This is a genomic window from Micromonospora sp. WMMD714, assembly GCF_029581315.1.
Taxonomy (GTDB): Bacteria; Actinomycetota; Actinomycetes; order Mycobacteriales; family Micromonosporaceae; genus Micromonospora; species Micromonospora rifamycinica.
In genome coordinates this window covers 57672-287891 of the sequence record NZ_CP120744.1, presented here as the reverse complement: position 1 = coordinate 287891, position 230220 = coordinate 57672, and the positions used below count along the sequence as shown (strand labels likewise).

The 230220-nt window shown below is 72.5% G+C and carries 203 protein-coding genes, 3 tRNA genes, 3 rRNA genes, 7 pseudogenes and 1 riboswitch (2 of these 217 running past the window's edge); of the genes and pseudogenes, 128 read left to right on the top strand and 88 right to left on the bottom strand.

The genetic code is table 11. The annotated features are described in order from the left end of the window. The 4 genes and pseudogenes from O7625_RS01310 to O7625_RS01295 form a co-directional block, all read right to left on the bottom strand. Positions 1 to 46: the start of a hypothetical protein gene (locus O7625_RS01310; RefSeq protein ID WP_282343690.1), read on the bottom strand. The gene continues 260 nt to the left of window position 1, outside the view; the window shows 46 of its 306 coding nt (coding positions 1-46); the start codon lies at positions 44 to 46; its stop codon lies beyond the left edge, outside the window. A 32-nt stretch (positions 47 to 78) separates the two neighbouring features. Then, a complete protein-coding gene (locus O7625_RS01305) occupies positions 79 to 1737 on the bottom strand; it encodes a sodium:solute symporter family protein (RefSeq protein WP_282343689.1) in 1659 nt (552 codons plus the stop codon). A 665-nt stretch (positions 1738 to 2402) separates the two neighbouring features. Beyond that, positions 2403 to 2621, bottom strand: a pseudogene (locus tag O7625_RS30225) (hypothetical protein); the annotation flags it as partial. Positions 2622 to 3018: 397 nt separating this feature from the next. Further along, complete coding sequence (locus tag O7625_RS01295; protein ID WP_282343687.1) at positions 3019 to 3612, bottom strand: hypothetical protein; 594 nt, start codon at positions 3610 to 3612, stop codon at positions 3019 to 3021. 422 nt (positions 3613 to 4034) lie between these two features. Here O7625_RS01295 and O7625_RS01290 point away from each other — a divergent pair, with 422 nt between their 5' ends. The 7 genes from O7625_RS01290 (at position 4035) to O7625_RS01260 (ending at position 12634) form a co-directional block, all read left to right on the top strand. Next, the gene (locus O7625_RS01290) at positions 4035 to 6398 is read left to right on the top strand and encodes a nitrate- and nitrite sensing domain-containing protein (RefSeq protein ID WP_282343685.1); all 2364 of its coding nucleotides are present in this window, start codon (positions 4035 to 4037) and stop codon (positions 6396 to 6398) included. Beyond that, positions 6398 to 6820 carry a roadblock/LC7 domain-containing protein gene (locus tag O7625_RS01285; RefSeq protein WP_067302975.1) on the top strand — a complete coding sequence of 141 codons (423 nt, stop codon included), beginning with the start codon at positions 6398 to 6400 and terminating at the stop codon, positions 6818 to 6820. Before O7625_RS01290 ends, O7625_RS01285 begins: the two co-directional genes overlap by 1 nt. Further along, on the top strand, positions 6810 to 7199 hold the full coding sequence (locus tag O7625_RS01280) for a DUF742 domain-containing protein (protein WP_282267611.1): 390 nt from the start codon (positions 6810 to 6812) through the stop codon (positions 7197 to 7199). Before O7625_RS01285 ends, O7625_RS01280 begins: the two co-directional genes overlap by 11 nt. Beyond that, entirely contained in the window at positions 7180 to 7782 is a 603-nt protein-coding gene (locus tag O7625_RS01275) for an ATP/GTP-binding protein (protein ID WP_067302980.1), read from the top strand. The genes O7625_RS01280 and O7625_RS01275 overlap by 20 nt, the downstream gene beginning before the upstream one ends. Before the next feature lie 192 nt (positions 7783 to 7974). Beyond that, positions 7975 to 9006, top strand: a complete 1032-nt coding sequence (locus tag O7625_RS01270; RefSeq protein ID WP_282343683.1) for a lactonase family protein — start codon at positions 7975 to 7977, stop codon at positions 9004 to 9006. Positions 9007 to 9185: 179 nt separating this feature from the next. Then, positions 9186 to 10928: a substrate-binding domain-containing protein gene (locus O7625_RS01265; protein WP_067302981.1), complete on the top strand. Its 1743-nt coding sequence runs from the start codon at positions 9186 to 9188 to the stop codon at positions 10926 to 10928. A 218-nt stretch (positions 10929 to 11146) separates the two neighbouring features. Further along, positions 11147 to 12634, top strand: a complete 1488-nt coding sequence (locus O7625_RS01260) for a sugar transferase (RefSeq protein ID WP_282343681.1) — start codon at positions 11147 to 11149, stop codon at positions 12632 to 12634. Positions 12635 to 12744: 110 nt separating this feature from the next. Here O7625_RS01260 and O7625_RS01255 read toward each other — a convergent pair whose 3' ends face one another. Then, the gene (locus O7625_RS01255; RefSeq protein WP_067302985.1) at positions 12745 to 13878 is read right to left on the bottom strand and encodes a PP2C family protein-serine/threonine phosphatase; all 1134 of its coding nucleotides are present in this window, start codon (positions 13876 to 13878) and stop codon (positions 12745 to 12747) included. A gap of 93 nt (positions 13879 to 13971) precedes the next feature. Here O7625_RS01255 and O7625_RS01250 point away from each other — a divergent pair, with 93 nt between their 5' ends. Beyond that, positions 13972 to 14484, top strand: coding sequence for a MarR family transcriptional regulator (locus tag O7625_RS01250; RefSeq protein WP_282346768.1), 513 nt, complete (start codon positions 13972 to 13974; stop codon positions 14482 to 14484). Between the two features lie 95 nt (positions 14485 to 14579). On the opposite strand, the gene O7625_RS01245 is transcribed toward O7625_RS01250, so the two are convergent. Together O7625_RS01245 and O7625_RS01240 are read right to left on the bottom strand one after the other, a co-directional pair. After that, complete coding sequence (locus O7625_RS01245) at positions 14580 to 16217, bottom strand: PP2C family protein-serine/threonine phosphatase (protein WP_282343679.1); 1638 nt, start codon at positions 16215 to 16217, stop codon at positions 14580 to 14582. Positions 16218 to 16380: 163 nt separating this feature from the next. Beyond that, positions 16381 to 17643, bottom strand: a complete 1263-nt coding sequence (locus O7625_RS01240; protein ID WP_282343678.1) for an ROK family protein — start codon at positions 17641 to 17643, stop codon at positions 16381 to 16383. A 65-nt stretch (positions 17644 to 17708) separates the two neighbouring features. On the opposite strand from O7625_RS01240, the gene xylA reads away from it, so the two are divergent. The 3 genes from xylA to O7625_RS01225 all read left to right on the top strand — a co-directional run bounded on the left by xylA (position 17709) and on the right by O7625_RS01225 (position 22014). Next, complete coding sequence (gene xylA / locus O7625_RS01235; protein WP_282343677.1) at positions 17709 to 18896, top strand: xylose isomerase; 1188 nt, start codon at positions 17709 to 17711, stop codon at positions 18894 to 18896. An 11-nt stretch (positions 18897 to 18907) separates the two neighbouring features. After that, positions 18908 to 20443, top strand: a complete 1536-nt coding sequence (gene xylB / locus O7625_RS01230) for a xylulokinase (protein WP_282343675.1) — start codon at positions 18908 to 18910, stop codon at positions 20441 to 20443. A gap of 158 nt (positions 20444 to 20601) precedes the next feature. After that, positions 20602 to 22014, top strand: coding sequence for an MFS transporter (locus O7625_RS01225; RefSeq protein WP_282343673.1), 1413 nt, complete (start codon positions 20602 to 20604; stop codon positions 22012 to 22014). 762 nt (positions 22015 to 22776) lie between these two features. Here the strand turns inward: O7625_RS01225 and O7625_RS01220 are convergent. From O7625_RS01220 to O7625_RS01200, 5 genes are all read right to left on the bottom strand, one after another. Beyond that, on the bottom strand, positions 22777 to 24408 hold the full coding sequence (locus O7625_RS01220; protein ID WP_089004361.1) for a glycoside hydrolase family 13 protein: 1632 nt from the start codon (positions 24406 to 24408) through the stop codon (positions 22777 to 22779). 113 nt (positions 24409 to 24521) lie between these two features. Beyond that, entirely contained in the window at positions 24522 to 25595 is a 1074-nt protein-coding gene (locus tag O7625_RS01215; RefSeq protein WP_282346767.1) for a LacI family DNA-binding transcriptional regulator, read from the bottom strand. A 71-nt stretch (positions 25596 to 25666) separates the two neighbouring features. Further along, the gene (locus tag O7625_RS01210; protein WP_067302997.1) at positions 25667 to 26632 is read right to left on the bottom strand and encodes a carbohydrate ABC transporter permease; all 966 of its coding nucleotides are present in this window, start codon (positions 26630 to 26632) and stop codon (positions 25667 to 25669) included. Position 26633: 1 nt separating this feature from the next. Then, the gene (locus O7625_RS01205) at positions 26634 to 27683 is read right to left on the bottom strand and encodes a sugar ABC transporter permease (RefSeq protein WP_282343671.1); all 1050 of its coding nucleotides are present in this window, start codon (positions 27681 to 27683) and stop codon (positions 26634 to 26636) included. A 74-nt stretch (positions 27684 to 27757) separates the two neighbouring features. After that, positions 27758 to 29098, bottom strand: a complete 1341-nt coding sequence (locus O7625_RS01200) for an ABC transporter substrate-binding protein (protein ID WP_282343670.1) — start codon at positions 29096 to 29098, stop codon at positions 27758 to 27760. Between the two features lie 277 nt (positions 29099 to 29375). Here O7625_RS01200 and O7625_RS01195 point away from each other — a divergent pair, with 277 nt between their 5' ends. Beyond that, positions 29376 to 30152 carry a peptidoglycan DD-metalloendopeptidase family protein gene (locus tag O7625_RS01195; protein ID WP_282343669.1) on the top strand — a complete coding sequence of 259 codons (777 nt, stop codon included), beginning with the start codon at positions 29376 to 29378 and terminating at the stop codon, positions 30150 to 30152. 75 nt (positions 30153 to 30227) lie between these two features. Here the strand turns inward: O7625_RS01195 and O7625_RS01190 are convergent, their stop codons facing one another. The 5 genes from O7625_RS01190 to O7625_RS01170 form a co-directional block, all read right to left on the bottom strand. Continuing rightward, positions 30228 to 30722: a TspO/MBR family protein gene (locus tag O7625_RS01190; RefSeq protein WP_282343668.1), complete on the bottom strand. Its 495-nt coding sequence runs from the start codon at positions 30720 to 30722 to the stop codon at positions 30228 to 30230. A 173-nt stretch (positions 30723 to 30895) separates the two neighbouring features. Next, positions 30896 to 31039, bottom strand: coding sequence for a GPGG-motif small membrane protein (locus O7625_RS01185; protein WP_007464364.1), 144 nt, complete (start codon positions 31037 to 31039; stop codon positions 30896 to 30898). 42 nt (positions 31040 to 31081) lie between these two features. Continuing rightward, positions 31082 to 31804: a metallophosphoesterase gene (locus O7625_RS01180; protein ID WP_282343666.1), complete on the bottom strand. Its 723-nt coding sequence runs from the start codon at positions 31802 to 31804 to the stop codon at positions 31082 to 31084. Positions 31805 to 31814: 10 nt separating this feature from the next. Next, positions 31815 to 32081: a hypothetical protein gene (locus O7625_RS01175; protein ID WP_067303016.1), complete on the bottom strand. Its 267-nt coding sequence runs from the start codon at positions 32079 to 32081 to the stop codon at positions 31815 to 31817. Further along, positions 32078 to 32683, bottom strand: a complete 606-nt coding sequence (locus O7625_RS01170) for a nucleotidyltransferase (RefSeq protein WP_067303019.1) — start codon at positions 32681 to 32683, stop codon at positions 32078 to 32080. Before O7625_RS01170 ends, O7625_RS01175 begins: the two co-directional genes overlap by 4 nt. Before the next feature lie 155 nt (positions 32684 to 32838). On the opposite strand from O7625_RS01170, the gene O7625_RS01165 reads away from it, so the two are divergent. From O7625_RS01165 to O7625_RS01150, 4 genes are all read left to right on the top strand, one after another. Continuing rightward, complete coding sequence (locus tag O7625_RS01165) at positions 32839 to 33582, top strand: thymidylate kinase (protein WP_282343663.1); 744 nt, start codon at positions 32839 to 32841, stop codon at positions 33580 to 33582. A gap of 147 nt (positions 33583 to 33729) precedes the next feature. Further along, positions 33730 to 34644, top strand: a complete 915-nt coding sequence (locus O7625_RS01160; RefSeq protein ID WP_067303025.1) for a MurR/RpiR family transcriptional regulator — start codon at positions 33730 to 33732, stop codon at positions 34642 to 34644. Positions 34645 to 34715: 71 nt separating this feature from the next. Further along, the gene (locus O7625_RS01155) at positions 34716 to 35615 is read left to right on the top strand and encodes an N-acetylmuramic acid 6-phosphate etherase (protein ID WP_282346766.1); all 900 of its coding nucleotides are present in this window, start codon (positions 34716 to 34718) and stop codon (positions 35613 to 35615) included. Between the two features lie 479 nt (positions 35616 to 36094). Beyond that, entirely contained in the window at positions 36095 to 37084 is a 990-nt protein-coding gene (locus O7625_RS01150) for a sigma-70 family RNA polymerase sigma factor (protein WP_067303122.1), read from the top strand. 71 nt (positions 37085 to 37155) lie between these two features. Here the strand turns inward: O7625_RS01150 and O7625_RS01145 are convergent, their stop codons facing one another. Continuing rightward, the gene (locus O7625_RS01145; RefSeq protein ID WP_282343660.1) at positions 37156 to 38151 is read right to left on the bottom strand and encodes a C40 family peptidase; all 996 of its coding nucleotides are present in this window, start codon (positions 38149 to 38151) and stop codon (positions 37156 to 37158) included. Between the two features lie 484 nt (positions 38152 to 38635). On the opposite strand from O7625_RS01145, the gene O7625_RS01140 reads away from it, so the two are divergent. Continuing rightward, entirely contained in the window at positions 38636 to 39190 is a 555-nt protein-coding gene (locus O7625_RS01140) for a DUF6232 family protein (protein WP_282343658.1), read from the top strand. Between the two features lie 66 nt (positions 39191 to 39256). On the opposite strand, the gene O7625_RS01135 is transcribed toward O7625_RS01140, so the two are convergent. Beyond that, positions 39257 to 39586, bottom strand: a complete 330-nt coding sequence (locus tag O7625_RS01135) for a DUF3817 domain-containing protein (RefSeq protein WP_067303036.1) — start codon at positions 39584 to 39586, stop codon at positions 39257 to 39259. 24 nt (positions 39587 to 39610) lie between these two features. Further along, a complete protein-coding gene (locus tag O7625_RS01130) occupies positions 39611 to 40039 on the bottom strand; it encodes a hypothetical protein (protein WP_282343655.1) in 429 nt (142 codons plus the stop codon). A gap of 129 nt (positions 40040 to 40168) precedes the next feature. On the opposite strand from O7625_RS01130, the gene O7625_RS01125 reads away from it, so the two are divergent. Genes O7625_RS01125 through O7625_RS01115 form a run of 3 tightly spaced genes read left to right on the top strand, consistent with a single transcriptional unit; the run spans position 40169 to position 41408 of the window. Beyond that, positions 40169 to 40489 (top strand): DUF6158 family protein, encoded by a 321-nt coding sequence (locus tag O7625_RS01125; protein ID WP_067303041.1) that lies wholly within the window; start codon positions 40169 to 40171, stop codon positions 40487 to 40489. After that, entirely contained in the window at positions 40489 to 40806 is a 318-nt protein-coding gene (locus O7625_RS01120; RefSeq protein ID WP_282343652.1) for a hypothetical protein, read from the top strand. The genes O7625_RS01125 and O7625_RS01120 overlap by 1 nt, the downstream gene beginning before the upstream one ends. Before the next feature lie 59 nt (positions 40807 to 40865). Then, the gene (locus O7625_RS01115; protein ID WP_067303047.1) at positions 40866 to 41408 is read left to right on the top strand and encodes a DUF1360 domain-containing protein; all 543 of its coding nucleotides are present in this window, start codon (positions 40866 to 40868) and stop codon (positions 41406 to 41408) included. Between the two features lie 65 nt (positions 41409 to 41473). Here the strand turns inward: O7625_RS01115 and O7625_RS01110 are convergent, their stop codons facing one another. The 3 genes from O7625_RS01110 to O7625_RS01100 are packed head-to-tail and all read right to left on the bottom strand — an operon-like array spanning position 41474 to position 43114. After that, a complete protein-coding gene (locus O7625_RS01110; RefSeq protein WP_067303050.1) occupies positions 41474 to 41683 on the bottom strand; it encodes a hypothetical protein in 210 nt (69 codons plus the stop codon). A 29-nt stretch (positions 41684 to 41712) separates the two neighbouring features. Beyond that, positions 41713 to 41955 (bottom strand): hypothetical protein, encoded by a 243-nt coding sequence (locus tag O7625_RS01105; protein ID WP_172898547.1) that lies wholly within the window; start codon positions 41953 to 41955, stop codon positions 41713 to 41715. A gap of 55 nt (positions 41956 to 42010) precedes the next feature. After that, on the bottom strand, positions 42011 to 43114 hold the full coding sequence (locus O7625_RS01100; RefSeq protein WP_282343650.1) for a 3-deoxy-7-phosphoheptulonate synthase: 1104 nt from the start codon (positions 43112 to 43114) through the stop codon (positions 42011 to 42013). A 312-nt stretch (positions 43115 to 43426) separates the two neighbouring features. On the opposite strand from O7625_RS01100, the gene O7625_RS01095 reads away from it, so the two are divergent. The 9 genes from O7625_RS01095 (at position 43427) to O7625_RS01055 (ending at position 52976) form a co-directional block, all read left to right on the top strand. Then, positions 43427 to 44581, top strand: a complete 1155-nt coding sequence (locus tag O7625_RS01095; protein WP_282343649.1) for an alkaline phosphatase PhoX — start codon at positions 43427 to 43429, stop codon at positions 44579 to 44581. Between the two features lie 59 nt (positions 44582 to 44640). Continuing rightward, the gene (locus O7625_RS01090) at positions 44641 to 44856 is read left to right on the top strand and encodes a hypothetical protein (RefSeq protein WP_067303063.1); all 216 of its coding nucleotides are present in this window, start codon (positions 44641 to 44643) and stop codon (positions 44854 to 44856) included. 77 nt (positions 44857 to 44933) lie between these two features. Next, positions 44934 to 46226 carry a pitrilysin family protein gene (locus O7625_RS01085; RefSeq protein WP_282343646.1) on the top strand — a complete coding sequence of 431 codons (1293 nt, stop codon included), beginning with the start codon at positions 44934 to 44936 and terminating at the stop codon, positions 46224 to 46226. Then, positions 46223 to 47569: a pitrilysin family protein gene (locus O7625_RS01080; RefSeq protein ID WP_067303069.1), complete on the top strand. Its 1347-nt coding sequence runs from the start codon at positions 46223 to 46225 to the stop codon at positions 47567 to 47569. The genes O7625_RS01085 and O7625_RS01080 overlap by 4 nt, the downstream gene beginning before the upstream one ends. A gap of 356 nt (positions 47570 to 47925) precedes the next feature. After that, a complete protein-coding gene (locus O7625_RS01075; protein WP_282343644.1) occupies positions 47926 to 48951 on the top strand; it encodes an aspartate-semialdehyde dehydrogenase in 1026 nt (341 codons plus the stop codon). A 76-nt stretch (positions 48952 to 49027) separates the two neighbouring features. Next, positions 49028 to 49444, top strand: a complete 417-nt coding sequence (locus tag O7625_RS01070) for a CBS domain-containing protein (RefSeq protein WP_282343642.1) — start codon at positions 49028 to 49030, stop codon at positions 49442 to 49444. A 214-nt stretch (positions 49445 to 49658) separates the two neighbouring features. After that, the gene (locus O7625_RS01065; RefSeq protein ID WP_282343640.1) at positions 49659 to 50030 is read left to right on the top strand and encodes an SCP2 sterol-binding domain-containing protein; all 372 of its coding nucleotides are present in this window, start codon (positions 49659 to 49661) and stop codon (positions 50028 to 50030) included. Then, complete coding sequence (locus O7625_RS01060; protein WP_282343638.1) at positions 50030 to 52090, top strand: glycogen debranching N-terminal domain-containing protein; 2061 nt, start codon at positions 50030 to 50032, stop codon at positions 52088 to 52090. The genes O7625_RS01065 and O7625_RS01060 overlap by 1 nt, the downstream gene beginning before the upstream one ends. 136 nt (positions 52091 to 52226) lie before the next feature. Continuing rightward, complete coding sequence (locus O7625_RS01055) at positions 52227 to 52976, top strand: lysophospholipid acyltransferase family protein (RefSeq protein WP_282343636.1); 750 nt, start codon at positions 52227 to 52229, stop codon at positions 52974 to 52976. A gap of 70 nt (positions 52977 to 53046) precedes the next feature. Here O7625_RS01055 and O7625_RS01050 read toward each other — a convergent pair whose 3' ends face one another. The 8 genes from O7625_RS01050 to O7625_RS01015 all read right to left on the bottom strand — a co-directional run bounded on the left by O7625_RS01050 (position 53047) and on the right by O7625_RS01015 (position 59325). Further along, the gene (locus tag O7625_RS01050; RefSeq protein ID WP_282343634.1) at positions 53047 to 53775 is read right to left on the bottom strand and encodes a hypothetical protein; all 729 of its coding nucleotides are present in this window, start codon (positions 53773 to 53775) and stop codon (positions 53047 to 53049) included. A gap of 75 nt (positions 53776 to 53850) precedes the next feature. Then, complete coding sequence (locus O7625_RS01045) at positions 53851 to 54567, bottom strand: response regulator transcription factor (protein WP_067303086.1); 717 nt, start codon at positions 54565 to 54567, stop codon at positions 53851 to 53853. Continuing rightward, on the bottom strand, positions 54537 to 55760 hold the full coding sequence (locus tag O7625_RS01040; RefSeq protein ID WP_282346764.1) for a hypothetical protein: 1224 nt from the start codon (positions 55758 to 55760) through the stop codon (positions 54537 to 54539). The genes O7625_RS01045 and O7625_RS01040 overlap by 31 nt, the downstream gene beginning before the upstream one ends. 79 nt (positions 55761 to 55839) lie before the next feature. After that, positions 55840 to 57099: an ATP-binding protein gene (locus O7625_RS01035; RefSeq protein WP_282343631.1), complete on the bottom strand. Its 1260-nt coding sequence runs from the start codon at positions 57097 to 57099 to the stop codon at positions 55840 to 55842. A 186-nt stretch (positions 57100 to 57285) separates the two neighbouring features. Continuing rightward, positions 57286 to 58119, bottom strand: coding sequence for an alpha/beta fold hydrolase (locus O7625_RS01030; protein WP_282343629.1), 834 nt, complete (start codon positions 58117 to 58119; stop codon positions 57286 to 57288). A 25-nt stretch (positions 58120 to 58144) separates the two neighbouring features. Beyond that, on the bottom strand, positions 58145 to 58684 hold the full coding sequence (locus tag O7625_RS01025) for a DUF4240 domain-containing protein (RefSeq protein ID WP_282343627.1): 540 nt from the start codon (positions 58682 to 58684) through the stop codon (positions 58145 to 58147). Between the two features lie 154 nt (positions 58685 to 58838). Further along, the gene (locus tag O7625_RS01020) at positions 58839 to 59036 is read right to left on the bottom strand and encodes a DUF397 domain-containing protein (RefSeq protein ID WP_282343626.1); all 198 of its coding nucleotides are present in this window, start codon (positions 59034 to 59036) and stop codon (positions 58839 to 58841) included. 64 nt (positions 59037 to 59100) lie between these two features. Beyond that, positions 59101 to 59325 carry a winged helix-turn-helix domain-containing protein gene (locus tag O7625_RS01015; protein WP_282343624.1) on the bottom strand — a complete coding sequence of 75 codons (225 nt, stop codon included), beginning with the start codon at positions 59323 to 59325 and terminating at the stop codon, positions 59101 to 59103. 221 nt (positions 59326 to 59546) lie between these two features. On the opposite strand from O7625_RS01015, the gene O7625_RS01010 reads away from it, so the two are divergent. Together O7625_RS01010 and O7625_RS01005 are read left to right on the top strand one after the other, a co-directional pair. Further along, the gene (locus tag O7625_RS01010) at positions 59547 to 59885 is read left to right on the top strand and encodes a hypothetical protein (protein ID WP_282343622.1); all 339 of its coding nucleotides are present in this window, start codon (positions 59547 to 59549) and stop codon (positions 59883 to 59885) included. Next, positions 59882 to 60220 (top strand): hypothetical protein, encoded by a 339-nt coding sequence (locus tag O7625_RS01005; protein ID WP_282343620.1) that lies wholly within the window; start codon positions 59882 to 59884, stop codon positions 60218 to 60220. Before O7625_RS01010 ends, O7625_RS01005 begins: the two co-directional genes overlap by 4 nt. A 7-nt stretch (positions 60221 to 60227) precedes the next feature. Here the strand turns inward: O7625_RS01005 and O7625_RS01000 are convergent, their stop codons facing one another. Further along, entirely contained in the window at positions 60228 to 61181 is a 954-nt protein-coding gene (locus O7625_RS01000; RefSeq protein ID WP_282343618.1) for a 2-dehydropantoate 2-reductase N-terminal domain-containing protein, read from the bottom strand. A 77-nt stretch (positions 61182 to 61258) separates the two neighbouring features. Between O7625_RS01000 and O7625_RS00995 the strand changes: the two genes are divergently transcribed. Then, positions 61259 to 61870 (top strand): TetR/AcrR family transcriptional regulator, encoded by a 612-nt coding sequence (locus O7625_RS00995; RefSeq protein ID WP_282343616.1) that lies wholly within the window; start codon positions 61259 to 61261, stop codon positions 61868 to 61870. A 100-nt stretch (positions 61871 to 61970) separates the two neighbouring features. Here O7625_RS00995 and O7625_RS00990 read toward each other — a convergent pair whose 3' ends face one another. Both O7625_RS00990 and O7625_RS00985 read right to left on the bottom strand, forming a co-directional pair. Further along, on the bottom strand, positions 61971 to 63392 hold the full coding sequence (locus O7625_RS00990) for a hypothetical protein (protein WP_282343614.1): 1422 nt from the start codon (positions 63390 to 63392) through the stop codon (positions 61971 to 61973). 219 nt (positions 63393 to 63611) lie between these two features. Beyond that, positions 63612 to 64256 carry a dihydrofolate reductase family protein gene (locus O7625_RS00985; RefSeq protein ID WP_282343612.1) on the bottom strand — a complete coding sequence of 215 codons (645 nt, stop codon included), beginning with the start codon at positions 64254 to 64256 and terminating at the stop codon, positions 63612 to 63614. Positions 64257 to 64330: 74 nt separating this feature from the next. Between O7625_RS00985 and O7625_RS00980 the strand changes: the two genes are divergently transcribed. Continuing rightward, positions 64331 to 64882 (top strand): helix-turn-helix domain-containing protein, encoded by a 552-nt coding sequence (locus tag O7625_RS00980; RefSeq protein ID WP_282343610.1) that lies wholly within the window; start codon positions 64331 to 64333, stop codon positions 64880 to 64882. Between the two features lie 256 nt (positions 64883 to 65138). Here the strand turns inward: O7625_RS00980 and O7625_RS00975 are convergent, their stop codons facing one another. The 3 genes from O7625_RS00975 to O7625_RS00965 form a co-directional block, all read right to left on the bottom strand. After that, positions 65139 to 66773, bottom strand: coding sequence for a restriction endonuclease (locus O7625_RS00975; protein ID WP_282343608.1), 1635 nt, complete (start codon positions 66771 to 66773; stop codon positions 65139 to 65141). Positions 66774 to 66969: 196 nt separating this feature from the next. Then, complete coding sequence (locus O7625_RS00970; protein WP_282343606.1) at positions 66970 to 67464, bottom strand: TrmO family methyltransferase; 495 nt, start codon at positions 67462 to 67464, stop codon at positions 66970 to 66972. A 28-nt stretch (positions 67465 to 67492) separates the two neighbouring features. Next, positions 67493 to 68944 (bottom strand): Tat pathway signal protein, encoded by a 1452-nt coding sequence (locus O7625_RS00965; RefSeq protein ID WP_282343604.1) that lies wholly within the window; start codon positions 68942 to 68944, stop codon positions 67493 to 67495. 856 nt (positions 68945 to 69800) lie between these two features. Between O7625_RS00965 and O7625_RS00960 the strand changes: the two genes are divergently transcribed. After that, entirely contained in the window at positions 69801 to 71246 is a 1446-nt protein-coding gene (locus O7625_RS00960) for a Mur ligase domain-containing protein (protein WP_282343602.1), read from the top strand. A 3-nt stretch (positions 71247 to 71249) separates the two neighbouring features. Here O7625_RS00960 and murF read toward each other — a convergent pair whose 3' ends face one another. Further along, complete coding sequence (murF, locus tag O7625_RS00955) at positions 71250 to 72647, bottom strand: UDP-N-acetylmuramoyl-tripeptide--D-alanyl-D-alanine ligase (protein WP_282343600.1); 1398 nt, start codon at positions 72645 to 72647, stop codon at positions 71250 to 71252. A 59-nt stretch (positions 72648 to 72706) separates the two neighbouring features. Here murF and O7625_RS00950 point away from each other — a divergent pair, with 59 nt between their 5' ends. Continuing rightward, positions 72707 to 73492 (top strand): replication initiator, encoded by a 786-nt coding sequence (locus O7625_RS00950; RefSeq protein WP_348773981.1) that lies wholly within the window; start codon positions 72707 to 72709, stop codon positions 73490 to 73492. A gap of 102 nt (positions 73493 to 73594) precedes the next feature. On the opposite strand, the gene O7625_RS00945 is transcribed toward O7625_RS00950, so the two are convergent. Further along, positions 73595 to 74236 carry a hypothetical protein gene (locus O7625_RS00945; RefSeq protein WP_282343596.1) on the bottom strand — a complete coding sequence of 214 codons (642 nt, stop codon included), beginning with the start codon at positions 74234 to 74236 and terminating at the stop codon, positions 73595 to 73597. Next, the gene (locus tag O7625_RS00940) at positions 74236 to 74667 is read right to left on the bottom strand and encodes a hypothetical protein (protein WP_282343595.1); all 432 of its coding nucleotides are present in this window, start codon (positions 74665 to 74667) and stop codon (positions 74236 to 74238) included. Before O7625_RS00940 ends, O7625_RS00945 begins: the two co-directional genes overlap by 1 nt. A gap of 738 nt (positions 74668 to 75405) precedes the next feature. Here O7625_RS00940 and O7625_RS00930 point away from each other — a divergent pair. Further along, positions 75406 to 76998, top strand: coding sequence for a site-specific integrase (locus O7625_RS00930; protein ID WP_282343593.1), 1593 nt, complete (start codon positions 75406 to 75408; stop codon positions 76996 to 76998). 3 nt (positions 76999 to 77001) lie between these two features. Here O7625_RS00930 and O7625_RS00925 read toward each other — a convergent pair. Next, positions 77002 to 77074 (bottom strand) — tRNA-Arg (locus O7625_RS00925). 150 nt (positions 77075 to 77224) lie between these two features. Here O7625_RS00925 and O7625_RS00920 point away from each other — a divergent pair. Continuing rightward, positions 77225 to 77911 carry a hypothetical protein gene (locus O7625_RS00920; protein ID WP_282343592.1) on the top strand — a complete coding sequence of 229 codons (687 nt, stop codon included), beginning with the start codon at positions 77225 to 77227 and terminating at the stop codon, positions 77909 to 77911. A gap of 16 nt (positions 77912 to 77927) precedes the next feature. Here the strand turns inward: O7625_RS00920 and O7625_RS00915 are convergent, their stop codons facing one another. Next, positions 77928 to 78986 carry an alpha/beta hydrolase gene (locus O7625_RS00915; protein ID WP_282343591.1) on the bottom strand — a complete coding sequence of 353 codons (1059 nt, stop codon included), beginning with the start codon at positions 78984 to 78986 and terminating at the stop codon, positions 77928 to 77930. Between the two features lie 129 nt (positions 78987 to 79115). Beyond that, positions 79116 to 79544: an HPF/RaiA family ribosome-associated protein gene (locus O7625_RS00910; RefSeq protein WP_282343589.1), complete on the bottom strand. Its 429-nt coding sequence runs from the start codon at positions 79542 to 79544 to the stop codon at positions 79116 to 79118. A 475-nt stretch (positions 79545 to 80019) separates the two neighbouring features. Here O7625_RS00910 and ssb point away from each other — a divergent pair, with 475 nt between their 5' ends. The 3 genes from ssb (at position 80020) to O7625_RS00895 (ending at position 83619) form a co-directional block, all read left to right on the top strand. Continuing rightward, positions 80020 to 80919 (top strand): single-stranded DNA-binding protein, encoded by a 900-nt coding sequence (ssb, locus tag O7625_RS00905; protein WP_282343586.1) that lies wholly within the window; start codon positions 80020 to 80022, stop codon positions 80917 to 80919. Between the two features lie 121 nt (positions 80920 to 81040). After that, entirely contained in the window at positions 81041 to 82078 is a 1038-nt protein-coding gene (locus O7625_RS00900) for a cobalamin biosynthesis protein (protein ID WP_282343584.1), read from the top strand. Then, the gene (locus tag O7625_RS00895; RefSeq protein ID WP_282343582.1) at positions 82075 to 83619 is read left to right on the top strand and encodes a cobyric acid synthase; all 1545 of its coding nucleotides are present in this window, start codon (positions 82075 to 82077) and stop codon (positions 83617 to 83619) included. Before O7625_RS00900 ends, O7625_RS00895 begins: the two co-directional genes overlap by 4 nt. A gap of 204 nt (positions 83620 to 83823) precedes the next feature. On the opposite strand, the gene O7625_RS00890 is transcribed toward O7625_RS00895, so the two are convergent. After that, on the bottom strand, positions 83824 to 84225 hold the full coding sequence (locus O7625_RS00890; protein WP_067308583.1) for a rhodanese-like domain-containing protein: 402 nt from the start codon (positions 84223 to 84225) through the stop codon (positions 83824 to 83826). A 24-nt stretch (positions 84226 to 84249) separates the two neighbouring features. Here O7625_RS00890 and O7625_RS00885 point away from each other — a divergent pair. From O7625_RS00885 to O7625_RS00870, 4 genes and pseudogenes are all read left to right on the top strand, one after another. Continuing rightward, positions 84250 to 85003: pseudogene (locus O7625_RS00885) on the top strand (hypothetical protein). Between the two features lie 125 nt (positions 85004 to 85128). Next, positions 85129 to 86496 (top strand): dipeptidase, encoded by a 1368-nt coding sequence (locus tag O7625_RS00880; protein ID WP_282346761.1) that lies wholly within the window; start codon positions 85129 to 85131, stop codon positions 86494 to 86496. Between the two features lie 62 nt (positions 86497 to 86558). Beyond that, complete coding sequence (locus O7625_RS00875) at positions 86559 to 86765, top strand: hypothetical protein (RefSeq protein ID WP_067308586.1); 207 nt, start codon at positions 86559 to 86561, stop codon at positions 86763 to 86765. A gap of 165 nt (positions 86766 to 86930) precedes the next feature. Continuing rightward, entirely contained in the window at positions 86931 to 88625 is a 1695-nt protein-coding gene (locus O7625_RS00870; protein ID WP_282343578.1) for an ATP-dependent DNA ligase, read from the top strand. Positions 88626 to 88735: 110 nt separating this feature from the next. Here the strand turns inward: O7625_RS00870 and O7625_RS00865 are convergent, their stop codons facing one another. Continuing rightward, a complete protein-coding gene (locus O7625_RS00865) occupies positions 88736 to 89551 on the bottom strand; it encodes an SURF1 family protein (protein WP_282343576.1) in 816 nt (271 codons plus the stop codon). 182 nt (positions 89552 to 89733) lie between these two features. On the opposite strand from O7625_RS00865, the gene O7625_RS00860 reads away from it, so the two are divergent. Then, positions 89734 to 91110, top strand: coding sequence for a cobyrinate a,c-diamide synthase (locus O7625_RS00860; RefSeq protein WP_282346760.1), 1377 nt, complete (start codon positions 89734 to 89736; stop codon positions 91108 to 91110). 35 nt (positions 91111 to 91145) lie between these two features. On the opposite strand, the gene O7625_RS00855 is transcribed toward O7625_RS00860, so the two are convergent. Next, on the bottom strand, positions 91146 to 93278 hold the full coding sequence (locus O7625_RS00855; RefSeq protein ID WP_282343574.1) for a transglycosylase domain-containing protein: 2133 nt from the start codon (positions 93276 to 93278) through the stop codon (positions 91146 to 91148). Positions 93279 to 93414: 136 nt separating this feature from the next. Between O7625_RS00855 and cobC the strand changes: the two genes are divergently transcribed. From cobC to cobA, 3 genes are read left to right on the top strand one after another with little or no spacing between them, the layout of a single operon-like run. Continuing rightward, the gene (gene cobC, locus O7625_RS00850) at positions 93415 to 94500 is read left to right on the top strand and encodes an Rv2231c family pyridoxal phosphate-dependent protein CobC (RefSeq protein ID WP_282343571.1); all 1086 of its coding nucleotides are present in this window, start codon (positions 93415 to 93417) and stop codon (positions 94498 to 94500) included. Continuing rightward, positions 94500 to 95684 (top strand): nicotinate-nucleotide--dimethylbenzimidazole phosphoribosyltransferase, encoded by a 1185-nt coding sequence (locus tag O7625_RS00845; protein ID WP_282346759.1) that lies wholly within the window; start codon positions 94500 to 94502, stop codon positions 95682 to 95684. The genes cobC and O7625_RS00845 overlap by 1 nt, the downstream gene beginning before the upstream one ends. Beyond that, positions 95681 to 96949 (top strand): uroporphyrinogen-III C-methyltransferase, encoded by a 1269-nt coding sequence (gene cobA / locus O7625_RS00840; protein WP_282343569.1) that lies wholly within the window; start codon positions 95681 to 95683, stop codon positions 96947 to 96949. The genes O7625_RS00845 and cobA overlap by 4 nt, the downstream gene beginning before the upstream one ends. A gap of 205 nt (positions 96950 to 97154) precedes the next feature. On the opposite strand, the gene otsB is transcribed toward cobA, so the two are convergent. Continuing rightward, on the bottom strand, positions 97155 to 99716 hold the full coding sequence (otsB, locus tag O7625_RS00835; protein WP_282346758.1) for a trehalose-phosphatase: 2562 nt from the start codon (positions 99714 to 99716) through the stop codon (positions 97155 to 97157). 41 nt (positions 99717 to 99757) lie between these two features. Then, a complete protein-coding gene (locus tag O7625_RS00830; protein ID WP_067308557.1) occupies positions 99758 to 101158 on the bottom strand; it encodes a trehalose-6-phosphate synthase in 1401 nt (466 codons plus the stop codon). A 310-nt stretch (positions 101159 to 101468) separates the two neighbouring features. Between O7625_RS00830 and ettA the strand changes: the two genes are divergently transcribed. The 4 genes from ettA (at position 101469) to O7625_RS00810 (ending at position 105041) form a co-directional block, all read left to right on the top strand. After that, positions 101469 to 103145 (top strand): energy-dependent translational throttle protein EttA, encoded by a 1677-nt coding sequence (gene ettA / locus O7625_RS00825; protein WP_282343566.1) that lies wholly within the window; start codon positions 101469 to 101471, stop codon positions 103143 to 103145. 2 nt (positions 103146 to 103147) lie between these two features. Next, on the top strand, positions 103148 to 103594 hold the full coding sequence (locus O7625_RS00820; protein ID WP_282267506.1) for a thioesterase family protein: 447 nt from the start codon (positions 103148 to 103150) through the stop codon (positions 103592 to 103594). 59 nt (positions 103595 to 103653) lie between these two features. Then, positions 103654 to 104328, top strand: a complete 675-nt coding sequence (locus O7625_RS00815) for a hypothetical protein (protein ID WP_067308595.1) — start codon at positions 103654 to 103656, stop codon at positions 104326 to 104328. A 131-nt stretch (positions 104329 to 104459) separates the two neighbouring features. Beyond that, positions 104460 to 105041 carry a YbjN domain-containing protein gene (locus O7625_RS00810; protein WP_282343564.1) on the top strand — a complete coding sequence of 194 codons (582 nt, stop codon included), beginning with the start codon at positions 104460 to 104462 and terminating at the stop codon, positions 105039 to 105041. 117 nt (positions 105042 to 105158) lie between these two features. Here the strand turns inward: O7625_RS00810 and O7625_RS00805 are convergent, their stop codons facing one another. From O7625_RS00805 to O7625_RS00795, 3 genes and pseudogenes are all read right to left on the bottom strand, one after another. After that, a complete protein-coding gene (locus O7625_RS00805; protein ID WP_067308569.1) occupies positions 105159 to 105581 on the bottom strand; it encodes a globin in 423 nt (140 codons plus the stop codon). A 51-nt stretch (positions 105582 to 105632) separates the two neighbouring features. Next, positions 105633 to 106994, bottom strand: coding sequence for an MFS transporter (locus O7625_RS00800; RefSeq protein ID WP_084261309.1), 1362 nt, complete (start codon positions 106992 to 106994; stop codon positions 105633 to 105635). A 500-nt stretch (positions 106995 to 107494) separates the two neighbouring features. Beyond that, positions 107495 to 108430: pseudogene (locus O7625_RS00795) on the bottom strand (mechanosensitive ion channel family protein); the annotation flags it as partial. Positions 108431 to 108805: 375 nt separating this feature from the next. Between O7625_RS00795 and O7625_RS00790 the strand changes: the two are divergent. Then, positions 108806 to 109351 carry an HNH endonuclease gene (locus tag O7625_RS00790; RefSeq protein WP_067308600.1) on the top strand — a complete coding sequence of 182 codons (546 nt, stop codon included), beginning with the start codon at positions 108806 to 108808 and terminating at the stop codon, positions 109349 to 109351. 96 nt (positions 109352 to 109447) lie between these two features. Here O7625_RS00790 and O7625_RS00785 read toward each other — a convergent pair whose 3' ends face one another. The 3 genes from O7625_RS00785 to O7625_RS00775 form a co-directional block, all read right to left on the bottom strand. Beyond that, the gene (locus O7625_RS00785; RefSeq protein ID WP_282346757.1) at positions 109448 to 110281 is read right to left on the bottom strand and encodes a class F sortase; all 834 of its coding nucleotides are present in this window, start codon (positions 110279 to 110281) and stop codon (positions 109448 to 109450) included. 81 nt (positions 110282 to 110362) lie between these two features. Then, positions 110363 to 110887: a hypothetical protein gene (locus tag O7625_RS00780; RefSeq protein WP_282343561.1), complete on the bottom strand. Its 525-nt coding sequence runs from the start codon at positions 110885 to 110887 to the stop codon at positions 110363 to 110365. 87 nt (positions 110888 to 110974) lie between these two features. Continuing rightward, positions 110975 to 111445: an Lrp/AsnC family transcriptional regulator gene (locus O7625_RS00775; RefSeq protein ID WP_282343559.1), complete on the bottom strand. Its 471-nt coding sequence runs from the start codon at positions 111443 to 111445 to the stop codon at positions 110975 to 110977. Between the two features lie 146 nt (positions 111446 to 111591). On the opposite strand from O7625_RS00775, the gene O7625_RS00770 reads away from it, so the two are divergent. Further along, positions 111592 to 112494 (top strand): tryptophan 2,3-dioxygenase family protein, encoded by a 903-nt coding sequence (locus O7625_RS00770; RefSeq protein ID WP_282343557.1) that lies wholly within the window; start codon positions 111592 to 111594, stop codon positions 112492 to 112494. A 54-nt stretch (positions 112495 to 112548) separates the two neighbouring features. On the opposite strand, the gene O7625_RS00765 is transcribed toward O7625_RS00770, so the two are convergent. Further along, positions 112549 to 113493: an alpha/beta hydrolase gene (locus O7625_RS00765; RefSeq protein ID WP_282346756.1), complete on the bottom strand. Its 945-nt coding sequence runs from the start codon at positions 113491 to 113493 to the stop codon at positions 112549 to 112551. 428 nt (positions 113494 to 113921) lie between these two features. Between O7625_RS00765 and O7625_RS00760 the strand changes: the two genes are divergently transcribed. Both O7625_RS00760 and O7625_RS00755 read left to right on the top strand, forming a co-directional pair. Then, positions 113922 to 114206, top strand: coding sequence for a hypothetical protein (locus tag O7625_RS00760; RefSeq protein ID WP_067310700.1), 285 nt, complete (start codon positions 113922 to 113924; stop codon positions 114204 to 114206). After that, positions 114193 to 114606, top strand: a complete 414-nt coding sequence (locus tag O7625_RS00755) for a DUF5130 family protein (protein WP_067310697.1) — start codon at positions 114193 to 114195, stop codon at positions 114604 to 114606. The genes O7625_RS00760 and O7625_RS00755 overlap by 14 nt, the downstream gene beginning before the upstream one ends. 96 nt (positions 114607 to 114702) lie before the next feature. Here the strand turns inward: O7625_RS00755 and O7625_RS00750 are convergent, their stop codons facing one another. Continuing rightward, positions 114703 to 115266 carry a Uma2 family endonuclease gene (locus tag O7625_RS00750; protein ID WP_067310694.1) on the bottom strand — a complete coding sequence of 188 codons (564 nt, stop codon included), beginning with the start codon at positions 115264 to 115266 and terminating at the stop codon, positions 114703 to 114705. An 83-nt stretch (positions 115267 to 115349) separates the two neighbouring features. Continuing rightward, positions 115350 to 117896 carry an aminopeptidase N gene (pepN, locus tag O7625_RS00745; RefSeq protein ID WP_282346755.1) on the bottom strand — a complete coding sequence of 849 codons (2547 nt, stop codon included), beginning with the start codon at positions 117894 to 117896 and terminating at the stop codon, positions 115350 to 115352. Positions 117897 to 118119: 223 nt separating this feature from the next. On the opposite strand from pepN (O7625_RS00745), the gene O7625_RS00740 reads away from it, so the two are divergent. The 3 genes from O7625_RS00740 (at position 118120) to O7625_RS00730 (ending at position 120586) form a co-directional block, all read left to right on the top strand. Continuing rightward, positions 118120 to 118743 carry a DsbA family protein gene (locus O7625_RS00740; RefSeq protein ID WP_282343555.1) on the top strand — a complete coding sequence of 208 codons (624 nt, stop codon included), beginning with the start codon at positions 118120 to 118122 and terminating at the stop codon, positions 118741 to 118743. A gap of 100 nt (positions 118744 to 118843) precedes the next feature. Further along, entirely contained in the window at positions 118844 to 120046 is a 1203-nt protein-coding gene (locus O7625_RS00735; protein ID WP_282343553.1) for a DUF1015 family protein, read from the top strand. Positions 120047 to 120118: 72 nt separating this feature from the next. Next, on the top strand, positions 120119 to 120586 hold the full coding sequence (locus tag O7625_RS00730) for a ribose-5-phosphate isomerase (RefSeq protein ID WP_067310681.1): 468 nt from the start codon (positions 120119 to 120121) through the stop codon (positions 120584 to 120586). Between the two features lie 145 nt (positions 120587 to 120731). On the opposite strand, the gene O7625_RS00725 is transcribed toward O7625_RS00730, so the two are convergent. After that, positions 120732 to 121064 carry a hypothetical protein gene (locus O7625_RS00725; RefSeq protein WP_282343550.1) on the bottom strand — a complete coding sequence of 111 codons (333 nt, stop codon included), beginning with the start codon at positions 121062 to 121064 and terminating at the stop codon, positions 120732 to 120734. 119 nt (positions 121065 to 121183) lie between these two features. On the opposite strand from O7625_RS00725, the gene O7625_RS00720 reads away from it, so the two are divergent. Beyond that, on the top strand, positions 121184 to 121723 hold the full coding sequence (locus O7625_RS00720; RefSeq protein ID WP_282343549.1) for a hypothetical protein: 540 nt from the start codon (positions 121184 to 121186) through the stop codon (positions 121721 to 121723). A 380-nt stretch (positions 121724 to 122103) separates the two neighbouring features. After that, entirely contained in the window at positions 122104 to 122901 is a 798-nt protein-coding gene (locus O7625_RS00715) for a serine protease (protein WP_067310671.1), read from the top strand. A 158-nt stretch (positions 122902 to 123059) separates the two neighbouring features. Here the strand turns inward: O7625_RS00715 and O7625_RS00710 are convergent, their stop codons facing one another. Together O7625_RS00710 and O7625_RS00705 are read right to left on the bottom strand one after the other, a co-directional pair. Beyond that, complete coding sequence (locus tag O7625_RS00710) at positions 123060 to 125885, bottom strand: Hsp70 family protein (RefSeq protein ID WP_282343547.1); 2826 nt, start codon at positions 125883 to 125885, stop codon at positions 123060 to 123062. 142 nt (positions 125886 to 126027) lie between these two features. Further along, the gene (locus O7625_RS00705; RefSeq protein ID WP_282343546.1) at positions 126028 to 126906 is read right to left on the bottom strand and encodes a DUF3152 domain-containing protein; all 879 of its coding nucleotides are present in this window, start codon (positions 126904 to 126906) and stop codon (positions 126028 to 126030) included. A gap of 161 nt (positions 126907 to 127067) precedes the next feature. On the opposite strand from O7625_RS00705, the gene O7625_RS00700 reads away from it, so the two are divergent. From O7625_RS00700 to O7625_RS00690, 3 genes are read left to right on the top strand one after another with little or no spacing between them, the layout of a single operon-like run. Beyond that, positions 127068 to 127565: a SigE family RNA polymerase sigma factor gene (locus tag O7625_RS00700; RefSeq protein WP_282343545.1), complete on the top strand. Its 498-nt coding sequence runs from the start codon at positions 127068 to 127070 to the stop codon at positions 127563 to 127565. Next, positions 127562 to 128368 (top strand): hypothetical protein, encoded by an 807-nt coding sequence (locus O7625_RS00695; protein WP_282343543.1) that lies wholly within the window; start codon positions 127562 to 127564, stop codon positions 128366 to 128368. The genes O7625_RS00700 and O7625_RS00695 overlap by 4 nt, the downstream gene beginning before the upstream one ends. A gap of 39 nt (positions 128369 to 128407) precedes the next feature. Continuing rightward, a complete protein-coding gene (locus O7625_RS00690) occupies positions 128408 to 129112 on the top strand; it encodes an SMI1/KNR4 family protein (protein ID WP_282343541.1) in 705 nt (234 codons plus the stop codon). A 70-nt stretch (positions 129113 to 129182) separates the two neighbouring features. Here O7625_RS00690 and O7625_RS00685 read toward each other — a convergent pair whose 3' ends face one another. Further along, on the bottom strand, positions 129183 to 129569 hold the full coding sequence (locus O7625_RS00685; RefSeq protein WP_282343540.1) for a CPCC family cysteine-rich protein: 387 nt from the start codon (positions 129567 to 129569) through the stop codon (positions 129183 to 129185). A 1023-nt stretch (positions 129570 to 130592) separates the two neighbouring features. Here O7625_RS00685 and O7625_RS00680 point away from each other — a divergent pair. Together O7625_RS00680 and O7625_RS00675 are read left to right on the top strand one after the other, a co-directional pair. Next, entirely contained in the window at positions 130593 to 131321 is a 729-nt protein-coding gene (locus O7625_RS00680) for a response regulator transcription factor (RefSeq protein WP_348774007.1), read from the top strand. A 1933-nt stretch (positions 131322 to 133254) separates the two neighbouring features. Continuing rightward, positions 133255 to 134016: a tyrosine-type recombinase/integrase gene (locus O7625_RS00675; protein WP_282343536.1), complete on the top strand. Its 762-nt coding sequence runs from the start codon at positions 133255 to 133257 to the stop codon at positions 134014 to 134016. A gap of 16 nt (positions 134017 to 134032) precedes the next feature. Here O7625_RS00675 and O7625_RS00670 read toward each other — a convergent pair. Continuing rightward, positions 134033 to 134106, bottom strand: a tRNA-Gly gene (locus O7625_RS00670). 277 nt (positions 134107 to 134383) lie between these two features. On the opposite strand from O7625_RS00670, the gene O7625_RS00665 reads away from it, so the two are divergent. The 6 genes from O7625_RS00665 to O7625_RS00640 all read left to right on the top strand — a co-directional run bounded on the left by O7625_RS00665 (position 134384) and on the right by O7625_RS00640 (position 139906). After that, positions 134384 to 134457: transfer RNA gene (locus O7625_RS00665), tRNA-Pro, on the top strand. 156 nt (positions 134458 to 134613) lie between these two features. Then, positions 134614 to 135966, top strand: coding sequence for a trigger factor (tig, locus tag O7625_RS00660; protein WP_282343534.1), 1353 nt, complete (start codon positions 134614 to 134616; stop codon positions 135964 to 135966). Positions 135967 to 136138: 172 nt separating this feature from the next. Further along, complete coding sequence (locus tag O7625_RS00655) at positions 136139 to 136780, top strand: ATP-dependent Clp protease proteolytic subunit (protein WP_067310650.1); 642 nt, start codon at positions 136139 to 136141, stop codon at positions 136778 to 136780. A gap of 10 nt (positions 136781 to 136790) precedes the next feature. Beyond that, positions 136791 to 137453 (top strand): ATP-dependent Clp protease proteolytic subunit, encoded by a 663-nt coding sequence (locus tag O7625_RS00650; protein WP_067310647.1) that lies wholly within the window; start codon positions 136791 to 136793, stop codon positions 137451 to 137453. Positions 137454 to 137665: 212 nt separating this feature from the next. Beyond that, positions 137666 to 138961 (top strand): ATP-dependent Clp protease ATP-binding subunit ClpX, encoded by a 1296-nt coding sequence (clpX, locus tag O7625_RS00645; protein WP_067310644.1) that lies wholly within the window; start codon positions 137666 to 137668, stop codon positions 138959 to 138961. 147 nt (positions 138962 to 139108) lie between these two features. After that, entirely contained in the window at positions 139109 to 139906 is a 798-nt protein-coding gene (locus tag O7625_RS00640; protein ID WP_282343532.1) for a carbon-nitrogen hydrolase family protein, read from the top strand. Between the two features lie 254 nt (positions 139907 to 140160). Here the strand turns inward: O7625_RS00640 and O7625_RS00635 are convergent, their stop codons facing one another. Further along, positions 140161 to 140385, bottom strand: a complete 225-nt coding sequence (locus O7625_RS00635) for a hypothetical protein (RefSeq protein ID WP_067310636.1) — start codon at positions 140383 to 140385, stop codon at positions 140161 to 140163. Between the two features lie 902 nt (positions 140386 to 141287). On the opposite strand from O7625_RS00635, the gene O7625_RS00630 reads away from it, so the two are divergent. The 3 genes from O7625_RS00630 to rrf all read left to right on the top strand — a co-directional run bounded on the left by O7625_RS00630 (position 141288) and on the right by rrf (position 146537). Next, positions 141288 to 142802 (top strand): 16S ribosomal RNA (locus tag O7625_RS00630). Between the two features lie 395 nt (positions 142803 to 143197). Then, positions 143198 to 146309, top strand: a 23S ribosomal RNA gene (locus O7625_RS00625). Positions 146310 to 146420: 111 nt separating this feature from the next. Then, positions 146421 to 146537, top strand: a 5S ribosomal RNA gene (rrf, locus tag O7625_RS00620). Together the 16S, 23S and 5S rRNA genes form the textbook arrangement of a ribosomal RNA operon. 123 nt (positions 146538 to 146660) lie before the next feature. Here the strand turns inward: rrf and O7625_RS00615 are convergent. After that, entirely contained in the window at positions 146661 to 147344 is a 684-nt protein-coding gene (locus O7625_RS00615) for a hypothetical protein (RefSeq protein WP_282343530.1), read from the bottom strand. A 70-nt stretch (positions 147345 to 147414) separates the two neighbouring features. On the opposite strand from O7625_RS00615, the gene O7625_RS00610 reads away from it, so the two are divergent. From O7625_RS00610 to O7625_RS00600, 3 genes are all read left to right on the top strand, one after another. Then, the gene (locus tag O7625_RS00610; RefSeq protein WP_282343529.1) at positions 147415 to 150033 is read left to right on the top strand and encodes a valine--tRNA ligase; all 2619 of its coding nucleotides are present in this window, start codon (positions 147415 to 147417) and stop codon (positions 150031 to 150033) included. Positions 150034 to 150119: 86 nt separating this feature from the next. Continuing rightward, positions 150120 to 151391, top strand: a complete 1272-nt coding sequence (locus O7625_RS00605; RefSeq protein ID WP_282346754.1) for a folylpolyglutamate synthase/dihydrofolate synthase family protein — start codon at positions 150120 to 150122, stop codon at positions 151389 to 151391. A 209-nt stretch (positions 151392 to 151600) separates the two neighbouring features. Next, entirely contained in the window at positions 151601 to 151927 is a 327-nt protein-coding gene (locus tag O7625_RS00600; protein WP_282346752.1) for a DUF4233 domain-containing protein, read from the top strand. Between the two features lie 87 nt (positions 151928 to 152014). On the opposite strand, the gene O7625_RS00595 is transcribed toward O7625_RS00600, so the two are convergent. Beyond that, positions 152015 to 153379, bottom strand: coding sequence for a VOC family protein (locus tag O7625_RS00595; protein ID WP_282343528.1), 1365 nt, complete (start codon positions 153377 to 153379; stop codon positions 152015 to 152017). Positions 153380 to 153520: 141 nt separating this feature from the next. Between O7625_RS00595 and ndk the strand changes: the two genes are divergently transcribed. After that, positions 153521 to 153946: a nucleoside-diphosphate kinase gene (gene ndk, locus O7625_RS00590; protein ID WP_067315060.1), complete on the top strand. Its 426-nt coding sequence runs from the start codon at positions 153521 to 153523 to the stop codon at positions 153944 to 153946. 86 nt (positions 153947 to 154032) lie between these two features. Here ndk and O7625_RS00585 read toward each other — a convergent pair whose 3' ends face one another. Then, positions 154033 to 156477, bottom strand: coding sequence for a glycogen debranching N-terminal domain-containing protein (locus O7625_RS00585; RefSeq protein ID WP_282343526.1), 2445 nt, complete (start codon positions 156475 to 156477; stop codon positions 154033 to 154035). A 143-nt stretch (positions 156478 to 156620) separates the two neighbouring features. On the opposite strand from O7625_RS00585, the gene O7625_RS00580 reads away from it, so the two are divergent. Next, complete coding sequence (locus O7625_RS00580; RefSeq protein WP_282343524.1) at positions 156621 to 157403, top strand: alpha/beta fold hydrolase; 783 nt, start codon at positions 156621 to 156623, stop codon at positions 157401 to 157403. Between the two features lie 33 nt (positions 157404 to 157436). Here O7625_RS00580 and O7625_RS00575 read toward each other — a convergent pair whose 3' ends face one another. Genes O7625_RS00575 through O7625_RS00565 form a run of 3 tightly spaced genes read right to left on the bottom strand, consistent with a single transcriptional unit; the run spans position 157437 to position 160051 of the window. Beyond that, positions 157437 to 158225, bottom strand: coding sequence for an ABC transporter permease (locus O7625_RS00575; protein ID WP_282343522.1), 789 nt, complete (start codon positions 158223 to 158225; stop codon positions 157437 to 157439). A gap of 48 nt (positions 158226 to 158273) precedes the next feature. After that, on the bottom strand, positions 158274 to 159044 hold the full coding sequence (locus O7625_RS00570) for an ABC transporter permease (protein ID WP_231932539.1): 771 nt from the start codon (positions 159042 to 159044) through the stop codon (positions 158274 to 158276). Further along, entirely contained in the window at positions 159041 to 160051 is a 1011-nt protein-coding gene (locus O7625_RS00565; protein WP_282343521.1) for an ABC transporter ATP-binding protein, read from the bottom strand. The genes O7625_RS00570 and O7625_RS00565 overlap by 4 nt, the downstream gene beginning before the upstream one ends. 318 nt (positions 160052 to 160369) lie before the next feature. Between O7625_RS00565 and ileS the strand changes: the two genes are divergently transcribed. Together ileS and O7625_RS00555 are read left to right on the top strand one after the other, a co-directional pair. Continuing rightward, positions 160370 to 163516: an isoleucine--tRNA ligase gene (ileS, locus tag O7625_RS00560; RefSeq protein ID WP_282343519.1), complete on the top strand. Its 3147-nt coding sequence runs from the start codon at positions 160370 to 160372 to the stop codon at positions 163514 to 163516. Positions 163517 to 163678: 162 nt separating this feature from the next. Beyond that, a complete protein-coding gene (locus tag O7625_RS00555) occupies positions 163679 to 164371 on the top strand; it encodes a lysophospholipid acyltransferase family protein (protein ID WP_282343518.1) in 693 nt (230 codons plus the stop codon). A gap of 45 nt (positions 164372 to 164416) precedes the next feature. Here the strand turns inward: O7625_RS00555 and O7625_RS00550 are convergent, their stop codons facing one another. After that, entirely contained in the window at positions 164417 to 166438 is a 2022-nt protein-coding gene (locus O7625_RS00550) for a hypothetical protein (protein ID WP_282343516.1), read from the bottom strand. A 151-nt stretch (positions 166439 to 166589) separates the two neighbouring features. On the opposite strand from O7625_RS00550, the gene O7625_RS00545 reads away from it, so the two are divergent. The 8 genes from O7625_RS00545 (at position 166590) to O7625_RS00510 (ending at position 176385) form a co-directional block, all read left to right on the top strand. Further along, positions 166590 to 168629 (top strand): TIGR03960 family B12-binding radical SAM protein, encoded by a 2040-nt coding sequence (locus tag O7625_RS00545; RefSeq protein ID WP_282343514.1) that lies wholly within the window; start codon positions 166590 to 166592, stop codon positions 168627 to 168629. Positions 168630 to 168802: 173 nt separating this feature from the next. Next, a complete protein-coding gene (locus O7625_RS00540; RefSeq protein ID WP_084261480.1) occupies positions 168803 to 169522 on the top strand; it encodes a TIGR03936 family radical SAM-associated protein in 720 nt (239 codons plus the stop codon). 130 nt (positions 169523 to 169652) lie between these two features. Beyond that, positions 169653 to 172787 (top strand): Rne/Rng family ribonuclease, encoded by a 3135-nt coding sequence (locus O7625_RS00535; protein WP_282343512.1) that lies wholly within the window; start codon positions 169653 to 169655, stop codon positions 172785 to 172787. A gap of 117 nt (positions 172788 to 172904) precedes the next feature. After that, entirely contained in the window at positions 172905 to 173399 is a 495-nt protein-coding gene (locus O7625_RS00530) for a hypothetical protein (RefSeq protein ID WP_067312474.1), read from the top strand. A 248-nt stretch (positions 173400 to 173647) separates the two neighbouring features. Further along, positions 173648 to 173962 (top strand): 50S ribosomal protein L21, encoded by a 315-nt coding sequence (gene rplU / locus O7625_RS00525; RefSeq protein ID WP_067312477.1) that lies wholly within the window; start codon positions 173648 to 173650, stop codon positions 173960 to 173962. Between the two features lie 11 nt (positions 173963 to 173973). After that, complete coding sequence (gene rpmA, locus O7625_RS00520) at positions 173974 to 174225, top strand: 50S ribosomal protein L27 (RefSeq protein WP_067312480.1); 252 nt, start codon at positions 173974 to 173976, stop codon at positions 174223 to 174225. Positions 174226 to 174383: 158 nt separating this feature from the next. After that, positions 174384 to 175865 (top strand): GTPase ObgE, encoded by a 1482-nt coding sequence (gene obgE / locus O7625_RS00515; RefSeq protein WP_282343508.1) that lies wholly within the window; start codon positions 174384 to 174386, stop codon positions 175863 to 175865. A gap of 70 nt (positions 175866 to 175935) precedes the next feature. Beyond that, positions 175936 to 176385, top strand: a complete 450-nt coding sequence (locus tag O7625_RS00510) for a GNAT family N-acetyltransferase (RefSeq protein WP_282343507.1) — start codon at positions 175936 to 175938, stop codon at positions 176383 to 176385. A gap of 35 nt (positions 176386 to 176420) precedes the next feature. Here the strand turns inward: O7625_RS00510 and O7625_RS00505 are convergent, their stop codons facing one another. Both O7625_RS00505 and O7625_RS00500 read right to left on the bottom strand, forming a co-directional pair. Then, a complete protein-coding gene (locus O7625_RS00505) occupies positions 176421 to 177671 on the bottom strand; it encodes a cytochrome P450 (RefSeq protein WP_282343505.1) in 1251 nt (416 codons plus the stop codon). Positions 177672 to 177886: 215 nt separating this feature from the next. Then, entirely contained in the window at positions 177887 to 178105 is a 219-nt protein-coding gene (locus O7625_RS00500; RefSeq protein ID WP_067312494.1) for a DUF397 domain-containing protein, read from the bottom strand. 66 nt (positions 178106 to 178171) lie between these two features. Between O7625_RS00500 and pepN (O7625_RS00495) the strand changes: the two genes are divergently transcribed. From pepN (O7625_RS00495) to O7625_RS00455, 9 genes are all read left to right on the top strand, one after another. Then, on the top strand, positions 178172 to 180688 hold the full coding sequence (gene pepN / locus O7625_RS00495) for an aminopeptidase N (RefSeq protein WP_282343503.1): 2517 nt from the start codon (positions 178172 to 178174) through the stop codon (positions 180686 to 180688). A 94-nt stretch (positions 180689 to 180782) separates the two neighbouring features. Further along, the gene (nadD, locus tag O7625_RS00490; protein ID WP_282343501.1) at positions 180783 to 181412 is read left to right on the top strand and encodes a nicotinate-nucleotide adenylyltransferase; all 630 of its coding nucleotides are present in this window, start codon (positions 180783 to 180785) and stop codon (positions 181410 to 181412) included. Positions 181413 to 181489: 77 nt separating this feature from the next. After that, on the top strand, positions 181490 to 181894 hold the full coding sequence (gene rsfS / locus O7625_RS00485; RefSeq protein ID WP_067312500.1) for a ribosome silencing factor: 405 nt from the start codon (positions 181490 to 181492) through the stop codon (positions 181892 to 181894). Then, entirely contained in the window at positions 181891 to 182520 is a 630-nt protein-coding gene (locus tag O7625_RS00480) for a histidine phosphatase family protein (protein WP_282343497.1), read from the top strand. The genes rsfS and O7625_RS00480 overlap by 4 nt, the downstream gene beginning before the upstream one ends. 48 nt (positions 182521 to 182568) lie before the next feature. After that, positions 182569 to 183420: a DegV family protein gene (locus O7625_RS00475; RefSeq protein ID WP_282343495.1), complete on the top strand. Its 852-nt coding sequence runs from the start codon at positions 182569 to 182571 to the stop codon at positions 183418 to 183420. A gap of 162 nt (positions 183421 to 183582) precedes the next feature. Then, the gene (locus O7625_RS00470) at positions 183583 to 184482 is read left to right on the top strand and encodes a ComEA family DNA-binding protein (RefSeq protein WP_282343493.1); all 900 of its coding nucleotides are present in this window, start codon (positions 183583 to 183585) and stop codon (positions 184480 to 184482) included. Further along, on the top strand, positions 184479 to 186875 hold the full coding sequence (locus tag O7625_RS00465) for a ComEC/Rec2 family competence protein (RefSeq protein ID WP_282343491.1): 2397 nt from the start codon (positions 184479 to 184481) through the stop codon (positions 186873 to 186875). Before O7625_RS00470 ends, O7625_RS00465 begins: the two co-directional genes overlap by 4 nt. Positions 186876 to 187013: 138 nt before the next feature. Next, the gene (holA, locus tag O7625_RS00460) at positions 187014 to 187994 is read left to right on the top strand and encodes a DNA polymerase III subunit delta (protein ID WP_282346749.1); all 981 of its coding nucleotides are present in this window, start codon (positions 187014 to 187016) and stop codon (positions 187992 to 187994) included. A gap of 71 nt (positions 187995 to 188065) precedes the next feature. Next, a complete protein-coding gene (locus tag O7625_RS00455) occupies positions 188066 to 188500 on the top strand; it encodes a hypothetical protein (RefSeq protein ID WP_282343490.1) in 435 nt (144 codons plus the stop codon). A 201-nt stretch (positions 188501 to 188701) separates the two neighbouring features. On the opposite strand, the gene rpsT is transcribed toward O7625_RS00455, so the two are convergent. Then, positions 188702 to 188968, bottom strand: a complete 267-nt coding sequence (gene rpsT, locus O7625_RS00450; protein WP_067311213.1) for a 30S ribosomal protein S20 — start codon at positions 188966 to 188968, stop codon at positions 188702 to 188704. A gap of 225 nt (positions 188969 to 189193) precedes the next feature. Then, the gene (locus O7625_RS00445; protein WP_282343488.1) at positions 189194 to 190270 is read right to left on the bottom strand and encodes a phosphotransferase; all 1077 of its coding nucleotides are present in this window, start codon (positions 190268 to 190270) and stop codon (positions 189194 to 189196) included. Positions 190271 to 190414: 144 nt separating this feature from the next. Here O7625_RS00445 and O7625_RS00440 point away from each other — a divergent pair, with 144 nt between their 5' ends. From O7625_RS00440 to O7625_RS00405, 8 genes are all read left to right on the top strand, one after another. Beyond that, positions 190415 to 190951, top strand: a complete 537-nt coding sequence (locus tag O7625_RS00440; protein WP_282343487.1) for a DUF4240 domain-containing protein — start codon at positions 190415 to 190417, stop codon at positions 190949 to 190951. Positions 190952 to 191103: 152 nt separating this feature from the next. Continuing rightward, complete coding sequence (lepA, locus tag O7625_RS00435) at positions 191104 to 192981, top strand: translation elongation factor 4 (RefSeq protein WP_282343485.1); 1878 nt, start codon at positions 191104 to 191106, stop codon at positions 192979 to 192981. Positions 192982 to 193240: 259 nt separating this feature from the next. Continuing rightward, on the top strand, positions 193241 to 193528 hold the full coding sequence (locus O7625_RS00430) for a GlsB/YeaQ/YmgE family stress response membrane protein (protein ID WP_067311224.1): 288 nt from the start codon (positions 193241 to 193243) through the stop codon (positions 193526 to 193528). 205 nt (positions 193529 to 193733) lie between these two features. Next, a complete protein-coding gene (locus tag O7625_RS00425; RefSeq protein ID WP_067311227.1) occupies positions 193734 to 194021 on the top strand; it encodes a transglycosylase in 288 nt (95 codons plus the stop codon). 299 nt (positions 194022 to 194320) lie between these two features. Continuing rightward, positions 194321 to 195610: a sugar ABC transporter substrate-binding protein gene (locus tag O7625_RS00420; RefSeq protein WP_282343483.1), complete on the top strand. Its 1290-nt coding sequence runs from the start codon at positions 194321 to 194323 to the stop codon at positions 195608 to 195610. Next, positions 195607 to 196593, top strand: a complete 987-nt coding sequence (locus O7625_RS00415; protein ID WP_282343481.1) for a sugar ABC transporter permease — start codon at positions 195607 to 195609, stop codon at positions 196591 to 196593. The genes O7625_RS00420 and O7625_RS00415 overlap by 4 nt, the downstream gene beginning before the upstream one ends. A 16-nt stretch (positions 196594 to 196609) precedes the next feature. After that, positions 196610 to 197440: a carbohydrate ABC transporter permease gene (locus O7625_RS00410; protein ID WP_067311237.1), complete on the top strand. Its 831-nt coding sequence runs from the start codon at positions 196610 to 196612 to the stop codon at positions 197438 to 197440. 119 nt (positions 197441 to 197559) lie between these two features. After that, positions 197560 to 198201, top strand: a complete 642-nt coding sequence (locus O7625_RS00405) for an MOSC domain-containing protein (protein ID WP_282343479.1) — start codon at positions 197560 to 197562, stop codon at positions 198199 to 198201. 99 nt (positions 198202 to 198300) lie between these two features. On the opposite strand, the gene O7625_RS00400 is transcribed toward O7625_RS00405, so the two are convergent. Further along, entirely contained in the window at positions 198301 to 199164 is an 864-nt protein-coding gene (locus O7625_RS00400; protein WP_282343477.1) for a hypothetical protein, read from the bottom strand. 96 nt (positions 199165 to 199260) lie between these two features. Further along, the gene (locus O7625_RS00395) at positions 199261 to 200043 is read right to left on the bottom strand and encodes an enoyl-CoA hydratase-related protein (protein ID WP_282343475.1); all 783 of its coding nucleotides are present in this window, start codon (positions 200041 to 200043) and stop codon (positions 199261 to 199263) included. Positions 200044 to 200062: 19 nt separating this feature from the next. Between O7625_RS00395 and hemW the strand changes: the two genes are divergently transcribed. After that, positions 200063 to 201286 (top strand): radical SAM family heme chaperone HemW, encoded by a 1224-nt coding sequence (gene hemW / locus O7625_RS00390; RefSeq protein WP_282346748.1) that lies wholly within the window; start codon positions 200063 to 200065, stop codon positions 201284 to 201286. Between the two features lie 137 nt (positions 201287 to 201423). Here the strand turns inward: hemW and O7625_RS00385 are convergent, their stop codons facing one another. Next, a complete protein-coding gene (locus tag O7625_RS00385) occupies positions 201424 to 202026 on the bottom strand; it encodes a DUF4870 domain-containing protein (RefSeq protein WP_067311264.1) in 603 nt (200 codons plus the stop codon). A gap of 236 nt (positions 202027 to 202262) precedes the next feature. Between O7625_RS00385 and hrcA the strand changes: the two genes are divergently transcribed. The 13 genes and pseudogenes from hrcA (at position 202263) to O7625_RS00320 (ending at position 214736) form a co-directional block, all read left to right on the top strand. Further along, complete coding sequence (hrcA, locus tag O7625_RS00380; protein WP_067311251.1) at positions 202263 to 203285, top strand: heat-inducible transcriptional repressor HrcA; 1023 nt, start codon at positions 202263 to 202265, stop codon at positions 203283 to 203285. A 73-nt stretch (positions 203286 to 203358) separates the two neighbouring features. Beyond that, positions 203359 to 204504, top strand: coding sequence for a molecular chaperone DnaJ (dnaJ, locus tag O7625_RS00375; RefSeq protein WP_282274015.1), 1146 nt, complete (start codon positions 203359 to 203361; stop codon positions 204502 to 204504). A 304-nt stretch (positions 204505 to 204808) separates the two neighbouring features. Next, the gene (locus O7625_RS00370) at positions 204809 to 205543 is read left to right on the top strand and encodes a 16S rRNA (uracil(1498)-N(3))-methyltransferase (RefSeq protein ID WP_282343473.1); all 735 of its coding nucleotides are present in this window, start codon (positions 204809 to 204811) and stop codon (positions 205541 to 205543) included. Between the two features lie 461 nt (positions 205544 to 206004). Next, on the top strand, positions 206005 to 206364 hold the full coding sequence (locus tag O7625_RS00365) for a histidine triad nucleotide-binding protein (RefSeq protein WP_282343471.1): 360 nt from the start codon (positions 206005 to 206007) through the stop codon (positions 206362 to 206364). A 241-nt stretch (positions 206365 to 206605) separates the two neighbouring features. Continuing rightward, the gene (locus O7625_RS00360; RefSeq protein WP_282346747.1) at positions 206606 to 207955 is read left to right on the top strand and encodes a serine hydrolase domain-containing protein; all 1350 of its coding nucleotides are present in this window, start codon (positions 206606 to 206608) and stop codon (positions 207953 to 207955) included. A gap of 247 nt (positions 207956 to 208202) precedes the next feature. Continuing rightward, positions 208203 to 208898, top strand: a pseudogene (locus tag O7625_RS00355) (PhoH family protein); the annotation flags it as partial. Beyond that, positions 208887 to 209705 (top strand): annotated as a pseudogene (locus O7625_RS00350) (LAGLIDADG family homing endonuclease); the annotation flags it as partial. The pseudogenes O7625_RS00355 and O7625_RS00350, both read left to right, overlap by 12 nt. A 264-nt stretch (positions 209706 to 209969) precedes the next feature. After that, positions 209970 to 210329 (top strand): annotated as a pseudogene (locus tag O7625_RS00345) (PhoH family protein); the annotation flags it as partial. A gap of 17 nt (positions 210330 to 210346) precedes the next feature. Further along, the gene (gene ybeY, locus O7625_RS00340; protein ID WP_282343470.1) at positions 210347 to 210820 is read left to right on the top strand and encodes an rRNA maturation RNase YbeY; all 474 of its coding nucleotides are present in this window, start codon (positions 210347 to 210349) and stop codon (positions 210818 to 210820) included. Further along, positions 210796 to 212178: a hemolysin family protein gene (locus O7625_RS00335; RefSeq protein WP_282346746.1), complete on the top strand. Its 1383-nt coding sequence runs from the start codon at positions 210796 to 210798 to the stop codon at positions 212176 to 212178. Before ybeY ends, O7625_RS00335 begins: the two co-directional genes overlap by 25 nt. Next, positions 212171 to 212557 (top strand): cytidine deaminase, encoded by a 387-nt coding sequence (locus O7625_RS00330; RefSeq protein ID WP_067307949.1) that lies wholly within the window; start codon positions 212171 to 212173, stop codon positions 212555 to 212557. The genes O7625_RS00335 and O7625_RS00330 overlap by 8 nt, the downstream gene beginning before the upstream one ends. Then, positions 212554 to 213450, top strand: a complete 897-nt coding sequence (era, locus tag O7625_RS00325) for a GTPase Era (RefSeq protein WP_282343469.1) — start codon at positions 212554 to 212556, stop codon at positions 213448 to 213450. The genes O7625_RS00330 and era overlap by 4 nt, the downstream gene beginning before the upstream one ends. A gap of 134 nt (positions 213451 to 213584) precedes the next feature. Continuing rightward, entirely contained in the window at positions 213585 to 214736 is a 1152-nt protein-coding gene (locus O7625_RS00320) for an acyltransferase (protein WP_282343468.1), read from the top strand. A 15-nt stretch (positions 214737 to 214751) separates the two neighbouring features. Here the strand turns inward: O7625_RS00320 and O7625_RS00315 are convergent, their stop codons facing one another. Further along, positions 214752 to 215528 (bottom strand): DUF4097 family beta strand repeat-containing protein, encoded by a 777-nt coding sequence (locus O7625_RS00315; RefSeq protein WP_282343467.1) that lies wholly within the window; start codon positions 215526 to 215528, stop codon positions 214752 to 214754. Between the two features lie 102 nt (positions 215529 to 215630). On the opposite strand from O7625_RS00315, the gene recO reads away from it, so the two are divergent. The 3 genes from recO (at position 215631) to O7625_RS00300 (ending at position 217586) form a co-directional block, all read left to right on the top strand. After that, the gene (gene recO, locus O7625_RS00310) at positions 215631 to 216509 is read left to right on the top strand and encodes a DNA repair protein RecO (RefSeq protein WP_282343466.1); all 879 of its coding nucleotides are present in this window, start codon (positions 215631 to 215633) and stop codon (positions 216507 to 216509) included. 32 nt (positions 216510 to 216541) lie between these two features. Then, the gene (locus tag O7625_RS00305) at positions 216542 to 217318 is read left to right on the top strand and encodes an isoprenyl transferase (protein ID WP_282346744.1); all 777 of its coding nucleotides are present in this window, start codon (positions 216542 to 216544) and stop codon (positions 217316 to 217318) included. A gap of 79 nt (positions 217319 to 217397) precedes the next feature. Beyond that, positions 217398 to 217586, top strand: a complete 189-nt coding sequence (locus tag O7625_RS00300) for a hypothetical protein (protein WP_282343465.1) — start codon at positions 217398 to 217400, stop codon at positions 217584 to 217586. A 174-nt stretch (positions 217587 to 217760) separates the two neighbouring features. Here O7625_RS00300 and gndA read toward each other — a convergent pair whose 3' ends face one another. Beyond that, entirely contained in the window at positions 217761 to 219206 is a 1446-nt protein-coding gene (gene gndA / locus O7625_RS00295; RefSeq protein WP_282343463.1) for an NADP-dependent phosphogluconate dehydrogenase, read from the bottom strand. Positions 219207 to 219579: 373 nt separating this feature from the next. Here gndA and O7625_RS00290 point away from each other — a divergent pair, with 373 nt between their 5' ends. Further along, positions 219580 to 219828 carry a hypothetical protein gene (locus O7625_RS00290; RefSeq protein WP_282343462.1) on the top strand — a complete coding sequence of 83 codons (249 nt, stop codon included), beginning with the start codon at positions 219580 to 219582 and terminating at the stop codon, positions 219826 to 219828. 137 nt (positions 219829 to 219965) lie between these two features. On the opposite strand, the gene O7625_RS00285 is transcribed toward O7625_RS00290, so the two are convergent. The 3 genes from O7625_RS00285 to O7625_RS00275 are packed head-to-tail and all read right to left on the bottom strand — an operon-like array spanning position 219966 to position 222814. Further along, positions 219966 to 220766, bottom strand: a complete 801-nt coding sequence (locus O7625_RS00285; protein WP_282343460.1) for an energy-coupling factor transporter transmembrane component T — start codon at positions 220764 to 220766, stop codon at positions 219966 to 219968. Next, positions 220763 to 222190 (bottom strand): ABC transporter ATP-binding protein, encoded by a 1428-nt coding sequence (locus tag O7625_RS00280; RefSeq protein ID WP_282343458.1) that lies wholly within the window; start codon positions 222188 to 222190, stop codon positions 220763 to 220765. Before O7625_RS00280 ends, O7625_RS00285 begins: the two co-directional genes overlap by 4 nt. Positions 222191 to 222223: 33 nt before the next feature. Continuing rightward, positions 222224 to 222814 carry an ECF transporter S component gene (locus tag O7625_RS00275; RefSeq protein WP_282343457.1) on the bottom strand — a complete coding sequence of 197 codons (591 nt, stop codon included), beginning with the start codon at positions 222812 to 222814 and terminating at the stop codon, positions 222224 to 222226. A 75-nt stretch (positions 222815 to 222889) separates the two neighbouring features. Next, positions 222890 to 222995: riboswitch (TPP riboswitch) on the bottom strand. Between the two features lie 150 nt (positions 222996 to 223145). On the opposite strand from O7625_RS00275, the gene O7625_RS00270 reads away from it, so the two are divergent. Both O7625_RS00270 and O7625_RS00265 read left to right on the top strand, forming a co-directional pair. Next, complete coding sequence (locus tag O7625_RS00270; RefSeq protein WP_282343455.1) at positions 223146 to 223976, top strand: alpha/beta fold hydrolase; 831 nt, start codon at positions 223146 to 223148, stop codon at positions 223974 to 223976. A 129-nt stretch (positions 223977 to 224105) separates the two neighbouring features. After that, the gene (locus O7625_RS00265; protein WP_282343454.1) at positions 224106 to 224609 is read left to right on the top strand and encodes a DUF6328 family protein; all 504 of its coding nucleotides are present in this window, start codon (positions 224106 to 224108) and stop codon (positions 224607 to 224609) included. Positions 224610 to 224730: 121 nt separating this feature from the next. Here the strand turns inward: O7625_RS00265 and O7625_RS00260 are convergent, their stop codons facing one another. Next, on the bottom strand, positions 224731 to 224898 hold the full coding sequence (locus O7625_RS00260; RefSeq protein ID WP_172898462.1) for a hypothetical protein: 168 nt from the start codon (positions 224896 to 224898) through the stop codon (positions 224731 to 224733). 277 nt (positions 224899 to 225175) lie between these two features. Here O7625_RS00260 and O7625_RS30220 point away from each other — a divergent pair, with 277 nt between their 5' ends. Next, positions 225176 to 226447 (top strand): cellulose binding domain-containing protein, encoded by a 1272-nt coding sequence (locus tag O7625_RS30220; protein ID WP_348773980.1) that lies wholly within the window; start codon positions 225176 to 225178, stop codon positions 226445 to 226447. A gap of 90 nt (positions 226448 to 226537) precedes the next feature. On the opposite strand, the gene O7625_RS00250 is transcribed toward O7625_RS30220, so the two are convergent. The 5 genes and pseudogenes from O7625_RS00250 to O7625_RS00230 form a co-directional block, all read right to left on the bottom strand. Then, the gene (locus tag O7625_RS00250) at positions 226538 to 228031 is read right to left on the bottom strand and encodes a cellulose binding domain-containing protein (RefSeq protein ID WP_282343453.1); all 1494 of its coding nucleotides are present in this window, start codon (positions 228029 to 228031) and stop codon (positions 226538 to 226540) included. A 107-nt stretch (positions 228032 to 228138) separates the two neighbouring features. Continuing rightward, a complete protein-coding gene (locus O7625_RS00245; protein WP_067307903.1) occupies positions 228139 to 228744 on the bottom strand; it encodes a hypothetical protein in 606 nt (201 codons plus the stop codon). A 79-nt stretch (positions 228745 to 228823) separates the two neighbouring features. Next, positions 228824 to 229114: pseudogene (locus O7625_RS00240) on the bottom strand (metalloregulator ArsR/SmtB family transcription factor); the annotation flags it as partial. Between the two features lie 43 nt (positions 229115 to 229157). Further along, positions 229158 to 230024 (bottom strand): metal ABC transporter permease, encoded by an 867-nt coding sequence (locus O7625_RS00235; protein ID WP_067307900.1) that lies wholly within the window; start codon positions 230022 to 230024, stop codon positions 229158 to 229160. 3 nt (positions 230025 to 230027) lie between these two features. Continuing rightward, positions 230028 to 230220: the final stretch of a metal ABC transporter ATP-binding protein gene (locus tag O7625_RS00230; RefSeq protein ID WP_282343450.1), read on the bottom strand. The gene runs 569 nt beyond the window's last position; the window shows 193 of its 762 coding nt (coding positions 570-762); its start codon lies beyond the right edge, outside the window — the gene reads right to left on this strand; it ends in the stop codon at positions 230028 to 230030.

The window sequence follows — 230220 nt, the reverse complement described above, 5'->3', positions numbered from 1 at the left end:
TCTCGGCGACCCGCGGGTCGTTCGCCCGCTCGCTGTGCTGGTCCATGGCCTACGCCTCCCTCTCGTGACGGACCGGGCTCAGAAGACCGGGATGTAGAAGAGCACGGCCAGCACCAGCGCGATCGCGCCGAGCAGCACCGGCGACCGCCACCAGACCTGGTCCCCGGCGAGCACGTCGCCCTTCAGGTCGACCCCGCCCATCCCGTAGACCAGACCCTGCAACTCCTCGGCCCGCTTGGGGCGGGTCAGCGGGGTGACCACCGCCGCCACCACGGCGACCGTGACGAACGCGATGCCCGCGCCCCAGAAGCTCTCCTCCAGGTCGGAGTTGAAGTGCACCACGCCGGCCTTGTAGAGCAGGTAGGTCGCCAGCGCGGCCAGCGTGCCCGCCAGCAGCGACCAGAAACCGGCCAGCGCGCTCATCCGCCGCCAGAACATGCCGATGATGAACGTCGCGAAGAGCGGGGCGTTGAACAGCGAGAAGAGCGCCTGGATGTAGTTCATGATGTTGCTGAACCCGGCGGCGATGAACGCGGTACCGATGCCCACCACCACGCCGACGACGGTGGCGATCCGGCCGATCCGGATGTAGTACTCGTCGGACCGCTCCCTGCGGACGTACGCCTGCCAGATGTCGTAGGTGAAGACGGTGTTGAAGCCGCTGATGTTGGCCGCCATGCCGGCCATGAACGAGGCGACCAGACCGGTGACCGCGATCCCGAGCACCCCGTTGGGCAGCAGGTCGCGCATCAGCAGCGGGATCGCGTTGTTGTAGACCAGGTCACCGGACTCGGCACCGAGCCCCTTGACGGTGACCAGCGCGATCAGGCCGGGGATCACGGTGACCACCGGGATGACCAGCTTCGGGTACGCGGCGATGATCGGCGTACGCCGGGCGGCGCTCATGTTCTTGGCCGACAACGCCCGCTGCACCTCGGCGAAGTTGGTGGTCCAGTAGCCGAAGGAGAGCACGAAACCGAGCCCGAACACGATGCCCAGCCAGTGCGCGCCGAGCGGGTTGGCGGTGCTGCCGGTGCCCTCCCAGGCGTGCAGCCCGGCCTCACCCAGCTTGGAGTCGCGGACCGACGCCATCAGGCCGGACCAGCCGCCCACCTTGACCAGGCCGATGACGGTGATCGGCACCAGGCCGGCGATGATGACGAAGAACTGGAGCACCTCGTTGTAGATCGCGCCGGAGAGCCCGCCGACGGTGATGTAGGCCAGCACGATCGCCGCGCCGACGACGATCGCCAGCCAGAGCGGCCAGCCGAGCAGCGCCTGCATGATCAGCGCCAGCGCGTACAGGTTGACCCCGGCGATCAGCACCTGGGCCACCGCGAAGCTGATCGCGTTCAGCAGGTGGGTCGGGCGGTTGAACCGCAGCCGCAGGTACTCCGGGACGCTGCGGACCCGGGAGCCGTAGTAGAACGGCATCATCACGATGCCCAGGAAGATCATCGCCGGTACGGCGCCGATCCAGTAGTAGTGGACCGTCATGATGCCGTACTGCGCGCCGTTGGCGGCCATCCCGATGATCTCCAGGGCGCCCAGGTTGGCCGAGACGAAGGCCAGACCGGTCACCCAGGCGGGCAGCGAGCGCCCGGAGAGGAAGAAGTCGACGCTGGTACGGATCGCCCGGCGGGCGGCGAAGCCGACGCCCAGCACGGTGACGAAGTAGAGCGCCAGGATCCCGTAGTCCAGCGCGTTCATGTCGAGTCTGAGCCCGGCACCGTCCATCGCCCGCCACCCTTCCGCCGCGTCGTCGGCACTCGCCGGGCGCGCTATTACCCTCCGTGCGGGCTTTCATGCCGTCCGTCCGGGTCGATTCGGCGTCGACCCGGCGACGCCCCGGCCGGGAGTGGCTCCGGCCGGGGCGTCGCGTGGCGGTGTCGTCGGTCCGGTGCCCGTCAGCGACCCAGCACCCGGTCCAGGAAGTCGCGGTACTGGCGGACCGCCACCCGGAGCTGCTCGGTGTCGGCCTCACCGGCACCCTGCCAGCCACCCAGCTTCTCCTTCTGCGCGGCGAGCGCCTCGGAGAGGGACCGGATGGCCTCCTCGACGAGCGACTGCGCCTCGCCGGCGGCGGCCCGGGGGTCGTCGACGAACCGGAGCTGCACGTCGCGCCACCGGTCCCGGAAGCCCTGCGCGGCGTCCGTCTCGAACAGGGTGGCGGCGTCACTGGGCACGTTCCCGGTGCCGGGTCCGTCGGTCTCCGCCGCGGCCGCCGCGCCGGCCGCGCCACCGGCCGCCGCTGTCGCCGTCGCCCCGGAGGGGGTCGGGTCCGGGTCGGCCACGACCGGGGTGGCGCTGCCGTCACCGGCCAGGTCGGTGGTGTCCCGGTCGGGCGCGGCCGGGGCATCGCCGCCGGCCGTCCACCGGTCCCGGTCGTGGATCCGGTCCGCCGCGGTGGGGTCGGCCCGCTCGTCGTCGAACGGCCCGGTCCGCCCCGGAGCCCCGTCGCCGGGCAGCGCGGTGTGCTCGTCCCGGGCGTCCCGCTCGTCCTGCGCTCCGCCGGCCAGGGCCGACGCGGCGACCGCGTCGCCCACGCTGGTCGCCCCGAAGGCGGTGGGCAGCGGGGCCGGCTCGTGGAACTCCGGCCGCCGGTCCCCGTCGCGGTCGGCCACACCGTCGCGGTCGGCCGGGGTATCCCGTTCGCTCACGGCGTCCCGGTCGACCACGGTGTCCCGGTCGCCGGTGCGGTCCCGGTCGTGCGCGTCGTCCCGGTCGACCACGGTGTCCGGGTCGTTCGCCCGGTGCCGGTCGTGCGCGTCGTCCCGGTCGGCGTCGTCCAGCGGGTACGGGCGGGTGCCGTCCCGGTCGTCGTCGGTCCCCGGCCCGTCGAAGGTGCCCCGGTCGTCGAGCGCGTCCTCGGGCGTCCCGGCGTGCCGGTCCCGGCCGTGCCGGCCGGTGGTGGCGTCCCCGGCGGCCGGCGGCGGAACCGCCACCGGAGCGGACCGGACGACCTCCGGGTGGTCGTTGTTGAGCTGCTGCTCGTCCTGGCGCATGGCGGTGGTCTCCTCAGCGGGTGGTGGCGTCCTGCGGGCTGTCCGGGTGCGGCTGCTGCTGGGGGCGGGGTCCGACCGGTTCCTCACCCAGCAGGTCGGCGAAGAGTGCCCGGTAGTGGACGACGGCCTGGCGGAGGTCCTCGGTGCCGGCCTCGTCGCGCTCGTTGCGCAGCCGGATCTCGTGCGCCTCCCGGTAGTGGGTCAGCGTGCGGGCGTGCTCCACGGAGAGGTGGGCGACCTGCTCGGAGAACTCGCCGGTCGGGTAGCCGCGATCGGCGATCAGCCGGCTGACCAGCTCGTCGGCGTCGGCGACGGTCTCGGCCGGGGCGTCGACGAAACGGACCTGGAGCTCCTCCCAGGCGGCGGCGTAGCGGGCGCGGTCCTGCGGGTCGAGCGGGGTGAGTTCCAGCTCCGCGTGGCGGCGCTCCCGCTCGCGCAGCTCCCGTTCGGCGGCGCCCCGGCTGTCCTGCTCCGCGACCACCCGGTCGTACTCCGGGCCGAACCGGGACCTCAGGGCACGTCGGCGGTTGGCCATCACGGCCACGGCGACCAGCGCCGCCACCACCAGTACGACGAGAACCAGTAGGACTATCTGCGTGGGCGACATGGCTCCTCCTTCGCCCCGGGGTATTCCCTCCCCGCACTGATCACCAATCCCGATCCGGCGAATTTCCTCCGCCGCCCGCCCACCGGAGCATGACGAACCGGGCACGGCGCCCGTCCGCGGGCGATCGGGTGACGAATGCCCGGCAGGTTTTTCCGCCGCTCCGCACGGGCGGACGGCCGCCGTCGCGTGAGCCGACGGGCCGCCGCCGATGCCTGATCAGCCCGGCTGCGGCCGGCTCCGGTGTCAGGAACCGGGCGTTGCGGCACCAACGACGCAGCGGTGACGCCGGGGGACGCACGGTAGTGCTGGGCGTCAGGATTACGTATTCTGCCCACGGTGCCGCGCCGGTGCCCGGCGCCGATGCCGGACCCGCCCGGTCGGTGCCGGCGTCACCGCCGACACACCCGCCCAGGCGAGGATTCATGGACACCCGCGACTGGCCGATCCGCGCCAAGCTGACCGCCCTGGTCGTCACCCCGGTGGCCGCCCTGCTGGCGCTCTGGATCTTCGCCACCACGCTGACCTTCGGGCCGGCGCTGGATCTGCTCGCCGCCCGTACCCTGCTGGCTGACTTCGGCCGCCCCGGCGAACGGGTGGTGGCCGAGCTGCAACGCGAGCGCCGGGCCTCGGTGATCCAACTGGCCGGCACCGACACCCTGCCCGCCCTCGCCGAGCAGCGGCGACGGACCGACGAGGCGATCGTCGAGCTGCGTCGGCGGATGGACAGCGAGGCGCTCCGCGACGCGGCCGGCGACCTGCTCGACGCCCGGCTCACCACGCTCGGGGCCGCCCTGGAGGCGCTGCCGGCCGGTCGGGGCTTCATCGACCGCCGACAGGTCGACCGGGCCGGGGTGATCGGCCTGTACAGCGGCATGATCTCGTCGGCGTTCCAGGCGTTCGCCGCCACCGCGGCCCTGCCCGACGCCGAGCTGAACCGGCAGGCGCTCGCCCTGACCGCGATCGGCCGTTCCCGCGAGCTGCTCGGCCAGACCGACGCGGTGCTGGCCGGCGCCCTGGTCACCGGCCGGTTCACCGAGGGGGAGCACCTGCGGCTGGTCCGGACCATCGCCAACGAGAGGTTCCTCGCCGAGACGGCCGTGGCCGACCTGCCGCCCACCGGTCGGGCCGCCTACCAGCGGCTGGTGGCGGGGGAGGCGTTCGTCCGGCTGCGCACCATGCAGGAGCGGGTGCTGAGCGCCGGCCCGTCCGCCGCCCCGCCGGTCGACGCGCGGGAGTGGCAGACCAGTCAGGAGGCGGTCCAGCAGGAGCTGCGCGACTTCGAGCTGAGCCAGGCCGACCGGCTGGCCGAGCGCTCCGTGCCGGTCGCCGTGACGATCCTGGCCCGGCTCGGTGTCGCCGGGGTGCTGGGGCTGGCCGCGATCGTGGTCTCGCTGCTGGTCGCCTTCCGGGTCGGCCGGACGCTGGCCCGCCGGTTGACCGCGGTACGCGGGGCCGCGCTGGAGCTGGCCGAGCACCGGCTGCCCGACGTGGTGGCCCGGTTGCGCCGGGGCGAGCAGGTCGACGTGGCCCGGGAGGCCCCGCCGCTGTCCCACGGCGCGGACGAGATCGGCGACGTCAGCCGGGCGTTCACCGACGTCAGCCGGGTGGCGGTCCGGTCGGCGATCGACGAGGTGACGCTGCGCCGGGGGTTGAACGAGGTCTTCCTCAACCTCGCCCGGCGCAGCCAGGGGCTGGTGCACCGGCAGCTCGCCGTGCTCGACCGGATGGAGCGCCGCGCCGAGGATCCGGACGAGCTGGCCGAGCTGTTCCGGGTCGACCACCTGGCCACCCGGCTGCGCCGGCACGCCGAGGACCTGGTCATCCTGGCCGGGGCCGCGCCGGGGCGGGGCTGGCGACAGCCGGTCGCCCTGCTGGACGTGCTGCGGGGCGCGACCTCCGAGGTCGAGGCGTACGAGCGGGTGGACATCGGTCGGGTCGAGCCGGCCGGGCTGCTCGGCCGGGCCGTCGCCGACGTCATCCACCTGCTCGCCGAGCTGATCGAGAACGCCACCGCGTTCTCGCCGCCGGAGCGCCGGGTCGAGGTGACCGGGACGGCGACGGCCGACGGCTACCTGGTCGAGATCGTCGACCACGGGCTCGGGATGTCCCCGCAGGCCGTCGAGGACGCCAACCGCCGACTGGCCACGCCGCCGGAGTTCGACCCGGCCGACAGCGCCCGGCTCGGCCTGTTCGTGGTGTCCCGGCTGGCCGCCCGGCACGACGTCGGGGTCACCCTGCGCGCCGGGATGCCGGTCGGGCTCACCGCGCTGGTGCGCCTCCCGGCCGACCTGATCACCGAGGAACCGGAGATCTCCCCGCCGGCCCGGGACCGGCCGGCGACGTCGGTGTCCCGGCTGACCACCCTGCCCCGGCCGCCCCGCACCGCCCCGGACCGGGCGGAGCAGACCGCGCTGCCGTTCGCCCCGGCCCGTACCTCGTCGGTGGAGGCCGCGGTCGACGGTGACAGCCTGCCCCGGCGGGTCCGGCGGCGCGGGCCGGCGGCCCGGCCGCGTACCCCGGCCGGGCACGACACGCCCAGCGCCCGGTCGCCCGAGGAGGTGCGGCGGCAGATGTCGGCCCTCCAGGCCGGCACCGCCCGGGGACGCCTGGACAGCAGCGGCGTCCACCCGGTGTCGACGGCCCGGCCCGGCCCGGCCGACGGCGACCCGGGGCGGGCCGGCGACGCCGGGCCACCCCTGCCGCCTTCCGGCGACACCGGAGCACCCCCGCCGCCTTCCGGCCCGGCGGCGACGCCCGATTCGACCGCGACTGAGAGGGACGCCTAGTGGTGCACACGACACGGCAGAACGCCGACCTCGGCTGGTTGCTCGACGAACTGGTGGACCGGGTGCCGGCGGCCCGGCAGGCGGTGGTCCTCTCCGCCGACGGCCTGCTGCTCGGCGCGTCCGCCGGGCTGGAACGCTCGGACGCCGAGCACCTCTGTGCGCTGGCGTCGGGCTTCTCCAGCCTGGCCAAGGGGGCCAGCCGGCAGCTCGCCGCCGGGGGCGTCCGGCAGACGGTGGTGGAGATGGAGGAGGCGTACCTCTTCGTGACCGCCGCCGGGCAGGGCGCCTGCCTGGCGGTGGCCTGCGCGGCGGACGCCGACATCGGCCTGGTGGCGTACGAGATGGCGATGCTGGTCGTCCGGGTCGGCGAGAACCTGACCGCACCGACCAGAGCGGCGGCGGGGATCGCCGATGCGGGCTGAGCAGCCGGGTTCCCAGCACGAGTGGCTGGACGCCGCGGCCGGCCCGGTCGTCCGCCCGTACACCCTCACCGGCGGTCGGGTGCGGCCCGCCGTCGGTGGCTTCGACCTGGTGGCCTTCGTCCTGGCCGCGGCCGGTGTCGACCCGTACGGCCAGTCGGGTCTGCAACCGGAGCACCGCCGGCTGGTGGAGTGCGCCCGGCAGCCGGTGGCGGTCGTGGATCTCGCCGCCGACCTGGACCTCGCCCTCGGGGTGGTCCAGGTCCTCCTCGGTGACCTGATCGCCCGCGGGCTGGTCACCGTGCACCAACCGCCGGCCGCCGCCGGCCTTCCCGACGACGACATTCTCAAGGCGGTGGTCAGTGGACTACGTGCGCTCTGATCGCGACTCCTCAGCGGGCCGGCTCCCGCTGGCTCTCAAGATCCTCATTGCCGGTGGCTTCGGCGCCGGCAAGACGACGCTGGTGAGTGCGCTCAGCGAGGTACGGCCGTTGCAGACCGAGGAGGTGCTGACCGACGCCGGCATCGGCACCGACGACCTCTCCGGGGTGGAGGGGAAGTCGACCACCACGGTGGCGATGGACTTCGGTCGGATCACCATCACCGACGATCTCCAGGTCTACCTGTTCGGCACCCCGGGGCAGGACCGGTTCTGGTTCCTCTGGGACGAGTTGGCCTTCGGCGCGCTCGGCGCGGTGGTGCTGGCCGACACTCGCCGGCTGGCCGACTGCTTCCCGTCGATCGACTACTTCGAGCAGCGTGGCATCCCGTTCGTGGTAGGGGTCAACTGCTTCGAGGACACCCGCCGGTTCGGCGCCGAAGCGGTCCGGCAGGCGCTGGACATCGAACCGGACGTGCCGGTGGTGCTCTGCGACGCGCGGGACCGGCAGTCCGGCAAACTGGTGTTGATCTCGCTGGTGGAGCACGTGGCCCGGCAGCGCGGCGAACCGGTGCCGGTAGGCTGACCCGCCCGGCCTCCCGGCCCCGGTCGGCCGGCCCCGGTCGGCCCCGGTCGGCCCCGGCCCGGCGCTGCGTGGTGCGGTGGGGCCGGGCGGCCCGGCCGCCGGTGCGGCGGGGAAATCCGGGAATCAGGGGTGACGGCCGGCGATTCCGGGAAGCCTGGGGGTCGACGGCGCGGATCGACGGAGGGTGGTTCGGTGACGGGCACGATCGTCCACATCGGCGGTTACACGGCGGACACGGGTGGCCGCGGGGAGGGTATCGTCGCCGCTCGGCGGGATCCGGAGTCGGGAAGGCTGACCCCGCTCGGCACGGTCGCGGTGACCCCGGCGCCGTCCTTCCTCGTGCGGCATCCCGCCCGGCCGGTGCTGTACGCGGTCAACGAGCTGCCCGAGGGGCAGGTCAGCGCCTTCGACGTCGACCCCGACGGCGGCCTGACCCCGCTGGGGGTTTGGTCCACCGGGGGCGCCGAGCCGGCCCACCTGGCGGTCGCCCCCGACGGCGGGCACCTCTTCGTCGCCAACTACGGCGGGGGCAGCGTCGCCGTCCTGCCGCTGGACGCCCGGGGGGTGCCCGGGGAGCGCACCGACCTGCTGGTCCACCAGGGGCACGGCCCGGATCCGGAGCGTCAGGAGCAGGCGCACTGCCACATGGTGTCGCCCGACCCCGGCGGCGGCCCGCTGCTCGCCGTCGACCTGGGCACCGATTCGATCTACCGGTACGACCTGGACGCCGTCACCGGCCGGCTCGTCCCGCGTGACCCCCGGGTGCGGACGGTCCCCGGCACCGGCCCCCGTCATCTGGCCCGGCACCCGGACGGGCGGCGCTGCTGGCTCGCCGGTGAGCTGGACGCGACGGTGACCGCCTACCAGCTGACCGACGAGGCGACGCTGCACCAGCGGGGGCGGGTGGACGCCAGCGCGCGGACCGGTCACGTCCAGCCGTCGGAGATCCTGGTCGGGCCGGACGGCCGGTTCCTCTACCTGGGCAACCGCGGGGTGGGCACGGTGGCGGTCTTCGCCCTCGACGGGGAGCTGCCCCGACTGGTCGACGAGGTGGAGACCGGCGGGGAGTGGCCCCGGCACTTCGCGCTGACCGGCGGGCACCTCTATGTTGCCGACGAGCGGGCTGACATGATCCGGGTGTTTTGGGTCGACCCCGACTCGGGCGTGCCGTCACCGGTGGGCGAGCCGGTGTCCGTTCCCAGCCCGACCTGCGTGCTGCCCTGACGTACGGCCGTCTGACGTGCGGCCGTCCGGTTTGGACCGGGCCACGTCACGAGATGGGTCGATTACGCAGAGTGCCAAATTAGTGATCAACTGTTTCTCCTGCGTAACTTTCGTCCGAACGGTCATGGCAGAAAGCGAACGAGATACGCAAGATGGTCAGCGTGTCTGGCCGCCATCGCATGCGAACAAGTATCCGTGGAGCAGGCGCCGCCGCGGCGGCGACCGCGCTCGTCGTCGTGGTCGGCGGCTCCTGGGTCGGTTACCAGCAGTTGGCCGGACCGTCCTGTTCCGGTGAGATCCAGCTCGGCGTGGCCGCCGCGCCCGAGGTCGCCCCGGCCGTCGAGGGGGCGGCGGCCCAGTGGGTGGCCGACGGGGCGGCGGTCGGTGGCACCTGCATCAAGGTGAACGTCACCGCCTCCGAGCCGGTCGAGGTGGCCGCCGCGGTGGCCAGCAAGCACGGGGCCAGCCTCGCCGGGGTGGGGCAGGCGAGCGGCACCGCGGTCACCCCCGACGTCTGGATCCCCGACTCGTCGACCTGGCTGCTGCGCCTCAAGAGCGGCGGCGCCACCGCGTTCGCCCCGGGCAACGGGGCCTCGATCGCCCGCAGCCCGGTCGTGGTGGCCGTGCCGCAGCCGGTGGCTACCACCAAGTTCGGCTGGCCCGACAAGAAGCTCACCTGGAACGACATGCTGCGGGCCGTCCGCAGCGACAAGCCGCTGCGGGCCGGCATCGTCGAGCCGACCCAGGACGCCGCCGGGCTCTCCGGTCTGCTCTCCCTGACCGCCGCCGCCAGTGGTGGCGGCGGCGACGCCCAGCAGGCCACCACGGCCGCCCTGCGGGCGCTGGCCACCGGCCGTTCCGCACTGCGGCAGGACCTGCTGGCCCGGTTCCCGCGCTCCAACGACCCGACGTCCATCGCCAGCGCGCTCGGTGCCGCCGCGCTCTCCGAGGAAGACGTCATCGCGTACAACAACACCAAGCCGCCGATCCCGCTGGCCGCGCTCTACCTGGAGCCGTCGCCGATGCCGTTGGACTACCCGTACGCGGTGCTCCCCGGGATCGACCAGGCCAAGTCGTCGGCCGCGAAGGTGCTCTTCGAACTGCTCACCACGCAGGGCTTCAAGAACCGGCTGGCCGTCCAGTCGTTGCGCGCCCCGGACGGCAACTGGGGTGACGGCTTCAAGGCCCCGCCGGGTGCGCCGAGCCCGGCCGGTGGCGGTACGGCGGTGCCCCCGTCGGGCGGGACCGCCGCCGGTGGCCTGGACCCGGTGGCGATAGACCGTGCGGTCTCCGGCTGGTCGATCGCCACCCAGTCCGGGCGGATGCTCTGCGTCATCGACGTCTCCGGCTCGATGAAGACCCCCGTCCCGTCGGCCAACAACGCCAGCCGGGAACAGGTGACCGTGGCGGCGGCCAGCCGGGGCCTGAACCTCTTCGACGACTCCTGGTCGATCGGGCTGTGGACCTTCTCCACCGAGCTGGTCGGCTCGCGGGACTGGCGGGAGATCGAGCCGATCAACCCGCTCTCCGGCAACCGGGGCAAGCTGGAGCAGGGGCTCGCGGGAATCCGCCCGTCCAGCGGCGACACCGGCCTGTACGACACCATGCTGGCGGCCTACAAGAACGTCCGGGACGGCTGGGAGCCAGGCCGGGTGAACTCGGTGGTGCTCTTCACCGACGGCAAGAACGAGGACAAGAACGGCATCTCGCAGTCCGCTCTGGTCAGCCGGCTCAAGGAGCTCAACGACCCGGAGCGGCCGGTGCAGGTGGTCATCATCGGTATCGGTAGCGAGGTCTCCAAGACCGAACTCCAGTCGATCACCAACGTCACCGGTGGCGGCGCGTTCGTCACCGAGGACCCGTCCAAGATCGGTGACATCTTCCTGAAGGCCATCGCGCTGCGTCCGAACGCACCCCGCTGAGCCCTTGCACAGTGCACATAGGCCACCGCATTCGGTGAGAATTGGTGCGGCGGTGGGATTTCTCCATCTCAGCGGCGAAAGAAAACTGACAGTAATGCGTCCGAAGCAATAGGTGAGCATCATTGTGGGGCAGGATGTCGGGAGCGCTCCGGCCGGCGGCCCTCTCCAGAGGTGAGCATCGGGCTCGGAGCCGACCAGTGTGATGTGGGGGAGGTTGGGTGACCTCGGCGACGCTGTCCACGCCTGTCCGCACCCCGTCGTCGGCGCCCGGTGGCCGGTCGACGGGTACCCGGTCCCGGGCGAGCCAACGGGGCTACGTACGAACGCTGGTGGTGCTGGACACCGCCGTGCTGTCGTTCGCCGTCCTCGCCGGCTACGCCACCCGGTTCGGCGACGCGGTGCCGCGCGGCTCCGAGATCCCGTACGTGCTGGTCGCGCCGGCCCTGGTGCTGGTCTGGCTGATCTCGCTGAAGGCGCTGCGCTGCTACGACGACCGGGTGCTCGGCTACGGCGCGGACGAGTACCGCCGGGTCAGCGGGGCCAGCATGCGCCTCGCCGGTGGGGTGGCCATCGCCGGCTACATCTTCGACGTCGGGGTCTCCCGGGGCTTCCTCGGCATCTCCTTCGCCGTCGGCACGGTGGGCCTGGTGGCCACCCGGTTCGCCGCCCGCAAGGCACTGCACCGGGCCCGCTGCCGGGGTGACGGTTGGTCCCGCCGGGTCCTGGTGGTGGGGGACACCGCGCACGTGCTGGAGCTGGTGCACACCCTGCGGCGGGAGCCCTACGCCGGCTACGCCGTGGTCGGCGCGTGCATCCCCGACGCCCTGCTCGCCCCGGTGCCGCAGCGGCTCAGCGACGTACCGGTGGTGGGCTCCCTGCGGGGCATCCCGGAGGCGGCCTGCGCGATCGGCGCGGACACCGTGGCGGTCACCGCGTCCGGTGAGCTGACCGCGACCCGGCTGCGCCGGCTGGGCTGGCAGTTGGAGGGCACCGGAATCGACCTGGTCGTCGCGCCCGCCCTCACCGACGTCGCCGGTCCCCGGATCCACACCCGGCCGGTGGCCGGTCTGCCGCTGATCCACGTCGAGGCGCCCGAGTTCCGGGGTGCCCGCAAGGTGGTCAAGGAGTTCGTCGACCGCTCCGCCGCCGCGCTGGCGCTGGCGCTGCTGCTGCCGCTGGTGGCGGTGATCGCGCTGGCCGTCAAGCTGGACAGCCGGGGGCCGGTGCTGTTCCGGCAGACCCGGGTGGGGCAGGGCGGCCGGGAGTTCGGGGTGCTGAAGTTCCGCACCATGGTGGTCAACGCCGACGCCCTCCTCGCCGAGCTGGTCGCCCGCAACGAGACCAATGGGCTGATGTTCAAGATGCGCGACGACCCGCGGGTCACCCGGATCGGGCGGCTGCTGCGCAAGTGGTCGCTCGACGAGCTGCCCCAACTGGTCAACGTGCTGCTCGGCCAGATGAGCCTGGTCGGCCCCCGCCCGCCGCTGCCCTCCGAGGTGGCCCGCTACGACGGCGACGTGGCCCGCCGGCTGCTGGTCAAGCCCGGCATGACCGGCCTCTGGCAGGTCAGTGGCCGGTCCGACCTGAGCTGGGAGGACGGCATCCGGCTGGATCTCTACTACGTGGAGAACTGGTCGCTCGCCGCCGACCTGACCATCCTGTGGAAGACCTTCGGCGCGGTGCTGCGGGGCCGCGGGGCCTACTGACCCCCGACCCCGCCGCCCGGCGTCGGACCGGCCTTGTCCGGCGTCGGAGCGACCCGGCCCGGCGTCGGAGCGACCCCGCCCGGCGTCGGACCGGACCCGCCCGGACCGGTTCACGGCTGCGGGCCGGTCCAGTCCAGGCAGACCACCACCGCGTCGTCGATCAGGTCACCGGCGACGAAGGCACGCAGGTCGCCGATGAGCGAGCGGACCGCGTCCAACGGCGTCATCGGGCCGGTCCGCCGCAGGAAACGGTCCAGCGCCGTCTCCCCGTAGCGGACGTGCTGGTCGGTCGCGTCGATCACACCGTCGCTGAGCACGAAGAGCCGGTCGTCACGGCGCAGGTCGAAGCGCTGCGCCCGGTAGTCGGTGTCCTCGAACATGCCCAGCGGGAACTGCTTGTCCAGCGTCTGCTCGCTGACCTCGCCGCCCCGCAGCAGCACCAGCCTCGGCGAGCCGGCGTCCACCACCGTCAACACCCCGGAGGCCAGGTCCAGCTCCATCACCAGGGCGGACAGGTGCTGCTCGCCCCGGTGCAGGGCGTAGATCGCCTGGTCGGCCAGGGCGACCTGGTCGGCGAGGTCGAGCCCGCCCCGGCGCGCGTTGCGCAGGGCGTGGGTGGCCAGCGCGGTGAGCATCGAGGCGGCCACCCCCTCACCCGTGCCGTTGATGGTCGACAACCACAACCGGTCACCGTCGTCGGACCAGTCGAAGCTGTCCCCGCGCACCGCGTACGCCGGTTCGAGCTGGCCGGCGAGGCGGAACGAGGGCCGGTCCCGACTGCGCCCCGGCAGCAGCTCCCACTGCATCTCGGCGGCCAGGGTGAGCCGGCGGGCCCGGCGGGAGGCGCGGTAGACGTCGGTGCCGGCGGTGACCGCGGCCAGCTCGTGCCCCAGGGCGGTGGCGATGCGGGTCAGCTCCCCGACGGTCGTCCGGTCGTCCGGCACCGGGCTCAACCGCAGCACTCCGCGCCGTTCACCCCGCATCCCGACCGGGAACCAGCCGGTGCCGTCGACGAGCACCGGCTGCTGGTGGTCGAAGCAGCGCCAGGCCGGGTGGCCGGGTGCGGTCAGCGGCTCGCCGTCCCCGAGCGGCAGCAGCACCGACAGCCGGTAGTCGACCTGGAACAGCTCCACCCCGGTGATCCGGTGGGACCGTGCCAGCTCGTCGGCGAGCCGGTCCAGCAACAGGTCCGCCGGTGCCTCGGTCAGCACCCGGCGGGCCTGGGCCTCGCCTCCGCTGGTCATCACGCCTCCTGACAGCGTAGATCCCCTGGTAAGGGGGGTAGTCTCAAGCTCACCATGGCCGAAGAAAATGGTCCGCACGGACCAGACGTGAGTATGGTCGCCGAGCTGGACGCCGCGACGGGAGCCCTGCTGTCGGTCTGGGAGGCGGCCCGGGAGAGCACCACCAGCCGGCTGTCCAGCGCGCAGCTGCGCGCCGTCATGGCGGTCGAACGGCACGACGGGATCAACCTGCGCCGGCTCGCCACCCTGCTGGACATGCTGCTCTCGTCGGCGAGCCGGCTCTGCGACCGGTTGGTCGCCGCCGGCATGTTGGAGCGGGAGCCGGGTCGGGTGGACCGGCGGGAGATCGCCCTGCACCTGACCCCGGAGGCGGCTCGCCTCCTCGCCGAGTTGCGCCGGGACCGCCGGCAGCGGCTCGCCGAGGTGCTGGCCGAGATGAGCGGCGAGGGACGACAGGCGTTGCTGCACGGTCTGGTGGAGTTCGACCGGGTGGCGCGGGCGCGCAGGCGGGGCACCGGCCCGGTGGCCGACTTCCGGACGGCGGCACCCCCGCCGGTCCGTCCCCGCCGTTCCCCGGACGGCCCGTCGGCGGTCCGCTCGGCCTGACCCCGGTCCGTCCGGCCCGTCGGCGGTCCGCTCGGCCTGACCCCGGTCCGTCCGACCCGTCGGCGGTCCGCTCGGCCTGACCCCGACGGAGCCGGTCAGGCACCGTCGGCCGCGCAGATGGCCAGCATCGCGATGTCGTCGCGGCTCTCTCCGCCCAGCCACTCGTCGACCAGGCGCAACAGCCGGTCGACCACGGTGCCGGGCGGCAGCCCGGAGAGGGTGGCGAGCGCCCGGCGCAACCGGTGCTCACCGAACATCTCGACCGCCGCCGCGCCGCCGCGGGCCTCGGTCACCCCGTCGGTGTACGCCAACAGCAGCTCCCCCGGGGCGAGCCGGACCTCGGCCTGGGCGAAGGTCGCCGAGGCGAACGCCCCGATCGGCATTCCGCCCACCCGGACCTCGACCACGCTCCCGTCGGCGCGCACCACCAGCGGGGACGGGTGCCCACCACCGGCGACGCGGACCAGCACACCACCGCCGGGCTCCGGCTCGGTGGTGCCCAGCAGCAGGGTGGTGAACTGCCCGCGCCGGGCGGTGTCGGGGAAGTCGAACAGCGCCCGGTTGAGCAGTTCGACGAGTTCCCGGGGGCGCTGCTCGACCAGCCGCAGGGTCTGCAACGACTGGCGGACCCGACCGGTGAGCACGGCCGCGCCGACCCCCTTGCCGCAGACGTCCCCGAGGGCGAACAGCGCGCCGGTGGCGGTGGGGAAGACCTCGTAGAAGTCGCCGCCGATCCGCAGGGTGTCCCCGGCGGCCCGGTAACCGCCGGCGAGGGTGACCCCCGGCACCCGGGGCAGCCGCGGCGGCAGCAGGCTGTGCTGGAGCACCCTGGCCAGGTGCGCCTGCTCGCCGTAGAGCTCGGCGGCGGCGATCGCCGACCCGGCGCGGGCGGTGAACTCCCTGACCAGGCCGATGTCGCGCTGGTCGAAGCCGGCCCGGTCCGCCCGGCGGACCAGGAGCAACGCGCCGACCGGCCCGCCGGCGCTGGGCATCGGGGCGACGAGTACGGCGGCGGGGCGGCCGAAGGTCGTCGGCAGCACGGTGTCCAGCGCCGCCGGGTCGGTGTCGAGCCAGGGAGCACCGGTGGTCTCGCCCCCGAGCGCCTCGCCGAGCCGGGGGACCGCACCGGCCAGCTCCGCGCCGCCGGGCACCTCGACCGGGCCGGGTTCGCCGTCGGTGTACCGGAGCCAGCTCGGCGGGTCTCCGCCGGCGTGCGGAGGGCGGTGCACGACCAGTGCGGCGTCTGCCAGGTAGGGCACCGGCAGGGTGACCACGGCCTGCAACGTCTGCTCCCGGTGCAGGGAGAGGCCGAGCCGGCTGCCGGCGCGGGCCAGGAACGCGGTGCGGTGCCGTTCGGCGAGCAGCGCGTCGGCACGGGCCTGGTCGTCGGTGACGTCCCGCACGTACCAGGCGTAGCCACCGGCGGCCAGGGGACGGCAGGTGCCCCGTAACCGGCGGCCGTGGTGCTCGGCGTCGAACGTCCCGGTGCCCTGGGCGACCGCCCGGGCGAGTGCCGGCACGCCGCCACGGGCCAGGTCGGTGCCGGGGGGCAGCTCCGGGAGCAGCCGTCCGGCCATCGCGTTGGTCAGGGTGACCCGCCCGGCGTGGTCGGTGGTGAGCACCGCCTCGGCGAGGCCGTCGAGCAGCTCACGGGCGAGGTGCGGGTCGTTCGGTGCCGGTCGGCCCGGTGGCGGGTCGGCCGGCGTACGCGCCGTCCGGGCGGCTGCGCTCACCGGGCCGACGGACCCGTCCCGGTGGGTCGCCGTCACCGCCGGTGGCCGGGCGCGTCGGCCTGTCGACCTTTGCGCATGCTGGAAGTGCTCTCCTCGGTGGAAAATCGTTGCCGGAGGGAAAGCGTACCGAGGCGGGGCGACGATCGCCCAGCACCCGGTGGGTTCAGCCGGGGCGGGACAGCCACCCGGAGGGGCGGGCGATGATCCGACGGACCACCGAACCGGCCCCGCCGACGGCGGCGGACTCGGCACCGAGCGCCGCCGGACGGACCGTCACCGGGGACCAGCCGCTGGTGAGCACCCGGTCGTCGAGTTCGGCCAGCACCGGCGGGCACAGCCACGGCGCGAGGGTCGCGTATCCGCCGCCGAGCACGACGGTGTCCAGGTCGAGCAGGTTCACCACGCCGGAGACGGCGACCCCGAGGGCGGTGCCGGCGGACCGGAGCGCGGCGAGCGTGGCCGGATCGCCGGAACCGGCCAGGTCGGCCAGCCGGTGGGCGGCGGTGTCGGCGGGCAGGTCCGCGCCGGCCAGCCCGGCCGCCGCCAGCACGGCCTCCTGCCCGGCGTACGTCTCCAGGCAGCCCCGGGCGCCGCAGCGACAGGTGGGGCCGCCCGGATCCACCGGTACGTGGCCCAGCTCGCCGCTCCAGCCCCGCGAGCCCCGGAACAGCGCACCGTCGAGCACGATCCCGGCACCGATGCCGATCTCGCCGGAGACGTGCAGGAAACTCTCCGGTCCGCCCGGGCGGGCGTGCAGTTCGCCCAGCGCGGCGAGGTTCGCCTCGTTCTCCACCACCAGCGGCGGCACCCCGTCGACCGGGGCGGTGAGGGCGGGGTGACCGGCGAGCAGGGCCGGCACGTCGACGTCCCGCCAGCCGAGGTTGGGGGCGAGCCGGACCAGCCCCCGGGAGTCGACCAGCCCCGGCACGGCCAGGGCCGCCCCGGCCAGTCCGAGCCCGGCGGCGTCGGCGACGGCGTGCGCCCGCCGGGCCAGGGCGACCAGGGCGGTGAGCGCGTCGGCGGGGGAGAGCGGGCGCAGGTCGAGCCGGCGTACCTCGTGGTGCCGGACCGCTCCGGTGAGGTCGACCACGCAGGCGGCCAGGTAGTCGACGTTGACCTCGAGGCCGAGCCCGGCCGGGCCGGTGTCGCCGAGCAGCAGCCCGCGGGCGGGTCGGCCGGCGCCGGTGCGGGGCGCGGGGTCGGCCTCGGTGACCAGTCGGCCGGCGATGAGGTCGTCGACGACGGCCGACACGGTGGCCCGGGTCAGTCCGGTGTCGGCAGCGATCTCGGCCCGGGAGGGCGGCCGGGCGGTGTTGGCGATCCGCCGCAGCACCACGGCGAGGTTGAGTTCGCGCAGGCTTCCCTGGCGGACCGCGCCGGCGGTCCGGGTGTCGGTCACCCCTTGACAGTGCCACAGCCCGGCCATTTAATTCAACCACTGAACAAATTGCGTCACCACACCACCGCCACCATCATTACCGGAGGTCTGCCATGGCACCCCGTCCCACTCCCGCCGACAAGTTCTCCTTCGGGCTCTGGACGGTGGGCTGGCAGGCCCGTGACCCGTTCGGTGACGCCACCCGCCCCGAGCTGGACGCCGTCGAGGCGGTGCACCGGCTCGCCGAGCTGGGCGCGTACGGCATCACCTTCCACGACGACGACCTGATCCCGTTCGGCGCCGACAACGCCGCCCGGGAGGCCCAGCTCGCCCGGTTCCGCAAGGCGCTCGACGAGACCGGCCTGGTCGTGCCGATGGTCACCACCAACCTCTTCACCCACCCGGTGTTCAAGGACGGCGGCTTCACCAGCAACGACCGCGACGTCCGCCGCTACGCGCTGCGCAAGGTGCTGCGCAACGTCGACCTCGCCGCCGACCTGGGTGCCAAGACCTTCGTCATGTGGGGCGGCCGGGAGGGCTCCGAGTACGACGTGGCCAAGGACATCCGGGCCGCGCTGGACCGCTACCGCGAGGCCGTCGACGTGCTCTGCCAGTACGTCGTCGACCAGGGCTACGACCTGCGGTTCGCCATCGAGCCCAAGCCGAACGAGCCGCGCGGTGACATCCTGCTCCCCACCGTCGGCCACGCGCTGGCGTTCATCTCCGAGCTGGAGCGCCCCGAGATGGTCGGCCTCAACCCGGAGGTCGGGCACGAGCAGATGGCCGGCCTCAACTACGCCCACGGCATCGCCCAGGCGCTCTGGCAGGGCAAGCTGTTCCACCTCGACCTCAACGGCCAGCGGGGCATCAAGTACGACCAGGACCTGGTCTTCGGCCACGGTGACCTGATGAACGCGTTCGCCCTGGTCGACCTGCTGGAGAACGGCGGCCTCAACGGCGGCCCGGCGTACGACGGCCCGCGTCACTTCGACTACAAGCCCTCCCGCACCGAGGACATCGCCGGGGTGTGGGCGTCGGCCGAGGCCAACATGGCGACCTACCTGCTGCTCAAGGAGCGGGCCGCGGCGTTCCGGGCCGACCCGGAGGTGGTCGAGGCGCTCGCCGCCAGCAAGGTCGGCGAGCTGGCCAGCCCCACGCTGGGCGAGGGTGAGGGCTACGCCGGGCTGCTCGCCGACCGGTCCGCGTTCGAGGAGTTCGACGTGGACGCGACGGCCGCCAAGGGCTTCGGCTTCGTCCGGCTCAACCAGCTCGCCGTCGAGCACCTGCTCGGCGCACGCTGAGGCGGGCCGGCATGCCGCTCGTCGCCGGGGTGGACTCGTCCACCCAGTCCTGCAAGGTGGTGATCCGGGACGCCGAGACCGGCGCGCTGGTCCGGCAGGGCCGCGCGCCGCACCCGGACGGCACCGAGGTCGACCCACGGGCCTGGTGGGATGCCCTGCTGGCCGCCGTCGAGGCGGCCGGCGGGCTGGCCGACGTGGTGGCCGTGTCGGTCGCCGGCCAGCAGCACGGCATGGTCTGCCTGGACGGGTCGGGCGAGGTGGTCCGGCCGGCGCTGCTGTGGAACGACACCCGGTCGGCCGACGCCGCCCGGGAGCTGATCGCCGAGGCCGGCGACGGGGAGACCGGCCGCCGGTTCTGGGCCGACGCGGTCGGCCTGGTCCCGGTGGCCAGCTTCACCGCCACCAAGCTGCGCTGGCTGGCCCGGCACGAGCCGGAGCACGCCGACCGGGTCGCCGCCGTCTGCCTGCCGCACGACTGGCTGACCTGGCGGTTGGCGGGTGCCCCCGGCCTGGCGGCGCTGCGCACCGACCGGGGCGACGCCAGTGGCACCGGCTACTGGTCCCCGGCGACCGGTCAGTACCGCCCCGACCTGCTGGAGAAGGCGTTCGGTCGGGTCGTCGAGGTGCCCACGGTGCTCGGCCCGGCCGAGCGGGCCGGCGTGCTCGACCCGGCCGTCCTGCCCGCCGGCCCGGCGGCCCCGGTCGGGGCCGCCGGCCCCGGCAGCGGGGAGATCCGGCCCGGCACCGACACCGGGGAGATCGTGCTCGGCCCCGGCACCGGGGACAACGCCGCAGCCGCGCTGGGCGTGGGGGCCGGTCCGGGCGACGTGGTGGTCTCGATCGGCACCTCCGGCACGGTCTTCGCGGTGGCGGACACCCCGGCCGCCGACGCCGGTGGCGCGGTGGCCGGCTTCGCCGACGCGACGGGCCGGTTCCTGCCGCTGGTCTGCACGCTCAACGCGGCCCGGGTGCTCGACTCGGCGGCGACGCTGCTCGGCGTCGACCTCGACGAGCTGTCCGCGCTGGCACTGGACGCCCCGCCCGGGGCGGACGGCCTGGTCATGGTGCCCTATCTGGAGGGGGAGCGGACCCCGGACCGCCCCACCGCCACCGGCTCGGTGCACGGGCTGACCCTGCGCACCGCCACCCCGGCCCACCTGGCCCGGGCGGCGGTGGAGGGGATGCTCTGCGCGCTGGCCGACGGGCTCGACGCGCTGGTCGCCCAGGGGGCCACGGTCGAGCGGGTGATCCTGGTCGGCGGCGGGGCCCGCTCGGCAGCGGTCCGCCGGATCGCACCGCAGGTCTTCGGCCGTCCGGTGGTCGTCCCCCCGCCCGGGGAGTATGTCGCGGACGGCGCGGCCCGCCAGGCCGCCTGGGTCGCCCTGGGCGGGGAGCAGCCGCCCACCTGGGCGGTGCAGGACACCGAGGAGTACGTGGCGGAGCCCGTCCCCGCCATCCGGCAGCGGTACGCCGAGGCCCGCGACCACGTCCTCGACCGGGTCGCCCCGGCCGGGAAGCCCGACGAGGTGGGCGCGGCCGGGGAGTGAGTCCCCCGAACGACGTCGCCGGCCGGTGACCGACGCACGGGGGTCGGTCACCGGTCGACGACCGGGGCCGCCCCCGGTGGGCCGGTCACCGGGGCGGTGCCGCCGCTCCGGCGGGGGCGCTCGTGGGACCGGCAGCCCCACCTGGTTGGCTGCCGGACATGACCGGTAGCAGGTTCCCCCGGCGCGGGAACGCGGCGCACCGCATCTACAGCGTCGTGGTGTTCGTGGTGCTCGCCTCGCTGGACAACGTGGCGATCGGCCTGGTGCCCCCGTTGTACGGGCCGATCTCCGGCGCGCTGGGGGTGCCGCAGCGGATGCTCGGCCTGGTCACGGCGGTGAGCTTCCTGGTCAGCGCGGTCGCGGCGGTGGGCTGGGCGTACGTCGGGGACCGGGGCAACCGCAAGCCGCTGCTGATGGTGGGCACGCTGGTCTGGGCGGCCGGCACCGGCGGCAGCGCGCTCGCCACCGGCTTCCCGACCTTCCTCGCCGCGCAACTGGTCGCCGCGGTCGGGTTGGGCGCGGTCGGCTCGGTCGGGTTCTCCGTGGTCACCGATCTGATCTCGCCGCGCCGACGGGGCCTGGTGATGAGCTTCTGGGGGCTGTCCCAGGGGGTCGGCACGCTGGCCGGCACGCTCACCGGCGGGCTGCTCGGCGCCGCCGACTGGCGACGCCCGTTCCTGCTGCTCACCGTGGTCGGCCTGGCCGCCACGGTGGCCTACCTGCTGACGTACGACATCCGGCGCGGGCAGAGCGAGCCGGAGCTGGCCGGGGCGATCGACGCCGGCGTCGAGTACGACTACCGGATCACCCGGGCCGACCTGCCGCGCATCCTGGGCCGGCGGACCAACCGGTGGCTGATCCTCCAGGGGCTCACCGCGCAGGCGGCGTTCGGCTCGCTGGTGTGGCTGCCGGTGCTGTTCGCCGAGCGGGCGCAGGAGCAGGGCTACTCGGCGGCGACGGCGGTGGTGGTGGGCAGCGTCTTCGCCACCCTCTTCCAGCTCGGCGGGGTGTTCTCCATCGTCGGCGGGCTGGTCGGGGACGCGCTGCAACGGCGTACCCCGAGGGGCCGGGCGCTGGTCGCGGCGGTGGGTGTGCTCGCGGCGCTGCCGTTCTACCTGGTGCTGTTCTTCGTGCCGATCCGGATCGACGTGCCCGACGGAGGCGGCACCGGCGCGGTGGTGGGTGCCGTGCTGGCCAGCGTGGTGACCGAGCCGACGGTCGGGCTGAGCCTGCTGACCGCCCTGCTGGCGTTGGCGCTGACCTCGGCGAACTCGCCGAACTGGTTCGCCCTGATCGCCGACGTCAACCCGCCCGAGCACCGGGGCACCGTGTACAGCCTGGGCAACCTGGTGAACGGGGTCGGTCGGGCGGCCGGCAACGGGCTGGTCGGGGCGGTCTTCCACAGCCTGCGGGCGGCCTTCCCGCCGCCGCTCAACTACGCCGTCGGGCTGGCCGCGTTCCAGCTCTTCTTCATCCCCACCGGGCTGATGTACTGGCTGGCCTCCCGCACCTCGCCGCACGACATCGAGGCGGTACGCGAGCTGCTGCACCACCGCGCCGACCGCCACTGAACCACCTCCCGCGTCGGTCTGGCTGGTCTGGCTCGTTTGGGCTGGTCTGGCACGACTGCCGCGCGGCGCTTCGCAGCCGTCGGCGAATGCCCCCGGCGGTGTGCGGATTCGTCACGGTCGCCTTCCGGGACCATGGATACGTCGGTCGCGCCCGCGGGCCTCAACGTCTGCCGTCGGGCGACGTGCGGGCCTCTTCACCGTCGCTTCCGGGAGGCCATGGTTACCCGGTCGCATCCTTTCGAGCTGATGACGTTGACGAATCACCTGTCAAGGCGGAGCCCGCCGGTCGACTGGTGTACCGGTCGACCGGCGGGCTGGGTCAGGGCTGGAGTGGTGGCGGACCGCACTTCGGAAGCCGGCTATGGAGCTTCAAGATCCTATTGCGATTTGAAGCACTCTCGCCGGCGTGTCGTCTGCAATCCGGCAACTTGATCATGGGTCGAGCCTGGCCACCGACTCCCACCCGTGAGTCGTTAACGTCATCAGCTCGAAAGGATGCGACCGGCACTACCGAGGTGCCACGTTCCGCGGGTTCACCTGCCGCCCGACACCGACCCACCGGCGCCAGCCCCACAGCGGCAGCGGCCGAGCGCTCCGCGCCTGCCCCCTGGCCCCTGGCCCAGCACCGGCCCCACTCGCCGTGCTGGCAGCGGCCGGGCGCCCTGCAACGGGGGCCGGGCAATGGCACCGGCCAGGCGCCGCACCCGGTCGAGGCACCGGCACGGGTTCAGCGCCGTGCCGGTGCCTCGACCGGCGAGTCGGTCAGTGGCGGACCCAGACCGTCACGTCGGTGGGCACCCGGCCGTCGGCGTCCAGCGGGGCGCTGCCGTGCAGCAGCTCCCCGGCCGGCGGCGGCACCGCGGCGGCCCCGAAGTTGGTCAGCACGGTCAGTCCGCCGTTGCGGAAGACCAGCGTCTCGTCGCCGGAGGAGAGCCATTCCAGGGTGCCCCGCCCCAGGCCGTGCTCGCGGCGCAGCCGCAACGCGGTGCGGTACGTCTCGTAGGTCGAGCCGGCCACCCCCTGCTGCCGGTCCAGCGCGTACTCGGCCCACAGCGACGGCTGCGGCAGCCAGCTGGCGTCGGTCGGGCCGAAGCCGTACGACGGGGCGTCGGCCTCCCACGGGATCGGCACCCGGCAGCCGTCCCGGCCGCGCTGGGTGTGCCCGCTGCGTTCCCAGGTCGGGTCCTGCCGGGCCTCGTCGGGCAGCGTGGTGTGCTCCGGGAGCCCCAGCTCCTCGCCCTGGTAGAGGTAGGCCGAGCCGGGCAGGGCCAGCATCAGCAGGGTGGCCGCCCTGGCCCGGCGCAGGCCCAGCGCGGCGTCCGGCTGCGGGTCGCCGATGCCGATGCCGTTGGGTCGGCCGCCCTTGGCCGACAGGCCCATCCGGGAGGCGTGCCGGATGACGTCGTGGTTGGAGAGCACCCAGGTGGTGGGGGCGCCGACGGCGTCGGTGGCCTCCAGCGAGCGGGTGATCACCGCGTACTGGGCGGGGGCCGTCCACGCGGCGAGCAGGTACTCGAAGTTGAACGCCTGGTGCATCTCGTCGGGGCGGACGTAGCGGGCGATCCGCTCGGCCGGCTCCACCCACGCCTCGGCGACCAGGATCCGGTCGCCGTCGTAGGAGTCCAGCACCCGCCGCCAGTCCCGGTAGATCTCGTGCACGCCGTCCTGGTCCCACATGGGCGGGCGGGGCTTGTCCGCCTCGTTGCCGGAGAGGATCTCCTGCGGCTCCTCCCAGTTGGCCAGGTCGGCCTGCTTGATCAGGCCGTGCGCCACGTCCACCCGGAAGCCGTCGACGCCCCGGTCCAGCCAGAACCGGAGCACGTCGAGGAACTCGGCGCGGATCTCCGGGTTGTCCCAGTTGAGGTCCGGCTGGGCGGTGTCGAACAGGTGCAGGTACCACTGGCCGGGCCGGCCGTCGGGCTCGACGAGCCGGGTCCAGGCGGGACCGCCGAAGACGCTCTGCCAGTCGTTCGGCGGTTCCGCGCCGTCCGGGCCGAGGCCGTCGCGGAAGACGTACCGGTCCCGTTCCGGGCTGCCGGGGGCGGCGGCGACGGCGGCCTGGAACCACCGGTGCGCCGACGAGGTGTGGTTGGGCACCAGGTCGACGATGACCTTCAACCCCTTGGCCCGGGCCTCGGCGATCAGCGTGTCGGCGTCCGCCAGGCTCCCGAACAGCGGGTCGACGTCGCGGTAGTCGGCGACGTCGTACCCGGCGTCGGCCTGCGGCGACGGGTAGAACGGGGACAGCCAGACGGCGTCGACGCCCAGCTCGGCCAGGTGGCCCAACCGGGCCGTGATGCCGGGCAGGTCACCGATGCCGTCGCCGTCGGAGTCGGCGAAGGAACGCGGGTAGATCTGGTAGATGACGGCCTCGGTCCACCAGCCGGGGGGCACGCCCACGGACTGGTCCTGCTGCCTCGCGTCGGTGTTCAGAGCCTTCTCCCTGTGTCGAGCCGGGTGTCGTGTCGAGCCGGTCGCGTCCTGCCGGACCGTGCGGTCGAATCCGTTCAGTGTGCCCGGGGCGGCGCGGTCGATTCCCGTACCACCAGTCGAGTGGGCAGGATCACCGGCGGGCTCGTCGTGGCGTCGTCGGCACCGGCTCCGCGGGGGGTGGGCACCCGGCCGGCGTACGGCTCGACGGTGCCGGCGACCAGCGGGTCGAGCAGCAGTCGGGCGGCGAGCCGGCCCTGTTCGGCGGCGGGCTGGGCGATGGTGCTCAACCCGAGCACGCCGGACAGGTCGTGGTCGTCCACGCCGATCACGCTGACGTCCTGCGGAACCCGCAGCCCGGCGTCGCGCAGCGCGGTCAGCGCGCCCATCGCGATCTCGTCGCAGGCCGCGAAGATCGCCGTCGGCGGTTCGCCCCGGGCCAGCAGCTCGGTGGTCGCCTGGTTGCCCCCGGCGATGGTGAACTGCGACTCCATGTCCAGGCTGGGGTCGGGGCGCAGACCGGCGTGGCGCAGCGCCTCCTGGTAGCCCCGACGACGGTCGGTGTGGGTGGTGAACGCCAGTTCGTCGGTCGGATCGCCGGAGATGTGGGCGATCCGCCGGTGGCCGAGGTCGAGCAGGTGCCGGGTGGCCGTCCGGGCCGCCGCCACGTCGTCGATCCGGACGCAGGGCCAGCCGGGCACCGTGCTGCCGGAGCTGATGGTGATGCCGGGCAGGTCCAGCTCGGCCAGGGCGGTCAGGTCGGCCGGTCGCAGCGGGGTGGCGACCAGCATGATCGCGTCGACCCGCTTGTGCAGGTTGGCGGTACGCAGCACCCGTTGCCGGACCTGCTCGCGCCCGCCGAGGTTGTAGAGCAGCAGGTCGTAGCCGGCCTGGTGGAGGAACTCCTCGACCGCCTCCACGACGGTGCTGAAGAACCAGCGGGTGATCCGGGGCACCACCACGGCGACCGTGCCGGTCCGGCCGCCGGCCAGCCGGGACGCGCTCGGCGAGACCGCGTACTGGAGCTGTTCGGCGGCGGCGAGCACCCGGCGGCGCGTGGCGGCCGACACCGTCGGCAGGCCGCGCAACGCCCGGGAGACGGTGGCGGTGGAGACCCCGGCCAGCCGGGCCACGTCGTCGATCCTCGTCACGCTGTCGTTCCCCCGCTCCGCGCCGACCTCCCGCCGCCACCCGGTGCTGCCGGGCGGCGGCGGGACGGCCGTCAACCCTTGACGCTGCCGGCGAGCAGGCCGCGCACGAAGAAGCGCTGCAACGACAGGAACACGACCAGCGGTACGACGATCGAGACGAACGCGCCGGCCGTGAGCCGCTGCCACTCGTTGCCCCGGGTGCCGGCCATCTCGGCCAGCCGGACGGTGAGCGGGGCGGTCTCGTTGCCGCCCCCGGCGAAGATCAGCGCGACCAGCAGGTCGTTCCAGACCCAGAGGAACTGGAAGATGCCGAACGCCGCCAGCGCCGGGGTGATCAGCGGCAGCACGATGGTGCGGAAGATCTTGGGGTGGGTGGCCCCGTCGACCCGGGCCGCCTCCATCAGGTCCCGGGGGAGCTGCGAGACGAAGTTGTGCAGCAGGAACACCGCGAAGGGCAGGGCGAAACAGGTGTGCGCGAACCACACCTGGGCGAACTTCTGCTCGTCGACCAGGTTCCAGGCCGGCATCAGCTGCACGCCGGCCACGGTGACCCCGGTGGAGAAGAACTTCAGCAGCGGCACCAGGGCCATCTGCAACGGCACGATCTGCATCGCGAAGATCGCGATGTAGAGCCAGTCCCGTCCCCGGAAGTTGATCCAGGCCAGCGCGTACGCGGCGAGCGAGGCGAAGGCCAGCGGGAACAGCACCGACGGGATGGTGATGGCCAGCGAGTTGATGAAGTAGCTGGCCAGCTGCCCCGACGACGAGGAGGACCCGAAGAGCACGTCCTGGTAGTTCTCCAGGGTGAACTCCGGGTTGGTGAAGAACGTCCACCAGCCGGTGGACTTGATGTCGGCCTCGGGGCGGAACGAGGAGACGAACAGGCCGAAGGTCGGGATCGTCCAGAGCAGCGCGATCACGATCGAGACCAGGGTGGCGGTGCGGCTGTTCAGCCGGTTGCGGACCCGGCCGGCCGTGGTGGTGGGCTTCCCGGCGGCCTGGGCGCCGGCTCCGACGGTGGGCGTGGCGGTGGTCATCTCAGCCCTCCCGCTGCTGACGCAGGTTGCGGATCTGGTAGATCACGATCGGGATGACCAGGATGAAGAGGAAGACCGCCAGGGCGGAGCCCTGCCCGTTCTCGCCGTACCGGAAAGCCTGGTTGTACATCTCGTTGGCGATCACGCTGGTGTCGTAGTTGCCGTTGGTGGCGGTCCGGACGATGTCGAAGACCTTGAGGGTGGCGATCGACAGGGTCACCACCACCACGATCAGCGCCGGCCGGATGCTGGGCATGGTGATCTGCCAGAACATCTGCCACGGGGTGACCCCGTCGAGGCGGGCCGCCTCCACGATGTCGCCGGGGATCGCCTTGATCGCGGCGGCGAGCACCACCATGGCGAAACCGGCCTGGATCCAGACCATGATGACGATGAGCAGGAAGGTGTTCAGCGGTGAGTCCAGCAGCCACTGCCTCGGCTCGCCGCCGAGGGTGACCACGATCTGGTTGAGCAGGCCGATCTGGTCCTGGTCCTCGCTGCGGTAGGCGTAGACGAACTTCCAGATGATGCTCGCCCCGACGAACGAGATCGCCATCGGCAGGAAGATCAGTGACTTGGCGACGGACTCGAACCGCGCCTTGTCCACCATGACGGCGTAGAGCAGGCCGAACGTGGTGGCCACCAGCGGCACCAGCAGCACCCAGATCAGGGTGTTGAGCAGGACCCGGACGATCGAGTCCTCGGAGAACATCCAGCTGTAGTTGCGCAGCCCCACCCACTCGGTGCTGCCGGCGTCCATGAACGAGAGCAGGACGGTCCGCAGCGCCGGCACCACCAGGCCGATGGTGAGCAGCAGCAGCGTCGGCAGCAGGAAGAAGAGCGCGAACAGCCCCTCCCGGGGCTTGCGCCGGCGGGGCAGGGGACCACCGCCGGTCGAGGCGGCGACCAGCTGCGCCTCCCGACGGCGGGCAAACCAGGCCGGCACCACGTCGAGGAGCAGGAGCAGACCGCCCACCACCGCGACGAAAGCGATCAGCCCGTACATCAGCATGAGGAACTTCGGCTGTTCCTCAGCGAAGTCGAACTCCATCGACCCTCCCTCTCAAGGGCTCGGGATCAGACGGTGGCCCGGTCCGTGGGTACGGACCGGGCCACCGTCTCAGCTCACTTCCAGGTGGTCTCGATGCCGTTCAGCACCGTGTTGGTGTCCTTGCCGTTGATCCAGTCGACCATGCCCTTCCAGAAGGTGCCGTTGCCGACGGCGGCCGGCATCAGGTCGGAACCGTCGAAGCGGAACACGGTCTTCGGGTCCTGGAGGATGCCCACGGAGAGCTTGTCCACCGGGTTGGGCACGTTGGCCAGGTCGAGCTTCTTGTTCGCCGACACCCAGTCGCCGATCTTGGCGCGGCTGTTGGCGTACTCGCCGGAGGCGAGGTAGGTCTGCACCGCCTGGACCTCGGGGCGGTCGGTGAAGGCCGCGACGAACTCGCCGCCGCCCAGCACCGGCTTGCCCTTGGCCGGGTCGATGGCCGGGAAGTAGAACGCGAAGACGTCGCCGTCCTCGGCCACCTTGGTGCCCTCGGGCCACTGGTTGGCATAGAAGGACGCCTGCCGGTGCAGGGCGCACTTGCCGGTGGTGATCGGGACGCCGGCCTCCTGGAAGGAGGTGGTGGCGATGCTCTTCACGCCGCCGAAGCCGCCGTTGACGTACTTGTCGTTCTTGAGGATGGTGCCGGCCCGGTTGAGCGCGTCGACGACCTGCGGGTCGTTGAACGGGATGCCGTGGGTGGTCCACTTGTCGTAGACCTCGGGGCCGGCCGTGCGCAGCAGCACGTCCTCGATCCAGTCGGTGGCCGGCCAGCCGGTGGCGTCACCGGACTCGATGCCGGCGCACCACGGCTTGGTGCCGCTGGCCGCGATGGTGTCGGAGAGCTTGATCAGCTCGTCCCAGGTGGTGGGGGGCGCCCAGCCCTTCTCCTTGAAGGTCTTCGGCGAGTACCAGACGAACGACTTGACGTTCGAGCCCAGCGGGGCACCGTAGAACTGGCCGTTGATGGTGGTGTACTTCAGCCAGTCGGGGGAGTAGTTCGCCTCGGCCTCGGCCTTGGTAGCGGCGGAGACCGGCTTGAGGTTGTTGCCGTCGACGAACCGCTTGATCAGGCCCGGCTGCGGGATGAAGGCGATGTCGGGCGCGTTGCCACCCTGCACCCGGACGGGGAGCTGGGCCTCGAACTCGCCGGAGCCCTCGTGGTCGATCTCGACGCCGGTGCAGTCCTCGAACTGCTTCCAGGACTGGGCCAGCCGGTCGGCCTCGATGTCCCGGATCGACGAGTAGGCGGTGACCTTCTTGCCGTCGAGGTCGCCGTACTTCTCATATGCGGCGCACTCGGCCGAGCCCGCGTCGCTGCTCTTCTTGTCATTGCCGGTGCCACAGGCGGTGGCGCCGAGCGCCAGCCCCAGCACGCCGGCGATCGCGAGAGCCTGGCGTGATCTGGCAAACGCCATGCCGTTCTCCTTCCTTGCCGGCGCGCCCACAGGTGGGGGAAACCCGACGCCGGTCCGATGAGTCGTCCCCACATGTAAGCGCTTGCATCCCGATCGGTCCACCCCCTGGCGGACACGGCCCGGTAACAATCACGAAACCCCCTCACCGCTGGTGGGTGCGCTCCCAGTCGCCCCGGTCGGATCGCGGTGGCCAGCGGGTTCGGGAGCTTCCCATCGATGGAGATATCTGCCAAGCTCGGCACAGGTGATCGAAGGATCTCGACATCGGAGGTGTTGGATGCGTCAACGGTGGTGGAGCCTGACGGCAGCAGCCCTGCTGGTCGCCGGGGCGGTGGTCCCGGCGGGCCCGGCCTGGGCCGCCGCGCCCACGTTCAAGGTGCCGTTCCCCTGCAACCAGTCCTGGTCCGGCCAGACCCGCTCGGACCACAGCCCGGCGAACGCGATCGACTTCAACCGCACCGACGATCTCGGTGACCCGGTGGTCGCCAGCGCCCCGGGCACCGTCGACCGGGTGACCGACCTCGGCGGGACGAGCTACGGCAAGTACGTCCGGATCGACCACGGCGGCGGCTACACGACCTACTACGCCCACCTCAACGGCTTCAACGTCTCGGTCGGCCAGCAGGTCGGCTACGGCAAGGTGATCGGCTGGGTCGGCTCCACCGGTGGCTCCACCGGCCCGCACCTGCACTACGAGCAGCGCCTCGACGGCGCGGACATCAAGGTCAAGTTCAACGGCACGGTCGCGCTGTACTGGGGCACCAAGACGTACACCAGCGGGAACGGCTGCTCCAGCGGCACCGGGTCGGGCACAGTCGACACCGCCGGCTCCCCGCTCACCGTCCGGTCCGGGCCGGGCACCGGCTACTCGTCGGTCGGCACGGTCGCCGACGGCGCCACGGTCACCATCGGCTGCCAGACCAGCGGCACCACGGTCACCGGCACCTTCGGCACCAGCTCGATCTGGGACCGGATCGGCTCCGGGCGGTTCATCGCCGACGCCTACGTCTACACCGGCCACGACGGGTACATCCCGAACGTGCCCCGCTGCTGAGACGCGACCCGTCGGGCCGGGGGCGGACCCGCCCCCGGCCCGACGACGACCCGGGTCGGCGGTGGGCGGCGACCGTCAGCGGTTGAGCTGCCAGATCGAGAAGTTCAGCGCGGCGGCGAAGGTGACCCAGGCCCAGTAGGGCAGCAGCAGCGCCGCCGCCGGCCGGGAGATCCGCCGGAAGGCGACCACCGTCGCCGTGATCGCCAGCCACATCAGCACGATCTCGGCGAACGCCAGCCCGTACCGGCCGGCGCCGAAGAAGAGCGGGGTCCAGATCGCGTTCAGCACCAGCTGGACCGACCAGGCCCAGAGCGCGGGGCCGAAGCCGGCCCGCCGCCAGACCAGCCAGCCGGCGACCGCGATCGTCGCGTAGAGCAGGGTCCAGACCGGGCCGAACAGCCACGAGGGCGGGGCCCAGGCCGGTTGCCGCAGGCTGGCGTACTCGTCGCTGGTGCCGGACACTCCCAGCCCGCCGATCGCGGCGGCGACGGCGACCGCCGCGAAGAAGCCGAGCAGCGCCCACCAGGTCCGCGCGGTGCCGGTTCGCCGGCCGCTCCGGGTTGTCTCCATGGTCAAGATATTTCCCGGGTACGCCGCCGCAAAACCGTCATCCGCGCCGGCCGCGGGTCACCGGCGGACCCCGGACGACAGAACGCCGGGACCGTCGGCACCGGAGGCCTCAGTCTGGGAGGACGGGGCTTCCGGGAGCGACGGTCCCGGCGGGTCAGGTGCGGGTACCGGCGTCAATTGAAGATGCTGACACCACCCGGGCCGACCAGAAGGCCTACCACGATGAGGACGATGCCCCACAGAATCTGCCGCCGGAACAGCGCGAGGATGCCGGCGACCACGAGGACGACTGCGAGAATCCAGAGAATCAGCTCCATGGCCGCTGAATACCCGGCCGTCCGATCCTGAAAACCTGCTTCTCAGTCGACCTGATCTCCCAGGTGGAAGACGCTGTACGCCTGCTTGATCACCGGATGGGCGACGTTGCGTACCCGTACCCCGCCGGGGGTGACCCCCCGCTCGGTGCCGGCGTGCGCGTGCCCGTGCAGGGCGAGCGCCGTCGGCGCCGAGTCGATCGCCTGCCCGAGCTGGTACGACCCGAGGAACGGGTAGATCTCCAACGGCTCGCCGGCCAGGGTGTCCGGCACCGGGGCGTAGTGGGTCAGCGCGACCAGCAGGTCGCAGTCCAGCCCGCGCAGCGCCTCGCCCAACGCCGCCGCGCTCTCGTTGCTGGTGCGGACGAAGGACTTCATCTCCGGCTCGCCGAAGTCGCTGGCGCACCGGCCGGCGAACCCGCCGCCGAAGCCCTTCACCCCGGCCACGCCGAGCCGGCCGCCGGGGCACTCCAGCACCGTGCCGGTCCCCTCCAGCACCGTGATGCCGGCGTCCTCCAGTACCTTGACCACCTGCGGCACCTGGTCGCACTGGTGGTCGTGGTTGCCCAGCACGGTGATCACCGGCACCCCGAGGCCGCCGAACTCCTGGGCGACGCAGCGGGCCTCGGCCTCGGTGCCGTGCCGGGTCAGGTCGCCGGCGAGCAGCAGCACGTCGGCGCAGTCGGGCAGCTCCTCCAGGGCCGGGCGGAACCGGCCCAGCACGTCGGCGTCCAGGTGCACGTCGCCGACGGCGGCGATCCTGATCATCGGGTCCTCCTCACGGCAACTCCTCCACCTGGGCCGGCGCCTGGGCGCGGATCACCCCGATGTCGCTGGTGACCGCCTCGTCCGGGAACCGTTCGGCCACCCGCCGCAGGATCTCCGCCCGCCGGTGCGGGCTCTCCACCTCGCCGGTGAGGACCAGGCCGCGCTCCCGGCGGACCACGGTGATGCCCTGCTCGGCGACGTCCGGGTCCTCGGCCAGCAGCCGCTGGATCGCCGCCTCGACGTACTCGTCCGGTGGGCCGGCGCTCTGCTCGGTCACGGGATCTCCTTCCCCTCGGGGATGCGCGCGTACGGCACCGGCGTGCCCCCGTAGGGGACGACGTCGAGCCGGTCCAGCAGCATCAGGAACGCTTCGGCGTACGGCGAGTGCTGGGTCTCCTTGCGGACCCGCTCCCAGTCGATCTGCTCCCGCAACGACCGCGCCAGCGGCAGCCCCCGGGCGAAGTCGCAGTAGTGCTGGGAGAAGCTGAGCAGCTTGTGCACCATCAGCCGGGTCGCCGACAGCACCGGCATCCGGATGGCGTCCACCGGGCGGACCACCGTGTCGGCGAGGGTCTCGTGGGTCACCGGGGTCTCCACGGGCCGGTGGATCAGGTCCACCATCCGCCCGTCGTCATAGACCTTGACCAGCCAGTCCTCCGGGGGGCGCTCGGCGGTGAAGCCCTCGTCGGTCAGCGCCTGGAGGGCCCGCTCGACGTCCGCCTCCTGGAGCAGGAAGTCCACGTCGTGCTCGCTGGAGTGGCCGCCGTGCGCGTAGACGGCGAAGCTGCCGCCGAGGGCGAAGGGAATCTCGTTCTGCTTGAGCACGGCCGCGACCCGCTTGAGGGTGTGCAGGAGGCTGACGTCCCCGCGCTCGGCCATCTGGTCTCTCCTGTCGTGGATGGTCGGTGGGAAATGACGTTGCGTACCCGGCTGTCCGCCCCTCCACACCTGCGCCCGGCCGGCGATCCGGTCACCGGGTGAGGAAAGCGGATCAAACAGACAGCAGGGAGCGCGGGTCGGATAGCCTGTGGAGGGTGGCCAGCACACGGCGCGCGACCGACCGTCCGGCCCGACTGCGTCGTGTCGCGCTGATCGGCATCGACGGTTCGGGCAAGACCACCCAGGCTCACCGGCTCGCCGTCGCCCTCACCTCGGCCGGGCGGCCGGCCACCTACCACCGCAACGCCGGCGGCCGACGCTGGCTGGGCCGGGTCGCCCAGCGGTTCGGTCGGGCCGACCCGCAACTGCTGCTGGGCCGTAACGGGCTGCTCGCGGCGGAGTCCGTGCTGCGCTGGCTGGCCATCGCCGCCGCGCTGCTGAGCTGCCTGGTGACCGGTCGCACCGCGGTGATGGACCGCTACTCCGCCTGCCAGTACGCCAGTATCCGGGCGCACGGTGGGCAGCGCTGGGAACGGCTGGCCCGGGTCGGCTACCGGGTCTTCCCCGCGCCGCAGATCACCTTCCTGCTCGCCGTCGACCCGGTCGAGGCCTACCAGCGGATTGAGCGGCGGGGTGAGGACCACGAGACGATGGGCTGGCTGACCGCCGCCGACGCGGCGTACCGGTCGCTGCCCGAGTACCCGGCCTTCGTGGTGATCGACGCCGGTGGCGGGCCGGACGAGGTGTCCCGGCGGATCCGGGCGCACCTGAGCCGGTGGCTGCCGCCGGAGGGGACCGGACCGGTGGTCGGCGGTCCACCGGACGGCGGCGGCGGTTCGTCCGCCGCGGAGCCCGACGACGTGGCCCGGGAGCCGGTCGTGGCGCAGGCCGGACCGTAGACCGGCCGATTCCACCGGACCGGCCGAGGTCGGCGGGCCGGGGAAGTGGCACTCTGGGCCGGAACATCCCCACGTCAGGGGGATACTTCCGGTCGGATCCGCGTGGTCGTGGTTGACGCTCGCGGCTCATGAAAGTAAGTTTCATCCGTGGCGAATAGTCCGAAGATTTCTGCGAGTCACGAGCCGGGTGGGCTGATCGTCCACATCAGTGGCCTGCTCCCCTCGCTGTCCCCCGCCGAGCAGCGGGTCGCCCGGCTGGTCGTCGCGGACCCGGCCGATGCCGCCCGACGGACCATCACCGACCTCGCCACCGCCGCCGAGACCTCCGAGGCCACCGTCATCCGGTTCTGCCGGTCCGTCGGTATGGACGGCTACCCGCAGCTACGGATCCGCCTCGCGGCCGAGGCGGCCCGCCGGATCGAGCCGCCGGACGCCCGGGTGGTCGGCGGCGACATCCCGCCCGGAGCCGACCTGGCGCAGATCATCGCCACCATCGCCTTCAACGACGCGCGGGCGGTCGAGGAGACCGCCCAGCAGCTCGACCCCGCCGTGTGCGAGCAGGTCGTCGAGGCGATCGTCGGCGCCGGCCGGATCGAGGTCTACGGCGCCGGCGCGAGCGGCTTCGTCGCCTCCGACTTCCAGCAGAAACTGCACCGCATCGGCCGGGTCGCCTTCTCCTTCCCCGACGTGCACAGCGCGCTGACCTCCGCCGCGCTGCTCGGCAAGAGCGACGTGGCGGTCGGCATCTCCCACACCGGCACCACCTCCGACGTGATCGAGGTGCTCGAACAGGCCCGCTCCCGGGGTGCGGTGACCGTCGCGCTGACCAACTTCCCCCGGTCGCCGATCACCGAGGTCGCCGACTTCGTCCTCACCACCGCCGCCCGCGAGACGACGTACCGCGCGGGGGCGATGGCCAGCCGGCTCGCCCAGCTCACCGTGGTCGACTGCCTCTTCGTCGGGGTGGCCGCCCGGAACCGGACCCGGGCCCGCCGGGCGCTGGAGGTCACCGCCGAGGCGGTCCGCACGCACCGGGTGGGCGGCAGCCGGAGGCGGTCGTGACCGGCGGTCCGGCCGGGCCGGACGACGGGGTCGAGCGGCCCGCCGACGACAGCGTCGTGGAGCTGCACCCGGTGGTCCTCGTCGGTGCCCCCACCGAGCGGCGCAACCCGCGCAGCACCGACCTCGACCTGATGTCGACCCGGGACGTGCTCACCGTCATCAACGACGACGACCGGCGGGTGCCGGCGGCGGTGGCCGCCGTGCTGGACGAGATCGCGGTCACCGTCGACCTGGCGGTGACCGCGCTGCGCGCCGGGCACCGGGTGCACTACTTCGGCGCGGGCACCTCCGGTCGGCTCGGGGTGATCGACGCCGCCGAACTGGTCCCCACCTTCAACTCCCCGGACGGCTGGTTCTGCGCGCACCTGGCCGGCGGCCCCGGCGCCATGTGGCGGGCCGTCGAGGACGCCGAGGACGACCTGCGCGGCGGCGCGGCCGAGGCCGCCCGCTGCGTCACCGCCGGTGACCTGGTGGTGGGTCTGGCGGCCAGCGGACGCACACCGTACGTCCTCGGGGCGCTCGGCGCGGCCGGGGAGCGGGGGGCGGCGACGGTGCTGCTCTGCGCCAATCCGGAGGTACGGCCCACGGTCCGCCTCGACGTGGTCATCGGGGTCGACACCGGCCCGGAGGTGGTGACCGGTTCGACGCGGATGAAGGCGGGCACCGCGCAGAAGCTGGTGCTGAACGCCTTCTCCACCGCCGTGATGGTGCGCCTGGGCCGGGTCTACTCCAACCTGATGATCGACATGATGGCCACCAACGCCAAGCTGCGGGGCCGCATGATCTCCATCCTGATCGAGGCGACCGGGTGTGGCGAGGAGGTCTCCCGGCGGGCCCTGCACGAGGCGGACGGCGACCTGAAGACCGCCCTCGTCTCGCTGCTGTCCGGGGCCGGGATCGACGCGGCCCGGTCGGCGCTGGCCCGCACCGCCCACCAGGTCCGTGGCGCCCTCGCCCTGCTCGCCTCCTGAACCCGTCGCCACCCGGCCTCCGGTGCCCGGCACGCTGCTCCGGCGTCGCCGCGCCTGCGCCGGGCGGAGTGACCGGAAACACCCCCGGCGGGGGACGTCCACCACGCCCCGGATTGTTGTTCGGGGCGTGGGGTAATCCAGGAGAGCCGGATGAACCAACCGGTCCACCGGCCCGTATCTGGCAATGACCAGGATCGCCGCCAGGTGGTGACGCGGGTCGCTGTGTCCCGGGATGTCGCAATGGTGCGGCGCTTCGGAATCGGCCGACGACCCCGGTGCCACCAGCGGTTGTCGCGGGTCGGCAGGGCGTCCCGAGCGGGCGCTGACAGCAAACGTGGACCGGGCTTTCAGCTGGTACTCAGGCATTCGTGACACTTTCGACTCACGACATGGAATCCCCGACCCGTCCCGACTGTTGTGCAGGTGTCAGCACCGGTGGGCAGCGTGGACGTTGCGGGGGAGGGCTGATGGACGTGGGGATGGCAAGGAACCGGGCAACCGGCGCGAGCGAGGGGACCGTGGACACCGTGGACAAGAACATCGGCATGCGAACCGACGAGGTCGCCGAGGAGCGCGACCTGGTCGGCGTCTACCTTCACGAGATCTCCCGGACGCCACTGCTGGACGCCGCCAAGGAGGTCGATCTCTCCAAGGCGATCGAGGCCGGGCTCTACGCCGAGCACCTGCTCGGTGAGGACCGCGTCCCTGCCGGCGTCGACCGGGAGGACCTGGATCGGCTGGTCGCCGAGGGTGAGCGGGCGAAGGACCTCTTCATCCGCGCCAACCTGCGGCTGGTCGTCTCGATCGCCCGCCGCTACGTGCGGTCGGGCATGCCCATGCTGGACCTGATCCAGGAGGGCAACACCGGCCTCGTCCGGGCGGTCGAGAAGTTCGACTACGAGCGCGGTTACAAGTTCTCCACCTACGCCACCTGGTGGATCCGGCAGGCGATCAGCCGGGCGATCGCCCAGCAGGAGCGCACGGTGCGGCTGCCCGTGCACCTGGTCGAGGACGTCAACCGGATGCGCAACGTGGCCCGCCAGCTCACCCGTGAGCTGGGCAGCGATCCGGAGCCGGAGCAGATCGCGGCGGCGCTCGGCGTCACCGTCGAGCGGGTCAACGAGCTGCGCCGCTGGTCCCAGGACACCGTGTCGCTGGACACGCCGGTCGGCGACGACGGCGACACCAACCTCGGTGACCTGGTCGCCGACAGCGACGCCCCGTCACCGGAGGACATCGTCCTCACCGGGCTGGAGCGGCAGCGCATCGAGGGTCTGCTCAACCACCTCGACGACCGGTCCGCCGGCATCATGCGGGCCCGGTACGGCCTGGAGGACGGGCGGGAGCACTCGCTGACCGAGGTCGCGTCGCGCTTCTCGCTCTCCCGGGAGCGGATCCGGCAGCTGGAGATCCAGGCGCTCGGCCGGCTCCGCGAGCTGGCCCGCGCGGAGGGTCTCCAGGCGGCCTGAGCTGGTATCAATGACGGCGAGCGGCCGGCGTCCGATAGGGGGACGCCGGCCGCTCGCCGTCGTGGTGCCGGTCAGCGGACCCGGCCGTAGCCGGCGATGCTCATCATGTTCATCTTCCGCTTGAGCACGTTGCGACCGGCGCTCGGCGCGTCGATCACCTGACCGCTGCCGACGTAGAGCGCGACGTGCCCCAGCCCCGAATAGAACACCAGGTCACCGGGGCGCAGCTCGCTACGGCTGACCCGGGAGGTGGCGTTCCACTGCATCGCCGCGTTGTGCGGCAGCCGCTTGCCGGCCGCCCGCCAGGCGGCCAGGGTCAGGCCGGAGCAGTCGTACCCGTTGGGGCCCTCGGCCCCCCAGACGTACGGCTTGCCGATCGCCCCGTACGCGTACCGGACGGCGGCACCGGCGCTGCCGGAGACGGCCGGTGCGTCGGGGGTGTCGGCGGAGGCGGAGCCGGAGCCGGAACTCTTCGGCTTCTTCACCGGGGCCTCGGTGGCCCGCCCGTACGCCGCGCGGCGCATCTCGTAGAGCTTCGCCAGGTCCTGCTCGATCCGCTTCTTGGTCTTGACCACCGCCCGGGACTGGGCGGCCTGCTTGGCCAGCGTGGCGTCGAGCCGGGCCTTCTGGTCCAGCAGCGCCCGCTGGTCGGCGGTGTACCCGTCGATCTGCTGCTGGCGGTGCCGGGTGAGCTGGTCGAGGGTGCCGAGCCGGTCGACCAGCGAGCCGCCGGCCGGGTCGAGGATCGCCTCGGCGGTACGCAGCCCGCCGGTCTTGTAGGCGGTGGCGGCGATCTCGCCGACCGCGGCCCGGCTCTGGGCGGCCTGGGCCTCCAGCGGACCGATCCTGGCGTGCAGGCCGGCGGCGGCGGTCTGGTTCGTCTTGATCTCCTCGGTGAGCTTGTTGTAGGACTCGACGATCCGTTCCAGCTCCGCCGAGGAACTCTCGATCCGGGCGGTGAGTTCGGCCACCGAGGGCTCGGCCCGGACCGGTGCCGACGGGGCTATCAACGCGGCCGACAGACCGACGACCGCCAGGGTGCGCAGCAGCATCCGTAAGGACGACAAGAGCGGAAGACTCCTCTCCCACCGGTCACCGGAGGATGCTGACGCCTCCGGTGACACCGGCCGGGCCCGTCCGGATGGACGGCCGTTTACCGTGCCGGCCCGCTCAACCTAACCCGTGACGGGAGTGACGCGCAGACAAAGCAGCGGCGAATGTTGCCGGAGCGGTCCGGCGTGTCGTTGTGGCAGGTGGCAACCGGCGCGGCAGGGGAGTGGTCGACGGGCCGCTCCTGGGCGTTTGATGAGGAAGGTGGTTTTCGTCGTTCCAGGCGGATACCGATATGGATCGCGGTGGAAAAGAGTGATAAAACCGAAATGGTGGCCAGATGTCGGCGGCGTCGGTAGGCCGCCTCGCCGGAAGTGTCGGAAATCGGGGAGCGGCCCGGGCGGTCCGGCAACAGAATGAAGCCTCGGCCGGGAATCCCGTCGCACGCGGGTGGCGTCGCGTGCGGGTCCACCCGGTTCCGTCGGCCCCTCGGAGGACGCCGTGCAGGCAGACCGCGCGAGCACCCGACCACCACGCTGGTCCCGACCCACCACGCTGCTGTACGCCCGGCCCGGGATCGTGGTGACCACCGAACGGTTCACCGCCGGCCGGAGCAGTTACGCCGTGGCCGACCTCACCCACCTGCGCACCGGCCGTGGACCGCACGACCGGCTCGCGGCCCGGATCGTCACCCTGGCCGCCCTCGGTGCCGGCGCGACCGGCGTGCTGCTCGGCTTCACCGGCGGGCTGGAACGGCTCACCGCCGGGGCGTACCTGGGGCTGGGCGCGGTGTGCCTGCTGCCCGTGCTGCTGGTGCTGGCCGGGGACCGCTGGCGGCCCCCGCCCCACGAACTGCACGGCCACTGCCACGGCACCGAGCTGCTGCTGTTCAGCAGCGACGACCGGGAGCAGTTCGACCAGGTGGTCGACGCCCTGCGCCAGGCCCGCGAGCAACACCGCTACGCCGACGCCGACGACCCGTCACCGACCGCCACCTACTGGCGACCGACCCGCCCGTCACCGACCGCCACCTCCTGGCGACCGACCCGGCCGTGACCCCGGCCGTAGCCCGCAGCCGTCACCGCGACCGGGACTCCGAACTCACCCTGGCCGTGCGGGCCGTCAGCGGACAGCCGGCTCCGGGACGCGGGGACGCGCGCCGGTCGCCAGCTCCCGGGTCACCTTGCGCTCCGCCACGAACGACACGAACGGCACCGTGCCGGCGAGCATCACCAGCAGCATCCGCTTCAGCGGCCAGTCCACCCGCCGGCCCAGGTCGAAGGTGGCGGCCAGGTAGAGCAGGTAGAGCCACCCGTGCGCGGTGCCGACGACCGCCACCACGAGCGGCTCGTCGAACGCGTACTTCAGTGGCATGCCGATCAGCACCAGCACGGCCAGCGCCACGCCCACGATCCAGGCGATCACGCGGTACCGGGTAAGGGCTCCGCCCACCGTCGTCCGTCCTTCCGACCGGCCTCAGCCGGGATAGTCGCCGGGCCTCGCGCCCGGATTGGCGTTCAACCAGGTCAGATAGCGGTTGTACGCGGCCAGGTCGGCGTCGTCCGCGCCGTCGACCGGTGCCGCCGGAACCCGGGCGACCCGCACCGGGCGCCGTACCGCCGGGGTGGTCGGACCGACGGTGGTGCCGGCCGGCGCCGGCCCGCCCGGTGCGGCGGCCGGCGGGGGGGCCGCGCGCGTGCCGCGCAGCGCGTGCCGGACCTCCCGCCACCAGACGAAGACCACGAAGCCGGCGAAGATCGGCCACTCCACCGCGTACGCCCAGCTCAGCGTGTTGCCGGAAGCGGCCCGGCTGATCTGCCACCAGCCCAGCGCCAGGAAGCCCGTCACCAGGACGACCAGGGCCACGTGGCGGAGGATCCACGCCGGTGTCCAGAGCCGCTTCATGCCGTCGAGGGTACCGGGACGGGCCGGCGTCTCCGACGCGACGTCGTAGTCACCGCGCCGGAGGGTTTGGTGCCACTCCGGCTGGGCATCCGTCTAGACAGCCAGCGCAGTCGAACCCGAGGGGGCGACATGACCGAATCACTACACCGCTCCGGCGAGGCCAGTCCCGAACAGCTGATGCCCGAGTGGGACGGCGACCACGTCCACCGCACCGACCCCGCGGTCCCCGGAGCCGACGGTGAGCTGATCGGGGTGGACCCGGCCGAACTCGACGAGGCCGACCTGATCCGCGAGCTGCGGAGCCTGCACCGCACCCGGCTGGACACCCTCCGGCACGCCGCCGACGCGGCGCTCGCCAACCACCTGCGCCGCACCGCGGAGCTGGAGACCGAGTACCTGGCCCGGCACCCCGGCCGCGAGGTCGATCCGCACCGGCTGCGGGACGCCTGATGGGGGTGCTCGCCGAGCGCGGCATGTCGGCGCCGCCCGAGGTGGTGTTCAGCACCGCCACCGACCCCGACCGGATCGACGCCTGGTTGCCCGCGCCGTTGCGGGTCGACGGCGCGGCCCCCGCCAGCCGCTCCGACGACGAGCTGAAGGCCCGCTGGGACGGCCCGGACGGCGCGGCCGAACTGCGGGTCGTGGCGGGCGACGCCGGGGGCGCCCGGGTCCGGCTGGAGCTGCCCGCCGGGTCGGCCGCCGGACTGGCCGACGAGTCACTGGCCAACCTCGAACGCGAGGTCGCCGAGAACCTGACCGCCGGCTGACCCGCCCCGAGCGGGCGACGGACATCCCACCGATGCGAACGACTGACCGAGGAGACCCGGTGACGGAGAGCGGCCTGAAGCAGAAGGTGACCCGGTTGCGCCAGGCGTACGCCCCGCACGAGCACCGGCCGCTGGGCGGCTACCTGGCGGCGATGGGCACCTACGCCGGGGTGACCGCGTCGATCGCGGCACTGGTCAGGGCGACCGGCCGACCGGTGCCCGAGCGGCCCGCCCCGGGCGACGTGGTGCTGCTCGCCGTGGCCACCCACAAGCTGAGCCGGCTGCTGTCCAAGGACGCGGTGACCAGCCCGCTGCGCGCCCCGTTCACCCGCTACGACCGCCCCAGCGGCAGCGGTGAGGTGATGGAGCAGGTCCGTGACCAGGGCAGCGCCACCCGGCACGCGATCGGCGAGCTGCTGAGCTGCCCGTTCTGCCTGGCCGTCTGGGTGGCCACCGGGCTCACCGGCGGCCTGGTGCTGGCCCCCCGGCTGACCCGGCTGGTGGCGACCGCGCTGACCGCCGTCGCGGCGTCCGACTTTCTCCAGATGGGCTACGCGATGGCCCAGCAGGCCGCCGAGGGCGGACGGCACGCCGAGGCGTGACCCCGGGTACCGGAAGGGGCCGGCGGATCGTGTCCGCCGGCCCCTTTTCCGTGTTCCGTCGCCGCTCAGGTGGGGGTGGTGCCGTGGTCCTCCCCGGCCCAACCGCGGGACGTCTCCGGTTCCCGCTCGTCGGCGTCCGCTCCGGTGATCACCTCGCGGTCGACGGCGGTCTGCTCGTGCTCGTTGGCGAAGTCCGGCTCGGGCAGGGTGTCCTGCCCCTCGGGGGGTTGGCCGAGCGCCGGCACCCGCTCGTGGTGCTCCTGCTGGTCGGACATCTCGATCTCCTCTCGCCGGCCGGGGCCGGTCAGCCCGCCGACCCGCCCAGCAGGTCGGCCACCTCGTCGACCGCGTACTCCCCCTCGGGGAGCGCGGCGACCCGGGTGAGCAGCTCCGCCGGCAGGTCCGCGCTGACCGCCGAGCGGTAGATGTCGGCCTGGCTGAGCCGTTCCTGGCCGTGGTAGATCTCGTCCAGCAGCTCGTCGAGCTGCCGGAGGTCCGGCTGGTCGGCGCCGGGCAGGTCGCCGGCGCCGGGCGCGGCCTGGGTCACGGGTGCGTCGTCGGTCACCCCGCCCTGCTACCCGGGGCCGAAACGGTCAAACCCGTCAGGCCGGGGTGGGCAGGGTGGCCCGGCGGGCCCGGACGGCGGCCCCGAGGTGCTCCAGCACCTCCGCGGTGGTGTCCCAGTCGATGCAGGCGTCGGTGACCGACTGGCCGTAGGTCAGCTCCCGGGTCGGGTCCAGGTCCTGCCGGCCGGCCAGCAGGAAACTCTCCAGCATGATGCCGACGATGCCGCGCTGCCCGGCGGCGAGCTGGGCGGCCACGTCGGCGGCCACCCGGGGCTGGTTGCGGTGGTCCTTGCCGCTGTTGGCGTGGCTGGCGTCGACCACCAACCGCTCCGGCAACCCGGCCGCCCGCAGCAGGTCCAACGCCCCGGCCACCGACCCGGCGTCGTAGTTCGGCCGACCGCCGCCGCCGCGCAGCACCAGGTGCCCGTCGGCGTTGCCCCGGGTGTGCATGATCGCCGGGGTGCCGGAGACGTCGATGCCGGGGAAGACGTGCGGCACGCCGGCGGCCCGGATCGCGTCGACGGCGGTGCCGATGCTGCCGTCGGGGCGGTTCTTCATCCCGATCGGCATCGACAGGCCGGAGGCGAGCTGCCGGTGCACCTGGCTCTCCACCGTCCGGGCGCCGATCGCGCCCCAGGCCACCGTGTCGGCGATGTACTGCGGGGTGATCGGGTCGAGGAACTCGCAGCCCACCGGGAGGCCCAACCGGACCACGTCGCGCAGCAGCGCCCGCGCGGTCCGCAGGCCGGTGTTCACGTCGCCGGAGCCGTCCAGCGCCGGGTCGTTGATCAGGCCCTTCCAGCCGACCGTGGAACGCGGCTTCTCGAAGTAGACCCGCATCACCACCAGCAGGTCGTCGGCGTGCCGGTCGGCGGCCTCGCGCAGCCGGTGCGCGTAGTCCAGCGCCGCCGCCGGGTCGTGCACCGAGCACGGGCCGACCACCACCAGCAGCCGGTCGTCGGCGCGGTCCAGCACCCGGCCGACCGCGCGTCGACCGGCCAGCACGGCCGAGGCGAGCGGCGGATCCAGCGGCAGCTCGTGCAGGAGCAGGGCGGGGGTGGTCAGCGGCACGACACGGTCGATCCGCTGGTCGATGACCGCGCCGTTGTCCGGGGTGGGCCCGTTGTCCGGGGTCGTCACGGGGGGAGTCCTTCCGCCGACCGTGCCCGGGGCCGGTGCCCGGGTCGAGCCGGCTGCTCGTAAACAGAAGGGCAGGAAGCTGAAGGCTCCTGCCCGGCCGGCTCGAAACGCGGTGACGTCAGCTCATGGTGAGGTCACCGGCTCCGCAGCCGGCTGCCTAAACCATCGATACGAGCGCGTCACGCCGACCAGCGTACCCGACCGGAGGCAAGGACTCATCCGCTCGTCGGTCAACCCTCGCCTGACGTTCACCTCCGTCACTGCCACCGTCGGTAACTTCGGCGGCACCGCTCGCTTCCCCCGGAGGTTCCGATGGACCGTCGTACCGTCCTGCGCGCCACCGTCGCCGGTGGGGCCGCCGCCTTCGCCGGCAGCCTCTGGTCCGGCGCCGCGCTCGCCGCCCCGGCCCAGCCCGGCACCGGCCCCTACGGGCCGCTCGGCAGCGCCGACGGCAACGGCCTCCAGCTCCCCGCCGGCTTCACCAGCCGGGTGATCGCCCGCTCCCGGCAGACGGTGCCCGGCACCTCGTACACCTGGCATCCCGCGCCCGACGGCGGGGCCTGCTTCGCCGCCGGCACCGGCTGGATCTACGTCTCCAACTCCGAGGTCACCCCCGGTGGCGGGGCGTCCGCGGTGCGGTTCACCGCCGACGGCACGGTCAGCTCGGCGTACCGCATCCTCTCCGGGACCAACCAGAACTGCGCCGGCGGCGCGACGCCATGGGGGACCTGGCTCTCCTGCGAGGAGACCAGCCGGGGCTTCGTCTACGAGACCTACCCGCAGGGCGGCACCCCCGCCGCGCAGCGCCCGGCGCTGGGCCGGTTCAAGCACGAGGCGGCGGCGGCCGACCCGGTCCGCCAGGTGATCTACCTGACCGAGGACGAGACCGACGGCTGCTTCTACCGGTTCCGTCCCACCGTCTGGGGCGACCTCTCCGCCGGCACCCTGGAGGTGCTGGTCGCCGGCACCGCCACCGGCGGCCCGGTGAGCTGGGCCCGGGTTCCCGACCCGGACGGCCTGCCGACGGCGACCCGCAACCAGGTCGCCGGGGCGAAGCGGTTCACCGGCGGCGAGGGCTGCTGGTACGCCGACGGCACCTGCTGGTTCACCACCAAGGGCGACAACCGGGTCTGGGCGTACGACGTGGTCGGCCAGCGCATCGACCTGGCGTACGACGACTCGCTGGTGACCGGTGGCGCCGCCCCGCTGACCGGGGTGGACAACATCACCGGCACCCGCTCCGGCGACCTCTACGTCGCCGAGGACGGCGGCGACATGGAGATCAACCTGATCACCCCGACCGGGGTGGTGACGCCGTTCCTGCGGATCACCGGGCAGTCCTCGTCGGAGATCACCGGGCCGGCGTTCTCGCCGGACGGCAGCCGGCTCTACTTCTCCTCCCAGCGCGGCACGTCCGGCGTCCCCGGCGGTGGCATCACCTACGAGGTGCGCGGCCCGTTCCGCTGACGCCGGGGATCCCGTCGTACCCGGCGTGGCGGACGGGTCGGCGGGGTAACAGGATCCGCATGACGTACGAGCAGAGCGACCAGGAACGGGTGGAATCCCGCGCCCACCTGCTGCCCGAGGAGGCGGCGGTCGGCAGCGACGACCCGCAGGCCCAGGCCGAGGCGATCCTCGCCGAGTCGGACCGCCGCTTGGCCGACCAGCGGGCCGCCCCCGACACGGTGCTGGAGCACCGCACCTCCGCCGAGACCGTCCCCCCGGTCGAACCCCCCGACTGACCCGCCCGACCGCTGACCCGCCCGCCCCGGTGGCGACACGTCGCCACCGGGGCGTGGAGATCGGATAGCGTCGGGTCATGCCCGACAGCGGTTACCCCTGGCCCATCGAGACGACCCGACTGGACAACGGCCTGCGCGTGGTGGTGAGCGAGGACCGCACCGCCCCGGCGGTCGCGGTCAACCTCTGGTACGACGTGGGCTCCCGGCACGAGCCGGCCGGCCAGACCGGCTTCGCCCACCTCTTCGAGCACCTGATGTTCGAGGGCTCGGTCAACGTCGCCAAGACCGAACACATGAAGCTGATCCAGGGTTCCGGTGGCTCGCTCAACGCCACCACCAACCCGGACCGGACGAACTACTTCGAGACGGTCCCGGCCGAACACCTGGAACTGGCCCTGTGGCTGGAGGCCGACCGGATGGGCGGGCTGGTCCCCGCGCTGACCCAGGAGACGCTGGACAACCAGCGGGACGTGGTCAAGAACGAGCGGCGGCAGCGCTACGAGAACGTCCCGTACGGCGACGCCTGGCTGCGGCTGCTCCCGCTGCTCTACCCGCCGGGGCACCCCTACCACCACGCGACGATCGGGTCGATGGCCGACCTGAACGCCGCCGACCTGGCCACCTTCCAGGCGTTCCACCAGACGTACTACGCGCCGGACAACGCCGTGCTGACCGTGGTCGGCGACGCCACCGCCGCCGAGGTGTTCGCGCTGGCGCGGCGGTACTTCGGGGCGATCCCGGCGCGCGGTGACATCCCCGCCGCGCCGGACGGGCACACCGTCGCCGGCACCGGCCGGCCCGCCGTCGAGACGGTCACCGCCGAGGTGCCGGCCGCCCGGGTCTACGTCGCCCACCGCACCCACCCGTTCGGCAGCACCGGCTACGACGTGGCCACGGTGGCCGCGACGGTGCTCGGCAGCGGCCGGGGCAGCCGGCTCTACCAACGGCTCGCCGACGGCGAACGGCTCGCCCAGCCGGACCTGGTCGGCGCGTACGGGGTGGACCTGGCGCACGCCCCGGCACCGCTGATCGCGACCGCCACCGCCCGCCCCGGGGTGGGCGCCGAACAGCTCGCCGCCGGGGTCGCCGAGGTGGTCGACGAACTCGCCACCGTGCCGGTCACCAGCGCCGAGCTGGACCGGGCCAAGGCGCTGCTCAGCACCGCCTGGTGGCGGCAGATGGCCACGGTGGACGGTCGGGCCGACGCGCTCGGCCGGTACGCCACCCAGTTCGGTGACCCGGCGAAGACCGCCGACCGGCTGTCCGGCTGGCTGTCGGTCACCGCCGGGCAGATCGCCGAGCTGGCCGCCGACGTGCTCACCCCGGCCGACCGGGTGACCCTGACCTACCTGCCGGAGGAGACCTCATGACGCTGATCACCACCCGGCCGGGTCCGGGGAACGCCCGCCCGTACCGGTTCCCGACGGTGGTCCGGCGGGACGTCGCCGGGGGCCGGGTGGTCGCCGCGCACCTGCCCGGCCAGACTCTCGCCGTCGCGTTGCTGCTGCTCGACGCGGGTGCCGGCCGGGAGCCGGTCGGCAAGGAGGGGCTCGGCGCGGTGCTGGCCAAGGCGCTGGAGGAGGGCACCGTCCAGCGGGACGCCACCGGGTTCGCGTTGGCCCTGGAGGGGTTGGGCACCGAGCTGGCCACCGGGCTGGACTGGGACAGCTTCCAGGTCAGCGTGCAGGTGCCGGTGGACCGGCTGGTGGCGGCGGTGCGACTGCTCGGCGAGGCGGTGCGGACGCCCCGGCTCGACCCGGACGACGTGCGCCGGGTCCGCGACGACGAGGCGACCGGGCTGCGGATGGACTGGGCGAACCCCGGGCCGCGTGCCGACGCGGTGCTGCGCGCCGACCTGTTCGGCGCGGCGAACCGGTGGGGTCGACCGCTGTACGGCGATCCCGACTCGGTGGCCGGGCTGGACGTGGAGGACGTCACCGTCTTCCACTCCGAGTGGTTCCTCCGCCCCGGCACCCTGATCGTCGCCGGTGACCTGGACCGGCTCAACCTGGACACGCTGGGCGCGGCGGCGTTCGCCGGCACCGGCGGCGGTCCCGCCGAGCGGGGCGGCCCGATCGACGTGCCGCTGCCCGCCGGCCGGCGGATCATCCTGGTGGACCGGCCCGGGTCGGTGCAGTCCACGTTGCGGCTGGGGCACCCGTCGCCGCACCGCGCCCACCCCGACCACGTGCCGATGACGCTCGCCGGCACGGTGCTGGGCGGGGCGTTCACCTCCCGGCTCAACCACCTGATCCGCGAGGTGCGCGGCTACACGTACGGCATCCGGGGCGACTTCGCCTCGTCCCGCCGGTTCGGTCGGTTCGCGGTCAGCTCCGGGGTGCAGACGGCGGTGACCGCGCCGGCCCTGGTCGAGGCGGTCGGCGAGATCGCCCGTACCCGGGAGGGCGGGGTGACCGAGGACGAGCTGGCGGTGGCCCGTTCCTGGCGGGCCGGTCAGCTCTCGGTCGAGTTGCAGAGCCCCCGGGCGATCGCCTCGGCGCTTACCACCCTGGTGGTGCACGACCTGCCGGACGACTACCACGCCCGGTTGCGGGAGGAGCTGCTCGCCGCCGACGTGGCGCAGGTCTCCGCGGCCGCCGCCACGCACCTGCACCCGGACGCGCTGACCCTGGTCATCGAGGGCGACGCGGCGGTGATCCGCGACGACCTGGTCGCCTCCGGGCTCGGCGAGGTGACCGACCACGCGGGCTGACCGGCCGTCGGCGAGGTGGCCGGCCCTCGGCGTGACGGCCGGCCACGTGGGCTGACCGGCCCTCGGCGAGGTAGCCGGCCGTCGGCGGGGTGACCGGCCACGCGGGTCGAGTGGTTCTCCCTCCCGGGGCGGTGTGATTCCGGTCGCGCCGCCCCGGGAGCGCCGGGCCGGACCGGCGGTGCGGATGCTGCGGCCGGACGGCCCGGTCGCGGGGGATCTTCCGGGGCTTCCGGGCGTACCGTCGGGTGGTTTTCGGGGTCGGTGGCCGGCACGGGCGGCGACCGGGGGACGGGCGGTGGCCCGGGCGGTGGGAAAGGCTTCCCGTCGTGGGCCTGCGGCTGGGTAGCCTCGCGGGCATGAGGATCGGCATTGTGGGAGCCACCGGCCAGGTCGGTGGCGTCATGCGGCAGGTGCTGGCGGAACGCGAGTTCCCGGCGGAGCAGGTGCGGTTGTTCGCCTCGGCGCGGTCGGCCGGGCGCACGGTGGCCTGGCGGGGCGGCGAGGTCACGGTGGAGGACGCGGCGACGGCCGACTACTCCGGGCTGGACATCGTGCTCTTCTCCGCGGGCAAGGGCACCGCGAAGGAGCTGGCCCCCCGGGTCGCCGCGACCGGTGCGGTGGTGATCGACAACTCGTCGGCGTTCCGCACCGACCCGCAGGTGCCGCTGGTCGTCGCCGAGGTCAACCCGCACGCCCTGGCCGACCGGCCGAAGGGCATCGTCGCCAACCCGAACTGCACCACGATGGCCGCGATGCCGGTGCTGCGCCCGCTGCACGACGAGGCCGGGCTGGTCAGCCTGGTCGTCGCCACCTACCAGGCGGTGTCCGGGGCCGGCCTGGCCGGCGTCGCCGAGCTGGACGAGCAGGTCCGCAAGGTCGTCGAGGGGGCCACCGCACTGACCCACGACGGGTCGGCCGTCGAGTTCCCCGCGCCGCGTTCCTTCGCCCGGCCGATCGCCTTCAACGTGCTCCCGCTGGCCGGTTCGATCGTCGACGACGGCTCGTTCGAGACCGACGAGGAGCAGAAGCTCCGCAACGAGAGCCGCAGGATCCTGGAGATCCCCGAGCTGAAGGTCTCCGGTACCTGCGTGCGGGTGCCCGTCTTCACCGGCCACTCGTTGCAGATCAACGCCCGGTTCGCCCGGCCGATCACCCCGCAGCGGGCACGGGAGCTGCTCGACGGTGCGCCCGGGGTGGCGCTGTCGGACGTGCCGACCCCATTGCAGGCGGCCGGTCAGGACCCGACCTACGTGGGCCGGCTGCGGGCCGACGAGACCGTGGAGCACGGCCTGGCGTTGTTCTGCTCCAACGACAACCTGCGCAAGGGCGCCGCGCTGAACGCGGTGCAGCTCGCCGAGCTGGTCGCCGCCGAGCTGCGCTGACCGGCCCCGGCGCGGGTGCGTTACCTGCGGGTCGGCGGCGGGTAGACGGCCGTGCCGACACCGAGAGGAGAGCGCCATGACGACGGTCGGAGAGTTCATGACGACCCGGCTGGTGACGATGGACGGCGACGCCACGCTCACCGCCGCGGCGCAGGAGATGCGGAACAGCGCGATCGGCGACGTGGTGGTGACCAACGGGGACGACGTGGTAGGCATCGTGACGGACCGGGACATCACGGTCCGGGGTGTGGCGGAGAACCGCGACCCGGACCGCACCAGGCTCGGCGAGATCACCAGCCGGGACGTGATCACGGTCAGCCAGCACGACGACGCGGTGGCCGCCGCGGACCTGATGCGTACCTACGCTGTGCGCCGGCTGCCGGTGATCGACGACGGCCGGCTGGTGGGCCTGGTGTCGATGGGTGACCTCGCGGTGGAGCGGGAACCCCAGTCGGTCCTGGCGGACATCAGCGCCGACGAGCCCAACAACTGACACCCACGACCACGACGCCGGCCCCCGGAGCATCGCGGGGGCCGGCGTCGTCGTCGTCCGCGCCGCCCGCCGTCTTGTCGCCCGCCGCCCGCTGCCCGCTGTCTTGTCGCCCGTCGCCCGGCCGGGGGCGTTCACCCGATCCGGGTGAGGTTGGGGACGGGTCGACCGGGGACACCCTGCGGGTACCGGGACGGGACGACAGGGGAGAGGCCCGATGGTGGACGCGACCACGAGGTTCTTCGAGAGTCTGGACCGGCGGGGTTACGAACCGCTGCTGGACAAGGCCGTCGGGACGCTGCGCTTCGACCTGCACGAGGGGGCGCACACCACCCACTGGTTGCTCCGGGTGGACCGGGGCGAGGTGGCGGTCAGTCAGGAGGACCGGGAGGCGGACACGGTCATCGGGACGACACCGGCACTGTTCGAGGAGATGGCGGCGGGCCGGGAGGACGGCCTGGCCGCCGTGCTGCGCGGGGACATGACGGTGACCGGCGACGCCCGGCTGGTGGTGCAGATCGAGCGGATCTTCCCCGGTCCGCCGGACGCCCAGGGGCCGCGTCGGCTCCACCGGCGGGAGGTGCGGTGATGGGACAGAGCAACACGGTCCGGATCCTGGACGGCAACACGTTCGTCGTCTCCGAGGAGACCGGTGACATCGAGGCGACGCCGAGCGAGCCGACCGGACTGTTCTCCCTGGACGTCCGGTTCCTGTCCCGTTGGGTGCTGACCGTCAACGGGGAACGGCTCAACGCCCTGTCCTACGACGACCTCCAGTACTTCGAGGCGCGGTTCTTCCTGGTGCCCGGGATGGCCACCCACTACGTCGACGCCAAGCTGTCGATCATCCGGGAGCGCGCGGTCGGCGGCAGCTTCCGCGAGCAGCTGACCATCCTCAACCACGACGAGAAGGCGGTCGACCTGGAGGTCCGGATGGACGCCGGGGCCGACTTCGCCGACCTCTTCCAGGTCAAGGACGAGATCCTCAACAAGAAGGGCGAGCTGTACGCCGAGGCGGAGTCCGACCGGCTGCGGCTGGGCTACCGGCGGGGCAACTTCCGCCGCGAGACGGTCATCTCGTCGTCCCGGCCGGCCCGGTACGACCGGAACGGCTTCGCGTACTCGGTGCACCTGGAGCCCAACGAGGAGTGGACCGCCGAGATCGACGTGCAGACCTTCGCGATCGGCCCGGGCGGGCGGGACCTGCGGCTGGGGGTGACGGTGCACGGCCACGAGCGGCTCGCCCTCCAGCACGACCTGGAGGAGTGGATCGCCAAGGCCCCCAAGGTCAACAGCGAGCACGACCAGGTGGCCGCCACCTACCGGCGCAGCCTGGTCGACCTGGCGGCGCTGCGCTTCGCGCCGCTGTCGCTCGGCGGCCAGACCCTGCCCGCCGCCGGCCTGCCCTGGTTCATGACCATGTTCGGTCGGGACAGCATCCTCACCTGCCTCCAGGTGCTGCCGTTCGCCCCGGAGCTGTCCAAGACCACGCTGCGGATCCTGGCGTCGTTGCAGGGCACCCGGTTCGACGACTTCCGCGACGAGGATCCCGGCCGGATCCTGCACGAGATGCGCTACGGCGAGACCGCCGCCTTCGAGGAGCAGCCGCACTCGCCGTACTACGGTTCGGTGGACGCCACCCCGCTCTTCGTCGTCCTGCTCGACGAGTACGAGCGGTGGAGCGGTGACGCCGCGCTGGTCCGGGAGCTGGAACGGGAGTGCCGGGCCGCGCTGCGGTGGATCGACGACTACGCCGACCTGGCCGGCAACGGCTACATCTGGTACGAGCGGCGCAACACCGACACCGGCCTGGAGAACCAGTGCTGGAAGGACTCCTGGGACTCCATCTCGTACGCCGACGGCAGCCTGCCGCCGTTCCCCCGGGCCACCTGCGAGGTGCAGGGTTACGCGTACGACGCGAAGCTGCGGGCGGCCCGGATGGCCCGGGAGTTCTGGGACGACCCGGCGTTCGCCGACCGGCTGGAGCGGGAGGCCGCCGCGCTGAAGGAGCGCTTCAACCGGGACTGGTGGGTCGCCGACGGGGAGTACTACGCGCTGGCCCTCGACCCGGACGGTCGACAGTGCGACGTGCTCACCTCCAACATCGGACACCTGCTGTGGAGCGGGATCGTCGACCCCGACCGGGCCGAGCGGATCGCCGAGCACCTGGTCGGGCCGCGGCTGTTCACCGGCTGGGGCGTACGCACCCTCGCCGAGGGGGAGGTGCGGTACAACCCGATCGGCTACCACAACGGCACGATCTGGCCGTTCGACAACTCCTTCATCGCCTGGGGCCTGCGCCGGTACGGCTTCGCCGAGGAGGCCGCCGTGATCGCCAACGGCATCCTCGACGCGGCCACCTACTTCGACGGGCGGCTGCCCGAGGCGTTCGGTGGCTACCGCCGGGAGCAGACCAAGTTCCCGGTCGAGTACCCGACGGCGTGCAGCCCGCAGGCCTGGTCGACGGGGGCGCCGCTGCTGCTGCTGCGGACGATGCTCGGCCTGGAGCCGCACGAGGGGCACCTGGCGGTGGAGCCGGTGCTGCCGGTCGGGATGGGCCGGATCGAGGTGCTGGACATCCCCGGCCGGTGGGGACGGGTCGACGCCTTCGCCCGGGGCCGTCTCGATCTGCACAAGCTGGCCGACTGACCGGAGCGCCGCCGGTACGCCGGCTGCGCCCCTGAGCCGGCTGCGCCCCCACTGCGGCTGCGTGCCCAAGCCGGCTGCGTGCCTGAGCCGGCTGCGCCCCTACGGCGGTGTCGCTCACGCGGGGTAAAGTGCCCGGATGCCGGAACTCGTGTACCCGCCCGTGATCGCCACCGCCAAGACGCTGTTTCGGGTCCTCGACCTGCGACTGACCGTCGACGGGAGCCACCACGTGCCCCGGACCGGTGGGGCGGTGCTGGCCAGCAACCACGTCAGCTACCTCGACTTCATCTTCTGCGGGTACGGGGCACACGCCTCGCGGCGGCTGGTCCGGTTCATGGCCAAGCACGACGTGTTCGCGCACAAGGTCTCCGGCCCGCTGATGCGCGGCATGAAGCACATCCCGGTGAACCGCTCCGCGGGGGTCGGGTCGTACAACACGGCGGTGGACGCGCTGCGCCGCGGCGAGGTGGTGGGGGTCTTCCCGGAGGCGACGATCAGCCGGTCCTTCACCGTCAAGGAGCTCAAGAGCGGGGCGGCCCGGATGGCGCAGACGGCCGGGGTGCCGCTGCTGCCGGTGGCGCTGTGGGGCACCCAGCGGCTGTGGACCAAGGGCCGACCGAAGACCCTCACCCGGCGGCACACCCCGATCACCATCCTGCTCGGCGAGCCGATGGACCCGGCCGCCTATCCGGACGCCAACACGATGACGGCGGAGCTGAAGACCCGGCTGAGCGCGCTGGTCGACCGGGCCCAGCGGGAGTACCCCGACAAGCCGTCCGGCCCGGACGACACCTGGTGGCAGCCGGCGCACCTGGGCGGCACCGCGCCCAGCCCGCAGGAGGCCGCCGAGCTGGACCGCCGCCCCCGCCGCTCCACCGCCTCCTGACCAGTCCCCTCGCGGCCCGGGGTCGTCCGGCCGGCGGCTCAGCTACCGACCGCGGCCCGGTCGGCCCGGCTCAGCTACCGACGGCGTCCCGGCCGGCCGGTTGCGGGCGACGGTAGTAGTCGTCGCGGGACAGGAACTCCACCGGCAGGGAACCCGGCAGGGTCACCCGCGCCTCCCCGGTCATCGGGGCGGCGGTGGCCCGGCGGATCAGCACGTCCCGCTCCGGCGGTGCCAGCTCCACCAGCTCGGGGCGGGAGATCCGGAAGCAGGCCACCGTCCGGCGGATCAGCCGGGCCAGCTCGGTCACCGGGCCGAGCTGACCGCGTAGGGCCAGGGTGGGTTGCTGGATGGTCCGCAGCGCGTCGCAGACCACCAGCAGCTCCGCCTCCTGGGGCGGACCGTCCGGGTCGGACGAGGGGGTGGGCCGCAGCTCCAGCCGGGACGGCCACTGCCAGCAGACCTGCCCGCTGACCAGGCGGGGCAGCCGGACGTTCCGGCGGTGCCGGACCCCCGTCGAGTCGATCTTGCCGGCGACCAGGGCCAGGTCACCGGCGAGGCAGACGTACGCGAGGCGTCGGTCGGTGACGGTGACCGAGGCGGGCGCCGGCAACACCCACTGCCCGCGGGTGCCGGTCGGGCTGAGCAGGCAGCCGGCCACCGATGTCAGGTACCGCCCGAGCACCCGTTCACCGGGCTCCGGGACCAACTCGTGGTGCCTGTCGAGCACCGGGGCGAAGTTGTCCTCCGGTGCGTCGAACCGATGTGGTGCGATGAAGAACGGGGACATGTCCTCGCGCATCGTCACGACCTCCCCCCGCGCAGTGGTCTTCGACGTTCAGCCTTGTCGACCGGTGACGCACTGTCATGACACCCGTTAGGGGGTCGGCCGGTCGGAGGACGCCTGTGACCGGTAGGTGCCGATCTCCTCCGGCCGGATGAGTCCGTCCTCGATCGCGCGGGCCAGCAGCGCGGCCTTCGTGGCGGCCGGGCGACCCGCACGGGTGTACTTGATCCGCGCCCGGTCGACATATTGTTTGACGGTGTGCTCGCTGATCTGCATCCGGCGGGCCACCGACGCCTTCGACATCGACTGGAACCACAGCAGCAGCGCTTCCCGTTCCTTGTCCGACAGGGCGGGCCGGTCCGGTCGCGGATCCCCCACCATCGCCCCGGCCAGGGTCGGCGGCACGTACGGGCGGTCGCTGGCGGCGGCCAGCACGGTCGCCACGCAGTGCTCCCGCCCCTCGTGCTTGGCCAGGAACGCGGTCGCCCCGGCGTCGAGCGCGGCGAGCATCGTCGCCGGATCGGTGTGTTCGGAGTAGACCACCACCCGGTGGCCGGCGGCGCTCAGCTCGGCCAGCTTGTCGAGCACCATCCGGCCGCGTAGCCGCAGATCCAGCAGGATCACGTCGGCCTGCGGCGCGGTGCGCAGCACCAGGTCGGGGTCGTCACCGGTGGCGAGCACCCGGAGCCGGGGCTCGGTGGTCAGCCACGCCCGTACTCCGTCGATCACCACCGGGTGGTCGTCCACGATCGACACCCCGACGGGCCGCTCCCCGCTCATGGCCTGCGCCATCGGGTCTGCGTCCACCTGATCTCCCCGTCCCGCTCGTGCAGGTGTTCCACCTGCTCGTCGTCGTCGGCCGGCCCGGCCGACGGCCCGACCGTCCCCGGGCCGTTCACCTCTGGCCTGTCCGTCTCCGGGCCGACCGCCTCCGGGCCGACCGCCCCTGGACCGTTCACCTCCCGGCCGGTCGCCTGCGGGCCGGCCACGTCGGGGGCGACCAGGCTGACCGCCACCTCGTCCGGACCGGCCACCACGGTCAACCGGGCCCAGCCGGTGGCGTCCGCCAGCGCGGCGGCGAGCGGATCGGCCAACCGGCGGCGGACCTCCACCGGCAGCGGCGGCGGCGTGCCGACGGCGATCAGCTCGATCGGCAGGCCGTTGCGTTCGGCCAGGTCGGCGGCGGCCCGCAGCTCGTGCAGGAGCGGGTCCGGCACGTCGTCGGCCTCGGCGATCAACCGGCGCAGCCGGGTCGCGGCCAGCACGCACCGCCGCTGCACGAACGGGTCGGCCGGGTCGGCCCGACCGTCGGCCAGCTCCGCCAACACCTGCTCGGCGGCCCCGCCGACCAGTGCCAGCCGGCTGCGGCGGTCCGCCCAGGCCCGTTCGGCGGCGTCCTGTTCGGCGCGTACGGCCAGGGTCGCCGCCGCCGTGCCGGCCCGGTCCCGGGCCAGGGTGGCGATCACCGCCGCCCCGGTGAAGACCGCCACCGGCAGCGACGACGTGCCGTAGACGTACATCGTGAAGCGGGTCAGGTCGGCGGGGGCGGTCGCGCCGTCGCCGACGAGCGTGGCGAGCGCGATCAGCGCGTGACCGACCAGCAGGAGGATCATCCAGCGGATCGGGCGACCCCAGAGCACCACCACGAGGAACCAGGCCAGCCCGGTCCACGCCCAGTTCGCGGCGGCGAAGAGCTGCCGTTCGCCGGCCGCCGCGAAGACCGCCGCGTCCACCGCCAGCAACAGCGTCGCCAGCGGCAACGCCGGTGGCAGCGCGCCGTGCAGCAGCCGGTGGGCGGCGTACCCGCCGACGAGGCCGGCGGTCAGCCAGCCCGCCGCGACCACCGTCGGCGCGGCCAGCTCGGACCACGCGCCGAGCACGGCCGGCAGCCCGACCGCGAGGTGCCAGACCAGGGCGATGGCCACCGCCGCGATCCGGGCGCCCCGGTCGGAGAACCGGGCCACGTCCGCCGCCGGCCCGTCGACCGCCGGCCCGTCCATCGCCGACAGGTCGACCGCCGCCGGGTCCGCCGCCCTGGGCGCCGACCGGGGTACGCGGACCGGTGCCGGCGCGCGGAGGTCAGTCGACATGCGGCCACTCCAACCTGATCCGGGTGCCCTCGCCAGGGGCGGAGGTCACCTCCGCGCGCCCGCCGACGTCGGTCAGCCGGCCCCGGATCGACTCGCGCAGCCCGTACCGGTGGGCCGGGACGGTGGCCGGGTCGAAGCCGGGACCGTCGTCGACCACCTCGACCACGACGCCGCCGTCGTCGCTGCCCAGCCGCACGACCACGGCGGCGTCCGGTGCGTGCCGGGCCACGTTGGCCAGTGCGGCGGCGGTGGCGTCGACCAGCGCGGCGGTCACCCCCGCCGGGGCCGCGCAGGGCGGCAACGTGGCGGTCACCCGCAGCTCGGGGTGGGTGTCCAGCAACGCGCGCAGGCCGTCGTCGAGACCGGGCGGGCCGACCGTGGCCCGGGGCGACCCGCTCGTCGCTTGCGGACCGGCGGCGGCCAGGGGAGGGCCGGCGGGGACGCCGACCGGGCCGGGCGGCGGTGCGGACCGGGCGTTCGCGAGCCCGACCAGGGTACGCAGGTCGGCGGCGGCCCGTTGGCGCAGCGCCGCCGAGCCGGCCGGCAGGGCACCCAGCCCGACCATGGTCAACGTGGACAGGACGGTGTCGTGCAGGTCCCGGTTCTGCCGCCGTTCTACCTCGCGGATCGTCCGGGCCAGCACCGCCTCCCGGCGCAGCCGCTGGAACTCGGTGAAGGCGGCGTCCGCCCGGCTGATCCACCGGCGCATCACCACCGCCATCATCGCCGCGCAACCCGTCTGCACCAGCAGGGTCGCCGCGTGCGCGGACGCCTCGACGGTGTTGCCGGCGGCCGAGGTGCCGGCCGCGTATGCGGCGGTGACCAGCAGGCCCACGGGCACCGACCAGCGGACCGGCGCGGTGGCCTGCGCGTTGATCACCGTGGTGCTGGCCAGCACGGCGAGCCAGCTACCCTCGCCGGGCAGCACCTCCGGGGCGACCAGCAGCGGGGCCAGCAGACTCGCCCCGACGGTGAGCGCGACGTCCCCGGCGACCATCCCGGGACCGATGCCGACCCACAGCGCCCGTGCCGCGTAGAAGACCGACCAGCCGGTCAGCACGACCACCGTGGCCAGCAGCAACGGCACCCGGACCGGCGCGGTGCGGACCGCCAGCGCGGTCACCGCGCCGAACAGGCCGCAGGTCAACCGGAGCATCGCCGGCAGGGTGGTGAAGATGAGCTGCAACGCGCCACCCGCCGGCCGATCCAGCAACGACGGTGACGAGGTCGGAGCGGGAACGGCCGACATCAAGAGAAGTGCGTCCTTCGGGCGGTGACCCGTCCGGGTCTGCTCGGCGGTGCATCGACGCCGGAGAATAACACGAACAGCCCTAACCGATCACCAATGGTGTGCGGCGTGTCGCGTTGCGTCCGGCCTGCCGGCACACCCGGCACCTCGGCGGACCCGGCATCCCGGGCTGCCCGTCGTCGCCGGTCAGCGGCGCAGCCACGCCAGGGCGGCCGGTGCGCCGTCGAGCACCGAGATGTGCCCGCCGTCGGCGGCGATCCGCAGCTCGGCCGCCGGGCAGACGCCGGCCAGCCAGCGGCTGTGCGCGGCCGGCACCACCCGGTCCCGCCCGCCGTGCAGCAGCAGCACCGGGACCGGCACCCGGGCCGGGTCGAAACCCCACGGCGCGACGTACGCGAGGTCGTCGTCGACGAGCCCCGCCGGGCCGCCCCGGACCGCCGGGCCGACCACACTGTCGAACCAGGACCACGGCCCGGCCAGGGCGGCGAGGTCGGCCGGGGTGAACTCCGGGTCGTAGTCGGCATCGGACGCCGCGAGGCGTTCCCGGGCCGCCCGGCCCTGCACGGCGGCCCCCAGCGACGTCACCCCGGAGGGCGTCATCCCGCCGAACCAGTCCAGCCCGGCCGCGCCGTAGGGGGCCAGCCCGGCGACCGCGACCACGGCGGTCACCCGGTCGGGCAGCAGCGCCCCGCAGGCCAGCGCGTGCGGTGCGCCGCCGGAGTGGCCGAGGGTGGCGAACCGGTCCAGGCCCAACGCGTCGGCGACCCGGGCGGTGAACCCGGCCGCCGAGGCGACGTCCCGGTCGGGCAGCCGGGTGGAACCGCCGTAACCGGGCCGGTCGAACGACACCCAGCGCAGGCCGAGGCGGTCGGCGTCGGCGAACAGCGGGGCCGGCGGGGTGCCGATGTTGGGGCTGCCGTGGTGCCAGACGACCGGCAGCCGGCCGGTGCCGTCGTCGCCGGTGTCGTAGACGTGCAGGGTGCCGCCGCCGGGCAGGCTCAGGTCGGTCTCGGTCAGCACGGCGGCCCCCCGGCGGGAGGGTGGCTCACCGCTCCGCCCAGCCCGCCGGGTTGCTGAACGATTCCCGGGAGATGCCGGAGCCGGTCCGGGGCCAGTCGCCGAACCGCTGGTCGTGCAGGTGGGCGAAGAAGTAGCAGATGCCCTGGAAGTCGCCGTCGGGCACCGCCCGCGTCGGGTCGGCCCGGACCGCCTCGTAGAACTCCCGGCCCAGCGCCACGACGTGCCCCCGGCCGTAGAGGAAACCGTCGTCGGAGCCGTCGATCACCGCGTGCACGTCGGCCCGGTCGATGTCGTACAGCTTGCGCTCGACCACCCGGTCGAGGTCGGTCAGGTCAGGGCTGGACAGGTCGGCGCAGAGCTGGCCCAACTGGTCGAGGAAGGCGTCCCGCCAGGTGTCGAGCGCGGAGGCGCTGTCGTCGTCGGCGGCCGGGTCGCGGGTGAGCAGCGCCCGGCGCAGCGCGGCGGCCTCGGGGCCGAGCCGCTCCCAGGCGGCCTCCACCAGGTCCCAGAACCGGGCCTCCTCCTCGGCCGTGGGCAGGCGGTTCGCGGTGTCCGTGTCACTCATGGGCCGCACGGTAGCGGGCCGCTCCGACGTTTCCGCTCACCGTCCCGGTGCGGGCACGGTCGTCCCGGTGTGGGCGGGCTGCCGATGGGGAGGGGCGGTGCGGGTGGGGGCGGTGCGGGTGGGGCCGCCCGTTGGGGGGCGGCCCCGGATGCACTCAGCGCAGCCCGTGGCGTGCCTGGTGGACGAAGGCGGACCAGGCGGTCGGGGAGAACCGCAGCGTCGGACCGGCCTGGTCCTTGCTGTCCCGTACGCCGATCATGCCGGGCAGGTTGTCGGCCACCTCGACGCAGTTGCCGCCGCTCCCGCCGCTGCGGGTGCTCTTGCGCCAGACGGCACCGGCCAGGTCGTTCATGTTCGCTCCTCGATGATCGTCCCCGGTGACAGCAGGGGTACGCGCAGGCCACCGCAGCCGGCGCCTACTCTCCCCCTGCGACGTAGACCCCGCGCCCCGGCTGCCCCACGACCAGGTCGCGGTCGTGCAGGAGCGAGACGGCGCGGTACGCGGTGGCGACGCTGACGTCGAACTGGTCGGCAAGCTCGCTGGTGCTGGGTAGCTTCGTCCCCGGCGTGAGTTCGCCGCTTTTGATCTTCGTGGTCAGCGTGTCGGCGATGCGTCGGTATTCGGCAGGTGCAGAGGGCATGGCTTCGTTCCCTTGGTTCGGCCCTGCCATCTGACCACGAGCCGACCAACGTCAGCAAGTGATGTAAGGCGATCACGCGCTGTGCCTTTACCTACGTCAGATAGTGACGTAGATTCTTCGTGGCTGCCCTTGGTTCGGCAAACGAAGGCCAGTCCCCGTCAGGGCGGCGTGGATCCCGTCGCCCTGACGGGCCATTCCATCCCGAGCGTCGGGGAGTGCCCATGGACCGGATCCGCCAGGACGACTACCTGTTGGCTGCCATGCTGACCCTGGCCAGGCGACACCGGCCGGTGTGGAGTTGGCGGCGCTGGCGCAGGGTGTGCCACTGCGGCGCGGAACTGCCCTGCCGGGCGTGGCAGCGCAGTCCGGTCGGTCGGGCGACCCGGGCCACCGTCGGTGAGATGCCGCTGCTGGTCCGGGCGGCGTGGGACTGTCTGGACCAGCACCGGCGCAGCCGTTGCGGGAAGTGCGCCGAGGCCGGGTTCTGCCCGGTCGCGGAGGCCGCAAGGCACCGGATCAGGCAGTGGCGCAGGTTCCGGCACGTCTGGGGGCGACGGTGAGCGCGCCGCTGCCCACGGCGGGTGACCTGGTGATCGTGGGTCGGGCGGCCAGTGTGCAGTTCCTCCGGCCGATCAGCTGCCGGGTGATCCGGATACTCGACTGGATCACCTACGACGGGTGGTGCTGGCTCGACGTCTACCAGCTCAACGCCAAGGGGGACGCGATGGCCCGGCGGTCGATCTACGTACAACCGGCGGGGTTGGAGGTGGTGCAGGCTGCGCCGACACCTCGCGCGCCGAGCCGGGCGGGGGTGCCGCCCAACGTACGCCGGTTGCCTCGTGCCGCCGGGACGCCGCCGGCAACCGCCGGGCGAGGTTCGGCCGGTAGGGGGTGACGGGGCGTCAGGGGGTGTCCGCGCTGGCGAAGTAGGGCTCGGCCGCCTCCAGTCGGGGCACCCGCACGCCCAGCCTGCGCGCCTCGGCGAGGGTGTCGCGGCAGACCGCGCGCAACTCCTCGGGGTTGGCGTGGGCCTGCATCACCCTGCGCATCGGCGGGAAGCGACTGAACAGCAGGGAGAGTGCCGGTGCCGCCAGCCAGATCGGGGCGGTGAAGGGCTTTAGCTCGGCGCGGTGCCGCCGCAGGTCGACGCCGCGTGCCTCGACGAGCGGCAGCAGCTCGCGGGTGGCGAGGATCGCCTCGCGTACGTCGCCGGTCGTCAGCGTGGACAGCGAGCCCCGCCGCAGGCTCTGGGTGTGCAGGCCCGCGTTCTGGGCGAAGTGGACCGACAGCCAGCCCCGGAAGTCGGAGTTCTCCCGGATCCTGAACGCCGCCCCGCGAAACACCTGGCGGACGGCCTGCTCACGGCCGGTCGGCGGTCGGTCCATGGTGCCGAAGAAGACCACGGGCAGCAGTGCCGCGCGCAGCACCCCGTCGTCGCCGAACCCGCCGCCCGCCCCGGGGAAGCCCCAGGCCACCTGGTCGGCGGGGAGGTGTGCCGTCGCGGTCGACGGCTCGACCCACAGGTTGTTGAAGACGAGCACCGTCGCCCCGCCCACCCGTGGCCCCAGATAGGCCGCAGCCTCCGCGAAGTTGTAGTGCTGCACGCTCAGCACGATCAGGTCGAAGTCGTGGTCCGGCTCCACCGACTCGCGGTAGCGCACCGGCCACTTCTCGACGACCCGCTTGCCCCACGGCCGCCGTCGTACGTCGAGCAGGTCGAGGTCGATCGAGTCGCCGTACGCCGCCGCCCGCCCCGGTCGGACGTAGAACTCGACCTGGTGCCCGGCCTGCTCCAACGCCCATCCGTACGTCGCGCTGATCACGCCCCGGCCGAACATCAAGATCTTCACGCGCACCCCACGGCTATAATTGGAGGCCATCTCCACTTTCAAAATATGGAGACAGTCTCCACTTGTCAACGTGAGGCCCCCGGATGACCGACGCCCAGCCGCCCCGCGCCGCTGCCCAGCCGCCGCCTGCCGCCGCCAAGCCGCTGCGCGCCGACGCCCGCCGCAACCGCGACGCCCTGATCGCCAAGGCCCGCGAACTCTTCGCCGACGGCCGCTTCGACCTGCGCTTCGACGACTTCGCCAAGCTGGCCGGCGTGGGCACCGGCACCCTCTACCGGCACTTCCCCACCCGGGAAGCCCTCGCCGAAGCGGTCTACCGGGAGGAACTCCGGGCCATCTGCGACCGGGCACGGGAGATGCAGGCCACACTCCCCGCCGACGAGGCGCTGGAGACCTTCCTGCGCGGCTTCGTCGACCACCTGCACGTCCACGAAGGGCTCGCCCGCACCCTGTCGACCCTGATGGCCACCCAGTCGGGCGTCATGGCCGAGGGTGCCCAGGCTCTGGGGCAGATCGTCGACGACCTGCTGGGGGCCGCCGTCAGGGCGGGGAGCATCCGGGACGACGTGGGTGCGGGTGCGGTCATGATGGCTGTTCAGGGGATCTGTGCGGCGTACGGGCACCCGGCCTACCGGGCTGACGCGGACGGTGTGGTCACCCTCGTCCTTGCCGGTCTGCGCCGAACGGCGCGGTGAGCGGACCGCACCGGTGTGCCGCCCCGCCCGGTCCGGCCTGTCGAGGGGGAGCGGTGGCGGGGTGCGGACGGCGCTCGTCCGCCCGCACCCCGCCGGTGCCTCAGGTGTCGTAGCGGCAGGTGCCGCCGGTGTTCGCCGTACAGTCGTTGAGCTGGAGGCTGTCCAGGTTGATGGCCTGGTTGCCGGTGGTGGACTGCGCCGGCACGTTCACGGTGAGCCGCACGCTGGCGGCGTTCGCCGGGGCGGTGGCGGTCGTCCGGTACTCCAGCCAGTTGCCGGCGAGCGTGTCGGTCGCTCCGGTGCTGGTCGACAGCAGGGTGCCGCTGGAGTTGTACCAGGCGAGCTGGAGTTGGGTGTTGACCGCCGTGCCGCTGCGCAACCGGGTGAACAACTTGTACGTCCGGCCGGCGGTGACCGTGGCCCGGTTCGTCAGCGAGATCGACGACGTGTTGGACGGCCCGGTGTAGGTGTTGAACTGGACCGACCGTCGGCCGTCGAAGTAGGTGCAGGAGTTCCCCGAGATGCCGCACGCGGGCGTCACCTGGTGCCAGCCGCCCGACGAGGTGAACGTCGACGTGCTGCTGCCCGGGGTGGCGGCCTCGACGGTGCGCTGCTCGGCGGTGAGCAGGTCGTTGTTCGCGCCGACGTCGCAGCAGACCGGCGCGGTCAGCATCGGGTGGTTCGCCACGTTCACCTTCGCGGTGGACGGGCTCGGGTCGATGTAGAAGCTGGCCGACAGCTCACTCGGGTCGTAGTAGCCGCGGAACCCGGGATCGGTGTTCCAGTTGTCCCACCAGCCGTACATGATGTCGGGCACGTAGGAGGCCCCGGTCTCGGCCATCCAGGCGTGCCCGGCACCGAGCACGTGCAGCAGCTCGTGCCCGGCGACCCCGGTCGTCCACGACTCGGTCACCGCCGAGCAGTGCGTGCCGCTGGAGTTCCCGCCGTTCGGGCACTGGTAGGCGTCGGAGTTCGACGCGAAATCGGTGAAGACCAGGTAGATCCGGTTGCTGTCCTGGTATCCGGCGGAGACCAGGTCACTGCGGACCGTGCTGGCGGGGGTGTTCGGGTTCGCCCCGGCGTCGATCTTCTCGGGTACGACCAGGGCGCGGGCGTAGCCGGCGTACGTGCTGGTGTCGTAGCCCGTACGGCAGCTCAGGTTGTAGTGCTGGTCGTAGTTGGTCGACTCGTCGAGCGCCCAGTCGATGCGGTCCACCACCTTGGCGATGTACTCGACGTTGGCCTCGTAGTTGTTGCCCACGCCGTCGTGCCAGGCGTAGATCACCTGGACGGCGGGGGTCGCGCCGGTCGGGGCGGCCGGGTTGGCCACGGTGGACTGGCAGCCGCGCTTGGGCACGGTGGGCATGCTCGGCTGCGCGTACGGCTGGGCCGGCTCGCTGCCAGGCCCCCAGGCCAGGGCGGGAGTCGGGGCGGAGAGCACCGCGAGGACGGTGGCCAGGGTGGCGGCGGTGACGGCGGCGAGGGTACGCGGTCGTCGGGTCCGGAACGGGGACCGGGGCAAGGATGCTCCTCGATTGGTGGCGGACACCGCCGGTAGACGGTGCGTGTCCATCCAAGCGAGCTGCGTTACATAGATCAATGTAGATTGATGGTGAACAAGGTCATTCCCAGGTCGTGGGTATGTGCTTGCCTGCCGGCAAGTGACCTGCTGTGACCGACCCATCACGAAAGATGCAGGGGGTTGGTGGCTGTTTGCCGAGGTGGCCGGCCCCCGCCGAGGTCATCGTCTCCAGAACAGCAGGTGGGTGACCCCGCTGGGGCTCGGGACCGACTCCAGGTGGAACCGGTCGAGAAGGTCCTCAGGGCTGTCCCACAGCCGTTCGCCCCGGCCGAGGTCGACGGGTGCCACGGCGATGTGCATCGTGTCGACCAGGTCGGCCTCGATGAACTCGCGGATCGTGGCGACTCCGCCGCCGAGGCGTACGTCCCGACCGGCGGCGGCCTGCCTCGCGCGCGACAGCGCCTCGGCCGGGCTGGCGTCGAGGAAGTGGAACGTGGTGTCGGCCAGGGTGAACGACGGGCGTTCGTAGTGGGTGAGGACGAAGACCGGCGTGTGGAACGGCGGATTGTCGCCCCACCAGCCCTGCCACTCGTGGTTCTCCCACGGGCCACGCTGGGGGCCGAACTTGTTGCGGCCCATGATCTCCGCGCCGATGTTGTGGTCGTAGTCGCGGGTCAGGTAGTCGTCCAGCCCGCGAGTGCCGCCGGGTTCGGTGCGATACACGAAGCTGGCGGTGGCGGCACGCCAGGAGAACAGGGGAGTGGGGTCGGCGTGGCCGAAGGGTCGCTCCAGGCTCTGCCCCTCGCCGGTGCCGAACCCGTCACGCGACAAGCAGAAGCTCTGCACCCTCAACAGTTGTGGCACGAATCCTCCTCGATGGCCGACGGGCGGCTTCTGGTGGCAACTTGCAACCGGTAGCACCGTACTACGCTGGTGGCATGCCGCAACCAGTTGGGGCCGGCCGCCTATCCGTGCCTGAGGGAAAATCGGGGTGCCCCATCAACCTGACGGTCGAGTTGCTGGGCGACCGGTGGAGCCTGGTCGTACTGCGGGACGTCATGTTCGGCGGATACCGGCACTTCCGCGAACTCCTCACGAACTCGGTCGAAGGCATCGCGTCGAACATCCTCGCCAGCCGCCTGTCGAAGCTCGTGAACTCGGGCCTGCTCAGCCGGCACGACGACCCGAGCCACCGACAGAAGATCGACTATCGGCTGACCGAGGCGGCGATCGAACTCGTCCCGGTCATGGCGCACCTCGGCGCGTGGGGCTCCCGATGGCTTCCGACCTCACCCGAGCTGTCGATCCGCGCCCAGCTCCTCGCCGACGGCGGCCCTGAGCTGTGGCAGAGATTCATGGACGAGCTTCGTATCATCCACCTTGAAGGCCGGCCGCAACCCGCCGACGGCGTCCTCGCCGAACTCACCCTGGCCTACGAGCGTGCCGCAGCTGCCGCTGACCGGCCCCACCGCTCATCGAGTCCTCAGTAGGGCGAAGTACCTGTGCGCCCGGCAGGATTCGAACCTGCGGCCTTGGGATTAGAAGTTGAATCCCGCACGGGTTAGCGCGTTGTCATGAGTGGCTAGGGGTGTCTATCTGTCCTGGTAGACACCCCTATGCTTGCCGGTCCGTGTCAGCTCGTGATGCCGGGTCCAACGGCGTCCGGGCTCACAGCGGGCACACCTGCACGACGGTCGGCGCGTAGCGCAGGCGTGGGTAGGTGGCCTCTGTAGAGCTGAACCCAATCTAGCGTAAACCGAAGCTGCGGATGAGATGAGGCCGTTCATTCAGTAGAAACTCCAAGCGGGCGTCATTCCAAACTTCGATTATTGGGCGCTGCCCACGGGAATTGTGTCGTTCGATCCAGGCGATGGCGTCAGAGGTGAAGCGTCCACTAGTCGCCAGAACAAGCACATCGAATGGCGGATTGTCCCAGTGGCTGATGCTTACGACGGCTTGGCTTGCGTCAGTATCACGGATGGCGCGGGAGAGCCAATGCTTGCATTGAATTGCGACTCGCTGTGAACTATGCCCGCTCAATGGATCTTTGCGAAGGCGCACGGCACTCACATCACGCCCATGGTCGGCGGCGTTGGTGTGCATAAGCCAATCGACGTTTTCGTAACCTTCGGTCTCGACAACAAGCTGGAAGATGAGACGCTCAAAGGCGGTGAAGTCAATCTTCTCCCACGCCAATTCTAAGCCCGCTCGCCTGACGGGAAGGTCAACCGGCGAATATGCCATAGCGTCTTCGAGTTGAAGTGCTCGGGAGAAAAGTATGTGCGAAATCGTCGACTGTGGTAAGCGTGAGTCGCGCCGATAAACGCTTACGTCCCAACCTTGGGCGTAGGCGCGATCGACGTCTCCTGAGATTCTAGTTATTGCGCTGTTCGCGGCCTGCTTTGCAGGCACCCGTTCCCTCGCCACGTAAGCGGCGCTATCTCTTGCTGCTCGCCAGATGAAGTAGTACATCTGACCGATTGAGTACCAACGCAGCGCGTGGCGGAAAACCTCTTCTGTCCGTTGCCCTGGCGTAAAGTCGAGCCCATGTCGTTTAAGCATGTGAACCAAATAGGCTTTGCACTCCGACACTGCGAGGTCGAACCAGAAGTCCGAGAACTGGTCCGTCCAACGGTCGGGCCAGCTGTCCCGAGAGATTATCTGGGAAAGTCCCTTGAGGTATTCTCGAATCCGACTCTCCACATCGCCAGTGCCTGTCAGATAATAAGACGCAAGCATTGGGTAATGTTGGTTGTCAAGCGTGCCATCATCCTTCCATACGAAAGCATCGGATGACGAAGAGGGATGTATCTGTAGAATCCCTCGGTCGATGAGGGTTTTGAGCAGCTTCAGATCAAGGTCTGATGTAGGCGTTAAGGGGGTGCCTCGTTCTACGACTGGAACGGTAGCTCCTTCGGAGACCTCTTCTCCGTCTTCGAATAATGCGGCCACCGCTAGGGCCGAGGGCAGATCGAGATCTTCGGCGCGAATCGGTGACCCGCTCTCCGCTACTTCGAAGTGCTCGGAGATCGCAGCCTGCATAGCTGCCGCCGCTCTACGTTGGTCAGCTTCTAGTCGTTGCTTCTCTGATTCGACGCAGGTCCGGCAACGGGTGGGTGCGAAGCGATGGCCGGAGGTCCATTCCGAACGAGTTCTGTAAATGAATCCCTTGCCGCACTCAACGCAAGCCTTGCTGGACGAGCGGGCATAGCAAGATTCTGAGACGGTCTTGCTGATCTTATGTGCGGGCTGTTCAAAGCGCTCTGATAATTCTTTTACTGTGAATGAGAAGGAGCCGTCGTCTTCAGTAGCCCAATACATCGAGCAGAGATCAGCAAGTGTAGGATCCTCAGCTTCGACCTCGACCTTGAACTCCGGCACGAGACCTCCCTGGCTGTTCGTTAACCCGCCCTGGGACTTACAAATGCTCGGCAGGTAGGTTGCGTTTCCATTTCAATTCGACGGCTGCGAGTCATGTCGACAGCCAGTCTAGTGTTGGCCCTAGCGATTAGCTTTCGGGTGAAGTGGCAGATCGAAGTTGCCTGCCCACCCGAATATGTCGTCCTTCAGACGTTCGCTATTTCTGATTCTCGATCGGCGGCGAAAAGTAGAGTCCCAACATCTGAGTTGTCCAGTCGGCTTGGCGAACTTCCCCTCGCGGGCCGAATTCCGAGAACCAAGGCTTGATGTCAAAAACGGGGCTGCCGCTTACCGCGTCCAGATCCTCAACGTGAAGGTCAAGACCGTCAACTTTGATGAGGCGGCACCGGGATACGCCTAGCCAGTTGATGCGGCGCATGTTGCGGTGGCCGAAGATGCCTACCTCGGGCCACTCGGGGTTGTCTCTCGGGCGGCGAGCACCAAGATGCAGATCGGTAGGATCTGTGAGGTGGAAGCGGAAGACGATTTCTAGGTGAGAGAACTCATCAAGCCCTTTGGTGGCAGCCGGCGAGAAGCGTTCGCCATCGATTCGGACGATCGCTCGGCTGCCGCCCCAGTAGTCGTCGGTCGGCTCGGTTCGCCCGCCTACGACGTGCGCAATGGGTTCGACGGTGAATCTTTCGGCTGTCATCGCGGCCTCCGGTCTTCGGGGTTGCTGTTTAGGCGAACGTTGCCAGGTAGCTCTTCGCTCGCGTTTCGATGTCTCGGACTGCTCGGATGTTGCGGCGCGTGTAGGGGGCAAGGATGGCGCGCATGTCGGCGGCAACTTGGCGTGTACGGCCCGAGCGGACGCCGTCCATCGCGTCCAGCGCGCGGGACCACGTCCCGCAGGCTTCCTCGATCTCGCCCTGTCGTGCCTGCACTGCTCCCATGTATCCGAGGGTGACTGCATGGGTGCGCGTGAAGGCCGAGGCTTTCCGGGTCCTCACGCTGCGGCGGAAGTGTCTCGCCGCGCCCGCGAAGTCGCCCGTATCGCGAAGTGCGCAGGCGGTCTCGTGAGCCAGGCTGGCTTCCGCGAAGAAGAAGACCCTCCCGGGTTCGTCGTCGCCTTGGGTGGCGGAGGAGAGGTCATCCTCAGCACGGAGTAGCGCGCGGGCGGAGCGTTGTTTCTCGCCGTTCACCGCGAGCGCGCGAGCGTAGACAACGCCGAGTAGTGCGCGCTCTCTTGGGGACGCGGACTCGTAGCGCTTACCTTCGACGGAAGCCGCCGCCAGGTCGAGAGCGTGCTTGTGGTGCCCGAGGTCGACGGCCTGGTGCGCCATGGCACGTAGGACGTGGCCTGCCATCGCCGGGTTGTCGGCTTCGGCGGCCAGCTTCACTGCCACGTTGAAATAGTGCTGGCCGACGTTGTGTTCGCCGTTGTCGAATGCCATCCAACCCGCCAGGTAGGCCAGTTCGCTGGCAGCGGTGAACATGTCACGTCTGAGATTTTCGTCGGCGTACCGTCCGCGTAGGTAGGTCGCCACGTCGGAGGTGAGGTACTGGACGACTGCCGAGCGGGCGTGTCCGCCACCTCGCCGTTGGTCAACGCGTGAGAACAGTGAAACCATGTCGATCACTGCCTCGACGTCGCCCTTGCTGACGTGCCGGCCAGCTGCTGCGCCGCGTGTCTGGCCGCGCTCGGCCATGTGCGTCCACCAGCGATCGGACGGCAGCGCCAGCGCGGCGAGCGAGTAGGCGGCAGTGCTGAGAACGCGTCTGCGTTCAGCGTCCACGTCGACTCTCCCGAGTTCGGTTAGCGCTGACAGCGTATCGACCTGCCAACCGAGCATGTCCGCTGAGGACAGCGGTTGGCCGGGCAACCCGATCTCGTCAAGAGTGACAACCCGACCGAGCTTTCGAGACAGCGCTTCACAGAGCAGCACAGGTGCGCGGCCTGAGGGCTTGGAGCCAGCGATCCAGTGGGAGACGTGGGAGCGGCCCACTCCGGCGAACTCGTTGGCGTTGCTCTCTTGGGCGACGCGGACCAGCGCTCGTGCAACCTCAGCATGGGACATGCCTGCTTCCGCGATGACGGCTGCGAGCCTGGCGTTGCCGGGTCCTGGTTGCGGCACAGCGCCCCCCGCCTTTAGTCGATCTTTCACCACGTTCACCGCTTCGACGTGCGTCACAGCGTACCTACGGGCTGTGGTTTGCGATTCGCTATAGGTACGCAAGACAGCGGCCAACCTGGTGCACATTAGGCCATATCGCCTCCGTCTTGCATACCGGAGACCGCAACGAGCTCCCCATTGCTACGAGCGGTGCGCGCCGTGGTGGTGGGCGATGGGCGGGGCACGCCGTGTGACCAGCGTGGATGGATCCACGCGGCGTGCCCCACCCCCTTGGAGGCAGATCACGTGACGACTTACCTCGGTGGTGGTCAGGTCGACATCGCGCAAGCCGAGCTGAACCGGCACGCGGTATCGAGTGCAGATGGGCGGTGCATCGGCTGCGGGTCGCTCGGGTCGTGCTCTGTCCGTGACAGCGCCGTGCGGGTGTTCCGCATCGCGCTGCGTCTACCGCGCCGGGTCCCGGGGGCGACGCGTCCGGAGTTGATCGGCGCACGACGGGTGGGCGGACCGCACTACTTCGGCGCTGCGCCACGGACCGCTGCCGAGCCGGCCCCTTCTCATGGATGACGACGATGACCTGGTCCGTCCCAGGCACCGCCCGCACCGGTCGCGCCGCTTCCCTGGCGGTCGGCCATGTGCCTGCCCAACCTGCCGCACCGCGCGCAAGGGCGCCGGCCTTCTCCTGCGCCAATGTGGCCTACCTACTCGGCTTCTGGCTTCGTTCTCCCGCCTTCCGAGGCCGAGCCAGCGAGCGGGCCGGCGCAGATCGATTGGACCCGCGCGGCCGAGGTGGTGACCCGAGGCCAGCTCGGCCGCGCGCAAGGAATCGCACGAGTGAAAGGAGCCAACTCCTCCAGCACGTCCGCTCATGGCACCAACTCGTCAGCTGTTACACCGAAGGAGACACGGCACCATGACCGACACGATCACTGGTAACCCGACCATCGAGGCGTACACCGGCCCGCTGGACCTGTCCCGCCCGCACTTCGTGGGCGTCGGCGGCTGCGCGATGTCCGGCCTGGCTCGACTGCTGGCCGAGCTGGGCCACCAGGTCAGCGGCAGCGACATCCACGACTCGGCCACCCTGGCGACTCTGCGCGCGGCCGGCGTCCGGGTGCAGGTGGGCCACGACGCGGCGCACATCGAGGGCGCGTCGTGCGTCGTCTATACGACCGTTGCGCAGAACGCGCCGGAGGTCGACGCGGCGCGTTCCGCCGGCATCCCGGTGGTGCACCGGGCGCAGGTTCTGGACAAGCTGGCCGCCGGGCGGCGGCTGGTGGCGGTGTCCGGGTCGCACGGCAAGTCCACGACGGCCGGCATGCTCGCGCACATCCTGCGCACCCTCGGGCAGGACCCGACGTACGTCATCGGGGCCGACCTGAACAGGCCAAGCTCGGGCGCCCACCTCGGGGCGTCCCGGCTGCTGGTGGCCGAGGCGGACGAGTCGGACCGGTCGTTTCACTTCCTGGCCCCGTCGATCGCGGTCATCACCAACGTGACCGACGACCACCCGGAGAACTTCACCGACCACGCCGACGTGCTACGCGCCTACGTCGCGTTCGGCGCGCGGATCGCACCGCACGGGTTCCTGATCGTCAACGCCGACTGCGTGGGCGCGACCGTGGCCGCCGACGTCATCGCCGCCGAGCGACCCGATCTGACGGTGCTGCGCTACGGCCGCGACCGGGCGGCGGACGTGCGGCTGCTGGACGTGCACGCCGAGGGGTGGAGCACGTCGGGGTCGGTGCGGATGCCCAAGGGCGTCGAGGTCGGGGTGACCCTGCCGCGACCGGCCACGCACCACCTGGACAACGCGGTGGCGGCCGTGGCATGCGCGGTGGCGCTCGGGCTCGACCCCGCCGACGTGGCCGGCGCGGCGTGCACCTTTCCCGGGGTGCGCCGCCGGTTCGAGCACATCGACACCCGCTCCGGGGTGACGGTGATCGACTCCTACGCCGATCACCCGAACGAGATCGCCGCCGACCTGGACGCCGCGCGCACCCTGGCGCGGGGCCGGTTGTTCGTGGTGTTCCAGCTGTCCGGACACGCCCGGGTCTTGGCCTTCGGCAACCGGATCGGTGGGGTCTTGGCGGACAAGGCCGACTACGTGCTGCTGCTCGACGTGCATGGCACCGTGCCGGCGGGTCGACCGGTCGCGGACGGCACGGCCATCCTGGGGCGGCTGCGTGACGGCGACTACTGTCTGCCGCTCGGCCCCGACCACGCCGCCCGGATCGTCGGCCGGATGGCCGGCCGCGGTGACGTGGTGCTGACCATGGGCACCGGTGACGTCACCGGTTACGGCGCGGCGATCCTCGACGCCCTGAGCAGCCGGTCCGAGGTCGCGCTGTCTGCGTGACCTCTACGCCTGGGCGGTGACAGCGCCGGGTTCCTCGATTAGCTTGTCCGCGAGCGCGAGGAGCCCGGCGCTGTTGGCTGCCTTGACCAACACCACGTCGCCCGGCCGCAACCCGTCGCGCAGCAGCTCCCACGCCTCGGCTACGTTCGCCGCCCGGTCCACCGTCGTGCCGGTGCCGGCGGCTGCGTCCGCGTATTGCCCGGCGTCAGCTCCGCCGATGGCCACGAGCCACCCGGCCCCAACTTCGGCCACCTGCTGCCCGACCTCGCGGTGCACCTGCGCGGCGTGCTCGCCCAGCTCGGCCATCTCCCCGAGCACCGCGACCGCCCGCCGACCGTCCCCGGCCATCGCCTTCAAGGCGCGCAACGCGGCCCGCATCGCGTCCGGCGCGGCGTTGTAGGCGTCATTGATGACCGTCACCCCGTCCGCGCGGGTGCTGACCTGCATCCGTCCCGGCGACACCGCCTCGGCCTGTGACACCGCCTCGGCTACCGCCTCGATCGGGTGACCCAACCCGAGAGCGACGGTGGCGGCGGCCAGCGCGTTGGACGCCTGGTGCAGCCCGTAGAGACGCAACCGCACCTCGGCCGCCTGGCCGTCGTGCGCCAGCCGGAACCCGGCGCGGCCCAGCTCGTCCACGGTCACGTCTTCGGCGCGTACGTCCGCCGGGTTGTCGATGCCGTAGGTGAGCACTCGGGCGCTGGTGCGGCTGGCCATGGACGCGACGAGAAGATCGTCACCGTTGAGCACCGCCAACCCACCGTCGCGGGCGTCGGGCAGCGCTTCCACGATCTCACCCTTGGCTAGAGCGATGTTCTCCACCGATCCGAACTCGCCAAGGTGCGCGTGACCGACGCGGGTCACGACGCTGACGGTGGGCGGGGCGATGCGGGTCAGGTAGGCCACGTGCCCGATGCCGCGTGCGCCCATCTCCAACACCAGATAGCGGGTGTCGGCGGTGGCGCGGGTGACCGTGTACGGCAACCCAAGCTCGTTGTTGTTCGACGCTCGGTTGGCCACCGTGGCACCCCACGTCGGCAGCACCTGCGCGAGAATGTCTTTGGTCGAGGTCTTGCCGACCGACCCCGTTATCCCGATCACCGTGGTCTGCGGCAGCCGGTCCACCACCGCGCGGGCAAGGCGGCCGTAGGCGGTGGGTACGTCCTCGACGACCACTGCTGGCACGGAGACCGGCCGTGACGCCAGTACCGCCGCCGCGCCGGCCTCGATCGCCTGAGCGGCAAAGTCGTGCCCGTCGACGCGTTCACCGGGCAGCGCCACGTACATGCCGCCGGTCTCTACGCGCCGGCTGTCGAACACGACTGGGGCGATCACCGTGACGCCGTGGGGGGCGTCGTGGACGGTTCCGCCGACAACGGCCGTGATCTCTTGCAAGGTCATCGGAAGCACGTGATGAACCTACCGCGTGCGGTCGGCGGATCGAGGGCTGTAGCCGGATCGTGGATGTTGGTCCTCTGGAAGCTACTGGCAATAGCCCAACTGACACGAGGGTCGCCTACGCCAAGGTTGCCGAGTACCAGCGGCGCGGGTCGGTGCACTTCCACGCCGTCATGCGCTTCGACGGCCCCACCCCCGACACTCCACCCCCGGCATGGGCAACCCTGCCGCTCCTGGTCCAAACGATCCGCACCGCCGCTCGCCGGGTGCACCTGGCCGTGCCCGGCCTCGACACCATCTTGCGATTCGGGGCGCAGCTCGACATCCGGCCCATCCTGCCCGGCCACAGCGGCGACGACGACTTGACTGAGCGGGTCGTGGCCTCCTACATCGCCAAGTACGTCACCAAGCCTGATGTCGCCGGCATCACCGTGGACCGGCCCATCCGCGACGCCATCACCATCTCCGTGCTCCCCGTCACTGACCACGCCCGCACCCTCATCCGCACCTGCTGGACCCTCGGCAGACGACCCGAGTACAAGGCGCTGAACCTGCGGCGCTGGGCACATCAACTCGGCTACCGAGGCCACATCGCCTCCAAGAGCCGCGCCTACTCCACCACCTACACCGCACTACGCGCCGCCCGGGAACAACACCGCCGCGACCACAACCAGGAGGACACCCACGACGACACCGCCGACGCCATCACCGACAAGCACTGGACCTACGCCGGAACCGGCCACACCGCCGGACAAGCCATGTTCGCCGACGCCATCGCAGACGACCTCCAAGCCGCCCGCGATGCCGCCCATGACGCAAGGGCGGGAGTCGAAAGCGATGGACGCTGATATTGCACGACGAAGGTGCGCCGCGCTTGTGCGGCTACCTCTCACGGCCCCGGCTCGATGTGCCGCTCTTAACCGGGGGTCGGGCGCGAAAACCGCGCCGATTTACGCGCCCTTGGTGCTGTAGGTAAATCCTATTGCTGCAACCACGAGCACGACGCCTAAGAAAAAGCCCCAGAGAAAGCGTCCCGGCTTCGGCTGAGGAACGACCTTGTCGGCGGCCATAGCCAAATTCTCGGATGCTCCCAGAATGGCTGCGATGTTGCTATCGAAATTCCCGTACGCCTGTACGACGCTGGACAGTTCTTCTACCTGCCGGGCCAACGCGCGCATCTCGCCGGTAATCTGTTCAAGTCTTTGCGGGATATCGTCAAGGTCGTCGGCGGCTTGGGAAATCTTTGATGCCACCTGCGGATTGATGCTGTGAGCCGAGGTCATGAGCATCTCGGCCACATCGTAGTTGATGTTCCGACTGGCAGCCCAAAGGGCCTCCGCTACATCTTCATTGATGTTGCGTGCCGCCATGCTGAGCGACATGGCTGTGTCTGGAGAGATTACACCGTCGCGGAGCGCCTGCTTGAGCAGCGCTCCTAGCTTGGGGGCATCTGATGAGATCTTTTCCAGCACGGCTTTCGTCTTGGTGTCCATCGTCTCGATCCGGCCGAAATTGTGACCGTTGACGATGGCGCCAGATCCCGAGTTCGTCTGGACGGAAGGAAGTTGCCTTGGCGGGTTGGGTTCAACCATCAGGATTTTGCACCCAAGGTCGGGTTGATGCTTCCGTAGTTGTCTCCGTTGATGATGTTGCCTGACCCGGTATTGCTTTGCCTTTGGATCGCGTACTGACGGAAGGCATCGCGCTCGGGCAGCATTGCCGCGATGGCCTGAGCGAGATCAGGATCGGCTGTCATTGCCTTACGGATTTGCAGGCGCAGGGCGGCGTCGCTGTCTTCCTCGCCTGCCGTGACGTCGATCACGGCTCCCTCGATCACCTCTTGGGACTGCCGCCTAGCTAGCAGGCGGTTCAGAATCTGATGACCAATCCTGACCGTGGCGTCGGAAGCCCCATCGACAGCAGCGCTTCGGACCTTGTCTAGGGTGCTCACGCCGTAAGCCGCCACGGCAGCCGTCACGTAGGGCATTGCAGAAGCGGCAATCTGAGCAGCGTCGACATCCATCCAGCATGGATACACCAAGCCAACACCCACCGAAACAGCCAGGCGGTCGAACCTGGCTGAATGTCGGATTCCCGACGATGCAAAGCGTCATGCCGTGGGGCTGTCCATCTGAATCCTAGGTCGAGTCCGGCAAGCGATGTTGCCTAATCATCATCAGTGATCTCTGGGTCGCTTGCGACTCTCTCTGCGGCGTTCGTTCGAACGTCGGCACCCTTCAAGGAGAATGTAATGAGTGCCACAACTGACAATCCTTGGACCATTGATGCCATTCGCGCTCTCGGCGTCACAGCGGATGTGGAGACTGCCGGAGCAATTCTAGGCATCGGCCGGAGTAAGGCGTACGCCCTTGCGAAGCGCGGGCAGTTCCCGGTGCGGGTGCTCCGCGTCGGGCGAAGCTACGTCGTGCCCGTCCCGGACATCTTGGAACTACTCGGCGTCAGGGCCGTTACCTGACCCTTTCGTCCACGGTGGAGCGGTTCGACCTGACAGCACGTCATCGACAAGGAGCGCGACGATGCCGGCGGCGGTGAGGTCTGGTCGCAAGCTCACCAGCTTCTCTACCTCGCTGGCTGTAAGTCGAATCTTGACCTGCTGGTCGCGCTTCTCGTCGCCGGGTAACGCCGGCAGACCCTGAGCCGCCTCGACCACCCGACGTCGTCGCATAACTCACCTTCCATCAGTCGATCGGGGGAAGTGGTACCGTTATAGGTACCACTTCCCCTTTCCCAAGGAGGAACCTTGAGAGGATCAGTGTTCCGTCGTTGCGCTTGCCGCGATCCGGAGACTGGCAAGCAGTACGGGCAATCCTGCCCGAAGCTCAACCAACGTCGTCACGGCACCTGGGGTGTCCGTCAGGAGCTTCCGCAGGATGCCGGAGGCGACCGTCGCACCTTCCGCCGGTCCGGCTACACGTCGGCCACGGAAGCCCAAGCCGACCTGGACGCGGTTCGCGCGCTCTTGGCCCTGCCCGAGGTTGATGACGAAGACGGCCGGCAGCGCATGGGCGATCTCTTGGAGCGCGTAGCGGCCAACCGAGAGCCGCTGCCCGACCTGGAGGAGACTCGCCGGAAGTTTCGGAGCGGCCAGTCCTTGACTGCCCGCATCACGGTCGGGGAATTCCTCGACACCTGGCTTGCGGGCCGTAAGATCCGCGCCAGCACGATCAACCGCTATGGGCGAGACATCCGCCTCCACCTCAAGCCGCGTATCGGGGATATTCGTCTGGACCGCCTTCGTGTGTCGCACCTGTCGGAGATGTTCAACGCGATTGTTGAACGCAACATCGAGATTGAGGAAGCCAACGCGCTCCGGCTTGCCGCTGTCGAAGAACTCAAGACGCTTCGGGGTCGTGAGCGTCGCCGCGCCGCGCGTGCCGCGCTCGCTGGAATGCCGCCCTTCCGTCGTCCGGTTGGACCGACGACGCGGCGGCACGTCAGAGCGACGCTCCGCGCTGCTCTGAACGATGCGATCACGCAAGAGCTGATCACCTTCAATCCGGCGGCCCACGTCGAACTTGACTCGGTGAATCGGCCCAAGGGGCTCGTGTGGACTGACGAACGAGTCGCGCAATGGCGGGCTACGGGCGAAAGGCCGTCGCCGGTCATGGTGTGGACGACCGAACAGACGGCCGCCTTCCTCGACGGCATCGCGGATGACGAGCTGTACGCGCTCTTCCACCTCGTTGCCCTTCGGGGCCTGCGGCGGGGCGAGGCGTGCGGACTACGGCCGGAAGACGTGGACCTCAACGGCCAGGCGTTGACCGTCGCCACGCAGCTCGTGGACATCAATGGCGAGATCGAGGAGAACGCGCCCAAGAGTGATGCGGGTAACCGGATGGTGGCGCTCGACCGAGGCACCGTGAAGGTGATCAGGCGCCACGACAAGCGGCAGCGCAAGGTACGCGAAGAAGCCGGGGTGGCCTGGGTGGAGAGCGGCCGTCTCTTCACTCGGTCCAATGGCGAGTGGATAGAGCCGACGTGGCTGTCGGACTACTTCGACCGCCTCGTGAAGCGCTTAGACCTTCCGCCGATCCGCCTGCACGACCTGCGCCACGGCGCGGCCACGATAGCGCTCAAGGCCGGAGCCGAGATGAAGGTGGTGCAGGAGATGCTCGGACACTCCTCGTACGCGCTCACGGCGGACACGTACACGGCTGTCCTGCCCGAGCTGGCCATGGAGGCAGCCGAAGCAACTGCCCGCCTGATCTCCGGTCGGGGCACCAAGCGCACTCCCGGGCTCACCTCGGGCTCACGCGGGGGTAAGGCATCGAAGAGTGCCTCTAAGAAAGATCGCAAGAAGAGCAAGAAGCAGCAGGTCAAGCCTGCTGCGTGAGGGTGCGCCCGGCAGGATTCGAACCTGCGGCCTTGGGATTAGAAGTCCCCTGCTCTATCCGCTGAGCTACGGGCGCGCGGCGTGCGTGTCGCGCCAAGAGGGTACCGCCGACCCCCCGCCGTACGGCGGAACGGGTCGCTTCCGGACACGCGTGATCAGCGTCGCACGGCACCCCCGGTCGGGGCACCCCTCATCCGACTGGCGCGTCGGGCCGTACCCTCGGGTCGTGCTGCTGGAGCCGGATGTCGAGAACGAGGTCGCCTACGAGCTGTGCCAGCTCCTGGGCCGGGCCATCCTGCCGGTCGACGCGGCGGGCGACCCGGGTACCGCCTTCTTCCTCGCGCATCCCGACGGCGAGTTCCTGCTGACCGCCGACGCCGTGGCGGGGCGGGCGCGGCGGCTCGGCCTGCGGCCCAGCGTCACCGAGCCGGTCGGGGTGGCCGGTGGGGCGGTGCCGCTGGTGGAGCTTGCGGCGCGGTGGGCACGTGACGCGCGGCTCGGGGTGGCGGTCCTGCCGACCGGCGGGCTGCACGCGTTCGCTGAGGGGCAGGGCTGGCGGTGGCGGGTGCAGCCGGTGCCGGCCTCCGTGGCGGTCGGGGCGGACGACCTCGCCGGGTTCGGGGCCGGGCCGGTCACCGCGATCGTGCTGGCCCTCGGCGTCGACGGCGACGACGGTCGCCCTCTGGAGGTCGCTGTCGAGCGGGCCGTCCGCGACGGCGACCGGCTGCGGGTCACCGCCGCGCTCCCCGCCGGCTACCTGGGCGCTCCCGTCTTCGGGGTACGCCCCGACGCCGCCGGGGAGATCGGCCTGCGCTGCCTGGGCGTCGTGCTGCCCGCCGACGACGACGGGACCGGACCAGGGCATCCGGTGGCCACCCTCGACCGGGTGCTCGCCGAGCTGCCCGTCACCTGATCCCCGCGCGCACCCCTCAGGCGGTCGGGCGGGCGCTGGCGGCCGGGGTCTCGTCGGCGGTCGGGGCGCGGGTGCCGGGCACCTGGGCTTCCGCGTCCGCCGGTGCGGCGTCGGCGGGGCGGGTCGGGCCGGCACCCAGGAAGGCCTCGGCCCAGCGCCCGACCTCGGTGAAGACCTGTTCGCGTACGGCCGGGCCGGAGAGCACCAGGTCGTGCTTGCCGCCGTCGAAGCGGGCCACGGTGACGTGCCGGCCGAGCCGGGGTGCCCAGCGGACCATGTGCTCCACGTCCAGCACCGCGTCGGCCAGGGCCGCCGAGTCGTGCCAGCGGGTGCCCCGGAAGCTCCGGGTCGAGCAGGCCAGCAGCACCGGGACGGGGATGTCCAGTCCGGCGCGGAGCTGCCGTTGGGCGGTGCGGATCGCGGCCAGCCAGCCGGCCCGCACCGGGAACCCGGCGAGCGGCTTCCAGGTCAGGTCGTACGTCCACTCACCGCGATGGTCGGCGTGCAGGCTCTCGCCGTACACGGTGCCGAGGCCGAAGGGGAGGGCGCGGTGCGGCGCGCGACGGCCCAGCCGGGCGACGGCCGCCGCGAGGGGTCGACGGACCAGCCAGGGGGCGTTGATGTCGAAGAAGGGGCTGTTCAGGACGAGCCCGTCGACCAGACCGGCGTCGCGGCGGGCGTGCGCCCAGAGCGAGATGATCAGGCCGCCGGTGGAGTGGCCCATGACGAGCAGGGTGTCGTGGCCGTCCCCGGTGCGGATGATCTCTGCGGCGGCGTCCAGCTCGGGGAAGTAGTCGCTCAGGTCGCGGCAGAAGTTCGGGGTCTGGTGGGGGAGCAGGCTGCGGCCGTACTTGCGCAGGTCGAGGGCGTAGAAGTCCCAGCCCCGGGCGGCGTAGAAGTCGGCCAGGTGGGTCTGGAAGAAGTAGTCGACGAAGCCGTGCACGTAGAGCACCGCCCGGCCGGTCGGGCGGTCCGCCCGCCGCCGGACCAGCGTCGCGACCACCGGCCCCTCGTCGTCGGTGCCCAGGTCGATCGTCTGCCGCTCGTACGGCGGCCCCAGCACGTCCTGTTCCACAACCGCGACGCTACGCCCGTCGGCCTACCCGGCGGTAGCCCCGGCACCGGCGGTGCGGGCGACGGCGGCGGGTCGCCGGGGAGCGTCCCCGTCCGGTGGGTACGCGGACGGGGACGCTCCGGCGACCGGTCAGACGGTCTCGGCGTCCACCCGGGGGGCGTCGTCGGCGTCGAGGTCCGGCAGCGGCGCGGGTGCCGGCGGGGCGGCCATCTCCCGGATGTGCTTGTTGTGCCGGGGCTCCTGCCGGGTCTTGGAGTCGTTGAGCTTGCGGCGCAGGTCGTCCCGGGCGTCGTTGAGGGCGGCCCGCAGGTCCTCCTCGGTCGACGTGGTGACGATCTTCTGCCGGCCGGCGATCCAGCACTCCAGGGTGACCTTCTGCCCGCGGGCCTCCCGGTCCTTGACCGACACCTCCAGCTCGGTGGCGTCGGCGTGGAAGGCGGCCAGCCGGGCGTCCAGGGTGCCGAACTGCTCGACGATCCAGTTCCGGTCGCCCTGGGAGAAGCCCGCGCCCATCCGCAGGCACTCGGCCACGGTCGCCGGGTTCGCCACCGCGCTCATCGCCGCCCCTCCCGCTCGGTGCGGACGGAGCCGGTCATACGGAGCGGGGTCCGAATCATCAGCACTGCCTTTCTCGTCGGACGTCGTGCCTGGTGGCGCTTGGTTGATCAACTCAATACCCAGTCGGAGCCGACCTCACTCCGGGTGATGCCGCCTTCTCGACTCTGCTGCCTCCGATCCCGGCGGCCTCCTTCCGGTCCTGCTGGTCTTCCCCGGTCCTGCCAGCCCCCTTCCGGTCCCGGCGGTCCGCTCCGGTGGTGGGTCCGGTCTCCGGTGTCTTCATCCTGGTCCGGCCCCTGGGCCGTCTCCAGGGCCGGTCGGCCTAGCACACCGGGACCTTGATCAGGTCGTCGTCCACAGCCGGTCCGGTTGTCCACAGGACGGGGCCGGGTGTTCGCGCCGGCATACCGCGCCGGGCCAGGCTCGGTCCCGAGTCGACTCGCCACCGCATCCGCCGGACCCTGGAGAAGGAACGATGTTTGACACCTACGTAACGATCGTCGGCAATGTGCTGACCGCGCCGGAGTGGCGTCGTACCGCCCAGAGCAACACCCTGGTCGCCAACTTCAAGGTGGCCTCGACCGCCCGCCGCCTGAACCGGGACAGCGGCCAGTGGGTGGACGGCAACAGCCTCCGCGTCCGGGTCAACTGCTGGCGCAGGCTGGCCGAGGGGGTGGCCGCCTCGATCATGGTCGGCGACCCGGTGGTGGTCGCCGGGCGGCTCTACACCCGCGACTGGACCGACGACGCCGGCAACCACCGGGTCCTCTACGAGCTGGAGGCGGTCGCGGTCGGGCACGACCTCTCCCGGGGCCGCTCCCGCTTCCTGCGCAACCGGCCGAGCATGGCCACCAGCACCGTGGAGGACGACGAGACGGCCCACCGGGTGCAGGGCGAACCGACCGAGCCGGTGCCGCCGGGGCAGGCCCCCGCCGGGCCGGACGACCGCCCCCTGGACGACGACTTCGGGTTGTCCGGCTTCGGTTTCCCGCGCGCCGGCCACGACCTGCCCGGCACCGGGTACGCCCCGACGGTCGACCCGCTCGACGACGAGCCCGACGACGACCTGACCCCGCTACCCGACGACGAGAGCCGGCCGGATGACGAGGGCCGGCCGGGCGACGGGGACCGGTCGGACGACGAGAGTCAGCCGGGTGAGGGCCGGCTGCGTGAGAGTCGGCCTGGTGAGAGTCGGCCGAGTGACGTCCGGCCGGGTGAGGGGCGGCCTGGTGAGGAGGGCCGGCCGGGCGACGAGGGGGAGCCCGGCGACGACCGCCCGTCGGGCGGCCCGTCCGCCCCGACGCCGGCCGAGGTGGCCGGTGGCCCGGCGGGTCGGGGCCGGCGGGGCCGGGGCCGGGTGCCGGTCCCGGCCTGAGAACCCGGCCCCGCGCCGGGGAAGGGACGCGGGGCCGGGTTCGTACGGGCGGGGGCGGGGTGGCGACGGCGACGTGGCCACCCCGCCCAGGGGCTAGGCTGGCCGGCCGGAGGTGGTGCGGGTGGGGCGGCGCACAGCGGCGGCGAACGCGGTCGGACTGGTGGCCGGGTATGCGCTGGACAGCCTGCTCGGCGACCCCCGGCGCGGGCATCCGGTGGCCGGCTTCGGGCGGGCCGCCGGCCTCCTGGAACGTCGGGTCTACCGGGCCGACCGCCGCGCGGGAGCGGTCTTCACCGCCGTCGCGGTGGGCGCGCCGGTGCTGCTCGGCGTGGCCGTCGACCGGGCCACCCGGCGGCACCCGGTGGCCCGGGTCCTGGTCGTGGCCGTCGGCACCTGGACGGTGCTCGGCGGTCGGACGCTGCGCCACGAGGCGACGGTGATGGGTGACGCCCTGCGCGCCGGTGACCTGCCGGCGGCCCGCCACCGGCTCGGGCATCTCTGCGGTCGGGATCCGTCCCGCCTCGACGAGGGCGAGTTGGCCCGCGCCACCGTCGAATCGGTCGCTGAGAACACCTCCGACGCCGTGGTCGCCCCCCTGGTCTGGGGTGCCCTCGCCGGCCTGCCCGGCCTGCTCGGCTACCGGGCGGCGAACACCCTGGACGCGATGGTGGGGCACCGCTCACCCCGCTACGCCCGGTTCGGCACCCCCGCCGCCCGCCTCGACGACCTGCTCAACCTGCTGCCGGCCCGACTGACCGGGCTGCTCACCGTCGCCGCCGCGCCCAGTGTCCACGGCGACCGGGAGCGGGCCTGGCAGGTCTGGCGACGGGACCGCCACGACCACCCCAGCCCCAACGCCGGCCAGTGCGAGGCGGCCATGGCCGGGGCGCTGGGCGTCCGGCTCGGCGGCCGGAACGTCTACTTCGGACGCTCCGAGGTGCGGCCGTTCCTCGGCGACGGCCCGCGCCCCGAGGCCCGGCACCTGAAACGGGCCGCCCGGCTCTCCGGCCGGGTGGGCCTGGCCGCGCTCGCCCTGGCCGCCCTCTGGCCGCTGACCGGTGGCCGGCTGGTCGCCGCCACCGGCCGTACCCTGCTGCGGCAACCGGTCCGCCGGCTCACCGCCCGCCTCGGCACCCCCGGCCCGGGGAGCGGCCGATGAGCGGCGGGCTGCTCGTCGCGGGCACCACGTCCGACGCGGGCAAGAGCGTGCTCACCGCCGGCATCTGCCGCTGGCTGCACCGGCAGGGCGTCGCCGTCGCGCCGTTCAAGGCGCAGAACATGTCCAACAACTCCGCCGTGGTGGTCGGCCCGGACGGGCGGGGCGGCGAGATCGGTCGCGCCCAGGCGATGCAGGCCGCCGCCTGCGGGATCGCCCCCGACCTGCGGTTCAACCCGGTGCTGCTCAAGCCGGGTAGCGACCTGGCCAGTCAGGTGGTGCTGCTCGGCGAGGCCGTCGACACGGTCACCGCCGGCAACTTCCGCACCCTGCGCCCGAAGCTCGCCGAGACGGCGTACGCGGCCCTGGCCGACCTGCGGGCGGCGTACGACGTGGTGATCTGTGAGGGGGCCGGCAGCCCCGCCGAGATCAACCTGCGGGCCGGTGACTACGTCAACATGGGGCTGGCCCGGCACGCCGACCTCCCCACCATCGTGGTCGGCGACATCGACCGGGGCGGCGTGTTCGCCTCGATGTTCGGCACGGTCGCTCTGCTCGACCCGGCCGACCAGGCCCTGGTCGCCGGCTTCGTGATCAACAAGTTCCGGGGTGATCTGGGCCTGCTCCGCCCCGGGCTGGACATGCTGCACCGGGTGACCGGCCGCCCCACCTACGGGGTGCTGCCCTGGCACCTCGACCTCTGGCTCGACGCCGAGGACTCGCTCGCCTACGGGCGGGTGCTCGGCCGCCCCGCCGCCCCGTACGGCACCGCATGGCTCGACGTCGCCGTCGTCCGGCTGCCCCGGATCAGCAACGCCACCGACGTGGAGGCCCTGGCCACCGAGCCGGGCGTCCGGGTCCGGCTCACCGTCGAGCCCGCCGAGCTGGCCGCCGCCGACCTGGTAGTCCTGCCCGGCTCCAAGTCCACCGTCGCCGACCTGGCCTGGCTGCGGGAGACCGGGCTCGCCGAGGCGGTCACCGCGCACGCCGCCGCCGGTCGGCCGCTGCTCGGCATCTGCGGCGGCTTCCAGATGCTGGCCACCGCCATCCACGACCCGGTGGAGAGCCGGCGGGGCAGCGTCCCCGGCCTGGGCCTGCTGCCCATCGAGATCACCTTTGACCCGGCCAAGACCGTCCGGCCCGCCGTCGGCACCGCCGCCCCCGACGTCCCGGTGCGCGGCTACGAGATCCACCACGGGTACGTCTCCACCGCCGACCCGGCGCTGCCCCCGCTGCTGCACCACGCCGACGGTCGCCCCGAAGGAGCCCGGCTCGGCGCGGTTTACGGCACCCACTGGCACGGCGCCTTCGAGTCCGACGAGTTCCGCCGCCGGTTCCTGACCGGGGTGGCCCGGTCGGCCGGCCGGCACGGGTTCACCGTCGCCCCGGACACCACCTTCGCCGCCGCCCGCGAACGCTCCCTCGACCTGCTCGGCGATCTGGTCGAGGAGCACCTCGACACCACCGCGCTGTGGCGGCTCATCGAGGCCGGCCCGCCGGCCGACCTGCCGTTCGTGCCACCCGGTGCCCCACCCACCGCCTGACCGCCGGAGACAGCGGCCTGCCCGGCTGCCGCTGGTCCACCGGCCTGCCCGGCTGCCGCTGGTCCACCGGCCTGCCCGGCTGCCGCTGGTCCACCGGCCTGCCCGGCTGCCGCCGGCCCGCCCAGCCGTTGTCGCTGGCCCACCGGCCCGTCGGCCCAGCCGTTGCCGCTGGCCCGCCGGCCCGGTCGGAGACGGAGGTGGGCGTCAGAGGCGGAGGTCGGCGGGCTGGTCGGACAGGGGCAGTCCGGCCTCCCGCCAGGCCTGCACGCCGCCGGTCATGTCGGTGGCGTTGCGCAGGCCCAGCGCCTGGAGGCTGGCCGCCGCCAGACTGGAGCTGTAGCCGTGCCGGCACACCACCACGATCTCCCGGTCGTAGCCGGTCGCCTCGGGGATCCGCCACTCGCTGGCCGGGTCCAGCCGCCACTCCAGAACCGTCCGGTCGATGACGATCGCGCCGGGCAGCTCCCCCTGCTCACGACGTTGCCTCTCGGTGCGGGTGTCGACCAGCAGTGCACCCGCCCGTACCGCCTCGACCGTCTGCTGAGGACTCAACCGCCGCAGCCCGGCTCGGGCCTGTTCCAGTAGGGCGTCCACGCCGGGACTCATCACGTCATTGAGCACGTCCAGATCATGCCCCGGCACCCTGCCCACCGCCCGACGAACAGCACTCCCCACGGCGGAACCAGGCTCACGGGGGACACCCACTAGCGTCACCGGTGTGACGGTGGTGCTGGTCGAGGCGTACGCGACGCTGGCCCGGCGGGTGCTCGCCGGTCCGGCGCGGTTGGGGCGTACCCGACTGGTGGCCGTCGACGGACCCAGCGGCGCGGGCAAGAGCGCCTTCACCGCGCGCCTCGCGGACGCCCTCGCCGGTCTGCCCGGCGGTGGGCGGCCACCGGTGGTGCACACCGACGACCTGCTCGACGGCTGGGACGACCAGCTCACCTTCTGGACCCGCCTGGAGGAGCGGGTGCTCGCCCCGCTGCGGGCCGGCCGGGCGGGGTCCTACCGGCGTTACAGCTGGGTGCGGCGGGAGTTCCTGCCCCGCGAGATGCCGGTGCCGGTCGCGCCGGTGCTGCTGCTGGAGGGGGTGAGCGCGGCACGGGCGGCGATCCGGCCGGAGCTGACCCTGTCGGTGCAGGTCACCGCGCCGGCCGGGCTGCGGCTGCGCCGCGCGCTGGACCGGGACGGGCCGCAGCTGCTGCCGGAGCTGCGGCGCTGGCACACCGGAGAGGAGGCGCATTTCGCGACCGACCGGACCGCCGACTCCGTCGACCTAATGGTCGACGGGGCACCGACCCTGCCGCACGACCGGGACCGCTACTACGTCCGCCGCCGGGTGCCCGCCTCGGGCGCAGGCCCCGCTCCCGGTCCCGCGCGTTGAGCCCGGCCCGGTCCCGACCCCGACCCTGGTCCCGACCTCCATCCGGTCCCCCGGCTGCGGGTTCCCGCTCGCCGGGTACCGCCCGGTAAGGCCGGCATACGATGCCGGTCATGACCTTTCCGATCATGTCCGAGTCCGAGGTGCGGGCCGCCGTCGCGCGGGAGATGCCTGGCGTCCGTGCCGATCTGGAACGCCTCGTCCGCATTCCCGGCATCGCCTTCGAGGGCTTCGACCACTCCCACGTCGAGCGGTCCGCCGAGGCGGTCGCCGAGCTGCTGCGCGGTTGCGGTCTCGACGTGCGGATCGTGCGCTCCGGCGGTCAGCCTGCGGTGATCGGGACGCGGCCCGCCCCGCCCGGCGCACCCACCGTGCTGCTGTACGCCCACCACGACGTCCAGCCCGTCGGCGACCTGTCGCTGTGGGAGTCCGCGCCGTTCGAGCCGGTCGAGCGGGAGGGTCGCCTCTACGGGCGCGGTGCCGCCGACGACAAGGCCGGCATCATGGCGCACGTCGCCGCCCTGCGCGCCTTCGGCGACCAGCTCCCGGTCGGCGTGGTGCTGTTCATCGAGGGGGAGGAGGAGTACGGCTCCGACTCGCTGGAGCGGCTCCTCACCGAGCACCGCGAGGAGATCGCCTCGGACGTCATCGTGATCGCCGACTCCGCGAACTGGGACGTGGGCGTACCGGCCCTCACCACCTCACTGCGCGGCCTGGTCAACCTGTTCGTCGAGGTTCGCACCCTGGACCACGCGGTGCACAGCGGGATGTTCGGCGGTGCCGTCCCGGACGCGGTGACCGCCCTGGTCCGGCTGCTGGCCACGCTGCACGACGCCGCCGGGGACGTGGCCGTCGCGGGCCTGGCCGGCCGCACGGGCGCTCCCGTCGACTATCCGGAGGACCGGTTCCGGGCCGAGGCCGGCGTGGTCGACGGGGTGTCGCTGATCGGCACCGGCCGGATCACCGACCGGCTCTGGACCAAACCGGCGGTGGCGGTGCTCGGAATCGACGCCCCGGCCACCGGCGAGGCACCGAACGCGCTGGTCCCGGCCGCGAAGGCCAAGCTGAGCGTACGGCTCGCGCCGGGTGACGACCCCCGGCGGGCGTACGACGCGGTCCGTGCCCACCTGGAGGAGCACGCGCCGTGGGGTGCCCGGGTGACGGTGACCCTGGAGAGCGGCGGCGACCCGTGCGTCATCGACGCCTCGGGGCCGGTGTTCGACGCCGCCCGCGCGGCGTTCCGGGCCGCCTGGGACGGGACCGAGCCGGTGGACATCGGCATCGGGGGCTCGATCCCGTTCATCGCCACCTTCCAGGAGATGTTTCCGCAGGCGGCGATCCTGGTCACCGGGGTGGAGGACCCGCACGCGCGGGCGCACGGGCCGAACGAGAGCCTGCACCTGGGCGAGTTCGCCCGGGTCTGCCTCGCCGAGGCGTTGCTGTTGGCGAAGGTGGCCGAGCAGCGGCAGCCGGCCGGTCAGGTCGCGGAACGGTAACTTCGGGGCCGATGTCGGAGTTTGCGGCGTGTCGGAAGACCACCTGGTATAGCCTTTCGAACATGCGTACGAACGACGTGATGACGCGGCTGGAAGCCGCCGTGAGCGCTCTGGGGGACGTCGACGTCTCCGCGTGGCCCGAGGACACGCTCAAGGAACAGCTCGGCGAGCTTTCGGCGGTGCTGGTCGCCCTGGACGGCGTGCTTTCCCGGGTCGCCGACGGGGTCCGCGCCCGTGGTCTGCGCGTCGAGGAGCCCGTCTCGGCCTGAGCGGGCGGTCCGGGTGCACCCCGTCGCCGGGGTCGGCCCGGCCGGCCGTCCCGTGCGGACGTGCCCGGCCGGCGGCCGGGCGGGGCGGGTCGTGCCCGGACAGGCAGACGGCCCGGGTACGGCAATGCCCGGGTGGTGTCGGGGGTGGCTGGCAGGATGAGGTGCGTGCGGTTCCTCGACCTGGCAGCCACCTCCGCGGCCGTCTCGGCCACCACCGGCCGACGCGCCAAGGTGGAACTGCTGGCCGGTGCGCTGCGGGCGCTCGACCCGTCCGAGGTGGCGGTCGGCTCCGGCTATCTCGCCGGTGAGCTGCGCCAGCGGCAGACCGGCGTGGGCTGGGCCAGCCTGCGCGACCTGCCGCCGCCGGCCGCGGAGCCGACCCTGACCGTGACCGCCGTCGACGCGGCCGTCGACGGGATCGCCGCCGTGCACGGCCCCGGCTCCCAGGCCCGCCGCCGGCAGCTGCTCACCGCTCTGCTCGGTGCCGCCACCGCCGACGAGCAGCGGTTCCTGGTCGACCTGTTCCGGGGCGAGCTGCGCCAGGGCGCCCAGGCCGGCCTGCTCGCCGACGCCATCGCCCGGGCCGCCGAGGTGCCGGTGGCGGCGGTACGTCGGGCGCTGCTGCTCGTCGGTGACCTGCGGGCGGTCGCGGTGGCCGCCCGTACCGGCGGTGCCGCCGCGCTGGCCGGCTTCGGGCTCCGGGTGGGCCGTCCGCTTGCACCGATGCTGGCGTCGAGCGCCCCGTCGGTCGACGCCGCGCTCGCGGTCACCGGGGTGCCGGCGGTGGTCGACGTGAAACTCGACGGCATCCGTATCCAGGTGCACCGCTCCGGCGACGACGTCGCGGTCTTCACCCGCAGCCTGGACGAGATCACCGCGCGGGTGCCCGAGGTGGTCGCCGCGGTTCGGGCGTTGCCGGTCCGGGAGCTGGTGCTCGACGGCGAGGCGATCGGGCTGGATGCCGCCGGTCGCCCGCTGCCGTTCCCGCAGACCTCCAGCCGGGCCGCCCGCAGGTCCCCCGGCCGGGCCACCGTTCCCGCTGGTCCCGACCCGGCCGCCACTGGCCCGGCCGCAACTGACCTGGCCGACCCGGCGGTGCGGGCCGCCACCGATCCGGCCGCCACCGATCCGGCCGACCCGGCGGTGCGGGCCGCCACTGATCCGGCCGTGCCGGCGGCCACTGATCCGGCCGACACCGCCGTGCTCACGCCGTACTTCTTCGATCTGTTGCACCTCGACGGCGACGATCTGATCGACCTGCCCGGCCGGCAGCGGTGGACCCGGCTCGCCGAGGTGGTCGACGGGTCGTTGCTGGTGGGCCGGGTCGAGGTCGACGACCCGGAGCAGGCCGGTGCGGCGTTCGCCGCCGCGCTCGACGCCGGCCAGGAGGGGGTCGTGGTCAAGTCGCCGGACGCCCCCTACGACGCCGGTCGACGTGGCTCGGCCTGGGTCAAGGTCAAACCCCGGCACACCCTCGACCTGGTGGTGCTGGCGGTCGAATGGGGCAGTGGCCGGCGGCAGGGTTGGCTGTCCAACCTGCACCTCGGTGCCCGGGATCCGCGTACCGGTGACTTCGTGATGCTCGGCAAGACCTTCAAGGGCCTGACCGACGAGTTGCTGCGCTGGCAGACCGAACGTTTCCTCGGGCTGGCCGTGGAGCGCGGCGACTGGGTGGTGCGGGTGCGTCCCGAGCAGGTGGTCGAGGTCGCCTTCGACGGCGTGCTCGCCAGCACCCGCTACCCGGGCGGGGTGGCCCTCCGGTTCGCCCGGGTGCTGCGCTACCGCGACGACAAGTCGGCTGCCGAGGCCGACACCATCGACACGGTCCGCGCCCTGCACGCGGGGCGTTCCGCCGGCTGAGCCGGGCACCGCGCGCCGGGCAGGTCACCCGCTGAGCCGGCCACCGCACGCCGGGCGGGTCGCCGGCTGAGCTGTCGGAAGGTGCCCGCCGAGGGCGGTGCCGGCACCGCTCAGGCGGGGGTGGCGGGTTCGGCGGCCCGGTCGACGGGCGGTTTCGGCGCGTCCAGGCCGGCGGCGCGGCGGGCCTCCCGGCGGGCCACCCAGCCGTAGCCGAACAGCGTCATCACGGCGAACAGCCACCACTGGACGACGTAGCCGAAGTTCTGCCAGTTGTTCGCGTGCCCGATCGGCACCGCCCGGAACGCCGGGTCGTTCGCCGGGGTCTGCTCGTCGAGCAGCAGGTACGCCCCGTGCAGCGGGTACGGCAGCTCCCGGGCCAGCTTGTCGACGGTCACCCGCCGGGTCTCCAGCCGGCCGTCGCGCCGGTCCACACCGCTGCCGCCGGTCTCGGTGGGGTGCACCCGGCCGACGACGGTCACCTCCCCGGTCGGCAGCGCGGGCACCTGGGGCACGGCCAGCGCGCCGCCGGGGGCCGGGGGAACCCAGCCCCGGTCGACCAGCACCGCCGTGCCGTCGTCCAGGACCAGCGGGGCGAGCACCTCGAACCCGACCCGGCTCTCCACCGTCCGGCCCCGGACCAGGACGACGTGCGCGGGGTCGTACCGGCCGGTGGCGGTGACCCTGCTCCACTCGGCCTGCTCGGCGGGGGGCGGGCCGACCGTGCCCGCGCCGCCGGTCGGGGCGGGCAGGGTGGACCGCAGCGGCGCGGGCGTGCCCGCGGTACCGGCGTCGATGCGTTCGTTGACCGCGGTGCGTTCCCGGTAACGGTCCAGCTGCCAGTTGCCGAGCAGCACCATGACGGCGGCGGCGGCCAGGGTCAGCGCGAGGATGCCCAACCAGCGTGGGGTCAGCAGGAACCGGTACACGGCACGAGGCTACCCGTATGACGGGCACCACCCTCCGCGACGGCCCGGGACCGGTCCGTGCGACGCCGGTTCGGCGGACTTCCGCCGCCGGTGCGGGCGGGTATGGTCACGCGAGCGGATCACCGCCGGTGTTCCTCCCGGCCGTCCGCGCACCACTGTCCGTCACCACCGAGGAGTCGATGATGACCGCCGTGCCGCGCCTCGTGTTCAGCGCGCCGTCCTCCGGTCACGGCACCAACGCGCTCTCCGTGGGCCTGCTCGCGGCCCTCGCCGACCGGGGGCTGGACGTCGCCGGTTTCAAGGTCGGCCCGGACCACGTCGACGCCGCGTACCTCGGGCTGGCCGCCGGCCGACCCGGGCGCAACCTCGACCCCCGGTTGACCGGCGCCGACCAGCTCGGGCCGCTCTTCGCACACGGTGCCCAGGGTGCCGCGTTGGCCCTGGTCCAGGGCACCATGGGCCTGTACGACTCGGTCGCCGGCCGCCCCGAGGCGGAGTCCACCGCCGCCGTCGCGACCGCGCTGCGCAGCCCCGTCGTGCTGGCGGTGGACGTGGCGGCGATGGGGCAGTCGGTGGCCGCCCTGGTACACGGCTTCCGCTCGTACGACGAGCAGCTCTGGCTGGGTGGGGTGATCCTCACCCAGGTGGCGTCCGGCCGGCACGAGGCCATGCTCCGGGAGGCGCTCGACGACGTCGGGGTGCCGGTCTACGGCGCGCTGCGTCGCCACGAGCTGCCCCCGGTGCTGCCCGCCCGCCGGCACGGTGTGGTGCCGGTGCTCGCCCGCGACACGGAGGCGACCCGGGCGGTCCGCCGGCTCGGTGAGGCGGTCGCCGGCACGGTCGACCTGGAGCGCCTGCTCGCGCTGGCCCGTTCCGCCCCGGCGCTCTCCGTCGCGCCGTGGTCGCCGGCCCCCGACGCTCCGGTCGGGGACGCGCCGGTGGTGGCGCTGGCTGGGGGGCCGGGCGGCAGTTACGGGCACCCGGAGGTCGCCGAGCTGCTCCGGGCCGCCGGGGCGCAGGTGGTCACCGTCGACCCGCTGCGCGACGAGGCGCTGCCCGCCGGCACCCGCGCGCTGGTGGTCGGCGGCGCACTGCCCGAGTCGTACGCGCGGGACCTGTCGGCCAACCGGCGGCTCTGCATCGCGGTGGCGGAGCTGGCCCGCACCGGGCGGCCGGTGATCGCCGAGGGCACCGGCCTGCTGTGGCTGGCCCGCGAGCTGGACGGCCTGCCGATGTGCGGGGTGCTGGACGCGATCGGGGCCAGCCGGGACGGTCTGGTGGTGGGCTACCGGGAGGCGGTCGCCCAGTCCGACAGCGTGGTCGCCGCGGCCGGGACGACGGTGGTGGGTTACAAGCAGCACGGTGCCGTGCTCACGCCCCGGTCGGGTCAGCGGGCCGCGTGGAGCTGGGAGGGCGGCTCGCCCGAGGGCTTCGTCTGGCGGGGCGTGCACGCCTCCCAGCTCGGCCTGCACTGGGCGGCGTACCCCGGGATCGCGACCCGGCTGGTGACGGCGGCGGCGCTGCCGTCGCCGGTCGAGGGCGTCGCCGCCCCGGCCTGACCGCGTCGTGTCCCGGCCGGGCGTCGCCTGGCGGCTCAGCCGACGATGGCGTCCGACGGTGGGGTGAACTGGCGGGTCGGGGTGCCCTTGAGGCCGTCCCGCAGGGTCTGGGCGACCGCGTTGACCGGGATCTGCGACTGCCCGTCGCCGACCGCGTTGAACGGGTTGTCCGGGTCGGCGATGAAGCTCGCCGCCGCCAGCTCCGGGGTGTAGCCGACGAACCAGGCCGACCGGGTGCTGTCGGTGGTGCCGGTCTTGCCGGCCACCGGGCGGCCCACCGTGCGGCGCACGCTGTCCGCCGTCGACCAGCCCCCGCAGCTTCCCTTGGCCGGGGTGTCCCCGGTGGGGCAGCGCGCCGCGTCGGTGGCGGCCCGCGCCGCGTCGGCGTTCACCACCTGCCGGCAGCGGGGCTTGGCGACCTCCCGTTCGATGCCGCCGGCGGTGCGGTAGGTGGCCGGGGTGCCGTCCCGGTTGGTGATCGAGTTCACCGGCATCGCCTCGCAGTACCGGCCGTCGGCGGCGATCGCGGCGTACGCGTTGGCCATCTCCAACGGGGTGGCGTCGGAGACGCCCAGGGTGAACGCGCCCCACTTCTTCGCCTTGGCGGGTGACGCCTGCTCCTTGTCGACGTCGGTCCGCCAGCGCAGGCCCAACTGCTCGGCGAGGTGCACCCCCCGGTCCGCGCCGATCTTCTCCTCCAGCTGGACGAAGTAGGTGTTGACCGACTTGCCGAACCCGGACCACATGGTCTGCCGGCCGGTCATCGCCCCGCTGGCGTTGGACGGCGCCCACCCGTCGTAGACGGCGGACCGGTACCGGTACGGCGAGTCGAACGCGGTGGACAGCGGCATGCCGGCGTCCAGCGCGGCCAGCATCGGGAACATCTTGAACGTCGAGCCGGCCTGGTACCCGGGGAGGGTGCCGCCGCCGAGCAGCGGGGCGACCGTGTTCGGGTAGTTCGCCTTCGTCTTCGGGTCGGCCTCCGGGTTCGAGCTGGGGCCGTTGTCGCCGACGTCCAGGGAGTAGGTCCGGTTCACCGCCATCGCCTTGATCCGTCCGGTGCCCGGTTCGGCGACCACGATCCCGTTGGCGAAGGGGCTGCCGACCCGCTCCTTCGCGCCGACGTTCTTCTCGGCGGCGGCCTGGACCTTCGGGTCGAGGCTCAGCACGATCCGGTAGCCGCCCCGGCGCAGCTTGTCCATCCGTTCCAGCCGGTTCTCCCCGAACGCGGGCTGGGCGCTCCACCAGTTCTTCACGTAGTCGCAGGCGAAGCCCCAGGCGTTGTACGCGCCGGGGATCGAGGCGCAGTCGTTGGCCGGGGTGGTGGGTCGGGTCCGGATCGGTTCGCTCTTCGCCACCGCGGCGGCGTCCGGGGACAGGTAATGGAGCTGGGCCATCTTGTCGAGCACGTAGTTGCGCCGGTCGGTGGCGTCCTTCTGGTCGGAGCTGAGCGGGTCGTACTCGGAGGGGGACTTGACCAGCCCGGCGAGGGTGGCCGCCTCGACCGGGCTGAGGGTGGCCGGGGTCTTGGAGAAGAAGATCTGGGCCGCCGCGTAGATGCCGTACGCCCGGTGGCCGAAGTACGCCGAGTTGAGGTAGCGCTCCAGGATCTGCTCCTTGGTCAGCTCCTTCTCGATGTCCAGCGCCATCCGCATCTCCTTGACCTTGCGCAGGCTGGTCTGCTGGGTGGCCTCCTGCACCTCCTCGGGCGTCTGCGCGCTGTCCCGCAGCGCCATCCGGACGTACTGCATGGTCAGTGTCGACGCGCCCTGGGAGACGCCGCTGGAGCGGGCGTTGGCCACGAAGGCGCGGGCGACGCCCTTGGGGTCGACGCCCGAGTGCTGGTAGAAGCGGTTGTCCTCGGCGGCGACGATGGCCTGCTGGATGTTCGGCGACATGTCCGACAACGTGGTGTACTGCCGGTACTCCTCGTAGAACATGGTCAGGATCGTCTTGCCGTCCGGGGCGTAGAGGTAGGACGTCTCGGCGGGCAGCGCGGTGCGCAGGATGTTCGTCTTGTGCTCCACGGCGTGCGCGGTGGCCTTGGCGCCGAGGCCGGTCACGGCGGCCAGCGGGTACGCCACGGCGGCGAGCACGACGCCGGCGATCAGCCCGGCGCGGAGGAGAGGAACGGAACGACCTGCGGCGGCAAGGGGTCGATTGCTCACCTGGTCAAGTTATGACATTTCCGAATCATTCATGAGAAGAATTCATGAACGCCGTCGGTGTCCCATCGGTGGCCGTGATGTGTCCCACGCCGGGTTCGGCTGTCCACCGCGCCGGCTTCCCGGCAGGATCGCGGTCATGCACGGGCAACCGACCGGCGTCGCGCCGACCACCACCGGCGAACCGGATCTCGCCCACCACGGGGACGTCGAGGCCACCCCCGGCCTGGTCGACCTGGCCGTCAACGTCCGCCGGGATCCGATGCCGGACTGGCTGGCCGCCCCGGTCACCGCCGCCCTGGCCGGGCTGGCCAGCTACCCCGACCCCCGCCCGGCCCGGGCCGCCGTCGCCGCCCGGCACGGCCGCCCACCGGAGGAGGTGCTGCTCACCGCCGGTGCCGCCGAGGGCTTCGTGCTGCTCGCCCGCGCCCTGTCCGGGGTCCACCGGCCGGTGGTGGTGCACCCGCAGTTCACCGAGCCGGAGGCCGCGCTACGGGCCGCCGGACACCGCGTCGAGCGGGTGCTCCTCGACCCGGACGACGGCTTCCGGCTCGACCCGGCCCTGGTGCCGGCCGACGCCGGGCTGGTCATGATCGGCAACCCGACCAACCCGACCTCGGTGCTGCACCCCGCCACCGACCTGGCCGCGCTGGCCCGACCGGGCCGGGTGCTCGTCGTCGACGAGGCGTTCGCCGACACCACCGGCGCGCCCGGTGTCCGGGGTGAGCCGGAATCGCTCGCCGGCCGGCGCGACCTGCCCGGCCTGGTGGTGGTGCGCAGCCTCACCAAGACCTGGGGACTGGCCGGTCTGCGGATCGGCTACCTGCTGGGCGCGCCCGACCTGCTGGAGCGCCTCGCCGCCGTCCAGCCGCTCTGGCCCGTCTCCACCCCGGCGCTGGCCGCCGCCACGGCCGTCGCGTCGCCGACCGCCGTCGCCGCCGAGCGCGCCATCGCCGCCCGGCTCGCCGCCGACCGCGACCACCTGGTAAGCCGCCTGTCGGCCCTGCCCGGGGTACGCGTCGCGGGCCGCCCGGCCAGCGCCTTCGTCCTGATCCACCGGCCCGGCGGCGACCGGGTACGCGAGGCGTTGCGCGACCGGGGCTGGGCCGTCCGCCGGGGCGACACCTTTCCCGGGCTGGGGCCGGACTGGCTGCGGATCGCCGTGCGCGACCCGGCGACCACCGACGCGTTCATCGAGGTACTGGCGGAGATCCTGGAGGCATGATAGTGGAGACGACGATCGCGGCGATCGGCCCGCCCGACGGGGCGGCGATGACGGCCGCCCGGGACCTCCAGGCCCGGCTCACCAAACCGGCCGGCTCACTCGGTGCCCTGGAGGAGCTGTCGGTACGCCTGGCCGGCCTGGCCGGGACCTGCCCGCCCCCACTGCCCGAACCGGCGGCGGTGGCGATCTTCGCCGGTGACCACGGCGTGCACGCCCAGCGGGTCACCCCGTGGCCGCAGGAGGTCACCGCCCAGATGATCGGGAACTTCCTGGCCGGCGGGGCGGTGGTCAACGCGTTCGCCCGGCAGGCCGGCGCGTCGGTCACCGTGGTCGACGTCGGGGTGGCCACCCCGCTGCCATTCCCGACCGTCGGCCCCGCCGACCTGGCCGGCGGGCCTGCCGCCGTGGCGGGCGTGGGCGGCGAGCCCACCGACGTGGCCGCCACCGTGGCGGGCGTGGGCGGCGACCCCGCCCACCGCAGCGGACCCGACCGGACGGCGTCGCGCCTGGTCGACGCGAACGTCCGGCGGGGCACCCGGGACATGACGGTCACCGCCGCGCTCACCCGGGACGAGGCGCGGGCGGCCGTCGAGGTCGGCATCCGGGTCGCCGGTGAGCTGATCGACGCCGGGGCGGGCGTGCTGCTCACCGGGGACATGGGGATCGCCAACACCACGCCGTCCGCCGCGCTGGTCGCCGCGTTCACCGGGGTCGACCCGGCCGGGACGACCGGCCGGGGGACCGGGGTCGACGACGAGACGTACCGGCGCAAGGTCGCGGTGGTACGGACGGCCCTGGACCGGCACCGGCCCGACCCGGCCGATCCGCTGGGGGTGCTGGCCGCCGTCGGTGGCCTGGAGCACGCGGCGCTGGCCGGGCTGATCCTCGGCGCGGCGGCCCGCCGGGTGCCGGTGCTGCTCGACGGGGTGATCGCGGCCAGCGCCGCGCTCGCCGCCGCCGCCTTCGCCCCCGACGCGGTCGGCGCGATGGTCGCCGGGCACCGGTCCGCCGAGCCGGGCGCCACCGTGGCGCTGCGGCACCTCGGTCTCGACCCGCTGGTCGACCTGGGCCTGCGGCTCGGCGAGGGCACCGGTGCGCTGCTGGCGCTGCCGGTGGTCACCGGCGCGGTCCGGGTGCTGCACGAGGTGGCCACCTTCGACGCGGCGGGGGTCTCCGAGAAGTGAGCGCCAACCCGTACCCCCTCGGCCTGCGGCTCGCCGGGCGGCGGGTGGTCGTGGTGGGTGGCGGCGCGGTGGCCACCCGCCGGGTGCCCGCCCTGCTGGACGCCGACGCCGAGGTCCTGCTCGTCGCGCCCGAGGTGACCCCGGCGCTGCAGGCGCACGTCGACGCCGGGCGGCTGCACTGGCGACCCCGCCGGTTCGTCCCCGAGGACCTCGACGGCGCGTGGCTGGTGCAGGTCGCGGTGGACGATCCGCACGCCGCCGCCGCGGTCAGCGCGGTCGCCGCCGAACGCCGGATCTTCTGCGTCCGGGCCGACGACCGGGCGGCGGCCACCGCGTGGACGCCGGCGGTCACCCGGCACGGGCCGGTCACCGTCGCCGTGCTCGGCGGGGGCGACCCGCGCCGGGCGATGGGCGTCCGGGACGCCGTGCGGGAACTGCTCACCGCGCAGGCGGTGGCCGGTGTCGACCCGGTGCCGGCCGGGGTCGGGCTGCCGACGCCGGTCGGGGCGGGCGGGGCGGTCACGCCCCCCGCCGGCCCGGTCGGTCGGGTGGCCCTGGTCGGCGCGGGACCGGGCGACCCGGAGCTGATCACGGTGAAGGGGTGGCGGCTGCTCACCGAGGCGGAGGTGGTGGTCGCCGACCGGCTGGTGCCCGGGCTGCTCCTGGACGAGCTGCGCCCCGACGTCGAGCTGGTCGACGCCGCCAAGATCCCCTACGGACCGTCCCGCACCCAGGAGGAGATCAACCGGATCCTGGTCGACCGGGCGCTCGCCGGGAAGGTGGTGGTCCGGCTCAAGGGCGGTGACCCGTACGTCTTCGGCCGGGGCGGGGAGGAGCTGCTGGCCTGTGCGGCGGCCGGTGTGCCGGTGACCGTGGTGCCGGGGGTGACCAGCGCGATCGCCGTGCCGGCGGCGGCCGGTGTGCCGGTCACCCACCGGGCGGTGGCGCACGAGTTCACGGTGGTCTCCGGGCACGTCGCCCCGGACTCGCCGGCCTCCCTGGTGCGCTGGGAGGCGCTCGCCGGCCTGCGCGGCACCCTGGTGGTGCTGATGGGGCTGAAGAACCTGGCCGCCATCACGGCCACCCTGACCCGGCACGGCCGGGACGCGGCCACCCCGGTCGCGGTGGTCCAGGAGGGCACCACGGGCGCGCAGCGCAGCCTCCGGTCGACCCTCGGCGCGGTGGCGGCGGACGTGGCCGGGGCGGGCCTGCGTCCACCGGCCATCGTGGTGATCGGCGAGGTGGTCGACGCCCTCACCGGCTGAACCCGACCGGACCGGGCGCGACCGCCCAGACCGGCTGCCTCGGCCGGTCGCCCCCGGCTGGTCGCCCATTGACCGACCCGTGTTCGCCGATGTAGCGGTATCCCTGGATGGGGATACCGCTACATCGGCTCAGGTGAGTCGATCTTCCGATCGGTCCGGGTGAGGCGATCCTGCGGCGGAGCCGTATGGCCGACCGGGCCGGGGGTTACTGCTTGAGCATGTTGTCCAGCAGCAGGGCGCAGCGGATCAGCCCGAGGTGGCTGTACGCCTGCGGGTGGTTGCCCAGCCCCCGCTCGGCCAGCGGGTCGTACTGCTCGGGGAGCAGCCCGGTCGGGCCGGCGGTGTCGATCATCTGGGCGAACAGCTCCTCCGCGTCGGTGCGTCGACCGGTGCGCAGGTACGCCTCGATCAGCCACGCCGTGCAGATGTGGAAGCCGCCCTCCCGGCCGGGCAGGCCGTCGTCCCAGTGGTAGCGGTAGACGACCGGACCGCTGCGCAGATCCGCCTCGATCCTGAGCACGGTGGAGAGGAAGCGCGGGTCGTCCCCCGGGAGCAGGCCGGAGAGCCCGATCCAGAGCGAGGAGGCGTCCATGTCCTCGTCGCCGTACGCGACGCTGTACGCCTCGACCTCCTCGTGCCAGCCGTTCTCCAGCACGTTGGCGCCGATCCGGTCGCGCAGCTCCACCCACTCCGGCCGGTCCTCGCCGTCGTGCTGGCGCACCACGTGCAGGGCCCGGTCGACGGTCATCCAGCACATCACCTTCGAGAAGATGTGGTGCCGGGGTGGGAGGCGGGCCTCCCAGATGCCGTGGTCGGGCTCGTGCCAGCGGCGGCGGACCGCCTCGACCATGTTGTCCAGCACCCGCCACTCGTCGTCGCGGACCGAGCCCCGGGCGTCGGCGACGGCCGCGATCAGGTCGGCGATCGGGCCGAAGACGTCCAGTTGGAGCTGGTGGTTGGCGAGGTTGCCGACCCGGACCGGCCGGGAGCCGGCGTACCCGGGCAGGGTGTCGATGACCGCCTCGGCGCCCAGCTCGTAGCCGTCCACCGTGTAGAGCGGGTGCAGCCGCTCGGGGTGCCCGCCGGTGCGCTCGATGCAGCCGTCCACCCAGCGCAGCAGCGCCTCGGCCTCCTCGATCGAGCCGAGGTCGACCAGGGCACGCGCGGTCATCGCCGCGTCCCGCAGCCAGCAGTACCGGTAGTCCCAGTTGCGGACGCCGCCCAGCTCCTCCGGCAGCGAGGTGGTCGCCGCCGCCAGGATCGAGCCGGTCGCCTCGTGGCAGAGCCCGCGCAGGGTGAGCGCGCTACGGGCGACCAGGTCCCGGGCGGTGGCGGGCAGCCGCAGTGAGGCCACCCAGTCCTTCCAGGGCTGCTCGGCCTTGGCCTGCCGGTCGTGGATGGCGACCGTGTGGTCCTCCAGGCTGTGCGTGCCGAAGCGCAGCTCCAGCACCACCTGGCCGCCGGTGGCGGAGAGGTCGACCACGGCGTGCGCGGTCTCGTACCCGCCGTCGTTGCGGACCTGCCAGGTCACCCCGGGGGAGTAGAGCGCGACGGGCTCGTTGGAGCCGAGCACCAGCAGGCCGTCCTTCTTCGGCTGGAGCTGGGTGGCGACCTGCCCGAACTCGGGGCGCGGGGCGAACTCGACGCGGGCCCGGCCGGAGCCGCTGAGCACCCGGACCAGGGTGGAGTCGCCGGTGACGACGGCCGGGCCGTCCGGGGTGGTCTCCCGGGCCGGCAGGTCCAGCCAGTCGGTGACGGTGAGCCCGGACCAGCGGGTCTCCACGGTCATCGTGCCGTTGCGGTAGCGCTGGCCCAGCGGGATGCCGCCGCGCTCCGGCCCGACGGTGAAGTGCCCGGCCGGGCTGCCGCCGACCAGGTCGGCGAAGATCGCCGCCGAGTCGGGCTTGGGGTGGCAGAGCCAGCTCACCTTGGCCTCGGGGGTGAGCAGCGCGACGGTACGGCCGTTGGCCAGCATCGAGTGCCGTTCGATCGGCACCGCCCGCTCGCCGAAGAGCCAGTGCCGGCGGGTCTCCAGCAGCAGGCCGAGGGCGCGGGCCGCCTCGACCGGCTCGGCCACCCGGTAGTGCGCCTGGGTGTCCCCCGGGCCGATCTTGATGCCCAGATCGGGGCCGCGCAGGGTGCCGAAGGCGTTCTCGTCGGTGACGTCGTCGCCGATGAAGAGCACCGCGCTGGCCGAGAGCTGGGTGCGGAGCTGGTCGACCGCGGTGCCCTTGTGGGTGGCGACCACCGACAGCTCGATGACCTCCTTGCCCTGGGTGACGGTGACGTCGTCCCACGTCGCCGGCCCGGCGCGGACGGCCTCGACGGCGGCGGCGGCGACCTGCGGGTCGACCCCGCGGGTGTGCACCGCGACGCTGGCCGGCTTGCGCTCCAGGCGTACCCCCGGGTGGGCGACGGCGATCTCGCGCAGCGCGTCGCGCAGCCGGGTGCGGACCGCGACCAGCTCGGGGGAGAGCCGCTCGACGAAGCCGATGTCGAACTCGGAACCGTGGCTGCCGACGAGGTGGATCTCGTTGGGCAGCCGGGAGAGCGCGGCCAGGTCGCGCAGTGCCCGGCCGGAGACCACCGCGACGGTGGTCTGCGGCAGCGCGGCCAGCGCCCGGACGGCGGCGACCGACTCGGGCAGCGGCACGGCCTTGCTCGGGTCCTCGACGATCGGCGCGAGGGTGCCGTCGTAGTCGCACGCGACCAGGAGCTGTGGTACGCGGGCGATCCGGCCGATCGCGGCGAGCAGCTCCGGGTCCATCGTCCCGGCGGCGGGGGTGACGATCTCGGCGGTGGGGGCGTTCACTCGACCTCCGTCCCCGGTGCGCCCAACTCGGTCAGAAAGGACTTCGCCCAGTGCCCCACGTCGTGGGTGCGCAGATGACGTTGCATGATCCGCATGCGTCTGCGGGCCTCCGGCTTCTCTACGTGTACAGCCCGCAGGAGGGCGTCCTTGACGGCGTCGGGGTCGTGCGGATTGCACAGGAACGCCTGGCGCAGCTCGGTGGCGGCGCCGGCGAACTCGCTGAGCACGAGCGCACCGCCCTGGTCGGCGCGCGATGCGACGTACTCCTTGGCCACCAGGTTCATTCCGTCTCGCAGCGGGGTCACCATCATCACGTCGGCCGCGACGTACATCGCGGCCAGTTCGGAGCGACTGTACGACTGATGCAGATAATGCACCGCCGGCACGCCGACCCTGCCGAATTCGCCATTAATCCGACCAACCTCGCGTTCCACCTTGACACGAAGTGCCTGGTAGTGCTCGACGCGCTCGCGGCTCGGCGTGGCGACCTGCACCATAACCGCGTCCGGAACTGTCAACTTTCCGTCAGCAAGAAGTTCGCGGAAGGCCTTGAGTCGAAGCTCGATGCCCTTCGTGTAGTCGAGCCGGTCCACGCCCAGGATGATCGTCTTCGGGTTGCCCAGCTCCTCGCGGATCTGCTTGGCCCGCGCCTGGATCGCCGGGTCCTCGGCCAGCCGCTCCATCTCCCGGGTCTCGATGGAGATCGGGAACGCGCCCGCCTTCACCTGCCGCCCGTCGACCTGGATCATCTGGCCCTCGTAGCGCAGGCCGAGCAGGTGCCGGGCCAGCCGGACGAAGTTCTGCGCGGCCAGCCGCTGCTGGAAACCGACCAGGTCGCTGCCGAGCAGGCCGCGCAGGATCTCGGTGCGGAACGGCATCTGCATGAACAGCTCGATCGGCGGGAACGGGATGTGCAGGAAGAAGCCGATCTTGAGATCCGGCCGCAGCTCGCGCAGCATCGCCGGGACCAGCTGGAGCTGGTAGTCCTGCACCCAGACCGTCGCCCCCTCGGCCGCCACGTCCGCGGCGGCCTCCGCGAACCGGGCGTTGACCAGCCGGTACGCCTCCCGCCAGCGGCGCTTGTAGGCGGGGGTCTCGACGGCGTCGTGATAGAGCGGCCAGATGGTCGCGTTGGACTGGCCTTCGTAGTAGCGTTCCAACTCCTCGGCACTCAACGGCACCGGGTGCAGTCGGATGCCCTCCAGGTCGAACGGCTCCGGGGCGGCGCCGGTGCCACCGGCCCAGCCGACCCAGGTGCCCCGGTGCTCGGCGAGGACGGGGTGCAGCGCGGTGACCAGCCCACCCGGGCTACGTCGCCACTGCCGCCCCTCGGGTGTGCTCACCTCGTCGACCGGCAGTCGGTTGGCCACAACGACAAAGGAGCTACGGACGGTCACGATCGGCCACCTCCGGGTGCTGACGGGTCCACCGCGATGAGCGTACTGAGCGTAGCTGCGGCCTCTGGGACCCCGTGCCGCAGTTACCTACCCTTCCCGCGTCGGCTGAACCCGTACCGTGATCTTGACGACACCCGCTCCCACCTGGCGGGCCGGACCGCGGCCGGGGCGGGGTGATGTGGGCGCGGCGGGCCCCACCTGTCAGGATTGACGGCGGCGTGCGCGTGGCCGGCCTCCGGCCGGCGGCGGATGGCGGTCGTCACCCGCGCCGCGCCGCCCACGACGACAACCGACGGAGGTAGCCCGCACCGTGGCCCAGTTCATCTACGTCCTGGAAAAGGCGCGCAAGGCGCACGGCGACAAGGTCGTGCTCGACAACGTGACGCTGAACTTCCTGCCGGGGGCCAAGATCGGTGTGGTCGGCCCGAACGGCGCCGGTAAGTCCAGCCTCCTCAAGATCATGGCAGGGCTGGACAAGCCGAGCAACGGCGAGGCCCGGCTGATGCCCGGCTACACCGTCGGGATGCTCGCCCAGGAGCCACCGCTCAACGACTCGAAGACCGTGCTCGGCAACGTCGAGGAGGCGGTCGCCGAGACCAAGGCCAAGCTGGAGCGGTTCAACGCCATCGCCGAGCAGATGGCCACCGACTACTCCGACGAGCTGATGGAGGAGATGGGCAAGCTCCAGGAGGAGCTGGACCACCTCGACGCCTGGGACATCGACTCCAAGCTCGAACTGGCCATGGACGCGCTGCGCTGCCCGCCGCCGGACGCCGACGTCACCCAGCTCTCCGGCGGTGAGCGCCGCCGGGTCGCGCTGTGCAAGCTGCTGCTGGAAGCGCCCGACCTGCTGCTGCTCGACGAGCCCACCAACCACCTCGACGCGGAGAGCGTCTCCTGGCTGGAGCAGCACCTGGCCAAGTACGCCGGCACCGTCATGGCGATCACCCACGACCGGTACTTCCTGGACAACGTGGCCAACTGGATCCTGGAGCTGGACCGCGGCCGGACGTACCCATACGAGGGCAACTACTCCACCTACCTGGAGAAGAAGGCCGCCCGGCTGGCCGTCGAGGGTCGCCGCGACGCCAAGATGAAGAAGCGGCTCACCGAGGAGCTGGAGTGGGTCCGCTCCAACGCCAAGGCGCGGCAGACCAAGTCCAAGGCCCGGCTGGACCGCTACGACGAGATGGCCGCCGAGGCGGAGAAGACCCGCAAGCTGGACTTCGAGGAGATCCAGATCCCGCCGGGTCCGCGCCTGGGCAACACCGTCATCGAGGCCAACCACCTCAGCAAGGGCTTCGACGAGCGGCTGCTCATCGACGACCTGTCCTTCTCGCTGCCGCGCAACGGCATCGTCGGCATCATCGGCCCGAACGGCGTCGGCAAGACCACCCTGTTCAAGACCATCGTCGGGCTCGAGCAGCCGACCGACGGCCAGGTCCGGGTCGGCGAGACGGTCTCCCTGTCGTACGTCGACCAGAACCGGGAGGGCCTCAACGGCGACAAGACGGTCTGGGAGGTCGTCTCCGACGGGCTGGACCACCTCATGGTCGGCAAGGTCGAGATGCCGTCGCGGGCGTACATCGCCGCGTTCGGGTTCAAGGGGCCGGACCAGCAGAAGCCGACCAAGGTGCTCTCCGGCGGCGAGCGCAACCGGCTCAACCTGGCGCTGACCCTCAAGATCGGCGGCAACGTGATCCTGCTCGACGAGCCGACCAACGACCTGGACGTCGAGACGCTGTCCAGCCTGGAGAACGCGCTGCTGGAGTTCCCCGGCTGCGCGGTGGTCATCTCGCACGACCGGATGTTCCTCGACCGGGTCGCCACCCACATCCTGGCCTGGGAGGGCGACGACGAGAACCCGGCGAAGTGGTTCTGGTTCGAGGGCAACTTCGAGGCGTACGAGAAGAACAAGATCGACCGGCTCGGCGCCGAGGCGGCCCGACCGCACCGGGTGACCTACCGCAAGCTGACCCGCGACTGAGCATGGCGGACCGTTTCGTCTACCACTGCACCCTGCGCTGGTCCGACCTGGACGCGTACGGCCACGTCAACAACTCGCGCTTCCTCACCCTGTACGAGGAGGCGCGGGTGGCGTTGATGTTCGCCGGCGGCAAGGCGTGGGGGGTCGGCTCGTTCGCCGACGGGGTGGTCATCCGTCGACACGAGGTCGACTACCTGCGCCCGGTCGACTACGCCCTCGGCCGGGCCACCGCCGAGGCCGCGCCGACCGTCCGGATCGAACTGTGGGTGGAGCGCATCCGGGCCGCCTCGTTCACCGTCGCCTACGAGCTGTACGACGGGGAGGTGCTGGCCAGCACCGCTCGTTCGGTGCTGGTCCCGTTCGACCTGTTCGAGAAGCGGCCCCGGCGGCTCAGCGACGAGGAGCGGGCCTTCCTGGAGGCGTGGGCCGTGGCCGACGGGTCGGCGTGACCGGCGGACCGGCCGCCCACCCCGGGGGCGGGGACGCCGTCGACCCCGGGCGCGGGGGCATTGCCGGCCCGGGCCACGAGGGTGTCGCCGACGCGGGGGCCTTCCTCGCCCGGCTGGTGCGTCTCGACCCGGCCGGGGTGGTCCGGATGCGTCCGCTGGCCGACGTCGGCCGTACCGCCCTGTGGGCCCGGTTGCCGTGGGACGTGCTGGTGGTCCGGACGGTGACCGGCCGGGCGCCGGCCGACGTCACCGTGGTCGCCGCCGAGCTGCTGGCCCGGTTGGCGGCGGCCGACCCCGCGCTGCCCCCGGCCCGGGACGACCGCTGGCGCTGGCCGCTGCCACCGGCGGCGAGCCGACCCGTCGAGGTGCTGCCCGCCGCCGAGCTGCGGCGGATCGCCGAGGCCGCGGCGGGCACCCTGCGCACCGCCGCCGCCGAGGGGGTGGGCGGTCGCGCGGTGGGGCAGCGGGTGCTGCGGGACGCGCTGCTCGACCACGTGGCGGTGACCGTCACGCCGGATGCCGCGCCGACCGAGCCGGTGGAGATCACCCAACGGTTGGTGCAGGGTCTGGTCCGGATGGGATTCCTCGGTCCGGCCGGGGCTGGCGGGGCGGGAGAGGTCCAGGTGCGGGTGGCCGGCCGGTGGGTCGGTCTGGTGGGGCCGTACGGAGCCGCCTGGTCGCGGAAAGTCTCGGATCTCGCAATTCGTCCGGCGCGGGATCAGCCGAAAGGATGACCCCGCATCATTCTTCCGGTCTGGTGCTGCCGTTGGGGGGGTGTCTCAACCCGGCTGTCCGGGTACCGTCCATCCTCGGATCCAACGCACCGTAGGCGATTGGATCCGCTGGGGAGTGAGGTGCGCGAGCGATGCCGTGGTGGTCATGGCGCCCTGGTCCCGCCGCTGGCGGCGACACGGAAACTCGAAGCGGGATCACGGTGGACAGTGTCCGGATGGGGCCACCGTCCCCCCGCCAACCGGCGGACGACTGCACTGTCACCGAGCGACCGGCCGTGACCGACCGGCCGGTCTCCGTGGCACCGGTCACCCTGGCCCGGGTATGTGACGCGCTCGACCTGCTCGACGTGCGTTACCTGGCCGACGGGGACGGCAACCTGCTGGCCATGTGGGAACGGCACGCGGTGCTGGTCACCCTCGAAGGCCCCGAGGACGAGATCCTGGTGATGCGGGCCCGGCCACACGCGACCGTCCCGCCGGACTGGGCCGACCGGGCCTACCGGGTGGTCAACGAGTGGAACCACACCCGCCGGTTCTGCAAGGCCTACATCGGTGACCCGACCGAGCGCGGCCAGCTTCCCATCTACGCCGAGCTGCAGGTGCCGCTCGGCGCCGGGGCACACGACGCGCTGCTGGTGGAGATGCTGGACTGCGGAGCGGCGGTGGCCACCACGTTCGTCGACTGGCTGCACGACGAGGGCGCCCTGCTCTGAGCGGGCGTCCGCCGGCCCGGACGGGCGACGACGAGGGCGTCCCGCCACCGAGCTGGCGTGCGTCGTCCCGGCCCGCTGGGTGCGGGTCGTCGTCGGGGCTGGCAATCGGGCGGTAGCTCAGCCGGCGGCCGGGTCCTCCATGACGTTGACCATGAAGTAGGCCGAGCGCTCCAGGTAGTCCCAGAGGGCGGTGCCGGTCTCCGGCGGCAGCGCCAGCTCGTCCACCGCGCGCCGCATGTGGCGCAGCCAGGCGTCCCGCTCGGCCGGGCCGATCCGGAACGGCGCGTGCCGCATCCGCAGCCGGGGGTGCCCCCGCTGGGCGGAGTAGGTGGTCGGGCCGCCCCAGTACTGCATCAGGAAGAGCGTCATCCGCTCGGCGGCCGGCCCGAGGTCGCCCTCCGGGTACATCGGCCGCAGCAGCGGGTCGGTGGCGATGCCGGCGTAGAACCTGTCGACCAACCTGCGGAAGGTGGGCTCACCACCGACGGCTTCGAAGAGGGTCGTCGACGGAACGGGCCGGGGCTCGCCTGCGGAATTCACCGTTCCATCCTGCCAGGTGTGGCGGTGCCCCGACCGCCGCCCGTCCGCCGATCACGTCACAGCGTGCCGGTGACCGCTCCGCTCGCCGGCCCGGGCCGCCGCGGGTGAGCCGTCCGGCTGCGGACCGGTGGCGACGTTGGTCAGGTCGGCGGCCGCCACCGCGGCGTCGACGGTGGCCCGGTTCGGCCAGCGCAGCGCGGTGCACAGCATCAGCAGCACCCCCGCGGCGCTCCACACGCCGACCACCGTGGGCACCGAGAAGCGGTCGGCGAGCAGACCGGTGACCAGCACCGCGCCACCCTGGATCACCTGGATCCCGGTCGCCATCACACCGAAGGCGCGGGCCCGGTAGCCGTTGGGCAGTGCCCGCACGAAGAGGCCGTTCGCCGTCGGGATCAGACCCGCGACCGCGAAACCGCAGGCCGCCGCGAGCAGGGCGACCACCACCGGTGGGGGATTCAGCAGCGCCGGCACCAGGGCCAGCGGGGCGAGCACCGCGAGGGGCCGCATCAGGCTGAGCCGGCCGGCGGGCGACACCAACCGCCCCACGAGCAGGCCGCCGACGATGAATCCGACCGGATTGGCCGCCATGATGACGGCCTGGGCGGCACCGGAGTCCAGACCGTTGCCGGAGCGCTCCGCGGCCCAGGCCGCGGCCAGCCCCTCCGGCACGATCGAGAAGAGCATCGCGCTGAACACCAGCAGGCTGATCGCCCGCAGGACCGGGTTGCCGAAGACGATCCGGAAGCCCTCGGCGGTCTCCCGCAGCAGGTGGGTACGGTGTGCCTCGCTGAGCGTCGGCTCCCGGTCGCGGACGCCGAGCCGGACGAGCAGGGCCGACAGGCCGAAGGTGGCCGCGTTGAGCAGCAGCGCCGCCGTCGGGCTGAACACGGCGACCGCCGCCCCAGCCAGATAGCCGACCACCTGGGCGGCCTGGCTGGCGCTGGCGTTGAGCGACAGGCCCAGCACCAACCGGTCGCCGGTGAGGATCGCCGGCAGCAGCGCCGACCGGGCCGCCTGGCCGGGCGGGTTGGCGAGGGTGGCGGCGAAGAGCAGGGCCAGGATCGCCCAGACCGGCAGGTCGGGCAGCACGATCAGGGCGGTCAGCACCATCCGGATCACGTCGCAGGTGACCATCACCTGCCGGTGCCGGTGCCGTTCGGCGAGCGCGGCCAGCAGCGGACCGCCGACCAGCCACGGCAGGTAGCTGACCGCGAACGCGGCGGCGGAGAGGGCGACGGACTGGCTCTCCTGGTAGACCAGCACGGTGACCGCGGCCTTGGCGACGTAGTCGCCGATCCAGGACAGGACGCTGGCGGCGAAGACCGCACGGAACTCGACCCGGCCGAACACCTCACGGAAGGTGGCCGGTCGGTCCGGGCCGGGTCGCTGGTCGGACACCGTGGCCTCCATCGTGCCCCGACACCGGCCACTTGTGATGGCCCGGCGGGGCGCCGTCGTCAGATTCGCGGATCAGCGATGACGCGATCACGCTCCCGGGAACGCGTGTACCGGATTCTGCCCGATCGTCTGACAACTGACTAGGGCGAACGGATTGATCGTCGCATCCCCGACTGAACGAACGGACGATACCCGAGGGGCCGGCCGGTGCGCGAGTACCGCCCATCGGGCCGCCGCCGTGGTGCGCCTGCCGCCGTGACCTGCTACCGCCCGTGGGCGCCGCCGGGTCCGGGGGTGCCTGCTCCGGTGGTGCCGGGTCCGGTGCTGCCCGGCCCGGTGCTGCCTGGTGCGGTGCCGGCTGGCCCGGGGGTGTGGGACGGCTCGTGGGTGCCGGTGCCGGTGCCGGTGCCTGTCGGGGCGGGGGTGCCGGCCAGGGTGGTGTAGGTGGGGCCGGCCGAGGTGGCCGCAGTGGCGCTCGGCGGGGTGGTCGGGGTGGTGAGGACGCCGTTGGGCGGCAGTCCCGGATAGAGCCGGGCCGCCGCGATCCGGGCGGTGATGCCGGAGTTCTCCAGCGCCTCCGCGAGCCGGCGACGCAGCTCCCGACCGACCGCGAACTGCCCCTCCGCCGTGGTCTTGACCACCGTACGGAGCACCGCGCCGTCGACTGTCATCTGCTCCACCCCCAGCACCTCGGGCGGCTCGACGATCTCCGGGGCCAGGTCCGGGTCCATCGCCACCGAGGCGGCGGCCGTCCGCAGCACCGCGTTGGCCTCCTCGGTGCCGGCGAACCCGATCGGCAGGTCGATCACGACCAGCGCCCAGCCCTGGCTCTTGTTGCCCACCCGGATGATCTCGCCGTTGCGGATGTACCAGAGCACCCCCCGGCCGTCGCGGACCGTGGTGACCCGCAGCCCCACCGACTCCACCACCCCGGTCGCCTCGCCCAGGTCGACCGTGTCGCCGACGCCGTACTGGTCCTCGATGAGCATGAACAACCCGGCGATCAGGTCCTTGACCAGGCTCTGCGCGCCGAAACCGAGGGCCACCCCGGCGATCCCGGCGCTGGCCAGCAGCGGGGCCAGGTCGAAGCTGAACTCGCGCAGGATCATCAGCAGGGCGATGCCGAAGACGAACGCGGTGACCATGCTGCGCAGCACCGAACCGATCGCCTCGGCGCGTTGGCGACGCCGTTCGGGGACGAACTCGGTCGGGTCGAGCGCGGCGCTGGGCACCCGCTCACGCAGCGGGCGTAGCAGCGTGGGCACCGACCCGTGCGCGGTGGTGCGGACCAGCCGGTTGATCGTCCGGTGCAGCGCCCAGCGGGCGACGAGCGCCAGCAGCAGGATCAGCACCACCCGCAGCGGCTTGAGCAGGATCCAGTAGCTGCCCTCGGCGAACCAGGCCGAGCCGGTCACCCGGTACAGGTACTCGCAGGAGGTGCTGCCCAGACAGTCGGCGCCCGAGCCGCCCCCGGAACCCGGGCTGCTGCCCGGTGTCGGACTCGGGGCGGCGGACAGGACGACGGACGACAGGCTGACGACGCTCACCCTGTCTTCGTACCGCAGGGGGCCTGACAGCCGACGGCCGACCCTCCACGCCCGTTCCGTCCCATGATCGTACGACGCCGAACCGGACATCTTCCTACACGGCGCGGAGCGTTCAGCGGGTACCCCGGATTAGTACGTGCAATCCCGGGTCCGATCAGGGACGATTGGCGCAGCGGATGACGGTGATCCCGCCGGAGCCGGTCGGTGTTCCCTGCTGCCCGAGGGTCGACCGGTGCTGCCAGCGGTGGGAGCGGCTGGACCGGGAGGGTGAGCACGATGCCTGACATACGACCCACGGTGGGCTCCGGCGCGCTGGTTCTCAACGCCACCTACGAGCCGCTGTGTGTCGTGTCCGTGCGTCGAGCCGCGATCCTGGTGCTCTCCGCCAAGGCGGTCTGCGTCGCCGACGGCGACGGCATCCTGCACAGCGCCCACGACGCGCTGCCCGTCCCCTCGGTGGTGCGGCTGACCCGGTTCGTCCGGGTGCCCTACCGCACCCACGTCGGGCTCTCCCGGCGGGCGATCTTCGCCCGCGACGGCAACCGCTGCGCCTACTGCCGGGGCCCGGCCGAGACCATCGACCACGTCTTCCCGCGCAGTCGGGGTGGCCGGCACGCCTGGGAGAACGTGGTCGCCGCGTGCGCCCGGTGCAACCACACCAAGGGCGACAAGACCCCGGCCGAGCTGGGCTGGCGGCTGCACAGCCTGCCGGCCGCCCCGAAGGGCACCGCCTGGCGGGTGCTCGGCCACCGCGCACCGGATCCGCGCTGGGCGGACTGGCTCGACCTGCGCGACCCGTTCCGCGAGGCCGAGGCGGCCTGACCGGCCGCGCCGTCGGTCACGCCCTCGCGCCGCCGGGTCGGGCCGCCGTGCGGTGCCGCTGGCCTGGGCCGGGACCGGTGAGCCGGCCCGGGCCGGTCAGTCGGCTCGGACCAGGGTGGCGTAGACCACCAGGTTGTCGGCGTATCCGGTCGCACCGCCGACCCAGCGCCCGCCGCAGGTGATCAGCCGCAGGCGGGGACGGCTGAAGTCACCGTAGATCTGGTCGACCGGCAACCGTTCCTTGCGGTACCGCTGGATCTCGTCGACCTCGAAGACGGCCACCCGGCGGTCGGCGCGGGTCACCTCGATCTCGTCGCCGTCGTGCAGTTCCTTGAGGCCGTGGAAGACCGCCGGACCGGTGGTGGTGTCCACGTGGCCGACGATCACCGCCGGGCCGTACTGGCCGGGGGTGGGCCCCTGGTCGTACCAGCCGGCCTCCTGGGCGCGGGCGGTGTCCGGGACGGCGATGCTGCCGTCCGGGGCGATGCCGACCCGGTGCACCGTCGCCCGGAGGTCGATCCGGGAGATGGCGATCTGGGTCGGTGGACTCCCGGACAGCACCGGGAACTTCTTCGGCGGCGGGCGCAGGCCGGCGACGAACCGGTCCGGCAGCACGCTGCGCCCGGTGACCCGTTCCACCCCGAGCATCGTCACGATCAGCAGCATCACGGCGGCTATCGCCAGGACGGGCAACCCCGGCCCGCCTGAGGCGAACCGACCGCCGAAGGCCGGCTGCCGGGGCACCGGGCGTACCGGCCGGGCCTGGGTGACCGGGTCGGCGGTGGTCACGCTGGCGGAGAACGCCTGGCCGGCGACCCGGCGGAACCGGGCCGCGGCCCGGCGGGACCGGTGGTGGATCCGGGCGGCGAGCCGGCGGGACCGGGCGGCGAGCCGGCGGGACCGGCGGTGGATCCGGGCGGCGGCCCGCATGGTCCGGCGGGCCGCCGCCCGCAGCCGGCGGCCGGCCGGCCGGGACCGGCGGTGACGGGTGCGGGCCATGGCGACCGGTGGTCAGGCACCGGGACGGGTCCGTCGGCGGTTGCCGCCGAAGACGCCGAGCCCGGCGGCCACGGCCACCACGGCGAGGCCGCCGACCAGCAGCAGTGAACCGGTGCCCCGGTCGCCCACCGTCCCGCCCCCACCGGTGGCCGGTCCCTTGCTCGGCTGCGCCATGTTGAGCACGGTCAGCATGGTCGAGGCGGTGCTGCCGTTGGGGCACCGCAGGTCGACCGGGTAGTCACCGGGCTGCTTGTTGCCGGCGATGGTGACCGCGCCGGTGAGGAAGCCGTTGTCGGGCCGCAGCACCACCCGCCCGAAGGCGTCCGAGTGCACGGTGGCCTGCTGGTTGTTGCTGTTGTCGCAGCTGGCCCGGACGGTGACCCGGGTGCCGGCCGGCGCGCTGTTCGGCGTGACCTCGACGAAGATGTTCTCGCCGGCCCGCGCCGCTGGTGCCGCGACCAGGACGAACGCCCCGACCAGGGCGAACATCGCCAGTACGGCGAGGACGGCGTGACGGTGCAGAGTGAGCCCCCGCATGATTCCCCCCTCCCGGCGACGGTGCGCCGGAATCCTGCGACGGGTGTGCGGGTCTGCATTCCCGCTGGCCGGGGGGCAAACCCGGAGTCAGCGTTGCCGGGGACCGGGGGCGGCCGGTCCGGGCGGCAACGGTGTGACCGGGTGCCACTGCAACGGGCTGGAGAGCACCATCGTGCTGGACGGCTGCCCGTACGGGGCGAGCCGGTCGATGACCGCCTCGAACTGCCCGATCGACCCGGCGGCGACCTTGAGCACGCTGCACGCGTCCCCGGTGATCCGGTGGATCTCCTGGATCTCCGGCCAGTCGACGACCTGCGGGTCGTGCAGGATGCAGCGGGAGCCGTAACAGGACATCCGGATCAGCGCCACCACCGGACGGCCGGCGCGGGCCAGGTCGACGTGGGCGTGGTACCCGGTGATCACCCCGGACTCCTCCAGCCGGCGGACCCGCTCGGCGACCGCCGGTGGGGACAGGTGCACCCGCCGGGACAGCTCGCTGAACGACAGCCGCGCGTCGGCCTGCAACTCGCGGAGCAGCGCCCAGTCCATCTCGTCCATCCGGCGACCTTACCGGCGACAGGTCAGAATGCCGAAGTGCCTTCAGTGGTGAAAGTGATCGGTGGGTACCGCCGTCGAATCGGCATTCCGTCGCCGGCCCACGCCGGGAGATCATGACGGGACCGGTATCCGGAGGAGGCGAGACGATGGAACAGACGGACCTGCGGGCGCGTACGCCGACCCCGGCGGTGCGTCCGGTCACCCCGCAGCAGCGTCGGGCGCGGGCCGCCCGCAACGGCGGCGAACCCACCCTGGAGTTCGCCGACCGGGTGCCCTACGACGCGTACGTGCACGCCAGTACCCTGCACACCCTCCAGCAGCCGCTCAGCTCCGATCCGGGCGAGATGTCCTTCCTGATGGTCAGCCAGATCATGGAGCTGTACTTCGGGCTGACCTGCCACGAGCTGCGGCAGGCCCGGCACGACCTGCGGGCCGACCGGGTGTGGGAGGCGCTCGCCCCGTTGCGCCGGGCCGCCCTGCACCTGGAGGGGCTCAACGCCGCCTGGCGCGGGCTGCGCTGGATGACCCCGGCCGACTTCAACCGGTTCCGCAACCTGCTCGGTGAGGGTTCCGGCTTCCAGTCCGCGATGTACCGGCAGCTCGAGTTCCTGCTCGGGTTGCGCGATCCGGCGCTGATCCGCCCCTTCCGCCGGCAGAGCCAGGTCCACGACGAGCTGCGCGCCGCACTGGCCGTACCGAGCCTCTGGGACGAGGTGGTCGCCCTGCTCGGCCGGCACGGGCACGACCTGCCCGCCGAGCTGCTCGACCGGGACGTCGCCGTCGAGCACCTGCCGCACCCCCGGGTCGAGGCGGCCTGGGTGGCGGTCTACGACGACGACGGGCCGGACAACCACCTGCGGCAGCTCGGCGACGCGCTGGCCGACGTGGCCGAGCAGTTCGGCGACTGGCGCTGGAACCACGTCAAGGCCGTCCAGCGCACCATGGGCGCCAAGGTCGGCAGTGGCGGGTCGGCCGGGCTGGCCTGGTTGCAGCGCAGCATGTCCCGGGTGGTCTTCCCCGAGCTGTGGTCGGCCCGTACCGCGATGTGATCCTCCCGACGGTCGGACCCGCCCCGGCAGCGCGGCGGGTCCGACCGGAGGGGATCAGGAGTGCGGGCAGGTGTCCCGGTACTCCTCGATCGCACTGCCCCGGGGAGCCGGGCAGAGGAACTGCTCGTAGCGGGTGTCGTCGTCGACGAACCGCTTCAGCCAGGAGATGCTGTACTTCGCCACCGTGACGTTCGCCGAGGTGGGCGCGGAGTGGCCGGCGGCGTTCAGCTCCAGGTACGCCTTGTCCAGGCTGGCCGGCAGGCTGGTGTAGAACGGCTCCGAGTGCGACGACACCGGCGCGGTCGAGTCGTTCTCCGCGCCGACCACCAGCGTCGGCACCCGTACCGACGACCAGTTCTTGACCGTGTGCCAGCCGGTCAGCGGGATGGCCGCCTGCAACGTCGGCCGGGTGTTGGCCGCCGACAGGCTGCCTCCGCCGCCCATCGAGTGCCCCATCACCGCGAGCCGGTTCCGGTCGATCCGGGTACGCACCGCGCTGCTGCCGGTCAGGTAGTCCAGGGCGGCGAGCAGCTGGGTGCCCCGGGAGGCCGGCTGGTCGTACACCGAGAGGGTGTCGATGGTGATCACCACGAAGCCCTGCGAGGCCAGCCGGGGGCCGAGCCAGGCGACGCTGGACTGGCTGGCGGTGTAGCCGGGGGAGATGGCCACCGCGCCGAAGGTGCCCTCGGCGGTGCTGGTGGGGTAGTAGACGGTGCCGCCCCGGAAGCCGCTCACCGCGGACGCGGCGACGGTGCTCTGGGCGATGGCGAACGGGCCACGGGTGGCCTCGATGCTGCTCACCGTGGGGGCGGGACCGCGCTCGTAGGGGTTGGCGGCGACCGCGGCGGCGCTTCGGCCGTCGCCGGCCGCGGCCGGCGCGCCCGGCGCGGCGAGCGCCCCGCCACCGACCAGGGCGAGCGCCAGCAGGGGACGGGCGACCAGCCGGGGCCAGGGCCGACGGGGGCCGGACCGGACGGGGTGGGGGTGCAGGGCGGGCACAGGTTGCACGGGTACTCCCTGGGGGTGGCGGGACCGGACGCGACCGACCTCGGTCGATCGACTGTGGTCATCCTCCGCGCCCCGTCGCGCCGTCCGGCAATCCCGATCGGGTCATGCCAGCGGAAGATGGGGCGGACGCCACACCCGCGCCGCCCGTGTCGCCCCGGCGCACCGCGCGCCGAACCGGCAGGATGGGGGCGCGCGACACCGGCAGGACGGGGCGCGCGACCCGACTCGTCGCCACCGCGAGGTCACTGGGACACTGGAGTGACAGGTGGGATCGGCACCCCGCAGGCTCGCGGGGGGCCGGCTCCGCTAACGTGAATGGCAGCGGACTCGGGAGCTCGATGCCATGCTCGTCCACCCGACCCGGAAGCTCTGGTCTCTCTTACCGCCTGGGGGCGTTGGGATTGTCTGTCACTGACACGTTGCTGATCTTCGTCGGCATCCCGGCGGCGGTGGTGCTGGTGATCGTCGGGCTGGTCTACGCCGCCAACCACGGCAGCGGCGGCGGCGCCAAGCGCTACCGCCCCGGCCGACGCTTCGACTTCACGCCCGTCTGGTTCCTGGGCCGCCCGGAGCAGCTGGCCGACTCGGCCGGCACCGCCCTGGCCGCCGGTGCCCAGGCGCCGGCGCTGACCAGCCACAAGCAGCAGCAGGCCGGCATCGAGGCGCCGGCCGGTGGAACCGGAGGCGCAAGTGACCGTTGGTGAGCAGGTCGACCAGGCCGGTACGGGCACCCCGCCCGAGGTGCTGGACGGGCCGTTCTCGACCCGCCAGCTGCTGCGCATCGACGAGGCGCTGCGCCTGGCCGACCAGGGCAGCGGCCTGGTCTTCTCGGTCTACGTCGGCGGCCTCGACGAGCCGGTCCGGGAGCACGCCGAGCGGCTGCACCGCCAGCTCGCCGAGCCGGACAGGTCGGTGCTGATCGCCGTGTCGCCCAACCAGCGCCAGCTGGAGGTCGTCACCGGCCGGTACGCCCGCAAGCGCATCCCCGACACGTACGTGAAGCTGGCCGCGCTGTCCATGGTGGCGTCGTTCGGCGGCGGGGACCTGGCCGGCGGCATCATCCAGGGCCTCGACCAGCTGGCCAGCCACGCCGGTCGGGGCTGAGCCCCACCCGCACGTCCCGAACAGCCCGGAGCCCGGCCCGCACCCCGCGGACCGGGCTCCGTCGCGTCCGTTGGTGCCGAAGCGGCCGGCTGCCGGTCAGCGGGGCCAGTCGCGGGGATCGAGTCGCATCGGCCACGGCTCGTCGACCGGTACCGGCTCATCCGGGCCGACGGTGCCGAGCAGGTTGTAGTGCACTCCCTTGACCAGGGTGTACCGGTAGACGACGGGACCGAAGTCGCTCCGCTCCACCCGCCAGTAGGCGGGAATGCCGGACTCCGCGTAGAGCGCCGGTTTGGTCAGGCGGTCGTGGCGACGGCTGTTGGGCGATTCCACCTCGACGACCAGAGCGACGTCCGACGGGTCGGCCCACATCCGGTCCCGGGGGGCACCCGGCCGGAGCACGGTGACGTCCGGGATGAGGTTACCGGCCGGCACCCGGACCCCGATCTCGCGGATCACCCGCCAGTCGGCGGGCGCGCTCTGCCGCAGCGCCATCCGGATGTCGTCCGCGAGTTCGTGATGGTACGGGCCGGCCGGAGGGGTCACGTGCAGACTCCCGTCGATGATCTCGTAGCGGTTCCCGTCCTCGGGCAGCTCGTACAGGTCCTGTTCGCGCCAGTCCCGCTCGGGTGGCCGCCACTCGTACGTCGGCTGTGCCATCGCTCACCTCCTCGGCCCACGATAACGGCCCGGGGCCGGCGTGGGCTCGCACCCGCGCCGGCCCCGGGCCGTGCACCTCGACGTCAGCCGCTGCGGGCGTCCCGGGCGCGGGCCTTCAACGCGCGGACCACCCCGTCGCGCCCCTCGGCCACCAGCCGGCGCAGCGGGGCCGGGTGGCCGTCCCCGGCGAGCCAGGCGTCGGTGGCCGCCACCGTCTCCTCCTCGACCAGATAGGCCGGGTACGCGAGCTGCACGAACTCCTGCGCCGGCTCGCTGTCCCGCTGCGCCCACACCTGCGCCACGGTGGCGAAGTAGCGCTCGCGGTACGGCGCGGTCAGCGCGACCTGCGCCGGGTGGGTCAGCCCCTGCAACAGCGCCCGGTTACGCCAGTTCGGCAGCGCGTCGGCACCGGTCAGCAGGGACCACACCGCCGCCTTGTTCTCCTCGGTCGGCACCAGCGCGTGCGCGTACGCGGCCTCCCGCTCACCGGAGGCCGTCCGGTCGCCGGCCAGCTCCGCCTCGATCTCGGCGGTGCCGGCGGCCCCGTTGGCCACCAGCGACTGCAACACCGTCCACCGCAGTTCGGTGTCGATGGTCAGCCCGGCCGGCACGCCGGTGCCGGCCAGCCAACCGCGCAGCGTCGCCAGGTCCTCGTCGGAGCGGGCCGCCGAGGCGTACGCGCGGGCCCAGGCGAGCTGGAAGCCGCTGCCCGGCTCGGCCGCCGCCAGGGTCGCCTTCGCGGTCCGCGACAGCGCGGCCCAGCCGGTCGGCGCCCAGGCGGGGTCGGCGTAGAAGACCAGCGCGGTGCTGGCCTGCCGCAGGGTGGCGGTGACCAGGTTGATGTCGGCCTCGGCGGGCAGCCCGGCCAGCACCAGCGCCACGTAGTCGCGGGCGGACAGCTCGGCGTCCCGGAGCATGTCCCAGGCCGCCGTCCAGCACAGCGCCCGGGCCAGCGACGACTCGAAGCCGGCGATGTGCGGCACCACGGTGGCCATCGACCGCTCGTCGAGCCGCAGCTTGGTGTACGTCAGGTCGTCGTCGTTGAGCAGCAGCACGTCGGCGGCGGGCCGGCCGTGCAGCGCCGACAGCTCGGTCTTCTCGCCGGTGACGTCCACCTCGATCCGTTCCCGGCGGACCAGCCGGCCGTCGGTGAGGTCGTACAGGCCGACCCCGATCCGGTGGGTGCGCAGCGTCGGGTGGCCGGCGGGTGCCTCCTGCCGGACCAGCACCCGCTCGTAGCCGCCGTCGGCCCCGATGGTCACCTCGGGACGCAGGGTGTTGACCTGGGCGGTCTCCAGCCACTGGGCGGCGAACTTGCGCAGCTCCCGGCCGGAGGCCGTCTCCAGCTCGGTGAGCAGGTCGTCGAAGGTGGCGTTGCCCCAGGCGTACTTGGCGAAGTACGCCCGCAGCCCGGCCAGGAACGGCTCCTCGCCGACGTACGCCACGAGCTGCTTGAGCACGCTGGCGCCCTTGGCGTACGTGATGCCGTCGAAGTTGACCTCGACCGCCTCCAGGTCCGGCATCTCGCAGTAGACCGGGTGGGTGGAGGAGAGCTGGTCCTGCCGGTAACCCCAGTTCTTGCGGATCGACAGGAAGGTCGTCCACGCCTCGGAGAACCGGGTGGCGTGGGTGTTGCACCAGTGGCTGGCCCACTCGGCGAACGACTCGTTGAGCCACAGGTCGTTCCACCAGCGCATGGTGACCAGGTCGCCGAACCACATGTGGGCCAGCTCGTGCAGGATCGTGTTGGCCCGCTGCTCGTACTCGAAGTCGGTGACCTGCGAGCGGAACAGGTAGTGCGACTCGGCGTGGGTGACGCAGCCGAAGTTCTCCATCGCGCCGGCGTTGAAGTCGGGCACCCAGAGCTGGTCGTACTTGGGCAGCGGGTAGCGCACCCCGAACTGCTGGTGGAAGAAGTCGAAGCCCTGCCGGGTGACCAGGAACAGGTCGTCGGCGTCCAGGTGGGGCGCCATCGAGGCCCGGCAGAAGACCCCCAGGTCGATGCCGTCGTGGCTGTCCCGCACCTCGTGGTACGGGCCGGCGCAGAGCGCGGTGATGTAGGTGCTCATCCGCGCCGAGGTGGTGAAGTGGACGGTCTTGAGCCCCTCGCCGGCCGGTTCCTCCCGCTCGGCGGGCATGTTGGAGACCACCCGCCAGTGCGCCGGGACGGTGGCGTGCCAGGTGTACACGCTCTTGAGGTCGGGCTGGTCGAAACAGGCGAACACCTTCTGCGCGTCGGCGGTCTCGAACTGGCTGTAGAGGTACGTCTCACCGTCGACCGGGTCGACCGTGCGGTGCAGGCCCTGGCCGCTGTTGGAGTAGCCGAACTCGGCGTCCACCACGAGCACGTTCTCGGCGGCCAGCCCGGTCAGCGCCAGGCCCTTCTCGGCCGACCAGTCGGCGAGGTCCACCGGCTCGCCGTTCAACGTGGCCGCGCGCACCGACTCGGCGGCGGTCTCGATGAAGGTGCCGGCACCGGGTTCGGCACAGCGGAACCTGACCTCGGTCACCGACCGGAAGGTGCGGCCCTCGGCCTGCACCGCGGTCGACAGGTCGAGGTCGATGTCGTACCCGGTGACCTCCAGCAGGCGGGCCCGCTCGGTGGCCTCGGCCTGGGTCAGGTTGCGCACTCCTGGCACTTTCGTCTCCATCCCACTCTCGCCGCCTCACGGCTGCGCCAGCCCCTGCCGGCCGCTCGTGGCGGCGACCCGAGCCGAGTCTTCCATGCACCGACCGTGCGGTGGTCGACGTCACGCTCTCATTCCGCTACCGATCGGTGCCGTCCGGGGTGAGGATCGAAAGGCCAGCCTGTCGGGCCTGCCGGCCGGCCCGGCCCGAGGAAGGGACCTGACCGTGACCGAACGTGTCGCCGTCGACATGTGGTTCGACCCGCTGTGCCCGTGGGCCTGGATCACCTCCCGTTGGCTCCTGGAGGTCGAACAGGTCCGCAACGTGGAGATCAGCTATCACGTGATGAGCCTGGCGGTGCTCAACGAGGGCCGGGAGCTGCCCGAGCAGTACCGGGAGATGATGGAGCGGGGCTGGGGGCCGGTGCGGGTCTGCATCGCCGTCGAGCAGGCGCACGGCGGCGCGACGCTGGCGCGGCTCTACACCGCGATGGGCACCCGGATCCACCTCGGCAAGGAACCGCTCGGCCGGGAGATGATCACCGCCGCGCTGGCCGACGTCGGGCTGGACCCGGCCTTCGCCGACGCCGCCGACTCCACCGGGTACGACGAGGCGCTGCGGGCCAGTCACGAGGCCGGCATGCGGCCGGTCGGCACCGACGTCGGCACCCCCGTGGTGCACGCCCCCGGCCCGGACGGCGGCACTGTCGCCTTCTTCGGCCCGGTGGTCACCCCGGCCCCGAAGGGCGAAGCCGCCGGCCGGCTCTGGGACGGCGTCCTGCTGGTCGCCGGCACCCCCGGCTTCTACGAGCTGAAGCGCTCCCGCACGCTGGGGCCCATCTTCGAGTGACCCGGCCCGGGGCGGGCCCGGACGACGGGACGGTTCATCTGGTGGACCGGCCCCGGGGTCGGCGTGATGGTGGGTGCCCGCGCCGGTAGCGTCAAGCCCCATGACGGTCGTGCATCCGATCACCCGGGCCTGGATCACCACTGGCGGCACCGGCGCGCAGAACTACGACGAGTTCGCCGACGACGCGGAGATCACCGCGATCATCGAGGCGAACCCGCACAGTGCCCTCGGCATCGAGATGCCCCACCGGGCGCCGGAGAGTCTCGGGAAGTCCTTCCTCGATTCGCTCGGCGACGCGGTGGCCCGGCTCACCGAGGCGAAGGCCGACGGTAGCTACACCCCGGCCGAGCAGGTCGTCGTCCTCTACCGGATCAGCGCCCCGGGCGAGGAGCCGGCGTACGGGCTGTTCGCGATGGTCGACACCGACCAGATCTCCACCAGCGCCGACGAGCCCGGCCTGGTGATCCGCAACGAGGACGTCTTCATCGCCAAGGTGCGGGAGCGGGTCGCCCTGGCCGAGGCGCTGGGTCACCTGCTCTCGCCCGTACTCCTGTTGCAGACCGGGCGGGGCGACGAGCTGCACGCCGCGCTCGCGGCGGCGACCGACGCGGCGGGCGTTCCGGCGGCCACCGACACCGACCAGGCCGGCCGGACGCACGCCATCTGGCTGCTCGGCCCCGGCCCCGACCAGGACGCGCTGACCGCGCTGGCCGGCGGCGGCGAGCTGGTGGTCGCCGACGGCAACCACCGCAGCCTGGCCGCGCAGACCGGCGGCTTCCCGCGCTTCCTCGCGGTGGTCACCACGCCGGCGTCGGTCGCCATCCAGCCCTACAACCGGCTGGTCAGCGAGCTGACCAGCACCCCCGACGAGCTGCTCGACCGGCTCCGCGCCGCCGGGGCGCAGCTCGCCCCGATCGACGGCCCGGTCGAGGTCCCGGCGGCCGGCGGCACCGTGCACCTCCGCCTCGCCGGCCAGGGGTACGCGGTGACCCTGCCGCACGACGCCGACGCCGCCCGGCTGGAGAACCTCGACCACGCCCTGGTCGAACGGCTGCTGCTGCGCGACGCCCTCGGCCTCGACCCGGGCGACAAGCGGATCACCTACGTCGGCGGCGACTACCCGGCGAGCTGGCTGACCGGCGAGGTCGACGCCGGCCGGGCCGAGCTGGCCGTCCTGATCGCCCCGGTGACCGTGGACGACTTCGTCGCGGTCAACCTGGCCCGGGAGAAGATGCCCCGCAAGAGCACCTGGTTCACCCCGAAGGCGCGCGGCGGTCTGGTCGTCGCCGAACTGCCCCGCTGACCGTGTGACGAATCCGCCCCGGCACGCCGCCCCCACGGCGGGCCGGGGCGCGGCCCTGACAGACTGCCCGGTATGCGCGTCTACCTGGGATCCGATCACGCCGGCTTCGAGTTGAAGGTGCACCTGGCCAATCACCTGGCCAAGCAGGGATACGAGCTGGTCGACCTCGGCCCGCACGCCTTCGACCCCGACGACGACTACCCGACCTTCTGCCTGCACACCGGTGACCGGGTGGTGGCCGACCCGGGCAGCCTGGGCGTGGTCATCGGCGGCTCCGGCAACGGCGAGCAGATCGCCGCCAACAAGGTCGTCGGCGTCCGGGCGGCGCTGGCCTGGAGCGTCGAGACCGCCCAGCTCGGTCGGCAGCACAACGACGCCAACGTGGTGGCCGTCGGTGCCCGCCAGCACACCCTGGACGAGGCCGCGGCCATCGTCGAGGCGTTCCTCACCACCCCGTTCTCCGGCAACGAGCGGCACGGTCGGCGGATCGCCCAGGTGGCCGAGTACGAGCGCACCCGCGAACTGCCCGACCTGCCCTGACCCGCCCCCAGACACCGACCGGGCCGGCCGTCGGCTGGCCCGGTCCCGGCCCGCCGCCCGGCCCGGCCCGGGTGACGCCGGTCACCGGCCCCGGTCCGCCGGGTCAGGCCCGGTCACCGGCCCGAGCCGTCCCCGGTGACGCCGGTCAGCGGCCCGAGCGGGGCAGGTCCTCCCGGGGCACCCAGTTCCGTCGGATGATCACCAGCCGTTCCTCGGCCTCGGCCAGGTCCCGCTCGGTGGGCCGGGCCGCGTCCCGGGCGCGCAGCGCCGCGCTCACCCCGACCTGCGACGAGCCGGAACCGACCAGCCCCCGCAGTCCCCGCTCGCCGTCCTCGCCGCCCGGGGCGGACCGCCGGGGTCGGGGTGCGGCAGCCCCGTCGTGTACCTCCGCGGTGACCGCGGCCGGTGGCCCGTCCGTGCCGTCCGCCGGCTGGGGTGAGTGCCGTAACCGGCGTCGTCGCCGCTCCGCATCCGCCATCTGCCGACCGTACCGCCCGGCGGCCCCGGGCCGGGTCGGCCGCGGCGGTTTGTCCGCTCGCTACCCTCGAAGACGGTGGACCGGTCGACGGCCGGCACCGGTCATGGGGAGGAAACGAAATGGCAGACCAGACACAGCCGTGGGCCGAGCGGACCGTCGAGGTGCCGCCCCAGCCCGGTGTCGGGGTGCCGCCGCAGCGGGATCCGTTCCGCCGGGGCGTCGCCTCGGTGGGGCAGCCCCGGGCTCCGCGCACCGAGCCGTTCCCGGTGGTCGACCACGACGACTCCGGTTGGGCCGAGCCGGCCGCGCCGCGCCGGCCGATGAGCTGGCACGTCGAGCAGTTGCGCCGGGGCGGTGAGTGGAGCGCGGCCGGCGCGCTGTTCGCCTTCGTCTGCTGGGGTATCTGGGCCATCTCCGGCCGGGGCGACCTGGGTGCCCCGCTGCTCGCCTTCCTGCTCAGCCTGCTGGTGGCGGCCGGCCTCTTCGCGCTCTCCCGGCTGCTCGGCCGGGTCGTCTTGGAGCGCCAACTGGGCCGCGTCCGCCGCAGCGCACGCGGCGCGCACCTGGTGACGGGGATCTTCCTGGCCGGGGTCGGCATCGCCTACCTCCAGCAGACCCAGTGGGTGATGGACGCCTGGAACTTCCTCACCGGCAACTGACCGCCCCGCCGCCGGTGACCGGCTGCCCCGCCCGTCGCTGATCGGCTGCCCTGCCGGCCGGTGACCGATCGCGCCGCCGGCCGGGCGCGGGTGGTGGCCCGGTACGGCGGGCGGGCCGGGTGGTGTACCCGGTCCGCCCGCGTCCGGTCGCGGGCTGACCCACGACTCCGGTCGACTCCACCAGGCCGGGCGCTGTCTTACCCCGCCGAACCCTCTTCATCCCCCTCCGCCGGGTGACCCCACGCCCGCGTCGGTGCTGCCCACGGGGCGGGAACGTGGTCGTATGACCTCATCAGTATGTTGAGCTCCGTCGATCTATCGCTCTAGGCTCCCGCCATCGAACCGGCGCTCCACCGGCGCCGCCGAGGGTTGGAGGCCCAGTGAACCGTTGGCGCAGTCTCATCGGCCGGACGGCCGCCGCGATGGTGGCGATCACCGCCGGGTCGCTCGTCCTGACCGCCCCGGCCACCGCCGCGCCCATCGCCGACCCCGCGCCGTCGGTCGTCGGCGGCACCCGGGCGGCCCAGGGCGAGTTCCCGTTCATGGTCCGGCTCTCCATGGGCTGCGGCGGGGCGCTCTACAGCCCCCGGCTGGTGCTCACCGCCGCCCACTGCGTGAACCGCACCGGCAACAACACCAGCATCACCGCGACCCTCGGCGCGGTCGACCTCCAGTCGAGCAGCCGGATCCAGGTCAAGTCCAACTACGTCTACCGGGCCCCCGGCTACAACGGCAGCGGCAAGGACTGGGCGCTCATCCGGCTCGCCACCCCGGTCACCTCGCAGGCCACCCTGCCCATCGCCACCACCACCGCGTACGACAGCGGCACCTTCACCGTCGCCGGCTGGGGCGCGGCCCGCGAGGGTGGGGCGCAGCAGCGTTACCTGCTCAAGGCCACCGTGCCCTTCGTCAGCGACGCGAGCTGCTCCGCCTCCTACCCCGGTGAGCTGATCGCCGCCGAGGAGATCTGCGCCGGCTACGCCAGCGGTGGCACCGACACCTGCCAGGGCGACTCCGGCGGCCCGATGTTCCGTCGGGACGCCGCGAACGCCTGGATCCAGGTGGGCATCGTGAGCTGGGGGGACGGTTGCGCCCGACCCAACGCCCCCGGCGTCTACACCCAGGTGAGCACGTTCGCCGCGTCGATCGCCTCGGCCGCCGCCAGCCTCGGCGGCTGACCGGCCCGGCACCCGTACCCGTTTCCCGTCGCGCCACCGACCGTCACCCCGGCGGTCGGTGGCGCGACGGCGTCCGGTGCTCCGGCCGGCTCCCGCTCCGGCCGGCTCTCACACCCGCTGTCTCCCGCTCGGCTGTCGCCCGCTCGGCTGTCTTCCGCTCAGCCGTCGCCGGCGAAGCGGTACAGCACGAAGTCGCGCTCGGCCCCGCACACGATGGTCGAGGTGTTCCACGAACACGACTCGCTGCGGACGCCCTGGAGCTGCCCCATCTCGGTCAGGTCACCGGCGGTCGACACCCCGGCGATGCTGCGGTCGTCCTCGAAGCTGCTCGGGGTCTCCGCGAAGACCAGCAGGTTGCCGGCGTCGACCCGGGCCGCCGTACCCTTCCGGTCGGCCAGCACCGTCTTGCCGGCCGGGTCGAAGAGGCTCACCGTGGTCTTCGGCGAATCCCGCCGGACGAGCAGGTGCTCACCCACCGGCACCAGGTCGCGGCCGCCCGCCGCCGGCCACCGACGACTGCCCTCGCCCTCGGTGGCGGCGACCACCTCGGTCCGCTCGGCCTCCCCGTCCGGCACCTCGAGCAGGCAGGCCCGGTGCTCGCCGCAGGCCACCAGCCCGGTGACCCGCCGCTGGTCGCCCGCGCTGTAGAGCACCGTCGGCTCGGCGAGACTGCCCAGGTCGTACCCGAGGAGCTTGTACCCCCGGTCCTCCTCGACGAGGTACAGCCGGTCGGCGTGGGCGACCATCCGGTCGGTGACGTCGGCGACCCCGTCCCGGCGGCGCAGCACCTTGCCGCTGTTCATGTCGAGCACCCGGACCGACCGGTCGGCCCCCACCTGCACCAGCCGGTCGGCGTCCCCCAGCCAGGGGGTGCGCGGAGCGCCGTCGAACTGGGCGGGACCGGCCGCGCCCGCCCCGGTGCCGACCGGCAGCACCGTGGTCCGGGTGTCGCCGTACTCGCTGCGCGGGTTGGGCTGCTCCCACTGCTGCCTGCCGTCGCGCAGCCGCAGGCCGACCAGGCGGCTGCCGCCGCCGTCCACCCACACCAGGGTGTCGGCGGTGACGTGCACCGCGTCGTCCCCGTGCACCGGCAGCCGCCACCGTTCCCTGCCGGACCCGGCGTCGAGCACCACCACGTCCCGTGGCGTGCTGTCGCCGGCCGCGTCCGCGACGGCCAGCACCGCCCCGGGCACCGCCCGGACCCCGGTCCACCGCTGGGCGCCCGCCGCGATGGTGTTCCGCCACGCCTGTTTCCCGGTGCCGGCGTCGACCGCGACCACCGTCAACCGGTCGTCGGGGAGCTGATAGGCCAGGTACGCGCGGTCGTCGGCCACGGCAGTGAACATCGCCGTCGGCCGGTCCCCGTCGGCGGCGGGCCGGGCCACCTCGGTCAGGATGTGGAAGTCGAGCGCCGGGTAGCGGTCCCGGGTGAACCAGAGCGCCGCCGCGCCCAGCACCCCGGCCAGCGCCAGGCCCGCGCCGAGCCCGATCCACCACCTCCGACGTCCGCGCCGCACCGGCCCCACCGGCTGGCCGCCGGCCTCCGGCGACGTCGGCGATCCCGTCCCGGGTACGCCCGGCCAGCCCGCCCCCACGGGACGGCCGCCCTGACCCGGCACGCCGACCGGCGCGGGAGCGACCGGTGTGGCCAGCAGCGTCCCGCCGGTCGCCGCAGCCGGCAGCGTGCCGCTCGGCCCGGCGGGGAGGGTGCCGCTCGGCCCGGCGGGGAGGGTGCCGCTCGGTGCCGCGGGAGTGCCGTCGTCCGGTCCGGTCGGGGTGGTGCCGGGCGGTCCGGCGGGCGGGGCGAGGGCCGCCGCGCCGGCCGGTGCGGGACGCCCGCTGCGGCGGGGCAGCGGCAGGTCGGTGAGCGCGCCCTCGGCCACCGGCAGCTCAGGCTGCTCCAGCACGGTCGGCGCGACGCCCAGCTCGGTGTGCAGCAGCCGGGCGACCAGCGGAACCCGGGACGAGCCACCGACCAGGAAGAGCCCGGCGAGCCGGTCCGGCGTGAGCCCCGCCTCGGCGATCACCTCGCGGGTACGGGCGACGGCCCGGGTCAGCAGGGGAGTGGCCAGCCGCTCCAGGTCCTCCCGGGTGAGCGGCACGGTGGCCTCCAGGCCGGGTACCGCGACCGGCGCGACGCTCACCCGGGACAGCATCTCCTTCGCCCCGCGTACGGCGTCCCGGAGCTGCTGCCGGTCCCGCCACTGGCCGGTCGTCTCCGGCCGGGTCAGCCGGCCCCAGAGCGCCGGATGCTCCCCGCCGACCAGCTCACCGAGCCGGCCGAGCAGGGCCTCGTCGAGGTCGAGCCCACCGAGGTCGGCCATCCCGCCGGTGGCGATGACCGTGAATCCCGAGTCGCCCCACGGGTCGGCGCCCTCGTTGCGGACGACCGCCACGTCCAGCGTGCCGCCGCCGAAGTCGAACACCGCGACCGACTCGCCCACCGGCACCGGCCGGCGCAGCACCTCGGTGTAGTAGCGGGCCGCCGCGACCGGTTCCCGCAGCAGCCGGGTGCCGACCGGCACCGGGCCGGACATCGTGTGCTCGGCCGCCGACGGCCACCCGGCCAGGCTCAACGCCTCGTGCAGGACCTGTCGCCGGGGTTCCTGCCAGGCGGCGGGGTAGGTGACCACCGCCGGGGGCAGGAAACCCACCGTCGCCACCGCCTGCTCGGCGACCGCCCACAGGGTCGCGGCGAGCAGCTCCGCCGGGGCGTACGACCGGTCGCCGAGGGGCACCGTCGGCTCGTCCACCCGACGCTTCGGGTTCGGCTCGTAGCGGGTCGGGTCCGCCTGGGCCAGCCGTTGGGCGTCCCGGCCGACGTGCAACCGGCCGTCGGTGTCGGCGTAGACCCCGGAGGGAAGGATCGGCTGGCCGTCGACGAGCAGCGGCCGGGTCCGCCCGTCCGGCCAGCGCAGCACGGCCACGGTGTTGGAGGTGCCCAGGTCGACCCCGAGGGCGTATCCGTCCTGCTGGCCTGCCATCCGTCGCTACCTCCGCCGGGACGAGGGGATGCCCGGTCCCGCATGGTACGCAGCCCGCGCCGCCCCGGGCTCCGGCCGGTCCGTCGCGGGGTGGCGGCACGGCTCGGGGCGGCGCCGGCAGCCCCGGCGGCCCGGACCGGGCTCAGCCCCGGCGGCCCGGCTCGCGGGGCGGGATCGTGTCGGCGTAGGAGCCGGCCGGCCCCGCGTAGCGCCTCCCGTCGCGGTACGGCCAGGCGTTCGGGGTGCAGCCGTGCAGGCCCAGCGTCTGCTGCTGCATCACCGGTGCGGGTCGGCCCCGCCCCGGGCACCGCTCGTGGCCGTGGCCGAGCCGGTGCCCGACCTCGTGGTTGACCACGTACCGCCGGTAGGTCTCCAGGCTCGCGCCGTAGCCCGGCACGCCCTTCACCCAGCGGGCCACGTTGACCACCACCCGGTCGCCGTTGCGGCACGAGGTGTAGCCGTCCGCGGCGTCCCCGCACAGCTCGTCGCGGGTGCCCGGGGTGGCCAGGTGCACGGTGAAGTCGGCGGGTCCGCCGGGGCCGACCCGCCACAGGCGCAGCCTCCCGCCCGAGGCCCAGCCCTGCGGGGCGGTCAACGTCGCGCCGACCTCGGCTGCGAACCCGGCCACCGGCAGCCCCCGGATGTCCCGCTCCACCGCCACCCGGTAGCGCACCAGCCGGCCGGTGCCCGTGGGGGCCGCCGGCTCCCCGGCCGCGACCTGCCAGCGGTTGCTCCCGTCCGCCGGATAGCTGACCGGGGCGGTCCCGGCCCGGCCCGCCGTCGGCCCGCCACCCGCCGCTACAGGTCCGCCGGTCGCCGCGAGCGGTACGCCGCCGACCGCTGCCGCAGGTCCGCCGCTCGCCGTCGGCCCGGCCGCCGCTGCCGGGTCGGCCGGTCCCGCCGCAGCCCGGTCCGCCGTCGTGGGCACCCCGCAGCCGGCCAACCAGCCGGCCACCAGCAGCGCCGCCGCCGGCCGTCGGAACCGGCCGCTGCCCCGGTGAGGGCTACCCTTCGTCGCCATGACGCTCCCTCCGCCCGGCGCCGGTCGGCGACGGGTAGCGGGAAGGACGGGCGGCCCGCCGCCAGAGTTGATCCGTCCCGGACTCAACCTTTCGGTGGCCCGGCCCGTCCTGTGTGTCGTGAGATGCGGGAAGTGCGGGCCGGGATGCGGGAAGAGCGGGCATGGCCCGGGGTGACGCCGAGTTCGTCGAGTTCGCCCGGTCGGCCTCCGGTCGGTTGACGCATGCCGCCTTCCTGATGACCGGCAACCACCACCAGGCCGAGGACGCCGCGCAGACCGCGCTGGTCCGCACGTACGCGTCGTGGTCGCGGATCCGCGACGAGGACGCCTACGGGTACGCCCGGACGGTCCTGGTCAACCACCTCGTCGACGGGTGGCGGCGGCCGATCCGCGAGTACCCCACCGACGAGCTGCCCGAGCAGCGGCACGGTGACGTCGCCGAGGACGTCGCCACCCGCCGCTGGCTGCTCGCCATCCTCGGCGCGCTCAGCCCCCGCGAGCGGGCCATCGTCGTGCTCCGCTACTACTTCGACCTCCCGGAGGCGCAGGTGGCCCGCGAACTGGGCGTATCGCTCGGCACGGTGAAGAGCACCAGCTCCCGGGCGTTGCAGAAGCTGCGCGCCACCGGTACCCCGACGCCCCAGGGCGCCCCCCGGTGAACGAGCTGGAGCAGCTCCGCCGGGCGATGCGGGCGACCGAGGGGCCGTACCACGACGATCTCGACCTGACCGCGATCATGCGCGACGGCCGGCGGCTGCGCCGACGCCGCCGGTTCGTCGGTGCGGGCGCGACGGCGCTGGTCACCGTGCTGGTGGCCGGCGGCGTCGGGTTGGGCGTGCGGTGGGTACGGCCGCCGGCCCCGGACCGGCCGCCCGTCGGCGGCGCCGTCGCCCCCACCGGTGCCTCCCCGGCCACCCCGCCGGGATCCGCCCCCACCCGTATGCCCCCGGCCACCCCGCCGGGATCCGCCCCCACCGGTGCGCCCCCGGCCACCCCGCCGGAAACCGATTCCCACCGGCGGCCGGTCGGCGACGTGGTGGAGACCGGCATCTGGTACGGCGGCGGTCAGCGGGTGTACTACATGGTGGCGGTCGACCTGCCGGAGGCGTCCGGGGTGCGGATCGGACTGATGGCCGGTCGCCGTACCCCCGCCGGGGACCTGACCGACGACATCGTCGTCAACGACGTGCGGGGCAGCGACCGACGACCGGGTTTCCACGAGATCGGGTACGACGACGCGACCCCCTCGGCGAACCGCCCGCCGGTGCCGACCTTCGGCTACTTCGTCGGCCCGGTGAGCCGGATCGTCGGCACCGTCGACGGTCGACAGGTCGAGGCCCGGCTGGCCCGGTGGAGCACCGACCCGGAACTGGTGATCTTCTGGTTCAACCCGGCCGACCTCACCCCCGGCGTGCGCCTCGACGGCATCGTCGCCCGGGACCGGACCGGTCGGCTGCTCTGACCCGGCCGGGGCGGGCCGGATGCTTGTACCGTCGCGGGCATGACAGGTGGCGACTGGTCAGACGTCCGGGGCCGGCTCGCGCGGCTGGCTGCCGCGCCCGGTGCCGGCGCGGTGTTCGGCTCCTCCGATCACGGGTGGGAGCTCGAACCGCCGCTGACCGCCGGGGAGTTGGCCGAGGTGGAGGCGCAGCTCCAGGTGGAGCTGCCCGCCGAGTACCGGTCCTTCCTCCGGGAGGCGGGCCGGGGCGGCGCGGGACCGGCCTACGGGCTGTTCCCGCTGCGCCGGCGCGACGGGCGGTGGCAGTGGGAGGGCGACGGCGCCGACCTGACCACGCTGGAGGCCCTGGGGCGGCCGTTCGCCCACGTCGAGGCGTTCAACCCGGCCGACGGCCTCCCCGCCCACCCCGACGAGGACGACTACGACTCGCCGGAGGCGTTCGCCGCCGCGCAGGACGCCCACTGGGAGCAGCACGAACGGGTCGTCCTGACCCCGGAGCACTCGGTCGGCCTGCTGTACCTGTGCCATCTCGGCTGTGCGCTGCGGGAGGCACTCGTGGTCAGTGGTCCCGCCCGGGGCCGGATGTGGGCCGACGACATCGCCGAGGGCGGCGGCTTCCGGCCGCTGTCCGACGACGACGGCACCCCGCTCGGTTTCGCCCGCTGGTACCGGCGCTGGCTGGTGGCCGCCGAGGGCGAGGCCGCAGCCGGTGGGACCGACGTCCGGCAGCGCGCCTCGGCGCGGTAGGGGAACTCGGCGCGGTAGGGGAACAGGTGGCGGCGGCGGACCGCTGCGATCACGCCGCGCGGGTCTGCGGTCAGGTGGACGACGACCCCGTGCCGTCAGGGGGTACGGCCCCGGGCGGGTACTCCTCGGGCAGGGGCGGCCGGACGTGCCTACGGTCCCTCGGATCGGCCGCCGCGTGCACGGCGAAGTTGCGGCGGGCGTCGAGCAGGCTCAGGTCCCGGTTGGGGCCGCCGCGTACCCGGTCGGCGTCATGGTCGTCCTGACCGTCGTCCTCCCAGAAGCAGACGTCGCAGATCTCGAAGCAGCCCCGCTCGCCCAGGGTGAGATAGCCGCAGCACGGGCAGGCGTACAGCCCGGCCGCCGGCCCCCGGTCGACGAACGTCCCCTCGTCATGACGCGCCACGACGTCGAGCCTTCCACAGGACGCCGCAACGAGCACGGCCCAGACAGCGATCATGCCGCTGACCTGGGCCGGAAGGTGTGGAGCGGGCGACGGGAATCGAACCCGCACCGTCAGTTTGGAAGATCGTTTCCGGCTGACCTGATCTGTCCGGATCGCCTGGTCAGCGGTCGGGTCGTCGTGCCCGATCATGACCGCCGGGGACCGTCTGGGACACCAGCTACTGGCACGTGGCTGGCACGGCCGCGCGGAGGGTGCGCGGCTGTCCTGGCGGCGAGCGGCGACCCGCCCCCAGCCGTTTAGGCGGGGGCGGGTTGCCGTCCCGGCCGCTTTCCGCGTGCCTGGAGCAGGTTCTACGATGGCAAGTCGGCGAAGCCGGCGCGGCAGCGATCGCCGCAGCCACGACGGCCACCAGCCACCCACGCGATTGTTACGGCAGACTATGCCCACTCGTGGCGTATCAGTCCACGACCTATGGAAGTAGCATCTATCTCCAACCCTCAAGAGCTCAGGACGAGATGGTGAATCCCTGGTTGCAGGCTGGTCTGTCGGTCGTGATCGGTTTAATGACGGCGGCCGGCGCCTTGATCGGAGTCCGACTGTCCGTGCATGGGTCTGATCGGGCGACCGAACAGCGGGAACTAGCAGGGCGCCGGGAGGAATGGTGGCGACGCTTCACCTGGGCAGCAGAACTCGCACTAGATGATGCTCCGGTAAAGCGGGTCACAGGGCTCAAGTTGCTGACTAAGCTCGCACAGTCCGATTTGGCGAAGCGCGACGAGTGCCTGCTAATCGATGTATTCCAAGGTCGCGTACTCGATGAGCTCTTGAGTGACCTCTCGGGGAACAGTGAGGGCGGCCATCGCTATGACCGAGCAGCGTGACCTAACCGCAGAGCATGTAGCAGCCGCTCAACTGCGCGTCGTTCTGGATCAAAAGCTCGGCCGAGAAACGCCCGAACCAGTCAGGCTTATTGCTAGTTACCGCAGCAAGTCGACTACGTACACCCCAGTATCATCGCAGCGGAAGAAACCGAACGTCCCTCGAAACGCGTCAACCAGCCCCGGCGAGCAGTCAACAATGCCGCTGGGTGATGAGGAAGCACCGCCAAAATCCCGCATCGGAGTGGCCATCGTCGATAGCCATCCGATGGCGATCGAAGGTGCTCGCTCGTGGCTTGCCGCCGAGCCTCGGCTGACGCTGCTCTCGACAGGCGCGGACCTAGAGACTTTGTTGGCCGATGGGCAGCCCTCAGTCGATGTGATCTTACTCGACTTGAGATCGGGCGACCGATTGGTGATTGACAAGGTCGCCGAACTCAGTCGGGCAGGTAGGCGAGTGGTGGTCTACTCAGAAGACACGAGCCCTGACACTGCCATGTCTCTGCTGGAGGCGGGCGCAGTCGCATTTCTTGGCAAGCATGAGTCGCGCGAGCACCTTGTCCAGTCCCTACTTGCAGCGGCCAGCGATCGACCCTACGTGACGCCCGTCCTGGCTGGGGCGATCGTTGCCGACCGAAGTACCGACCGCCCGGTGCTGTCTCCCAAAGAACGCGAGGCCCTTCTGCTCTGGTTTCAGTCAATGTCGAAGGCATCGGTGGCGCGTCGAATGAGAATCAGCGAATACACCGTCAAGCAGTACGTCGACCGAGCTCGGATCAAGTACGCCCGGACTGGTCGACCCGCTGCGACCAAGGCGGCACTGTTAGCCCGAGCTATTGAGGATGGCCTTATCCGCCCCGATGAGATCGGCCCCGATGCGCGTCGCTCCGAACCGATTAACCAGTCCGGCCAGGGAGAAACGGCCTGAAGCTCTGACTATGCACGGACACTGTGCCGGTGGCGCTACTGCTCGCGTAAAGACTATGGGGGTGCAGTGCCCAGGCCAGTAGATTGCTTCCGTGTGACCCGCCGCGCTGGCCGATGCCGGCCGGAGGCCGCCAGCAGGCCAAGTGCGGCGGGGGGCGCGCTTGCGCGGCCCCTTGATCCTAAAGAGAGCGATTCGGCAGTGCTGGGTTGAAGCCGGATGTCCGGTCACAGGGCATGCTTGACGGCCCCGTCGCTCAGTTCGTCACCCGGCGCACCTGCCATCTATTGATGGTCGCGTTCACTTCCGTGGATGCGACTCTCCGCGCGTCACTTGGCGTTGAACTGTTGCCGGGTGACAGGCGAACCGGGTAAAGGACACTCATCCCCTGCTGAGCTGCGCGGACACCAGGCATCGATCGTCACCGTTAGGCACCGTCGGTCGACACCTTACGGCCTGGCGACGGCCTGGCAACGACAAGGCCGGTTGTTCGGGCTGTCAGCTTGGGAATCGCATGAGTCTGCTCACTGGCAGTCGTGGCAGCTTACGAGCGACTACATATCGCTGGTCTTCAGGGACAGTTACGGCGTTCGCTCGGACCACTGCTGACCGCTGTATAGGGTACGCGTCGGGCACGGCTGCACCGCCGTCACCCTTGCAGCGGTCGGAGTCGGCTGCGCGGTAGGAGACGCCGGGATCACAGAGACAGGAACCGTTGTCGGCGTCACCTCGCCTGAGGGCGTCTGCGGGAACAGCCAAGCGCCCAGCGCAATGAGCACACTGGCGACTGTGGAGGCCAGCACGATCCGCTCGCGACGCCTGCCGGCTGAGTCGATGCGAGCCTGCGGGGTGGAGGTCGAGATCTCCAGCAGCGCTACGGTGAGATGCACGGTGACGACTGACTCGCGGTCGGACCTTGGTGACATGAGGAAACCACCCCTTGAAGGGTTGTTTCCGGGTGCCTAGTCCCGGGGCGGCGATGACTTCGCGCAGGCCCTATGAAGATGAAGCTCTAGTGTAGCCCAGACCCTGGCGCGAGCGCGGCCACAGCGACGACCCGCCGCTTCCCTGCCACATACGCCGAACACGCGGCCGTGAACGCCTCAAATGTATCTATCAAGTAGAGCCCATGGCGGCATCTAACCTCCCATACTCGGAGGTCCGGCGGCCCATCCAGCCAACGGGGCGCATAGGCCAAAAATGCAGCTCTACCCGGCTTATCACCGCTAGGCAGGATCCTTCCTGATGGCCCGTCCCTAACCATGAAGTCGCCCCTCAGTTGCAACAGAAGCCATCCCTTTATGAGGTAAATAACCAGCAATGGGCAGTTTCGAGGACAGTACACAGATAGGCGTTCAAGTCTGCGACGTGCGGCACCAGGCAGGGTGTAGACCCAACTGAGAGCGTCGCCCGCTGAGTCGAGGGGCCATTGGTAGAGTTGGGATGCCACCGGATACACCTCACGGTAATCACTGCCCTCGGCCACACAGGCGATCAGACGGTGCCCGACCTGCCGATACGCAATATCAGGCCATTCCCCGCTGCTGCCTGCGCGATGGGTCACGCTTCTCAATTCTGCTCCTGGCGTCAAGCATCCCTTGACCGGCTCGTCGCGGGCAGGGGCCAGCGTTGCCGGCATGCGAGGCAGTGGTGGGGATGCGGCGTGAGCATCACGGGCAGGTTCCCGCCTGCCGGCAAGGCCGGCCCGAGGGGTCGCAGAGGCTCCGGGGCCAAGGGCGGCCGCAGGGCCGTAGCGTAGCGACGCGAAGCGCCCTTGAGGTCGGAGGGGCGGCCCCGCATCCTTTTATCACACGCCGGAGCGCCCGGTGGCGACCGTCGCCCAGGTGCTCGCGCTCGCCGGGCGGATGCCGCCCCGGTTCGCCGCGCTGGTGATCGTCGCTGCGTTCTCCGGTCTGCGTTGGGGCGAGTTGGCGGCGTGCGGCGCTCGGACGTCGACCTCACGGCCGGCACGGTCCGCGTCCCGCGCAATCTGGCCGCACTGCGCAACGGGATGGAGTTCGGTCCGCCGAAGTCGGCGGCGGGCAACCGTACGGTGACCCTTCCGGCGGCGGCCCGGACGGTGCTCGCGGACCACCTGGCCGCATACGTGGGGGAGGGGCCGAAGACGTTGGCCTTCACCGGGGACAAGGGGGCGGTGCTGCGTTCCGGCAACTTCCGCCGGGCGGTCGGCTGGGCGTCGGCGCTGCGGGCGGCGGGCATGCCGGCCGGGTTCCACTTCCACGATCTGCGGCACACTGGCAACAACCTGGCGGCGGCGACCGGGGCCAGCACCCGGGACCTGATGCACCGGATGGGGCACGCGAGCATGCGGGCTGCGCTGGTCTACCAGCACGCGAACGGCGAGCGCGACCGGGAGATCGCCTACGGCATGGACCGCCGGATCACCAAGCAGGCGAAGCGGGCGGCGGCCACGGCCAGGTCGAGCGAGGGCAAGGGAGAGACGTCCAAGGTCAAGGCGAGCGATGCCCAGGCCAAGGCGTCCAAGGGCAAGCCGGCGAAGCGGAACGCGACCGAGGCGAAGCCGGCGGCCCGTAGGCCGGTCAAGGGCACGAAGGCGGCCCGTCCGGCACGCGGACCCGTCTCGGGCGGCACGGCCGGTCTACTGGCACGCCAATGGCACGCAAGATCAAAGACGGCTAGTACGAGAACGGCCCAGGCTCGGCGAGTATGCCGCTGAGCTGGGCCGGAAGGTGTGGAGCGGGCGACGGGAATCGAACCCGCACCGTCAGTTTGGAAGACTGAAGCTCTGCCATTGAGCTACGCCCGCGTACGCCCGGCATCCCGGGACGCGCCGCCAGCCTACCCCCACCCCCGGCCCCCCGCGCACCGGCATTCCCACCCACCCCACCCCCTCCTCTGTCCTCCCTCGCTCCGGTGATCAAGAGGTTTGCGTCGCTCCAGGGCGATCCCGGTGACGCAAACCTCTTGATCACCGGGGCGAGGCGCATGGGGCGAGGTGGCGCGGGGCGAGGCCGGGGGAGGCGAGGCGGTGGGGATGCCCCGGGGTACCGGGTGGGGCGCGACGGCATACACTTCTTTGGCCACGGGGTGTGGCGCAGCTTGGTAGCGCACTCGCTTTGGGAGCGAGGGGCCGTGGGTTCAAATCCCGCCACCCCGACTGCGCGCGTCCGGGTGACCCGGGACGACGCCGATTCCGCGCGGTACGCCGGGCGCTGCCGGGGCAGCGTCCCGGCTCGCCTACACTCGATGGGCACAATCACGCCCAGATCCAACCCGCCCAGACCCAAACTGAGATCCGTCAAGGAGTACGCCTGTGAAGAGCACCGTCGAGACTCTGAGCCCGACGCGCGTGCGGCTCGCCATCGAGGTGCCGTTCGTCGAGCTCGAGCCGAGCCTCAAGAAGGCGTACCGGGAGATCGGCCAGCAGGTCCAGGTTCCCGGCTTCCGTCGGGGCAAGATCCCGGCCGCCGTCATCGACCAGCGGGTGGGCCGGGGCACCGTGCTGAACGAGGCGGTGCAGGAGGCCATCCCGCAGAACATCCTCGCCGCGGTCCGCGAGCACGACCTCAAGACGCTCGGTCGCCCCGAGGTCGAGATCACCGAGTTCAACGACGGTGACTCGCTCAACTTCACCGCCGAGGTCGACGTCCGGCCGGAGCTGACCCTGCCGGACCCGGCCACCGTCGAGGTGACCGTCGACGAGCTCCAGATCGACGAGAGCGAGATCGACGAGCAGATCAAGAACCTGCGCGAGCGGTTCGCCACGCTGAAGACCGTCGAGCGGGCCGCCGCCGAGGGCGACTACGTGCAGATCGACCTGAACGCGACCGTCGACGGCGAGGACGTGCCGGGCGGGTCGGCGAGCAACATCTCGCACGAGGTGGGCAGCAAGCAGCTCCTGCCGGGGCTGGACGAGGCCCTGGTCGGTCTCGCCGCCGGTGACGACACCACCTTCACCACCCAGCTGGTGGGCGGCGACTTCGCCGGCCGCGACGCCGAGGTGGCGGTGACCGTCCGTACGGTCAAGGAGAAGGAGCTGCCCGAGCTGGACGACGACTTCGCCCAGATGGCCAGCGAGTTCGACACCATGGACGAGCTCCGCGCCGACCTGCGGGAGAAGGTCAGCCGGGGCAAGCGGGTCGAGCAGATCTACGCCGCCCGGGACAAGGCCCTGGAGCAGCTGGTCGCGGCCGCCGAGGTGCCCGCCCCGGAGGGCGTCGTCCGCGAGGAGGTCGAGAGCCGTAAGCAGGCGATGGTCGACCAGCTGGAGCGGATCGGCGCCTCGATGGAGGAGTACCTCGCCGCCGAGGAGAAGACCGAGGAGCAGATCGACGCCGAGCTGGCCGAGGCGGCGACCGAGGGTGTCAAGATCCAGCTGCTGCTGGACACCCTGGCCGACGCCGAGGACACCCAGGTCTCCGACGACGAGTTCGGGCACGAGATCGTCCACCGGGCGCAGCGCGCCGGGATGGCCCCCCAGCAGTACTACGACCAGCTGGTCCGCTCGGGTGCCGCCGGCGCCGTCTTCGGCGACGTGCGGCGCGGCAAGGCGCTCGCCGCCATGATGGAGAAGATCACTATCAAGGACTCGGCCGGCAACGAGGTCACCCTCGACGCGCTGCGGGCCGAGAGCGAGCAGGCGCACGACCACGACCACGAGCACTGACCCACACCCGGTAGGCCGCCGTCCGCCCGTTGCGGCAGACGGCGGCCGAACCCCTTTTCCGGGTACGTCCCGAGCCAGCTGCGCTGAGAGCGAACAGTGCCGCGACCGGGAGTCGATCACCCGGTCGAGCGGTTAATGTCGGGGACGACGGTACGGAGAGCGAAGGGCTGCCATGACCGACATGCACATCCCAGCGAAGCCGCTCCGGGCGATCGAAGCCCGCGGTGGCGACACCATTGGCAACCTCGACGACTCGGTCTACAACCGGTTGCTCAAGGAACGCATCATCTTCCTCGGCAGCGAGGTGAACGACCAGGTCGCCAACCGCATCTGCGCCCAGCTGCTGCTGCTCGCGGCGGAGGACCCGGACCGCGACATCTTCCTCTGGATCAACTCGCCGGGTGGCTCGGTCTACTCCGGCATGGCGATCTACGACACCATGCAGTACATCGACAACGACGTGTCGACCGTGGCGATGGGCATGGCCGCCTCGATGGGTCAGCTGCTGCTCTGCGCGGGCACCAAGGGCAAGCGGTACGCCCTCCCGCACGCGCGGATCATGATGCACCAGCCGTCCGGTGGCCTCGGCGGCACCGCGTCGGACATCGCGATCCAGGCCGAGCAGATGCTCTACACCAAGCGGATGTTCCAGGAGCGGGTCGCCCACCACACCGGGCAGAGCCAGGCGCAGATCGAGGCCGACTCGGACCGGGACCGTTGGTTCACCGCCCAGGAGGCGATGGACTACGGCTTCATCGACAAGGTGATCATCGGAGCCACGCAGGTTCCGGATGGCGCCGGGACCTTGAGCTGAGGAGCTGACGATGACCGACCTGAGCCTGCCGCCCCAGTTCGCGGGCGTGCACAACCGTTACGTCCTGCCGTCGTTCGTCGAGCGCACCTCGTACGGGGTCAAGGAGTCCAACCCGTACAACAAGCTCTTCGAGGACCGGATCATCTTCCTCGGCGTCCAGGTCGACGACGCGTCCGCCAACGACGTGATGGCGCAGCTGCTGACGCTCGAGGGCACCGACCCGGACCGCGACATCATCATGTACATCAACTCGCCCGGTGGTTCGTTCACCGCCATGACGGCGATCTACGACACCATGCAGTACGTCCGGCCGGACATCTCCACGGTCTGCCTGGGCCAGGCGGCCAGCGCGGCGGCGGTGCTGCTGGCGGCGGGCACGCCGGGCAAGCGGATGGCGCTGCCCAACTCACGGATCATCATCCACCAGCCGGCCACCGAGGGCGGCTACGGGCAGGGCTCGGACATCGAGATCCAGGCCCGGGAGATCCTGCGGATGCGTACCCAGCTGGAGGACATGCTCTCCCGGCACTGCAACCGCCCGATCGAGCAGGTTCGCAAGGACATCGACCGTGACAAGATCATGACGGCCGAGGAGTCCAAGGAGTACGGGCTGGTCGACACCATCCTGACCAGCCGCAAGAAGGGCCTGCTGGCCGCCAACGCGGCCCGCTGAGCATCCTCGGGTCGGGGGTCGGCCGGGCGGCACATTCCGGCCGACCTCTGACACGCCCGTTTTGGGGGTCGGAGAAACCTCCGCCAGCGGGTAACGTCGGGTCCGTACGGCGTGGCCGGGTCGGACCGGCGGAACGGATTTCACCACGGACGGGCGCCCCGCGCCCGCGGTTCAGGGCCGGGTTCCGGTCGACGAGTGCAGGGAGAACGTAGGTGGCACGGATCGGTGACGGCGGCGACCTACTGAAGTGCTCGTTCTGCGGCAAGTCGCAGAAGCAGGTCAAGAAGCTCATCGCAGGGCCAGGTGTCTACATCTGCGACGAGTGCATCGATCTCTGCAACGAGATCATCGAGGAAGAGCTGGCCGAGTCGGGCGAAGTGAAGTGGGAAGAGCTTCCCAAGCCGATGGAGATCTGCCAGTTCCTCGACAACTATGTCGTCGGTCAGGACCAGGCCAAGAAGGCGCTCGCGGTCGCGGTCTACAACCACTACAAGCGGATCCAGGCCGAGGCGGCCAATGCCCCGGGCTCCGGCAACGACGCGGTCGAGCTGGCCAAGTCCAACATCCTGCTGCTCGGCCCGACCGGCTGCGGCAAGACACACCTCGCACAGACCCTGGCCCGGATGCTGAACGTGCCGTTCGCGATCGCCGACGCCACCGCGCTGACCGAGGCGGGCTACGTCGGCGAGGACGTGGAGAACATCCTCCTCAAGCTGATCCAGGCCGCCGACTACGACATCAAGCGCGCCGAGACCGGTATCATCTACATCGACGAGGTCGACAAGATCGCCCGTAAGTCCGAGAACCCGTCGATCACCCGGGACGTCTCCGGCGAGGGCGTGCAGCAGGCCCTGCTCAAGATGCTGGAGGGCACGGTGTCGAACGTGCCGCCGCAGGGCGGACGCAAGCACCCCCACCAGGAGTTCATCCAGATCGACACCACCAACGTGCTGTTCATCTGCGGTGGTGCCTTCGCCGGTCTCGACCAGATCATCGAGTCCCGCACCGGTTCCGGCGGCACCGGCTTCGGTGCCCGGCTCCGCTCGGTCTCGGAGCGTTCCACCGACGACATCTTCAGCCAGGTGATGCCGGAGGACATGCTCAAGTTCGGGCTGATCCCCGAGTTCATCGGCCGGCTGCCGGTCATCACCAACGTGCGCAGCCTGGACCGCTCCGCCCTGGTCCGGATCCTCACCGAGCCGCGCAACGCCCTGGTCCGGCAGTACCAGCGGCTCTTCGAGCTGGACGGCGTCGAGCTGGAGTTCGAGCCGCCGGCGCTGGAGGCGATCGCCGACCAGGCCATGCTCCGCGGCACCGGTGCCCGTGGCCTGCGCGCGATCATGGAGGAGGTCCTCCTCTCCGTGATGTACGAGGTGCCGAGCAACCCGGACGCCGCCCGGGTGCTGATCACCCGCGAAGCGGTCCTGGAGAACGTCAACCCGACGATCGTGCCGCGCGAGTTCACCGGCCGGCGGGCCCGCCGCGACCGCGAGGAAAAGTCGGCCTGACCGGCCCGGCAGCACGGCCTCGACGCCCGGGGCCGTGCTGCTGCGTGTGCCGGGCGGCGACACCTGCGCTGAACCTGCCGTCGCCTTCCTGCGGACCGGCCCGTCACCCGCTGTTCCCGGCCGCCTTCCGCCCGTACCCTGATCATCATGCGTGTCGCCGTCTGTCAGCTCAACGCCCGCGACGACCGGCGGGCGAACCTGGCCGCCGCCGAGGCCCTGCTGGTCCGCGCCGCGGCGGCCGGTGCCGACCTGGCGGTCCTTCCCGAGTACGTCGACTATCTCGGCCGTGCAGACGGGATGCCGGCGGCCGAGGGGGTGGACGGCACGGTGGGGACGTTCTTCGCCGAGGTGGCCCGCCGGCTCGGGATCTGGCTGGTCGCCGGCTCCTTCCACGAGGTCGGGCCGGACCCGGCGCACACCTGGAACACGTCGCTGGTCTTCGACCGGTCCGGCACGCTCGCCGCCAGCTACCGGAAGATCCACCTGTACGACGTGGAGATTCCGGGTCGGGTGTCCTACCGCGAGTCCGCCACGGTCGCCGCGGGGCGGGAGCCGGTGGTGGTCGACGTGGAAGGCCTGCGGGTGGGCCTGTCCATCTGTTACGACCTGCGTTTCCCGGAGCTGTACCGCCGGCTGGCCACCGATGGTGGGGCGCACCTGCTGGTCGTTCCGGCGGCCTTCATGGCACACACCGGGCGGGACCACTGGGAGGTGCTGCTGCGGGCGCGGGCGATCGAGAACCAGTGCTTCGTGGCCGCCGCCGGGCAGACCGGTGACCATGATCCGGGCCGGACCTGTTTCGGGCGCAGCATGGTGGTCGACCCCTGGGGCACGGTCCTCGGCCAGGTGCCCGACGGGCCGGGCCTGACCGTGGTCGAGCTGGACCTCGACCGGTTGCGAACGATCCGGGCCGAGCTGCCCAGCCTGGCGAACCGTCGTCTCTGACCGGCTCGCTCGGTCAGGTCACGCGGAGCGGGTCCGGTGTGCCGGGTCTGTCCGGTCCCGGCAGGCACCTCAAGCGGAGTTGCTCGGCTGTGCCGAGTCCGTCCGCACCTGGCACGCCCGTGACCCGGAGTGGGTTCGGTGTTGTGGGGCCGTCCGTAGCCGGCACGCCCGTGACCCGGAGTGGGTCCGGTGTCGCGGGGCCGTCCGTAGCCGGCACGCCCGGCACCCGGAGTGCGTCGGTGTTGCGGGGCCGGTCAGCTCAGCAGGACGCCCGCGACGGCGAGCCCGATGATCGCCGCCGCCGTGACCAGCAGGGCGGTTCCCATCCTGGACGGCCCACGCCGGGCGAGCCGAACGACTGACAGAACGACGACGACGAGTACGACGGCCGCGATCACCAGCTGCCAGAAGGGCAGCAGGAGCCCCAGCAACGCGTCGTCGGCGAGGGTGGCCGTGGGGGATCGGGACGCCTCATCCATGGCAGCCACTCTGGCACGGATCGGCCACTCGGTCGTCGTTTCCGGTTCCCGGTACCGCACCGCGGACGACGGGGACGGTGGCCGGGGGGACGCGGGAGGCGTGGCGGGGGAGCCCTTCACCTGGTACGGGGGACCGGGCACCCGCGGTTCCGCACCATCAGGCACTTGCGGCCACCGGGCCACCGGGCACCCGCGGTACCGGACCACCGGGCACCCGCGGTACCGGACCACCGGGCACCCGCGGTACCGGACCACCGGGCACCCGCGGTACCGGGCCACCGGGCACCCGCGGCCCGGTCGCGCGGGTCGCAAGAGCGGTCGGTGCAGACCGGCACGCTGACAGTGATGATCGCTGATTTGCCTTCGATGGGACGTGGGCGTAACTTCCTTTCTGCACACGGAAGGCCGGACGAACCGGCCGGAAGTGGGCATCAGGATCGTGGCGGAAGCGCCGAGCGATGCTGGAACCGGGTGGTGCGAAGTTTCCCCGAACTTGGGGTTGCGAACGCGAAGCCGACCGGGTAGATTACCAAAGCCGGCAGGGAGCCGGGCGAGCGTAGCGCGAGCGAACGCTGGCCGGTCTGCCGATCCCACGACAGTAACGACCGCCGATCACGGCGTGCGTAAAACGTGGAAATGGCTGAGTAGAGCTGAAGGATCGCGAAAGCGAATTTGACAGTGAAAGCCAGTCGCAGTAACTTGGAGAAGTTGCCCCGGAAGGGAAGCCGCTAAAGCGGTGGCCAGACGGTGTGTGGTTGTTCTTTGAGAACTCAACAGGGTGCTTGATAAGCCAGTGCCAATGATGATTTATACCCCGGGTTGGCTGAATCTTCGGGTTTGGTCGGCTGGGATTCCTTTGGCAACATTTGTTTGTTGTCAGGATGTGCTGTTCGACAAGGTTTTTGTTGGAGAGTTTGATCCTGGCTCAGGACGAACGCTGGCGGCGTGCTTAACACATGCAAGTCGAGCGGAAAGGCCCTTCGGGGTACTCGAGCGGCGAACGGGTGAGTAACACGTGAGTAACCTGCCCTAGGCTTTGGGATAACCCTCGGAAACGGGGGCTAATACCGGATATGACCTTCTTCCGCATGGTGGGGGGTGGAAAGTTTTTCGGCCTGGGATGGGCTCGCGGCCTATCAGCTTGTTGGTGGGGTGATGGCCTACCAAGGCGACGACGGGTAGCCGGCCTGAGAGGGCGACCGGCCACACTGGGACTGAGACACGGCCCAGACTCCTACGGGAGGCAGCAGTGGGGAATATTGCACAATGGGCGGAAGCCTGATGCAGCGACGCCGCGTGAGGGATGACGGCCTTCGGGTTGTAAACCTCTTTCAGCAGGGACGAAGCGCAAGTGACGGTACCTGCAGAAGAAGCACCGGCCAACTACGTGCCAGCAGCCGCGGTAAGACGTAGGGTGCGAGCGTTGTCCGGATTTATTGGGCGTAAAGAGCTCGTAGGCGGCTTGTCGCGTCGACCGTGAAAACTTGGGGCTCAACCCCAAGCCTGCGGTCGATACGGGCAGGCTAGAGTTCGGTAGGGGAGACTGGAATTCCTGGTGTAGCGGTGAAATGCGCAGATATCAGGAGGAACACCGGTGGCGAAGGCGGGTCTCTGGGCCGATACTGACGCTGAGGAGCGAAAGCGTGGGGAGCGAACAGGATTAGATACCCTGGTAGTCCACGCTGTAAACGTTGGGCGCTAGGTGTGGGGGGCCTCTCCGGTTTCCTGTGCCGCAGCTAACGCATTAAGCGCCCCGCCTGGGGAGTACGGCCGCAAGGCTAAAACTCAAAGGAATTGACGGGGGCCCGCACAAGCGGCGGAGCATGCGGATTAATTCGATGCAACGCGAAGAACCTTACCTGGGTTTGACATGGCCGCAAAACTTCCAGAGATGGGAGGTCCTTCGGGGGCGGTCACAGGTGGTGCATGGCTGTCGTCAGCTCGTGTCGTGAGATGTTGGGTTAAGTCCCGCAACGAGCGCAACCCTCGTTCGATGTTGCCAGCGCGTTATGGCGGGGACTCATCGAAGACTGCCGGGGTCAACTCGGAGGAAGGTGGGGATGACGTCAAGTCATCATGCCCCTTATGTCCAGGGCTTCACGCATGCTACAATGGCCGGTACAATGGGTTGCGATGCCGTGAGGTGGAGCGAATCCCAAAAAGCCGGTCTCAGTTCGGATCGGGGTCTGCAACTCGACCCCGTGAAGTCGGAGTCGCTAGTAATCGCAGATCAGCAACGCTGCGGTGAATACGTTCCCGGGCCTTGTACACACCGCCCGTCACGTCACGAAAGTCGGCAACACCCGAAGCCGGTGGCCCAACCCTTGTGGAGGGAGCCGTCGAAGGTGGGGCTGGCGATTGGGACGAAGTCGTAACAAGGTAGCCGTACCGGAAGGTGCGGCTGGATCACCTCCTTTCTAAGGAGCACCATCCAGTGAAAGCTGGTATGGAGCCCGCGGTCCGCAGAGTGTCGGGTCGGGGTGCTCGGATGGCGGAGACACTGGTGAGTTTTTTCTTGGCAACGGCCGTGATGATCTAGTACAGCTACACCTGGTGTGGTGGGAATGGTCGGGTCGGTGCGGCTGGGAAGAGATGGAGAGCACCCTGTTGGGTCCTGAAGGAACAATCCTTGTGGTTGTTTTTTCGGAGCCTTTGGATGAGCGGAAGCTTGTTGAAGGTTGCCAGGCATGGCCTGGCCTTGCATACCGGATTCTGTTCTGCCTGTGGGTGGGGTGGGGTTGCTGGTGTGGGGCTGTTGGGTTGTGGGTTGGTTGTTTGTTGAGAATTGCACAGTGGACGCGAGCATCTTTGTGGTCAAGTTGTCAAGGGCGAACGGTGGATGCCTTGGCACCAGGAGCCGATGAAGGACGTGGGAGGCCGCGATAGGCCTGGGGGAGCTGTCAACCAAGCTGTGATCCCAGGGTGTCCGAATGGGGAAACCTGGCACCAGTCATGTGGTGTCACCTGCATCTGAACACATAGGGTGTATGGGGGGAACGCGGGGAAGTGAAACATCTCAGTACCCGTAGGAAGAGAAAACAATTTAGTGATTCCGTGAGTAGTGGCGAGCGAAAGCGGATGTAGGCTAAACCGGTTGCGTGTGATACCTGTCAGGGGTTGCGTGGTCGGGGTTGTGGGACCCTGCTGGACAAGCTGACACTTGTCCGAGGAGTTATCAAGTCAGTGGCTAGCCGAACAGTCTGGAATGGCTGACCGTAGGCGGTGAGAGTCCGGTAGGTGAAAGTTGCTGACCTTCTGTGGGTGTTCCCGAGTAGCGGCGGACTCCTGAAATCTGCCGTGAATCTGCCAGGACCACCTGGTAAGCCTAAATACTTCCTGGTGACCGATAGCGGACGAGTACCGTGAGGGAATGGTGAAAAGTACCCCGGGAGGGGAGTGAAATAGTACCTGAAACCGTTCGCCTACAATCCGTCGGAGCCTTGCGGGGTGACGGCGTGCCTTTTGAAGAATGAGCCTGCGAGTTAGTGGCATGTGGCGAGGTTAACCCGTGTGGGGTAGCCGTAGCGAAAGCGAGTCTGAAGAGGGCGTTGTAGTCGCATGTTCTAGACCCGAAGCGGAGTGATCTAGCCATGGGCAGGCTGAAGCGCGGGTAAGACCGCGTGGAGGGCCGAACCCACCAACGTTGAAAAGTTGGGGGATGATCTGTGGTTAGGGGTGAAAGGCCAATCAAACTCCGTGATAGCTGGTTCTCCCCGAAATGCATTTAGGTGCAGCGTCGTGTGTTTCTTGCCGGAGGTAGAGCACTGGATGGTCTAGGGGGCCTACAAGCTTACCGAAATCAGCCAAACTCCGAATGCCGGTAAGTGAGAGCGCGGCAGTGAGACTGCGGGGGATAAGCTTCGTAGTCGAGAGGGAAACAGCCCAGATCACCAGCTAAGGCCCCTAAGCGTGTGCTAAGTGGAAAAGGATGTGGGGTCGCATAGACAACCAGGAGGTTGGCTTAGAAGCAGCCATCCTTTAAAGAGTGCGTAATAGCTCACTGGTCAAGTGGTTCCGCGCCGACAATGTAGCGGGGCTCAAGCACACCGCCGAAGCTGTGGCACTCACATGATACTTCGTCAGGCATTTTGGTGTCTGGTGCAGGTGTGTGGGTGGGTAGGGGAGCGTCGTGCCGGGGGTGAAGCAGCGGGGTGACCTAGTTGTGGACGCGGCACGAGTGAGAATGCAGGCATGAGTAGCGAAAGAAGGGTGAGAAACCCTTCCGCCGGATGACCAAGGGTTCCAGGGCCAGGCTAATCCGCCCTGGGTGAGTCGGGACCTAAGGCGAGGCCGAGAGGCGTAGTCGATGGACAACGGGTTGATATTCCCGTACCCGCGAAAGAGCGCCCGTGATGAACCCTGTTGTGCTAACTGTCCGAGCTGTTGGCGGTCTTCGGACCAAGAATGGTGAGCGCAGGAACCTGGTGGGTAGTAGTCAAGCGATGGGGTGACGCAGGAAGGTAGCTGAGCCCGGCCGGTGGTTGTGCCGGGGTAAGCGTGTAGGCCGTGCCGTAGGCAAATCCGCGGTACACAGGGCTGAGACGTGATGCCGAGCCGATTCAGGTGAAGTCAGTGATCCTATGCTGCCGAGAAAAGCCTCTAGCGAGTTCTTAGCGGCCCGTACCCCAAACCGACACAGGTGGTCAGGTAGAGAATACCGAGGCGATCGGGCGAACTGTGGTTAAGGAACTCGGCAAATTGCCCCCGTAACTTAGGGAGAAGGGGGGCCGGAGACGTGAAGCCCCGTGCGGGTGGAGCGTTGTATGGCCGCAGAGAGCAGGGGGAAGCGACTGTTTACTAAAAACACAGGTCCATGCGAAGAAGTAATTCGATGTATATGGACTGACGCCTGCCCGGTGCTGGAACGTTAAGGGGACCTGTTAGCTCCTTTGGGGCGAGGCGGAGAACTTAAGCGCCAGTAAACGGCGGTGGTAACTATAACCATCCTAAGGTAGCGAAATTCCTTGTCGGGTAAGTTCCGACCTGCACGAATGGCGTAACGACTTCCCCACTGTCTCAACCACAGGCCCGGCGAAATTGCAGTACGAGTAAAGATGCTCGTTACGCGCGGCAGGACGGAAAGACCCCGGGACCTTTACTATAGCTTGACATTGGTATCTGAATGGGCTTGTGTAGGATAGGTGGGAGCCGGTGAAACCTGTACGCCAGTATGGGTGGAGGCAATCTTGAAATACCACTCTGGTTGATTTGGGTATCTAACTTCGGACCGTTATCCGGTTCAGGGACAGTGTCTGGTGGGTAGTTTAACTGGGGCGGTTGCCTCCTAAAGGGTAACGGAGGCGCCCAAAGGTTCCCTCAGCCTGGTTGGCAATCAGGTGTTGAGTGCAAGTACACAAGGGAGCTTGACTGTGAGACTGACAGGTCGAGCAGGGACGAAAGTCGGGACTAGTGATCCGGCACTTGCGTGTGGAAGCGGTGTCGCTCAACGGATAAAAGGTACCCCGGGGATAACAGGCTGATCTTCCCCAAGAGTCCATATCGACGGGATGGTTTGGCACCTCGATGTCGGCTCGTCGCATCCTGGGGCTGTAGCAGGTCCCAAGGGTTGGGCTGTTCGCCCATTAAAGCGGTACGCGAGCTGGGTTTAGAACGTCGTGAGACAGTTCGGTCCCTATCCGCCGTGCGCGTAGGATACTTGAGAAGGGCTGTCCCTAGTACGAGAGGACCGGGACGGACGAACCTCTGGTGTGCCAGTTGTCCCGCCAGGGGCACGGCTGGTTAGCTACGTTCGGAAGGGATAACCGCTGAAAGCATCTAAGCGGGAAGCCTGCTTCAAGATGAGGTATCCCATCCACCTTTGGTGGGGTAAGGCCCCCAGCTAGACGACTGGGTTGATAGGCCGGAAATGTAAGCTCGGTAACGGGTTCAGTTGACCGGTACTAATAGGCCGAGGACTTGACTACGAAGCTGCTACGCGTCCACTGTGCAACTCTGAACAAATACCAGACAACCCCCCGCACCGGGTGAGTGGTCACGGGTGTGGGTGTGTGTGTTGTTTGATATGTTCATAAGGTTACGGCGGTCATGGCGGAGGGGAAACGCCCGGTTACATTCCGAACCCGGAAGCTAAGCCCTCCAGCGCCGATGGTACTGCACTCGGGAGGGTGTGGGAGAGTAGGACACCGCCGGACAATCATTGTGGAATGCCCACCCCTTTACGGGGTGGGCATTCTGCATTTCCGGCCGGCTATCCGACGTCGACCCGCCGTGGACCGGGCAACCCCCGGTCCGCACACCATTGCGGATCTGCCGCATCAGCCCCGGGTCTGAACGACGTCGCGGATCTGGCGGAACAGGTCGGCCGACTCGTCGACGGAACGGTTGGCGAACATGCCCATCGCGACGCTGCCGTGATCGGCCCAGCCGCAGACCGCGAAGTCGCCTCCGTCGCCGCTGGTCCGCCCGCACTTCATCACACCGCCATACCTGCCGGCGGGCACCCCGCGCAGGTCGGTCACCCGACCGGTCTCGTCCGCCATCAGACCGAAGAGGCTGTCCAGGTCGCGTTCCGGCTGCCAGAGCAGGGTGGTGCCGCCGAAGAACAGCACCGCCCGCTTCTCGTCGGCCGGATCGCTGTACACCGTGCCGACGCTGCGGTCCAGTTCGATGTCGGCGGCGAAGCCGCTGCGCAGGTAGTCGGCGGTGCTGCGGGCCCGGTCCGAGTCGTCACGGGTGAGACCGGCCACCCGGTCGGGGGTGCCGAGCCGGACGTCCTTCTCCCGGGCGATCCGCCAGCCGGCGGTGCCCAGCGCGGCGGCACCGGCCAGGCCGACCACCAGGGCGACGGTCAGCGCGATCCGCCGCCGTCGGGACGCCGGACCCTTCGGCGGTGAGCCGCCTGCCGGGTCGTGGGTGCTCAGCGTGATCGGTTCGTCGGTCAGCTCGACCGGCTCCGGCCCCTCGACGAGCTGCCGCTCGGTGAGATGTGCGTCGGACATGTTCGCCACCGTACGCGAATGACCGGTGGCGCACGTCAGCTCCGCCGAAGCGCTCCGTAGACTTTTGCGGGTGACCGAGAGACTGGATGCCCGACGCCCCGACGCCCCGACCCTTGCCGGCCAGTACCAGCCCGGTGAGGTAGAGCAGCGACGGTACGAGCAGTGGGTAGCCGCCGGCCACTTCCGGGCGTCGGCGCAGAGTGACCGGCCGGCCTTCACCATCGTCATCCCCCCGCCGAACGTGACCGGCGTGCTGCACATGGGGCATGCCCTGGACCACACCGTCCAGGACTCGCTGGTGCGCCGCAAGCGGATGCAGGGGTACGAGGCGCTCTGGCTGCCCGGCATGGACCACGCCGGTATCGCCACCCAGAACGTGGTGGAGCGGCAACTCGCCGGTCAGGGGTTGTCCCGGCACGACCTCGGCCGGGAGAAGTTCGTCGAGCGGGTCTGGCAGTGGAAGGCGGAGTCCGGTGGGGCGATCCTCGGCCAGATGCGCCGCCTGGGCGACTCGGTCGACTGGGACCGCGAGCGCTTCACCATGGACGAGGGCCTGTCCCGGGCCGTGCAGACCATGTTCAAGAAGCTCTACGACGATGGCCTGATCTACCGGGCCAACCGGATCATCAACTGGTGCCCGCGCTGCCTGACCGCGCTGTCCGACATCGAGGTCGAGCACACCGAGGACGAGGGCGAGCTGGTCTCGATCCGGTACAGCGACGACGTGGTGGTCGCCACCACCCGGGCCGAGACGATGCTCGGGGACACCGCCGTGGCCGTGCACCCGGACGACGAGCGGTACCGGCACCTGGTCGGCACCGAGGTCGAGGTGCCGCTGACCGGCCGGCGCATCCCGATCGTCGCCGACGAGCACGTCGACCCGGCGTTCGGCACCGGCATGGTCAAGGTCACTCCGGCGCACGACCCGAACGACTTCGAGATCGGCCAGCGGCACGACCTACCGGCACTGACGATCATGGACGAGCGGGGTGTCGTCACCGCCCCCGGCCCGTTCCAGGGCCTGGACCGGTACGAGGCCCGCCCGGCCATCGTCGCCGCCCTGCGCGAACAGGGCCGGGTCGTGGCCGAGAAGCGGCCGAACCTGCACGCGGTGGGGCACTGCTCGCGGTGCCGTACCACGGTCGAGCCCCGGCTGTCGTTGCAGTGGTTCGTCAACACCACCCCGCTCGCCAAGGCGGCCGGCGACGCGGTGCGCGACGGCCGGGTGAGGATCGAACCGGCCGAGCTGGCCAAGCGCTACTTCGCCTGGGTCGACAACATGCACGACTGGTGCATCTCCCGGCAGCTCTGGTGGGGACACCGCATCCCCGTCTGGTACGGCCCGGCCGGCGAGATCGTCTGCGTCGGCCCCGACGACACGCCCCCCACCGGCGAGGGCTGGCGGCAGGACGAGGACGTCCTGGACACCTGGTTCTCCAGCGGCCTGTGGCCGTTCTCCACCCTCGGCTGGCCGGAGCAGACCCCGGACCTGGCGAAGTTCTACCCCACGACCGTGCTGGTCACCGGCTACGACATCCTCTTCTTCTGGGTCGCCCGGATGATGATGTTCGGCCTGTACGCGATGGACGGCCGGCCGCCGTTCGCCACTGTCGCCCTGCACGGCATGGTGCGCGACCAGCACGGCAAGAAGATGTCGAAGTCGTTCGGCAACGTGGTCGACCCGCTGGACTGGATCGACCGGTACGGCGCCGACGCGACCCGGTTCACCCTGGCCCGGGGCGCGAACCCCGGCGGGGACGTGCCGGTCAGCGAGGAGTGGTGCCAGGGCTCCCGCAACTTCTGCAACAAGCTCTGGAACGCCACCCGGTTCGCGTTGCTCAACGGCGCGCACACCACCGGTCCGCTGCCGGCGGCCGACCGGCTCTCCACCGTCGACCGGTGGATCCTGTCCCGGCTGGCGCACGTGACCGCCGAGGTGGACGAGCAGTTCGAGGCGTACGAGTTCGCGAAGGTGTGCGACCTGCTCTACCACTTCGCCTGGGACGACGTCTGCGACTGGTACGTGGAGCTGGGCAAGCCGGTGCTCGCCGCGGGCGGACCGGCCGCCGACGCCACCCGCCGGGTCCTCGGGCACGTGCTGGACCAGCTGCTGCGGCTGCTGCACCCGGTCGTCCCGTTCGTCACCGAGGAGCTGTGGACCGCGTTGACCGGCGGCGACACCGTCGTGACCGCGGCCTGGCCGGTCGCCGACCGTACCCTGGTGGACGACGCCGCGGAGCGCGAGGTCGGCACCGTCCAGCGGGTGGTGACCGAGATCCGGCGGTTCCGCTCCGACCAGGGGCTGCGGCCCACCCAGCGGGTGGCCGCCCGGCTGGACGGGCTGGCCGGGGCGGGGATCGCGACGCACGAGCCGCTGATCCGCTCGCTGGTCCGGCTGGACGCCCCGGCGGACGACTTCCAGGCCAGCGCCACCCTCGCCATGCCCGGCGAGGTCAGCGTGGCGCTGGACACCCGGGGGTCGATCGACGTGGCCGCGGAGCGGGCCCGGCTCACCAAGGACCGGGCGGCCGCCGAGAAGGAGGTCGCGCAGGCCCGCGCGAAGCTCGACAACCCGGCGTTCGTCGGCAAGGCCCCGGAGCCGGTGGTCGCCAAGATCCGCGACCGGCTGGCGGTGGCCGAGGCCGACCTGGTCCGGATCGACACCGCTCTGGAGGCGCTTCCCTCGTGACCGACCGCACCGACCACACCAGCCGGCCCGGGGCCGGCGAGTTCGCCGCCGTCGACGCCGAGCTGGCCGCGCGCGGGTTCACCCGGATGCACTTCGAGCTGGACCGGATCGAGACGCTGCTCGACCTGCTGGGCAGCCCGCAGCGGGCGTACCCGTCGATCCACCTCACCGGGACGAACGGCAAGACGTCCACGGCCCGGATGATCGACTCGCTGCTGCGGGCCTTCGGCCTGCACACCGGCCGCTACACCAGCCCGCACCTGGAGACCGTCCGGGAGCGGATCAGTCTGGACGGGGAGCCGGTCGACGAGGCCCGCTTCGTCGCCACGTACCGGGAGGTAAAGCCGCTGGCCGACCTGGTCGACCAGCGGTCGGCCGAGCCGCTCACCTACTTCGACCTGACCACCGCGCTGGCCTTCGCCACGTTCGCCGACGCGCCGGTCGACGTGGCGGTGGTGGAGGTGGGCCTGGGCGGTGCCGAGGACGCCACCAACGTGCTCCAGGCCGGGGTGGCGGTGCTCACCCCGATCGGGCTGGACCACACCGAGTGGCTCGGCGACACCCTGGAGGACATCGCCCTGCACAAGGCCGGCATCATCCACTCCGGTGCGACGGTGATCGCCGCCGCCCAGGAGGAGGCGGCGGCCCGGCCGATCCTGGAACGGTGCGCCGAGGTCGGTGCCACCGTCGCCCGGGAGGGCGCGGAGTTCGGGGTGCCGCGCCGGGCGGTCGCCGTCGGTGGCCAGGTGCTGACCATCCAGGGCCTCGGCGGGGTGTACGAGGAGGTCTTCGTACCGCTGCACGGCGCGCACCAGGCGCAGAACGCCGCGGTGGCGCTCGCCGCCGTCGAGGCGTTCCTCGGGGCCGGGGCGAAGCGGCAGCTCGACATCGAGGCGGTCCGGGAGGGCTTCGCCTCGACCAGTTCCCCGGGACGGTTGGAGAAGGTCCGCAACGCCCCGACGGTGCTGCTGGACGGGGCGCACAACCCGCACGGGATGGCCGCCACGGTCACCGCGCTCCAGGAGGAGTTCGCGTTCAGCAAGCTGGTCGGGGTGCTCGCCGTGCTCGGCGACAAGGACGCCGCCGGCCTGGTGGAGCTGCTGGAGCCGGTGCTCGACTCGCTCGTGGTCACCCGTAACACCTCGCCCCGGGCGATGCCCGCCGACGAGCTGGCCGAGCTGGCCCGGGAGGTCTTCGGACCGGACCGGGTGCAGGTGGCCGCCGACATGCCGGACGCCATCGAGGCGGCGGTCGCCGAGGCCGAGGCCGACGTTCCCGGGGAGTTGTCCGGGGTGGGGGTGCTGGTCACCGGCTCGGTGGTGACGGTGGCCGACGCCCGACGGCTGCTCAAGCGATGACCGGGCCGAGGCCGGACCGCCCGGACCCGGTCACCCCGGGCGACCGGTCGTCCCCGCCCGGGGCGACCCGACCCGGGGACACCCGGCCGGGAGGCGCGCCGACCGGGGACCTCCCGCCGGGAGAAACGACGACCGGGGACCTCCCGCCGGGGGAGGCCCCGACTGGGGATGGCGGGGCGTCGGCGGGGCACCCCGGGCGGCGTTCCGGGCTGCGTAACCCGGAGGCGGCCGTCCGTGGCCTCGGTGCCGGGACGCTCGGGCTGGAGGCGCTGGTCCTGCTGCTCGCCATCCAGCCGATCCGGGTGGTCGGCGGGGACTTCGGCGGCGCGGCGATCGCGGCCACCGTGGCGCTGGCCGTGGCGGCGGTGCTGCTGGCCGGGCTGATGCGCCGCGGGTGGGCCTGGTCGGCGGGCACCGTGCTCCAGGGGTTGCTGCTGCTCGCCGGCCTGCTGCACTGGTCGCTGTTCGGCCTGGGAGTGATCTTCGCGCTGGTGTGGGCGTACGCGCTGCACGTGCGCCGGGTCATCCTCGGCTGAGCGGGTGCCGGGGTCATCCTCGGTCGACCGCGCGCCGGGTCGTCCCCGGCTGGGCGGGTGCCGCCGGGTCGTCCTCGGCTGGGCGGGTCAGGCGTCGGCGCGTTCCCGCCACTGGGTCAGCGCGATGCCGTGCCCGTCCGGGTCGCGGAAGGCGGCGGCCCACACCTCCACCCGGGAACCCCGGTTGACCACCCGGGGCGCGTAGGTGAACCGCAGGCCGGTGTCCTTGAGCCGCCGGTAGGCCGCCTCGATGTCGTCCACCTCCAGGTTGACGTGGACCAGCCGGCGGCTCATCGGGGCCGCCCCGGTCACCTCGCGCAGCACCAGCCGGGTCGCCCCGGAGGCGAGCACCGCGTTGCCGGAGCCCCGGTCGAACTCCTCGAAGCCGAGCATGTCGCGGTAGAACTCCAGGGACCGGGCCAGGTCAGTGACCAGCAGGGTCAGCCCGACGCCACTGATCGGGGCGGCCGGGTCCTCCCGGTCGTCCCCGTCGTCCGGCGCGGTGGTCGGGTCGTACCCGAAGATCGCCTCGTCGAGCTCCGGGTCGAGCCGGCCCTCGGCGGCGGGGGCGTCGAGGGGCACGTCGACCGGGTCGAGGATCGGCTCGTCGAACCGCTCCTCGGCGGGCGGGCGGGGGGTGGGCGCGGTGGTGACGGTGGCCCGGCGGGGCAACCCACCGGACGCCGGCTGCTCGACCACGGTGCCCTCCAGCACCACCGGACCGCCGGGCCGCTGGTGCACGACCACCGGCTTGCGGTCGTCGGTCAACATCCCGACGTCGTCCCGCAGCGACTCGGCCCGCGCCGGCTCCGGGCGGGAGGCCGCCGGCCGCAGCGGGTCGGCCTGCGGCGGGTCGGCGGTCGGCGGGTCGGTGGGCAGCGGGTCGTCCCGGAACTCGTCCCGGAAGTCGTCGTCGGCCGTCCGCCCCGCCCACGGCGGTGCCTCCTGCTGGATGAGCAGGTCGTCGAGCGGCTCGGCCCCGGCGTACTCCGGCGGCAGGTCGGCCGGCGTGGAGGCCGACTCGGTGTGGGTCGGCACCTCGTCCCAGAGGACGCGGACGTGCCGCTGGTCGTCCAGGGCCACCCGGATCGGCAGGGTCTGCCCCAGCGACGGCCACTTCGCCACCGGCACCCGGGGCTCGATGATCTTCTTGGACCGGGGCGGCATGCCCGGCGCGTCGATCACGAGCTGGAGTTCGCACCGGCCGAAGGCGTACTGGGTGGGTGGCTCGGAGGCGCTGTGCACGTGGCCGACGCCGACCACCCAGGTGCGCCCGCCGCCGCGCACGGTGCCCAGGGCGATGGCGAGCACCACCAGGGCCACCCCCAGCGCGACGATGGCCCAGCTGGTCATGCCCAGCCCGAACAGGACGACGAAGGTCGCCACGGTGCCGAGCACGGCGGCGATCAACTTTCGTACCGGCGCGATGGTGCGGTTCCCGCCATTCGCCACAGTGGACCTCCCAGGGGTCAGAGCCAGGCTAGGCCGGTCGGCGACCGAGGGAAAGAGCAGCCGCCGCGTCGGTGCCGGGACCGGGTCGCTAGGCTGACCGTACCCAGCCGAACCGCCATGCGCGCACAGGAGGAACCCAGCGTGTCCAACAGCAGCCCGGATGAGCGCACCCTCGTACTGATCAAGCCGGACGCGGTGCGTCGCGGCCTGGTCGGCGAGATCATCTCCCGCTTCGAGCGGAAGGGCCTGCGGATCGAGGCGCTGGAGACCCGGACGCTGGACGGCGGCTTCGCCGACCAGCACTACGCCGAGCACGTCGACAAGCCGTTCTACCCGCCGCTGAAGACGTTCATGACCAGTGGGCCGCTGGTCTCGCTGGTGCTCTCCGGCGACCAGGTGATCGACGTGGTCCGCGCGATGATCGGCAGCACCGACGGGCGTCGGGCCGCCGCCGGCACGATCCGGGGCGACCTGTCGCTGTCCAACCGGGAGAACCTGGTGCACGCCTCGGACTCGGTCGACAGCGCCAAGCGCGAGATCGCGCTCTGGTTCCCTGCCCTGGGCTGACCGTCCGCCACCCCGGTCACCCGCCGGGGCCGACCGGCCGGGCCGGGCAGCAGGCGGAGCCGGCCCTCCGGGCCGGGCCGCGGGCGCTACCGGGTGGGGCGGTCGCTGAAGGGGCGGCCCCGGCCGAGGGCGTCGGCGTACCCCCAGCGACCCCTGATGTCGAGCAGTTCGATCTGCCCCAGCTCCTCCGGCATCGCGGCGTCGACGGCGAGGTGGTCCTCGTACGGTTCGAGGCCGAGCAGCGCCCGCAGCAGCATCAGGGGCGCTCCGGCCGACGGCGCGTACGGGCTGTCGGTGAAGCCGTGCGGGACCGGGACGTGGGTGATGGCCCGGTCGTAGCCGGTGAGGTATGCCGGCAGGCGGCCCTGGAAGTGCCGGGCGGCGTCGAGCAGCCCGGTGGCGATCCGGCCGGCGTGTGCCCGGAAACCGGCCCGGCGCAGCCCCCAGGCGATCATCGAGTTCTCCCACGGCCAGACCGCGCCGGTGTGGTGCCCGAGCGGGTTGTACTCGGCCGCGGTGCTGGCCAGCGTGCGGATGCCCCAGCCGGAGTAGAGCGCCGGGGAGAACAGGTGCGCCACCACCTGCTCGGCGCGGTGGTCGGCGACGATGCCGGTGCAGAGCAGGTGGCCCATGTTGGACGTCAGCGAGTCCAGCGGGGTGCCGTCGCCCTGCAACGCCACCGCGTAGTGGCCGCGCTCGGGCAGCCAGAAGTCCCGGTCGAACCGCTCCCGTAGCGTGGCGGCGTCGCGTTCCAGCCGGTCGGCCCAGGCCGGGTCGGCCCAGAAGCGGCGGGCCATCCGGGCGGCCCGTCGGCGGGCGTCGTAGGCGTACCCCTGGATCTCGCAGATCGCCTGCGGGAAGGTGGCCGGGCGGCCGTCGTGGAAGCAGATCGCCTCGGCCGAGTTGCGCCAGCTCTCGTTCTGCGGTCCGGTGCGGGTGGGGTGACGGGCGGACCAGACGTAGCCGGTGCCGTCCGGGTCGGCGTCGGTGTCGAGCCAGTCCAGGGCGGCGCGGACCTCGAACTCGAAGCGGCGTACCAGGTCCTCGTCACCGGTCCAGCGTTCGTACTCGTCGAGGAGGATGACGAAGAGGGCGGTGGTGTCGGCCGCGGTGAAGCTGGCGGCCTCCGGGGTGTCGTTGAACGCGCCGGAGTCGCCGTAGCGGCTCTCCTGGACGATCTTGCCGGGCTGCTCGCCCCGGAACGGGTCCTGCCGGACGCCCTGGCTGAGCGCCAGGATGCGCAGCGTGTTGACCGCCCGGTCGGGCATGAAGGGCAGCGCCTGGAAGCTGCTGATCAGGCTCTCCCGGCCGAGCAGGGCCATCGACCAGGGCAGTCCGGTGGCGGGCAGGGCGGTCTGGAAGTTCAGCCCGGGGTAGTGCAGCGCGGCCAGGTCCCGGACGCCGTACTCGTACGCCTGCTGCAACGGTTTGTGGTCGGCGCGCAGCCGGGGCACCACGGCGGTCCGGTCGGCGATGTCCCGGCCCCGCTGGTGGTGGTTGCGGCCGACCGAGCTGGTCAGTCGTTCCCGCAGGTCACGGCGGTGCAGGTCGCGCAGCAGGGCGAGCACCCGCAGCCGGGTGGACCAGGTGTCGTGGGGCGCCATGGTGAACGTCCAGGTCAGGCCGCGTTCGTCGAACCGGGCCGGCGTGCTGGAGGTGATCACCGTCTCCCGGTGCAGGCCGCCCCGCTTGTAGTGCAGCCGGAGGGTGTCCTCGGCGATGGTGGCGGTCACCGGCCGGGACCGGCGGAAGCCGTCGCGCACCTCCAGCACCTCGGCGAAGTCCGCCGCCGCGTCGAGCCGGACGACGTAGCGCACCGGCTCCGGCGCGTAGTTGAACAGGGTGATCTCCTCTTCGAACTCCGGACCCACCCAGCGGTGGCGCAGCACGGAGGTGGTGGCGTTGACGTAGTGGGTGGGTTCGCCGGGCACCAGTCCGAACTTCGCCTCGTAGGTGGCGACGTCGTCGACGGAGAGCACCGAGAGGGGTTCGGCGTTGACGGTCAGCCGCCAGGTCGACAGGAACCGGGTGTCGAAGGAGAAGAGCCCGAGCGGGGTGGTCGGCTCGGTCAGCACGTCCCCGTTCTGGGCGCTGATCATGAACAGGTTGCCGGCGAAGACGCTGGTGGTCTCGTGCAGCCCGATGAAGTGGGGGGCGGTGTGCGGGACCAGGTCGGCCGACGGGTCCGTCCCGGTGCTGTCGGCGGGCACCGGCAGCAGCCGCCGGAAGGTGAACAGCAGGGCCAGGTCGCCGGCGACCGAGACGCTTCCCCGAAGCAGCATCGCCACCAGGTTGTCCCGGCCCGCCAGCAGCCGGGCGAACGCCGCCGGCCGGACCTCCACGGTGCAGTCGGGGTGGTCACCGGTCCGGGCGACCTGTGGCCGGCCGGCGGCGAGCCGGACGAACCAGGTGGCCGTCTCCCCGTCCTCGGCGACGAGGTCGAAGCGGAGCAGTCCGGCGGGGGCGGCGGGCAACCGCCCCCGGCAGTCGGTGGTCAGACCGGCGAAGAACTCGTCGATCGACCCGTCCACCGGCCGCACCCCCGTCCACCGTCACCCGCGCCCACAAAAAGGTCTAGGCGTGCTAAAAGGAACAATACGCCGCGACAGAATCGGGTGGGCGCGCTTAGGTGGAAGGAAGACCACGCTGCGTACACCTCGGGGAGGACTCGACGATGGACGGGCAGACGGCCGCCGGGATGCGGTACTGGACGCACGGGCACGGCCGGCGCGACACCTTCCTGCTGGTGCACGGCTGGTGCTGTGACCACGACTTCATGACCCCGCTGGCCCGGCACCTGGTCGACCGGGAGGCCCGGGCGATCACCGTCGACATGCCCGGCCACGGGGCCAGCCCGCCCCCCGCCGACGGCTACGGCGTGACCGCGATGGCGGACCATCTGCGGGCCTTCGCCCAGGCCCTGGACCTGCACCGGGTCTTCGTGATCGGGCACAGCCTGGGCGGCGTCTGGTCGCTGGTGGCCGCCGCCGGCGACCGGACCCGGTTCACCGGGTTGGTGCTGCTGGACTCCGCGGTGGCCGGGCCGCCCGGCGCCGCCGCCGCCATCGGCCAGGTGGCGGCCTCGCTGCGGGACGACACCTCGGGCGCGGTCCGGGAGTCGATCGTCCGGTCCTACTTCCCGCCCTACTCCGACCCGCGCCTGGTGGAGCGGGTGGTGGCGGCCACGGCCCGACCCTCCACCGAGGTGGCGTACGCGCCGATCGCCGGGCTGGCCGACTGGATCGCCGCCGACGGGGACGGGACCGCCCTGCGCCGCTGGGACCGCCCGCTGCTCTTCGTGGGCAGCAACGCCCCGTTCGCCGACTACGCCCGGCTGGCCGAACTCGCCCCGCAGGCGTTCATCGGGCAGACCGTGGGCTCCGGACACTTCGTGCAGCTCCAGGTGCCGACCCAGGTGGACGCGATGCTCGACCGCTACCGGGAGGTCACCGGCTGACCCGTGACCGGGCGGCGGCCCGCCGGCCCGCGCCTAGAGGGTGTCCAGCGAGGCGCGGCGACGGGACTCCGCCTCGAACACCGTCAGCAGCCCGGCCGCCAGCACGGCGTAGCCGACCCCGACGGCCAGCTCGACGCCGATCGCCGGCAGGACGTCGGCCAGGGTGGCCCCGCCGGCCAGCCGCCGGGCCGCGTCGGCGGCATGGGTGACCGGCAGCACCGCGCCGACCGCGCGCACCCCGGCCGGCAGGTCACCGGCCGGCACGTTCACCCCGGTGAACAGCAGCAGCAGCGCCACCGCCACGTTCGAGATCAGGAAGACGTCCCGGAAGCGCAGCCCCAACGCCCCCAGGGTCAGCCCGAAGAAGCCGCAGGCCAGCGACGCCGTGGCCAGGGCCAGCAGCAGGCCGGGCAGCGCGGTGGGCGCGATCCGCAGGTCGAGCAGGAGCGCGGCCACGGTGAGCGTGCTCACCGCGATCAGCAGACCGTTGCCGGCGTACGGCAGCACCCGGCCGAGGAAGATCGCGGTGCGGCTGCGCGGCGAGAGCAGCACGTGCCCGAGGGTGCCGAAGCGCCGCTCGTTGGCCACCGCCATGGTGCCGCCGAAGACGCAGGCCAGCGAGGCGGTGAGCACCGCGTTGCCGACGACGTAGAACCGGTCGTCGGCGACCCCGAACTCCCGCCCCAGGTAGGCGAAGAAGAAGAGCTGGAACAGCGGACCCACCAGCAGGGTGCCCACGAAGATCGACGGGGTGGTCCAGTTGAACAGGGCCCGGTAGGCGATCACACCGCCGACGCCGACCAGCCGGAACAGCGCACTCACCGGGAACCTCCGTCGACCGGTCGGGGCAGGGCGGTCACCGGTGCCCCCTCAGGCCAGGGCCAGGGTCGCGGCGACCCGGGCCCGGTGCTCGACGTACGTCATCAACACCCAGCCGGCGGCCAGGCAGGCCAGGCTGATCGCCAGGCAGACGCCCAGCGCCGGCCAGACCGGGCCGCCGGCCGCGGCCTCGTGCACCGCGCGGGCGCCCCAGGTGGTCGGGAGCACCGCGGCGACCGGCCCGGTCCAGCCGGGCAGCGCGGTGACCGGCACGAGCATCCCGGACACCAGCCAGATCGGGTACTCCAGCATGTTCGCCAGCGCGTTGGCGTGCCGCAGCAGCACGAAGCTGGACGCCAGCAGCAGCCCGAACATGCCCAGCCCGGCGACGCAGCCGGCGACGGCGACCGGGAAGGCCACCGGATGGGCGAAGTCGAGCGGGATGCCGTAGAGCAGCCGGCCCCAGGCCAACGTGGCGAGCATCGCGTACGTGCCGGTGATGCCCGTGGCCAGGGTGACCGGCAGCAGCACCAGCGCCGGCGACCGGGGCGCCAACATGATCATTTCCAGGGTGCCCTGCCAGCGCTGGTTCTGGATCGCCCCACCGGAGCCGAACAGCACCGTCGACCAGACCCCCATCAGGCCCGCGCCCACCGCCGCCTCCAGCAACCGGTCCGGCGCACCGCCGGCCCGGAACAGGTAGACCGCCAGGGTCGCCTGCACCACCGGGACGACCAGCGCGACGGCGATCTCGAACGGGGACCGGCTGAACTGCTTGACGTGCAGCAGCGCGCCGACCGCGATCATCCGCACGGTGTTCACGCCGGCACCCGCCCGTCCAGCGTCGCCGGCCCCGCCGCCCGGTTGACGATCGCCACGTAGGCGTCCTCCAGGGTGGGCTGCCGGGAGGTCACCCGGCCCAGCCGTACCCCGTCCAGCTCCCGCAGCACGGCGGCCTGCACGTCCACCCCCGCGTCGGACTGCACCCCGAGCAGCTGCGCCGCCCCGTGCACCGCCAGGCTCACCTCGCGGACGCCGGGCCTGGCCCGGATGGCGGCCACCTGCCCGTCGGTCACCCCGTACGCCTCCACCTCCAGCACCCGCCGGCCGTCGGCGTGGTGACGCAGCTCGGCGGGGGTGCCCAGGGCCTGGATCCGGCCGCCCGCGAGCACCGCGATCCGGCCGCACAGCTCGTCGGCCTCGGCCATGTAGTGCGTGGTCAGCAGCACGGTGGTGCCGGTGGCGGCCAGGTCGGCGACGGTCTGCCGCAGCTCGCGGGCGGCCACCGGGTCGACCCCGATCGACGGTTCGTCGAGGAAGAGCACCCGGGGCCGGTGCAGCAGCCCCCGGGCGATGTGCAGCCGCTGGCGCATCCCCCGGGAGTAGCCCTCGACCCGGTCGTCCTCCCGGCCGGTCAGCCGGACCAGCTCGAACAGCTCGGCGATCCGCCGCTTCTGCTCCCGGCCCGGGACGCCGTACAGCTCGGCGAAGTAACGCAGGTTGTCCCGGGCGGAGAGCCGGTCGTAGAGACCCCGGTCGCCGCCGAAGACGTACCCGATCCGGCGGCGCACCTCACGGGTCTGCCGGACCACGTCGAAACCGCAGATCGTCGCCGTGCCCGCCGTCGGGACGAGCAGGGTGTTGAGCAGCTTGATGGTGGTGGTCTTGCCGGCGCCGTTCGGGCCGAGCAGGCCGAACAGCTCACCGTGGCCCACCGCGAGGTCGACCCCGGCGACGGCGTGCACCTCCCGGCGCCGGGGCCGTAACCAACCGGTCCGGCTGCGGTAGCGGCGACACAGCCCCACCGCCTCGATCGCGTACTCACCCATGGCCGCGAATCTATGGGTCGGCGGGGCCGGCCGCACCCCCGTTACTCGGCGGCGGTGGCCCGCACCCGTCGAGTATCCTTGCCGGTACAGGCGACGACCCGGCCATCACCGGTGAGCCTCCGGAAGAAACGGTGGCGACACCCGAGTAGAACCGGACGGGGCGGCCCGTCACAGCCGGCCAACGAGCGGGCGGTCGATCCTGACCGTCAAGCGGGGTGGTACCGCGGGCCCGGCCCGGGGCGTCGACGACGGCGTACCTGACCAGGCTCGTCCTCGCAGACCACGACTGAGTGAGCTGCCAGAGGAGAGCGACCCCCGATGGGCTATCCGCTGCACGACCCGACCGCCGCCGGCGTCCCGGCGAGCCCGGACCTGCCCGCGGTCGAACGCCGTGTCCTGGAGCACTGGACCGCCGACCACACCTTCGAGGCCTCGGTGGCGGCCCGGCCGGCCGGCGACGACGGCAAGAACGAGTACGTCTTCTACGACGGTCCGCCGTTCGCCAACGGCCTGCCGCACTATGGCCACCTGTTCACCGGGTACGTCAAGGACGTGGTGCCGCGCTACCAGACCATGCGCGGTCGGCACGTCGAGCGGCGCTTCGGCTGGGACTGCCACGGCCTGCCCGCCGAGGTGGTGGCCGAGAAGCAGCTCGGTATCACCAGCAAGGCGGAGATCCTCGACCTCGGGGTGGCCCGGTTCAACGACGCGTGCCGCTCGTCGGTGCTGGAGTTCACCCAGGACTGGGAGCGGTACGTCACCCGGCAGGCCCGCTGGGTCGATTTCACCAACGACTACAAGACCCTCGACCTGGACTACATGGAAAGCGTCATGTGGGCCTTCAAGACCCTGCACGACAAGGGTCTGGTCTACGAGGGCTTCCGGGTGCTGGCGTACTGCTGGCGGTGCGAGACGCCGCTGTCGAACACCGAGACCCGGATGGACGACGTCTACCGCGACCGGCACGACCCGACGCTGACCGTGTGGTTCGAGCTGACCCCGGACGAGCGGGCCCCGGAGCTGGTCCGCGGGCCGGTCAGGCTGGGCGTCTGGACCACCACGCCGTGGACCCTGCCGTCCAACCTCGCGCTCGCCGTCGGCCCGGACATCCGGTACGCGGTGCTGGAGCGCGACGGCCAGCGGTACGTGGTCGGGGAGTCCCGGCTCGGGGCGTACACCAAGGAGCTGGAGGGGTACGAGCAGGTCGGCTGGGTGACCGGCAAGGCTCTGGTCGGACGCCGCTACACCCCGCTCTACGACTTCCTCGTCGAGCAGGCCGGCGAGAACGCCTACCAGGTGCTCGGCGCGGAGTTCGTCACCACCGAGGACGGCACCGGGATCGTCCACCTGGCCCCGGCCTTCGGCGAGGACGACCAGAACGTCTGCAACGCCGCCGGCATCCCCACCATCGTCACCGTGGACGACCACACCCGGTTCACCGCGCTGGTCCCGCCGTACCAGGGCGAGCAGGTCTTCGACGTCAACAAGCCGGTGATCCGGGAGCTCAAGGAGCAGGGGGTGGTGTTGAAGCAGGACACCTACACCCACTCCTACCCGCACTGCTGGCGCTGCGACACGCCGCTGGTCTACAAGGCGGTGTCGTCGTGGTTCGTCGCCGTGACGCAGTTCCGGGACCGGATGGTCGAGCTGAACCAGCAGATCAACTGGACCCCCGGCCACATCAAGGACGGCTCGTTCGGCAAGTGGCTCGCCAACGCCCGGGACTGGTCGATCAGCCGCAACCGGTTCTGGGGCTCGCCGATCCCGGCCTGGAAGTCCGACGACCCGAACTACCCCCGGCTGGACGTCTACGGCTCGCTGGCCGAGATCGAACGGGACTTCGGCGTCCGCCTGACCGACCTGCACCGGCCGGCGGTCGACGACCTGACCCGCCCCAACCCGGACGACCCGACCGGGCGCTCGACCATGCGCCGGGTGCCGGAGGTGCTGGACTGCTGGTTCGAGTCCGGGTCGATGCCGTTCGCCCAGGTGCACTACCCGTTCGAGAACGCCGACTGGTTCGAGCACCACTACCCGGGCGACTTCATCGTCGAGTACATCGGGCAGACCCGGGGCTGGTTCTACACCATGCACGTGCTGGCCACCGCGCTGTTCGACCGGCCGGCGTTCCGCAACTGCCTCAGCCACGGCATCCTGCTCGGCTCCGACGGGCGCAAGATGTCCAAGAGCCTGCGCAACTACCCGGACGTCTACCACGCCTTCGACTCGTACGGCTCGGACGCGATGCGCTGGATGCTGATGTCCTCGCCGGTGATGCGCGGCGGGGACATGGCGGTGACCGAGCCGGCGATCCGGGACGCCGTACGCCAGGTGCTGCTGCCGCTGTGGAACGTCTGGTACTTCTTCTCGCTCTACGCCAACGCCGACGGGCACACCGCCCGGCGGCGGGTGGACAGCACGCACCTGCTCGACCGGTACGTGCTGGCCAAGACCCGGGAACTGGTCGAGACGGCCGGTGCGCAGATGGACGCGTACGATATCTCCGGGGCGTGCGCCACCGTCCGGTCCTACCTCGACGCGCTGACCAACTGGTACGTGCGCCGCTCGCGGGACCGGTTCTGGTCGGGTGACGCCGACGCGTTCGACACCCTGTGGACGGTGCTGGAGACGCTCTGCCGGGTGGTGGCGCCGCTGGCCCCGCTGACCGCCGAGGAGATCTGGCGCGGGCTGACCGGCGGACGGTCGGTGCACCTGACCGACTGGCCGTCGGCGCAGGACCTCCCGGCCGACCACGACCTGGTCGCGGCGATGGACGCCACCCGGGACGTCTGCTCGGCGGCGCTGTCGCTGCGCAAGGCCAAGGGGCTGCGGGTCCGGCTGCCGCTGCCGAGGCTGACCGTGGCCTCGCCGGTCGCCGACCAGCTGCGGCCCTTCGCCGACCTGGTCGCCGACGAGGTCAACGTGAAGGCGGTGGAGTTCTCCGAGCAGGTCGCCGACTACTGCCAGCAGGTGCTGACCGTGGTGCCCCGGGCGCTCGGCCCCCGGGTCGGCAAGCAGGTGCAGCAGGTGATCAGGGCGGTCAAGGCGGGGGAGTGGGAGCTGCGCGACGGCGCTCCCGTCGCCGCCGGGGTCACCCTCGCCGAGGGCGAGTACGAGCTGCGCCTGGTCGCCGCCGACGCCGAGCACTCCGCGCCGCTGCCCGGCGGCGAGGGGGTCGTCGTGCTCGACACCGGGGTCACCCCGGAGCTGGCCGCCGAGGGGCTGGCCCGGGACGTGGTCCGGGTCGTGCAGCAGGCTCGCCGGGACGCCGACCTGGACATCTCGGACCGGATCGCGCTGGCGGTGTCGGCCTCCGGGGACGTCCGGGAGGCGGTGTCGGCGTACACCGGGTTCGTCGCCCGGGAGGTGCTCGCGGACACGGTGGACTTCGTCGACGACCTGACCGGCTTCACCGGCGAGGTCGGCGACGGCGAGCCGGTGACGGTGCGCGTCCGACCGGTCTGAACGGTGCGGGGAGGACCCCGGGCCCGCGCTGCCCTGGCGGACCCGGGGTCCTCGCCGATATCCGGAATCCAGTGGGCGGACGCGCCCACACCCGTTGGGTCGCGCGGGCGTGCGTCCGCTACCGTGACACCGCCTGTTCACCGTACGACCGTCGGAGGACCCGTGCCGCTGCTCTACACCATCGGCAAACTCACCGTGGGCCCCACGATGCGGCTGGCCTTCCGCCCGGTCGTGGAGGGTCTGGAGCACGTCCCGGCGAGCGGCGGCGCGATCTTCGCGGGCAACCATCTCTCCGTCGCCGACGAGCTGCTGCTCGCCACCGTCGTCCCCCGACACCTCGCCTTCTGGGCCAAGTCGGAGTACTTCACCGGCACCGGCCCGAAGGGAGCACTGTCCCGGGTCGTGCTCACCGGCCTGGGCGCCATCCCGGTCGAGCGGTCCGGTGGGCGGGCCGCTCTGTCGGCGTTCGACGCCGCCATCCCGGCACTGCGCGCCGGTGACCTGGTCGCCGTCTATCCCGAGGGAACCCGCTCGCCCGACGGGCGGCTCTACCGGGGACGGACCGGCACCGCCCGGTTGGCGGTGGCGGCCGGCGTGCCGGTGATCCCGGTGGGGGTGACCGGCACCGACAAGGCCCAGCCGATCGGCACCCGGATCCCCCGCCCCGGCCGGGGCAAGATCGTCATCCGGTTCGGCAAGCCGCTCGACTTCACCGGCCGCTCCGACGACCGCACCTCGCTGCGGGAGATGACCGACGAGATGATGGCCGAGATCCAGAAGCTCACCGGTCAGGAGTACGTCCCCCGGTACGCCCCCCGCCGGGTCGAGCCGACCGCGGGCGGGACGCCGGCCTGACCGGCGCACCACCCGTCGCGCCGACGGGTGGTGCCGACGCCGCGGTCAGCCCTGCTTCGGGGTGACGATCTGGGCGCGCATCCTGGCGAGCAGCCGGGCGCTGTCGTCCACCGAGAGCCGGGTGAAGACCCCGGTCGCGCTGCTGCCGTGGTCGACCGATGTGCAGACCACCACGTCGGTGCCGTCGGAGGACCCGGTCGCGCAGCGGTCGTACCGGCCCCGGACACCGCTGTCCACCGGCTGTGGCGTGCCGAGCCGGAAGGTGTCGGTCAGCCGCACCATGGCGTCGTCCGCGTCGGACTCCGGCCTGAGCCGGAAGCCGGTGTCACCGAAGACGATCACCCGTTTGCCGTCGGACGTGCCGTAGACCCCGGCGTAGACATCCTCGGCCAGCAGGTTCGCCTTGCGGACCTCGGCCTTGAGCTTCTCGACCTCGGGGCCCGAGTCCGCCCGCAGGGTCAGGTCGGCCACCTGGGCGGGCAGCGCGGCGTCGGCCGGGTACTGCTGCCAGGCCGGCCTGCCGAACCAGGCGGGGCAGCCGCAGCAGCAGGCCAGGGTGAGCAGCAGCACCCACGGCCAGCGCCGACGCTTGCGACGGACGTACCCCTTGGGGGGCCTGCCGGGGTTCGACGGTGGCGGGGCGACCGGCTCCGGACGGGCCCGGCGCTGCTTCGGTTGCCGGGGCGGCGCGGCAGGCGGCAGCGCCGGGCGGGCCGCCGGGGGCGGCGGCGGTGCCGGGCGGGCCGCCGGTGCCGGACGGGGCTGCGGTGGTGGGGACACCGGCCGTGCGGCGGGTACCGGCACGATCGGGTACGGCCGGGTCGGCGAGGGCGTCGCCGGCGCAGGTGAAGCTGCCGGCGGGTAGGGCGGGGTCGGGGTGTGCTGGTGGCCCGGGGCCGACCGGTGCTGGGCCGGCGGGGTCGGGGTGTGCTGGTGCGGCGGTGCCGGGTCGGCTGTGGGCGGGTAGGGGCGGGTGGGCGGCGACGCCGGGTAGGACGGCGTCGGCGGCAGCAGGGCCAGCTCGGGGTGGTGCAGGTCCCAACCGCCGGTGTCCGCGCCCGCCCACGGATCCACCGGCGTGCGGTGTTCGGGCAGCTCCGCAGGCGGCGGTGGCGGGGGCGGTGGCGGCGGCGCCGGGGTGAACTCGACCGACTCACCCCACCCCGGGCGACGCGGCGGTGGTGCGGGCACGGCGGCGGAGCCACTCCACCGGGGGGCGACCGGCTCCTCCAGCGTCGCGTCGGCCCGCTGCTCCACCCGGGTGGCGTCGGGGCGCTGTTCCAGGCGGGTGGCGTCGGGGCGCTGCTCCACCCGGGTGGCGTCGGGCCGCTGGGCCGGGCGGGTCGAGTCGGGCTGTGCGGGTGCCGGCGGCTCGGGTGGGGTGACCCGGGCCGGGACGGCGGCCGACCCCCGCGCCGGGGTGACCGGACCGGGCGCGACCGCCCGTGCCGGGGTGACCGGCTCCACCGGGTGACCCGGGGCGACCGCATCGGCCGGCTCCGGTGGGTCGGCCGGTGCCGGCGGTTGGGGCGGCTCGGGAGAGCCGGCCGGCTCCGGTGGGCTGGCCGGCTCCGGTGGGCTGGCCTGCTCCGGTGGGCTGGCCTGCTCCGGTGGGCTGGCCTGCTCCGGTGGGCTGGCCTGCTCCGGTGGGCTGGCCTGCTCCGGTGGGCTGGCCTGCTCCGGTGGGCCGGGCTGCTCGGTGGAGCCGACCTGTTCCGGCAGACTCGTGGGCTCGGTGGGGCGGGCCTGTTCCGGCGGGATGGTGGGCTCCGGCGTCGTGGGGGGCTCCGGCGCGGGAGCGGGCCGGGGCGGGGTGGCGGAGTCGACGGCAGCGTCGGCACCGGCGGTGCCGTCCGGCGGAGGCGCGGGGTCGCCCTGCGTGACCGGAGCGGGCGCGTCGCTCGGCGTGGCGGTGTCGGGGAGGTCGCCGGGCGGCGGTACGGGGAGGTCGGCCGACCCGGTGGTGACCACCGGATCCTGCTGCCGACCCCGGACCGGGTCACCCCCGTCGGCCGGCCGGTCTGCTCCCGGCTGCGGCTCCGGCATCGCGGCAATCTCCTCTCGCACCGGTTGCGAGGTTAGTACCGGGGCGCCACCTCGACCAATCGGCCGGCCCGCGGGACGAGCGGTGGGACGGCGCGGCCGGTGACGGTGGGTGGGCGGGGGAGGCCGGCGGTGCGACGAGCCGTCCGACGGTGGACGCGTACCCTTGGGCTCCATGAGTGTTCCGTCCACCTCGCCGCGCCCCGCCGCGGCCACCACCGACGACGGCTCCGGCGCGGCGGGCCGCTCGTCGCGGCACGACTCGGAGCTGTCGGTCTGGCCCCGGCTGGAGGCGCTGCTGCCACAGGTGACCAAGCCCATCCAGTACGTCGGTGGCGAGCTGGGCGCGGTGGTCAAGGACTGGGATGCGGCGACCGTACGGTGGGCGCTGATGTACCCCGACGCGTACGAGGTGGGCCTGCCCAACCAGGGCGTGCAGATCCTCTACGAGGTGCTCAACGAGCTGCCCGACGTGCTGGCCGAGCGGACGTACGCGGTCTGGCCGGACCTGGAAGCGCTGATGCGTGCCCACGGGGTGCCGCAGTTCACCGTCGACGCGCACCGTTCGGTGCGCCGTTTCGACGTGTTCGGGGTCTCGTTCTCCACCGAGCTGGGCTACACCAACCTGCTCACCGCGATCGACCTCGCCGGCATCCCGATGCGCGCCGCCGACCGTACCGACGCCGACCCGGTGATCGTGGCCGGCGGGCACGCCGCGTTCAACCCGGAGCCGATCGCCGACTTCATCGACGCCGCCGTGCTCGGCGACGGCGAGGAGGCGGTCCTGGAGATCACCACGATCGTCCGGGAGTGGAAGGCGGAGGGCTGTCCGGGTGGCCGGGACGAGCTGCTGCTGCGGCTGGCCCGCACCGAGAGCGTCTACGTGCCGCGCTTCTACGACGTGGACTACCTGCCCGACGGCCGGATCCAGCGGGTCGTGCCGAACCGCCCGGACGTGCCGTTCCGGGTGCACAAGCGCACCACCATGGACCTGGACGCCTGGCCGTACCCGAAGAAGCCGCTGGTGCCGCTGGCCGAGACGGTGCACGAGCGGTACGCGGTGGAGATCTTCCGGGGCTGCACCCGGGGCTGCCGGTTCTGCCAGGCAGGCATGATCACCCGGCCGGTGCGGGAGCGGTCGATCACCACCGTGGGGCAGATGGTCCAGCAGGGCCTGGAGTTCTCCGGCTTCCACGAGGTGGGCCTGCTGTCGCTGTCGTCGGCCGACCACTCCGAGATCGGCGACATGTGCTCCGGCCTGGCCGAGCAGTACACCGGCACCAACGTCTCGCTGTCGCTGCCGTCGACCCGGGTGGACGCGTTCAACATCGAGCTGGCGCAGGAGCTGTCCCGCAACGGCCGGCGGACCGGGCTGACCTTCGCCCCGGAGGGCGGGTCGGAGCGGATCCGCAAGGTCATCAACAAGATGGTGTCGAAGGAAGACCTGATCCGCACGGTGGTCACCGCGTACACCAACGGCTGGCGGCAGGTGAAGCTGTACTTCATGTGCGGGCTGCCCACCGAGACCGACGCCGACGTCCTCGAGATCGCCGACATGGCGCACGAGGTGATCCGGGCCGGTCGGGCGGCCACCGGCTCCAAGGACATCCGCTGCACCGTCTCGATCGGCGGGTTCGTGCCGAAGCCGCACACCCCGTTCCAGTGGGCGTCGATGTCCCCGCCGGAGGTCATCGACCACCGGCTCAAGCTGCTCAAGCAGGCGATCAACGCGGACCGCTCGCTCGGCCGGGCGATCGGCTACCGCTACCACGACGGCGAGCCGTCGCTGATCGAGGGCCTGCTCAGCCGGGGGGACCGCCGGGTCGGCGCGGTGATCCACGAGGTGTGGCGCGACGGGGGCCGGTTCGACGGGTGGAGCGAGCACTTCTCCTACCGGCGCTGGGTGGACGCCGCCGCGAGGGTGCTCCCGGGTTTCGGCGTGGACCTGGACTGGTACACCACCCGCGAGCGCGACGAGCTGGAGGTGCTGCCCTGGGACCACCTCGACTCGGGCCTGGACAAGGACTGGCTCTGGCAGGACTGGCAGGACTCGATGAGCGAGTACGAGCAGGACGACTGCCGGTGGACCCCGTGCTTCGACTGCGGCGTCTGCCCGTCGATGGACACCGAGATCCAGATCGGCCCCACCGGCCGCAAGCTCCTGCCGCTCACCCCGGTCACCGCGTTGAAGGTGCCCACCGGCGCCCAGCAGTGACCGTCGCCGGGGCGGGTCGGCGTGCCGCCCGCCCCGCGGCGACGATCATGGGGCTATCGTCACCGGCAGCCGGGCCGCGGGGACGCTCGGCCGGTTCGAGACCGAGGAGTACGACGATCAGCAGGAAACCACAGCCGGAGGGCGGGCAGGCGCCGGTCGTCCAGCGTGTCCGGATCCGGTATGCCAAGCGCGGGCCGTTGCGGTTCACCTCCCACCGGGACTTCGCCCGCGCCTTCGAGCGCGCCCTGCGCCGGGCCGCCGTGCCGGTGGCCTTCTCCCAGGGCTTCACCCCGCACCCGAAGATCTCCTACGCCAGTGCCGCCCCCACCGGGGTCGCCAGCGAGGCGGAGTACCTGGAGGTCGGCCTCCAGGCGGTGGTCGACCCGGAGCAGCTACGGCTCGCCCTCGACGCGGCCCTGTCGCCCGGCCTCGACGTGCTGGAGGTGGTGGTCGCCGCCGGGGGGAGCCTGGCCGAGCGGATCGAGGCGTCGTCCTGGCGGATCGAGCTGCCCGGGGTCGACCCGGCAGAGGCGGGACGGGCGGTTTCCGCCTTCCTGTCCGCCGAGGAGGTGCAGGTCGAGCGGATGACCAAGCAGGGCCGACGGACGTTCGACGCGCGGGCGGCGGTGGCGTACATCGATGTGCTGCCTCCGGTGGAGACGCCTTCCGGGGCGACGGACTCGTCGTGTGCGATACTCGAACTGGTCGTACGGCAGGTCACCCCGTCCGTACGACCCGATGACGTCCTTTCCGGCCTCCGCGTGGTGGCCGCCCTGGAGCCGCCGGTCTCCCCGAGGGTGATCCGGCTGGCGCAGGGCACGTTGACCGCGCAGGGTGCGATCGTGGATCCGTTGGAAGCGGACCGCGACGGGGCAGCCATCGGAGAACGCTGACCGTCGGTCAGGGTTCTGGCAGGCAGACTTCGGCGGTCGCGCACGTCGCGCGCCCGGCGGAAACACTTTGCGGCGATCCTGCGTGGCAGCGCTCACCCGCGCCCGGGGCCGCCAGAACTGGAGAACGTCCATGCTCGAGAACGAGCCCGAGGGCGGCGAACGGACCGGTTCCCAGCCGGCCGCCGACACCGCCGACACCACCATCGACGGCGGCCCGGGTGCGGGCGGCGCACCGCCGGCCGCCACGTCGCCCGGCGAGGGTGCCGCGGCACCTGCCGAGGAGGCCCCGGCGGCACCGACCCGGCGGCGGACCACCCGCCGACGGGTCGCGCCGCTGAGTCAGCCGGAGCTGACCGGGGCGCCCGCCGAGGCCTCCGACAGCGCCGCCTCGGCGACCGACGAGTCGCAGCAGGCCGAGGTGATCGTCCCGGTCGCCGGTGAACTCGACGCTGCGCCGAAGACCACCCGGCGTCGCCGCAAGGCCACCCCGGCGAAGGCGGTGGAGGAGCCGGTCGTCGCCGACGGGGTGGAGGAGGGCGCCGCCGACCTGGTGGCACCGGTCAAGGCGACCCGTACCCGGCGTAAGAAGGCCGCCCCACCGGCGGCGACCGAGCCGCCCGTCGAGGTGCCTACCGCGTCGCTCCCGCCGGCCGAGGTGCCGACCGGCCGGGTCACCGGCAGCCGCCGGGCCACCGGCCGGGTGTCGACCGCCGAGGTTCCCGTCGCGCCGGGGCCGTCCGCCGCAGCGGAGGAGCCGGCCGTGGAGGCGGCGGCCCCGACCGAGCCGACCGTCGTCGACCAGGCGGTGGACGACCAGGTGGACGACCAGGCGGTGGAGGAGCCCGTCGAGGAGGCCGACCAGCCGACCGGGGAGGTGCCGCCCGGTGTCGCCGTGCCGGCCGCCGACGAGCCGGTGGAGCCGGCCGAGCCGCAGCCGCGGACCCGGCGGCGGCGGGCCGCGATCGCCGCGCCGACGGTGCTCTTCATGGCCCCGCAGCCGGAGGAGCTGCCCACCTTCCGGGTGGTCGAGCCCGGCCCGGTCGCCGAGGAGCCCGTCGAGGAGCCCGTCGAGACCGGGCGGCGGCGTCGCCGTGCCCGCCGTGAGGCCGAGCCGGTCGAGGTCGTCGAGGTCGTCGAGGAGGAGCCGACCGGCGAGGCCGAGGAGGGCGTCGACGACGAGAGCGAGGACGAGGACGACGAGTCGGCCGCCGCGCGTCGCCGTCGTCGCCGGGGTCGCCGGGGCCGGGGCCGGGGCAAGGGCGGCGCGGACGACACCGACGAGGACGAGACCGAGGAGCCGGCCGCGGCCGAGGCCGAGGGCGACGACTCCGAGGACGAGGGTGAGGGCGAGGGCGATGGGTTGACCCGTCGTCGGCGGCGGCGTCGCCGTCGGGGCGCCGGGGACGCCGAGGGCAGCGCCGACGACGGCGTACCCACGGTGGTGAAGATCCGGGAACCCCGCAAGGCCGTCGACGAGGTGCAGGGCGTCTCCGGCTCGACCCGGCTGGAGGCCAAGCGCCAGCGTCGCCGGGACGGCCGGGAGCAGCGCCGGACCCGCCCGCCGATCCTGAGCGAGTCGGAGTTCCTGGCCCGCCGGGAGGCGGTCGACCGGGTGATGGCGGTCCGCCAGCGCGGCGACCGCACCCAGATCGCCGTCCTGGAGGACGGCGTCCTGGTCGAGCACTACGTCACCCGCAACTCGTCCGGCACTATGGCCGGCAACGTCTACCTGGGCAAGGTGCAGAACGTCCTGCCCAGCATGGAGGCGGCCTTCGTCGACGTCGGGCGGGGACGCAACGCCGTCCTGTACGCCGGTGAGGTCAACTGGGACACCAGCGGCCTGGAGGGGCGGTCCCGCTCGATCGAGCAGGCGCTGCGCTCCGGCGACTCGGTGCTGGTCCAGGTCACCAAGGACCCGATCGGGCACAAGGGCGCCCGGTTGACCAGCCACGTGGCGCTCTCCGGCCGGCACCTGGTCTACGTGCCCAACGGCAACGCCTCCGGGATCAGCCGCAAGCTGCCCGACACCGAGCGCAAGCGGCTGCGTGACGTGCTCAAGAAGCTGGTCCCCGACGGCGCGGGCGTGATCGTCCGGACCGCCGCCGAGGGGGCCAGCGAGGACGAGCTGGCCCGGGACGTCAAGCGGCTGCAGGCCCAGTGGGAGGACATCCAGGCCAAGGCGACCGCCGGCGGTGCCCCGGTGCTGCTGTACGAGGAGCCCGACCTGGTGATCCGGGTGGTCCGGGACCTGTTCAACGAGGACTTCCGCGAGTTGGTGATCGAGGGCGAACAGTCGTACGGCATGGTCGAGTCGTACCTGTCGCACGTCTCGCCGGACCTGGTCGACCGGGTGCGCCGGTACGTCGGCACCGCCGACGTGTTCACCGAGTACCGGATCGACGAGCAGATCATCAAGGGGCTGGACCGCAAGGTCTTCCTGCCCTCCGGCGGCTCGCTGGTGATCGACCGTACCGAGGCGATGACCGTCATCGACGTCAACACCGGCAAGTACACCGGCTCCGGCGGCAACCTGGAGGAGACGGTCACCCGCAACAACCTGGAGGCGGCCGAGGAGATCGTCCGTCAGCTCCGGCTGCGCGACATCGGCGGCATCGTGGTGATCGACTTCATCGACATGGTGCTGGAGTCCAACCGGGAGCTGGTGCTGCGTCGGCTCACCGAGTGCCTGGGCCGGGACCGGACCAAGCACCAGGTGACCGAGATCACCTCGCTCGGCCTGGTGCAGATGACCCGCAAGCGGATCGGCGCCGGCCTGCTGGAGGCGTTCAGCGAGCCCTGCGAGTGCTGCAAGGGCCGTGGCCTGGTCATCCACACCGAGCCGGTGCCGGAGAAGCCGCGTGCCGCGACCGGCGCGGGCGAGCGGGTCAAGGCGGTCGCCTCGACGGTGACCACCCCGGCGGCCGAGCCGGTGGCCAGCGCGTCGTCGCGGCGGCGGGCCCGCAAGGCGGCCACGGCGGAGCGGGCGGCGGTCGAGACGACCGACCCCACCGACGTCGCGGTCACCGCACCGGCGGCCGACGCCGGCTACGACGACACCATGGGCTACGACCTGTCCCGGTACGAGACGCCGGCGTCGCCCGCCCCGGCGGTGGCCGACGTCCCGGCCGGCGAGTCGGCCCGGCTCGCCGGTGCGGACGACCCGGACGCGGTCGGCGAGCACGACGGGGACGACGACGGTGGGGAGGGCGGCACCGGCCGGCGGCGCTCCCGCCGGGGTGGCGCCCGCCGCCGGACCCGTCCGTGACGGGCTGACCCCACCAGGTGCCACCGGACCCCTCCCACCGCGTACCGCGGGTGGGAGGGGTCCTGCCGTGCGGGTGACCGGCGATACGATCGCCGCACCCCCGGCTAGGAGAAGAACATGCGCCGCCTGCCCGTCGCCCTCGTGCTGACCACCGCCCTGCTGGCCGGTGCCGGCTGTTCGGCCGACCGGAGCGACGGGTCGGCCCCGGCCGACCGGCCGACCGGCACGGTGGCCCCCGCCAGCGTGGTCCCGTCCGCGGTGGTGAGCGGTTCCCCGGCGGGTGGCAACGGACCGCAGGTGTGCGGCGTCGCCGAGGCCGCCTCGACCACCGCCGTCCGGACCTACGTCGAGGAGCTCGGCAGGATGATCGCGGCGGTCGGCGCGAACGACAGCACGGCGGCGGACGCCGCCCGGAAGCGGGCCGAGGCGGCGTTGACCACCTGGCGGACGGTGTTGCGGCAGCAGTCCGGCCTGGCCACCGATCCCCAGCTGAAGACCCTGCTGACCGAGCTGGCCACCGAACTCGGTCGGCTCGGCACCGACGTCGACTCGATCGACGAGACCGAGCTGGACCGGCTCCAGCAGCGGCTGGACCAGCTCTGCGCCCGCTGACGGCGGCCCGGGGCGGGCCGACCGGCGGGCGGCGTCCGCCGGGAGGTCCCGTCGGCCGGGGGAGGCGGCCCGGTCCGCCGTCCGCCGGGGGTCGGTTTGGGCGGCGGGTGGGGGATGGCGTACTCTTTCCTGCGGCACACTCTGGTGTGCCGAGTTCCCGCGTGCCCGCGCTGCCGGTGTCACAGCTACCCGGCAAGTTGCTATGGGAACGACCGCCAGCAGCCTCAACGACAGGGAGTCCGCCTCCGATGTACGCGATCGTCAAGACCGGCGGCAAGCAGTACAAGGTCGCCGAGGGCGACGTGATCGAGGTCGAGAAGCTCACCGGTGCCCCCGGTGACGCGGTGAAGCTCACCGCGGTGCTCCTCGTCGACGGTGACGACCTGGTGACCGACGCGGCGAAGCTCGCCAAGGTCGCGGTGTCCGGCGAGATCGCCGCGCACACCAAGGGCCCGAAGATCCGGATCCACAAGTTCAAGAACAAGACCGGCTACCACAAGCGCCAGGGTCACCGCCAGCCGTTGACCCAGGTCAAGGTGACCGGCATCTCCAGCGGGAAGTAGGTCGTCCTCCAATGGCTCACAAAAAGGGTGCGTCCAGCTCGCGTAACGGCCGTGACTCCGCGGCCCAGCGACTCGGCGTGAAGCGCTTCGGTGGTCAGGTCGTCGGCGCGGGTGAGATCATCATCCGGCAGCGTGGCACCAAGTTCCACCCCGGCGACCTGGTCGGCCGCGGCGGCGACGACACGCTGTTCGCGCTGGCCGCCGGTGCGGTCCAGTTCGGCACCAAGCGGGGTCGTAAGACCGTCAGCATCGTGCCGCAGTAGCTCGACAGCGAAGCGGGCCGCGGACCTGGAGGTCCCGGCCCGCTTCGCCGTTTCCCGCGCGGGGTGTTCCCGCCGGCGGGTGCTCCTGCCCCGCCGGGTGACCCCGGGTGGGGTGTTTTTCAGGTGCGGAGCGTGACTCCGCTGGAAGGATTGGCGTCGTGACGACGTTCGTTGACCGGGTCGTCCTGCACATGCAGGCCGGCGACGGCGGGCACGGCTGTGTCTCCATCCACCGGGAGAAGTTCAAGCCCTTCGGCGGCCCGGACGGGGGCGACGGCGGGCACGGCGGCAGCGTCTCCCTGGTGGTCGACCCGCAGGTGACCACGCTGCTGGACTTCCACTTCCGCCCGCACCTGAAGGCCGAGAACGGCAAGGGCGGCGCCGGCTCGAACCGGGACGGCGCGAACGGCCACGACCTGCTGATCAAGGTGCCCAACGGCACCGTCGTGCAGACCCTCGACGGCACGGTGCTGGCCGATCTGGTCGGCGCGGGCACCACCTTCGAGGCAGCCCGGGGTGGGCGTGGTGGCCGGGGGAACGCCTCACTGGCCAACTCCCGGCGCAAGGCGCCCGGCTTCGCCGAACTGGGGGAGCCCGGCGACCAGCTGGACGTGGTGCTGGAGCTCAAGAGCGTCGCCGACGTCGGTCTGGTGGGCTTCCCGTCGGCCGGCAAGTCGTCGCTGATCTCGGTGATCTCCGCCGCCAAGCCGAAGATCGCCGACTACCCGTTCACCACGCTGGTGCCCAACCTGGGCGTGGTCCGGGTGGACAACCACACCTTCACCGTCGCCGACGTGCCGGGTCTGATCCCGGGGGCGGCCACCGGCAAGGGGCTGGGCCTGGAGTTCCTCCGCCACGTCGAGCGGTGCGCGGTGCTGGTGCACGTGGTCGACACGGCGACCCTGGAGCCGGGCCGGGATCCGCTGGCCGACATCGACACCATCGAGGCCGAGCTGGCCGAGTACGGCGGGCTGGCCGACCGGCCCCGGCTGGTGGCGCTGAACAAGGTCGACGTGCCGGACGGCCAGGACCTCGCCGACATCGTCCGCCCCGATCTCGAAGCACGTGGTTTCCGGGTGTTCGACGTCTCGGCGGCCACCCGGGTGGGGCTCAAGGAGCTGACGTACGCGATGGCGGAGCTGGTCGACGAGTCCCGCCGGGCCGCGCCGCCGGCCGAGCCGACCCGGATCGTGATCCGTCCCAAGGCGGTCGACGACGCCGGCTTCACCATCGAGGCGGCGGCGGACGGGTCGTTCACCGTCCGGGGCTCCCGGCCCGAGCGGTGGGTCCGGCAGACGAACTTCGACAACGACGAGGCGGTCGGCTTCCTCGCCGACCGGCTGGCCCGGCTCGGGGTGGAGGAGAAGCTGGCCAAGGCCGGCGCGCACCCCGGCGACCTGGTTCGCATCGGTGAGCGGGAGTTCGACTGGCAACCGACCCTGTACGCCGGGGTCGACTTCGTCCCCGGCAACCGGGGCACCGACGTCCGGCTGGAGGAGAAGTCGTCGCGTCCCGCGGCGGCCGAGCGGCTGGCCGCCCGCAAGGCCCGCCGGCAGCGTCCCGAGGACGAGCTGGTGGGCGCCGACGGCGACGACGTCCTGGGCGCCGACGGCGACGGCGACGCCCTGGACGAGGGATAGCCCCTTACCGGTGGGGTCCGGGTCGTTTCCTGGAAACCTTCGCGAAACGGACCCGACCTATCGTGGGCTGATGCTGATCGAGTCCCGTCCCGCCACCGATCCGGAGGTCGACACGCTGGTCGCTGCCCAGCAGCGGGAGCTGCGCGCGGCCGACGGCGGGCTGGACGGTCAGGCCACGGTGGTCCACGACGGCATCCGCTATCTGGTGATGGTGGACGGCGGCCGGGTGGTCGCCTGCGGCGGTCTCCAGTCCCTCGACACGGACACCGGCGAGGTGAAGCGGATGTACGTCCGCCCGGCGTACCGGGGGCGGGGGCTCGCCCGGCAGTTGCTCAGCGCGCTGGAGGACCTGGCCTTCCACCGGGGTCACTCGGTGCTCTGCCTGGAGACGGGCACCTACCTGCCGGCGGCGATCGGCCTCTACACCTCCTGCGGCTACCAGCCGATCCCGGTCTACGGTGAGTACGTCGGCAACCCGTACAGCGTCTGCTTCGCCAAGCGGCTGCCGGTGGCGGCCTGAGCCGTCGCCGGACACCGCGCCCGGCCCGGTGCGGGTCAGCCCGTCGGCTGGACGCCGGTGAGCACCAGGCCGCTGGGCGGCATCGTCGGCACCCGGGTCAGGTCCAGGTGCAGGTCCTGCGGCGGCACCTGGTAGTCCATCGCCCCGGTCAGCACCCCCACCGCCTGCTTCATCAGCTCGATCGTGATCCACTCCCCGGCGCAGCGGTGCCCGCCCAGGTGGTACCCGCCGCCCTGCGGCACGAAGCCGTACGGATCGTCGCGCCAGCCGGCGAACCGCTCCGGGCGGAACTCCTCCGGTTCGGGCCAGAGCTGTGGGTGGTGGTTGGTGCCGTACAGGTCGAGCAGCACCCGGCGGCCCGCCGGGAAGTGGTGGCCCTGCCAGTCGAAGGAGTGCCGGACCCGGGCCATGGCGACCGGGAAGAACGGGTAGTAGCGGCGTACCTCCTGGACGAACCACTCGGTCGGCTCGTCACCGGCGCGGACCCGTTCCTGCCACTCCGGATGCTCGTGCAGGGCCAGGGCGGCGAAGACCACGTACCGGTCGACGGCCACGGTGGGCCGTAGCACGTTGATCAGTTCCACCGCGGCGATCCGGCGGGGGAGCAGCCGACCCTCGGCGTCCCGGTGTTCGGCGATCACCGCGAGCGCGCTGTCCGCCGGTGCGGTCAGGGTGCCCGTCCGGACCCGTTCCACCAGGTCACCGGCCCAACGCTCGGCCCGGCGGCGGGCGAACACGCCACGCCAGTGCCGCAGCCCCAGCGCGGCCGGTCCGTCGATCATGGCATGCATCTGCGCGGTGCGGCGGGCCACCTCGCTGCGGGGCAGCGGCACCCCGGCCCAGGCGCAGACGGCCCGCATGATGATCGGGCCGACCTCGTCGCGCAGCACCAGCGGCCCGGAGCCGGCCCAGCCGGCCAACCGGGTGCGCCATTCGTCGGCGAAGAGCCGGCCGAGCCGCTGCACGGCCGAGGGCGTCATGATCGACATGAACATGGCCTTGCGGTCGGCGTGGGCCGGGCCGTCCAGCCCCTGCACGCCGCCCTCCCCGGTCAGCGTCCGCTGTCCCCGCTTCGGCGCCGCCCCCGCCCGCCGGAACCGTTCGACGTCGTAGAAGAGCTCCACCGCGGGCCGTCCGCGCAGGCAGATCGTCGGTTCCAGCATCAGCCGGGCGGTGAAGACGTCGCTGCCGTAGCGCTCGCACCGGGTGCTGATGAACCGGTAACCCTCGCGCAGGAACGCCAGCGTGCTCTCCGGGCTGCGGTCGGCCGGGGTGGTGGTGGCCATCTGGCTCTCCTGACGGGTGCGACGGTGGGCGGACCCGGCCGACGGGTCGGCCGTGGGTGGTCTACCCGGGTATGGGGGGATAATTCCCGCCTGACACCCCGGATCGGGAACCCCCGGCCCGCCTGTCCCCCGGCCCGCCTGCCCACCGGCCCGCCTTTGCGCCGGCCCCCGGGCGGAGGTGGTTGTCGCCCTGCCCGGGTGCCGGCGTCCGGCGCTCAGTCCAGGTCGAACTCGCCGTCCTGGGCGCCCGCGACGAACGCGTCCCACTCGGCCTGGGTGAAGACCAGCACCGGACCGTCCGGCTCGGCCGAGTTGCGCATCCCGATCAGGTCGTCCACGAAAGCCACCTCGACCGCGCTGTCGGAGGTGTCACCCTCGGCTCGCTGCCAGACCGCCCGGGACAGGTCGAAGTCGCCCTTGGGGTGCTGACCCATTGTTGATCCTCCATTGCCACGCGTATCGGGGAGCCCGGCCGGCTCCCCGTCGGGCAGGATAAGCGGATGCCGAGCCTGACCCGTGTAGAGGCGACCGCGCGTCGCGCGCTGATCGATGTCGCGTCCTATCAGGTGGACCTGGAGCTGACCGACGGCGACGACGGCTTCCGTTCCACGACCACCATCCGGTTCCGGGCCACCGCCGGCGCCGCGACCTTCGTCGAGGTCCGGCCCGCCCTGCTGGAGGGGGTACGGCTCAACGACCGGGAACTGGACCCGGGGGCGCTCGCCGACGGCCGGTTCCCGCTCACCGGCCTGGCGGCGGAGAACACCCTCACGGTCACCGGCCGGATGGCGTACTCCCACACCGGCGAGGGGATGCACCGCTTCGTCGACCCGGCCGACGGGGAGACGTACCTCTACGCGATGTCCTTCCTGGACGAGGCACCGAGCATCTTCGCCTGCTTCGACCAGCCCGACCTCAAGGCCCCGGTGACCCTGACGGTGACCGCGCCGCCACACTGGACGGTCGCCGGCAACGGCCCGCTCGCCGGCAACCCGGCCCCCGGCCGCTGGGAGTTCGCCCCCACCCCGCCGCTGGCCAGCTACCTCGTCTCGCTGATCGCCGGCCCCTGGCACGTCCGGCGGGACAGCCACGACGGCGTCCCGCTCGGCGTCTACTGCCGGCGGTCGCTGGCCGCGTACCTCGACGCCGACCTGGACGAGATCCTCACCGTCACCCGGCAGTGCCTGGACCGCTTCCACCAGCTCTTCGCCGAGCGGTACCCGTTCACCAAGTACGACCAGGCGTTCGTGCCGGAACTCAACGCCGGCGCGATGGAGAACCCGGGCCTGGTCACCATCCGCGACGACGCCGTCTTCCGCTCGGCGGTCACCGACACCCAGCGGGAGCAGCGGGCCACCACGATCGCCCACGAGATGGCCCACATGTGGTTCGGTGACCTGGTCACCATGCGGTGGTGGGACGACCTGTGGTTGAACGAGTCCTTCGCCGAGTACCTGGGCACCCGGGTCGCCGCCGAGGCGACCCGGTTCGACCGGGTCTGGACGACCTTCGCGATCCGCCGCAAGGCCTGGGGGTACGCCGCCGACCAGCGTCCGTCCACGCACCCGGTCGCCCCCGAGGAGGTCGCCGACGCCGCCCAGGCCCTGCTCAACTTCGACGGCATCTCGTACGCCAAGGGCGCCAGCGTGCTCCGCCAGCTCGTCGCCTGGCTCGGCGACGACGCCTTCCTGGCCGGGCTCAACCGGCACTTCGCCGCCCACCGCTTCGGCAACGCCACCCTGGCCGACCTGCTCGCCAACCTCGGCGCCGCCAGCGGGCGGGACCTCACCGGCTGGGCCGACCGCTGGCTGCGCCGACCACAGGTCAACACGCTGCGGACGGAGACCTCGGTGGACGCCGACGGCCGGTGGACCTCGGTGGCGGTGGTGCAGACCGCGCCGGAGGGGCACCCGGTGCTGCGCCCGCACCGGATCGCCGTGGGCCGGTACACCCCCGACGGCGCGGTCGAGCGGATCGAGGTCGATCTCGATCCGGACGCCGACCGGGGCCGTACCGTGCTGCCCGAGCTGACCGGCCGGTCCGCCCACGGGCTGCTGCTGCCCAACGACGGCGACCTCACCTTCGCCAAGATCCGGCTCGACCCGGCGTCGACGGACGCGGTCGCCACCGTGCTGCCCGGACTCGCCGACCCGCTGGCCCGCGCCCTGCTCTGGGAGGAGTCGCTGGACGCCGCGACCGACGGCGACCGGCCGGTGTCGTCGGTGGTGTCGCTGGTCACGGTGGCCCTGCCCACCGAGACCGAGGTCACCATCGCCGAGAGCGTGCTGGCCCGCAGCCGGAGCCTGATCGACCGTTACCTCGACCCGGCGGCCCGGGACGCGGCGCTGCTGCGGACCGCCGGGGCCTGCGCCGCGCTGCTCGCCACCGCCCCGGCCGGCGGCTCGCTGCAACTGGCCGCGGCCCGGGGGCTGCTCGCCGCCACCGCCGACGCCGACCTGCTGGCCGGCTGGCTCGTCGGTCGGGACGTGCCGGCCGGGCTGGCCGTCGACGCCGAGCTGCGCTGGTCGCTGCTACGGCGGCTGGTGGTGCTGGGCGCGGCCGGCGAGGCCGAGATCGCCGCCGAGGCGTCCGCCGACCGCAGCGCCACCGGTGCCGAGCGGGCGACGCTGTGCCGGGCGGCCCGGCCCGAGCTGGCCGCGAAGGACGCCGCCTGGGAGATCATCACCCGGGACACCAGCCGGTCCAACCGGCTCGTCGAGGCGGCCGCCGAAGGGTTCTGGCAGCCGGAGCAGGCCGAGCTGACCGCCAGCTACGTCGACCGGTACTTCACCGAGATGCCGGCGGCGGCGCGGCGGCGTACGGCGTGGGTGGCCGAACAGGTCGCCCGGCTGGCCTTCCCCCGCTACGCCGTGGCGCAACCCACCCTGGACTCGGCCGCGACCCTGCTCACCCGGGACGACCTCACCCCCGGGTTGCGCCGGGCCGTCACCGACGCCGCCGACGACCTGCGCCGCGCGCTGGCCGCCCGGACGGAGCTGGCCGCCGCTGCCGCCTGAGCGGTCGCCGGCCGCCGCCTGACCGGCGGGTGTCCGCGGCGGCGGTACGGCCGCCCCGGCCCGGGCGTGGCGGGAGGCGGCCTACGATCATCGAGTGGCGGAAGAGATCAGGCGGATCGGCATCATGGGCGGCACCTTCGACCCGATCCATCACGGCCACCTCGTGGCGGCCAGCGAGGTGGCGGACCGGTTCGGCCTGGACGAGGTGGTCTTCGTGCCGACCGGTCAGCCGTGGCAGAAGGCGGACACCCCGGTCAGCCCGGCCGAGGACCGCTACCTGATGACGGTGATCGCCACCGCCTCCAACCCCCGGTTCCAGGTCAGCCGGGTCGACATCGACCGCGGCGGCCCCACCTACACCGTCGACACCCTGCGTGACCTGCACCACGAGTACGGCCCGACGGCGCAGCTGCACTTCATCACCGGGGCCGACGCGCTGGAGCGGATCCTCTCCTGGAAGGACCTGGACGAGATCTTCGCGCTGGCCCACTTCATCGGGGTGACCCGGCCCGGCTTCGCGCTGACCGACGAGCACCTGCCCGCCGACACGGTCAGCCTGGTGCAGGTGCCCGCGATGGCGATCTCCTCGACCGACTGCCGGGACCGGGTGGGCCGGGGGGAACCGGTCTGGTATCTGGTGCCCGACGGTGTGGTGCAGTACATCGCGAAACGGCGGCTCTACCAGCGGGGATCACGCCCGGTAACTCCCACTTCGCCCCAGTAAGCGGCCAGAACTGGCAAGTCGTCTCCGCGCCGGGTGTGAGACGCTTGACGGGTCGCACTGTGGATCGAAGGAGAACGGTGACAGTTTCCGAACGCGCTCACGAGCTGGCGATGGCCGCCGCCCAGGCCGCGGCCGACAAGAAGGCGCAGGACATCGTCCTCATCGACGTGGGCGAGCAGCTCGCCATCACCGACGTGTTCCTGGTCGCCTCGGCCCCGAACGAGCGCCAGGTGATGGCCATCGTCGACGCCATCGAGGAGCGTCTGCTGGAGCTGCCCGAGAAGGCCAAGCCGCTCCGCCGCGAGGGCGAGCGGGGTGGCCGCTGGGTGCTGCTCGACTACGTCGACATGGTGGTCCACGTCCAGCACACCGAGGAGCGCGAGTTCTACGCCCTCGACCGGCTCTGGAAGGACTGCCCCCAGCTCCCGTTCGTCGACCGCGACCTGGTCGACGCCGAGGCCGCCGGTTCCGCCGCCGAATGACCCGCCTGATCGTCTGGCGGCACGGCAACACCGACTGGAACGCCACCGGCCGGGTCCAGGGGCAGACCGACGTACCCCTCAACGACCTCGGCCGGGAGCAGGCCCGCACCGCCGCGCCGCTGCTCGCGGCGCTGCGCCCGGACGTCGTGGTCGCCTCCGACCTGCTCCGGGCGGCCGACACCGCCGCCGCGCTCGCCCAGCTCACCGGCCATCCGGTACGCCCCGACGCCCGGCTGCGGGAACGGCACTTCGGGCAGTGGCAGGGCCTCGCCCTGACCGACGCCGCCGAGCAGTTCCCCGCCGAGTACGCCCGCTGGCGGGCCGGTGACCCGGATCCGGGAGCGGGCATCGAACCCCTCGACGACCTCGGCAAGCGCGTCGGCGAGGCGCTGCTGGCGGCCGCCGAGCTGGCCGACGGCGGCACGGTCGTGGTCGCCACCCACGGCGGCGCGGCCCGGCAGGGCGTCGGCCGGCTGCTCGACTGGGACCACTCCGTGCTGCGCAGCGTCGGCTCGCTGGCCAACTGCCACTGGACCGAACTACGGCGCAACGACGTCCGGGGCTGGCACCTGCGCGCCCACAACGTCGGCCCGATCAGCCGGCCGGCGCAGCCCGAACCGGTCTGACCCGTCCGACCGCGACGGGCCTGCCCGGCATCGGCTAGCGTGCCGGGCATGCCCGTCGCGGTCGTCACCGACTCCACCGCCTATCTGCCCCCCGAGCCGGTGCGGGCGCATCGGCTGACCGTGGTGCCGCTGACCGTCGTGCTCAACGGCGCGGAAGGGCTGGAAGGGGTGGAGACCTTCCCCGCCGACGCCACCCGGGCACTCGGCGGGCGGCGGGTCTCGGTGAGCACGTCCCGGCCGTCACCCGCGCAGTTCGTCGCGACGTACCGGCGGCTGCTGGCCGACGGGGCGGACGGGGTGGTGTCGGTGCACCTGTCGGCCGAGCTGTCCGGCACGGTGGAGTCGGCCCGGCTGGCCGCCGCCGAGGTCGGTGACCGGGTCGCGGTGGTCGACAGCCGGGCCACCGGAATGGGGCTCGGGTTCCCGGCGCTCGCCGCCGCCACCGCCGCGGAGACCGGCGTCGACCTGGCCGGGGTACGCGCCGCGGCATTGGCCGCCGTCGAACGGACCACCATCTACTTCTACGTCGACACGCTGGAGTTCCTGCGTCGGGGCGGCCGGATCAACGCGGCGGAGGCGCTGCTCGGCACCGCACTGTCGGTCAAGCCGATCATGCATATGCCGGACGGCACGATCGTGGTACGCGACAAGGTGCGTACCGCCAGCCGGGGGATGGCCCGCCTGATCGACCTGGCGGTCGAGGCCGCCGCCGAGGCAGACGTGGATCTCGGGGTGCACCACCTCGCCGCCCCGCACCGCGCGGAACACCTCGTCGAGGCGCTCAGCGCCCGGCTCGGTGACCGCCTGCACGACACGTACGTCTCCGAGGCCGGCGCGGTGGTCGCCGCCCACGCCGGACCGGGCCTGGCCAGCGTCGTGGTCCACCGCCGGCCGACCTGAGCGCGGGCGGGCGTCGGTCGTTCGACCCGATCGGACCGTCCCCACTGGGTCCGTCATAGCAGATTCCGCCATGATCAGGCGGTCGTCCACAGCCGACGCCGTCGTCCACAGCCGGCCGCCGCTGGGCTGACCGGGTGCCGTGCTCCGGCCTAGCCTCGCGCCGTGTCCGAGGATGACGAGACCATGGTGCGGCGACGGCTGTACCGGCTGACCGACGGGGTGTCGGCGCTGCGGACGGCGGGGCCACCGGGTCAACCACCCGGCCCTGGCCGGTCCCCGGGGCCGCCCCCCGATCCTGGCTGGTCCCCGGGTCGGCCCCTCGGGCCGGGCGGGCTGGGCGACGACGTGGGCGGGTTGGCGATCCGCCCGCCCGTTCTGACCGCAGATGCCGATCCGGTGCCGGCGGGCGGGCTGTCCGGCGGGCTGCCCGGCCCCGGGGTCTTCGACCCCGGCCGGCGCGGCGTCCGGGCATTGGCTGCCGTGGCGGTGGTCGTGGTGCTCGGTGCGGGATTCTGGGCCTGGCGGTCCCGACCGCAGGCCGAACCGGTCCGCCCGACGCCCACCGTGACCGGGCCGGAGGCCTCCGGCGGTTCCGTCCCCGGTCCGGCCGGGCACCCCACCGGTGAGGTGGTGGTGGCGGTGGCCGGCAAGGTCCGCCGCCCCGGGCTGGTCCGGGTGCCAGCGGGGGCGCGGGTCGCCGACGTCGTCGAGGCGGCCGGCGGTGCCCTGCCCGGCGTGGACGTGGCACTGCTCAACCCGGCGCGCAAGGTCGCCGACGGGGAGCTGATCCTGGTCGGCGTCACCGCGCCACCAGGCGCGGCCGGGGAGGGCTCCGCCCCGGCGGCAGCGCCGGGCGGGGGAGTGCCGGGCGGCAAGGTCAACCTCAACTCCGCCACGTTGGCGCAGCTCGACACGTTGCCCGGGGTCGGCCCGGTGCTCGCCCAACGCATCCTCACCCACCGCGACCGGCAGGGCGGTTTTCGCAGCGTGGGCGACCTGCGCCAGGTCGACGGGATCGGCGACGCCCGGTACGAACAGCTCAAGGACCTGGTGACGGTGTGACCGGCCGTCCCGACCCGGTGCCGGGCGGCGCGGCCGCCGCCGACCGGGCTTTCGACCTGCGGCTGGCCGGGCTGGCGGTGGCGGTCTGGCTGACCGCGCTGAGCTGCCTGCACCGCACCGCCCCGACGGCGGTCCTGCTCGCTTTCGGCGCCGCCGTCCTGGCCGCTCTGTTCGCCGCGCACCTGCTCGCGGTCGTGGGCACCCCGGCCGCCCCGGTCCGCCGGTACGGCTGGATCGCCGTCGCCGTGCTGCTCGGGGTGGTCTGCGGCGGCACCGCCACCGCGGCCCGCCTGCACGTCCGCGACGCCGCCCCGGTGCGCGCCCTGGTTGACGACCGCGCCCGGGTCACCGCCGACCTGGTGCTCCGTGACGATCCCCGGCCGGTGCGCGGGGCACCCGGTCGACCGGCGACCCTGCTCGTCACCGCCGAGTCGACCGCGCTCACCGGCCCCGATGGCCACCGCCTGCGGGTGCCCGTACGCCTGCTGGTGCTCGCCACCGATCCGGTGTGGCGGGGCCTGCTGCCCGGCCAGCGGCTGACCGCGCAGGGCCGGTTGGCGTCGTCCCGCGGTGGTGATCTCACCGCTGCGGTGCTGACCGTGACCGGTCCACCGGTCCGGCGCGGGTCGCCGCCCTGGCTCCAACGCGCCGCCGGCACCCTCCGGGCCGGTCTGCACCGGGCCTGCGCGCCGCTCCCACCCGAGCAGGGCGGTCTGCTGCCCGGCCTGGTCGTCGGCGACACCAGTCGCCTGCCGGCCACCGTGGAGGAGGATTTCCGGGCCACCGGGATGACCCACCTCAACGCGGTGTCCGGTGCGAACGTGGCGATCGTGGTCGGTGCGGTGCTGCTGCTGGCCCGGTGGGTCCGGGCTGGTCCCCGGCTCGCGGCGGTGCTCTGCGGGCTCGCCCTGATCGGCTTCGTCGTCCTGGTCCGCCCCTCGCCCAGCGTGGTCCGGGCGGCCACCATGGGAGCGATCGGGCTGGCCGCGTTGGCCGTCGGGCGTCCCCGGGCGACGCTACCGGCGTTGGCCGCGGCGGTGGCCGTACTCCTGCTGCTCGATCCGGAGCTCGCCGGGGACGCCGGTTTCGCGCTGTCCGTCCTGGCCACCGGCGGACTGCTGCTGCTCGCCCCCGGCTGGCGGGACGGGCTGCGCCGTCGGGGCGTACCGGCCGGGTTGGCCGAGGCGGTCGCCGTTCCGGCGGCGGCGCAGCTCGCCTGCGGGCCGGTGGTGGCGGGCATCTCGGGCACGGTGAGCCTGGTGGCGGTGCCGGCCAATCTGCTGGTGGTGCCGGCCATCGCCCCGGCCACCGTGCTCGGGGTGGCGGCGGCGGTCGTCTCGCCGGTGTGGCCGTCCGGGGCGGAGTTCGCCGCCTGGCTGGCGAGCTGGCCGGTGTGGTGGCTGGTCACCGTGGCCCGGGTCGGCGCCCGGCTGCCGGCGGGCACCCTGCCCTGGCCGGGTGGGGTGCCGGGCGCGTTGCTGCTGGCCGGGGTGACCCTGGGGCTGCTGCTGGCCGTCCGCCGTCCGCCGGTCCGTCGGCTGGTGGCGGTCGGGGCGGTGGCGGTGGTGCTGGGTGTCCTTCCGGTCCGGCTGGTCGTCGGCGGCTGGCCGCCGGACGGCTGGGTGGTGGTGGCGTGCGCGGTCGGTCAGGGCGATGCCCTGGTGCTACCGGTGGCCGCCGACCGGGCGGTGGTGGTGGACGCCGGCCCGGAGCCGTCGGCCGTGGACGGCTGCCTGCGCCGGCTCGGGGTGCGCGAGGTGTCGTTGCTGGTGGTGAGCCACTTCCACGCCGACCACGTCGGTGGAGTGGCCGGGGTGGCCAGGGGGCGGCGGGTGGCCATGGTGCTCGCCCCGGCCATGGTCGAGCCGGTGGCGGGTCGGGAGATGGTGACGGCCGCCGCCGGGACGGCCCGGCGGGTGGTCCCGGCGGCCGGCTGGTCGTACCGGTCGGGAGGGGTGGACCTCGTCGTCCTTGGTCCGCCCTACCTCCTGCGGGGCACCAGGTCCGACCCGAACAACAACTCGCTGGTGCTACGGGCCACGGTGGCCGGTGTCCGGATCGTGCTGTCCGGGGACGCGGAGACGGAGGAGCAGCGGGCGCTGCTGGAACAGGTCCCGCCGGAGGCGCTGCGGGCCGAGGTGCTCAAGGTCGCCCACCACGGCAGCGCCTACCAGGATCCGGCCTTCCTCGACGCGGTCCGGCCGGCGGTGGCGCTGGTGCCGGTGGGGGCGGACAACGACTACGGACACCCCAGCGCGGTGATCCTCGACCGGCTCACCCGGTCGGGTACCCGGGTGCTGCGTACCGACACCGACGGCGACGTGGCGGTGGTGCGCCGGGCCGGCGGTCGACTGGCGGTGGTCGGCCGGGGACTGCCACCGGGCCACCGGTGACCAGCCGCCCGCAGTGACCTGCGGCGGATCGCGGCACTAGCCCAACAATAGAGGCAAATGTCCATATTTGCGCTGAGTGTGGGGTGGGCCGTCGCCGCCGTCGTCGAGCAGGCACGATCCGTCGCCGGCCGTGCCAAGATGGGCGACGTGACCGGCGTCGACTTCGCTCCTATTCTGCTCGTCCTCGGCGACGAGGAGCTGCTCGCCACGCGCGCGGTGACCGAAGCCGTGGCGAAAGCCCGCAGCGTCGACCCGGACGTCGACGTCCGGGAGTACCAGGCCGGGGCGCTGACAGTCGGTGAGATCGCCGAGATGCTCAGCCCGTCGTTGTTCGGTGGGCGGCGGGTGCTGGTGCTCCGCTCCGCCCAGGACGCCCGCAAGGACCTGGTCGCCGCGTTGCTCGGGTACGCCAGGAACCCCGACCCGGACGTCCAGCTGGTGGCACTGCACCTGGGCGCGGGCAAGGGCAAGGCGTTCGCGGACGGGCTGCGCGCCGCCGGTGCGACGGTCGTCCCGGCGGCGAAGGTGAAGGGGCACCGCGAGCGGGTGGCGTTCGTCCGCGAGGAGATCCGCCGGGGCGGGGGGAGGTGCACCGACGACGCGGCCGACGCGCTGATCGCCGCCGTCGGTGCCGACCTGCGCGAACTGGCTGCCGCCTGCTCACAGCTGATCGCCGACACCGACGGGCGGATCGGTGCCGAGACGGTGGCCCGGTACTACCGGGGCCGGGTCGAGGTGAGCGGTTTCACCGTGGCCGACGCCACGATGATCGGCGACGTTCCGGCCGCGCTGGAGGCGCTGCGCTGGGCGTTGCACGTCGGGGTCGATCCGGTGCCGATCGCCGATGCCCTCGCCGACGGGGTCCGGACGGTGGCCCGGGTCGCCGCCGCCGGCCGGGGTGACCCCTACCAGCTGGCCAGCAGCCTCGGCATGCCCCCCTGGAAGGTCAAGAACGCCCAGCAGCGGTCCCGGGGCTGGACGCCGGAAGGGCTGGTCGAGGCGATGCGGGCGGCGGCGGAGTGCAACGCGGCGGTCAAGGGCGGTGCCGACGACCGGGGGTACGCCCTGGAGAAGGCGGTCTTCTCGGTCGCTGCCGCCCGGCGGGGCAGCGCCCGGTGACCCGCCCCGCCCGCCCGCCGACGGACCTGGCCCGTCCGGTGACCGGGCACGGCCGGCGGGGGTGGTCGACCGTGCCGACGGACGACCAGCGCTACCGACCGCTCTACGCCCGGCTGCTCGGGCTGCGTTTCGTCAACCCTGGTGGGGTGCTCTGCTTCGTCTTCTTCGAGGGCGCGGTGGCGCTGGCGGTGCTGCTCGCCCTGGCCGAGCTGGTGAACTGGTGGGCCGTCCCGGTGCTGCCGCTGGCGGTGGCCGTCATGGTGAAACTCAACGACGTCGTCGCCGAGCGGGTGATCCACTCGGCGGCGTTGGTGCCGGAGCAGGAGCGGGACCGGTTCCGGCGGCAGGTCGAGCCGGTGATCGGCCGCGCCCGGGTGCCGACCACCCGCTCCGGCGTGCTGCTCACCACCGCGCGTGCGCCGTGGGAGCCGGCCGACCCCGCCCCCCGCGCACTTCCCGGCAGCACCGCTGAGGGTGCCCGGCGCGGTCACCGGCCGTCGTGGTGATCGATCGCCGGCTAGGGCGATGGTCACCGACCGTGGTGGTAATGCCGGCGGGATGATGGTGGTGACGATGGTCACCGACCGCCGTCATGATGCCGGTGACGGTGTGGCGGCCGGCGTTGGTGGTGTGGTCGCCGGCCGAGGGGACGGCCGTGAGCCCCGGAGCAGCGCTCCGGGGCTCACGATCAGGTCTGGGTCGCTCGGTCAGGCCGAGAGCGAGCCGACGCGCTTCGAGATGGCCGACTTCCGGTTGGCCGCCTGGTTGGCGTGGATGACGCCCTTGCTGGCGGCCTTGTCGAGCTTGCGGGCGGCGTCACGCATCAGGGCGGTGGCCTTCTCGGCGTCACCGGCCTCCGCAGCCTCGTGGAACTTCCGGATGGCGGTCTTCAGCGACGACTTGACCGACTTGTTACGCAGCCGGCGCTTCTCGTTCTGCCGGTTGCGCTTGATCTGGGACTTGATGTTCGCCACGCGACAGCCTCGTCTTGATAGCTCGGTTTGGTCTGCAACTTCCGCGCGCGACGAGCATGCGTCATCGCCACGCGAAAACCCAGGCTACCAGGTCGCCGAGCGGAAGTGAAAACGCCCCCACCGGCGGCCGGTGGGTCAGCGCCAGGGTCTGTCGGGCCAGCGCCAGGCCGTCGGGCCAGCGCCACCGAGGCCCGGGCGGTGAGCGCCGGGGCCGCCCCCTGTGGGTCAGCGCCAGCCCTGGCGGGCGGCGAGCCAGCCGAGCGCCTGCTCCCCGCTGAACCGCCGGTGCGCCCACAGCAGCGGGGACGCCCCTGCCGGATCCGGGGCGGCGGCCTGCCCGCCCGGTGACGTGCCGGCGGCCGGGAGCGGGCCGGCGGCCGGGAGCGGGCCGGCGGCCGGTGACGTGCCAGCCAACGGGGGCGGGCCGGCGGCGGTGAGGTAGTAGCCGGCGAGCGCGGCCAGCGTCACGTCCAGGGCGTCGGGCGGGGCGCCGGCCGCTGCCGGGTGGGTGGCGAAGACCGCGTCCAGGTCCACCCCGGCGGCGTACCCGGTGATCAGGAGGCCGGCCAGGTCGAACCAGGCCGGGCCGTGGCAGAGCCAGTTCCAGTCGCAGAACCAGGCCCGCCCGGCCGGGTCCAGCAGCACGTTGTCCACCCGCAGGTCGCCGTGGACCAGGCCGGACGCGGCCGCCGCGTACCGGGGGAGCCGGGATTCCAGCGCGACGAGTTCGGGCAGCCGGTGGCGGGCCGGCGGGGGGAGCGGGGGCACCGGCTCGCGCCCGGCGGCCACCTCGCCCCACCAGAGGATGTCGGTGCGGGCCAGGTCGGCCAGCCGGGGCAGGCCGAGCCCGGTCAGCGCGGGCGGCGGGGCGGCCAGCGCGGCGGCGACCTCGGCGTACCCGTCGAGCACGGCGGTCAGCTCGGCCGGTTCCCAGGGCAGTCGGGGCGTCCGCCCGTCCAGGGCGTCCAGGCCGACCGCGTACCAGCCGGCCGCGGCGAGCGCCCAGTGCGGCCGGGGGACCGGCAACCCGGCCGGCAACCGGTCCAGGACGGCCAGCTCCCGGGCGTACCAGTCGGCCAGGTGGCGCTGCCGGGCCAGATCGGCGGCCTTGACGAAGATCCGCTCACCGGTGGCCGTCTCCAGCACGGCGGCGAAGCCGCCGGTGAAGCCCGCGGTGGCGGTCCGCGCGGTGACCACCGTCGCGCCGAGTCGGGCGGTAACCGCCTCCCGGAGGTCGTCGGGCAGGTCACGCCAGTCGGGTCGCACGGCGGTCCGGTGGTACGGCGGCAGGGTGGCGGACACCCCACCATCGTGCCCGCTGCGACCCGGCGCGGGCAGGGCCGGCGCGACCCGGCACGGGCAGGGCCGGCGCGACCCGGATGGGGTGGGTACGGCCCGGGGTGGGACGGGACCGGTCGGGGCGGGGTTCTGGGAGACTGCGGGGCCATGAGGACCGAAGACTTCTGGCAGTTGATCGACCAGGCCCGCAGCGGGGCCGGGGGAGAGGCGGACGCGGTCGCCGCCCGTGCGGTCGCCCTGCTCGCCGAGCGCGCCCCGGAGGACATCGTCGGATACGCGCACCACCAGCAGCGGGTGCTGGCGGCGTCGTACCGCGTCGACCTGTGGGGAGCGGCCTACCTGATCAACGGGGGTGCCTCCGACGACGGGTTCGAGTATTTCCGGGGCTGGTTGATGACCCAGGGGCGGGCGGTCTTCGCCGCCGCGGTGGCGGCCCCGGACTCGTTGGCGGAGCTGCCCCGGATCCGGTCGGCCGCGCTCAGCGGCGAGGAGTTCGAGTGTGAGGACATGCTGGCGGCGCCGTGGGACGCGTACCGGAAGGCCACCGCGACCGACCTGCCGGCGGAACGGGACCGGGTGCCGGTGCCCGACCTGAACGACTTCTGGGACTTCGACGACGAGGAGGAGGCCCGCCGCCGGTTGCCGAAGCTCGCCGCCCTCTTCGTCGAGCCACCCGAGGAGTGAGCCACCCGAGGAGTGAGCCACCCGAGGGGTGAGCCACCCGGCACGTCGAGCCACCCGAGGAGTGACCGGACCGGTTCCGGAGCGACGTGGGAGCATAGAGGGGGCCGGCGGTGTGCCGGCCCGTCCACGTCAGCCGACCAGAACGGACCGCTGTGCCACCGACGCTCGATCCCGGCGCGAACGCTCCTGGTGCCACCGACCCGGCGCGCATCCGGAACTTCTGCATCATCGCTCACATCGACCACGGCAAGTCGACCCTGGCTGACCGGATGTTGCAGCTCACCGGTGTGGTCGACCCGCGACAGATGCGTGCGCAGTACCTCGACCGGATGGACATCGAGCGCGAGCGCGGCATCACCATCAAGAGTCAGGCCGTCCGGATGCCGTGGACGATCCGGGAGGGCGAGCGGGCCGGTGAGCAGGCCGTCCTCAACATGATCGACACCCCCGGCCACGTCGACTTCACCTACGAGGTCTCCCGGTCGCTGGCCGCCTGCGAGGGGGCGTTGCTGCTGGTCGACGCCGCCCAGGGCATCGAGGCGCAGACGCTGGCCAACCTCTACCTCGCGCTGGAGAACGACCTCCGGATCATCCCGGTGCTCAACAAGATCGACCTGCCGGCGGCCCAGCCGGAGAAGTACGCCGAGGAGCTGGCCCACCTGATCGGCGGCGATCCGGCCGACTGCATCAGGGTCTCCGGCAAGACCGGTGACGGGGTGCCGTACCTGCTCGACGAGATCGTCCGGCAGTTCGTCCCGCCGGTCGGTGACGCCGACGCCCCGGCCCGCGCGATGATCTTCGACTCGGTGTACGACGTCTACCGGGGCGTGGTCACCTACGTCCGGGTCATCGACGGCCGGATCGGCGCCCGGGACCGGATCAAGATGATGTCCACCGCCGCCGTGCACGAGCTGCTGGAGATCGGGGTCATCTCCCCCGAGATGGTCAAGGCCGACGCGCTCGGTGTCGGCGAGGTGGGCTACCTGATCACCGGCGTGAAGGACGTCCGCCAGTCCCGGGTCGGTGACACCGTCACCATCAACGCCCGGCCGGCGACCGAGGCGCTCGGCGGTTACAAGGATCCGAGGCCGATGGTCTACTCCGGCCTCTACCCGATCGACGGTTCGGACTACCCCAACCTGCGCGAGGCGCTGGACAAGCTCAAGCTCAACGACGCCGCGCTCGACTACGAGCCGGAGACCTCCGGGGCGCTCGGCTTCGGCTTCCGCTGCGGCTTCCTCGGCCTGCTGCACCTGGAGATCATCCGGGAGCGGCTGGAGCGGGAGTACAACCTCGACCTGATCTCCACCGCGCCGAACGTGGTCTACCGGGCCATCACCGACGACGGCCAGGAGATCGTGGTGACCAACCCGAGCGAGTACCCCACCGGCAAGATCGCCGAGGTGTACGAACCGATCGTGCGGGCCACCGTGCTCACCCCGAACGACTACGTCGGCGCGGTGATGGAGCTGTGCCAGGGCCGGCGGGGCAGCCTGCTCGGGATGGACTACCTCTCGGCCGACCGGGTGGAGCTGCGCTACACCCTCCCGCTCGCCGAGATCATCTACGACTTCTTCGACCAGCTCAAGAGCCGTACCAAGGGCTACGCCTCGCTGGACTACGAGCCCTCCGGCGAGCAGGCGTCCGACCTGGTCAAGGTGGACATCCTGCTGCACGGCGAGCCGGTGGACGCGTTCAGCGCGATCGTGCACAAGGACAAGGCGTACACCTACGGCACGTCGATCGCGGCGAAGCTGCGCAACCTGATCCCGCGCCAGCAGTTCGAGGTGCCGATCCAGGCGGCGATCGGCAGCCGGGTGATCGCCCGGGAGACCATCCGCGCCATCCGCAAGGACGTGCTCGCCAAGTGCTACGGCGGTGACATCAGCCGTAAGCGCAAGCTGCTGGAGAAGCAGAAGGAGGGCAAGAAGCGGATGAAGATGGTGGGCCGGGTGGAGGTGCCCCAGGAGGCCTTCATCGCCGCGCTCTCCTCGGACTCCGGCGACGCCAAGCCGGCCGGCAAGAAGTAGCAGCCGGCCGTCGGCACACACGTGCCCGGCGTCGTACGGATGAATTTCGCTGCCCGCCGTGGCGCTGCGCGCGGGCCGGTGTGCGCCTTCTGAGCTGCGCGGACATCAACGTGCGGCGAACCGACGCAGCGGTGTCGGATCGATGTGCGGCGACATGGGTGGTGCTGAGTCGGTTTGGTTTTCCGGCGGGTCGGGAACCTAGCTGTCACGACAGGAACCACACATACCGTGTGACTCAATCTTCAGGAGGAGGGCGACCGTGGAGTTCACCGTCTGGGGCATCATCACCGCGCTCGTTGTTGGTCTCATCGTCGGCGCTCTGGGCCGTCTGGTCGTGCCGGGCCGCCAGAACATGCCGATCTGGCTGCACATGCTGATCGGCGTGGGCGCCGCCCTGCTGGGCACCGTGCTGGCCCGGGCGATGGGCATCGCCACGGAGACCGCCGGCATCGACTGGACCGAGCTGCTGGTGCAGGTCGTCCTCGCCGCCATCGCCGTGGCCCTGGTGGCCGGCGTGGGTCGCCGCCGCGGCGTCAGCCACCGCTGACCAGTCGTACCGCATCCGCTCAGCGGGCGCCCGCACCCCTCGGGGTCGGGCGCCCGCTCGCGTCCGTGCCCGGTGCCGGCGGCGGTCGAGGATCTCGACCGGATCGTTATCCGAGCCGGTTTGGAAATTCTCCGCTTCGGGAACCTAACGATCACCACAGCACCAACAACTCACCGAATGACATATCGAGAGAAGGAGGACGGTCGTGGAGTTCACCGTCTGGGGCATCATCACCGCGCTCGTCGTCGGCCTCATCGTCGGCGCGCTGGGCCGCCTGGTCGTGCCGGGTCGGCAGAACATGCCGATCTGGATGCACCTGCTGATCGGCGTGGGCGCCGCGCTGCTGGGCACCGTGCTGGCGCGGGCGATGGGCATCGCGACCGTCACCGCCGGGATCGACTGGGCCGAGCTGCTGGTGCAGGTCGTCCTCGCCGCCATCGCGGTGGCCCTGGTGGCCGGCGTGGGCCGGCGTCGGGGTGTCAGCCACCGCTGACCCGCCCGCCGGTCGCTGACCGGCCGCCACGTACCACCCAGCGGATGCCCGCCCCCGGTTCGGGGGCGGGCATCCGCTCGTCCGCGTCCGGTCCTGTTCGGACCCGACCGGCTCTGGCAGGGCTGCCTGAGCGACCCCCGGCTGCGATACCGTCGCCTCGCCGGACGCTCCCGGCGGGCGTCAGCGGCGGCCGGCAACGGTCCGTAGCCGGACGGGCACCACCCCCTGTCGTAAAGGAAATTTTCCTACTAGGGTGCGGCTGAGAAGGTTAGTGCCGGACGGTGCGAGGGAGAAGTGGCGTGAACAGGTGGAAACGGCTGGCTCCGGTCACCGCCGTCGTGGCCTCGGCCGCGATGGTGCTCGCCGGTTGCGGTGGTTCCGGCGACGACGAGGCCGCCGACGACAGCAAGCTGACGGTCTGGATGATGGGCGAGGGCAGCGCCGCCCAGACGTCGTTCCTCGACGGCGTGGAGACCGAGTTCCGGCAGCGGCACCCCGACACCGACGTGGTGGTCCAGTACGTCCCCTGGTTGGAAGCGCCGAAGAAGTTCCAGGCGGCGCTCGCCGGCGGCGACGGCCCGGACGTCACCGAGCTGGGCAACACCGAGACCCAGGGCTGGGCGGCCCAGGAGGCGCTCGCCGACGTCTCCGGCCGCTTCGGCAGCTGGGCCGAGGGCAAGGACGTCCTGCCGGACCTGGTACGCAACGCCCAGCTCGACGGCAAGCAGTACGGCGTCCCCTGGTACGCCGGGGTGCGCGCCGTCTACTACCGCACCGACTGGTTCGCCGAGGCCGGCGTGCAGCCGCCGAAGACCTGGGACGAGCTGGTCTCGGTCGCCAAGGCGGTGCAGGCCAAGAAGCCCGGCACCTACGGCATCGCCCTGCCCGGCAACTCCGAGCTGCCGTTCTACTCCTTCCTCTGGGGTGCCGGCGGCGAGATCGCCACCGACCAGGGCGGCACCTGGAAGTCCGGTTACACCAGCCCGCAGGCGCAGCGGGCGGTGAAGTTCTGGACCGACCTGGTGACCGTGCACAAGGTCGCCCCGCCCGCCGCCGCCGGCTGGAACGAGATCGACGCGCGGACCCAGTTCGCCACCGGCAAGGCGGCGATGGCCTTCGCCGGTAGCTGGCAGGCCGGTGCGATCAAGAAGGACAACCCCGAGATCGAGAAGGTCTGGGGCACGTTCCCGATCCCCGGCCCGGACGGCGAGCCGGCCCCGGCCTTCGCCGGTGGCTCCGACCTCGCCCTCTGGCGGGACAGCAAGCGGCAGGATCTGGCCTGGGACTACCTGACCGTGCTGCTGAACAAGAAGAACGCCCAGACCTTCGCCAGCAGCCTGGGATTCTTCCCGGTCTATGCCGACCTGGTACGGGGCGGGGGCTACGCCGACGACAAGCTGATGGCGGCGTTCGCCAGCACGATGCAGCGCACCCGGGTGACCCCGCTGACCCCGAAGTGGGTGGAGGTCAGTCGGACGAAGACGGTCACCCAGGCGATGAACAGCTCGGTGATCAAGGGGCAGAAGTCGGTCGAGCGGGCCACCGCCGACGCCGCCGCCGAGATGGAAAGCATCCTCAACGCCAAGTGAGCACCCTGACCGAGCGCAGCCGGACGGACGCCGCGCGGGAGACCCCCGCGCGGCGGCGGCCCCGGGTGGACCGCCTGCCGTACCTGCTCCTGCTGCCCTGCCTGGTGGTGGTCGGGGTGCTGCTGCTGTGGCCGCTCGGCCAGGTGGTGGCGATGTCGTTCTTCAAGCTGGACAACGTCCGGCAGTTGCGCGGCGACCGGGAGTGGCCGTTCGTGGGGTGGGCCAACTACGCCCAGATCCTCGGTGACCCGTTCTTCCGTACGGTGCTGCGCAACACGGTGCTCTTCGCGGCGGCGAACGTGCTGCTGACGATGGTGCTGGGCACCCTGGTCGGGTTGCTGCTGCACCGGCTCGGCCGCCGGATGGCCACCTTCGTGGCCAGTTGCGTGATGCTGGCCTGGGCCACCCCGGCGCTGACCGGCACGATCGTCTGGAAGTGGATCTTCGATGACACCTCCGGCCTGGTCACCTGGGCGTTCAACGCCCTGCCCGACGGGCTGTCGCAGGCGATCTTCGGGCGCACCGACTGGTCCGGCTACGGCTGGTTCAACGCGCCGCTGCTGTTCTTCGCGATCCTCACCCTGGTGGTGGTCTGGCACTCCTTCCCGTTCATCGCGGTGAGCGTGCTCGCCGGGCTCAAGAGCGTGCCGGACGAGCTGCACGAGGCGGCCCGGGTCGACGGGGCCGGGCCGTGGACGGTGTTCTGGAAGATCACCTTCCCGTTGCTGCGGCCGGTCTTCGGCATCCTCGTGGTGCTCTCCACGATCTGGGACTTCAAGGTCTTCACCCAGCAGTTCGTGCTGGCCGGCGGCACCCAGGACCGGCCGACGTTCATGCTCTCCCTCTACTCGTACGCCGAGGCGTTCTCGCCGCCGCCCAGGTACGGCGTGGGTTCGGCCATTGCGGTCGTCCTCACGCTGATCCTGCTGCTGGTGACCGGCCTGTACGTCCGGATGGTGCTCAGGCAGGAGGACGGGTCGTGAAGAAGGAGGACGGGTCGTGAAGAAGGTCGCCCTCAACGGCGCCGGCCTGCTGGTGGCGCTGTTCGCCGCGTTCCCGGTCTACTGGATGGTCGCCACCTCGCTGAAGCCGAACCGGGAGATCTTCTCGGCCACCCCCCGGCCGGTGCCGGCGCACCCCACCCTGGAGCACTACCGGGAGATCCTCACCGGCAACCTGATCCCCGGCGTGACCTTCGCCGACTTCTTCGGCAACAGCGTGCTGGTGGCGGTGAGCACCGTCCTGCTCAGCGGCCTGGTCGCGCTGCTGGCCGCGACGGCGGTGGCCCGGTTCCGGTTCCGGCTGCGGACCAGCTTCCTGATCATGCTGCTGGTGGTCCAGATGATCCCGCTGGAGGCGCTGGTCATCCCGCTGTTCCTGATGATCCAGCGGCTCGGCCTCTACAACACCCTGCCCAGCCTGGTCCTGACCTACCTGGGCTTCTCGCTGCCGTTCGCGGTGTGGATGCTGCGCGGTTTCGTCGCGGCGGTGCCGAAGGAGCTGGAGGAGGCCGCCGCGATCGACGGGGCGAGCCGGTCACAGATCTTCCGGAAGGTCCTCTTCCCGCTGGTCGCGCCCGGGCTGGTGGCGACCAGCATCTTTTCCTTCATCACCGCCTGGAACGAGCTGATCTTCGCGCTGACCTTCGTCAACGACCAGAGCCGGTACACCCTCCCGGTGGCGATGACGTTCTTCTTCGGCCGGGACGACACCGCCTGGGGTTCGGTGATGGCGGCCTCCACCCTGTTCACCCTGCCGGTGATCGTCTTCTTCCTGCTGGTCCAGCGGCGGATGGTCACCGGCCTGGTGGCCGGCGCCGTCAAGGGCTGATGGCGACCGGCCTGGTGGCCGGCGCCGTCAAGGGCTGAGGTGGCCACCGGCCTGGTGGCTGGCGCCGTCGAGGGCTGAGGCGCACGGCGGCGGACCGCCGGGGGTCGTAGGCTGAGATCATGACGGGCAGGGTGGCGGCGGTGAATATCGGCGTGGTGACCGAGGCGCGGTGGGCGGGCGCCGCGAGCGGGCGCAGCGGCATCGACAAGCGGCCGGTCGACGGCCCGGTGTCGGTGCGCGCCGACGGCGTGGCCGGTGACTTCATCGGCGAGCGTGCCCACCACGGCGGCCCCGACCAGGCGGTCTACGCCTACGCGCAGGAGGACGCGCGGTGGTGGGCGGCCGAGCTGGGCCGCGACGTCCGCCCCGGCGGGTTCGGGGAGAACCTGACCACCTGGGCGGTGGACGTGACCGACGCGGTGATCGGTGAACGCTGGGCGGTCGGGTCGACGCTGCTCCAGGTGACCAAGCCGCGTACCCCGTGCACCACCTTCGCCGGCTTCTGGGGGGTGCCCGACCTGATCAGGCGGTTCACCGTCGGGGCCAGACCGGGGGCGTACCTGCGGGTGCTGCGGGCGGGCGTGGTCACCGCCGGGGATCCGGTCGAGGTGGTGGACCGCCCGGCGCACGGGGTGACCGTCGGCGAGGTGTTCCGGGCGATGAGCCTGGAGCCGGAGCTGCTGCCCCGGCTGCTCACCGCCGACGAGCTGCCCGGGCCGACGATGGACAAGGTCCGCCGCCGGTTGACGGCCCCCGGCTGACCCCACCGCACCGGCCCGCCACCGGGCTCAGGCCCGCCACCGGGTTCAGGCCCGCCGCTGGGTTCAGGAAAACCGCCGGCTTCAGGAACGCCGCCGGTTTCAGGCCGGGTCGGCGAAGACCTCGGCCAGCACCCGGGCGCCGGTGGGCCGGTCGTCGGACACCTTCGCCCACCGGCCGTTGTCGGCGCTCCACTCCAGGCCGTCGAAGCGGACCCGCTTCACCCCGTGGTCGGGGGCGTGCGAGACCAGCCAGTGCGCGTACCGCCAGCCGTCGCGGGCGTCCGTCGCGGGCACCGTCACGTCGGTCAGCTCGGCCACCACACCGGCGTCGGGCAACCCCCAGTCCAGGGTGAGGCCGCGGGTCAGCTCGGCCGCCGCCTCCTGCCCGCGCATCACCGGGGTACGCCCGACCGTGCAGGCCACCGCGCCGGTCGCCTCGCCGAGCAGGGCCCGGGCCAGCACCTGGGACTCGTCCGCCCACTTCTGGTACGCCTTCGGGTACGCCGACCGCTGCACCGCCTGGGCGGCGTCGGTGACCTCCATCCGCTCCCAGCCACGGACCTTCTTCAACGCCTGGTAGAACCGCTTCGCCGCGTACCGTTCGTCGCGGATCTGGTCCGGGGTGCCCCAGCCCTGGCTGGGGCGCTGCTGGAACAGGCCGAGCGAGTCCCGGTCACCGTGGGCGAGGTTACGCAGCCCCGACTCCTGGTACGCGGTGGCCAGGGCGACCACCACGGCCTGCTCGGGCATCTGCCGCTGCATGCCGATCGCGGCGATGGTGGCCGCGTTGGCCATCTGCTCGGCGTCCAACCGGACGGTGCCGTCGGCCTGGACGGTGCAGCTACGGCCCGCGAGAGGAAGCCGCAGCTCCCCGTCGAGCTGTCGGACTCCCCAGCCTCCGACGATGGCGAACAACGCCACCACGACACCGGCTGCCACGAATGTCCGCGTCCGCACCCGCACCTCCTGTTTCGGCGTTCGCCTAGCGTACGTCGCCGAGTCGCGCTCCCGGGTCGGTCGACCGGTTCACGTTCCCGCGCGGAATCGGAAGAAACCAGGTCAATCCCGGGGCACCCAGGCCGCGTCCCGCTTCTCCCGGAACGCCGCCACCCCCTCCCGGCCCTCGTCCGACAGGAAGTAACCGGTGGAGCGGGCGGACAGCTCGGCGACCTCCGCGCGCAGGTCGGTGGCGGCCGGCCGGCGCAGCAGCTCCTTCGTCCCCGCCAGCGCCCCCGGCGCTCCCCGCACCAGCGAGGCGCAGTACCGGGCCACCGCCGCGTCCAGCTCGTCGGCCGGCACGGCGGCGGTCACCAGGCCCACCTCGGCGGCCCGTCGGCCGTCGAAGGTGTCGCCGGTCAGGTACAGCTCGGCGGCGGCCCGGGGGTGCAGCCGGGGCAGCACGGTCGCCGAGATCACCGCCGGGATCACCCCGATCCGCACCTCGGTGAAGGCGAACGTCGCCTCCCGCGCGCAGACCGCCAGGTCGGCCGCCGCGATCAGGCCCAGCCCGCCGGCCCGTGCCGGCCCGGCCACCCGCGCCAGCACCGGCTTCGGGCACTCCCGGAGGGCCACCAGCACGTCACCGAGCATCCCGGCCGGCACCGACCCGCTGGCGTACGCGGCCGCCGTCTCCTTCAGGTCGGCCCCGGAGCAGAAGACCGGGCCGGTGTGGTCCAGCACGACCATCCGGACCGCGTCGTCGGCGACCGCCGTGGCGATCCCGGCCAGCAGCTCGGTCATCAGCGCGGTGGACAGCGCGTTGCGGTTGTGCGGGCTGTCCAGGGTGAGCGTGGTCACCCCACGGGCCGTGGCGACCCGCACGAGTCGGTCGGGAGAGGTCATGCCGGGCACACTAGTGGCCATGCCCGGCGTCCTTCCAGATGGTGAGACCGTTCCCGTCGACGGCGCGCTGCCCGGCACCGCGCTGCGGGCCGTCGGTGAGCGCGGTTTCGGCGTCTACCTGCACGTGCCGTTCTGCGCCAGCCGCTGCGGCTACTGCGACTTCAACACCTACACCGCCGCCGAGCTGGGCGGGGGCGTCAGCCGGGAGTCGTACGCCGACACGGTGCTGGCCGAGCTGGCGCTCGCCGCCCGGGTGCTCGGCGACACCCCACCGCCCCGGGTCGACACGGTCTTCGTCGGCGGTGGCACCCCGACCCTGCTGCCCGCCGACGACCTGGCCCGGCTGCTCGACGGCATCGACCGCACCTGGGGGCTGGCCGCCGACGCCGAGGTGACCACCGAGGCCAACCCCGAGTCGGTCACCCCCGGGTCGCTGAAGACCCTGCGGGCCGCCGGCTACACCCGGATCTCGCTGGGCATGCAGTCCGCCGCCGCCGGAGTGCTGGCGGTCCTCGACCGCACCCACCGCCCGGGCCGGGCCGTCGAGGCCGCCCGGGAGGCCCGCGACGCCGGGTTCGACCACGTCAACCTGGATCTGATCTACGGTACGCCGGGGGAGTGCGCCGAGGACTTCGCCGCCTCGCTCGACCAGGTGGTCGCCGCCGGGGCCGACCACGTCAGCGCGTACGCCCTGATCGTGGAGGACGGCACCCGGCTGGCCGCCCGGATGCGGCGCGGTGAGCTGCCGTACCCCTCCGACGACGTGGCGGCGGACCGCTACCTGGCCGCGGAGGCCGCCCTCGACGCCGCCGGTTTCTCCTGGTACGAGGTGTCCAACTGGGCGCGCACCGAGGCGGCCCGGTGCCGGCACAACCTGCTCTACTGGACCGGCGCCGACTGGTGGGGCCTCGGCCCCGGGGCGCACAGCCACGTCGGCGGGGTGCGCTGGTGGAACGTCAAGCACCCCACGACGTACGCGCAGCGGCTCGCCGCCGGCCACTCACCCGGCCTGGCCCGCGAGGTGCTCACCCCGGACGAGATGCACACGGAGGACGTGATGCTGCGGCTGCGGCTCGCGTCCGGGCTGCCGTTGGCCGCGCTGGACGACGCGGGCCGGGCCGGTGCCGACCGGGCGCTCGCCGCCGGGCTGCTGGACCCGGTGGCCTACCCGCGGGGGCGGGCGGTGCTCACCCTGCGTGGCCGGCTGCTGGCCGACGCGGTGGTCCGTGACCTGCTGCCCTGAGCGCGCCACCGGACCGGCCGGCGGCGACACCGGGCCGACCCGTCGAGACGACCACCCGTCGACCCGCACCACCGGCCTGCGGCAGGGGCCGGCGCGCAGGCGGTACCCGGCCGGCCGGGGGAGCGGCCGGCCGGGGCTCACTTGATGAAGTTGGCGGACATCGGGTAGCGGTAGGCCTGACCCTCGTTCGCCTTCATGCCGGCGATGATCCCGAACAGGATCTGGATCACCACGACCGCGATGCTGGGCAGGAAGAGCAGGCACCAGCTCACGAAGAGCAGCACGAACGCGATGATCGACCAGAGGATCTGGAAGTTCAGCGCGGCCAGCGCCTGCGCCCGGACGGCGGGCGACTGCTGCCCGCGTACCAGGTAGGCGATCAGCGGGGCGACGAAGCCGAGCGGGCCGAAGCTGATCAGCGCACCGGCGGCCCCGCCGAAGTGCGCGACCAGCGCCCAGGTCTTGTCCTCGCTGTTGGCGTACCCGCCGGTCGGTGCGCCGTACGTGCCGGCGGTCGGATATCCGCCACCCGCCGGCGGGTAGCCACCCGGCGGGCCGTAGCCGCCCGACGGCGGCTGGTCACCGGGGGGTGGGGGATACCCCCCGGGTGGGGGATAGCCGCCCGACCCCGGGGCACCGGACAGTGGTGCGGTGGGCGGCTCGTATGGCGAGCCCTGGCCAGCGGTCGGGTCCGGCGGGAAGCCGTCCCCCGCGCCGGGCGGGCGAGGTGGTTCAGTCATGCCGTCACGGTAGGGGCTGCCGGCAAGGGCGCACCAGAGCGACACTGGTGACGTTGGCCTCGACGTTCGGTCAGCGACCGGTCCGGCCGCCCGCCGGAGCCGGCCGGACCGACGGTCCGTCGTTGATCATCGCGGCGGCGGTACTGCCGACGTAGACTGGCACTCGCTACAGTCGAGTGCCAGAGCGGTTGCCGGGGCAGCGGCTGCCCCGGTCGACGTGCACCAGGAGGTGGGAGATGGGTCTCGACGACCGCAAGCTGGCCGTGTTGCGGGCGATCGTCGAGGACTACGTCGCCACGCAGGAGCCTGTCGGCAGCAAGACGCTGGTCGAGCGGCACCAGCTCGGGGTCTCCCCGGCGACCGTCCGCAACGACATGGCGGTGCTGGAGGAGGAGGGCTACATCCGGCAGCCGCACACCAGCGCGGGCCGGGTGCCCACCGACCGCGGCTACCGCCTCTTCGTCGACCGGCTCTCCCGGGTCAAGCCGCTCAGCCCGGCCGAGCGCCGGGCCATCGAGCGCTTCCTGGTCGGCGCGGTCGACCTGGACGACGTGGTGCACCGCACCGTACGCCTGCTGGCGCAGCTCACCCGGCAGGTCGCCGTGGTGCAGTACCCGTCGCTGGCCCGGTCGTCGGTGCGCCACCTGGAACTGGTGCCGATCTCCACCACCCGGCTGATGCTGGTCATGATCGCCGACACCGGGCGGGTCGAGCAGCGGCTGGTCGAGCTGCCCGCACCGGTTCCCGCCGACGACGTCACCGACCTGCGCCGGCTGGTCAACGAAAAACTGGTCGGGAGTCGGTTGTCCGACACTCCGCCGCTGGTGCAGGCACTGGTCGACGAGAGCGCGCCGCACCTGCGCGGCGCGATGACCACCCTCTCCACCGTGCTGCTGGAAACCCTGGTGGAGCGCACCGAGGAGCGGCTCGCGCTGGCCGGCACCGCCAACCTCACCCGGGGTGGCCTGCTCGACTTCCAGGGCTCGCTGCGACCCATCCTGGAGGCGCTCGAAGAGGAGGTCGTGCTGCTCAAGCTGATCGGCGAGGCGGAACCGAGCACCACCCGGGTACTGATCGGCGACGAGAACGAGGTGGACAACCTCCGCGCCGCCTCGGTGGTCAGCACCGGGTACGGCCCGGGCAGCACCATCGTCGGCGGGCTGGGCGTGCTCGGCCCGACCCGGATGGACTACCCCGGCACCATCGCCACGGTGCGTGCCGTGGCACGCTACGTGGGCGAGCTGCTGGCCCAGAACTGACCAGTCAGGGCCGACGGCCGGCTCCGGCCGCCGACCGGCGCAACGCGAGACGAACATGAGGACACGGAACGCAGTGGCCAGGGACTACTACGGCATTCTCGGGGTGAGCCGGGAAGCCTCCGACGACGAGATCAAGCGCGCCTACCGCAAGCTGGCGCGGCAGTTCCACCCGGACGTCAATCCGGACCCGGAGGCACAGGAGAAGTTCAAGGACATCAACGCCGCGTACGAGGTCCTCTCGGACGACCGGAAGCGGCAGATCGTCGACCTGGGCGGCGACCCGCTCGCCCCGGGCGGCGGGGGCGCGGGCGGCCCCGGTGGCCCCGGCGGGGCGGGACCGTTCGTCGGCTTCCAGGACATCATGGACGCCTTCTTCGGCGGCGCGGCGGGTGGCGCGCGGGGTCCGCGCCCGCGTACCCGGCCGGGTGCCGACGCGATCCTGCGGCTGGAACTGGACCTGCACGAGACCGCCTTCGGTGTCGAGGCCCCGATCACCGTCGACACCGCCGTGCTCTGCACCACCTGCTCCGGGGCGGGCACCGCGGCCGGCACCCACCTGGCGACCTGCGAGGCGTGCGGTGGCCGGGGCGAGGTGCAGTCGGTGCAGCGCACCTTCCTCGGCCAGGTCGTCTCGGCCCGGCCGTGCACCGTCTGCCAGGGCTACGGCACCACCATCCCGCACCCCTGCCCCACCTGCGCCGGCGACGGCCGGGTGCGGACCCGCCGCTCGCTGACCGTCAAGATCCCGGCCGGGGTCGAGGACGGCATGCGGATCCGGCTGGCCCAGCAGGGCGAGGTCGGCCCGGGCGGCGGCACCGCCGGTGACCTCTACGTCGAGATCCACGAGCGCCCGCACGACGTCTACTCCCGCAAGGGCGACGACCTGCACTGCCGGGTCACCGTCCCGATGACCGCCGCCGCGCTGGGCACCCGGCTCACCATCAAGACGCTGGACAGCGAGGAGACCGTCGACGTCAAGGCCGGCACCCAGCCCGGCAGCACGCTGCGGCTGCGCGCCCGGGGCGTACCGCACCTGCGCGGCACCGGCCGGGGTGACCTCTACGTCCACCTCGACGTGCGGACCCCCACCAAGCTCGACGCCGACCAGGAGAAGATGCTGCGGGACTTCGCCAAGACCCGGGGCGAGGAGGTCGCCGAGCTGAGCAAGCAGGGCGGCTTCTTCTCCCGGATGCGCGACGCCTTCAACGGCCACGCCTGACCGCTCCGGTTTCGCCCCGGTCACGCCTGTCCGGTTCGGGTGTGCCCCGGTCACGTCGGTCCGGTCGGGGTGCGCCCGGCTGTGCGTGCCGGGTCCGGGTGCGCCCCGGCCGTGCCTGTCCGGTCCGGGTGCGCCCCGGTCACGTCTGCCCGGTTCGTGCGTGCCCCGGCCGTGCGCGCCCGGTCCGGATTCGGGTGTGCCCGGCCGAGCCTTGCCGGTCCTGGTCGGGGCAGGCGCCTGGCACGTCTGCCCGGCCGGGAGCCGGGTCGACCCGGGTGCGCCCCGGCCGGTTAGCCTGACCGTCGTGTCCGCGTCACTGTTCCTGGTCGAGTCGCTGCCCACCGCCGACCAGTTCATCCTGGACGGCCCCGAGGGGCATCACGCCGCCACCGTGCAGCGGGTACACGTCGGCGAGGAACTGCTGCTCGCCGACGGTCGGGGCGGCACCGCGGCCGCCGTGGTCACCGCCGTCGGCCGGGGCACCCTCGACCTCACCGTCACCTCCCGGGGGTACGTCGACGCGGACGTCCCCCGGCTGGTCGTGGTACAGGGCATCGCCAAGGGCGACCGGGGCGAGCTGGCGGTACAGGCGATGACCGAGGTGGGGGTGGACGAGATCGTGCCCTGGTCGGCGTCCCGCTCGGTGGTGCAGTGGCGCGGCGACCGGGGCGTACGGGCTCGGGCGAAGTGGGTGGCGACGGCGCGGGAGGCGACCAAGCAGGCCCGTCGGGCACGGCTGCCGGTGATCGCCGGGGCACCGGACGAGTCGACCACCGTGGTGGCCCGACGGGTCGCCGGGGCGGCAGCGGCGTTCGTGCTGCACGAAGAGGCCGACGAACGTCTCACCACGGTCGAGTTGCCGGCCACCGGCGAGATCGTCCTGGTGGTCGGCCCGGAAGGCGGCGTCGCCCCGACCGAACTGGCCACCTTCACCGAGGCCGGTGCCCGTTCGGTACGCCTAGGTCCGACCGTGCTGCGCACCTCCACCGCCGGCGTAGCGGCCCTCAGCGTCCTCGCCACCCGCCTCTCCCGCTGGTAACCCCACCCGCCCCCAGCTCCTCCCCGCCCGGCCTCGCCTCGTCTCCCAGCCCGGCCCCATCTCCCGGCCCGGCCCCGGCTCCTCCCGCCTGGCCCGGCTCCTCCCGCCTGGCCCGGCTCCTCCCGCCTGGCCCGGCTCCCCGCCCGGCCCCGCCCTCCCCGGTGATCAAGAGGTTTAAGCCACCCCACCACGCCCACCCCGCCCCAAATCTCTTGATCACCAACCATCAACGCCGACTGCCGCGAGGTAGCCCCGGTGATCAAGAGGTTTGGGTCGTCCTGAGGGCTTGAGGTTGACGTAAACCTCTTGATCACCGGGGAGGGCGGGGCGGGCCGGGGAGGGCGGGCCGGGCCGGGGATGGGGAGGGAGGGCGAGGGAGGGCGAGGGGGATGGGGTGGGTGGGAGAGGAGGGGTGTGGGTGGGGGAGTGGGGGGAGTGGGGGTGGTACCTAGACTGGGTGGATGGGAGACGACTGTCTGTTCTGCCGCATTGTCGCCGGGGAGATTCCGGCCACCATCGTCCGGGAGACCGGCACCACCCTCGCCTTCCGCGACATCGGCCCGAAGGCGCCGGTGCACGTGTTGATCATCCCCAAGGAGCACTACGTCGACGTGGTGACGCTCGCCCAGGGCGACCCGGGGCTGGCCGGCGAGGTGCTGGCCACGGCCGCTGCGGTGGCCGAGGACGAGGGACTGACCGGCGACGGCTTCCGACTGATGTTCAACACCGGCCCGTACGGCGGCCAGGAGGTCTTCCACGTGCACGCCCACCTGCTCGGCGGTGCCCCCCTCGGCCCGATGCTGGCCCGGGACCTGGCGTGACCCCCGCCGCGCGGGGATCTCTGCGGGTCGGTGGGCGCGGGCACGGGACGCCCGCCGGGTGGGGGCACGTGACGCCCGCCGGGTGGGGGCACGGGGCGGCCGGTGGGCCGGGGGGCGTGACGACCGGTCGGGCGGGGGACGTGACGGTCGAGGGTCGGGGCAGGTGACGGCCGGTGGCCCGGAATCCGGGGTGACCGCCGGGGCGGGAGTGGACGTCGCCGGGCCGGGCGTGCACCAGCGGATGGTGCGGATGGTGCAGCGGGTCCAGGCGCAGGCCAGGGTGCCCGCCCTGGCGGTGGCGTTGCACCGGGCCGACCGTCCACTCTGGGCGTACCAGGTGGGCGGGACCGGCACCGACGCCGCGCTCGGCCCGGCGACCCGGTTCCGGATCGGCTCGGTCACCAAGACCTTCACGTCGGTGCTGGTGATGCAGTGCCGGGACGCCGGCCTGCTCGACCTGGACGATCCGCTGGGCCGGCACCTGGAGCTGCCGGCGCACGGCGAGCTGACGGTACGCCGGCTGCTGTCGCACACCGCCGGGCTGCAACGCGAGCCGTACGGCGACGTCTGGGACACCCTGCGTGCGCCGCAGCTGGACGAGCTGGTCGCCGACCTGGCCCGGGTCGAGCGGGTGCTGCCCGCCGGCCGCCGCTACCACTACTCCAACCTGGGGATGGCGCTGCTCGGCCGGCTGGTCGGCGTGCTGTGCGGCGGGACCTGGGCCGAGGTGCTGGCCGAGCGGGTGCTCACCCCGCTGGGGCTGGCCGACACCTCGGTCGACCCGGGGCCGTCGGCGGCGACCGGATTCCTGGTCGACGCGTACTCCGACGAGGCGCATCCGGAGCCGCCGACCGACTTCGGTGCGGTCGGCCCGGCCGCCCAGCTGTGGAGCACCGCCACGGACATGGCCCGGTGGGCGGCGTTCCTGGCCGACCCGGCGGCGCTGGACCCGACCGGGGCGGTGCTCGCCCCGACCACCCTGGACGAGATGCGCTGGCCGGTGACCACCACCGACGAGACCGCCTGGTCGGCGGGCTTCGGGCTGGGACTGATCCTGGTCCCGTACCCGGAGCGGGTGGTGCACGTGGGGCACGACGGGGCGATGCCCGGCTTCCTGGCCGGGGTCTACGGCCGGCGGGGCGGTGACGGTACGGCGGGGGCGATGGGCTGTGCGGTGCTCGCCTCCTCGGGCACCGCCGCCGAGGCGTTGGAGCTGCCGCACCGGCTGCTGGCCGCCGCCGCCGAGCACGATCCGGCGGACATCGTTCCGTGGCGTCCCGGTCCGGGTGCGCCCGGACCGTTGCGCGGGTTGCTCGGCCGGTGGTGGGGCGAGGGCTTCGAGTACGTCTTCTCCTGGCACGACGGGGCGTTGCGGGCCCGGGGAGCGGACGACCCGGCGGGCAGGCCGCCGGCGGTCTTCGCGCCGGTGCCCGGCTCGGCGGACGTGTTCCGGACCGTCTCCGGGCGGGAGACCGGGGAGCTGCTGCGGCTCACCCGGGACGCCGACGGGACGGTGGTCGGGATGCACTGGGCGACCTACCGCTTCACCCGCCGTCAGGAGACCTTCGACCGGTACGACTTCCGGGTCTGACGGCCCCGCGGGCCGGGCAGGTGGGCCGAGCGGGTGGACCGGGCAGGCGGGGCGGGGAGATGGGTCGGGCGGGCGGGGCGGGGAGATGGGTCGGGCGGGCGGGCGACTGGGCGGGGCCGCTGGGCGGGGAAATGGACACGGTGCCGCCGGTGCGGAGCGGATACGATGGGGGTATCGTCCGCACGCCGCGCCAGTAGGGCACGGCGCGAGATGGAAGCAGGTGGCGCAGGGCCCCACGGCCCGATCTATGACCGGCACCCCACCTCCCGGCCCGCCCCGGGTGCAGACCAGGATCACGGTCCCCGACGCCAAGATCATGGTCAACCTGCTCGGCGCGGGCGACGAGATCCTCCGACTCGTCGAACGCTCGGTCACCAGTGACGTGCACGTCCGCGGCAACGAGATCACCATCACCGGTGCGCCCGCGGACAACGCGCTCGCCGAGCGGCTCTTCGGCGAGCTGCTCGAACTGATCGAGAAGGGCGAGACCCTGACCACTGACGCTGTCCGGCGTACCGTCGGCATGCTCGAACAGGGCGGCACCGAGCGGCCCGCCGAGGTGCTCACCCTCAACATCCTCTCCCGGCGTGGGCGCACCATCCGCCCCAAGACGCTGGGGCAGAAGACCTACGTCGACTCGATCGACGCGAACACGATCGTCTTCGGCATCGGCCCGGCGGGTACCGGAAAGACCTACCTGGCGATGGCGAAGGCCGTCCAGGCGCTCCAGGCCAAGCAGGTCAGCCGGATCATCCTGACCCGCCCGGCGGTCGAGGCGGGCGAGCGGCTGGGCTTCCTGCCGGGCACCCTGAACGAGAAGATCGACCCCTACCTGCGCCCGCTCTACGACGCGCTGCACGACATGCTCGACCCGGATTCCATCCCGAAGCTGATGGCCGCCGGCACCATCGAGGTGGCGCCGCTGGCCTATATGCGGGGTCGCGCGCAGCCGTACGACGCACGGGTGCTGACTCCGGAAGGTTTCCGGCCGTTCGGTTCGTTGCGGGTCGGTGACCTGGTCATCGGCTCGAATGGGACGCCCACGCCGGTGATCGGCATCTATCCGCAGGGGCCCAAGCAGGTCTACCGGGTCACGACCCAGGACGGTGCCTCCACCCTCTGCTGCGGTGAACACCTCTGGACCGTGGCCACCCCGGAGGACAAGCGGCGCGGCGGTCGGCGCACCCTCGAGACGCGCGAGATGATCGGCAAGGAGTGGCGGGGCCACGTCCGCCGGTACGAACTTCCGGTCGTGGCACCTGTGCAGCTCGAGTCGCAGGAGGTGCCGCTCGACCCGTACGCCCTCGGTCTGCTGCTCGGCGACGGTGCCATCTCGTCGCGGACCACCCCGGCCTTCAGCACCGCCGACCCGGAGCTGGCCGACGCGCTCGCTGCGGCACTGCCCGGCATCGAGCCGGTGCGCAAGAACGACTACGACTACGTACTCCGACACGTCGACGGTCACCGGGGCGGGGTGATCGTCGCCAACCCGGTGACGCTCGTCCTTCGTGAACTGGGTCTAGCCGGTGCGAAGTCCGCGACCAAGTTCGTGCCGGACGTCTACCTGCAGAACGGCGTCGACGTGCGGCTGGCCGTCCTGCAGGGGCTGCTGGACACCGACGGGGGGCCGGTCGTCCAGGCGGGGCGCACCTGTCGGGTGCAGTACTCGACGACGTCGGCCCGGTTGCGCGACGACGTCGTCTACCTGGTCCAGTCACTTGGTGGGGTGGCGACCTGGCGGGTGCGGGAGGCTGAGGGACGCACGCCCGGTCGGGCCAACGGGCATCCGGTTCCGCACCGCGCCGACGCCTACGTCGTGGAGATCCGGCTGCCGGCCGGTGTGCCGCCGTTTCGGCTGGCCCGCAAGCGCCAGCGGTACGACGAGCACGGCAGCGGACGGCCGATGCGGTTCATCGACTCAATCATCCCGGCCGGGGTGCAGGAGACGATGTGCATCCAGGTCGCGGCGGAGGACTCGCTGTATGTCACCGACGACTTCCTGGTCACCCACAACACCCTCAACGATGCGTTCATCATCCTGGACGAGGCGCAGAACACCACGCCCGAGCAGATGAAGATGTTCCTCACCCGGCTCGGCTTCGGCTCGAAGATCGTGGTGACCGGTGACGTCACCCAGGTGGACCTTCCCGGCGGGACGGCCAGCGGGCTGCGGGTGGTCCGGGAGATCCTGGCAAACGTCGAGGACGTGCACTTCGCCCAGCTCTCCAGCTCGGACGTGGTGCGGCACCGGCTGGTCGGGGAGATCGTCGACGCGTACGCCCGCTGGGACGAGCGGGAGAACCAGCAGGCGCAGGGCGTGCACGCCGTGCCGGGGCGGACCGCCCAGGGCGGCCGGGCCGGCCGGCGCCGCTAACCGAGCAGAGGAAGACAGTGTCCATCGAGATCGCCAACGAGTCCGGTGCCGAGGTCGACACCGACGCGGTGCTCGCCGTGGCCCGGCACGCCCTCGACGAGATGGGGGTCAACCCGCTCGCCGAGCTGTCCGTGCTGCTGGTCGACATCGGGTACATGACCGAACTGAACCATCGCTGGATGGGCGGCGACGGCCCGACCGACGTGCTCGCCTTCCCCATGGACGAGGGCAGCGTCGACCACGGCCCGGGGGAGAGCGCCACGGCCGGCGGTGAGCCGGCCCTGCTCGGCGACATCGTGCTCTGCCCGGAGGTGGCGGCCAAGCAGGCGGCCACCGCCGGGCACAGCGCCGCCGACGAGCTGCACCTGCTCACCGTGCACGGCGTGTTGCACCTGCTCGGCTACGACCATGCCGAGCCGGAGGAGGAGCGGGAGATGTTCGCCCTCCAGGCCCGGCTGCTGGCCAGCTGGCGGTCGACCCGGCCCCGGTGATGGACATAGTCGCGGCCGGCCCGACCGCCGGCCTTCCCGATCTCCAGCTGATCTTCTTCGCGGCCGGGCTGGTGGTGCTCGCCGGTCTGATCGCGATGACCGAGGCCGCGCTGGCCGCGGTCTCCCCGGCCCGTGCCGCCGAGCTGGCCCGCGACGGTGCGCGCGGGGCGCGTACCCTCCAGGCCGTCGCCGGTGACGTGGTCCGCCACCTCAACCTGCTGCTGCTGCTCCGGCTGCTCGCCGAGCTGACCGCCACCACCCTGGTCGCCCTGGTGGCGGTGGACAGCTTCGGTGCCGGCTGGCGGGCGGCGCTGGTGACCGCCGGGGCGATGACCGTGGTCAGCTTCGTGGTGGTCGGGGTGGCCCCGCGCACCCTGGGCCGGCAGCACGCCTACGCGGTGGGCCGGGCGGTGGCGCCGCTGGTCCGCTGGCTGGGCCGGGCGCTCAACCCGCTCGCCTCGCTGCTGATCCTGATCGGCAACGCGGTCACCCCGGGGCGCGGTTTCCGGGAGGGGCCGTTCGCCACCCAGGTGGAGCTGCGCGAGCTGGTCGATCTCGCCGAGCAGCGGGGCGTGGTGGAGCACGGCGAACGGCAGATGATCCACTCCGTCTTCGCGCTCGGCGACACCATCGCCCGCGAGGTGATGGTGCCGCGCACCGAGATGGTGTGGATCGAGGAGGGCAAGACGCTCTCCCAGGCGCTGGCGCTGTTCCTGCGTTCCGGCTTCTCCCGGATCCCGGTGATCGGCGAGAGCGTCGACGACGTGCTCGGCGTGCTCTACCTCAAGGACCTCATCCGGCGTACCCGGGGTGGTGACCTGCGGGCGCACCAGACCCCGGTGGCCGAGCTGATGCGACCGGCCACCTTCGTGCCGGAGTCCAAGCCGGTCGACGACCTGCTGTCCGAGATGCAGGCCGCCCGCAACCACCTGGTCATCGTCGTCGACGAGTACGGCGGCACCGGCGGGCTGGTCACCATCGAGGACATCCTGGAGGAGATCGTCGGCGAGATCACCGACGAGTACGATGTCGAACGCCCGCCGGTGGAGCACCTGGCCGACGGCGCGGTCCGGGTCACCGCCCGGCTGCCGGTGGAGAACCTGGGCGAGCTGTTCGACACCGAGCTGCCCACCGACGAGGTGGAGACGGTCGGCGGACTGCTGGCCCAGGCCCTGGGACGGGTGCCGATCCCCGGCGCCGACGCCGAGGTGGCCGGCCTGAAGCTGGTCGCCGAGGGCACCACCGGCCGGCGTAACCGGATAGACAGCGTGCTGGTCAGCCGGGTGCCGTCGACCGGCGGCCCCGATTCCCGTGACCACCAGAACAGCGCCGAGGAGAGGCAACCCGCCGATGCCTGAGACACCCGCCGTGCCGGCTGCCCGGCCCACCCCGTCCGACCCGGCCGAGTTGAGCGCCGAGGACGGCAAGCTGGTCGTGCTGGCCCGTGGCGCCCGCGCCCGGGTGGCCGCCGTGGAGGGCGCGGCGGTCCGCGACCAGGACGGCCGGACGTACGCCGCGGCGAGCGTCGCGCTGCCCTCGTTGACCGTGACGGCGCTCCAGCTCGCGGTGGCGTCGGCGGCGGCGGCGGGGGCGACCCGGCTGGAGGCGGCGGTGGTGGTGACCGAGGCGTCGACGCTGGACGGGGCGGGTCACGCCGCGGTCCGGGACCTGGCCGCCGACGCGCCGATCCACGTGGCCGCGCCGGACGGGACCGTCCTCGGCACGGTGGTCGAGTGACCGGCGTGGAGCAGCGGCCGTACCGGGCGGGTTTCGGGTGTTTCGTCGGGCGGCCGAACGCCGGCAAGTCGACACTGACCAACGCGATCGTGGGCACCAAGATCGCGATCACCTCGAACAAGCCGCAGACCACCCGGCACGTCATCCGGGCGGTGCTGCACCGGCCGGAGTCGCAGCTGGTGCTGGTCGACACCCCGGGTCTGCACCGGCCGCGCACCCTGCTCGGCGAGCGCCTCAACGACCTGGTCCGCACCACCTGGACGGAGGTCGACGTGATCGGCCTCTGCATTCCGGCGGACGAGCCGGTGGGCCGGGGCGACCGGTTCATCAGCGGCGAGCTGAGCGAGCTGAAGGCCACCGTCCTCGCCGTGGTGACCAAGACCGACCTGGTCGACAAGCGACGGTTGGCCGAGCAGTTGCTGGCGGTCAGCGAGCTGGGTGACTTCGCCGCCGTGGTGCCGGTCAGCGCGGTCTCCGGGCACCAGGTGGACACCCTGGTCGACGTGATGACCGGCCACCTGCCGCCGTCGCCGCAGCTCTACCCGGACGACATGCTCACCGACGAGCCGGAGCAGGTGCTGGTGGCCGAGCTGATCCGGGAGGCGGCGCTGGAGGGGGTCCGCGACGAGCTGCCGCACTCGATCGCCGTGGTGGTGGAGGAGATGATCCCGGAGGGGCGGCTCACCAAGATCTACGCCGACGTCTACGTGGAGCGGCCCAGCCAGAAGGCGATCGTGCTCGGCCACCGGGCCAGCCGGCTCAAGGAGGTCGGCACCACCGCCCGTAGGCAGATCGAGGAGCTGCTCGGCACCCGGGTCTATCTGGATCTGCACGTGCGGGTGGCGAAGGAGTGGCAGCGCGACCCGAAGCAGCTGCGCAAGCTGGGTTTCTGAGCCGGTCGGCGGCCGGGGGTAAGTCGGGGACTGATATGGGAATTTTCACGTCAGGGCCTCATTAGCAGCTGTTTCACAGGTCGGGTGCGCAGGGTAGGGGTCCTTCATCCCGCCCCCCACATAGATGCAGCCTGATGCGTAACCGATATCTGGACCTGCTCCGTTTCCTGGCCATCGTCCGGGTCGTGGTCTACCACGTCACCGGACTGGCCACGCTGACGCTCGTCTTCCCGGCCATGTCGATCATGTTCGCGCTGGCCGGGTCGCTGATGGCGGCGTCGCTGGACCGGTCCGGCGGGGCCGCGCTTCGGCGTCGGCTGCGCCGCCTGCTGCCCTCGCTCTGGGTGGTGGCGGTGGTCTTCGTGCCGGCCATGCTGCTCACCGGGCTGGTGTTCACCCCCCGGGTGCTGCTCTGGCTGTTCCCGGTCACCGACCCGCCGGCCAACTACTGGGGTGGGCTCGCGCTCAGCCCGATCTGGTACCTGCGGGACTACCTGTGGTTCGTGCTCGCCTCCCCGGTGGCACTGTGGCTCTTCCGTCGCGCGCCGCTGCCCACCCTGGCCGCCCCCTACCTGCTGCTGGTCGCGATCGAGGTGGGCATCCTGCCGACCACCTCGGCGGTGCCGCGCGACTTCGGCCTCTACTTCGGCGCCTGGCTGCTCGGCTTCGCGCACCACGACGGCATGCTGCGCCGGCTGGCCGACCGGGTGCTGGTGCCGGTGGCGGTGCTGCTGGCCGGAGCCGGCGGGGCGTGGATCCTCAGCCACCCCGGACCGCGCGGCTACGACCTCAACGACATCCCGCTGGGCAACGCCCTGTGGTCGGCGGCGTTCATCCTGGTGGTGATCGGTCGTGCCCCGGCCGCCGCCGCCTGGGTGGACCGCAACCGTGCCTTCGGCCGGCTGGTGACGTTCACGAACCGGCGGGCACTGACCGTCTACCTGTGGCACATGCCCTTCGTGGTGGCGCTCACCCCGCTGGTGGGCCTGGTGGGCTGGTCGCCCCGCGACCCGTGGGGGCTGGCGATCCGGGTGGTGCTGGTCTTCCTGCTGGTCGGGGTGGTGGCCCTGCTGGTCGGCTGGGTGGAGGACGTGGCCGCCGGCCGCCGCCCCGAGCTGGTTCCGGGCGGTCGCCCCGATCCGGCCCCCGGCCGCCGGTCGTCCCGGCCGGACCCGGTGTCGTCCGGCCCGGTGGTGTCGCCGGAGCCGGTGTCGCCCGGTGGCGGGCGGGCCGCCGCCGTGCCCGTCCCCCGGGTGCCCGGACCGGGGGCCGTCGAGGCCCGGTGAGGCGCGTCGGCCGGCTCAGCGCTGTACGACTGTCACGTTCCCGCTGCCGGTCGCCAGGTCCAGCAGCAGCGGTGCGCCCGGGTCGTTGGTGACCCCGATCTCGGTGTCCCCCGAGCCGACGTCCGCCTTCACCCGGTACCGGCCGGTCGGCACGGTCAGCTCGACGTCGCCGCTGCCCGCGTGCGCCCGCGTCGAGGCCGGCTTGGCCAGGGTGAGGGTGATGTTGCCGGAGCTGGTCTCGGCGGAGACCTCGCCGCCCAGCCTGGTCCCGGTGACGTCGCCGGACGACGCCCGCAGGTCGACCGGGCCGGTGACGTTGACCACCTCGACATTGCCCGATCCGGTCTCCACCCGCACCGGGCCGGTGACGTCGACGACCCGGATGTCGCCCGAACCGAGGGTGAAGTCGACCGACCCGGTCCTGCTGAGCTCCACCTCACCGGAGCCCGCCTCGCCCTGCACCCGTACCCCCGGCGGGGCGGTCACGTCGTACGACACCGAGCAGCGGGGACCGCACTCGGTGTCCAGCACCAACTCGTCACCGGTGATCTCGTACGTGGTGTCGGGTTGCTCCCCCTGGTAGCGCAGCACCCGCTTGACGCGTACCCCGGTGGCCGGACCGGTGGCGCGGACCACCACGTCCCCGGAACCGGGCCGGACGGTGATCCGGGCGATCTTCGCCGGCTCGGTGGTGTCGAAGTCCAACCGCCGGAACGCCAGCGTGTCGCACCCGGTGGCGAGGATGAGGGCGGCGGTCGCACCCAGGGCGACCATGCTGCGGGGATGAGCCATGCCCAGCAACCTACGACCGCCGCCACCTGCCGCACATCCGGGGCGAAGCGCCGGGCCACCCCGAGCCGACCCTGATTTCCCACCCCGAGGGAGAATGGCCCGATGGCCGGGTACCGCCGACAGCTCTACCGCGACGACGCGGTGGTGCTGCGTGTGCAGAAGCTGGGCGAGTCCGACCGGATCATCACCCTGCTGACCCGCCGGCACGGCCGGTTGCGCGCGGTGGCCCGGGGGGTACGCCGCACCACCAGCAAGTTCGGCGCCCGGCTGGAACCGTTCGGCCACGTCGACCTCCAGCTCGCCGGTGACCCGAAGGGCAACACCGGCAGCTCGCTGCACAGCGTGAGCCAGGTCGAGGGCATCGACCTGTACGGCAAGCGCTTCCTCGGGGACTACCCCCGGTACACGGCGGCCAGCGCGATCGCGGAGACCGCCGAGCGCCTCACCCCGGTCGAGCGGGAGCCGTCGCTGCGGCTGTTCCAGCTCACCCTCGGCGCGCTCAAGGCGCTGTCCCGGGGCGAACACGCCACCACGCTGGTGCTCGACGCGTACCTGTTGCGGGGGATGACCCTGGCCGGGTGGGCGCCCGCGCTGACCGCCTGCGCGGTCTGCGGCACCCCGGGGCGGCACCGGGCGTTCTCCGTGCCGGCCGGGGGTGCGGTCTGCCCGGACTGCCGGCCACCCGGCGCGGCCCACCCCGCGCCGGCCACCATCGACCTGATGTCCGCGCTCACCAGCGGCGACTGGCAGGTCGCCGACGCCACCGAGACCGGGGTACGCCGGGAGTGCAGCGGCCTGGTCGCGGCGCACCTGCAGTGGCACCTGGAACGCGCGCTACGCTCGCTGCCGCTGGTCGACCGGGGCGGCCCGACGGGCAGCGGTCCGGTGCGGTCGCCCCGGGCCGCTGTGGAGGGTGGGCACGTCGGTGTGGAGGGTGGGCACGTCGGTGTGCAGGGTGGGGACAAGGAGATGACCGAGTGATCCGATCGTTGAGGGCCGGCCGGCGGGAGCCGGTGCCGCCGACGCCGCACCCGTCGGGCGCCCGGCCGCCGGCGCTGCCCGCCGAGGCGCTGCCGAAGCACGTCGCGGTGGTGATGGACGGCAACGGCCGCTGGGCCAAGGAGCGCGGCCTGCCCCGCACCAAGGGCCACGAGCAGGGCGAGTACAGCCTCTTCGACACCGTCGAGGGGGCGATCGAGCTGGGCGTGCCCTACCTGTCGGCGTACGCCTTCTCCACCGAGAACTGGCGGCGCTCGCCGGACGAGGTCCGCTTCCTGATGGGCTTCAACCGGGACGTCATCCGCCGCCGCCGGGACCAGCTCGTCGACCTGGGGGTGCGGGTGGTCTGGTCGGGGCGGGCCGGTCGGCTGTGGAAGAGCGTCATCGCCGAGTTGCAGACAGCCGAGGAGATGTCCCGGGGCAACTCGACGCTGACCCTCCAGTTCTGCGTCAACTACGGCGGCCAGGCCGAGATCGCCGACGCCGCCGCCGCGATCGCCCGGGAGGTGGCCGCCGGCCGGCTCGACCCGGACAGGGTCACCGAGAAGACCGTGGCGAAGTACCTCTACCACCCGGAGGTCCCCGCGGTGGACCTCTTCCTGCGCCCGTCCGGCGAGGAACGGATCTCCAACTTCATGCTCTGGCAGTCGGCGTACGCGGAGCTGGTGTTCCTGGACACCCTCTGGCCGGACTTCGACCGTCGCCACCTCTGGTACGCCTGCGAGCTGTACGCCCAGCGGGACCGCCGCTTCGGTGGCGCGCTGCCCAACCCGGTCGCCCCGCCCCGCTGACCGTCACCCCGGTCACGATTGGTGATCTCGCCCGGCGGGTACCACCCCGGCAGGCAGCCAATCGCGGAGGTGAGCACACATGATTCAGAAGCGGATCGCGCAGTGGGCGGTCATGGCGGTCGCCGTGCCGCTGGCCGCGGCCGGTGCCCGTCGGCTGAGCCACACCCTGGAGTCCCGTCGCGGGCCGAGCGGGGTGAGCCGGATGCTGTCCCGGGGCGCCGACGTGCTGCGCCCCCAGAAGGCCGCCCGGCGTCGCCGGTTCTGGTGACCACCCGGCACCGGCTTCCCCGGTGACCGGCGGTCACCACCGACCTCACGGCGAACGCCCCGCCACCCGGTTGTCACCGGGACGGCGGGGCGTTCGCGTGGCACTGGTGCGGGTCCGGTGGTCGCGGTGCCCCACGCCGGGGGACACCGCGGCACGCCGGGAAGGTGTGGTGGGTCAGCCGGCCACTTCGGCGCGGTCGGCGGTCGCCCACAGGGTGTGGAACGCGCCCTCCCGGTCGACCCGGTGGTAGGTGTGCGCGCCGAAGTTGTCCCGCAGGCCCTGGATCAGGGCCGCCGGCAGTCGCTCCGCGCGCAGCGCGTCGAAGTAGGCCAGCGACGAGGAGAAGGCCGGGGTGGGCACGCCGGCCCGCGCCGAGTCCGCCACCACCCGCCGCCAGCTCGGCACGCCGTCGCTCACCGCGTCGGCGAAGTACGGCGCGACCAGCAGCGTCGGCAGCTCCGGCTGCGCGTCGTACGCCTCCCGGATGCGGTCCAGGAAGCGCGCCCGGATGATGCAGCCGCCCCGCCAGATGGTGGCGGTGCCGCCCAGGTCGATGTCCCAGTGGTATTCACGGCTGCCGGCCCGGATCTGGTCGAAGCCCTGCGCGTACGCGACGATCTTGCTGGCCAGCAGTGCCCGGCGGACGTCCTCGACGAAGGCGTCCCGGTCCTCGACCTGCCACTTCTCGCCCGCGTCGCCGAAGGTGCGGCGGGCCGCCTCACGCTGGCCGGCGTGCCCGGACAGCGACCGGGCGAAGGTCGCCTCGGCGATGCCGGTGATCGGGATGCCCAGGTCGAGGGCGATCTGCACCGTCCAGCGGCCGGTGCCCTTCTGCTCGGCCTGGTCGAGCACCACGTCGACGAACGCCTTGCCGGTGGCGGCGTCGGTGTGCGCCAGCACGTCGGCGGTGATCTCGATGAGGAACGACTCCAGCTCGCCGGTGTTCCACTCCCGGAAGATCTCCGCGATCTCCGCCGGGGTCGCGCCCAGCCCGGCCCGCAGCAGGTCGTACGCCTCGGCGATGAGCTGCATGTCGGCGTACTCGATGCCGTTGTGGACCATCTTGACGAAGTGGCCGGCGCCGTCGGGGCCGACGTGCTGGCAGCACGGGACGCCGTCCACCTGCGCGGCGATCTTCTCGAACATCGGCCCGAGCTTCTGGTAGGACTCCGCCGAGCCGCCCGGCATGATGCTCGGGCCGAGCAGCGCGCCCTCCTCGCCACCGGAGACGCCGGTGCCGACGAAGTGCAGCCCGTGCTCGCGCAGCGTCTCCTCCCGACGGCGGGTGTCGGCGAAGTGCGCGTTGCCGGCGTCGACGACGATGTCGCCCTCCTCCAGCAGCGGCACCAGCTCGTCGATGACCGCGTCGGTGGGGGCACCCGCCTTGACCATGACGATCACCGCGCGGGGCCGCTCCAACGAGCCGACGAAGTCCGCCAGGGACTCCGACGGCACGAAGGTGCCCTCGTCGCCGTGCTCGGCCACCAGGCTGCGGGTGCGCTCCGGGGAGCGGTTGTGCACCGCCACGGTGAACCCGTTCCGGGCCAGGTTCCGGGCCAGGTTGCGACCCATCACCGCCAGCCCGGTCACGCCGATCTGCGCCGTCGCCTGTTGCGTCATCCGTACCCGCCACCTCTCACGTCACCTGTGTGCTGCGACGGTATCGTGCGCGCCCGAGGGCCGGCAGCCGCCGTCCACCCAGTGTCACAGGGTGGTCGCGTCGGCACGCCGGCTCGGTGCCCGGGCGTCGGGCGGAAAAGCGGGTGCGCCGGCCGGCCGGGTCGGTTAGCGTGACGGCATGCGTATCTGACGCCCTTTCTGAGAGCCGACCCGCCGCCGTGGCCGCGGGTCCGCGTGCTCGGGCGTCCGCGTCTTCCACCGTCCCGTTGCAGGGTGTCGGGTGGGCGGCGTCCGAGGCCGATCCCCGTCCGTCGCCCGCCCGCCCGCCGTCCGCGGGCCGGTGTGGTCCTCCGCACCCAGAAGGAGGCAGCGTATGCCCACCAAGCGCAGTCCGAAGAAGTCCCGTCGTCCGGTACCCGCCCCGGTGGAGGTGGATCCGGCGGTGCTCGCGGCGCTCACCGTGACGCCCGCGGATCCGGTCCCGCTGGCCGTCGCGCCGGCCCAGGCCGGCACCCGGTCGACCCCGCCGCCGCCGTCCCGGGCGCGGTCGGCCCGGTCGGTCCGGGCCGGCTCCACCACCGTCCAGGGCCAGAACCGCCGGTACGCCTTCCGGCGCAGCTGACCGGGCCACGGGCCGGGTGAGCGGTGCACGCCCGGCGCACCAGCGGTGTCCGGTCCGCCGTGACGCCGCTGGTGCGCCGGGGTGCCCGTTCCCGCCGTGACGCCGCTGGTGTGCCGGGGTGCCCGTCGTCGTGACGGTCAGCCGATCAGGGGGCGGAAGGTGCCGAGCGTCACGCTCACCGCGAGCGCACCGCCGGCCAGCACGGCGGCCCCCACTATCAGCAGCCAGTCGGCCGGGCCGAACACCTGCCGGCGGGCCACCGTGCGCGGGACACCGGCGTCGAAGCCCCGGGCGTCCATCGCCACCGCCAGCCGGGTGCCGCGCCGGATCGCGCCCACCAGCAGGGCGAACGCCGTCGAGACGAAGAGCCTCAGCCGGGCCAGCGGGTTGCGGCCGGCGTCCACCCCCCGGGCCCGGCGGGCCATGGTCAACATCTGCCACTCCTGCCCGAGCAGCGGCACCAGCCGGAACGCGGCCAGCGCGCCGATCGCGAACCGGGCCGGTGCCCGCGCGTTCTGGACCAGCGCGTCGGCCAGGTCGGTCGGATCCGTGGTGGCGAAGACGATCACGCCCGGTAGGGCCACCGCGAACATCCGCAGCACCAGGCCGAGCGCGGTGACCAGCACCCCCGAGGTGACCAGCAGCGGCCCGGCCGCCCACAGCACCGGGCCGGACCGGTCGGCGGCGAACAGGACCAGCGTGACCAGGACGCCGACCGCGCCGGCCAGCAGCGGCAGGGCGCGGCGGGCCAGCACCCGGTAGCGGATGCCGAACAGCGGCAGCAGCGCCAACTCGACGGCGATCGCGACCGCCGGTGCCACCGGGTCGAGGCTGGCCACCAGGACGAACGAGAAGAGCAGCCCGGCGGCCAGCTTCGCCACCGGGTTGCGCCGGGCCAGCGGCGCACCGGGCGTCGCGACGGGTCCGAGGCCGATCACGAACCCTCCCGGGCGGGGCTCAGGGTGAGCGTCCGGTCGGCGAGCGCGGCCACGAAGTCCACGTCGTGGGTGACGCAGACGACGCCGTGCCCGGCGTCGCGCAGGTCGGCGAAGAGGTCGACCAGCTCGCCCCAGGTCCGGCGGTCCTGGCCGAAGGTGGGTTCGTCGCAGATCAGCAGCCGGGGCGCGGTGGCCAGGGCGGTCGCCACGCTGAGCCGGCGGGCCTCCCCGCCGGAGAGGGTGTACGGGTTGGCACCGGCGAGCCGGGTCAGCCGCAGCCGCTCCAGCAACCCGTCGACGGTGGCCCGGACGGCGGTCTCCGGGCGGCCGGTCCGGCGCGGGCCGAGGGCCAGCTCGTCGCGGACGGTGCCGGTGACGAACTGGTGCTCCGGATCCTGGAACACCGAACCGATCCGGCCGGTCAGGGCCGCGGCCCGCCACCGGTGCGGGGGCGTGCGGGTGTCCCCGCCGGCCAGCGCGGCGGTGGCGGTGGACCGGCCGGTGCCGGGGCGGAGCAGGCCGCCGAGCAGCAGGGCCAGGGTGGACTTGCCGGCCCCGTTGGGGCCCCGGACGGCGAGCGCCTCGCCGGCGCGTACCACCAGGTCGGTGGGGGCCAGCCGGGGCGGTAGGCCGAGCCGGTCGACGGTGAGCAGCTCCGCGCCCGGCGGCCCGGCGGCCCGGCGGGGCACGGTGGGGTGGCCGGGCACCCAGACGCCGTCGGCGGCGAGCGCGGCACCGTGGGCGGCGAAGACCGCCGCCGGTGGCCCGTCGGCCCGGACCCCGCCGCCGGGGGCCAGCACCACCACCCGGTCGACCAGGGCGAGCGCGTCGGCGACCCGGTGTTCGACCAGGACCAGGGTGGTGTCGGCGTCCAGCGCGCCGGCCACCGCCCGGCGGACCAGCTCCGCGCCGGCCGGGTCGAGGTTGGCGGTGGGCTCGTCGAGCAGCAGCAGCCCGGGGCGCAGCGCCAGCACGCCGGCCAGCGCGAGCCGCTGCTGTTCGCCGCCGGACAGCGCGGCGGTGGGCCGGTCCCGGTGGTACGGGAAGCCGACCCGGCGCAGCGCCTCGTCCACCCGGGGCCAGATCTCGTCGCCGGGCACCCCCCGGTTCTCCAGGCCGAACGCCACGTCGTCGCCGCTGCGGGCCATCACCAGCTGGGACTGCGGGTCCTGGAACACGGTGCCGACCCGCTCGCGGGCCTTGGCCGGATCGAGGCCGTCGACCTCGACGGTGCCCTCCTGCTCGCCGGAGTCCGCCGGCAGCAGCCCGGCCAGCGCGGCCAGCAGGGTGCTCTTGCCGGCCCCGGAGGGACCGAGCAGCAGCACCCGTTCGCCGTGGTCGACGCGCAGGTCCACCCCGCGTACCGCCCAGGCCCGCCGCCCGGCGTGCCGCCAGCCGAAGCCGGCCAGCCTCACACTCGCCACGTCGCCGGCACCTCCATGGTCGCCAGGGGAGGGTCAGACCAGGCTGCGGTCACGCCCGGCGGGGAACCGGTCCAGCACCCCGGTCTCGGCCAGCGCGCGGGTGAGGTACCAGCCGCCGAGCCCGGCGACCACGGCGGCGCTCACCACGGTCAGTGCCGCGTACGGCAGGCGGTAACTGGCCAGGGCGTACTTCGCGTTCCAGACGAAGAAGTCGAACAGGGCGGCACTCAGCCCGGTCAGCGCGCCGGCCAGCACCGCCACCGGCAGTCGGTACGACCGGTAGCGGAACGCGGCGAAGGCCAGCTCCGCGCCGAGCCCCTGGATCAGCCCCTGGACGATGGTGACCCCGCCCCACTCCGCGCCGAGCAGCGCGGAGACGGTGGCGGCGACGGCCTCGCAGAACAGGGCCGCCCCGGGCTTGCGGATCACCAGGCCGCCGAGGACCGCGGGGACCAGCCAGACGCCGTACATCACCGCCTGGCTGGCCGGTGCGGCGGCGAACGCCGGGTCGGCGGCCTTCCACACCAGGCCCCAGGCCCAGAAGATGACGCCGAAGGCCACGGCGATCACGGCGGCGACCACGATGTCGATGGTGCGCCACCGGTTGCTGTCGGTGTGCTGCATGTCGGTACTCCCAGTCCAGCGAGCGAACCAGGAGAAGACGCACGCCGCGCCCGGTTGCTGCCGGACGGCGGCGCGGCTGGAGGTCGACCGAACTCCCTGCGCTGGCATTACCCAGATCAGGTTCGAGGGTCTGCGGGCGGTGCCCGCACTCTCAGCGCTGTGCGCTCCCCTGTCGGATGTGAAGTTGTCTCGGCAGACGCTAGCACCGACCTGCGGCGACGACCCAGCAGGCCACGGTTCCCGGCATTCGTCACCGGCCAGCCGGGCGTCCGGGTCGCCGGCCACCGGCGGGCGTCGGCCCTGGTGCGGGTGGCTGGGTAGGCTGCCGGTCATGCGGGTACCGGCGCGGGGACTGACGTTCGACGTACGGGTCGGCGGCCCGGAGGGCGGTGACCCCGTGCTGCTGCTGCACGGCTTCCCCCAGCACGGCGGGGAGTGGGACGCGGTGGTGCCCGCCCTGCACGCCGCCGGGCTGCGCACCTACGCCCCGGACCAGCGGGGCTACTCGCCCGACGCCCGGCCCGCCGGGGTGGCCGGGTACCGGCTGCCGGAGCTGGTCGCCGACGCGGTGGCGGTGCTGGACGCGCTGGGCGTCGACGCCGCGCACGTGGTGGGGCACGACTGGGGCGCGATCGTCGCCTGGGCGCTGGCCGCCCGGCACCCGGAGCGGGTGCGTACCCTCACCGCGGTCTCGGTGCCCCATCCGGCGGCCTTCGGGTACGCGCTGACCGCCGACCGGGCGCAGCGGGCGCGCTCGGCGTACATGGCGTTGTTCCGCCGGGCGGGCCTGGCGGAGAGGGTGCTGCTGGCCTGGCGGGGGGCGGTGCTGCGCCGGTTGCTGGCCGGGGTCGGGGATTCCGCCCGGGTGGCCCGGTACGCCGGGCCGATGCGGCTGCCGGGCGCGCTGACCGGGGCACTGAACTGGTACCGGGCGATGGCGGGGCGGGACCTGAAGGTGGTCGGCCCGGTGTCGGTGCCGACCAGCTACGTGTGGAGCGACCGGGACGTGGCGGTCGGGCGTACCGCCGCGCAGGCCTGCGCCCGGCACGTGTCGGGGGACTACCGGTTCGTGGTGCTGGCCGGGGTCAGCCACTGGATTCCCGACCGGGCCCCGGGGCCGCTGGCCGAGGCGATCCTGGCCCGGGTGCGCGGGGCCGGCTGAGCCGTCCCGTCGGCGCAGGGGGCGATAGGGGTTCGTGAATCGGTTTCGTGCGATGCCGGATCGGGCACAGGCGTTGCTGCCGACGGGAGGTGCTCCCGTCGGTCGTACCGTCTCATCCGGAGGTAGCGTGTGTCGAAGGAATCCGAGAAGCAGCGCTGGCAGCGCAACTTCGCCGATCTGCTCCAGGAGCTGCGGGTCGCCCAGACCGGCGTGCAGATCCTCTTCGCCTTCCTGTTGACCCTGCCGTTCAGCAACGGTTTCACCCGGACGAGCGAGTTCCAGCGGGACGTCTACATTCTCGCGTTGCTGTCCGCCGCCGCGGCCACCGCGATGATCATCTCGCCGGTCGCCTTCCACCGGGCGCTGTTCCGCCAGGGTCGCAAGCCGGAGCTGGTCCGCTTCGCGCACCGGATGGCGACCGGCGGCCTGGCCTTCATGCTGGTCGCCATGGTGAGCGCGGTCCTGCTGATCGCCGACTTCGTGCTCGACACCGGCATCGCCGTGGTGCTCACCGTGGTCACCGGCCTGTGGTTCCTGACGTTCTGGGTGATCCTGCCGTTCGTCCGGCGTAACTGGGGCGAGGACGACATCGACGACGACGATGACGACCCGGTGGTGCTGAACGGCGACTGACCCCGCGTGGGGTGGTGGATGGTGTGGGCCGGGGGCTCACCCGGGCCGACGGTGGCCGGGGTGAGCCCCCGACGTGTGGCGGGTGGATTCCCGACGCGTGCCGGGCGGGCCGGCCGGTGCGTCAGCGGGCGACGGCCCAGGCCAGCACGGCCGCCAGGATGAGCCCGTTGAGCAGGGCCAGCACCAGGTACGCCTGCGGCGGGATCTTGCGTCCGCGCCGGACGAAGCTGACCAGCACGGCGGCGTACGCCAGCAGCAGCACGGCGATGACGATCAGGAAGTAGAGCACCGCACCACCCTAGACGAGCCGGTGCCGGTGCCCGGCGGCCGACCGTGACCGCCCCACGGCCCGGCGGCACCCAGCCCGGTGCGTCGGGTCTGCCCGTCGTGGCTGAGTCGGGTCCACCCGTCGTGGCTGATCAGGGGACGCGGTGCGCGGATCGACATCGAGTAGTATCGATTATTATCTCTTCCTGTCCCGGGTGCGTCACCGGCCCTGCCCTCGTTGCCGGGCGCGGCAGCCGTCCAGCTGGGGGCGGGCCGGCACCAGCGACGAGGAGTGGACCATGAGAGCAGCGCGACGACGGGTCGCCGGACTGGGCGTGATCACGCTGGCGGTCCTCGCCGGCGGGGTGGCGGTCGCGGCCGGTGCCGGGGCGGCGGCGGCCGGCTGCCGGGTCGACTACAAGGTCACCAGCGAATGGCAGGGCGGCTTCGGGGCGGACGTCACCATCACCAACCTCGGCGACCCGGTCTCCGGCTGGACGCTCACCTGGGCCTTCGCCAGCGGACAGCAGGTCACCCAGGCGTGGAACGCGACGGTCACCCAGAACGGGACGGCGGTCAGCGCGAAGGACGCCGGGTACAACGCCGCCATCGCGACCGGGGCCGGCGTCAGCTTCGGCTTCAACGGCGGGTGGACCACCGCGAACCCGGTCCCCACCGCGTTCGCACTCAACGGGGTCTCCTGCACCGGGGCGACGCCGACCGCCACGCCCTGCCCGCCACCGTCCACCCCGCCGACCCCCACCCCCACGCCGACCCTGACCCCGACGCCCACCCCGACGACGACCCCGACCCGGACGCCCACGCCCACCCCGACCCCCTCGACGCAGGCCAAGGTCACCGTGTGGCTGGCGGGCGACTCCACGGTCGCCAACCCGTCGTCCAGCGGCGTCTGCCCGGTCGGCTGGGGCAACCAGTTCGGCCAGTACCTCAACGGCAACGCGACGGTGGTGAACAGTGCGGTCGGCGGACGCAGCATCCAGACCTGGCTGTACGACCCGAACGTCACCACCACGATGAACTCGGCCGGCGAGTGCGTGGTCAGCCCGCAGACCTACTCGACCCGCTGGCAGGCCATGCTGAACGCCAACGGCGGGATGAAGGCCGGCGACTACCTGTTCATCCAGTTCGGCATCAACGACGGCAGCACCACCTGCAACCGGCACGTCGGCTCGGCCCGCTACAAGGAGCTGCTCGGGGTGATGGCCCGGGCGGCCCAGCAGCGCGGCGCGTACCCGGTCTTCCTCACCCCGGCCGCCGCGATCACCTGCTCGGGCAGCACCGCCGTCGGCAACCGGGGCTTCCTCACCGAGACGTTCGACGCGGGCCGGGCCAACAACGTCCCCGTCATCGACCTGCACAAGCTGAGCTACACGCTCTACAACACGCTGCGGCTCTGCCCCAACAACGGCGACTACAACTCGGGCGCGGTCGGCGCGTTCTTCTGCGCCGACCACACCCACTTCGAGACGGCGGGCGCCCGGCAGATCGCCGGCGTGGTGGCCACCGCGCTGCGCAACCAGCAGCTCGGTCTCGCGGCCTACCTGCGGTGACGGTACGCGGTCCGGCCGGGACGGCCGGAGCGCACCGTGGCCGCCGGTGCCGTGGTCCGTCGCCCCCGGGCGACGGACCACGGGCGGCGGTCAGGAGAGCGCGCAGGGGGTGCCGTTGAGGGCGTACCCGGTGGGGCGGTTGTTGGTGCCGGCGACGTCGGCGAGGAAGCCGAAGCTGACCGACCCGCCGGCCGCGATCGTGCCGTTCCAGCCGGCGTTGGTCGCCCGGACGGTGCCGCCGCTCTGCGTGTAGCTGGCGTTCCACGCCTGGTTGACCCGCTGGCCGTCGGTGAACGTCCACTGGAGCGTCCAGCCGTCGACCGGGGCCGCGCCGGTGTTGCGGATCGTCACCTCGCCCTGGAAGCCACCCTGCCACTGCCCGGTGACCGCGTACCCGACGGCGCAGCCGGTGCCGCCGGCCGGCGGGGTGGTCACCGGGGGCGTGGTGCTGGGCGGCGCGGTGGTGGGCGGCGGGGTGGTCACCGGGGGCGTGGTGGGCGGCGCGGTGGTGGTGGGTGGCACGGTGGTGGGGGTCGGCGTCGGGGTGGTGGACAGCTGCGCGGCGATGGCCGGGGCGAGGCGGGCCGTGATCGCCCGGTGGCCGGCGTCGTTGGGGTGCACCGAGTCGCTCAGCCCGTCGGCGGGCAGCCAGCCGGTGGTGTCCACGTAGAACACGTTGCGGTCGCCGCTCCCGGTGACCGCCGTGACGGCGGCGGCGGTCTCGGCGGCGTACCGGCCGCTGAAGGTGCGCAGCGCGAAGATCGCCGCGCGCGGGTACCTGCCCCGCACGGTACGGATGAAGGTGGCGTACTGGTTCTGGAAGTCCGCGCCGCTCACCCCGTGGCTGCGGTCGTTGGTGCCCAGGTTGATCACCACGGCGTCCGCCTGGTAGCGGCTGAAGTCCCAGGCGGGGCTGTTCGCCGCGTACCCGGTGCGGAGGAACTGGCTGGCCACGCTGACGCAGCCGTCGGCGGTGGCGACCAGGCAGCCCCCGCCGTAGCCGAGTTGGGTGTGCTCGGTCCCGAGCTGCTCGCCGGTCAGCCAGCCGTACGCGGTCAGCGCCGTCCGTGACGAGGTGGTGCCGAGGGTGATGGAGTCGCCGACGAACTCGATCAGCCGGGGCCGGACCGCCGCCGGCAGGGTACGCGCCCCCGAGTCGAGGGTGAGCCCCTGGAACACCGCGTCCCCGGTGTACGAGCCGGCGACCACCCGGTACGACACCACCAGCGTGTGGTTGCCGGCGCGCAGCGGGGTGGGGGTCAGGTTCACCGTGCCGCTGACGTTGGTCAGGTACCGGAAGTCGGCCCCGTCGATGCTGTAGTAGAGGTCGATGGTGCGGCGTTGCCGCAGTTTGACGGTGGTGCCGGTGAACCCGGTCTTGAGGTAGGCGCCGGCCCAGTTCGGCACGTACGCGGTGCTGTTGCTGCGGTCCCAGCGACCGACGAAGGCGATGTTCGCGTCGGTGGGGGAGCCGTCACCGGTGGCGGCGCTGGCCGGGGGCAGGCCGATGAGGGTGGCGGCCAGCACCGCCACCACCCCGGCGGCTCCCGCCGCGAGGATCGACCGACTGCGGGACACGGGCATGGGGACGCTCCCTCTCCGGGCCGTCCGTGCCGACGCACGCCGACGGCCTGCAGACATTTACCATCATCTAAGCCTGCGGGCCGGGGGGACACAACAGGTGACGGTGCCTAACGGCCGCCGCGCAGGCCGAGTCGACGCAGCTCCAGGGCGGCGAGCGCGTCGACGGTGGCGTCGTCGCCGCGCCGCCACGCCTGGGCCACGTCCGGATCGATCCTGGTCAGCCGGCGCAGCGGCTGGCTGGTCAGCGCGCGCAGCGCCAGCAGGTCCCGGCCGGCCGGGCCGGCGGCGAGCGCCTTCGCCGAGGCGGCCCGGCGCATCCAGCGCAGCCGCAGCGGCAGCCAGCCGAACAGCACCAGCCCGAGCGGGAAGACCAGCACCGCGACACTCAGCGCCAGGGCGAGCTGGCCGACCAGCTCCTGCTGGTCCCGCCCCGCCTCGGCCATCGCCCGGGCGGCGTCGGCGGCCTTGGTGAACGGCCCGGTCAACTCGTCGCCGACCAGCGGCACCCGGCCCACCTTGCCGCCGGCGTCGGCCAGGTTGTCGGCGAGTCCACCGCCGGCCCCCTCCAGCTTCCGCCCCGGTACGGCGAGCTTCTCCACCAGGTCGTACAGCCACAGCGCGAAGCGGACCGCCGCGTAGACCCAGACGACGACGAGCAGGTCGGTGAGGAACTGACGGAGGGCGACCGGAAAACGGTCAGCGTAGATCTTCACGGCCGACAGCGTGCCACGAGGCGGGCCGTCCGGCACCCCCCGCCCGGCCGGCCGCCGGCTCGCCGGAAGGTGACGCCCCCTCCCCGGCGTGACTGACCGCGTCCGCCACGATGTGCGCGACGTGCTCGTCGACCAGGGCGTAGGCGATCTCCCGGCCGCGTCGGGAGCCTCGCACCACTCCGGCGCCGCGCAGCACCCGCAGGTGCTGGGAGACCAGCGGCTGCGGTGCGCCGAGCTGCTCGACCAGCTCGTGCACGCACCGCTCACCCTGGGCCAGCTCGCTGACGATCGCCAGTCGGATCGGGGCGGACAGCGCCCGGAGCAGCTCGCCCGCGCCCTCGAAGGCGTCGTAGCCGTGGGTGCCGGTCACCCCGTAACGGTAACCAATACCGGTGACGGCACACCGGTCGGCGTCACCGGAGCACCACCTCGTGCGGCTCCGGCGTGCCGGCCACCACCGGGGCGGACCGGCGGCGCAGCACCCGCCAGGCGGCGGCGGCCAACGCCACCACCAGGAAGGACGCGATCGCCAGCAGCACCACCGAGGCGCCGGGGGCGGTGTCGGCGGTGGCCGCCACCCAGATCCCCGCCCCGGCGGCGAACAGGCCGAGCGCCATGGCCGCCGTCATGGTGCTGCGGAAGCCCCGGGTGACCTGCTGCGCGGTGGCCACCGGGACCACCATCAGGGCGCTGATCAGCAGCACGCCGACGGCGCGCATGGCGATGGTGACGGTGACCGCGGTGGCGACTGCCAGCAACAGGTTCAGCGCCCGGACGGGCAGCCCGGCCACCCGGGCGTACTCCTCGTCGTGGCAGACCGCGAAGAGCGCCGGGCGCAGCGCCAGCATCAGCACCGCGATGGTCGCGCCGAGCACCGCGATGGTGGTCAGGTCGGCGGGGGAGGTGGTGGTGAGCGACCCGAACAGGTAGGCGTTGAGGTTGGCGCTGCTGGCGTCGGAGAGGCCGACCAGCATCACGCCACCGGCGATGCCGCCGTAGAACAGCAGCGCCAGCGCCAGGTCGCCGGAGGTGCGCCCGCGGGCCCGGACCAGCTCGATGGTGACCGCGCCGAGGATCGCCGCGACCACCGCCACCAGCACCGGCGAGCGGTTGAGCAGCAGGCCCGCGCCGACGCCGGTGAGCGCGACGTGACCGATGCCGTCACCGATCAGGGCCAGCCGCCGCTGCACCAGGTAGATGCCGAGCGCCGGGGCGGTCAGCCCGATCACCAGCGCGCCGAGCAGCGCCCGCTGCATGAAGTCGTACTGGAAGAGGTCCATCGTTCAGCTGCTCCACAGCCCGGCGGGCTCCTCGGGACCGTGCGGGTGCACGTGGTCGTGGTCGGGCTCGGCGTGGTGCCCGGCCGGTTCCGGCACCGCGCCGTCGTGGCAGACGCCGCCCTGGTGCACCACCACGGCCCGGCTGATCAGCGGACGCAGCGGCCCCAGCTCGTGGGCGACCAGCAGCACAGTGCCC

Excerpts from the sequence above, each read along its gene's own strand:
- O7625_RS01305 (WP_282343689.1), bottom strand. The coding sequence starts at position 1,737 with ATGGACGGTGCCGGGCTCAGACTCGACATGAACGCGCTGGACTACGGG.
- O7625_RS01295 (WP_282343687.1), bottom strand. The coding sequence starts at position 3,612 with ATGTCGCCCACGCAGATAGTCCTACTGGTTCTCGTCGTACTGGTGGTG.
- O7625_RS01290 (WP_282343685.1), top strand. The coding sequence starts at position 4,035 with ATGGACACCCGCGACTGGCCGATCCGCGCCAAGCTGACCGCCCTGGTC.
- O7625_RS01280 (WP_282267611.1), top strand. The coding sequence starts at position 6,810 with ATGCGGGCTGAGCAGCCGGGTTCCCAGCACGAGTGGCTGGACGCCGCG.
- O7625_RS01265 (WP_067302981.1), top strand. The coding sequence starts at position 9,186 with ATGCGAACAAGTATCCGTGGAGCAGGCGCCGCCGCGGCGGCGACCGCG.
- O7625_RS01255 (WP_067302985.1), bottom strand. The coding sequence starts at position 13,878 with ATGACCAGCGGAGGCGAGGCCCAGGCCCGCCGGGTGCTGACCGAGGCA.
- O7625_RS01250 (WP_282346768.1), top strand. The coding sequence starts at position 13,972 with ATGGTCGCCGAGCTGGACGCCGCGACGGGAGCCCTGCTGTCGGTCTGG.
- O7625_RS01240 (WP_282343678.1), bottom strand. The coding sequence starts at position 17,643 with ATGGCCGGGCTGTGGCACTGTCAAGGGGTGACCGACACCCGGACCGCC.
- xylA (WP_282343677.1), top strand. The coding sequence starts at position 17,709 with ATGGCACCCCGTCCCACTCCCGCCGACAAGTTCTCCTTCGGGCTCTGG.
- xylB (WP_282343675.1), top strand. The coding sequence starts at position 18,908 with ATGCCGCTCGTCGCCGGGGTGGACTCGTCCACCCAGTCCTGCAAGGTG.
- O7625_RS01225 (WP_282343673.1), top strand. The coding sequence starts at position 20,602 with ATGACCGGTAGCAGGTTCCCCCGGCGCGGGAACGCGGCGCACCGCATC.
- O7625_RS01210 (WP_067302997.1), bottom strand. The coding sequence starts at position 26,632 with ATGACCACCGCCACGCCCACCGTCGGAGCCGGCGCCCAGGCCGCCGGG.
- O7625_RS01205 (WP_282343671.1), bottom strand. The coding sequence starts at position 27,683 with ATGGAGTTCGACTTCGCTGAGGAACAGCCGAAGTTCCTCATGCTGATG.
- O7625_RS01200 (WP_282343670.1), bottom strand. The coding sequence starts at position 29,098 with ATGGCGTTTGCCAGATCACGCCAGGCTCTCGCGATCGCCGGCGTGCTG.
- O7625_RS01195 (WP_282343669.1), top strand. The coding sequence starts at position 29,376 with ATGCGTCAACGGTGGTGGAGCCTGACGGCAGCAGCCCTGCTGGTCGCC.
- O7625_RS01190 (WP_282343668.1), bottom strand. The coding sequence starts at position 30,722 with ATGGAGACAACCCGGAGCGGCCGGCGAACCGGCACCGCGCGGACCTGG.
- O7625_RS01185 (WP_007464364.1), bottom strand. The coding sequence starts at position 31,039 with ATGGAGCTGATTCTCTGGATTCTCGCAGTCGTCCTCGTGGTCGCCGGC.
- O7625_RS01180 (WP_282343666.1), bottom strand. The coding sequence starts at position 31,804 with ATGATCAGGATCGCCGCCGTCGGCGACGTGCACCTGGACGCCGACGTG.
- O7625_RS01170 (WP_067303019.1), bottom strand. The coding sequence starts at position 32,683 with ATGGCCGAGCGCGGGGACGTCAGCCTCCTGCACACCCTCAAGCGGGTC.
- O7625_RS01150 (WP_067303122.1), top strand. The coding sequence starts at position 36,095 with ATGGCAAGGAACCGGGCAACCGGCGCGAGCGAGGGGACCGTGGACACC.
- O7625_RS01130 (WP_282343655.1), bottom strand. The coding sequence starts at position 40,039 with ATGAAGCGGCTCTGGACACCGGCGTGGATCCTCCGCCACGTGGCCCTG.
- O7625_RS01125 (WP_067303041.1), top strand. The coding sequence starts at position 40,169 with ATGACCGAATCACTACACCGCTCCGGCGAGGCCAGTCCCGAACAGCTG.
- O7625_RS01120 (WP_282343652.1), top strand. The coding sequence starts at position 40,489 with ATGGGGGTGCTCGCCGAGCGCGGCATGTCGGCGCCGCCCGAGGTGGTG.
- O7625_RS01110 (WP_067303050.1), bottom strand. The coding sequence starts at position 41,683 with ATGTCCGACCAGCAGGAGCACCACGAGCGGGTGCCGGCGCTCGGCCAA.
- O7625_RS01095 (WP_282343649.1), top strand. The coding sequence starts at position 43,427 with ATGGACCGTCGTACCGTCCTGCGCGCCACCGTCGCCGGTGGGGCCGCC.
- O7625_RS01090 (WP_067303063.1), top strand. The coding sequence starts at position 44,641 with ATGACGTACGAGCAGAGCGACCAGGAACGGGTGGAATCCCGCGCCCAC.
- O7625_RS01085 (WP_282343646.1), top strand. The coding sequence starts at position 44,934 with ATGCCCGACAGCGGTTACCCCTGGCCCATCGAGACGACCCGACTGGAC.
- O7625_RS01080 (WP_067303069.1), top strand. The coding sequence starts at position 46,223 with ATGACGCTGATCACCACCCGGCCGGGTCCGGGGAACGCCCGCCCGTAC.
- O7625_RS01075 (WP_282343644.1), top strand. The coding sequence starts at position 47,926 with ATGAGGATCGGCATTGTGGGAGCCACCGGCCAGGTCGGTGGCGTCATG.
- O7625_RS01070 (WP_282343642.1), top strand. The coding sequence starts at position 49,028 with ATGACGACGGTCGGAGAGTTCATGACGACCCGGCTGGTGACGATGGAC.
- O7625_RS01065 (WP_282343640.1), top strand. The coding sequence starts at position 49,659 with ATGGTGGACGCGACCACGAGGTTCTTCGAGAGTCTGGACCGGCGGGGT.
- O7625_RS01060 (WP_282343638.1), top strand. The coding sequence starts at position 50,030 with ATGGGACAGAGCAACACGGTCCGGATCCTGGACGGCAACACGTTCGTC.
- O7625_RS01055 (WP_282343636.1), top strand. The coding sequence starts at position 52,227 with ATGCCGGAACTCGTGTACCCGCCCGTGATCGCCACCGCCAAGACGCTG.
- O7625_RS01050 (WP_282343634.1), bottom strand. The coding sequence starts at position 53,775 with ATGCGCGAGGACATGTCCCCGTTCTTCATCGCACCACATCGGTTCGAC.
- O7625_RS01040 (WP_282346764.1), bottom strand. The coding sequence starts at position 55,760 with ATGGACGGGCCGGCGGTCGACGGGCCGGCGGCGGACGTGGCCCGGTTC.
- O7625_RS01035 (WP_282343631.1), bottom strand. The coding sequence starts at position 57,099 with ATGTCGGCCGTTCCCGCTCCGACCTCGTCACCGTCGTTGCTGGATCGG.
- O7625_RS01025 (WP_282343627.1), bottom strand. The coding sequence starts at position 58,684 with ATGAGTGACACGGACACCGCGAACCGCCTGCCCACGGCCGAGGAGGAG.
- O7625_RS01020 (WP_282343626.1), bottom strand. The coding sequence starts at position 59,036 with ATGAACGACCTGGCCGGTGCCGTCTGGCGCAAGAGCACCCGCAGCGGC.
- O7625_RS01015 (WP_282343624.1), bottom strand. The coding sequence starts at position 59,325 with ATGCCCTCTGCACCTGCCGAATACCGACGCATCGCCGACACGCTGACC.
- O7625_RS01010 (WP_282343622.1), top strand. The coding sequence starts at position 59,547 with ATGGACCGGATCCGCCAGGACGACTACCTGTTGGCTGCCATGCTGACC.
- O7625_RS00995 (WP_282343616.1), top strand. The coding sequence starts at position 61,259 with ATGACCGACGCCCAGCCGCCCCGCGCCGCTGCCCAGCCGCCGCCTGCC.
- O7625_RS00980 (WP_282343610.1), top strand. The coding sequence starts at position 64,331 with ATGCCGCAACCAGTTGGGGCCGGCCGCCTATCCGTGCCTGAGGGAAAA.
- O7625_RS00970 (WP_282343606.1), bottom strand. The coding sequence starts at position 67,464 with ATGACAGCCGAAAGATTCACCGTCGAACCCATTGCGCACGTCGTAGGC.
- O7625_RS00960 (WP_282343602.1), top strand. The coding sequence starts at position 69,801 with ATGACCGACACGATCACTGGTAACCCGACCATCGAGGCGTACACCGGC.
- murF (WP_282343600.1), bottom strand. The coding sequence starts at position 72,647 with ATGACCTTGCAAGAGATCACGGCCGTTGTCGGCGGAACCGTCCACGAC.
- O7625_RS00945 (WP_282343596.1), bottom strand. The coding sequence starts at position 74,236 with ATGGTTGAACCCAACCCGCCAAGGCAACTTCCTTCCGTCCAGACGAAC.
- O7625_RS00940 (WP_282343595.1), bottom strand. The coding sequence starts at position 74,667 with ATGGATGTCGACGCTGCTCAGATTGCCGCTTCTGCAATGCCCTACGTG.
- O7625_RS00910 (WP_282343589.1), bottom strand. The coding sequence starts at position 79,544 with ATGAGCGCGGTGGCGAACCCGGCGACCGTGGCCGAGTGCCTGCGGATG.
- ssb (WP_282343586.1), top strand. The coding sequence starts at position 80,020 with ATGTTTGACACCTACGTAACGATCGTCGGCAATGTGCTGACCGCGCCG.
- O7625_RS00895 (WP_282343582.1), top strand. The coding sequence starts at position 82,075 with ATGAGCGGCGGGCTGCTCGTCGCGGGCACCACGTCCGACGCGGGCAAG.
- O7625_RS00890 (WP_067308583.1), bottom strand. The coding sequence starts at position 84,225 with ATGAGTCCCGGCGTGGACGCCCTACTGGAACAGGCCCGAGCCGGGCTG.
- O7625_RS00880 (WP_282346761.1), top strand. The coding sequence starts at position 85,129 with ATGTCCGAGTCCGAGGTGCGGGCCGCCGTCGCGCGGGAGATGCCTGGC.
- O7625_RS00875 (WP_067308586.1), top strand. The coding sequence starts at position 86,559 with ATGCGTACGAACGACGTGATGACGCGGCTGGAAGCCGCCGTGAGCGCT.
- O7625_RS00860 (WP_282346760.1), top strand. The coding sequence starts at position 89,734 with ATGACCGCCGTGCCGCGCCTCGTGTTCAGCGCGCCGTCCTCCGGTCAC.
- cobC (WP_282343571.1), top strand. The coding sequence starts at position 93,415 with ATGCACGGGCAACCGACCGGCGTCGCGCCGACCACCACCGGCGAACCG.
- otsB (WP_282346758.1), bottom strand. The coding sequence starts at position 99,716 with ATGGACCCGGAGCTGCTCGCCGCGATCGGCCGGATCGCCCGCGTACCA.
- O7625_RS00820 (WP_282267506.1), top strand. The coding sequence starts at position 103,148 with ATGGCGGACCGTTTCGTCTACCACTGCACCCTGCGCTGGTCCGACCTG.
- O7625_RS00810 (WP_282343564.1), top strand. The coding sequence starts at position 104,460 with ATGCCGTGGTGGTCATGGCGCCCTGGTCCCGCCGCTGGCGGCGACACG.
- O7625_RS00800 (WP_084261309.1), bottom strand. The coding sequence starts at position 106,994 with ATGGAGGCCACGGTGTCCGACCAGCGACCCGGCCCGGACCGACCGGCC.
- O7625_RS00790 (WP_067308600.1), top strand. The coding sequence starts at position 108,806 with ATGCCTGACATACGACCCACGGTGGGCTCCGGCGCGCTGGTTCTCAAC.
- O7625_RS00785 (WP_282346757.1), bottom strand. The coding sequence starts at position 110,281 with ATGCGGGCCGCCGCCCGGATCCACCGCCGGTCCCGCCGGCTCGCCGCC.
- O7625_RS00780 (WP_282343561.1), bottom strand. The coding sequence starts at position 110,887 with ATGCGGGGGCTCACTCTGCACCGTCACGCCGTCCTCGCCGTACTGGCG.
- O7625_RS00775 (WP_282343559.1), bottom strand. The coding sequence starts at position 111,445 with ATGGACGAGATGGACTGGGCGCTGCTCCGCGAGTTGCAGGCCGACGCG.
- O7625_RS00770 (WP_282343557.1), top strand. The coding sequence starts at position 111,592 with ATGGAACAGACGGACCTGCGGGCGCGTACGCCGACCCCGGCGGTGCGT.
- O7625_RS00750 (WP_067310694.1), bottom strand. The coding sequence starts at position 115,266 with ATGGCACAGCCGACGTACGAGTGGCGGCCACCCGAGCGGGACTGGCGC.
- O7625_RS00735 (WP_282343553.1), top strand. The coding sequence starts at position 118,844 with ATGACGGTCGTGCATCCGATCACCCGGGCCTGGATCACCACTGGCGGC.
- O7625_RS00730 (WP_067310681.1), top strand. The coding sequence starts at position 120,119 with ATGCGCGTCTACCTGGGATCCGATCACGCCGGCTTCGAGTTGAAGGTG.
- O7625_RS00725 (WP_282343550.1), bottom strand. The coding sequence starts at position 121,064 with ATGGCGGATGCGGAGCGGCGACGACGCCGGTTACGGCACTCACCCCAG.
- O7625_RS00720 (WP_282343549.1), top strand. The coding sequence starts at position 121,184 with ATGGCAGACCAGACACAGCCGTGGGCCGAGCGGACCGTCGAGGTGCCG.
- O7625_RS00710 (WP_282343547.1), bottom strand. The coding sequence starts at position 125,885 with ATGGCAGGCCAGCAGGACGGATACGCCCTCGGGGTCGACCTGGGCACC.
- O7625_RS00705 (WP_282343546.1), bottom strand. The coding sequence starts at position 126,906 with ATGGCGACGAAGGGTAGCCCTCACCGGGGCAGCGGCCGGTTCCGACGG.
- O7625_RS00700 (WP_282343545.1), top strand. The coding sequence starts at position 127,068 with ATGGCCCGGGGTGACGCCGAGTTCGTCGAGTTCGCCCGGTCGGCCTCC.
- O7625_RS00690 (WP_282343541.1), top strand. The coding sequence starts at position 128,408 with ATGACAGGTGGCGACTGGTCAGACGTCCGGGGCCGGCTCGCGCGGCTG.
- O7625_RS00685 (WP_282343540.1), bottom strand. The coding sequence starts at position 129,569 with ATGATCGCTGTCTGGGCCGTGCTCGTTGCGGCGTCCTGTGGAAGGCTC.
- O7625_RS00680 (WP_348774007.1), top strand. The coding sequence starts at position 130,593 with ATGCCGCTGGGTGATGAGGAAGCACCGCCAAAATCCCGCATCGGAGTG.
- O7625_RS00655 (WP_067310650.1), top strand. The coding sequence starts at position 136,139 with ATGACCGACATGCACATCCCAGCGAAGCCGCTCCGGGCGATCGAAGCC.
- O7625_RS00650 (WP_067310647.1), top strand. The coding sequence starts at position 136,791 with ATGACCGACCTGAGCCTGCCGCCCCAGTTCGCGGGCGTGCACAACCGT.
- O7625_RS00640 (WP_282343532.1), top strand. The coding sequence starts at position 139,109 with ATGCGTGTCGCCGTCTGTCAGCTCAACGCCCGCGACGACCGGCGGGCG.
- O7625_RS00635 (WP_067310636.1), bottom strand. The coding sequence starts at position 140,385 with ATGGATGAGGCGTCCCGATCCCCCACGGCCACCCTCGCCGACGACGCG.
- O7625_RS00615 (WP_282343530.1), bottom strand. The coding sequence starts at position 147,344 with ATGTCCGACGCACATCTCACCGAGCGGCAGCTCGTCGAGGGGCCGGAG.
- O7625_RS00605 (WP_282346754.1), top strand. The coding sequence starts at position 150,120 with ATGCACTTCGAGCTGGACCGGATCGAGACGCTGCTCGACCTGCTGGGC.
- O7625_RS00580 (WP_282343524.1), top strand. The coding sequence starts at position 156,621 with ATGGACGGGCAGACGGCCGCCGGGATGCGGTACTGGACGCACGGGCAC.
- O7625_RS00565 (WP_282343521.1), bottom strand. The coding sequence starts at position 160,051 with ATGGGTGAGTACGCGATCGAGGCGGTGGGGCTGTGTCGCCGCTACCGC.
- ileS (WP_282343519.1), top strand. The coding sequence starts at position 160,370 with ATGGGCTATCCGCTGCACGACCCGACCGCCGCCGGCGTCCCGGCGAGC.
- O7625_RS00545 (WP_282343514.1), top strand. The coding sequence starts at position 166,590 with ATGAGTGTTCCGTCCACCTCGCCGCGCCCCGCCGCGGCCACCACCGAC.
- O7625_RS00535 (WP_282343512.1), top strand. The coding sequence starts at position 169,653 with ATGCTCGAGAACGAGCCCGAGGGCGGCGAACGGACCGGTTCCCAGCCG.
- O7625_RS00530 (WP_067312474.1), top strand. The coding sequence starts at position 172,905 with ATGCGCCGCCTGCCCGTCGCCCTCGTGCTGACCACCGCCCTGCTGGCC.
- rplU (WP_067312477.1), top strand. The coding sequence starts at position 173,648 with ATGTACGCGATCGTCAAGACCGGCGGCAAGCAGTACAAGGTCGCCGAG.
- rpmA (WP_067312480.1), top strand. The coding sequence starts at position 173,974 with ATGGCTCACAAAAAGGGTGCGTCCAGCTCGCGTAACGGCCGTGACTCC.
- O7625_RS00510 (WP_282343507.1), top strand. The coding sequence starts at position 175,936 with ATGCTGATCGAGTCCCGTCCCGCCACCGATCCGGAGGTCGACACGCTG.
- O7625_RS00505 (WP_282343505.1), bottom strand. The coding sequence starts at position 177,671 with ATGGCCACCACCACCCCGGCCGACCGCAGCCCGGAGAGCACGCTGGCG.
- O7625_RS00500 (WP_067312494.1), bottom strand. The coding sequence starts at position 178,105 with ATGGGTCAGCACCCCAAGGGCGACTTCGACCTGTCCCGGGCGGTCTGG.
- pepN (WP_282343503.1), top strand. The coding sequence starts at position 178,172 with ATGCCGAGCCTGACCCGTGTAGAGGCGACCGCGCGTCGCGCGCTGATC.
- O7625_RS00480 (WP_282343497.1), top strand. The coding sequence starts at position 181,891 with ATGACCCGCCTGATCGTCTGGCGGCACGGCAACACCGACTGGAACGCC.
- O7625_RS00475 (WP_282343495.1), top strand. The coding sequence starts at position 182,569 with ATGCCCGTCGCGGTCGTCACCGACTCCACCGCCTATCTGCCCCCCGAG.
- holA (WP_282346749.1), top strand. The coding sequence starts at position 187,014 with ATGGGCGACGTGACCGGCGTCGACTTCGCTCCTATTCTGCTCGTCCTC.
- O7625_RS00440 (WP_282343487.1), top strand. The coding sequence starts at position 190,415 with ATGAGGACCGAAGACTTCTGGCAGTTGATCGACCAGGCCCGCAGCGGG.
- O7625_RS00405 (WP_282343479.1), top strand. The coding sequence starts at position 197,560 with ATGACGGGCAGGGTGGCGGCGGTGAATATCGGCGTGGTGACCGAGGCG.
- O7625_RS00395 (WP_282343475.1), bottom strand. The coding sequence starts at position 200,043 with ATGACCTCTCCCGACCGACTCGTGCGGGTCGCCACGGCCCGTGGGGTG.
- hemW (WP_282346748.1), top strand. The coding sequence starts at position 200,063 with ATGCCCGGCGTCCTTCCAGATGGTGAGACCGTTCCCGTCGACGGCGCG.
- O7625_RS00385 (WP_067311264.1), bottom strand. The coding sequence starts at position 202,026 with ATGACTGAACCACCTCGCCCGCCCGGCGCGGGGGACGGCTTCCCGCCG.
- hrcA (WP_067311251.1), top strand. The coding sequence starts at position 202,263 with ATGGGTCTCGACGACCGCAAGCTGGCCGTGTTGCGGGCGATCGTCGAG.
- O7625_RS00365 (WP_282343471.1), top strand. The coding sequence starts at position 206,005 with ATGGGAGACGACTGTCTGTTCTGCCGCATTGTCGCCGGGGAGATTCCG.
- O7625_RS00360 (WP_282346747.1), top strand. The coding sequence starts at position 206,606 with ATGGTGCGGATGGTGCAGCGGGTCCAGGCGCAGGCCAGGGTGCCCGCC.
- O7625_RS00330 (WP_067307949.1), top strand. The coding sequence starts at position 212,171 with ATGCCTGAGACACCCGCCGTGCCGGCTGCCCGGCCCACCCCGTCCGAC.
- O7625_RS00320 (WP_282343468.1), top strand. The coding sequence starts at position 213,585 with ATGCGTAACCGATATCTGGACCTGCTCCGTTTCCTGGCCATCGTCCGG.
- O7625_RS00315 (WP_282343467.1), bottom strand. The coding sequence starts at position 215,528 with ATGGCTCATCCCCGCAGCATGGTCGCCCTGGGTGCGACCGCCGCCCTC.
- recO (WP_282343466.1), top strand. The coding sequence starts at position 215,631 with ATGGCCGGGTACCGCCGACAGCTCTACCGCGACGACGCGGTGGTGCTG.
- O7625_RS00300 (WP_282343465.1), top strand. The coding sequence starts at position 217,398 with ATGATTCAGAAGCGGATCGCGCAGTGGGCGGTCATGGCGGTCGCCGTG.
- gndA (WP_282343463.1), bottom strand. The coding sequence starts at position 219,206 with ATGACGCAACAGGCGACGGCGCAGATCGGCGTGACCGGGCTGGCGGTG.
- O7625_RS00290 (WP_282343462.1), top strand. The coding sequence starts at position 219,580 with ATGCCCACCAAGCGCAGTCCGAAGAAGTCCCGTCGTCCGGTACCCGCC.
- O7625_RS00275 (WP_282343457.1), bottom strand. The coding sequence starts at position 222,814 with ATGCAGCACACCGACAGCAACCGGTGGCGCACCATCGACATCGTGGTC.
- O7625_RS00270 (WP_282343455.1), top strand. The coding sequence starts at position 223,146 with ATGCGGGTACCGGCGCGGGGACTGACGTTCGACGTACGGGTCGGCGGC.
- O7625_RS30220 (WP_348773980.1), top strand. The coding sequence starts at position 225,176 with ATGAGAGCAGCGCGACGACGGGTCGCCGGACTGGGCGTGATCACGCTG.
- O7625_RS00250 (WP_282343453.1), bottom strand. The coding sequence starts at position 228,031 with ATGCCCGTGTCCCGCAGTCGGTCGATCCTCGCGGCGGGAGCCGCCGGG.
- O7625_RS00235 (WP_067307900.1), bottom strand. The coding sequence starts at position 230,024 with ATGGACCTCTTCCAGTACGACTTCATGCAGCGGGCGCTGCTCGGCGCG.